The sequence below is a fragment of the Sphingobacterium paucimobilis HER1398 genome, from assembly GCF_000416985.1.
Lineage (GTDB): Bacteria > Bacteroidota > Bacteroidia > Sphingobacteriales > Sphingobacteriaceae > Sphingobacterium > Sphingobacterium paucimobilis.
The window spans coordinates 288,358-519,043 of sequence record NZ_ATDL01000022.1; the positions used below are offsets into that span (position 1 = coordinate 288,358).

Annotated in this window: 207 protein-coding genes, 2 tRNA genes and 1 pseudogene (2 of these 210 running past the window's edge); 72 read left to right on the top strand and 138 right to left on the bottom strand. The window is 40.4% G+C overall.

Features of this window, described 5'->3' with window-relative positions:
• Positions 1–441, bottom strand: partial view of a DUF1572 domain-containing protein gene (locus tag M472_RS42880; RefSeq protein ID WP_031302052.1) — the 5' portion only. It extends 99 nt beyond the left edge of the window; the window shows 441 of its 540 coding nt (coding positions 1–441); it begins with the start codon at positions 439–441; the stop codon falls past the left edge of the window.
• A gap of 217 nt (positions 442–658) precedes the next feature.
• Positions 659–1,246 (bottom strand): phosphatase PAP2 family protein, encoded by a 588-nt coding sequence (locus M472_RS42885; RefSeq protein ID WP_031302053.1) that lies wholly within the window; start codon positions 1,244–1,246, stop codon positions 659–661.
• 229 nt (positions 1,247–1,475) lie between these two features.
• On the opposite strand from M472_RS42885, the gene M472_RS42890 reads away from it, so the two are divergent.
• Positions 1,476–1,880 carry a hypothetical protein gene (locus M472_RS42890; RefSeq protein ID WP_021072141.1) on the top strand — a complete coding sequence of 135 codons (405 nt, stop codon included), beginning with the start codon at positions 1,476–1,478 and terminating at the stop codon, positions 1,878–1,880.
• A 70-nt stretch (positions 1,881–1,950) separates the two neighbouring features.
• On the opposite strand, the gene M472_RS42895 is transcribed toward M472_RS42890, so the two are convergent.
• Positions 1,951–2,220 (bottom strand): hypothetical protein, encoded by a 270-nt coding sequence (locus M472_RS42895; RefSeq protein ID WP_021072142.1) that lies wholly within the window; start codon positions 2,218–2,220, stop codon positions 1,951–1,953.
• A 330-nt stretch (positions 2,221–2,550) separates the two neighbouring features.
• Between M472_RS42895 and M472_RS42900 the strand changes: the two genes are divergently transcribed.
• Positions 2,551–3,057, top strand: coding sequence for a GNAT family N-acetyltransferase (locus tag M472_RS42900; protein ID WP_021072143.1), 507 nt, complete (start codon positions 2,551–2,553; stop codon positions 3,055–3,057).
• A gap of 93 nt (positions 3,058–3,150) precedes the next feature.
• Here M472_RS42900 and M472_RS42905 read toward each other — a convergent pair whose 3' ends face one another.
• The 4 genes from M472_RS42905 to M472_RS42920 all read right to left on the bottom strand — a co-directional run bounded on the left by M472_RS42905 (position 3,151) and on the right by M472_RS42920 (position 5,453).
• Positions 3,151–3,432, bottom strand: coding sequence for a hypothetical protein (locus tag M472_RS42905; RefSeq protein ID WP_021072144.1), 282 nt, complete (start codon positions 3,430–3,432; stop codon positions 3,151–3,153).
• A 228-nt stretch (positions 3,433–3,660) separates the two neighbouring features.
• Entirely contained in the window at positions 3,661–4,725 is a 1,065-nt protein-coding gene (locus M472_RS42910; RefSeq protein ID WP_021072145.1) for a 3-oxoacyl-ACP synthase III family protein, read from the bottom strand.
• Positions 4,726–4,903: 178 nt separating this feature from the next.
• Complete coding sequence (locus M472_RS42915; RefSeq protein ID WP_021072146.1) at positions 4,904–5,095, bottom strand: cold-shock protein; 192 nt, start codon at positions 5,093–5,095, stop codon at positions 4,904–4,906.
• 88 nt (positions 5,096–5,183) lie between these two features.
• Positions 5,184–5,453, bottom strand: a complete 270-nt coding sequence (locus tag M472_RS42920) for a hypothetical protein (protein ID WP_021072147.1) — start codon at positions 5,451–5,453, stop codon at positions 5,184–5,186.
• Between the two features lie 135 nt (positions 5,454–5,588).
• On the opposite strand from M472_RS42920, the gene glsA reads away from it, so the two are divergent.
• Positions 5,589–6,602 (top strand): glutaminase A, encoded by a 1,014-nt coding sequence (gene glsA, locus M472_RS42925; RefSeq protein ID WP_021072148.1) that lies wholly within the window; start codon positions 5,589–5,591, stop codon positions 6,600–6,602.
• A 51-nt stretch (positions 6,603–6,653) separates the two neighbouring features.
• Here the strand turns inward: glsA and M472_RS42930 are convergent, their stop codons facing one another.
• From M472_RS42930 to M472_RS42995, 15 genes are all read right to left on the bottom strand, one after another.
• Positions 6,654–7,043, bottom strand: coding sequence for a hypothetical protein (locus M472_RS42930; RefSeq protein ID WP_021072149.1), 390 nt, complete (start codon positions 7,041–7,043; stop codon positions 6,654–6,656).
• Between the two features lie 192 nt (positions 7,044–7,235).
• Entirely contained in the window at positions 7,236–8,867 is a 1,632-nt protein-coding gene (locus M472_RS44815; protein ID WP_021072150.1) for a helix-turn-helix domain-containing protein, read from the bottom strand.
• Positions 8,868–8,940: 73 nt separating this feature from the next.
• Positions 8,941–9,348: a hypothetical protein gene (locus M472_RS42935; protein ID WP_021072151.1), complete on the bottom strand. Its 408-nt coding sequence runs from the start codon at positions 9,346–9,348 to the stop codon at positions 8,941–8,943.
• A 144-nt stretch (positions 9,349–9,492) separates the two neighbouring features.
• The gene (locus M472_RS42940) at positions 9,493–10,041 is read right to left on the bottom strand and encodes a DUF1573 domain-containing protein (RefSeq protein WP_021072152.1); all 549 of its coding nucleotides are present in this window, start codon (positions 10,039–10,041) and stop codon (positions 9,493–9,495) included.
• Positions 10,022–12,157, bottom strand: a complete 2,136-nt coding sequence (locus M472_RS42945) for a DUF4838 domain-containing protein (RefSeq protein ID WP_021072153.1) — start codon at positions 12,155–12,157, stop codon at positions 10,022–10,024. Before M472_RS42945 ends, M472_RS42940 begins: the two co-directional genes overlap by 20 nt.
• Entirely contained in the window at positions 12,144–14,960 is a 2,817-nt protein-coding gene (locus tag M472_RS42950; protein WP_158499948.1) for a tetratricopeptide repeat protein, read from the bottom strand. The genes M472_RS42945 and M472_RS42950 overlap by 14 nt, the downstream gene beginning before the upstream one ends.
• Positions 14,953–16,314: a glycosyltransferase family 2 protein gene (locus M472_RS42955; protein WP_200859650.1), complete on the bottom strand. Its 1,362-nt coding sequence runs from the start codon at positions 16,312–16,314 to the stop codon at positions 14,953–14,955. Before M472_RS42955 ends, M472_RS42950 begins: the two co-directional genes overlap by 8 nt.
• A gap of 89 nt (positions 16,315–16,403) precedes the next feature.
• Entirely contained in the window at positions 16,404–17,576 is a 1,173-nt protein-coding gene (locus tag M472_RS42960) for a HEAT repeat domain-containing protein (RefSeq protein ID WP_144062801.1), read from the bottom strand.
• Positions 17,577–18,204: 628 nt separating this feature from the next.
• The gene (locus M472_RS42965) at positions 18,205–19,314 is read right to left on the bottom strand and encodes a helix-turn-helix transcriptional regulator (protein WP_021072157.1); all 1,110 of its coding nucleotides are present in this window, start codon (positions 19,312–19,314) and stop codon (positions 18,205–18,207) included.
• Positions 19,315–19,625: 311 nt separating this feature from the next.
• Positions 19,626–20,609 carry a sugar phosphate nucleotidyltransferase gene (locus M472_RS42970; RefSeq protein ID WP_021072158.1) on the bottom strand — a complete coding sequence of 328 codons (984 nt, stop codon included), beginning with the start codon at positions 20,607–20,609 and terminating at the stop codon, positions 19,626–19,628.
• Between the two features lie 390 nt (positions 20,610–20,999).
• Positions 21,000–22,310 carry a mechanosensitive ion channel family protein gene (locus tag M472_RS42975; RefSeq protein WP_021072159.1) on the bottom strand — a complete coding sequence of 437 codons (1,311 nt, stop codon included), beginning with the start codon at positions 22,308–22,310 and terminating at the stop codon, positions 21,000–21,002.
• A gap of 117 nt (positions 22,311–22,427) precedes the next feature.
• Positions 22,428–23,360: an alpha/beta hydrolase gene (locus M472_RS42980; RefSeq protein ID WP_021072160.1), complete on the bottom strand. Its 933-nt coding sequence runs from the start codon at positions 23,358–23,360 to the stop codon at positions 22,428–22,430.
• 488 nt (positions 23,361–23,848) lie between these two features.
• Complete coding sequence (locus tag M472_RS42985) at positions 23,849–24,619, bottom strand: hypothetical protein (RefSeq protein WP_021072161.1); 771 nt, start codon at positions 24,617–24,619, stop codon at positions 23,849–23,851.
• A gap of 109 nt (positions 24,620–24,728) precedes the next feature.
• Complete coding sequence (locus M472_RS42990; RefSeq protein ID WP_021072162.1) at positions 24,729–26,270, bottom strand: SusD/RagB family nutrient-binding outer membrane lipoprotein; 1,542 nt, start codon at positions 26,268–26,270, stop codon at positions 24,729–24,731.
• 6 nt (positions 26,271–26,276) lie between these two features.
• On the bottom strand, positions 26,277–29,462 hold the full coding sequence (locus M472_RS42995) for a SusC/RagA family TonB-linked outer membrane protein (protein ID WP_021072163.1): 3,186 nt from the start codon (positions 29,460–29,462) through the stop codon (positions 26,277–26,279).
• Between the two features lie 359 nt (positions 29,463–29,821).
• On the opposite strand from M472_RS42995, the gene M472_RS43005 reads away from it, so the two are divergent.
• Positions 29,822–30,031, top strand: coding sequence for a hypothetical protein (locus M472_RS43005; protein WP_021072165.1), 210 nt, complete (start codon positions 29,822–29,824; stop codon positions 30,029–30,031).
• An 83-nt stretch (positions 30,032–30,114) separates the two neighbouring features.
• Here the strand turns inward: M472_RS43005 and M472_RS43010 are convergent, their stop codons facing one another.
• The 6 genes from M472_RS43010 to M472_RS43035 all read right to left on the bottom strand — a co-directional run bounded on the left by M472_RS43010 (position 30,115) and on the right by M472_RS43035 (position 38,407).
• Positions 30,115–31,359 (bottom strand): DUF3748 domain-containing protein, encoded by a 1,245-nt coding sequence (locus tag M472_RS43010; RefSeq protein WP_021072166.1) that lies wholly within the window; start codon positions 31,357–31,359, stop codon positions 30,115–30,117.
• A 79-nt stretch (positions 31,360–31,438) separates the two neighbouring features.
• Positions 31,439–32,617 (bottom strand): sialidase family protein, encoded by a 1,179-nt coding sequence (locus M472_RS43015; protein ID WP_200859651.1) that lies wholly within the window; start codon positions 32,615–32,617, stop codon positions 31,439–31,441.
• A 41-nt stretch (positions 32,618–32,658) separates the two neighbouring features.
• Entirely contained in the window at positions 32,659–33,579 is a 921-nt protein-coding gene (locus tag M472_RS43020; RefSeq protein ID WP_031302062.1) for a dihydrodipicolinate synthase family protein, read from the bottom strand.
• A 20-nt stretch (positions 33,580–33,599) separates the two neighbouring features.
• Positions 33,600–35,150, bottom strand: coding sequence for a sodium:solute symporter (locus tag M472_RS43025; protein WP_021072169.1), 1,551 nt, complete (start codon positions 35,148–35,150; stop codon positions 33,600–33,602).
• Positions 35,147–36,784, bottom strand: coding sequence for a ribulokinase (locus M472_RS43030; protein ID WP_021072170.1), 1,638 nt, complete (start codon positions 36,782–36,784; stop codon positions 35,147–35,149). The genes M472_RS43025 and M472_RS43030 overlap by 4 nt, the downstream gene beginning before the upstream one ends.
• A gap of 12 nt (positions 36,785–36,796) precedes the next feature.
• Positions 36,797–38,407, bottom strand: coding sequence for a hypothetical protein (locus M472_RS43035; protein WP_021072171.1), 1,611 nt, complete (start codon positions 38,405–38,407; stop codon positions 36,797–36,799).
• A 154-nt stretch (positions 38,408–38,561) separates the two neighbouring features.
• Between M472_RS43035 and M472_RS43040 the strand changes: the two genes are divergently transcribed.
• Together M472_RS43040 and msrB are read left to right on the top strand one after the other, a co-directional pair.
• The gene (locus M472_RS43040) at positions 38,562–39,434 is read left to right on the top strand and encodes an AraC family transcriptional regulator (RefSeq protein ID WP_021072172.1); all 873 of its coding nucleotides are present in this window, start codon (positions 38,562–38,564) and stop codon (positions 39,432–39,434) included.
• 293 nt (positions 39,435–39,727) lie between these two features.
• Positions 39,728–40,711 (top strand): peptide-methionine (R)-S-oxide reductase MsrB, encoded by a 984-nt coding sequence (msrB, locus tag M472_RS46060; protein ID WP_200859652.1) that lies wholly within the window; start codon positions 39,728–39,730, stop codon positions 40,709–40,711.
• A 41-nt stretch (positions 40,712–40,752) separates the two neighbouring features.
• On the opposite strand, the gene M472_RS43050 is transcribed toward msrB, so the two are convergent.
• From M472_RS43050 to M472_RS43060, 4 genes are all read right to left on the bottom strand, one after another.
• On the bottom strand, positions 40,753–41,196 hold the full coding sequence (locus tag M472_RS43050; RefSeq protein WP_021072174.1) for a hypothetical protein: 444 nt from the start codon (positions 41,194–41,196) through the stop codon (positions 40,753–40,755).
• A 92-nt stretch (positions 41,197–41,288) separates the two neighbouring features.
• Positions 41,289–42,242, bottom strand: a complete 954-nt coding sequence (locus M472_RS45845) for a CHAP domain-containing protein (protein ID WP_235049540.1) — start codon at positions 42,240–42,242, stop codon at positions 41,289–41,291.
• Positions 42,161–42,433, bottom strand: coding sequence for a hypothetical protein (locus tag M472_RS43055; RefSeq protein ID WP_021072176.1), 273 nt, complete (start codon positions 42,431–42,433; stop codon positions 42,161–42,163). The genes M472_RS45845 and M472_RS43055 overlap by 82 nt, the downstream gene beginning before the upstream one ends.
• Before the next feature lie 199 nt (positions 42,434–42,632).
• Positions 42,633–43,391: a hypothetical protein gene (locus M472_RS43060; protein WP_021072177.1), complete on the bottom strand. Its 759-nt coding sequence runs from the start codon at positions 43,389–43,391 to the stop codon at positions 42,633–42,635.
• 651 nt (positions 43,392–44,042) lie between these two features.
• On the opposite strand from M472_RS43060, the gene M472_RS43065 reads away from it, so the two are divergent.
• Positions 44,043–44,243 carry a hypothetical protein gene (locus M472_RS43065; protein WP_144062802.1) on the top strand — a complete coding sequence of 67 codons (201 nt, stop codon included), beginning with the start codon at positions 44,043–44,045 and terminating at the stop codon, positions 44,241–44,243.
• A 42-nt stretch (positions 44,244–44,285) separates the two neighbouring features.
• Here M472_RS43065 and M472_RS43070 read toward each other — a convergent pair whose 3' ends face one another.
• Complete coding sequence (locus tag M472_RS43070; RefSeq protein ID WP_021072179.1) at positions 44,286–45,350, bottom strand: hypothetical protein; 1,065 nt, start codon at positions 45,348–45,350, stop codon at positions 44,286–44,288.
• Positions 45,351–45,700: 350 nt separating this feature from the next.
• Here M472_RS43070 and M472_RS45540 point away from each other — a divergent pair, with 350 nt between their 5' ends.
• The 5 genes from M472_RS45540 (at position 45,701) to M472_RS43090 (ending at position 48,306) form a co-directional block, all read left to right on the top strand.
• Positions 45,701–45,856, top strand: a complete 156-nt coding sequence (locus M472_RS45540; RefSeq protein WP_158499949.1) for a hypothetical protein — start codon at positions 45,701–45,703, stop codon at positions 45,854–45,856.
• An 83-nt stretch (positions 45,857–45,939) separates the two neighbouring features.
• Positions 45,940–46,914, top strand: coding sequence for a helix-turn-helix transcriptional regulator (locus M472_RS43075; protein WP_021072180.1), 975 nt, complete (start codon positions 45,940–45,942; stop codon positions 46,912–46,914).
• 133 nt (positions 46,915–47,047) lie between these two features.
• A complete protein-coding gene (locus tag M472_RS43080; RefSeq protein ID WP_021072181.1) occupies positions 47,048–47,386 on the top strand; it encodes a hypothetical protein in 339 nt (112 codons plus the stop codon).
• A 22-nt stretch (positions 47,387–47,408) separates the two neighbouring features.
• Positions 47,409–47,891 carry a MauE/DoxX family redox-associated membrane protein gene (locus M472_RS43085; RefSeq protein WP_021072182.1) on the top strand — a complete coding sequence of 161 codons (483 nt, stop codon included), beginning with the start codon at positions 47,409–47,411 and terminating at the stop codon, positions 47,889–47,891.
• Between the two features lie 100 nt (positions 47,892–47,991).
• Positions 47,992–48,306, top strand: a complete 315-nt coding sequence (locus tag M472_RS43090; protein ID WP_021072183.1) for a hypothetical protein — start codon at positions 47,992–47,994, stop codon at positions 48,304–48,306.
• Positions 48,307–48,379: 73 nt separating this feature from the next.
• On the opposite strand, the gene M472_RS43095 is transcribed toward M472_RS43090, so the two are convergent.
• The 3 genes from M472_RS43095 to M472_RS43105 are packed head-to-tail and all read right to left on the bottom strand — an operon-like array spanning position 48,380 to position 54,671.
• On the bottom strand, positions 48,380–49,879 hold the full coding sequence (locus M472_RS43095; protein WP_081643238.1) for a TlpA family protein disulfide reductase: 1,500 nt from the start codon (positions 49,877–49,879) through the stop codon (positions 48,380–48,382).
• Positions 49,880–49,889: 10 nt separating this feature from the next.
• Positions 49,890–51,215 (bottom strand): RagB/SusD family nutrient uptake outer membrane protein, encoded by a 1,326-nt coding sequence (locus tag M472_RS43100; RefSeq protein WP_021072185.1) that lies wholly within the window; start codon positions 51,213–51,215, stop codon positions 49,890–49,892.
• A gap of 57 nt (positions 51,216–51,272) precedes the next feature.
• Positions 51,273–54,671: a SusC/RagA family TonB-linked outer membrane protein gene (locus tag M472_RS43105; RefSeq protein WP_021072186.1), complete on the bottom strand. Its 3,399-nt coding sequence runs from the start codon at positions 54,669–54,671 to the stop codon at positions 51,273–51,275.
• 625 nt (positions 54,672–55,296) lie between these two features.
• Here M472_RS43105 and M472_RS43115 point away from each other — a divergent pair.
• Positions 55,297–55,806: a helix-turn-helix transcriptional regulator gene (locus M472_RS43115; RefSeq protein WP_021072188.1), complete on the top strand. Its 510-nt coding sequence runs from the start codon at positions 55,297–55,299 to the stop codon at positions 55,804–55,806.
• Positions 55,807–56,245: 439 nt separating this feature from the next.
• Positions 56,246–56,890, top strand: coding sequence for a porin family protein (locus M472_RS43120; RefSeq protein WP_021072189.1), 645 nt, complete (start codon positions 56,246–56,248; stop codon positions 56,888–56,890).
• Between the two features lie 294 nt (positions 56,891–57,184).
• Here M472_RS43120 and M472_RS43125 read toward each other — a convergent pair whose 3' ends face one another.
• From M472_RS43125 to M472_RS43135, 3 genes are all read right to left on the bottom strand, one after another.
• Positions 57,185–57,664 carry a hypothetical protein gene (locus M472_RS43125; RefSeq protein WP_021072190.1) on the bottom strand — a complete coding sequence of 160 codons (480 nt, stop codon included), beginning with the start codon at positions 57,662–57,664 and terminating at the stop codon, positions 57,185–57,187.
• Positions 57,665–57,899: 235 nt separating this feature from the next.
• Positions 57,900–58,463 (bottom strand): DUF4303 domain-containing protein, encoded by a 564-nt coding sequence (locus M472_RS43130; protein ID WP_031302067.1) that lies wholly within the window; start codon positions 58,461–58,463, stop codon positions 57,900–57,902.
• 10 nt (positions 58,464–58,473) lie between these two features.
• Positions 58,474–58,878, bottom strand: coding sequence for a hypothetical protein (locus M472_RS43135; RefSeq protein WP_021072192.1), 405 nt, complete (start codon positions 58,876–58,878; stop codon positions 58,474–58,476).
• A gap of 235 nt (positions 58,879–59,113) precedes the next feature.
• Here M472_RS43135 and M472_RS44825 point away from each other — a divergent pair, with 235 nt between their 5' ends.
• Entirely contained in the window at positions 59,114–60,016 is a 903-nt protein-coding gene (locus tag M472_RS44825) for a helix-turn-helix domain-containing protein (protein WP_021072193.1), read from the top strand.
• A gap of 150 nt (positions 60,017–60,166) precedes the next feature.
• Positions 60,167–60,811, top strand: coding sequence for a hypothetical protein (locus M472_RS43145; protein ID WP_158499950.1), 645 nt, complete (start codon positions 60,167–60,169; stop codon positions 60,809–60,811).
• A 150-nt stretch (positions 60,812–60,961) separates the two neighbouring features.
• On the opposite strand, the gene M472_RS43150 is transcribed toward M472_RS43145, so the two are convergent.
• The 5 genes from M472_RS43150 to M472_RS43165 are packed head-to-tail and all read right to left on the bottom strand — an operon-like array spanning position 60,962 to position 68,600.
• The gene (locus M472_RS43150) at positions 60,962–62,101 is read right to left on the bottom strand and encodes a cytochrome-c peroxidase (RefSeq protein ID WP_022829452.1); all 1,140 of its coding nucleotides are present in this window, start codon (positions 62,099–62,101) and stop codon (positions 60,962–60,964) included.
• Positions 62,102–62,105: 4 nt separating this feature from the next.
• Entirely contained in the window at positions 62,106–62,780 is a 675-nt protein-coding gene (locus M472_RS44830; RefSeq protein WP_021072196.1) for an FISUMP domain-containing protein, read from the bottom strand.
• Positions 62,777–63,664 carry a hypothetical protein gene (locus M472_RS43155; RefSeq protein ID WP_144062804.1) on the bottom strand — a complete coding sequence of 296 codons (888 nt, stop codon included), beginning with the start codon at positions 63,662–63,664 and terminating at the stop codon, positions 62,777–62,779. Before M472_RS43155 ends, M472_RS44830 begins: the two co-directional genes overlap by 4 nt.
• Positions 63,665–63,678: 14 nt before the next feature.
• Positions 63,679–65,271: a RagB/SusD family nutrient uptake outer membrane protein gene (locus M472_RS43160; protein ID WP_021072198.1), complete on the bottom strand. Its 1,593-nt coding sequence runs from the start codon at positions 65,269–65,271 to the stop codon at positions 63,679–63,681.
• 11 nt (positions 65,272–65,282) lie between these two features.
• On the bottom strand, positions 65,283–68,600 hold the full coding sequence (locus tag M472_RS43165) for a SusC/RagA family TonB-linked outer membrane protein (RefSeq protein ID WP_021072199.1): 3,318 nt from the start codon (positions 68,598–68,600) through the stop codon (positions 65,283–65,285).
• Between the two features lie 653 nt (positions 68,601–69,253).
• Here M472_RS43165 and M472_RS43170 point away from each other — a divergent pair.
• A complete protein-coding gene (locus M472_RS43170) occupies positions 69,254–70,015 on the top strand; it encodes a hypothetical protein (protein ID WP_021072201.1) in 762 nt (253 codons plus the stop codon).
• 13 nt (positions 70,016–70,028) lie between these two features.
• Here the strand turns inward: M472_RS43170 and M472_RS43175 are convergent, their stop codons facing one another.
• Together M472_RS43175 and M472_RS45330 are read right to left on the bottom strand one after the other, a co-directional pair.
• Positions 70,029–70,733 (bottom strand): hypothetical protein, encoded by a 705-nt coding sequence (locus M472_RS43175; protein ID WP_021072202.1) that lies wholly within the window; start codon positions 70,731–70,733, stop codon positions 70,029–70,031.
• A gap of 342 nt (positions 70,734–71,075) precedes the next feature.
• On the bottom strand, positions 71,076–71,369 hold the full coding sequence (locus M472_RS45330) for a hypothetical protein (protein WP_144062805.1): 294 nt from the start codon (positions 71,367–71,369) through the stop codon (positions 71,076–71,078).
• A gap of 511 nt (positions 71,370–71,880) precedes the next feature.
• On the opposite strand from M472_RS45330, the gene M472_RS43185 reads away from it, so the two are divergent.
• A complete protein-coding gene (locus M472_RS43185) occupies positions 71,881–72,447 on the top strand; it encodes a hypothetical protein (protein WP_144062806.1) in 567 nt (188 codons plus the stop codon).
• 95 nt (positions 72,448–72,542) lie between these two features.
• On the opposite strand, the gene M472_RS43190 is transcribed toward M472_RS43185, so the two are convergent.
• The 3 genes from M472_RS43190 to M472_RS43200 all read right to left on the bottom strand — a co-directional run bounded on the left by M472_RS43190 (position 72,543) and on the right by M472_RS43200 (position 75,749).
• Entirely contained in the window at positions 72,543–73,322 is a 780-nt protein-coding gene (locus tag M472_RS43190; RefSeq protein ID WP_021072205.1) for a hypothetical protein, read from the bottom strand.
• 87 nt (positions 73,323–73,409) lie between these two features.
• On the bottom strand, positions 73,410–74,393 hold the full coding sequence (locus M472_RS43195; RefSeq protein ID WP_021072206.1) for a hypothetical protein: 984 nt from the start codon (positions 74,391–74,393) through the stop codon (positions 73,410–73,412).
• Between the two features lie 126 nt (positions 74,394–74,519).
• Positions 74,520–75,749: a BamA/TamA family outer membrane protein gene (locus tag M472_RS43200; RefSeq protein ID WP_031302074.1), complete on the bottom strand. Its 1,230-nt coding sequence runs from the start codon at positions 75,747–75,749 to the stop codon at positions 74,520–74,522.
• A 168-nt stretch (positions 75,750–75,917) separates the two neighbouring features.
• Between M472_RS43200 and M472_RS43205 the strand changes: the two genes are divergently transcribed.
• Entirely contained in the window at positions 75,918–76,652 is a 735-nt protein-coding gene (locus M472_RS43205) for a DUF6882 domain-containing protein (RefSeq protein WP_021072208.1), read from the top strand.
• Between the two features lie 232 nt (positions 76,653–76,884).
• On the opposite strand, the gene pepF is transcribed toward M472_RS43205, so the two are convergent.
• The 3 genes from pepF to M472_RS43220 form a co-directional block, all read right to left on the bottom strand.
• A complete protein-coding gene (gene pepF, locus M472_RS43210; RefSeq protein ID WP_021072210.1) occupies positions 76,885–78,759 on the bottom strand; it encodes an oligoendopeptidase F in 1,875 nt (624 codons plus the stop codon).
• An 88-nt stretch (positions 78,760–78,847) separates the two neighbouring features.
• Complete coding sequence (locus M472_RS43215; protein ID WP_021072211.1) at positions 78,848–79,081, bottom strand: hypothetical protein; 234 nt, start codon at positions 79,079–79,081, stop codon at positions 78,848–78,850.
• A 104-nt stretch (positions 79,082–79,185) separates the two neighbouring features.
• The gene (locus M472_RS43220; RefSeq protein ID WP_021072212.1) at positions 79,186–80,262 is read right to left on the bottom strand and encodes an NAD(P)H-dependent flavin oxidoreductase; all 1,077 of its coding nucleotides are present in this window, start codon (positions 80,260–80,262) and stop codon (positions 79,186–79,188) included.
• A 106-nt stretch (positions 80,263–80,368) separates the two neighbouring features.
• Here M472_RS43220 and M472_RS43225 point away from each other — a divergent pair, with 106 nt between their 5' ends.
• The 5 genes from M472_RS43225 (at position 80,369) to M472_RS43245 (ending at position 84,713) form a co-directional block, all read left to right on the top strand.
• The gene (locus M472_RS43225) at positions 80,369–80,944 is read left to right on the top strand and encodes a Crp/Fnr family transcriptional regulator (protein WP_021072213.1); all 576 of its coding nucleotides are present in this window, start codon (positions 80,369–80,371) and stop codon (positions 80,942–80,944) included.
• Positions 80,945–81,006: 62 nt separating this feature from the next.
• Positions 81,007–81,483: a carboxymuconolactone decarboxylase family protein gene (locus M472_RS43230; protein ID WP_021072214.1), complete on the top strand. Its 477-nt coding sequence runs from the start codon at positions 81,007–81,009 to the stop codon at positions 81,481–81,483.
• A gap of 61 nt (positions 81,484–81,544) precedes the next feature.
• Complete coding sequence (locus M472_RS43235) at positions 81,545–82,792, top strand: putative DNA modification/repair radical SAM protein (RefSeq protein ID WP_021072215.1); 1,248 nt, start codon at positions 81,545–81,547, stop codon at positions 82,790–82,792.
• Position 82,793: 1 nt separating this feature from the next.
• Complete coding sequence (locus tag M472_RS43240; protein ID WP_021072216.1) at positions 82,794–83,564, top strand: TIGR03915 family putative DNA repair protein; 771 nt, start codon at positions 82,794–82,796, stop codon at positions 83,562–83,564.
• A 165-nt stretch (positions 83,565–83,729) separates the two neighbouring features.
• Complete coding sequence (locus M472_RS43245; RefSeq protein WP_021072217.1) at positions 83,730–84,713, top strand: diaminopimelate dehydrogenase; 984 nt, start codon at positions 83,730–83,732, stop codon at positions 84,711–84,713.
• Positions 84,714–84,794: 81 nt separating this feature from the next.
• Here M472_RS43245 and M472_RS43250 read toward each other — a convergent pair whose 3' ends face one another.
• Positions 84,795–85,583: a DUF3575 domain-containing protein gene (locus tag M472_RS43250; protein WP_021072218.1), complete on the bottom strand. Its 789-nt coding sequence runs from the start codon at positions 85,581–85,583 to the stop codon at positions 84,795–84,797.
• 300 nt (positions 85,584–85,883) lie between these two features.
• On the opposite strand from M472_RS43250, the gene M472_RS43255 reads away from it, so the two are divergent.
• Positions 85,884–86,327: a KTSC domain-containing protein gene (locus M472_RS43255; RefSeq protein ID WP_021072219.1), complete on the top strand. Its 444-nt coding sequence runs from the start codon at positions 85,884–85,886 to the stop codon at positions 86,325–86,327.
• An 88-nt stretch (positions 86,328–86,415) separates the two neighbouring features.
• Here the strand turns inward: M472_RS43255 and M472_RS43260 are convergent, their stop codons facing one another.
• Positions 86,416–88,284: an endonuclease MutS2 gene (locus M472_RS43260; RefSeq protein WP_031302076.1), complete on the bottom strand. Its 1,869-nt coding sequence runs from the start codon at positions 88,282–88,284 to the stop codon at positions 86,416–86,418.
• A 481-nt stretch (positions 88,285–88,765) separates the two neighbouring features.
• On the opposite strand from M472_RS43260, the gene M472_RS43265 reads away from it, so the two are divergent.
• Together M472_RS43265 and M472_RS43270 are read left to right on the top strand one after the other, a co-directional pair.
• Complete coding sequence (locus M472_RS43265) at positions 88,766–89,599, top strand: sulfite exporter TauE/SafE family protein (protein WP_021072221.1); 834 nt, start codon at positions 88,766–88,768, stop codon at positions 89,597–89,599.
• An 84-nt stretch (positions 89,600–89,683) separates the two neighbouring features.
• On the top strand, positions 89,684–90,085 hold the full coding sequence (locus M472_RS43270; protein WP_021072222.1) for a DUF1634 domain-containing protein: 402 nt from the start codon (positions 89,684–89,686) through the stop codon (positions 90,083–90,085).
• Positions 90,086–90,295: 210 nt separating this feature from the next.
• On the opposite strand, the gene M472_RS43275 is transcribed toward M472_RS43270, so the two are convergent.
• The 8 genes from M472_RS43275 to M472_RS43310 form a co-directional block, all read right to left on the bottom strand.
• Positions 90,296–90,613, bottom strand: coding sequence for a DMT family transporter (locus tag M472_RS43275; protein ID WP_021072223.1), 318 nt, complete (start codon positions 90,611–90,613; stop codon positions 90,296–90,298).
• Positions 90,614–90,688: 75 nt separating this feature from the next.
• Positions 90,689–91,249 (bottom strand): Crp/Fnr family transcriptional regulator, encoded by a 561-nt coding sequence (locus M472_RS43280; RefSeq protein WP_021072224.1) that lies wholly within the window; start codon positions 91,247–91,249, stop codon positions 90,689–90,691.
• A gap of 108 nt (positions 91,250–91,357) precedes the next feature.
• Positions 91,358–91,822, bottom strand: a complete 465-nt coding sequence (locus tag M472_RS43285; protein WP_021072225.1) for a GNAT family N-acetyltransferase — start codon at positions 91,820–91,822, stop codon at positions 91,358–91,360.
• A gap of 3 nt (positions 91,823–91,825) precedes the next feature.
• Entirely contained in the window at positions 91,826–92,488 is a 663-nt protein-coding gene (locus tag M472_RS45925) for a CatB-related O-acetyltransferase (protein ID WP_031302078.1), read from the bottom strand.
• A gap of 158 nt (positions 92,489–92,646) precedes the next feature.
• Positions 92,647–93,402, bottom strand: a complete 756-nt coding sequence (locus M472_RS43295; protein WP_021072227.1) for a porin family protein — start codon at positions 93,400–93,402, stop codon at positions 92,647–92,649.
• Between the two features lie 13 nt (positions 93,403–93,415).
• A complete protein-coding gene (locus tag M472_RS43300) occupies positions 93,416–94,705 on the bottom strand; it encodes a TolC family protein (protein ID WP_021072228.1) in 1,290 nt (429 codons plus the stop codon).
• Positions 94,706–94,716: 11 nt separating this feature from the next.
• Positions 94,717–97,815: an efflux RND transporter permease subunit gene (locus M472_RS43305; RefSeq protein ID WP_021072229.1), complete on the bottom strand. Its 3,099-nt coding sequence runs from the start codon at positions 97,813–97,815 to the stop codon at positions 94,717–94,719.
• 46 nt (positions 97,816–97,861) lie between these two features.
• The gene (locus M472_RS43310; protein ID WP_021072230.1) at positions 97,862–99,010 is read right to left on the bottom strand and encodes an efflux RND transporter periplasmic adaptor subunit; all 1,149 of its coding nucleotides are present in this window, start codon (positions 99,008–99,010) and stop codon (positions 97,862–97,864) included.
• Positions 99,011–99,549: 539 nt separating this feature from the next.
• Between M472_RS43310 and M472_RS43315 the strand changes: the two genes are divergently transcribed.
• A complete protein-coding gene (locus M472_RS43315) occupies positions 99,550–100,011 on the top strand; it encodes a MaoC family dehydratase (protein WP_021072231.1) in 462 nt (153 codons plus the stop codon).
• A gap of 56 nt (positions 100,012–100,067) precedes the next feature.
• Here the strand turns inward: M472_RS43315 and M472_RS43320 are convergent, their stop codons facing one another.
• The 4 genes from M472_RS43320 to metA all read right to left on the bottom strand — a co-directional run bounded on the left by M472_RS43320 (position 100,068) and on the right by metA (position 103,505).
• Complete coding sequence (locus tag M472_RS43320; protein WP_144062808.1) at positions 100,068–100,328, bottom strand: hypothetical protein; 261 nt, start codon at positions 100,326–100,328, stop codon at positions 100,068–100,070.
• A gap of 123 nt (positions 100,329–100,451) precedes the next feature.
• Positions 100,452–101,234: a LytR/AlgR family response regulator transcription factor gene (locus tag M472_RS43325; protein WP_021072233.1), complete on the bottom strand. Its 783-nt coding sequence runs from the start codon at positions 101,232–101,234 to the stop codon at positions 100,452–100,454.
• Positions 101,234–102,271 carry a sensor histidine kinase gene (locus tag M472_RS43330; protein WP_021072234.1) on the bottom strand — a complete coding sequence of 346 codons (1,038 nt, stop codon included), beginning with the start codon at positions 102,269–102,271 and terminating at the stop codon, positions 101,234–101,236. The genes M472_RS43325 and M472_RS43330 overlap by 1 nt, the downstream gene beginning before the upstream one ends.
• 286 nt (positions 102,272–102,557) lie before the next feature.
• Positions 102,558–103,505, bottom strand: coding sequence for a homoserine O-acetyltransferase MetA (gene metA, locus M472_RS43335; RefSeq protein ID WP_021072235.1), 948 nt, complete (start codon positions 103,503–103,505; stop codon positions 102,558–102,560).
• A 199-nt stretch (positions 103,506–103,704) separates the two neighbouring features.
• Here metA and M472_RS43340 point away from each other — a divergent pair, with 199 nt between their 5' ends.
• Positions 103,705–104,229, top strand: coding sequence for a TlpA family protein disulfide reductase (locus tag M472_RS43340; protein ID WP_021072236.1), 525 nt, complete (start codon positions 103,705–103,707; stop codon positions 104,227–104,229).
• A 45-nt stretch (positions 104,230–104,274) separates the two neighbouring features.
• Here M472_RS43340 and M472_RS43345 read toward each other — a convergent pair whose 3' ends face one another.
• From M472_RS43345 to M472_RS43355, 3 genes are read right to left on the bottom strand one after another with little or no spacing between them, the layout of a single operon-like run.
• Positions 104,275–105,501 (bottom strand): Glu/Leu/Phe/Val dehydrogenase dimerization domain-containing protein, encoded by a 1,227-nt coding sequence (locus tag M472_RS43345; RefSeq protein WP_021072237.1) that lies wholly within the window; start codon positions 105,499–105,501, stop codon positions 104,275–104,277.
• A gap of 33 nt (positions 105,502–105,534) precedes the next feature.
• Positions 105,535–106,662: a 4-hydroxyphenylpyruvate dioxygenase gene (gene hppD, locus M472_RS43350; protein WP_021072238.1), complete on the bottom strand. Its 1,128-nt coding sequence runs from the start codon at positions 106,660–106,662 to the stop codon at positions 105,535–105,537.
• 30 nt (positions 106,663–106,692) lie between these two features.
• Positions 106,693–107,850, bottom strand: coding sequence for a homogentisate 1,2-dioxygenase (locus tag M472_RS43355; protein ID WP_021072239.1), 1,158 nt, complete (start codon positions 107,848–107,850; stop codon positions 106,693–106,695).
• A gap of 312 nt (positions 107,851–108,162) precedes the next feature.
• On the opposite strand from M472_RS43355, the gene M472_RS43360 reads away from it, so the two are divergent.
• Entirely contained in the window at positions 108,163–109,137 is a 975-nt protein-coding gene (locus M472_RS43360; RefSeq protein WP_021072240.1) for a fumarylacetoacetate hydrolase family protein, read from the top strand.
• A gap of 21 nt (positions 109,138–109,158) precedes the next feature.
• On the top strand, positions 109,159–110,016 hold the full coding sequence (locus tag M472_RS43365; protein WP_021072241.1) for a flavin reductase family protein: 858 nt from the start codon (positions 109,159–109,161) through the stop codon (positions 110,014–110,016).
• A gap of 130 nt (positions 110,017–110,146) precedes the next feature.
• Here the strand turns inward: M472_RS43365 and M472_RS43370 are convergent, their stop codons facing one another.
• The 5 genes from M472_RS43370 to M472_RS43390 all read right to left on the bottom strand — a co-directional run bounded on the left by M472_RS43370 (position 110,147) and on the right by M472_RS43390 (position 116,762).
• Entirely contained in the window at positions 110,147–110,710 is a 564-nt protein-coding gene (locus tag M472_RS43370) for a TlpA family protein disulfide reductase (RefSeq protein WP_021072242.1), read from the bottom strand.
• Between the two features lie 21 nt (positions 110,711–110,731).
• A complete protein-coding gene (locus M472_RS43375; protein WP_081643241.1) occupies positions 110,732–111,820 on the bottom strand; it encodes an efflux RND transporter periplasmic adaptor subunit in 1,089 nt (362 codons plus the stop codon).
• A 4-nt stretch (positions 111,821–111,824) separates the two neighbouring features.
• Positions 111,825–114,980: an efflux RND transporter permease subunit gene (locus tag M472_RS43380; RefSeq protein WP_021072244.1), complete on the bottom strand. Its 3,156-nt coding sequence runs from the start codon at positions 114,978–114,980 to the stop codon at positions 111,825–111,827.
• Positions 114,981–114,994: 14 nt separating this feature from the next.
• Positions 114,995–116,350: a TolC family protein gene (locus M472_RS43385; RefSeq protein ID WP_021072245.1), complete on the bottom strand. Its 1,356-nt coding sequence runs from the start codon at positions 116,348–116,350 to the stop codon at positions 114,995–114,997.
• 73 nt (positions 116,351–116,423) lie between these two features.
• A complete protein-coding gene (locus M472_RS43390) occupies positions 116,424–116,762 on the bottom strand; it encodes a hypothetical protein (protein WP_021072246.1) in 339 nt (112 codons plus the stop codon).
• A gap of 296 nt (positions 116,763–117,058) precedes the next feature.
• Between M472_RS43390 and glmS the strand changes: the two genes are divergently transcribed.
• Genes glmS through M472_RS43405 form a run of 3 tightly spaced genes read left to right on the top strand, consistent with a single transcriptional unit; the run spans position 117,059 to position 122,081 of the window.
• Positions 117,059–118,900: a glutamine--fructose-6-phosphate transaminase (isomerizing) gene (gene glmS, locus M472_RS43395; RefSeq protein WP_021072247.1), complete on the top strand. Its 1,842-nt coding sequence runs from the start codon at positions 117,059–117,061 to the stop codon at positions 118,898–118,900.
• A 3-nt stretch (positions 118,901–118,903) separates the two neighbouring features.
• Entirely contained in the window at positions 118,904–121,078 is a 2,175-nt protein-coding gene (locus M472_RS43400; protein ID WP_021072248.1) for a DUF4954 family protein, read from the top strand.
• A gap of 37 nt (positions 121,079–121,115) precedes the next feature.
• Entirely contained in the window at positions 121,116–122,081 is a 966-nt protein-coding gene (locus M472_RS43405) for an alpha/beta fold hydrolase (RefSeq protein WP_021072249.1), read from the top strand.
• On the opposite strand, the gene M472_RS43410 is transcribed toward M472_RS43405, so the two are convergent.
• From M472_RS43410 to M472_RS43430, 5 genes are all read right to left on the bottom strand, one after another.
• On the bottom strand, positions 122,064–122,588 hold the full coding sequence (locus tag M472_RS43410) for a GNAT family N-acetyltransferase (protein WP_021072250.1): 525 nt from the start codon (positions 122,586–122,588) through the stop codon (positions 122,064–122,066). The two genes, M472_RS43405 and M472_RS43410, sit on opposite strands and share 18 nt — an antisense overlap.
• Positions 122,589–122,603: 15 nt before the next feature.
• Positions 122,604–123,767: an ABC transporter permease gene (locus M472_RS43415; RefSeq protein WP_021072251.1), complete on the bottom strand. Its 1,164-nt coding sequence runs from the start codon at positions 123,765–123,767 to the stop codon at positions 122,604–122,606.
• A 2-nt stretch (positions 123,768–123,769) separates the two neighbouring features.
• Positions 123,770–124,738 carry an HlyD family secretion protein gene (locus tag M472_RS43420; RefSeq protein ID WP_021072252.1) on the bottom strand — a complete coding sequence of 323 codons (969 nt, stop codon included), beginning with the start codon at positions 124,736–124,738 and terminating at the stop codon, positions 123,770–123,772.
• Positions 124,739–124,889: 151 nt separating this feature from the next.
• Positions 124,890–126,281 (bottom strand): TolC family protein, encoded by a 1,392-nt coding sequence (locus M472_RS43425; protein ID WP_021072253.1) that lies wholly within the window; start codon positions 126,279–126,281, stop codon positions 124,890–124,892.
• 84 nt (positions 126,282–126,365) lie between these two features.
• Positions 126,366–126,926, bottom strand: a complete 561-nt coding sequence (locus M472_RS43430; RefSeq protein WP_021072254.1) for a Crp/Fnr family transcriptional regulator — start codon at positions 126,924–126,926, stop codon at positions 126,366–126,368.
• Positions 126,927–127,155: 229 nt separating this feature from the next.
• On the opposite strand from M472_RS43430, the gene rpsF reads away from it, so the two are divergent.
• The 8 genes from rpsF to M472_RS45700 all read left to right on the top strand — a co-directional run bounded on the left by rpsF (position 127,156) and on the right by M472_RS45700 (position 131,398).
• On the top strand, positions 127,156–127,524 hold the full coding sequence (gene rpsF / locus M472_RS43435) for a 30S ribosomal protein S6 (protein WP_021072255.1): 369 nt from the start codon (positions 127,156–127,158) through the stop codon (positions 127,522–127,524).
• Positions 127,524–127,787 carry a 30S ribosomal protein S18 gene (rpsR, locus tag M472_RS43440; RefSeq protein ID WP_021072256.1) on the top strand — a complete coding sequence of 88 codons (264 nt, stop codon included), beginning with the start codon at positions 127,524–127,526 and terminating at the stop codon, positions 127,785–127,787. Before rpsF ends, rpsR begins: the two co-directional genes overlap by 1 nt.
• Before the next feature lie 14 nt (positions 127,788–127,801).
• Positions 127,802–128,245, top strand: coding sequence for a 50S ribosomal protein L9 (gene rplI / locus M472_RS43445; protein WP_021072257.1), 444 nt, complete (start codon positions 127,802–127,804; stop codon positions 128,243–128,245).
• A gap of 167 nt (positions 128,246–128,412) precedes the next feature.
• Positions 128,413–128,733, top strand: coding sequence for a hypothetical protein (locus M472_RS43450; RefSeq protein WP_021072258.1), 321 nt, complete (start codon positions 128,413–128,415; stop codon positions 128,731–128,733).
• A gap of 6 nt (positions 128,734–128,739) precedes the next feature.
• Complete coding sequence (locus tag M472_RS43455; protein ID WP_021072259.1) at positions 128,740–129,396, top strand: HAD family hydrolase; 657 nt, start codon at positions 128,740–128,742, stop codon at positions 129,394–129,396.
• Positions 129,397–129,423: 27 nt separating this feature from the next.
• The gene (mqnC, locus tag M472_RS43460) at positions 129,424–130,548 is read left to right on the top strand and encodes a cyclic dehypoxanthinyl futalosine synthase (protein WP_021072260.1); all 1,125 of its coding nucleotides are present in this window, start codon (positions 129,424–129,426) and stop codon (positions 130,546–130,548) included.
• Positions 130,548–131,108 carry an SMC-Scp complex subunit ScpB gene (scpB, locus tag M472_RS43465; protein WP_021072261.1) on the top strand — a complete coding sequence of 187 codons (561 nt, stop codon included), beginning with the start codon at positions 130,548–130,550 and terminating at the stop codon, positions 131,106–131,108. The genes mqnC and scpB overlap by 1 nt, the downstream gene beginning before the upstream one ends.
• A 125-nt stretch (positions 131,109–131,233) precedes the next feature.
• A complete protein-coding gene (locus M472_RS45700; protein ID WP_021072262.1) occupies positions 131,234–131,398 on the top strand; it encodes a hypothetical protein in 165 nt (54 codons plus the stop codon).
• A gap of 59 nt (positions 131,399–131,457) precedes the next feature.
• Here M472_RS45700 and M472_RS43470 read toward each other — a convergent pair whose 3' ends face one another.
• The 6 genes from M472_RS43470 to M472_RS43495 all read right to left on the bottom strand — a co-directional run bounded on the left by M472_RS43470 (position 131,458) and on the right by M472_RS43495 (position 136,379).
• Positions 131,458–131,787: a helix-turn-helix domain-containing protein gene (locus M472_RS43470; protein ID WP_021072263.1), complete on the bottom strand. Its 330-nt coding sequence runs from the start codon at positions 131,785–131,787 to the stop codon at positions 131,458–131,460.
• A 71-nt stretch (positions 131,788–131,858) separates the two neighbouring features.
• Positions 131,859–133,232 carry a Mur ligase family protein gene (locus M472_RS43475; protein WP_021072264.1) on the bottom strand — a complete coding sequence of 458 codons (1,374 nt, stop codon included), beginning with the start codon at positions 133,230–133,232 and terminating at the stop codon, positions 131,859–131,861.
• 2 nt (positions 133,233–133,234) lie between these two features.
• Positions 133,235–134,074, bottom strand: coding sequence for a 50S ribosomal protein L11 methyltransferase (gene prmA, locus M472_RS43480; protein WP_021072265.1), 840 nt, complete (start codon positions 134,072–134,074; stop codon positions 133,235–133,237).
• Between the two features lie 4 nt (positions 134,075–134,078).
• On the bottom strand, positions 134,079–134,843 hold the full coding sequence (tpiA, locus tag M472_RS43485; RefSeq protein WP_021072266.1) for a triose-phosphate isomerase: 765 nt from the start codon (positions 134,841–134,843) through the stop codon (positions 134,079–134,081).
• A gap of 28 nt (positions 134,844–134,871) precedes the next feature.
• On the bottom strand, positions 134,872–136,062 hold the full coding sequence (locus M472_RS43490) for a putative sugar nucleotidyl transferase (RefSeq protein ID WP_021072267.1): 1,191 nt from the start codon (positions 136,060–136,062) through the stop codon (positions 134,872–134,874).
• Positions 136,063–136,130: 68 nt separating this feature from the next.
• Entirely contained in the window at positions 136,131–136,379 is a 249-nt protein-coding gene (locus M472_RS43495) for a type B 50S ribosomal protein L31 (protein WP_021072268.1), read from the bottom strand.
• A gap of 307 nt (positions 136,380–136,686) precedes the next feature.
• Here M472_RS43495 and lysS point away from each other — a divergent pair, with 307 nt between their 5' ends.
• The 3 genes from lysS to M472_RS43510 all read left to right on the top strand — a co-directional run bounded on the left by lysS (position 136,687) and on the right by M472_RS43510 (position 139,900).
• Positions 136,687–138,393 (top strand): lysine--tRNA ligase, encoded by a 1,707-nt coding sequence (gene lysS, locus M472_RS43500; protein WP_021072269.1) that lies wholly within the window; start codon positions 136,687–136,689, stop codon positions 138,391–138,393.
• A gap of 96 nt (positions 138,394–138,489) precedes the next feature.
• On the top strand, positions 138,490–139,065 hold the full coding sequence (locus tag M472_RS43505) for a hypothetical protein (protein WP_144062809.1): 576 nt from the start codon (positions 138,490–138,492) through the stop codon (positions 139,063–139,065).
• Between the two features lie 127 nt (positions 139,066–139,192).
• Positions 139,193–139,900, top strand: a complete 708-nt coding sequence (locus M472_RS43510) for a DUF4397 domain-containing protein (RefSeq protein WP_021072271.1) — start codon at positions 139,193–139,195, stop codon at positions 139,898–139,900.
• A 130-nt stretch (positions 139,901–140,030) separates the two neighbouring features.
• Here M472_RS43510 and M472_RS43515 read toward each other — a convergent pair.
• A tRNA-Arg gene (locus tag M472_RS43515) sits at positions 140,031–140,104 on the bottom strand.
• Positions 140,105–140,253: 149 nt separating this feature from the next.
• On the opposite strand from M472_RS43515, the gene M472_RS43520 reads away from it, so the two are divergent.
• Complete coding sequence (locus M472_RS43520) at positions 140,254–141,075, top strand: alpha/beta fold hydrolase (protein ID WP_021072272.1); 822 nt, start codon at positions 140,254–140,256, stop codon at positions 141,073–141,075.
• A 47-nt stretch (positions 141,076–141,122) separates the two neighbouring features.
• Here M472_RS43520 and M472_RS43525 read toward each other — a convergent pair whose 3' ends face one another.
• From M472_RS43525 to M472_RS43550, 6 genes are read right to left on the bottom strand one after another with little or no spacing between them, the layout of a single operon-like run.
• Positions 141,123–142,367: a sulfate adenylyltransferase subunit 1 gene (locus M472_RS43525; RefSeq protein ID WP_021072273.1), complete on the bottom strand. Its 1,245-nt coding sequence runs from the start codon at positions 142,365–142,367 to the stop codon at positions 141,123–141,125.
• 45 nt (positions 142,368–142,412) lie between these two features.
• Positions 142,413–143,303, bottom strand: coding sequence for a sulfate adenylyltransferase subunit CysD (gene cysD, locus M472_RS43530; RefSeq protein WP_021072274.1), 891 nt, complete (start codon positions 143,301–143,303; stop codon positions 142,413–142,415).
• Between the two features lie 22 nt (positions 143,304–143,325).
• Positions 143,326–144,021: a phosphoadenylyl-sulfate reductase gene (locus M472_RS43535; RefSeq protein ID WP_021072275.1), complete on the bottom strand. Its 696-nt coding sequence runs from the start codon at positions 144,019–144,021 to the stop codon at positions 143,326–143,328.
• Positions 144,018–144,599: a precorrin-2 dehydrogenase/sirohydrochlorin ferrochelatase family protein gene (locus tag M472_RS43540; RefSeq protein ID WP_021072276.1), complete on the bottom strand. Its 582-nt coding sequence runs from the start codon at positions 144,597–144,599 to the stop codon at positions 144,018–144,020. The genes M472_RS43535 and M472_RS43540 overlap by 4 nt, the downstream gene beginning before the upstream one ends.
• The gene (gene cobA, locus M472_RS43545; protein ID WP_021072277.1) at positions 144,599–145,366 is read right to left on the bottom strand and encodes a uroporphyrinogen-III C-methyltransferase; all 768 of its coding nucleotides are present in this window, start codon (positions 145,364–145,366) and stop codon (positions 144,599–144,601) included. The genes M472_RS43540 and cobA overlap by 1 nt, the downstream gene beginning before the upstream one ends.
• 13 nt (positions 145,367–145,379) lie before the next feature.
• Positions 145,380–147,482: a HEPN domain-containing protein gene (locus M472_RS43550; protein ID WP_021072278.1), complete on the bottom strand. Its 2,103-nt coding sequence runs from the start codon at positions 147,480–147,482 to the stop codon at positions 145,380–145,382.
• 168 nt (positions 147,483–147,650) lie between these two features.
• Here M472_RS43550 and M472_RS43555 point away from each other — a divergent pair, with 168 nt between their 5' ends.
• The 4 genes from M472_RS43555 to M472_RS43570 are packed head-to-tail and all read left to right on the top strand — an operon-like array spanning position 147,651 to position 151,173.
• The gene (locus tag M472_RS43555) at positions 147,651–148,625 is read left to right on the top strand and encodes a PstS family phosphate ABC transporter substrate-binding protein (RefSeq protein WP_021072279.1); all 975 of its coding nucleotides are present in this window, start codon (positions 147,651–147,653) and stop codon (positions 148,623–148,625) included.
• Between the two features lie 42 nt (positions 148,626–148,667).
• The gene (gene pstC / locus M472_RS43560; RefSeq protein WP_022829455.1) at positions 148,668–149,555 is read left to right on the top strand and encodes a phosphate ABC transporter permease subunit PstC; all 888 of its coding nucleotides are present in this window, start codon (positions 148,668–148,670) and stop codon (positions 149,553–149,555) included.
• Positions 149,555–150,409, top strand: a complete 855-nt coding sequence (locus M472_RS43565) for a PstA family ABC transporter permease (RefSeq protein WP_021072281.1) — start codon at positions 149,555–149,557, stop codon at positions 150,407–150,409. Before pstC ends, M472_RS43565 begins: the two co-directional genes overlap by 1 nt.
• The gene (locus M472_RS43570; protein ID WP_021072282.1) at positions 150,364–151,173 is read left to right on the top strand and encodes a phosphate ABC transporter ATP-binding protein; all 810 of its coding nucleotides are present in this window, start codon (positions 150,364–150,366) and stop codon (positions 151,171–151,173) included. The genes M472_RS43565 and M472_RS43570 overlap by 46 nt, the downstream gene beginning before the upstream one ends.
• 67 nt (positions 151,174–151,240) lie before the next feature.
• Here M472_RS43570 and pyrF read toward each other — a convergent pair whose 3' ends face one another.
• The 3 genes from pyrF to M472_RS43585 are packed head-to-tail and all read right to left on the bottom strand — an operon-like array spanning position 151,241 to position 153,440.
• Entirely contained in the window at positions 151,241–152,074 is an 834-nt protein-coding gene (pyrF, locus tag M472_RS43575) for an orotidine-5'-phosphate decarboxylase (protein WP_021072283.1), read from the bottom strand.
• A 7-nt stretch (positions 152,075–152,081) separates the two neighbouring features.
• The gene (locus M472_RS43580; RefSeq protein WP_021072284.1) at positions 152,082–152,687 is read right to left on the bottom strand and encodes a TlpA family protein disulfide reductase; all 606 of its coding nucleotides are present in this window, start codon (positions 152,685–152,687) and stop codon (positions 152,082–152,084) included.
• A 9-nt stretch (positions 152,688–152,696) separates the two neighbouring features.
• Positions 152,697–153,440 (bottom strand): RluA family pseudouridine synthase, encoded by a 744-nt coding sequence (locus tag M472_RS43585; RefSeq protein WP_021072285.1) that lies wholly within the window; start codon positions 153,438–153,440, stop codon positions 152,697–152,699.
• 108 nt (positions 153,441–153,548) lie between these two features.
• On the opposite strand from M472_RS43585, the gene panB reads away from it, so the two are divergent.
• The 5 genes from panB to M472_RS43610 all read left to right on the top strand — a co-directional run bounded on the left by panB (position 153,549) and on the right by M472_RS43610 (position 158,293).
• Positions 153,549–154,364, top strand: coding sequence for a 3-methyl-2-oxobutanoate hydroxymethyltransferase (gene panB / locus M472_RS43590; protein WP_031302085.1), 816 nt, complete (start codon positions 153,549–153,551; stop codon positions 154,362–154,364).
• Positions 154,365–154,386: 22 nt separating this feature from the next.
• Entirely contained in the window at positions 154,387–154,986 is a 600-nt protein-coding gene (locus M472_RS43595) for a hypothetical protein (RefSeq protein ID WP_021072287.1), read from the top strand.
• 267 nt (positions 154,987–155,253) lie between these two features.
• Positions 155,254–156,309 carry a L,D-transpeptidase gene (locus M472_RS43600; protein ID WP_021072288.1) on the top strand — a complete coding sequence of 352 codons (1,056 nt, stop codon included), beginning with the start codon at positions 155,254–155,256 and terminating at the stop codon, positions 156,307–156,309.
• A gap of 84 nt (positions 156,310–156,393) precedes the next feature.
• Positions 156,394–157,179, top strand: a complete 786-nt coding sequence (locus M472_RS43605) for a murein L,D-transpeptidase catalytic domain family protein (protein WP_021072289.1) — start codon at positions 156,394–156,396, stop codon at positions 157,177–157,179.
• Positions 157,180–157,237: 58 nt separating this feature from the next.
• The gene (locus M472_RS43610) at positions 157,238–158,293 is read left to right on the top strand and encodes a patatin-like phospholipase family protein (RefSeq protein WP_021072290.1); all 1,056 of its coding nucleotides are present in this window, start codon (positions 157,238–157,240) and stop codon (positions 158,291–158,293) included.
• 4 nt (positions 158,294–158,297) lie between these two features.
• Here the strand turns inward: M472_RS43610 and M472_RS43615 are convergent, their stop codons facing one another.
• From M472_RS43615 to M472_RS43650, 8 genes are all read right to left on the bottom strand, one after another.
• On the bottom strand, positions 158,298–159,128 hold the full coding sequence (locus M472_RS43615) for an amidohydrolase family protein (protein ID WP_021072291.1): 831 nt from the start codon (positions 159,126–159,128) through the stop codon (positions 158,298–158,300).
• Positions 159,129–159,347: 219 nt separating this feature from the next.
• A complete protein-coding gene (locus tag M472_RS43620; RefSeq protein WP_021072292.1) occupies positions 159,348–161,633 on the bottom strand; it encodes a GH92 family glycosyl hydrolase in 2,286 nt (761 codons plus the stop codon).
• 74 nt (positions 161,634–161,707) lie between these two features.
• Entirely contained in the window at positions 161,708–162,679 is a 972-nt protein-coding gene (locus tag M472_RS43625; protein ID WP_021072293.1) for an NAD(P)H-quinone oxidoreductase, read from the bottom strand.
• Positions 162,679–165,336, bottom strand: coding sequence for a TonB-dependent receptor (locus tag M472_RS43630; RefSeq protein ID WP_021072294.1), 2,658 nt, complete (start codon positions 165,334–165,336; stop codon positions 162,679–162,681). Before M472_RS43630 ends, M472_RS43625 begins: the two co-directional genes overlap by 1 nt.
• A 222-nt stretch (positions 165,337–165,558) precedes the next feature.
• The gene (locus M472_RS43635; RefSeq protein WP_021072295.1) at positions 165,559–166,086 is read right to left on the bottom strand and encodes a ferritin; all 528 of its coding nucleotides are present in this window, start codon (positions 166,084–166,086) and stop codon (positions 165,559–165,561) included.
• A gap of 186 nt (positions 166,087–166,272) precedes the next feature.
• Positions 166,273–166,635, bottom strand: coding sequence for a hypothetical protein (locus M472_RS43640; protein ID WP_021072296.1), 363 nt, complete (start codon positions 166,633–166,635; stop codon positions 166,273–166,275).
• Between the two features lie 142 nt (positions 166,636–166,777).
• Positions 166,778–167,122, bottom strand: coding sequence for a ribosome hibernation-promoting factor, HPF/YfiA family (gene hpf / locus M472_RS43645; RefSeq protein WP_021072298.1), 345 nt, complete (start codon positions 167,120–167,122; stop codon positions 166,778–166,780).
• 13 nt (positions 167,123–167,135) lie between these two features.
• Positions 167,136–168,017 (bottom strand): tyrosine-type recombinase/integrase, encoded by an 882-nt coding sequence (locus M472_RS43650; protein ID WP_021072299.1) that lies wholly within the window; start codon positions 168,015–168,017, stop codon positions 167,136–167,138.
• A 186-nt stretch (positions 168,018–168,203) separates the two neighbouring features.
• Between M472_RS43650 and M472_RS43655 the strand changes: the two genes are divergently transcribed.
• The 3 genes and pseudogenes from M472_RS43655 to gloA2 all read left to right on the top strand — a co-directional run.
• Positions 168,204–170,849, top strand: coding sequence for a heavy metal translocating P-type ATPase (locus M472_RS43655; RefSeq protein ID WP_021072300.1), 2,646 nt, complete (start codon positions 168,204–168,206; stop codon positions 170,847–170,849).
• 136 nt (positions 170,850–170,985) lie between these two features.
• Positions 170,986–171,888: a DUF72 domain-containing protein gene (locus M472_RS43660; RefSeq protein ID WP_021072301.1), complete on the top strand. Its 903-nt coding sequence runs from the start codon at positions 170,986–170,988 to the stop codon at positions 171,886–171,888.
• 193 nt (positions 171,889–172,081) lie between these two features.
• Positions 172,082–172,399 (top strand): annotated as a pseudogene (gene gloA2 / locus M472_RS43665) (SMU1112c/YaeR family gloxylase I-like metalloprotein); the annotation flags it as partial.
• Positions 172,400–172,406: 7 nt separating this feature from the next.
• Here the strand turns inward: gloA2 and M472_RS43670 are convergent.
• Positions 172,407–173,585, bottom strand: a complete 1,179-nt coding sequence (locus M472_RS43670; RefSeq protein ID WP_021072303.1) for a class I SAM-dependent methyltransferase — start codon at positions 173,583–173,585, stop codon at positions 172,407–172,409.
• A gap of 167 nt (positions 173,586–173,752) precedes the next feature.
• Here M472_RS43670 and M472_RS43675 point away from each other — a divergent pair, with 167 nt between their 5' ends.
• The gene (locus M472_RS43675) at positions 173,753–174,541 is read left to right on the top strand and encodes a Cof-type HAD-IIB family hydrolase (protein ID WP_021072304.1); all 789 of its coding nucleotides are present in this window, start codon (positions 173,753–173,755) and stop codon (positions 174,539–174,541) included.
• Positions 174,542–174,603: 62 nt separating this feature from the next.
• Here M472_RS43675 and M472_RS43680 read toward each other — a convergent pair whose 3' ends face one another.
• Genes M472_RS43680 through M472_RS43690 form a run of 3 tightly spaced genes read right to left on the bottom strand, consistent with a single transcriptional unit; the run spans position 174,604 to position 178,681 of the window.
• Complete coding sequence (locus tag M472_RS43680) at positions 174,604–175,917, bottom strand: hypothetical protein (RefSeq protein WP_021072305.1); 1,314 nt, start codon at positions 175,915–175,917, stop codon at positions 174,604–174,606.
• A complete protein-coding gene (locus M472_RS43685; protein ID WP_021072306.1) occupies positions 175,917–177,899 on the bottom strand; it encodes a hypothetical protein in 1,983 nt (660 codons plus the stop codon). Before M472_RS43685 ends, M472_RS43680 begins: the two co-directional genes overlap by 1 nt.
• Before the next feature lie 26 nt (positions 177,900–177,925).
• Complete coding sequence (locus tag M472_RS43690) at positions 177,926–178,681, bottom strand: hypothetical protein (RefSeq protein WP_235049541.1); 756 nt, start codon at positions 178,679–178,681, stop codon at positions 177,926–177,928.
• A 182-nt stretch (positions 178,682–178,863) separates the two neighbouring features.
• On the opposite strand from M472_RS43690, the gene M472_RS43695 reads away from it, so the two are divergent.
• From M472_RS43695 to M472_RS43705, 3 genes are read left to right on the top strand one after another with little or no spacing between them, the layout of a single operon-like run.
• Positions 178,864–179,616: a 5'-nucleotidase C-terminal domain-containing protein gene (locus M472_RS43695; protein ID WP_022829458.1), complete on the top strand. Its 753-nt coding sequence runs from the start codon at positions 178,864–178,866 to the stop codon at positions 179,614–179,616.
• Entirely contained in the window at positions 179,591–180,553 is a 963-nt protein-coding gene (locus M472_RS43700) for a bifunctional metallophosphatase/5'-nucleotidase (protein ID WP_021072309.1), read from the top strand. Before M472_RS43695 ends, M472_RS43700 begins: the two co-directional genes overlap by 26 nt.
• Positions 180,554–180,568: 15 nt before the next feature.
• Positions 180,569–181,810, top strand: coding sequence for an MDR family MFS transporter (locus M472_RS43705; protein WP_021072310.1), 1,242 nt, complete (start codon positions 180,569–180,571; stop codon positions 181,808–181,810).
• Here M472_RS43705 and recR read toward each other — a convergent pair.
• Positions 181,764–182,384 carry a recombination mediator RecR gene (gene recR / locus M472_RS43710; RefSeq protein ID WP_021072311.1) on the bottom strand — a complete coding sequence of 207 codons (621 nt, stop codon included), beginning with the start codon at positions 182,382–182,384 and terminating at the stop codon, positions 181,764–181,766. The genes M472_RS43705 and recR overlap by 47 nt on opposite strands.
• Before the next feature lie 123 nt (positions 182,385–182,507).
• Here recR and M472_RS43715 point away from each other — a divergent pair, with 123 nt between their 5' ends.
• Positions 182,508–183,212, top strand: a complete 705-nt coding sequence (locus M472_RS43715; protein ID WP_021072312.1) for an LOG family protein — start codon at positions 182,508–182,510, stop codon at positions 183,210–183,212.
• A gap of 52 nt (positions 183,213–183,264) precedes the next feature.
• On the opposite strand, the gene M472_RS43720 is transcribed toward M472_RS43715, so the two are convergent.
• Together M472_RS43720 and M472_RS43725 are read right to left on the bottom strand one after the other, a co-directional pair.
• Positions 183,265–186,393, bottom strand: coding sequence for a TonB-dependent receptor (locus M472_RS43720; RefSeq protein ID WP_021072313.1), 3,129 nt, complete (start codon positions 186,391–186,393; stop codon positions 183,265–183,267).
• A gap of 396 nt (positions 186,394–186,789) precedes the next feature.
• Positions 186,790–187,437: an MgtC/SapB family protein gene (locus M472_RS43725; protein ID WP_021072314.1), complete on the bottom strand. Its 648-nt coding sequence runs from the start codon at positions 187,435–187,437 to the stop codon at positions 186,790–186,792.
• Positions 187,438–187,597: 160 nt separating this feature from the next.
• Between M472_RS43725 and M472_RS43730 the strand changes: the two genes are divergently transcribed.
• Together M472_RS43730 and M472_RS43735 are read left to right on the top strand one after the other, a co-directional pair.
• Positions 187,598–188,563, top strand: coding sequence for a hypothetical protein (locus tag M472_RS43730; protein WP_021072315.1), 966 nt, complete (start codon positions 187,598–187,600; stop codon positions 188,561–188,563).
• Between the two features lie 119 nt (positions 188,564–188,682).
• A complete protein-coding gene (locus M472_RS43735) occupies positions 188,683–189,357 on the top strand; it encodes a superoxide dismutase (protein ID WP_021072316.1) in 675 nt (224 codons plus the stop codon).
• A gap of 46 nt (positions 189,358–189,403) precedes the next feature.
• Here M472_RS43735 and M472_RS43740 read toward each other — a convergent pair whose 3' ends face one another.
• The 18 genes from M472_RS43740 to fbaA all read right to left on the bottom strand — a co-directional run bounded on the left by M472_RS43740 (position 189,404) and on the right by fbaA (position 211,443).
• Positions 189,404–191,320, bottom strand: coding sequence for an MGH1-like glycoside hydrolase domain-containing protein (locus tag M472_RS43740; RefSeq protein WP_021072317.1), 1,917 nt, complete (start codon positions 191,318–191,320; stop codon positions 189,404–189,406).
• Between the two features lie 10 nt (positions 191,321–191,330).
• Positions 191,331–191,933, bottom strand: coding sequence for a lysine exporter LysO family protein (locus M472_RS43745; RefSeq protein ID WP_021072318.1), 603 nt, complete (start codon positions 191,931–191,933; stop codon positions 191,331–191,333).
• Complete coding sequence (locus M472_RS43750; protein WP_021072319.1) at positions 191,923–192,198, bottom strand: LysO family transporter; 276 nt, start codon at positions 192,196–192,198, stop codon at positions 191,923–191,925. The genes M472_RS43745 and M472_RS43750 overlap by 11 nt, the downstream gene beginning before the upstream one ends.
• A 4-nt stretch (positions 192,199–192,202) precedes the next feature.
• Complete coding sequence (locus tag M472_RS43755; RefSeq protein WP_031302091.1) at positions 192,203–193,720, bottom strand: RagB/SusD family nutrient uptake outer membrane protein; 1,518 nt, start codon at positions 193,718–193,720, stop codon at positions 192,203–192,205.
• A 37-nt stretch (positions 193,721–193,757) separates the two neighbouring features.
• Positions 193,758–197,096, bottom strand: coding sequence for a SusC/RagA family TonB-linked outer membrane protein (locus M472_RS43760; RefSeq protein ID WP_200859653.1), 3,339 nt, complete (start codon positions 197,094–197,096; stop codon positions 193,758–193,760).
• A 69-nt stretch (positions 197,097–197,165) separates the two neighbouring features.
• On the bottom strand, positions 197,166–198,176 hold the full coding sequence (locus M472_RS44835; RefSeq protein WP_021072322.1) for a FecR family protein: 1,011 nt from the start codon (positions 198,174–198,176) through the stop codon (positions 197,166–197,168).
• A 77-nt stretch (positions 198,177–198,253) separates the two neighbouring features.
• Positions 198,254–198,844: a sigma-70 family RNA polymerase sigma factor gene (locus M472_RS43765; protein ID WP_021072323.1), complete on the bottom strand. Its 591-nt coding sequence runs from the start codon at positions 198,842–198,844 to the stop codon at positions 198,254–198,256.
• Positions 198,845–198,907: 63 nt separating this feature from the next.
• The gene (locus tag M472_RS43770; RefSeq protein WP_021072324.1) at positions 198,908–199,264 is read right to left on the bottom strand and encodes a response regulator; all 357 of its coding nucleotides are present in this window, start codon (positions 199,262–199,264) and stop codon (positions 198,908–198,910) included.
• Positions 199,265–199,287: 23 nt separating this feature from the next.
• Positions 199,288–199,857 (bottom strand): chemotaxis protein CheB, encoded by a 570-nt coding sequence (locus M472_RS43775; RefSeq protein WP_021072325.1) that lies wholly within the window; start codon positions 199,855–199,857, stop codon positions 199,288–199,290.
• A 10-nt stretch (positions 199,858–199,867) separates the two neighbouring features.
• Entirely contained in the window at positions 199,868–200,689 is an 822-nt protein-coding gene (locus M472_RS43780) for a CheR family methyltransferase (protein WP_021072326.1), read from the bottom strand.
• Entirely contained in the window at positions 200,689–201,060 is a 372-nt protein-coding gene (locus M472_RS43785) for a response regulator (RefSeq protein WP_021072327.1), read from the bottom strand. The genes M472_RS43780 and M472_RS43785 overlap by 1 nt, the downstream gene beginning before the upstream one ends.
• 10 nt (positions 201,061–201,070) lie before the next feature.
• Positions 201,071–204,667 carry a response regulator gene (locus M472_RS43790; protein ID WP_021072328.1) on the bottom strand — a complete coding sequence of 1,199 codons (3,597 nt, stop codon included), beginning with the start codon at positions 204,665–204,667 and terminating at the stop codon, positions 201,071–201,073.
• Between the two features lie 6 nt (positions 204,668–204,673).
• Positions 204,674–206,143, bottom strand: a complete 1,470-nt coding sequence (locus M472_RS43795) for a hybrid sensor histidine kinase/response regulator (RefSeq protein WP_021072329.1) — start codon at positions 206,141–206,143, stop codon at positions 204,674–204,676.
• 110 nt (positions 206,144–206,253) lie between these two features.
• The gene (locus M472_RS43800; RefSeq protein WP_021072330.1) at positions 206,254–206,700 is read right to left on the bottom strand and encodes a GreA/GreB family elongation factor; all 447 of its coding nucleotides are present in this window, start codon (positions 206,698–206,700) and stop codon (positions 206,254–206,256) included.
• A 73-nt stretch (positions 206,701–206,773) separates the two neighbouring features.
• Entirely contained in the window at positions 206,774–207,292 is a 519-nt protein-coding gene (locus M472_RS44840; protein ID WP_021072331.1) for a hypothetical protein, read from the bottom strand.
• A 138-nt stretch (positions 207,293–207,430) separates the two neighbouring features.
• A complete protein-coding gene (locus M472_RS43810; RefSeq protein WP_021072332.1) occupies positions 207,431–208,318 on the bottom strand; it encodes a bifunctional 5,10-methylenetetrahydrofolate dehydrogenase/5,10-methenyltetrahydrofolate cyclohydrolase in 888 nt (295 codons plus the stop codon).
• A 56-nt stretch (positions 208,319–208,374) separates the two neighbouring features.
• Positions 208,375–210,165: a translation elongation factor 4 gene (gene lepA, locus M472_RS43815; RefSeq protein ID WP_021072333.1), complete on the bottom strand. Its 1,791-nt coding sequence runs from the start codon at positions 210,163–210,165 to the stop codon at positions 208,375–208,377.
• A 198-nt stretch (positions 210,166–210,363) separates the two neighbouring features.
• Positions 210,364–211,443, bottom strand: a complete 1,080-nt coding sequence (fbaA, locus tag M472_RS43820; RefSeq protein WP_021072334.1) for a class II fructose-bisphosphate aldolase — start codon at positions 211,441–211,443, stop codon at positions 210,364–210,366.
• 205 nt (positions 211,444–211,648) lie between these two features.
• On the opposite strand from fbaA, the gene M472_RS43825 reads away from it, so the two are divergent.
• From M472_RS43825 to M472_RS43840, 4 genes are read left to right on the top strand one after another with little or no spacing between them, the layout of a single operon-like run.
• Complete coding sequence (locus M472_RS43825; protein WP_021072335.1) at positions 211,649–212,002, top strand: arsenate reductase; 354 nt, start codon at positions 211,649–211,651, stop codon at positions 212,000–212,002.
• The gene (locus M472_RS43830) at positions 211,999–213,954 is read left to right on the top strand and encodes a M1 family metallopeptidase (protein ID WP_021072336.1); all 1,956 of its coding nucleotides are present in this window, start codon (positions 211,999–212,001) and stop codon (positions 213,952–213,954) included. The genes M472_RS43825 and M472_RS43830 overlap by 4 nt, the downstream gene beginning before the upstream one ends.
• Positions 213,955–213,956: 2 nt before the next feature.
• Complete coding sequence (locus tag M472_RS43835) at positions 213,957–214,643, top strand: hypothetical protein (RefSeq protein WP_144062810.1); 687 nt, start codon at positions 213,957–213,959, stop codon at positions 214,641–214,643.
• Positions 214,644–214,652: 9 nt separating this feature from the next.
• Positions 214,653–215,558, top strand: a complete 906-nt coding sequence (locus M472_RS43840; RefSeq protein ID WP_021072338.1) for a serine hydrolase — start codon at positions 214,653–214,655, stop codon at positions 215,556–215,558.
• Between the two features lie 44 nt (positions 215,559–215,602).
• Here M472_RS43840 and M472_RS43845 read toward each other — a convergent pair whose 3' ends face one another.
• Together M472_RS43845 and M472_RS43850 are read right to left on the bottom strand one after the other, a co-directional pair.
• Entirely contained in the window at positions 215,603–216,229 is a 627-nt protein-coding gene (locus M472_RS43845; protein ID WP_021072339.1) for a carbohydrate-binding family 9-like protein, read from the bottom strand.
• Positions 216,230–216,307: 78 nt separating this feature from the next.
• Complete coding sequence (locus M472_RS43850; RefSeq protein ID WP_021072340.1) at positions 216,308–217,417, bottom strand: phosphotransferase enzyme family protein; 1,110 nt, start codon at positions 217,415–217,417, stop codon at positions 216,308–216,310.
• Between the two features lie 184 nt (positions 217,418–217,601).
• On the opposite strand from M472_RS43850, the gene M472_RS43855 reads away from it, so the two are divergent.
• The gene (locus M472_RS43855; RefSeq protein WP_021072341.1) at positions 217,602–218,927 is read left to right on the top strand and encodes a hemolysin family protein; all 1,326 of its coding nucleotides are present in this window, start codon (positions 217,602–217,604) and stop codon (positions 218,925–218,927) included.
• Here M472_RS43855 and trxA read toward each other — a convergent pair.
• Both trxA and M472_RS43865 read right to left on the bottom strand, forming a co-directional pair.
• Positions 218,924–219,223 carry a thioredoxin gene (gene trxA, locus M472_RS43860; protein ID WP_021072342.1) on the bottom strand — a complete coding sequence of 100 codons (300 nt, stop codon included), beginning with the start codon at positions 219,221–219,223 and terminating at the stop codon, positions 218,924–218,926. The genes M472_RS43855 and trxA overlap by 4 nt on opposite strands.
• A gap of 60 nt (positions 219,224–219,283) precedes the next feature.
• Complete coding sequence (locus tag M472_RS43865) at positions 219,284–220,141, bottom strand: glycoside hydrolase family 25 protein (protein WP_021072343.1); 858 nt, start codon at positions 220,139–220,141, stop codon at positions 219,284–219,286.
• A 207-nt stretch (positions 220,142–220,348) separates the two neighbouring features.
• Here M472_RS43865 and M472_RS43870 point away from each other — a divergent pair.
• Positions 220,349–220,433, top strand: a tRNA-Ser gene (locus tag M472_RS43870).
• 654 nt (positions 220,434–221,087) lie between these two features.
• Positions 221,088–221,960 carry a S1 family peptidase gene (locus M472_RS43875; RefSeq protein ID WP_081643242.1) on the top strand — a complete coding sequence of 291 codons (873 nt, stop codon included), beginning with the start codon at positions 221,088–221,090 and terminating at the stop codon, positions 221,958–221,960.
• A 67-nt stretch (positions 221,961–222,027) separates the two neighbouring features.
• On the opposite strand, the gene M472_RS43880 is transcribed toward M472_RS43875, so the two are convergent.
• From M472_RS43880 to M472_RS43905, 6 genes are all read right to left on the bottom strand, one after another.
• Entirely contained in the window at positions 222,028–223,164 is a 1,137-nt protein-coding gene (locus tag M472_RS43880) for a TlpA disulfide reductase family protein (protein ID WP_081643243.1), read from the bottom strand.
• A gap of 70 nt (positions 223,165–223,234) precedes the next feature.
• A complete protein-coding gene (locus M472_RS43885; protein WP_021072347.1) occupies positions 223,235–224,731 on the bottom strand; it encodes a PKD-like family lipoprotein in 1,497 nt (498 codons plus the stop codon).
• Between the two features lie 11 nt (positions 224,732–224,742).
• On the bottom strand, positions 224,743–225,525 hold the full coding sequence (locus M472_RS43890) for a DUF4843 domain-containing protein (protein WP_021072348.1): 783 nt from the start codon (positions 225,523–225,525) through the stop codon (positions 224,743–224,745).
• Positions 225,526–225,527: 2 nt separating this feature from the next.
• Positions 225,528–226,976: a RagB/SusD family nutrient uptake outer membrane protein gene (locus M472_RS43895; protein WP_021072349.1), complete on the bottom strand. Its 1,449-nt coding sequence runs from the start codon at positions 226,974–226,976 to the stop codon at positions 225,528–225,530.
• A gap of 11 nt (positions 226,977–226,987) precedes the next feature.
• Positions 226,988–230,344 carry a SusC/RagA family TonB-linked outer membrane protein gene (locus M472_RS43900; RefSeq protein WP_021072350.1) on the bottom strand — a complete coding sequence of 1,119 codons (3,357 nt, stop codon included), beginning with the start codon at positions 230,342–230,344 and terminating at the stop codon, positions 226,988–226,990.
• Positions 230,345–230,404: 60 nt separating this feature from the next.
• Positions 230,405–230,686: the 3' end of a FecR family protein gene (locus tag M472_RS43905; RefSeq protein WP_021072351.1), read on the bottom strand. It continues 849 nt past the right edge of the window; only the last 282 of its 1,131 coding nucleotides appear in the window; its start codon lies off the right edge, out of view; it ends in the stop codon at positions 230,405–230,407.

A 230,686-nucleotide genomic window follows, 5' to 3' on the forward strand; every position in this document is an offset into this window, starting at 1 on the left:
CATTTTTCCGATGTATACAATCTGGCCCACGTGATAGGGATAGTGCGCCAATTGTCGATTGATAGCTTCCAGGACGCTGTGTTCTTGATTCCTGATATAAACGGTCTTGGATAAATCATCCGCAGTCAGTGAATGGAGTACCTCAAAAAGACATTGCCACCCTTCATTCCACTTTTCCAACAGCTCTTTCTTCGTCGTAATGGCACTGTCAAATTCGGAGTCTCTGTTTCTCCATTCTTTTTCGCCATCTGATGTTAAAAAATCGGTCCATCTGCTGTTCATATTTCCCGAGAGGTGCTTTACTATGGTTGCAATACTATTGCTCTCCCCATTAGTTTGATAAAACAACTGTTCGTCACTTAATTGGTCAAATGTTTTTTCGGCCAACAGTTTATAATACTCAAACTGTTTAATGGCACTCGAAAGATAGTTCATTTCCATATCCTGGTTACTTGAATTAAAACCGTATAGTGTATTTCGAATATATGTATTTTCGTTAAAAATAACCAGCATTTCTTAGATAGGCTGATCTGTCATGGTGCTTGATTTCAAAAGGTAGTATGGTAGAGCTCCAGGAGAATTCAGGTAATAAAATGTCCCAAAGCCGATCAAGCGGCGGTATCGTTATATACGATTTCTTCTGTTTTAATAGTTGCTTCTATTTACGGATCAAATGGATTCCTGTGGCGAGTCCGCTTCCGAGCAGCGCTCCTGCCGCTATATCGGAAGGATAGTGCACACCGAGGTACATTCTCGAATAGGCTACACTGGAGGACCACACCAGCGAAGGTGCAATAACGTACCACTTGGGATAGGATTGTGAAAGGGAGACTGCCGTAGAAAAAGCAGACGATGTATGGCCTGATGGGAAGGAATATCCGCTAGCTTGGGTCACTGCTACAAAATTGTTATACTTCCGAAAGGGTCGCGCCCGTTTAAAAATTTGCTTGAGTCCATAATTGACCACCGCAGTAATCGCTGTACTGGTGCCTATATATACGGCATTCTGACGCATGGTCTTATCGTCACTGATAGCCCCGGCAGCGAACAGGCCGATGGGAACTCCGATATTTACATAGTTGTTGGCATCGGAAATAGTTCGAAATACCTGGTGCTGTATCTCGGTACGTGTACGAGCAATATGCCTCAAGGTCTTAATATCAAAATTTTCCTGCGGTAAAACCTCCTGCCCAACTGCTTGTGAAAAACAGGACAGTCCACAAAAAAACAGCAAAAAATTCCTCATCCAAAGCATAAGCGACTATATTAGAATTGAAATATAAACATTTATTGGCAAACATACTAAAAAAGGAAATCATCCCCGCGGCAGCGGCCTCACTGTGTCTAGGACTACCGCATGTGGGTTCACCAGCAGACGCAAGCCAACAATAGTGAAATAATGATGGGATATTGATACATTATTTTGCACAAAAGACAATTACTTCCTGTAGCTTTGCAGCTCAAACTTCTTTGCTATGCCCTATCAGAATGTATTTGTTGAATTTTGTGAACAGATAAAGTCAAGTATCGATCAAGGAACTTTTGCCAAATTAACTTTTGCCAAAACAATGGGCGATACGGAGCTTAAAAATATTTATGTGCAACTCCGCCATCTAGAGAATGGTGCTTATGACTTTGCGTTAAACCTGAGGTATAAGACGGAAGAAATTGAACAGTTCTATCCGGCTGAGGAGGTCTTCACGGCCTTAGGTACCTACATAAGAAATCCCTTTACGAGTGTAGTCTTATTTACCACGGAAATGGACCTTACATTCAAAGTGAATAAAAAAGGTGCCGGCAGCCTGATTGAACAGGATCCTACATTTAAACATGCTTCGCCTGCTATGCTGGAAATAGGCAAACGTAATCCAGCACACTGATCTACTAACAAATGCTGTTGTAGCCCCGTACTGTCTTTAGAAGATGCTAAGCCAAGATGAGTAAGATCGCTTACTCGTCTTCTTCCAGGTACACACTGTGAACGACAAATTTGATTTTTTTGTTTGGCAGAAGCATATCATCCACATCTTCGGAATCTATGGGATAAAGGGTGTCATGCCCTCCGCCATCTAAAAGTTCAGAATCGGGTATAAGCTCATAAAAAGTGGTACCATCAATGTTGGACAATTCTTCCACCTTAATATAAGACACATCTTGGCTAGTCCACATAGACAGTATCTCTCTCGTGAATAATTGGTAGGGACTTTCTTTTTCTGACATGGCGCAAGTTACTAAAAAGACAGCTTATTATTTTAAATAGCTCACTTATGAAGTATATTAAATATACATCGGAATGCTAAGGTCATTAAAACTAAAACGAGCAGTGATAAGAGCTAGAGCCAACACTCTTTTTTATTATAGTAATTTTCTTTTGTAAACTTTGATATTGCTAAATTTGCACGAAAATGAACACGTTCCCCGCCATTGTCTTCGTAATGGTCACCAGCATAGAAACACGAACAATGGAAAGGGACAACATAGACTGGAGGAAGTAAGGTGTACGGGAGAATAGATAATCCCAATGACATCGAACAGTTAAAAACAACAAACATGAAAAAAAGTAAGATTGTATATAGTAAATACACATCTTCTGACTTTGGAAGTTTCGAAACCTTGGTCTATAACGACGATGTAATGCGTTATATTTCGGGCAGCGCACTTACGACGCCTCAAGCGAGGGATAAATTTGATTCCATTTTAGCGATTAACGATCAGGAAGAACTTCTTGGCTATTTCAAAGTCTATAACAGCGATAAGGAGTTTTTGGGAGACTGTAAGTTGGAACGCTGTAAGTATGATTCGAGGAAGTTGGAAATTGGCTACATCTTAAAAAAAAGCTATTGGGGTCAGGGTTATGGTACTCAGATCTGTGCGGCGATGCTCGCACTTGCGAAGAAGGTATCACCTGAAAAAGATATCCTAGGAATCATCGATCCTGATAATATAGCATCAAAGAAACTTCTTGAGAAATTCGGTTTTGAAAGTTATTTCATTGGTGTAGAAGATAATCTGCCGACAGAAAAACTTATCCTAAAAGCGCACAGTTCCGATCGTTAAAGTATCCGCAATATCAACGACCTAAGGCACTGTCAATAAAACCCAATCATACATAACGACATGTTTAGATACTACTACGGTTGGGCACATCTGTCAACCTATAACCTCGTCGTGTATAAATACTTCTCCTATCAGCTCCTCATCGGTATTGTTGGCCAAAGCATCATCAATCAATAAAAAGTGCTTGCCAACAAGTGGTCCTGATATTTTAGAGATCTCTTCGCTATCCAATTCAAAAAAACGGGTGACATCAACGTAGTCGGGTATCCAAGTGGGATTGGTATCGGAAAGATAAGACGTAGAACGAAGAATATTATATCCCCTCCCCTTTAAATCTATCAATGTGCTAAAACTTAACTTTACAAATCCTATCATATCCGTTTCTCTTTATATCCTGCGGCAGCCCCAAAAGATTTTTGCTTGCAGCACATACCTTATGGATCGATTACCAATCGTTATTTTTTGTAAGAGAACAACGGAACTGGAAAAATGTTCAATACCAAACTTAGCCAAACCTGTCTATGGTTCAGACCTAAGATCATAAATGACAACGGTCTTCTTAAAAAAGAAGACCGCTGCTATATCTGTACCAATCTGTGGTATTTACCAGCGATAGGTGATCGCATTGATGTTCATCCCCGCTCCCACGGAAGCAAACATAATCAAGTCTCCCTTATTGACTTTAAAATCTCCAATCTCTTTGTTCATCACTTGATGCAAGAGCGTAGGTATAGTCGCAACGGAACTATTCCCCATATGCGAGATATTCATGGGCATTACATTTTCTGGGAGCTCCGCTATATCGTATAGTTCAAAAAATCTTTTGACAATAGCCTCGTCCATTTTGTCATTGGCTTGATGTAAGAATATCATCTTGAGATCATGGATGTCCTCACCACTCCGGTCAAAGCATTCTTTCATCGCCTGCGGTACATACTTAAGGGCATACTCATAGACCTTACGCCCTTTCATCTTTATAAATCGGGGTTCTTCCACTGCCCCACTATTCTCGCCAGCCGAAATGATGTAGTCTAGCTCGATTCCTGTATCCGACCTTACGGCCGTATTGATAATCCCAGAGCTGGAACTGTTGTCAGCCTGTACTATACATGCTCCCGCACCGTCCGAAAATATCATGCTGTCACGATCTGAAGAATCCAATACCCTAGAAAGCGTATCTGTACCGATCACCAAACATGTACGCACATCGCCACAACGTATAGCCATATCGGCTTGAATCAGCCCCTGTACCCATCCTGGACAACCAAAGATGATATCATAGGGGATGCAGGAAGTACTTTGGATCTCCAGTTTATTTTTAATACGTGATGCTACCGAGGGAACCATGTCACGAGGTGCACCTGGATGATCCATTTCTCCATAATTGTGTGCAACAATGATCAAGTCTATGGATTCGCGGTCTATCCCAGACCTCTTAATTGCTTCTTCGGCTGCAAATGCTCCCATATCAGATGCTGAAATCCCTTGACGCGCATAACGCCGCTGTTCGATTCCGGTAATGGCCTTAAACTTGCGTATGATGGTCTCTGTAGATTGTTCTATCTTACTGCCATCATCCGTAAAAAAATCACTATTCAAAAAACAATGATTAGCAATTACCTCTGTCGGAATATAGGCTCCTGTACCTATTATTTTTGATCGAATCATTTCTAATTTCTACAAACATTTCAACTTTTGAAGATAATTCTCCTAAAAGCCCTTAATAATTACAATTTAGCAATAAATAACGATATTTATTTTGAATCAAACAAAACATATAACATATTAAGAAAAGAAAAAGCCGTCCTAACGCGAACGGCTTTAACAATATATGCAAGAATAATCTTTAAATCAATTTTACATTTACTGCATTTGGACCTTTTTTACCTTCTTGGATATCAAAAGATACGTGATCATTCTCGCGTACATTCTGAGTAAGTCCTGTAACGTGTACAAATACCTCGCTACTTCCATCATTCGGAGTAATAAATCCGAAACCTTTGGATTCGTTAAAAAACTTTACAATACCTTCTTTCATAGATAATTTAAAAAAACATAAATAATTAATTCCTTCATAAAGATATGATAATTAATTTAACTCTAAGCAAATTTAACATAAAAAACATTTAAGTAGCGATAAAAATATAGCCTTCCACTTCTTCCTCTTCTTTTACTTTTTCCAATGCCTCTTCTATTCGTAACAAAGTCGGCTGGCTGAGCGGCGGTTCATAGCCGAGATTATTGAGGTATCTCATATATCCTCTGGTACTGTCTATACGCTCCGGAAACCAATAGATTACAGAATCGATCACTTCATTATTAGAGGTCAGAATATTATATCCCTTCTTCTTTAAATACATTAATACCCCTCGGGTCACTTTTTCAAATTTCACCATACACTATTAATACAACACTCCACTCGGAAAAACGTTTCATTTAATCAAAATGTTATGCGAGATGGTATAATTTCGTAATTTTATCCCACATAGAGTAGGGTTTTAAGCGGAATCTTTTATTTATATCAACGACCAATGAACAGAAAGCTCCATATACGTTTTAAATGCATCATCTCGGTTGCTATCCTTTTATTAGCTAACCAATCAGGAAGTTTTGCACAGAAAAATAATAGCGCAGATATCAGCACCTCCACGCTGTCATCCATTCTCGAAAAGAATAAACACTATTATAAGGATGGTGCTGTAGCTGACTATATTCCCGAATTGAGTAAAGTAAATCCCGTATCGGTCGCTTTATCGGTTGTAGACAACAACGGTAAAATTATAAGTGTAGGTGACAGCAATCAAAAATTCACCATGCAGAGTGTGTCCAAAATCATTGCGCTTATGCTAGCTGTAATGGAAAACAGTGAGGAATCGGTTTTTGAAAAAATGGGGTACTATGGAACAGATAGACCTTTTAATCATTTTGCAAATCTGGAAACTACAGGCAAACCCCTCAACCCGATGATGAATGCAGGAGCTATCCTTACGACCAGCTTGATCTCGGGACAAGGTGAAGAAGCCTTTGTGAAGATACTGGAAATGATACGGTATATTACGAACAATCCCTCAATCAATTACAGTCAAGCCGTATACCAATCCGAAAAAGAAACGGGCCACCGTAATCGGGGGATGTTCTATCTGATGAAAAACACAGGAGCTATCACCGGTTCCGAAGAGCAGTTGGATAACTATTTCCGTCAATGTTCGATCGAAATTACCACGGAGGATCTTGCCAAAATAGGCTACTTTTTCGCCAATCAATGTACCCGGTATGATGGAGATCGTCGGTATGAGAATAGCGCATTGGCAAAACTTATTCTATCACAGATGCTGATTGCCGGAATGTATGAATTCAGTGGAGAGTATGCGCGTACTGTAGGATTACCGAGCAAATCTGGAGTCGGGGGCGGTATCGTGGTCAGTGTACCGCATCGTATAGGTATAGGGGTTTTCAGTCCTGCCCTGGACAGTCACGGCAATTCACTAGCTGGGTACCACATGATTTTGGATCTGGCAAAAACATATGAATTGAGCATATTTTAAATACAGAGCCCCCTTACTTCTTTCCCGAGTCCTCTGCATTGATTTTGATTTCTATTTGCCGTGCTCGTAAGGTGTAGAAGCATCCGCCACCTGACTGATCTCCATCTCTAGGACAGAAATTTTTTCTACCAAATATGCTTTTTGTTCTCTAAGCAGGCGATTATCTTCTTCCAGTTCTTGGATCTTTTGGTAGATCGCCGCCACGAGAACAGTTTCGTCCTTGACCTTCCGTTGGTCTAAGAAGTCGCTAGTCATGCGCATTCTGCTCTCTACCTGTGAGCGGTATTCTTTAATCCAGTTGATAATACTGATTTCATTACGAATACCATATTTTACCATAGCCTCTTCCAAAAAGAGTTCTCCGGAGAGGATGGCATGCACTATTTCCAGTTTTACTTCCTTATGTACTCTATTTCGCTTCCCTGTATTGGTCGCCCGCATCTTTTCTTTATTATTGCCAATAATTATAATCTATCATCAAATTAAACAGAAGTATTCCATACTTTATAAACGTAAAAGGTGTCTCATATCCTCGAATACAAAATAACCTGTTCAAAGGCACCAGGAGTCAATTTATAAAACTCTTATTTTCGATAAAAGGGAAATGTTTCTTCCGATAGAAGCGCTGCTTTTTCAGGGTGCTTTCTCATCGCGCTCTTTTTTGATAAAATGTACGTAGGCGGACGGTGGCGTACCCGTCACCAGTTTAAATGCAGTCGAAAATTTACTCAGCGAAGTAAACCCACAGAGATCTGCGAGATAGGACAGTTTAAACCCAAGCAAATCAGGAGATTTATGCAACTGATCGATAATATACTCAATACGCTTGGTCTGTATGTATTCGTAGAAATCCTTTTCTCTATATCTTTGGATCATATAGGTTACATAACGGGGATTGGTTCCCATAATACTGGCTATTTGATTGAGGGTAATGCTTTTTTCCAGATAAAAGTGTTCTTTTTCCAACTTGTCTAATTGCTCGCGCAGTCGCTCCTCTGTGTCCTTGGAGATATTGACCTCTCTGGCCTTGACCGCAAGAATATTCTCTCCTTCATCAGTCCGCTTGTCGCTATTGACAACTGATGAAAATGGAAGTTTGCTCACACTTACTGATGCTGGTTTACTAAGATCCTTATCTTCGCTACCGATATAGGTTACCCCAGGTGTTTTGCAACGTAATTTGTATATATTTTTGCGGCGACAGATATATAATATGGCAAACGTTGTACCTACCAGGACGAAAAGTATACCACCTACAGCATAAATATACTTCACACGATAGGCTTGCTTAGTCGAATGAAGTGAGATAATCATTTCATCCGATAACTGTTTTGCATCCTTATCTCTCTTAGTTTTGATTTCGCCAGCTTTTACTCGATATATAACTGACTTATCCAAATTCCCAACCTTTTCATAGTACTTGGCCCAGGTACGGTAAGTCAGCATTATCAATTCTTCTACGCCTCCGGAAGCGAGATAATGCTCTACCTTTTCCAGGCATTCCTTTGCTTTCGTTGTTTGATTTTCCGCTAGAGCGACCTCCGCTTGCATACGATAGATATATGGCGTTAAATTGGTCTCTACGTTACCCATTTTAGCCAAGGCCTGATCTAGAAAAACACCTGCTTCGCTGAAATTCCCAAGTCGAAATTCACAGACGCCCATCAGCTGGTCATTGGTAGCTTTAACCAAAAGGGCACTTTTATGGTCCTTATCACTGATATTGATGGAAGTCGCTGCTTTTTTAGCACATTCACTGGCCTCTTCAAAGTTGCCCTGTTCTAAATTATGAAAAACCCGTTCGTGCAGAATATTGATTCGGGTCAAATGCTGCATCACCCTGTCTTCCTGGTTTTCATTTGCACGTTCTGCTTTCTCCAGATAACTCATGGACACACCGAGCAGGCCTACCTGTCTAAATGCTGTGGCCAGAAAGCCTGCGGTGTTGCTTTGCCAAGAAAAGTTCATTGTCGCATTGGCAATAGTATCGGCTTTCATTCCTTTATAGATACTAGACTTTATATCGCCTTGATTCTCGAATATCTTAGCTAGTAACATCAACGATTTTATCTTTTGCTCGTCCGTCACGGCTATATTATAGAGGGAATCTGCGGCTCTATGCGCCGCATGTATGTCCGTAGCCACGAGTGACACGATCACCTCGACATACCGCTCATGGAACGAGTCATTGCTAGCAGTTTCCTGCCCATATACAGACGACACCAATACCGTCACTCCTAAAAGGAAATAACAAATCAACTTCATACTTACTTGCTAACGCTTCTTTTCTATCAACTAAACAAAATGAAATAGAATTGATGAAAAGTTCTCTGGTATATCACCAAAAGAATAAAGCGACAGTAACGAGTAATCCAATTATAAATGTGATCAGAAAAGCTACGTTGGTATTCCAACGTTTGTTCGGGACAGAATCTATTCCTACCTGCATTTTATGAGCCTTACTAAAGTCATGACATGCACGAAGGTTATTAGAATCCACGACCACTCCAATGGTTTTTTCTACTTCTCGCTGGAGATGTAACAAAGCTAATTGAGAAGACAAATAAGCGACCTCGTCGCCCGTCTCACTCTTAAGTTCTAAAAACTGCTCTAGCGCCTTGTCCAAATCATCGGAAAGTATTAATCCCCTATCAGGGCAATGCTTATCGATCGAACACTTGAGCCTCCCCTCCAATTCCGTCAGGGTAGACAGTATTTCTTTTGGATTATAAGATACTGAATTCATACGTAGATATTTAGCGCCATTAACTGGATATAATGATGCAAACTGTGCTAAATATCTGCAATTCTATTCATTTAAAAAACTATTTAAACCACTATTATGATTAAAAAATTAATACTCAACACAATAAAATACGTCTAGAAGTGCCTATTTATTGTCATGTATACTTTTACTGAAATCTTCGTCCATGTAATATCCCTTATTGCTTGCATCACCATCGACAAACTCTTTAAAACCTCCCTGGGCCTTGATTTCGTCCGAATAGAGCTCTTCATAGTCCTTGGTATACATGGCATTCGGAACGACATTGATGTCAAAAACAAGCTCCTTGAACGGAACGTCTTCAAAATTTCCATAGAGGGTGATGTAATGTTTGACATAGCCGATATTTTTAGCGCTATTGTAACTAAGGGTCAACAGACGTTCTTTGCCCGGAGGCACGGTAAAGGCTGCCGCTCCTTCATCCACCTTTAGGCATCCACAGGAAGTGATGATATCTGTAATCATCAATGGATTCTTACCGACATTCTTCAATTTGAAAGAAAGGTCTTTTTGCTGCCCCGCCAATATGGGATAATAATGTCGCTCATTGTCTTCGACCTCCATTATGGTCTTACGCTTGGAAAGATCTACACAAGAAGTGAGTATGAAGATCGCTCCGAAAACAAAAAAATAATTAATATAACTGTATTTCATCACACGCTATTACCGAGTTTTTCAACTCTCTATTTTTATAAATCTTTATTTCTAGCTCTTTATATTTCGACAGATCGATATTCTTTTTTAAAGTCGCAGTATCCCCCAGCACTACAAAATCTGCAGCAGCAAATTCGACAAGCTTGGCTCCAGCACTCCATAGCTCTATTCGATCTGGCACAAGCATACGATGCCTGACATTCACCAAAAACCGCATCTCTACATGTGTATCTCCTTGGTCTTTATTTTCTTTCTTTCCCATCACGTTGACATCTTCACCTGCCAAAAACCAACCGATATTGAAGTCAGATACAAACCCCACTTTGTTATCACACAGCAGCTCTGCATCCTCCATAACCTCTGCTGAAGATATTCCAACAGCTTTATTTACTTTAAATGCATTAACTGGCCTAGAAATAGTTCTCAACTGATCCCATTCTTTGAGATAGATCTGCAGGTCTCCCTTTTCTTCTTTATAATTCACTACACCTTCTTTCAAGACTCCACGCAGTCTATCGATGGCTAGGTCTTGTTGAGATGAAAGTTGGACTCTCCCCTCCTTGACTTCTAAAAAGTTATTGGCAACGGTGCCCTTATGATAGGCAAGCTGTAGCTTGGTGTAGCTCAAAGCACCGAGCATCAATCTAATACGACGCTCCTCATCACCTGCTAAGCGGGGTAAGACAGCTTCTAGATTTGAATAAAATGTATTAAATCGATCTATCGCGAAGTAGTCTCTCATCAATTGGCGAAAAGAACTATATAGAGCGATATCCTTGTTTTGATTGTACTGGCTATCCTCTATTTCCAAAAGATAATCGGTCAATAGTCCTGCTGATATCGGATAGAAGCGCTCGTGGTATCGCTTCACCAAATCGGGTACTGACAGTGAGGGATCCAGCATGACAGCACTCAAAACGTAGGTTTTGACATCGTCAAATGGCGAATAATCGTAACCGCTTCCATTGAGGAACATCCCGTTGACTCCCAGCTCTCTAAAGTACGATAACTGTGTCTGAACGCGGCGCAGTGTAGGAAAAGGAGTGATGTAATCGTCAAAATTGGAAATATAGTCCCACAAATAAATATGATTGGTCTGTTCTTTCCAAGAGGTCAACAATGTGCTGAACTCTTGCACTAACGGTGCATCCACTTTGAGCTCAGGTGATTTAGGCAGATCGATGGTACTCACGAGCACCCCTACATGATCGGCCAATCGAATTGTCGGAGCTGTACGTGTCGTCCGATAAGCCGTGGTATAAAAATAGTCCTCTGGAAACTCTGTCGCTAATCTATTCAACAGTAGGACAACAGCCGCTGTGGCACTCTCTGAGGTATTACCTTGTTTCTTACAGGACGCACAGGTACATACCTTATCATTATCATTAGGAGCTATCATAAACCATTTCCCCTCACGGGATCCACTACCGTATTCTTCAAGAATAAAATCTTTGATAGCCTGAAAGGTCTTTTGCGACGAGAAGCAATATTGTTCAACATCTCGTTTTCCATCCACCAGGGCCATGGCATTCGTATCAGTGCCTTTTGTAAATACTTTTCTCAGATTATGTCCCCATAAGCCCCAGTCTCGATCTACATTATGAGTGAGCAGGATACCAGAAATATCCTGATCCATATTCGGCAGTAAATGTGGGTCTCTATATCTGAGTGCAAAATCTGCTTTACCGGTTTTGAATTCTAAGTAACCTGGTGGAACGTCGGCAATGTCCAGCGTATGATACTCTCCCAGTTTATCAATCAACATATATGTCAGCCAACGTAATATAGAGCGATTTTTACCAAAAAGCGATAACCGTCCATATTCATTGACTATTTCATAATCGCTCTGCAGATCTTCTACAACTTCGATATAGATAACCACTCCCTTAAGACTTTCTATAAGGGAATCCGAGCGCTTGACCTGGAAGACTGTTTGTGCGGTGTTCCGTTTCTGTAAATGCTGAAATAGATAATCCGCCGCTTGTACACTCTCTTTGTCTCCATTTGAAAGAACCAATAGCCGCTGTGCTGCGAAATCAAAAGACTCCCCCTTACAACCTGAGGACAGCAATGAGAATAGTCCCCAGAGCCATACTATCCGCTTAAAATGAGACATTGAACTGAAAGTATAGGTTATAAAGGTTTCTATAATTTGCAATATCTACAGGTTTGTCTGTTTGAAAATTATACCATGTCCCCATAACACTAGCCCCTATATTCTTAGTTATAGATCGTCCTATCCCTGCCCCGACCATCGCATTAAATACATTGAAACTATTATAAAACTGGGTATCCAGTAAATCGATATCTGGAGAATTACCGATACTACCTACAGCTAAAAGATAGTTTTTTGGATTATTCATGATGTACTGAGCTTTGCCCCCTAGGCTATAGAGATAGATACTCTGCCCCTCACTATTAAGTAGGAAATTACTCCATTTTGCAGACAGTCTGAAATCTTCGATATCTTTGGTCATTCCAAGATTGAGATTGAGTAGATTCTGTCCGGTAAATAGCCTTCTATACCCGATTCCCCCTTCGGCTTCCCAGGTAGGCTTAAAAGCATAAAGAGCAGCACCATTTACAGCCAGCTTGGCAAAAAACTTATTCGCCAAGGCAAGATCGATTCTTGTAGACAGTTTTTCTGTCCAAGGTGCCGACCATTCGACCTGTCCCTGTAAACCTTTTCCATCCTCTCTACCGGCGTAATTTAACCTTCCAGTATAGACGTTGCCATTGCGTAATAAGCGACTATATTCTACCGATGAGATCGATGTAATAGCGTAATCGTCACCATACCTGGCCCGTACGTGAGAGATACCAACGTTATTCTGATAGGACTTTTGTCCAAGATAATCCAAATGGTTCTTAAAGTCTGTGAACTCCAATAGGGATGGTTCATAAAACTGTTGATACCGATAAGCTGAATCATATAGTTTCAACCCTTCATAGGCCAATCCCTTCATATACTTTAGCGTCTTATTATCGTCTTTATAATACAAGGCCGTATCAATCACTGTCAACGCTTGACTATATTCCTTTTGTTTTAATAACTGACCTGCAAACTCCTCAGTGGTATGACTGAATGTCTTGACCAGAGGCTCGTGGTAGGGATTCAATTGTACCTGCCTATGCAACAATGCCCAGGAATCTGGACGTTTTTCTGGCGTGTGGTTCATTGCTTCAGCGAGCTTGATCTTGAAGGCCATATCATCTCCATAACGATCCTCAGCAATCTGAGCGTAGCGCAGCATCGCATCGTGATCTTTTAACTGATAGCAGATGTTGATCATATAGAGTAGGGCATCTTGATTTCTATCATCAACAGTCAACCACCTGTCGCATAGTTGCCTTGCCTCAGCAAGCTGATAACGCTCTTTTAGATTCTTTGTCCAGGGTTGGATCATATCGCCATACCCCTGTAAGAGCCGATCTCTATCCTGTTGAGAAGCAGCACCCAAAACCTGTTCATATATATTGAGCGCATACTCGTAACGTCCTTCTTTATTATACAGGTCTGACTTTTTAAGTAACAAATCTCTGTCTCCAGGCCTGTCCAACAGCATATCATCCAAGATCATTATCGCTTCGTGATAGCGATTTTCGGTCACATAGGAATTGTATAGACCGCTTTGGGCAATTGCTACAGACTCTTCATCTCCATAGCGAATGATATCCTTCCAGTCATTTATAGCCATTCCTATCTTACCATCTTGCATATTAGATTTGGCCTGTCGAAGTGTCACCGCTACATACGAATCCCTTAACTCAATATCCGCTGGGTACCTGACAAAATACTCTCTGGTCAATGCCGCTACTTTTCCTTCATTGCCCATCCGCTTATACGCCATCAGCTCTTTCATATCCAACTCCTTGCTCATACCGACACTATATCTGTGTCTGTGCAATGCAGCGATCGCTTCTTCATATTGCTCCTTGGCGATCTGGTCGTTAAAAACATAGTCGAATGCTTCTTTGTTGCCTGGAGATCCTTCAAATATTTTGCCGTACAGACTTGCCGGATCATTGTTTTTCGCATTACGCGCAGCCTCCAATAGGAAGTAATTGTATTGTGAACGCAAGTTTCCCCCTCCTCTTTTCATCTGAGACTCCAAGAAGGACAGAAGCTCGGGATAGCGTTGTTGGTGTTCTAGAATTGCAATCTTTTTTTGTACAAACCCTCTGTTGCCCGGAAACTCGTTCAAGGCACGTTCTGTATACACCAATGCATTATTATAATCTCCCGCTTTGATATAATTATCGACCACAGCGAAGTAACTATCCTGTTGGCGCGGATGTTCATCAATTCTCTTCTTGGATACATCGATAGTCTCGTCGATCCGTCCTGCTTTGGCCACGGCGACTGCTCTTTGTTCCTGAGCATACACCTGATCTCCTTTCAACTCGCTGTCTTCGGGATAGATCTGGGAGATGCGCTTCAACAAACGATCCGCCTCTACGTGGTTGCCCATGGTTCTGTAAAGCTCTATTTTCTTACGCCATAGGCCTTTCCAATAAGGGTTTACTTCTAGGAGTTCATTGATATAACAGATTGCACTTGAATAACGCTGTGTTTCAGTTTCTACAGTCACCAACATGTGCTTAGACTCCACATTTGTCGGGGCATATTCGAGTGATTTGACCAATTCATAGCGCGCCTTGTCATACTGCTGCTTGTGTGTATAATACTTACCCACCAGCATTCGCATATCCGAGTCCTTTGGATTCTTCTTGAGATGTACTTCAGCTTTGCTCTTTCCCTCTTCCCATTTCCCCTGTTTATACAAATCGTTGATTTCCTTGGCTTCGTCATTTCGCTCTATAGTAGTACCTGCTCGCTGCGCTTCCACAGGCTGGCAGAATGATAGTGCCCCACAAAAAACAATCAGTATTTTAGCGTATTTAAATTTTTTAAGCATTATTATGTACGGTATTAGCATTTTTCGATGGAGAGAATCCCTGTCTTGTCATCTGTCCCCATTTAAAATTCTTACGTGTTAAGTATTGAACGTAGCCTCTCAACGTGAATATCACGACTAAAGGATGATATAGGATCGCTTCAAACGCTGAGAAAAGCACGAGTTTGAGGTACTCCCAAAAGTTTTTATAGAGCTTGCCTAAAACCAGATCGTAGGACACCGTAATAATCGATACGGACAGTCCGATCAAATAGGCATAAGCGATCATCATCCAGAATGTATCAAAGTTTACCTGATTCGTAAATAAGAGAAACAACAGAAAAAGGAATCCGGTGAACTCGATAATTGGGGCCAGAAACTCGAAGAAAACAATATAGGGCATGACAAGAAAACCTAATCTGCCATAGTCTCTGTTGAGGAAGAACTTTCGGTGATCGATAATAAACTGTAACATGCCTCGCCCCCAACGCGTACGCTGTCTGTTTAGAACTTTTATATTAGGCGGTCCTTCTGTCCAGCAAAGACTATAAGGGCACTGTACTATTCGGTAAGCTTTTTTATTTTCACGCATATAAGCGACCATACGCACCGTCATATCCATATCTTCGGCATGAGAAGCAGAGTCAAATCCCCCTGCAGATATGACTATATTTCGGTCAAATAATCCAAAGCCTCCAGATACGTTGGGAATAGCATTGACCATCGACCAGCCCATCTTTGCAACCAGATAGGAACGCAGATATTCTGTCTCCTGAAAAAGTGGGATCAAGCGATTTGGCGGTTTTACACGCGTGATACGGCCTTTGTCAATTGTACAGCCATTCACCATACGCATCGTAGCTCCTACTGCAATTACATGCTTGTCCGAATCGAGAACGGGAAGAATAATCTTACTCAATGTATCCTCAGCAAGGATGCAATCGACATCTGTATTGATGAAGTAGTCATATTGTGCAACATTAACCCCAGCATTCATAGCATCCGCTTTAGTTCCCCCGTTTTCTTTGTCTACAACTTTCAATTTGCTGTAGGCTGGATTTTTCGAACGAAAGACCCGATTTACAGGCCTACAGTATACCTTATAAGCATAGTAATAAGGCATCTCTTCAAGTTCAAACTCCTCAATCAGGATTTCCAATGTCTTGTCCTTACTCCCATCATTCACAATAATCACCTCAAAAGTGGGGTAATCCAGGTTCAACAAGGAGTTAACGCTATCGTAGATAATCACTTCTTCATTGAATGCAGGAGCAACGATAGATATACCTGGCGCTTCCTCCGGAAAGTCTTTGAGATAGTTTTCCTCTCTTTCGGTATACCTATATTTATAGCGCAGGGTATTATAATAACTCATAATCATTAGCCCTAAATAGAAAAGAGCTAGCGCAGTAGCATAAAAATAAATTAGATATGTAAAAAAATAAATCATCTAAGTGAGATTGGTTAAACGGGTAAGATTGCTGTTTCGGAAAACACCTGATTCAAAAGCGTATTTTCATTTTCATTGGATTGAACATGGGCCTCCTGCTGCAGACGTAACAGTTCACGATTCCCCTGTTCACCGTGACTTTTGATAGCTCTGGCAATCACCAGCTTCGAGTTTATATCTTCTGTACCGCTATAGGTGTCCACAAGAAAACGTAAATTTGTACTGCCATGTAGTCGTCCCATTGTTGTTATGATGGCCTCCCTAACTACATTAGTTTCCAAATGAAACCTTTGAATTAGTCTGGGAGCACATTCGAGATACCCCAGCTCACCCAGGGTCAATATAATCTGTGCTCTAACATCTCTATTCTCCTGTCTATCCAACATCTCCATCAACGTAGGCGCTGCCTCATATTGGTTGAAAAAGCCTACTTCTCGCAAAATGAAAACAATATAATTGGGATTTTTTGAATTATTGATCCATCGCAATAAATTGGGAAGACGCCCTTCCTTGGATCGTTTGATCAGCGTCGAATGTAAACGCAACTTATCCAACTGGGTGAAAGCCTCATCAAAATTCTCTTCCATAAATCGAAATGGATTATAACTATCCTGGCTGGTATGTAGATCCCGAGCAGTCTTTCTCAAGTGCTTGTTCTTGTGGAAAGTAGACTTTGACAGAATACCACTGTTAACGCCATTATCTATAGCGCCCACGACCTGCAATGCTTGTTTGCGTTTATCAGGGCCTGATGTACGGATCCTCTTCTCCCAAAATCCCATTAAACGTAAGGCTTCGATACAATTCTTGTAATTGATTTCGTTCAATTCGCCTTCCTTATACACTGCATTCTTAACAGTCAAGACGACATCTGTCAAAACATCGGACTTCCATCGTTTCGCTTTACTCGTATCGTACTGTAGCAGTTCTTGAATCTCATCGACTTCATAATTTACCTTATTCCGCATGACGAATGTCAACTTCTCCTCGAAGTGCTCCTGCGTGTTTCTTTTTGTTTTGTCTTTCCGGTTAATTTGAAAACCGATATACAACAATCGGAATACACCAAACAAAGTAATCGTCGCAAGCACCATCACCATAACGACGGTGATTCGAATAATCAATGGATATCCATTGTACAATGAACTTAAATAGCTCAAATAATACAGATAGTAGTCGTAATACATAACTCGTTCTTTTACTATTTTTAATACGCTATTTTTTTCGGATTGATGCACTATTGGCACAACGTCTTTGCATTTTCATGCCGGATCAATACAAAAGACATCCCATAAAAAATAATGTTCTACAAAGTTTGCAATTGCCTGAAACAATAGCGTCTCAAAACACTCTTGCTCAAGTGGACATCCTGTACAACTAAGCAAAAACAAAGAAATAAGACAAGAATAAAAACATCTAAAATACAGAAAAAGAGATAATTACATAACGACAAGAAATCTCATAAAAACAACTCTACAAAACACTGTTTTTCGCTAAAAGGAAAACATTTCTTTTACCAACAAAGCGCTTACTCAAACAAAACAAGACAGAAAAAACCAAGAATCAAACCCCTGTAGACAGAATTCTACAAACGCACTTTATTGCAGCACAGACAGGAACGAGCATAGGTTTGTTAGGATCAAAACGGTAAAAACAGCTGTCCCTAGACTACAATATCACCTTACCTATACAGCTTCAATAAGTAAAGTGAGAATATCTAAGAGAAAGTCAGATGGACCGACAGGCCATAGCATAGCGAACGAAAGTAATAATGAGAACGCTGTAACATTGGCGTAAGGAAATTAATAAAGGAGACTAGTCAATTGACACTACGTAGTCCATGCGATACTGATGAGGAGAACAGCCAAACTCTGCCTGAAAATTTCGATAAAATGAGGCTCTGGAACTAAAACCACAAATCATAGACAGGTCTTCTATAGTATATGTCAGATCTTGGCTCTTAAGTTGTCGAATAGCATAGTTCAACCGCAACTGATTAATAAAACCGTTAAATCCTTTACCAAATTCCTGCTTTAAGAAGGGAGCAATATGTTGTAAAGGAATCTCTAATTGACTACTGAATTTATCCTTATTAAGATCACTGTCCAAATAGGCCAATGTCTGTATAAATAGTTCAACTTTATTTCGATAAGAGATTTCCTGTTCCCTTGTCAATGAAATTAGCACATGGGGATTCCTTTTTTTGAGTTTTTGAGGTTTGGATTCTTCTGCTTCTTCTTTAACGATATCTGTTGTGACAGATATCGTTTTGATTCTCTCCTGCATGAAATATACAAATGAAGCACCTAACAAAAACATACCATATAGCAAAAGTGAAAAAACTCTATGGATATGACTATTTCCTACCTCGACGATCATATCCACCAACGACGCCAACAGACAAATGATCAATACGATAAAAGATAAGTACCAAATAGTTTTTTGTTTCTTATTCTTATCAAAACGTCTCCCCACTATGCGGGAGATACTCGGTCTAAGGTAGAGTAAATAGCAACACAAATGTAACAATGTGATAAACTGTAAGCCTAGCGTATAATCTGTACTATAACGATAGTGCCATGCAGAATCTTGAACGATAAGCAAATAAATAACCAATGCCGCAAAGAACGGAACAAAGTGTATCCAAAATGGCTTGGTTCTCGTATGATTTTGGGGCAAACTATGGATCAATAGCAACAGTCCAGGACCATACAATAAGCCTATCGGAAATACCAGAACCAAATGTAGCCAAGGTGATACCAGTATTTGGGATATATATTCCAACATTAGAAAGAAAATACCACCCAAGAGCATCAACAACAGATAACGGTTGAATACCATCTTCTCCTTTCCTATATTTAGGAAAATAAAAGAAGCATTCAGAGTTAGTACCGTAAATGTCAAGACGGTTAGTAAGATATTCATCTCAATATCGTTTTAGATAATTTAACGTTATAGACAACCAGCTTGCCGGCGGAGTGTTTATTTATCTGCCGTTACTATGTCTTCATAAGTTGTGACTCAACATCAAATTTAACTGAAATAATAGCTTTAAAAACCTAAACATGAAGTAGAAATTATATATGTAGCATAAAAACTACATTTATTAAGTATCAATCAATCAATCAATCAATCAATCAATCAATCAATCAATCAATCAATCAATCAATCAATCAATCAATATGTCTATGGGGTTTGTCTGTTACAACGTATAGAAATAAAAACGATACTTATACCTATCCTGAGAAAAGATAACGAGGATATACTCCTGCCTTGACAAGTTCGAGTATCGATTGCTGAACGATTGGCTTATCTTCTCTGTAGGTGACCCCAAACCATTTGGCATTCGTGCCGATTACGGCAAAATCTGTCAGAGAATTGCGTATCATATAGTCCGCCACTGTGGGAATAAAAAACTCAGCTTTAGGATTTTCCAAATTTTGCTCGACAAAAATGGTGAATAAATCCAGCGCAATCTTAAAAATCCTAGGCGTAAATCCCCAAAAATTCATCGATACCGGTATCTCAGGATCCAATACATGTTCCTGCTCATCTTCCTTATAGACGATATTGTTAACACCATCACTGTTGTTATAATATATTTGCATACGTTCGACGATAGCTTCTAGAGTTCCAGCAGTACTTAGTGTGCATACTCCTCGCGATACAGCACCATGGTCAGATAATGTATTGGCCAATCGAAAACCAATCATCCCCATGTGCATATGCGAGATCTCTGTACGAAGAAAATCAGCCATTTTCTGAAAAGCGTCGCGGCCATAAAAATCATCTGCATTGATTACTGCAAATGGCTCATCGATACATTCAAACGCACTCAGTACTGCATGTCCTGTCCCCCAAGGCTTGATCCGTGATACATCATGCTTGATTCCAAATTTTCTTAAATCGAGATCTTGCACAGCATAGCGTATCTCGATCTTATGCGCCAACTTTTCTTCATAAAGGCTGCGTATCGTAGGTAGCGACTCCGCGCGTACTACAAACACAATCTTTCCAAAGCCTGCTGCAATAGCGTCATAAATCGAATAGTCAAGAATAGTCTCTCCTGCCGGCCCAAAATCATCGAACTGTTTGAGGGTACCGTAGCGACTCCCCATTCCTGCAGCCATGATTAATAAAGTCGGTTTACCCATCATATTTGATCTCATATCTAAATTATTGTCCAATCTATATTTTACCAACGAATCTTGCAGCTTCATACAACCGCATGATAACATAAGAAAGAAGTGGTCGATATGACCACTCCCTCATACACGATTTATTAGAAAATTTATAACGGTAATAGGAAATCTCCCATCAAAGTCTAATCCTATAGCCAAATTCTACAAGACATCAATTAACAGGACGAAGATAGTGATGTAACTCAAAATTAGTGGAAGTTTAGCTTGTCTCAAATTGTCTCCATTTGGCTTTATTGCCTCCCAAAAAAGTGAGTTTTGTGATGTATTCTTCAAAATACCAGCTTTACCTACAAACTATACCGAAGAAGGAGCGTGTTAAATTTTCGGGCAACGTTAAAACTTTCTGTCACTAAGAAAAGACTATTACATAGATTTTTTGCTTAGGCTTCAAGAGGAAAGAAGCTATCTCTACAATGGCGACGTTTTTTCAACCATTACACGACGTAAGTCATCAGAAGCAGGCAACTCGAATACTTCGAGATGAAAATACTTAATGGCTGCAAACAGATGATCGAAGAGATCGGACATCGTATCCTCGAAAAAAGCCCACTGGGTGCCTTTTGTAAACATATAGAGTTCCAGTGGAAGCCCGTGCTCGGTAGGGGCCAACTGACGTACCAAAAGCGTCAGCTCTTGATGGATACCTGGATTCTTACGCGCGTAGGCCATTGCATAGGCACGGAACAATCCAATATTGGTCATCCGTCGTCCATTGACCAACACGGTTTCATCGATCCCTTCTTTTTTGTTAAAAGCTGCTATCTCTTCTTCCCTTTTTTCTATATAAGGTTTCAATAGGGCTATTTTCTTTAACTCCTGCACTTCTTCTAAAGTCACATAACGGATAGAAGAAATCTTGATATTAATAGCGCGCTTTATACGCCGACCGCCACTGTCCTGCATACCTCTGTAATTCTTGAATGAATCGCTGAGCAGTGTGTAGGTTGGAATAGTTACAATAGTTTTATCCCAGTTTTGTATACGTACATTATTTAGATTGATCTGCAAGACATCGCCATCAACGCCATATTTGGGCATCTCGATCCAGTCTCCAACGCGTACGGAGTCATTGGCCGACACTTGTATACTTGCTACAAATCCTAGGATCGTATCTTTAAACACCAACATGAGAATGGCAGAGGCAGCACCTAAGGATGCCAGAAACAACCAAGGAGATTTTCCGGTCAGCAACGATACGATCAGCATTCCTACTACAAAAATCAAGAAAATCTGTATAACCTGGAGGTAACTGTCTACCGGTTTGTTGCCGAAAGCTTTGGTGCTCCGGAGAATGTCTCTTACTGTCCGAAGAATACTATTAATCAGGGCATAGATTGCGAAGATCATCAAAATACTGAGAAGGGTACTCAATGTACTGCTGAACACCGGAAACCCAACGAATATAAAAGGGAATACCTGCTGGGCGATAAGAACCAAGAACAAGCGACTCAGATGTACCTGCACTCTATTGTCCAACAAACGGTCATCCCAGTCTGTATTTGTCTTTTTAATAAAACTACTGGCCAGGGTATTGAAGAGATACCGTGTGATATAATAGACAATCGCCAAAAGTATACATGTTGCTAAAAACAGGGTAGCAGAAACCAGCAAATGATTAACATGATCTGCTAACCCAAAGCTCTTAATCCATTCAAATGTTTCCTGGTAAACTGCACTAGTCGATTGTTCACTAAAATTAAGTATCGTTGTTTCTTTCATTTTTATCTTTTTGTAGATCTCTTTTACACCTTACTCTTTCGCCCTAACCTTTCCTCATACCACACCAATGATCTATTTTAAGACAGCCCCTCGCCGATCAAGTAAAAAAGATAACGGCTATTTAATACCGCAATCTTTTAACCATAGCAAGCAATGATCAAACCACTTGTCCTGCGTGGTACGATTATTAAGCCCAAATCCGTGCCCTCCTTCAGGATAGATATGCATCTGCGCTTTTACCTGATGCTGGAGTAAAGCTTGATAGAATGCTATTGTATTCTCCACCTTTACAATCTTATCATTGCCTGCATGCACGAGAAAGGCCGGTGGTGTATCCGTTGTCACGTTTTCTTCGCTAGAAAAAGCAGTAATCATCTCTGCTGGTGGATTTTTTCCGATCAAGTTGTTTCGAGATCCTATATGCCCAATGGAATCCTTAAAAGAAATCACTGGATACATTAAAATCACAAAATCGGGCCTGACATTCGATGTATTCCCCTCCAACACCGGTTTATGAAAACGGGTCGCTAAGCTGGATGCAAGGTGTCCGCCCGCCGAAAAACCAATAACACCTACCTTACCCGGATCGACCTGCCATCTATCTGCATTACTTCGAATCACAGCCATTGCCTGCTGTGCATCCTGTAATGGCCCTTTACTCTTATCGATCATAGTACGCTCACTGGGCATTCTATACTTTAACACGAATGCCGAAATACCATTTTTCTGAAAAGCCAATGCGATATCATGTCCTTCCTTTTCTATTGCTAAGCCCCCGTACCCACCACCTGGACAGATCAAGATAGCAGGAGACGGTTTCTCGCTTCCCTGGACAAGATAAGAAGTCAGTGTAGGCTGGGATACTTTCGTAATCCAAGCTCCTCCAGACTGGCGTGGGTTCTGTGTTTCTATATTCTCTGCCGACAATGCATCGGGAATGGCTCCTTCATATAAATTGATTTCCTCTTGTGAAAAAGACCATTTTCCAAGTAGAACAAAAAACAGGCACAGTAATAATGGTCTGTTCATTAATATCGTAATCTGTTTCATTTTATTAGCTTAATATAAAAATCACCAACTTAAATCTTTTTTATCATAATACATAATGCGTCCAGTCTCTACACCGATCAAAAGTGCTTTTTTACTTTCTCCAATAGCTCCTACCGTCGGGGTAAGTTTAAATATACTTTTACAGACTACTTATTTATGAAATCTTTTTTACGGAAACGGAGAAGCTCTATATCTGATTTCAAATATAGTATAAGCGTATCTATTTCCAAAATAAAGACAATGCGAATTTACAGAGTTCGGAAAGACCTAAAAACACAGAAAACATCCGTATTAAACATCTGATCGACCAAAAAAATAAAATATTTAATCAATGATTATTTCCAAAACCACGGTATGAGAACCGCCTGAAACCTATTTGGACATATGAAATACTCATGTTTAGCGAAGCGCAAACACCCATAAGTATTCCATATGACAGATAAAAAACAGATTATACACATATGAAATGTGGGTCTGTTCAGCGAGCGCTATACTTTTCTTTTATAAATCAAATAGACACCCCTATCTCCTCTTGAGCTTTGTCCATTATTCAAGCTTAATATAACCGCTTGGTTTTTCGCAGATGTGGTAGGTACTTCAAACAATTTTGCTTCTAGCTGATAGCCATAATCGGTATTGCTGGTCTCCGTCTTAAAATCAACATCTCCTTCCTGCATGTTTAGCGTTAGATATGCAATACCGTCCCAATAAGAAATAGGTTGAAAATCAAAATTATCCTTTTCATAGATACGAAGAGGATTTAACACACGCCAATTAAAGTGATTACGTTTAAAATAGGATAGATAAAGCGGACCTTCTCCTTTATCCAACCTAAAGCTTTGGGCAGCCAACTTATCCATAACAAAATATCCTCCTTCTGCAGGCATTTCCTTTTCTCCAAGCACTTGCAATACATTTCCTTCAAAATCAATTTCCGTCCAAAATGACCGATCATAAAAAACATGATCTTCAATGGTTCTCACACTCGCCACTGATAGATACCATATACTCTCTCCTTTGGGATCTAAATATAAAGCATCTTCATCCTTTTTATTTCCCAACGACAGACAGGGCACATAGTCAAGTTCAGTAGCGGATAATCTCTTAATAACATACGGTCCACTTTTTCTTATCTCTGAAAGATAACGATAGCTCTGATAGGATATCTTATTACTACTCTGCGGGAATGCACACCACATCACCAATGATGTCATCACCAGCAGTGACAGCAAGATAACCTGTTTAGGGGTCAGTTTCATATATAGGGTCTTTACATAGCTATACACAGATACATCAAAATGTTACCCTTGTTATAGAAGAAACAGAAACAAAAAAAACCGTATCTTCTTAAGATACGGCTTTTCTACACTATTTATTCCACCATACTTTCGTACTGATGACATCGTCGCCCTGGCGAGCCAGCGCTTCTCTATAGCTGGTCCTATTGGTACTCTGCTCTTTCAATGGATAGATAAACCGATTAGGAATCTCCTCACCTACCTCTGGCAAGAATTGATAAGACACCTGTGCACCTTTCACCTCACCTGTCCACACAACCTCTCCTTTTTTCACCAAAAACAGCGGATAGCCTGTTCTTCGTATTTCCGACCACCCCTCTATTCCCTGATTGAATAAGGCCAGATATTTCTGACTCAACACATTTTCCTTGTTAGCGACAGACAACAGGTTCACATAGTCATCGACTTCATTCTGGCCAATCTGCCACTTCTCTAAAGACGCGCGCACCCCTTTTCTATACGCTTGGTCATCCCACCCCTTTATCTCCGAAATCAAGAATTCCACCTCCGCATACTCCATCAACACTTCTCCGTAGTTGGCCGCATTAATAACGGCTCCTGGAAGCGATATAGAGTCCACAGGGAATAAATCAGCTGCCTCCAAGGGCAGACCGTACGGCTGTCCAAAATATATGCCTTTGCTATTAGGCTTCGCAAATATTGGCAAGCGTGGATCCGCTATTCCAAAAGGCCCTCTATCCCCCTTCAATACATCGACAATAACATGCGATACCGCAAAGTCCTTTCTGTTAGCAGTCACCGTCGCCTGATATAAAGGCGCTTGATTGGGAGAAGAATTTGAATATTTCAATACGGCATTATCAGCATTGGATTCAAAAACACCTTTGGCCAATGCATCGTTGATATGCTCCGTGGCCAAAGTCGGCAGTTTATGCGCGATACGATTCGCCAGGCGCAACCTCAGACTGTTCGCAAACTTAGCCCATTTCAGGTTATTGCCATCATAAATAATATCTGCATTTTTAAAAGTCTGTAATGTCTTGTATTTAAGCAACGTATCTGCTGACTGTTTCAATTCATTCAAGATGTCCGTATATATCTTCTCCTGGGGAGCATACTTCGGAGTAAGATTATCCGGATTCTGCTGTAATGCCTCAAAATCGGGATCTTTACTACTATACGACTGATACGGGATATCCCCAAAAACATCGGTCAGGTTATGAAAGGCATAGGATTTCAATATACGAGCTATAGCTATCTGATTCGCATTTGTACCGACCCCGCCGATAGTCACCCATTCCTTGGTTTGTCCGTCTACATTCAACTTAATAATCTCATTGATATTATTCAATGCCCGATTAATACCTGTCCAAAAATCATCCGAATAGTTGACTGGCATCATATAACGCGATTGATCGGTATAGATATTCTGGCTGAAATATTGCGCATACAATTGTGCGCCACGGAGATTCAAATCAGGATTGCGAACCGTATTTACCAAAAGTCGCTCACTGCTCACCAACAGGCTTGCAGTACTGACCGCAGCAGGTCTGTTGGGATCTGTATTGATTTCTTCAAAAATACGATCAGAACATCCGACAAACACGGAAGTTGTCCACAATAGTCCTATAATATATTTATATACTTTCATCACGTTCTAAAATTTAACATTTACATTAAAACCATAAGTCACTGGTGTAGGAATATTTCCGCCCTCGATCCCCTGCACATTACCACCACTCGATGTAAATTCAGGATCGATATATTTGCTCTTCGTATAGATATTCCACAGATTACGACCGTACAGCGACACCCCAATATCTTTAATGGTATTCGTATTGTTGATTTTGAAATTGTATCCCAGTGTAAGCTCCCGCAATTTGACGAAAGTAGCATCAAAAATGGAGAACGCCGTAGGTCCGTTATATTCGTTTCTAGCCCACTGTTGTGCTGTCACCCGAGTATCGTTTTCCTTCACATTGCTTACCGTATAGGTCCCATCTGCATTAAAATTGACATCAGCTTTTACGCCATCCAATACGACACCCGTTTCGCGGATATTATTAGCCGCTGTCTTGTCCAATATCCCAGCATACATACCTACCTTATACGTTTGGGAGAAGAACCTACCACCGACTCGACCATCAATCAGAAAACCCAGGTTAAAGCGTTTGTAGCGAAATTGATTCTGGAATCCAAATATATACTTAGGCAATACCGAGCCCAGTGGTGTCAATTGAGACGTCTTCATATACAAGCCATCTTTGTCCAACACTTTACGTCCATCATTTGCATACACAAAATCGTATCCCAGGAACTGACCATAAGCTTCCCCTTCCCGTGCGACCAGATTAACCAGGACATCACTTAGCGTCAGGGTATTGACCATCTCATCGATCTCCACGATTTCATTCCGATTTCTAGACCAGTTCAACATGGTATTCCACTCGAAGTCCGTCTGTTTGACCGGAGTACCAGTCAGTGTGATCTCCAGTCCCTTATTGTTGATTTTCCCTGCATTAAGCACTTTTGTTTCGTAACCAAAAGACGAAGAAACCGGAACAGCTAATATCTGATTACGCGAATCATTATTATAATAGGTTACATCCAGCCCCAATCTGTTACGGAACAACTGTACCTGTAACCCTGTCTCCCAGGAGCTTGTCATCTCTGGCTTTAAGAATTCATTATTCAACTTTTGCGACAGGCTGTTAGCTGGTCTGCCATCAAAAGCCTGTTCTACGTCATACGCCTTAGCCAATTGATAAGGCTCTGTAGCGTTACCTACCTGTGCCCATCCCAACCGTATTTTAGCAAAAGAAAGCCATTCCAATTGCTTCAATGCTTCCAACTGGCTCAGGATAACACTACCTGTTACTGAGGGATACAGAAACGAGTTGTTGTCAATTGGTAATGTCGATGACCAATCGTTGCGCAGTGTAGCATCCAAGAACAGATAGTCAGCGTAGCCGACAGACACACTGGCGTATAGAGACGGTGTCCTCGTATGATACCGGAAGTTGTCGACCTTCACGGACGATGCATTTTTTAAATTGTAATAGTTAGGCACTACCAGTCCTCCCTGTGTGATGGCATAATCCACTTTACGCTGCTGATCTCTCAAATTGGCCCCGACATTGGCTACCAAAGACCAATCATTCCATCTCTTATTGGCAGTTGCCAAAAATTCATAATTATACTCGTTCAATGTATTTGCCGCTTCTTCATATTGCGATGTACTTCTGGAATAAACCGCGATCCGGTCTTGCGATCTAAATTGATAAATATCACCATGCGCTTTGGCATTCAGCGTCAACCAATCGCTGACCTCGTACTGCAATCCCACATTACCATAGAACCGATCCCTCTGCTCCTCGAGATAACTCTCATAAGCAGACCAGAATGGATTATCGATAAAACGTGTTGCTTCTGCTGCTGTGGTATTCTGCCAGCCCGTCCTGTTCCAGGCTTTTGGTGTCCCATCAGCGCGTTTATAATCTTCCAATATCTTATAGTCGACTTGTACCGCTCCCCATTGAAAAGCTTCTAACATGATATTTCTGTTGGACGCCCCCGACCATGGTTTACCTACAGAGCCATTCCTTACATAGTTCAGATTAGAGGTAATACGTATCTTTCCCACCTGCGTGCCCCCCGAAAAATTCAACGTATTCCTGTTCAATGTAGCGTTCGGAACCGTACCACGTACATTCTTGTTGGTATACGAAAATCTGTAATTTGTATTATTACTCGTCCCTGCTATCGCAATATTATTGGTATTAGCCAGTCCTGTTCGAAAGAAATAACCTACATCATGTTTGGGATACACCCAGGGCGTAGGTTGTAGATAAGCTGCCTCATCTTCTGGATCCAATGCATACCACTGCAACACCTGCCGCCCATCCAGACGCGGCCCCCAACTTTCGTCCGAAGCATAATCTACAATCTGATAATCCTTTCCTTCGATCGCTTGCGTTTTGAAATCTGTAGAATAGCCCTGTCCATATAGTTTCTGACGTTGAGGCAGACGAACCACATTTTCAAACTCCAGTCCGGTATTTACCGAGATATCTACCCGTTCATGTTTGGCTGCTTTTTTGGTTGTAATCAAGATCACACCATTGGCAGCCCTCGAGCCATACAATGCTGCTGCTGTCGGACCTTTCAACACAGTGACATTCTCGATATCGTCCGGATTAATATCCTGGATCAAATTTCCAACATCTTTTCCGGCACTCCCGTTGATAGTCGATGCCGTATTCAGGTCACTATTATCTATAGGCGTACCATCGATGACGTACAGAGGCTGATTATTACCTGCAATAGAGTTAATACCCCGTAAGAGTACGCGAGAAGAACCGCCCATATTACCTCCCGAAGAAATGACCTGCAGGCCTGCAACCTTACCCGACAGTGCACTGACCGCATTGGTAGGCCTGGTTTGTAATTCTGCCCCTTTTACCTCCTGTACGGCATATCCCAAGGCTTTCTTTTCCCGAGATATCCCCAAGGCTGTAACGACTACCTCACTCAATTGCTCCGATGCAGGATCCAATGTGATCAGTAGATTTTCCGACAGTGAAAAATTACGTAATACCTGCTCCTCGTAGCCGACATAACGCACGCTAATACTCGGTTTGTCTGACTTGATAGACAATGAAAAACGTCCTTCAGCATCGGTCTGCGTCTGTACCAGGGTAGCTAAATCGGTAATGGTAGCGCCCGAGACAGCCTGTCCCTGCTGATTTATGACTCTCCCCGTAAGGGTAGATTGGGCATAGATTTTTCCTGTCCCTAGGGCAATAGCGGCCCACACGAGACTTGTATGTAAAGCTCTGTTCATACTAAAAAAACAATAATTAATGGGTTAAAAATTAATGGTTAATGTCTCTGGGGATAATTCTTTCCTCCTATATTATCCCCTCAACACATTCGTAAAAAAGGTTGTCCTATCATGTTTTGACTATTAGAAATACAAATATACATTAAGTCTACCAAAATAGTAGATATTATTACAAAATATTTTATAACCGGATCATGGACCTGTACAATCCATTCTAATACAACAACAAAAACAAGGCATTTTTGTTTGAGTCCATCCACAACATAAATTCTCCATTTTACGGTTTCCCATATTTTCATGCCGATCATAAACTTATCTTTGCCCATTACGATCTTATATTTAAATCGCAGTTAGAATACATGCAGCTACCTTTTTTTTATACAACAGAGCTCTTATTGATTATGATTGCACTGTTCAGCTTCTTCGTCTATACCGTTTACCATGCGTTAAACAATCCTCGTCTTTACAATACGCAGCGACTTATCTGGGTCTTAATTATTCTTTTAGCTACGCTTTTGGGATGGATTGCCTATTGGAGCTACGGTAAAAACGGTAATATCAAAAAGTGACTATAAACAACGGGCTCCTCAAAAGAGGAGCCCGTTTCGATTCGCATCGTATTATTGCATATAAACAGAGCGACTTGGAGCCGCTAATTTACACGGACAAGCTTGATCTGTATATATTCCGTTCCATGTTGATCGACGAATTGGTTAAAAGCAATTTTATCGTCCTTTCTCGAAAATACCGGTGCCCCCACTACTTTTAGATCCGCAGGCGTATTGGCAGTCAAGCGGTCGAGTCCTTTTGACTCCAAGTCAAACACGTAGACATCATTATTCGCTACAAACGTCGCTCTATCCCCGCTATTACTGATATTTATCGGCGAAGAGACAGAAAAGTCAAAACTCGATATATAATCAAAATCACCAGTAGCTACCTCACATCGAACCAACTGATTACGTCCCTGCTCATCCTTTGCCAAGGCATAGATATAGCGACCATCGGGCGAGCTTCGCAACCAATGTCTCAAATCGGACAGCCCTTTAGATGTACGCGACAGTCGCTGCTGCTGTACGCCGCTCGGCACATGGGGACGCTCCCCCATTCGACCTACCGCTACGGTATCCTTCGTGATCGTTGCGGGATCTATCGCCACGGTATAAATCTCTGTTATGGTCTCGCCCTTATCATTTCGTGTATTTCCTTGAAACGCTATTTTAGAGGAACCATGAACACCGACCCAACATTCATCAAAAGCCTTTGATATTTCGTCCGACCCCGGCTTGGGCTCCCGCACCACATCACTCACTATCGCCGAATACAGCGCTCCATTATTATTCCCCTTGCCCTTAGGCACAGCTACCCCACCGACACTCGGCACCATCACGCCTACCGTCCGCAAATCAGGATCTACAAACTCATCGTTGTACGTAAAACTGATCAGCTTTCCGTCACCGCTCCAGCCATGCGAATGCGTCCCGCCCCGTAAGGCTCCTGCAGTATATGGCGCCATCACATCACGGGCATCCATATGTATCCCCTGCATAGGCTTGTCCGTACGTATGGCCAGGCCAAATCGCCTCGTCATATCATAAGGCTCTGCCTCGTTGGCATCGTACAGACCGTGTATAAACACGACTGTATTTTCCTTCGGACTGAAAGAGGCCGCCCCTACACCCGGACCGTAGATCGTCTGATGATCTGTTTTGTAAAGTATACGCTCTTCTCCCGTATGCACATGGACCATCCCGATGACCGAAGTCTCTCCGATTTTGGTATCGTCATTACGTCCATCAAAAACAATCCATTCATCATCTGGAGAAAAAACACCATTATGGTGTATGGTATGGCCAGCGGCCGATATGGTCAAGGTTGACACCTTAGATTCACTCATGCAACTATTGAAAATAACAGGTAAAAAACAAAAAAACAAACCGCTAAACCGCAAACTCATCCTATCAAGATTAATGAACTTATAACTTTCTAAATTCTTCTATGCGATGAAAAGTCAAAAAATTAGCATCATGGTTATTTTTAGCATCCGTCTTGCCATCGTTAAAAGCTGTTCTGCACAGTACAATGATATCCTTTCCATCGAACAACCAGTCCACATATTGAAATCCATGATTGACCACATCTTCATGTTCCAGAATCACCTTTACATCCTCCCAGTGCTGCAGATCCTTAGACTTGCGCAACATCAGTACATTCCTGTAACTTGCAGGATTTTTCCTTTTGGGATTAGCAAGGCGGTATCGCTCAGGAATAGAATTCGTCAATGTATAATAGTACCCGCTTTCTGTATCCTGCTTAATGACAAATTTTTTACTTCCCCCATCAAACGGAATAAACCCACTGACTGGATCAAAGCTAAGTTTCTTTCCATCTGTAGAGATCTTCACCATTGCTGCTTTTTCGTCAAGGGTGGTTTTATCATCTACGCGCAGTATATTCCACATCTGCTTGTCCGGTCCCACCACAAAATTGCCTTCCAACCAACCCGTAAAATTTCCATTCAGATAGCTTTTGTCAAAAAACAAAGTCGAGCTCGTCTGCCAGGCCTTTGCGCTCAACAGATCAGCATCCACTGTTGCAGACATCACCATCGCACCATAGCGTTCGCCCCACTTCAGCACCGGTCCATGTGCCGTCTCCATGGGACGCCATAGACGTCCATTATATTCCACCACAGGCATTGGAGCACAGTGAAACTCACCAGTCAACAGTACCCCATTTTCTTTGTTCGTAGGTTGGGTCCAAGACTTTCCGCCATCCTGAGATTTACGGATCAGTACCGAACCGTGATGCCGATCTGGCCCCAACAAGTACAAATCACCTTTATGCACAAACAAAGAGCTCCAAAAGGCACCACTGATCTCACTTACTTTTTTCCAGCTGCGTCCCTTGTTTTTAGACCGATAGACCGTCGTTACCGCCTGTTGCCATTCTGAACTTTGAGGGCCAAAAAAATCATGGGAGGCCACATAGTCACCATTAGGCAATACCGCCAAGCTCGGCGAACCGATATACTTCTTGGTACTTGTCGGCTGATAATGTACCACAGTACCCGGCACCTGCGGAAATCGCTGGGCAAAAGCCGCCGTCTGTGAAAATAAAAAGAGCACGTATATAAAAAATAATCTTTGCATCATATCACTTGTTTTATAATCCATTGAACTAAAATACAATTCTCTTAGGCTATTTCAAGATTTTCGTAGTCTACTTTTAGTTTATTCAGTTTAATCTTGGTGTCTTCGTCCAATTCTTCGATATCCGTACGACGACAGACCGTATTTATATCCACCCCTGTCAATTGCAGATAGTACTTTGCCGAGTTGGGATACGCGTAGTGCATCACCCCCATATTATCGGAGAGAAACTGTTGCACCTGATCCACCTTATCCCTTTGCGCAGCATCACTGTAGTTATGACACAGCCATACGATCAGCTCAGGAAAATAATTGCCCTGAATACACGACAGGCCAGCTGATCCTGCTTCCAGGGTAGCTACCGCATGCCCCATGTAGGCATCATACAAACCAAAATCATCAGCACCTGCTGTACCCCCTATTTTGGCACTCACATTATTAATATCCAGAGAGGTATCCTTGTGATAGGTAATACGACCAGTCTTGACGAGCTCTCCTAAAAAATCAGGAGCAATCACCCGCTTATAAGGCACCGGACATTCATAAAAACCCAAAGGCACCCCATCCGTCAGTGCCAGCAAGGCTTTCACATTGGATCTAAAAGTCGCTTCATCATCCTTCTCCTCCGCCATCAGGCTTGTGATCACAATAACAGCATCGATACCCGTTGCATATATTTCTTTTACAAAAGCAGCTTGTTCTTCAACAGTCTCTGAAAAAGTACCCGTCGCTACCACCGGCACCCTTCCGGCGACCTTTTTGACGATAAAGGAGACCGACTCCAGCATTTCCTGCTTCGAGAGCTCAAACATCTCACTCGACAGGCAGTTCGCAAACAGTCCCTCTGCCCCCGCTTTTAAATAGAGTTCTACCAGATTTTCCAAGGCCGCGTAGTCTATACTCTTGTCTTCACAAAAGGGCATAAGCATCACGGGAATAAATTTTTTATTATTCCTATTCATCATTTTCTATATGTTTTATTACGTTATTTGGTTCTTAATTTGCGGCTTATATTACCGACTAAAAAAATGGTTAGTGTACCCACTACTATAATCATATTGGCATGCAAAGGATTTCGCAGATAAGCCATATCTTCCGGAATGAGGTATGAAAAAGTCATCCAGAGAATGACACAGATACCCACGATTGTACCTATAATAGCATCACTGTTAGTCGCCTTTTTACTGATGAGTCCCAGCAGGAAAAGCCCCAACATCCCTCCGGCAAAAATACCCGACAGCGTCCACCATACATCCAACAAGCTCTTTATTCCGATCATGGCGATACCGCAGATCATACCGATCACCCCTACGATAACGGTAGCGATATACAGCACTTTCAAGCTATTCTGATCCGAGGACTCCCTATTGAAATACCTCTTGTAGATATCCTCCGTAAATACAGTCGCAGAAGCATTCATTCCCGAGCTGATCGTACTCATGGCAGCCGACAGTATGGCCGACACAATAAGACCCAGCAATCCCGTTGGAATCATATACACCATAAAATGCGGCATGATCTTGTCCCCATAATCCGAAGGCTTTAAAGTCGCAGCCAGTTCGGCTACCTTCGAATTCTCAACAGCCAGCCCCAATTGTTCCGATGCCGCCTGCAACTTGATTGTATCCAACAAGGCAGGATTTTGGAGATAATAAGTATAAAGGCAAGTTCCAATGACAAAAAACAACAGCGATACCGGCACATAGATCCATACACAGAGCCACACTGATTTATTTGCTTCCTTAGGATTTGATGCCGTGTGATAGCGCTGCACATAGTTTTGGTCCATTCCGAAGTTATTCAGGTTGATAAAGAACCCGTACAGCAGTACAACCCAGAACGATGAGTTGACAAAATCAAAATCCAGTGTCCCCAGACTGAATTTATTCTCTGCCATTCCGACATCGATAATGTCCTTAAAGCCGCCCGGTACCTCTCGCACGACCAGGTAAATGATGATCAGTGCGCCGAGTGTCTTTAATATTCCCTGTACGACCTCCGTCCAGATTACAGCTTCTATCCCCCCCATCACCGTATAGATGACTATACATATCCCAGTCACGACCATGATCATCACCATGCTGTATCCCGTGAGCGCCTGCAGAGTCAGGGATATTCCAAAGAAAATAGAACCGATACGGGCCAACTGTGTCAACAGAAAACAGACGACAGCGTATGTACGGGCCCAGGTACCAAATCTTTTTTCCAGGTTAGTATAAGCAGACACCTCCCCAGTACTCCTATAGAAGGGCACAAAATACTTCGTTGCCAGCCAAGCCGCCAAGGGCATCGACAGACTGAAAGCAAATGCATTCCAATTACCCCCAAAAGCCTTTCCAGGTACGCCCAGAAAAGTATTGGAGCTCAAAAATGTCGCATAGATCGATATACCGATAGCCCAGCCCGGTATCCGTCCCGCAGCCCTTGTAAACTCATCGGCCGACTTATTTCTTCGCGAGAAATAAACGCCTACAAGTACCATCGCTACGAGATAGACCAGGATTATGGCAATATCGAGTATAGGGAGATTCTTCATAATTTAAATTGTGTTAGTTCTTTATAACCTTGATATAATTTTTCATAAACAGCGGCACGTTCCGCATTAAAATGATATGTTTTTGAAACCCTAGCCGCAAGTTTTAATTTTGCCTGATCGATATCCCCGTATATCCCCGAGGCCAGCGCTGCAAAGATGACAGATCCCAGGGCACAGGTCTGATCGCTATCCACCACCTGCACGTCACAGCCAAGCACATCGGCCAATACCTGCACGACATAAGGCGCCTTGTTGGGTATTCCCCCCGTAGCGATTACCGTTTTGATAGGAATATGGTAAGACCTGAACCGATCGATGATCGCCTTGGAGCCAAAGGCTGTCCCCTCGACCAGTGCTTTAAAGATATGTCCGGCCTGCGTAGCCAATGTAAACCCGCTCGCAATGCCCCTCTTGGTAAAGTCTGCATCGGGAGTCCGTCTTCCATTGTGATATTCGGTAAAGAGCATATCTCCTTCCGTCAATGGAACAGCTTCTGCAGCGGCCGTGATATAGTCAAAAAAACCATCTTCTACCGCTAGCCGCTGCTGCTCCGAAAGCCCCAATCCGTCTATGTCCATCACCGGTCTAAGCATCATCTTTTTAAACCAGTTATAGATATCGCCAAATGCAGACTGTCCGGCTTCAAAGCCAATCATCCCCGGATCAATAGAACCCTCGACCTGTCCGCAGATCCCTTCCACCAGAGGCGGATTGTCCTCTTTTGGAACCACCAACATATCGCAGGTCGATGTACCGATCACCTTGATCAAGGTATACGCCTCGCTCCCGGCTCCGACCGCCCCGTGGTGCGCATCGATAGCCCCCACTGTGATCAGGGTATCCTCATCAAAACCAAATCTTGCTACCATCTCCTTGGAGATCTTACCAAATACCTGGTCCGATGTATACGTATCGGTATAAAACCGATTGACCAAATGATAGAAAGAAGAGTCCAGCGAACAGAGAAATTCGGTCGAAGGCAAGCCACCATGTCCCTCATTCCACATCGCCTTGTGCCCTGCTGCACAGCGGTTACGCTTTATCTGCGCAGGCACGGTCGTACCCGAAAGATACGTTGGAATCCAATCCGATTGTTCTACCCAGGTAAAGGCATTATTCTTGACCTCCCCATCTGCACGATTGACATGCAGGATCTTGGACCAAAACCATTCCGAGGAGTATATACCTCCGCTATACCGTGTATAGTCTATAGACCATTTCCTGGCGAGTGCATTTATCTCATCCGCTTCTTTGATAGCCGTATGGTCTTTCCATAGGATAAACATCGCATTCGGATTGTCCTCCATTCCTTCGCATAAGGCCAGCGGTCGACAATTAGCGTCTATCGCTACCGGAGTAGATCCTGTAGTATTCGTGCCTATGGCCTTTATCTGTTTAATGGCCTCCGAAGACAGCCCTTTAAGCAGCTCCGCAAAGACCCGATCGATCGACTCGATATAGTCCAGGGGATGTTGCCTATATTGATCTTTGGCGGAATCACAGTACATGCCTTTTTTCCATCGTTCAAAGTAGGCTACCGAAGTAGCGACCACCTCTCCTGAGACCGCATTGACCAACAGACCCCGCACCGAATCCGTCCCAAAATCCATCCCTATGACCAACTTCTCTTTCATAACAGCGCCTTATTAGCTTATTCCACAAAAATTGACTTTAATACCCAGCTCCTGCATGGTCGCTGCTTTTATCTCTGCGGCACGTCTGACATCAAACTCACCATCCACATAGACAACCTGTATATGATTGGCCTTATGTTTGGCCATCATCTGGTCACGGCTTACCCCATCCAACACGCCATGCATGATAGGCCACTGCTTATCGGTCAGGTTCCACCGACGTTCCGTTTCTTCAGCCGGCAGCTCCATCACTTTACCAGTACCGATATCGCAGAACAGTTCATTATTGTCGATATAAATACGGCTCCATACGATCTTGCCCGGGCGACTTATCCCCCGCAATGTACCTCCGCCCTTTTTAAAGAACATCGCAGGTTGTCTTAGACTGTCTGCACCTTGATAACCATTGATAAAATGAGATGCAGGTGCCGCTCCAGATATCAAGAATACCCATACAAATTCATCCACACCATTCACCTTATAATCCTCGCCATAGCGCAGGTCGTGCAAGGTATTATCACCATCCAAGCCCAACTTGTTCCACAAATGGTACGTTACATAACCGTCTATTCCTGCACATTCGTCTACTTCATTGAAATGAGGCAGCGCTTTGCCCGCATAGAGCTCACTTCCCTTGTCATTATATACAGGAGGTCTCTCGGTATTATTCAACAAGCCCTCTACCAGATCGCTGGCGGCTACCAGATCCTTCAATCCCTGTTGATATTGAATCCCGATCGTATCACAGCCAAATTCATCTGCCAATCGTAGCGCTGCAATATACATCTTGCACTGCTCGATAGTCTGTTCGCGGGTCAGTTCGGTAACCGGGTCTTGTCCCCAGTCAAACTTCATTCCCTTGTCCAGCATCCATGTAAGCACGCTTTCCGCATCACTATCCGACACCGTCAACATCTTCGCATATAATGTAGACTGACTCAGACGCTCCTTAAAGATTCCCAATTTATGGATCAGAGCATCCGGAACGATCGCGTTGAACATTCCCATACAGCCCTCATCGAATACCCCCATCACGATGCGATCCTCAAGAATACGCTGAGCCAAATCTTTTGCTATATGACGATCTGCATCCGCTAGATTATCGGCTTTAAAAGGATGTACATGCGAATAATCATGTGTTATTGTTCCCTTTTCCGTCCACTCTTCAAGTTTCTCCATAAAGAAACTGTCCGTAAAATCCTTGCTCCATAAAAAACTGTACGCTACCTCTGCCTTCGTCAGGGATCCCGTCAGATTCATCGCTCCCACCAGTCCCGGATAGGTACCATCCCAATTGGCCACTACCAATATCGGTCCACGGTGTGCGATCAGACCCGCCAATACATGGTGACTGTACTGCCACACACTCTCTGCTACGATCAGTGGTGCATCTTTGTCTATATTCCGGAATACTTTTATCCCTTCGTGTTGATAATCGATAAATCCATGTCCCTTTTCGGCATTATAATCATGGGCACGCGTGATACTCCATCCCAATTTATCAAAAGCAGTCTGGAGCATTTCTTCCATTTTCTGCTGCATCGGCCAGCAGTTCAGATTTGCTGATGGCCTCAGATCTCCACTACATACAAGTATTGCCTGTTTATTATTTTTTGCTGTCATAGTAAACTTTTTTTTATAACCGGTATTACAAATATCTGTGAAGATCAGGGGGAAATAGTTTAATAATTTAGCCACTTATTCCCACATCTTATCATAAAGTTGATTATATCAGTTCCTTTTCTCAACTTTAGTAAGAATATAACACACACTGATTATGAAAGCGAAATTTCATCAAGTTCCCAAGACCAGCGACCATACCTTCAAGATCCGCCATGACGTGTTGCCTCATTTTGGCACGATATGGCACTATCATCCAGAGATCGAGCTGCACTATCTGATCAAAGGAGAAGGCATTCGCTTTATTGGAGAGAACATCGCTAACTTTGAAAAGGACGAACTCATCCTCCTGGGAAGCAATATCCCCCACACCTGGAAATGCAAACCAAAATCAGATGGCGAGTACTATGTTGAAGCGCTCGTACTTCACTTTCACCCGGAGTCGCTAGGCCACAACTTTCTTAACCTCCCTGAAACTTTAAAAGTCCAGAAACTGTTGGCGCTGGCCCGGCAGGGCATGATCGTACAGGGGGATTCCAAAAAGAAGGTCATCAAGCTTATGGAAAAAATGAAAGAATCACAGGGCATCAACAAGATTGTCTATTTATTAAAGATCTTCGACCTGCTGAGCAACAATACCGATTATGAAATTATCTCTCCAAACTATGCTGCCGAATCGTCGGATAGCTTTGATTCGGATCGGGTCAACAAGATCTTCAACTACACTTTCAACAATTTTGAAAAAAACATCAGCCTGGAAACAATGGCCGAGCTGAGCAACCTGAGCGTAACTTCCTTCTGTCGTTTTTTCAAAAACCTGACCCAGAAGTCATATTATGATTTTCTGACCGAAATCCGGATCAATCACGCCTGCCGGTTGCTTATCAATAGTCCGATGAAAATCGGTGCTATCGCCGAAGAGAGCGGTTTCGAAAATACCTCCAACTTCTACAGACACTTCAGACGCTTCAAGAATACTACACCGAGCACCTTTAAAAAAGACTATCTAAGTGATTTTGCCAATCGTTGATCACAGAATCCGTCTCCTTGTACTACCTGTGACAGGCTATCGCTTTTAAGTCTTCCTATTGTAAAAAGAGTGTGCCACGACCAGCAATAAACCTTTTTCAGCGAAAAACATAGTACAAGGCATTATCTTTGTATAACATACTCCATAAGGTCAATTATGCTCTTATGACAATGGGATAGACAATGAAACAGCTACTGGCACTAATTTCCCTTGCGATCGGCATTTTTTTGCTTGGTAAGATTGGCTTTTCGCAGAAGACATCGGATTTGAAATCGTCAAAACAACAACATACTATGGACAATACAAACGCACACAATCAGGTTATATATTTTGCAGGCGGATGCTTTTGGGGCACCGAGCACTTCTTCAAGCAAGTACGCGGCGTGACGGCGACAGAGGTAGGCTATGCCAACGGAGATACGGAAAATCCTTCTTACAAGGAGGTATGCACCGGCCACACGGGATTTGCCGAAGCGGTCAAGGTGATCTATGATCCGGCGGTCATCGACCTTAAATTATTAATAGACCTCTTCTTTAAGACTATCGATCCTACCACCCTCAACAGACAGGGCAATGACATCGGTACCCAATACCGCACCGGCATCTATTATACCAATGCGGCAGATATACCTGTCATCGAGGAGCGCCTGACAGACCTTAAGAAACAGTACAATGCTGATATCGTTGTCGAGCTGGAGCCCTTGAAAAACTACTATGATGCGGAGACCTACCATCAGAAGTACCTGGACAAAAATCCAGGCGGATACTGCCATATCGGTCCAGACCTATTTGAAATAGCAAGACAGGCCAATCCAGCACCAGCTACATTGACCTATCAGAAAGCGGACAAAGAGACGTTGAAAAAGACCCTCACTCCGCTTCAGTATGAGGTGACACAGAATAATGCCACCGAGCGTCCTTTCCAAAATGAATACGACAGCGAATTCAGAGAGGGTATCTATGTCGATATCACGACAGGAGAACCGCTCTTTATCTCTACCGACAAGTTTGATGCCGGTTGTGGATGGCCAGCATTCTCCAAGCCGATCAACAACAGCCTGATCGAAGAGGTATCCGATAATTCGCACGGCATGAGACGTGTAGAGGTACGCAGCAAAACCGGAGATGCACATCTTGGCCATGTATTCAATGATGGTCCAGCCGACAAGGGCGGACTGCGTTACTGCATCAACAGCGCCTCGCTCAAGTTTGTTCCCAAAGAAGAAATGAAAGCAGCTGGTTATGAAAAGTACATTCAGCTACTAGATAAAAAATAAGCAAAAGGAAGCCCGACAACAGCTATGTCGGGCTTTCTTTTTCATCTCTTCCGATACACCCATCCTACAATCGCCAGGGGAATCAACAATAACCACAACCACCTTCGGATCGGGGGCCTTGTTTCTGTATGAACGGAGTCGCTCTGCAACCTGCTGTCTATGGTACCCAAGCTGTCGTAAACCATATCCAACCTACCCGCGCTCCTTTCACCTCCTTTTCGCTCGATATAAGCGACTTTTCCGGATCGACCCCACAATCCCTCATCGGGATGGAAATAAAAGCTAGAATCGCTTAAAAACATCCAATAACGAGAAGCGCTGTCTCGACCAGCGTACTGCGCCCAGGTCATACTCGCGGCGACCTGCCTTTCGATCTGCTGGTCATGCGCTATGTTTTGACGGGATTCCTTGCTTGTTCTGCAGGAAGCAAAGCAGCCTATAAGGCACAAAACACATATCAATATTTTATTTATATAAACAATCATATCATTCTGATAATAAAAGAAATTAACACTATAAAAAACCAAACACAAAATTTAATTTGGGCATACAGAACCCCAACTTTTTGACATAGAGGCTACTGCTTTCCTACCCAGTCTGCATACCTGTAGACCGTACGCACATGCCGCCGCCTGGATTCTACCCGGTCGTTGCTATTGCCCTCTATGGTCAGGATGTACTGTCCCTGCCTCTGCTTGATCAGCCCCACGTGATGGATGCGCTTCAGCTTGGCACTGTAGATAGCGAACAGGTCTGCAGGCTGTACCCTATCCATCTGCACATAGCTTCTGGCTTGGGGGAATAACGCCGGGCTCCACGGATTGCGCGGAGCCTCCAGCCCCGCCTGCCCATAGCACCAGCTCACAAAGGCAGCACACCATTCATGGCCAGAGCCCAGATCGGTGTATCGAAGGTATTGTTCGATGCGTGGGCCGTCATTATTGCCAGTGGCTTCTTTTACGCCCAGTTCTGCAGAAGCTATAGTTATTATTAAGTTTCTTTTGTCTTCAATGGCAGAATGCTTACCTATTATGCCACTCAAGCCGTGGCGGGGCTCGTACTTTTTTCCGCAAAAAGTACGCAAAAACTCGTCGCTGGATATTTTTAAAACAATGGATTGTGCCTCCTCCTTCAAATTTTTAAAAATATCGAAGGCGACATTTTTCGATATTGTACAGATAGAGCGAATAGCACTAACTGAATAAAACGGCCTAGGGCTATATAGCGTCAAGAATACTTTTTGCTGATCGTTAAAAACAGATCGATGGAGTGTAGCGAAGCGTAACGGCTCCGAGATGTTTAGAGCTGTCAAAAAGTATTCAGCGTCATATCGCCCAAGCCTTGATTTTTTTTGCTTCGTTTTTTTCATCAAGGAAAAAAATGAAGTCCTCGTCATGGAAAATGACGGATGGGTATTGGAAGGGACAAAAACATCTTGAAAAAAAGGTCTTAAAAAACTCCCCCCATCACCAGGATCACTGCAAACAGCAGCAAGAAGAAAACCGAGAAGTATAGAATACATTGTTGCCATGATGTCAATTGATTAAAATGTAAAAGAAAGTCCTTGCGGAATGCTTTAAAAGGTTGCCATAGGAGCTCCTGCAACCATAGGCTGCATAGGATCGCGGCGAGCCCTATCAAGAAGCCCAACAGGCCTACCGTGAGGATACCGAGATCGAGCACCGCAGCTGTAGGATCTATAAGAGGCAGCACTTTTATCATTAAAGTAAAAGTTAATATGAAAACTAACAAAATATTAAATATCAAAAACTTAATATTCAAAGTATAGATTTTCTGTACGTTATAAAAACGTGATTTTACGGCTGTTATCGTTGTCATGTTATATAGTAATTAGTTGTTAGCATTCAGACATTAGACAAGTGACGCGCAAACCTTGTTACGCGTCACGCTGTCACTTGACCTATGGAATATCCACATCCACGATACTCATCGTGTTATACGGATTATCCATCAAAGGGTAATACACACCATTGACGAATTGATACATATCAATACCAATCATCATATAGATTACCTTAGTCGAATCCACGGGTACATGAACCGTGAGGAGCTCTTCCAGGTGTGTACCGATCAACGGAATATAGTCCGTCTCCGCCACATCAGGCCGAGGGATGACCAGCGGATCCAGCGTCTGTTCGACGGCAGCCAATGTAAAGCGTACATGCGTAGCTCCAGGTAACAAAGTGACCGTAGACCGAGGATCAAACTCTGGAATAACAAGCTCTACCTCGCCTGTAGTCCGCTCATACGCGACAGGCAGATTTAAACCAAACATAAAGGTCAGACTACTGTTGACATTAAATTCCAAGCCTTTAAGAAGAAGCGAGTTTTCTGGTTTGAATACACGCTCTCCACGCGCACTGACCGTATCTGCTTTTTGGATACGATGCACGACCGATGTCAGCCTGTTGCGCAGCGTCTTCTCTCCAAAGCGCATCATCAGGTTGTTGAGCTGTATACGGATCAGCTTGGCGACCGATGCCGCCGAGCCAAACTCCGCCATATTCTCTCTCGTCCGTTGGAAATTCGGATCGGTCATGATCCGCTGCTTGTCCGCCCCACCAGGTGTACGCACCTCGTAGCCACGCGTCCTGCTCTTGCTGAAAGAAAGGTCTCCCACCTTCCCTTGCATTTTGATAAAACTCTTTTGTTTTGCCATGATATTTAATTTTTGTTGACAATCCAAAGGTGCAACACTCCATATGGGGGGCTGTCCAAAATGGCAGGATGTGACAGAAAGAAGCAGGAAGCGACAAGAAAATAGTTATCAGGTTAACAAGATCACAGACGTAGGGAGACGAAATCCTAATATCATCGGAAATAACTCAACAACTAGATGATAACGGTAAATAATTAATGGATAACGAATTACCCTTGATAACTGGATAACTTCATAACTGGATAACTTCATAACTTCATAACTTCATAACTTCATAACCTGACAACTCGGTAACAAAGCACTATAAAAGTACTTTAGAAGTACGGGAAAGGTACTAAAAAGGTACCCTAAAGGTACTGAAGAGGTACTAAGGAGGTACTAAAAAGCTACTATGCGCCGTAGCTCTGGCGGCTGTCTTCTGTGGAAAATGAGACCAATCGCTGTGTCTTGTACTCCGATTGCGAAAACAATAACTAAAGAATTACGTTACATCAATATTATTAACATTCTCCAATACAGAGCCATTGTGCAAATCATTTGATGGTAAACAATTGGGAGGTATCTTGCTGACAGGAGGATCATGGTCTCACCATGGGCAGCCCCAGCCAGGCCTACTATTGCCTAGCCCCTGCCCTCCCAATCCATGCTATCATGTCCAAAAAACCAAGATTATGTATATACCCCAAGGATGTAGAAATCATACTAGACCTCAGCCCACGGCAGGCCTTCAGACGCTATCAGACCGTCAAGGATGCTTACGGAAAGCTCAAACATCAGGAGCTTACTTTCCGCGAATTTGCCGACTACTACGGCCTGCCGCTGGACGATGTTTATGACAAACTGCAGCCTTAGTCACGGCAATACATCCCGCATGGAGCTGTTATTTTTTACCTGCTATTCCTCTTCACCCTGCACATCCCAATTCCTTTTCAACAGCTCCTTTGCCTTGTCCATCGCACGCTCCAATTCATCCAGATAAATACGCAGGCGCTCCCAATATACCTTACCGACTTCCACTATTTCGCCACCAAAAAGATCAAGATATGCCCTGTCCTCTTTGATCTCCACCGTGCGTATCGACAATATATTGATCAATTCGTCCGTCTTATTTTTCACCAGTATAGAAGGACATAAAGCCTCCAGACCAGACAACGAATTAATATTTAACAGCACCTCCCTTTCATTGAGCAGCTTCGCATAGAAAAGCTTAACACCATCCTTCTTTTGAATATACACCTTCGATAAAAAACGTACAGGTATATGGACAAAAGCTGTTTCGTCGAAGCTCACTTCTATCTCCTTATACATATCCGACAGTATGCTCCAGGCATATATCAAATACATGGCACAATCTCCACAGCCTGCCCGCTGTGCCTCCAGCTCGCCCCGTATCGCCGCTCCCTCTTCTATCAGTCTCTGTTCTTTCTCCTCATACATCAACACACTTTTATGGAGATCTTCGATTTCTCGCCACATACCATACACCAGATAATACACCTGCTGCAACAGGATACACATCATCACGAGCACAAAGTCTCGCTCGATATACCCGATCTCAAACAGGTCTTCATCAAACAGCCCCAGATAGACCCAACGCACGGTGCGCAATATGACTGCCCCTAGGACCGGGCACAACATCAAGAGCTGAAATATCCATCTACCCGTTTTGTACCTGCTCCAGTACGCACTCTTGTCCAAGCTGTACACGGTCATACCGACAACCAGTACAACCGGCACCATCAGTACAATATTGAACAGGAAAGTCATGGTATGCTGCTTGATCAAGAGCGATTCCAATACCGGAAAAGATTTCGTAAAACATGTCACCAGAAAAGCTGAAGACACCAACATTATACCCAAAGCAACTGGACGCCCATACCAAGAACTAAAAAAGGAAACGACAAACTGGCCAACAGAGCTAAAACCGTCTTTGACAGACTTAAAAAGAGATTGCCTCATAATATTATTTGTATTTAGGTCAAACACAAGTTTATACAAATAACTTAGCACAAAAAATGAGCAGCATCACTCTTTTCTATGATATATAACACCCAAACTCACTCTCACTGAGGACTTTTTACTATTACAAACGAGCTATTGTGCTTTTCGGCAGAATTTTTATTTTACCCTCGAAAAAATAAAAACAGCGATTGGGACGCGTATGCATCGATTTTCTAGTCTCGAGAATTTCTCCGACCAGCCTCAGGAATTCTCCACCACATTTCCTCTTTTTCATTTGCATTCTACCCTACTTTCATACTGGAGACATCAGAACCATGTCCAATGTAAGTACAATTAAACCTTTAAAAATGAAAACTTACCCTTTTACACAACCAACGGCTTACGAGTCCTGTCCGAACAGACAGGCTTATACTCCGGAAAAACCATCCGACAGCCACCCCAAGAGAACCGTATTGCCCCAAAAAGGCCTATTGACCATGCGTACACGTTATAGATCGCCTTAAATATCACAGCAATACCGCATACCGCCATGCGCTATACCTCCGTGTGGCGGTCAATGAACAACTAAATAACATAAACAGTCACCATGATACGAAGCCTTTTGATACAGCCTCAGCGCTACTATCCCCATGCCCGCGAGAGCCGGCAACTACCACCAGGCAGCAGCTACCGTATGGCCTATGGCGAGAGCAAGAGCTGGCATATCGGCGACAGCTGGTGCAGTATACAATGGTACAAGAGCAAGTACATCCTGCCCTATTGTATCGAGATCGAAGCCAAGGCGCCTTTATATCTACCTGTATCGATCAGGCATCCCGATATACACTGGCAGTATATGCTACAGGGCGGCTACGGCATCAGCGAGATCGTGGATCAGGGGCTCCTTCTGACCGAAGGCTATCAGCATCAGATCTATGCCGCTTGTGGTGATTTCTTGAGCTATGTACCTATCGGGCGCCATCTGATCGTAGGCTACACTATCGTGACCGACTGGCTGGCCAAACACAGGGAGCCAGCAGCTGCCGAGCTGGAGCACCTCCATCATATCTTACTGCCAGACCAGCTCTATCGCAGCGAGCCAGCGCTTATCACCGCCGATATGCGCACCGAGCTCTACTACATACTGGAGCATCCCCAAATAACCGGCATCCAGCAGGATACCAACATCTATGCGGCTGTGGGACGCTTGCAGAGCGCTCACGATCGGCAAAATGCTGCTGCTAGCCCATCTCCATGCAGTATAGAAGAAGTAATAAAAGCAGTACGTCAGTATATCGAGGATTTATTGGACAATGAGAAGGAAATCCCTACGATAGCTCAAATCGCCGATCTATACCATATCGACAAAGACCATCTGAGCAAAATGCATAAAAAGTTCTATCAGCAGCAAAGCCTACAAGAATATATTAGCGAGAAAAGGCTGGAACGTGCCGCCCTACTCCTTAAAAATGGTATAGGCATCGTTGCAGTGTCTTACCGACTACACTATCACGACATCTCCGCCTTTAGCAATGCCTTTAAGAACAAGTACGGCGTACGTCCGAGTGAGTTCCCTTTATGAGCCCGTACCCCTCCTGCACACGGATTTTTACAAGCAATTTCACGGATACTTACAACAATCAGCCAGCATATCGTCCCTACCTTTGATTTATCAATACAGCGAAGGTCGTTGTACGGAATTGAACAAAAGGGTTATGATCATTAAACAAGACATAAAGATAAGGATACTACTGACTGTGCTATCTGTAGCTATGCTGGCCATGATCCTGTTATTTGGTTATTTCAACCGCAATAAATCCTATGGCTGTACCATCCAAATTGTAGACGCCGATAATGGTACAGTACTTATGCGCTTCGAGGCAACCTGCAAAGATGGTGGTCAAGAAACAGATCGAGACCCTTATTATACGAATCGTGTTTACAGCGTTGAGGCCTATAGCGTCGAAGATGAAAAACAGCGAAACGATAACATCCATGAAAACAACTTTTGGAACGCCGAGCGGGATGCCTGGCACCAAGCAGACATAAAATAACGCTTATAAAACGATTAGAAGCATGAACAAATTAAAACGCATCATCATCCAAGCACCGCGCTATATAATAGCTTTCTTGCTGTTCTATACGGCCGCCAAGAAATTCGTGAACTATGACGCCCATCTGGCGCATATCAGAGATGTCGGGATTGTACCCGCAGGCATAGCCGATAGCGCAGCAATAGCCAGTATAGCTGTAGAAGCAGGGGTAGCCTTGCTGCTGGTACTCAACTACAGAAAGGCGCAGGTACTGGGATGCTGTATTTTGATCCTGCTCATGCTGGCCTACAGCCGCTACGTGTATTTTATCCAGAATAAGGCACTATTTGTCCCTTGTTCTTGCGAGGGTATACACGGAAAACTAAGCTGGACAATGCACTACTGGATCAACGGCAGCATTGCTGTCTTAGCTCTAGCGATGCTGTACATGCTGTATCGTATGCATAAGCAAAAAAATGATGAAGCCCTAGGAAAAGGCTCCATCAAAACAGTACAAACAATTTAAATAATTGCGTATGAAATATCCATGTAGCAATAACTACTCAAACAACACTAAAAATACATTGGATATTCCATATGCCCATTTAAAAGCAAATCATTAACATATGAACACGCTAAAATCAATTTTATTAGGAACATTCATCGCTGTTGGCGGCATAGCGCTAGCGATGAATGCGAAAACACAAGAGTCGATATGTTCAGAGGTTGGACATAATGGTTATAGTTATCCTCAGGGACAAACCCCTCCAGCAACATCCAATCCGAGCAATTTGCCTGCAGGAATGGCATATGCTGGAAAATATGAAGTACCGGGTGGTTTTTCTTGTACAACAAACGACGAAAGAACCTGTCACTGGGCATATAACACGGCTACTTCCTCATGGGTCCCTTGTGACGGTGACTACGTTGATTTACCCTAGACTGGATAAAATAGTAGTAATAACAAAGTATTAACCAATCCTCTAGCGAAGCTACCCCCGTTAGAGGATTTTATTATTTTAATGCGCGCTCTATTGCTTCTTTAAGCCCTTCCCTAGTCCGGATATTAAAATCACCATTTACTAATCTGTAATCTTTGCCGTACAGCAAAGGATAAGGGTATGCCGTTATTTGATAATATTCTATCATAGGATGTTTATAGCCTTTATTTTCTGTAAACAAATGTACACCGCTCTTCGGAAGAAAGTCTTGCTTGTTCAACATTCTTTTAAAAGTTTCGTAATTATCTGTTGATATCGTAATAAAGACAACATTGGGATTATCCTTATATAACTCTTTTATTGGCCCAACGACATCCCTCATATAATGGTGACAAGCTAAGCAGGAGGCAAACCAAAAGTCTATAAAAACTATTTTTCCCCTATACTCTTCGGCTTTATGGTATCTTCCATTAACATCGGGTAAAGAAAAGGAGTAACCTATCTCTCCCTCTAATAGCCCCTTTAATATAGACACTTTTTCTAGACTATAGGGCTCCTTAATCAAACTCAGTGCATCACTCAAGACCTCCTCATTGGGACTAAACTGAAACCAATTTAACAAAAAAGAAGCTATGACTCGATCTCTAACTTTTAAGGGCTTAATAAAATTCTTAATATAATAGTAGCATTTTTCCACATCCATTTTGCCATTATTTAGACTTCTAAATGATGCCATCGAATACTTCAACAAATAATCCATATACTTAGGGGAAAGGATATCCTTATCGCGTGTATGTCCAAGGTCATATCCTCCCTGATCAAGGTACCGTTGCAACTCTATTCGTAAAGCAGAATCCACAGCTCCACTGTTTTCTCTGTAAAAATGCAAGTGATGCATCTGCCTTCCAATAAAGTCACCATAGTAGCCCTTTACCTGTCTTTCTAGCAAACTATAAATCTCACTACTCCAAGTATGTTTGTAATTAAGCAGCAGAGACAAAGCCCTATCCTGAAGTTTATAAAGCAGGTCAAATTGGTTAGTTGGGTAGACTGAACTTAAGGAGTCCATCGCTTTCATTCTATAATCTTCTTCACCTAATAGTTTTACTTGCCATAATGCGTCATATTTAGATGCCCCCCTCCCAGTAAACATGCCTTCCCAGTTATCATTTATTATCGGAACATTACCGTCGTACCCAACTTCTGATGGTTTAAAGCTACCTTTCTTAGGTTTTAAAAAAACATGTACACTATCACCTTGCTGAAGTAAAAACTCGCGTAAAATCGTAAAGAAAGGAGTTTGACCTCTTTTTTGAAAACTTAGTCCCATGCTTATCCAAGTATGCTCATCTAAATCATCAATATTAAAACTATACACGCCGTCCTTATTATCAGCGGCAAGCATCTGAATAGGATTTCTAAACGGCTCTGTAATACGGTCTTTTTGCATATATAAAATCAAAGTGTCGTCAGGTGCCAATACTGGAGCATGGACAAATAATTGAGCATCCCCTTGAGCTAACAGAGCCACCATGCTCCATTGAAAGAGTATATAAATAATTATCTTTTTCATAAGAATTTCTTTATTTCCTCAAGTTCTGAGGAATTCCAGAGGACTTAATTTCATTAACTGGTATAGGAAAGAGCCATTTCGGACTGTTAGGTGACAACGTATAAGTCTTTTCACCTAAGGTTCTAGTTAAGGTAATATTAGCCCCATCTCTGTTATAACGCTTTAAATCCGACCAACGGAGTCCACGAAAAATCAATTGCTTTCTTCGCTCTTGCAGTATGATACTTAAAGCTTCCTCTTTTGTGCCAGCTACTTTATCTACGTAAGAACTATGAACATGCTTTAATAAATGATTCAACGTAGCTATTGCCTGATCCTTATCTCCTAATCGAACCTCACACTCCGCTTTTATTAAATATTGCTCATCGCTATCTAAACCCCTAAAAAAATAATTACCTAATTTATAGGGTGATATATAATACGTGTTTCCATTTGTATTAAGCTTAAAAAAACTTTGTCTAAGATCGCTAAGCTCAAATGTTATGACAAGGTCGCTTTTGATTTGAATATTTTGGTTGTTTGAGTGAATAAAAGGTCCGTTACCATCTAAACCCATGTATAATGTCTTCTTATAATCAAGGGAACCCGTATTCAGATCTACTAAGCCATCATGCGCATTTATAGAACTTGTAGACTTGATTAAAGCCTCCTCATAATTCCCCATAGCAAGAAGCACTCTTGCCCACAAGGCATAAACAGCTGCTTGTGATGGTCGTCCAAAATCCACTTCCGATTGCACCAAAGGTGCTGCATCTTTCAGATCGTTTAAGAGACGGGCATAAACCTCTTCAACGGAGTTGCGCTGGACTTTTTCGTTCACATCGGACAGCAAAGGGATAGGAACTCCAGGATCTTTATTTGCTGTAGGTTTATTATAAGCAGGTGCATATAGCTGAGCTAGGTTGTATAGCGCCCAAGCACGCAGGAACAAAGCCGTTCCATGTACCTGATTGTGTTGCTTTTTATTTCCATCAGTAACTGTTATCTTCTCTAAACCCTCCAGGACCACATTCGAATAAAATATCTGCGAGTAGCTTCGCTCCCAGTTAGCCAAGTCGCTTTCTATGGTTTCATAAATATCATTCGCCCATATGTAGGAGTTTTTTATCAATGTAGGTCGAGACAACCAATATGTCTCTTCCAGATAATAGTCATCTGCTAACACATCCAGCATATCCGGATAGGCGTAAACCAGATTTCCATAGTTCATCAATTGTTCAAAATCATCTAGAGTCGTCGGCACGACCGTACTAGAACTTGGCTTGATATCCAAGAATCCATCGCCACAGGACATCAACCCCATGACGATAAAAAATATAATTAGCTTTTTCATCATTTTCTTTTTTTATTAAACATTAGCTAGTTGCCATTAGCTATAAGCCATAAGCTGTTCCTAAAAATTAGCATTCACACCCAAGGAATAAGTTCGCACAGCTGGATAAACCATCGTATTCCCATAAACGGCATCAGGATCAAATCCCAACCTGTTGGCAGCCCATAGTAGCCCAAGGTTATTGGCATAGCCATAAACCTGTAAGGAAGAAAATCCCATTTTAGGTAGCTTGACGGTATATCCCAATCGGATATCACGCAAACGAATATGATCTCCCCGGTCGACAAGATGTTCTGTCATATTATAGAATGTCTCCCGATTAGCGACGACTGGATAGATAGCTGCTGGCACATGTGTATTTAACTCATCCCCTGCCTTCTGCCAACGGTTCATATAATCGTATTGAAATGGCATATTCATATAAGATGAAACGTCATAAAGTAATCCATAACTCAGTCCTTTACGACGGACATAATATCCAAACTGGGCAGAGATATTAAAAGAAAGATCAAATGCCTTATACTGAAAAGTATTACGAATGGAACCAAACAGATTCGGCGTAGCACGACCCCGGTATACATAATCATCCAATCTTGTGTTATTATAGATATTCGTATAATCCTGTGATAGCTGTCCATGGAGATATCCTTGCGGTTGTCCGTGTGCATCCAAACCTGCAGAAGCAAAGGAATACATCCCATATAATGGCTTACCTTCAATAGGATACTCTCCTAGATTACTCGTAAGGTACATGCGATCTGAACTTGGCTTTCTTTTATAATCCGTCACCTTTTCATTCGTATAGGATAAGATCAAATCGGACTGCCAGAGGAAATCCTGTGTTTGGATGTTTTTTCCAGTCAAATTCAAATCCCAACCCGATCCCTTTAGCGAAGACCAATTACCATATAGCGTCGTTACTCCAGACGAAGGGTTGATCGGAGAAGAACTCAATAAGTCAGTAGCTTTCTTGCGGTAGTACTCCAAAGATCCCGATAGCCTACTATTAAAAGCAGAGAAATCGGCAGCTAAATTACTCATCCTTACATTCTCCCAACTCAGCTGAGGATTTGGAGGGTTAGTTATTGTTTGATATATTTTGTTGGTATAGTAAAATGGACTGGATGAGATAGCAGAAGTAATATAAGCCGATCTTCCACTCACATTTCCCGTGTAGCCATGTGTGGCTCGTATCACGAGTTTTGATAGCCAATCCACTTTGTAAAAATCTTCTTCATGCAATTGCCAACGGGCTCCTGCCGACCAAAATGGACGTCCACGCTGATTGATATCCACACCAAATATGTTTGCCTCGTCCTTACGTGCGGAGAATGTCACGGTATAGCGCTTATCGTAGGTATAGGAAGCATTTCCGAAATACAATCTGTTTCTATTTAAAGTCGTAAGACGAGACAGATTTATTGGGATCACATTATTAGCCACCCCTAAATTACCGGTCAGGTATTGTCCATATCGCTCGGTAGCATCAAACGGAACATAAGTCTCCGTCTCCTCTTGATACCCCATCATGACAGGCATAATGCGCTCTAAAGTATTTCTGCTGTTAACCTCTATCCCACCGACTAAATGAAAATCATGAATGTCCTTCCATTTTTTATCGACATTAAAACTACCACGAAAATAATGTGCGCTCTGACCGAAGTTTGTCTGATTGAGACGGGCACCATCGGGTATAGCCGAGGTTGCAATCCCAGTGGTATAATCAATCTGTGTGAACCGATTGTACAGATCACGCATTTCAAAATAGTTCGCCTCTTGCAATGTATTGTTCTCGCTATAGCTCCGTCTATATTGATAATTTGCAGAAAACCCTAACCAGTCCAACGGTTTATAACTGATACTGGGCCTAAGCTGATAGCTGACCTGATCGATAACTCGTTTGAATTGTCCTGGATTTTCTAAAGGATAAAAGCCCCAGTCTTTCAGTAGTCCCATCCCAACGGTATCTATATAACTTTGCCGAAGCCCTTGTGCATTAAATCCTCCTCCAATTGATAGCGGATTACCATTTTCATCTGCTATCTTATCATAAAGCACCTGAAACATAGGATTTGCGCCTATATTTTGTTTATCTGACGAAAACTGCAAGTCTGTATCAAATACCAATTTGTTATTCAACATTTTATAGCTATTACGTGCCTGTAGGGTAACTCGCTGCGTATTTTGACCGGAGATATTACCCAGATTCTTGTCATATCCGGCCGAGAAGTAATAATTATGCTGCTTGGCTCCCCCGCTGAAATTGACAGCTCCTTTGTACAGCTGTACCGAACGGTATACATATCTATTCAAATCACGACGTACATCCTGCGTCTTGAGTTGTGCGATACGTCTTTCCATCTCGGCCTTATCGATATGTCCATTCCTTTCAGCTAGCAAAGCTTCAATGGTTGGGGTGATATATGGATAGATTTGATTGATGGTTCCATCCCAAGCTCCCTCTCCGTATAAAAAGCGTTCGATATCGATCACCTCGTTCATAGGTATTGTAGGGTTGTAATAGAGATTGGGCTTTTCGCTGATCGACATATCGGTTCGTACCGACACCTTAAGGGGCTGTTCAAAGCGCCCCTTTTTAGATGTCAGTACAATCACACCGTTACCAGCTCGTGCTCCCCAAATAGACGAAGCTGCGGCATCTTGCAATACCGTAACGGACTCAATATCCTCCGGATTGATGGTATTAATATCCCCTTCAAATGGAAAGTTGTCCAGAATGATTAGCGGCTCGGCATTCGCAAATAAAGTACTGATACCACGAATGGACATCGAAGGCCTGTTAGAAGCAAATGTCGTTGCCCCTACCTGATTATTATTAAAAATCAATCCCCGAGTCACGCCATTTAACCGATCCAAGATATTGGAACCGACGGTACGACTTAACAACTTATTATCGATATGAACGAACGAACCTGTAGCTCTTTCTTCAGGAACTCGGAAATAACCCGTTTCTGCTACGATAGCAACAGTATCAATTTGCTTCGTATCTCTTTCTAAGACTTCCAGTAGATTGATTATAAAAGGTCCGCGATTAATAGTATCAAATGGAACATATATTGGTTTAGTAAGCTTATTATGTCCAATGCGCAATACGCCAGATTCAAGGTATACACCCCGAAAAGAAAAGGTTCCATCATTTTGTGAGTAAACATAGATATCTGTTCCTTCTATACTGATATGACTTCTTAGGCTAAGCGTACTATCTGAAGATACCACCTTACCTTTTAAATACGGTCTATACACTTGACTGATCTCAGGAGCCTTTACGGCAGTCCCGAGTTTACCTCGGGGCTGCGCAAAGACTTTACTAAACAACACACAGAAAATCATAGGTAGCATGTATATGATCAGCGAAACACGCTTCTTTTTTTGTTTTATAGATTGGACATAACGTTGTCGATAGGGCAATTCACTTCCACCCCTAAAAAAATCTTTCATTTTTAAGTTCATTAGGTGTGACCTAATGAAGGCGGGTCAGAGCGTTACTTCTATCAATAACCAACCGTACCTAATCCTCGATCAGGTCACACGGTTTAAATAAAATCTATTAATTGATTTGTCTAGCGCTTTTTTTTTGATGTATAATTTGGTTTAATCGGCTATAATATACGCGTAGATCTTGAAATTGTACGAATCAGTTGCGAACCTATTCAGGTCCTTTGATGATGTTTTTTTGTAGTTGCTTATTAGTTCTTATCATAACTCACTTTTATTAGGGTATCAAAGCGAGTCTCCTTGAGAAAAACAGGGACAGTCCTGTGTTCCATGGCCGATTCCAGAAAATTTTGAGCCCAGAGCAGCACATGAAACAGCAAGACCCGTCCCTGAAAATGTAAAAATATACATTTTTTTAAAAAGTTCTGGGTTTACCTTGCCGCCTTCATCCCTGGGCTCAATCATGGAATCTGAAGACTCTTATATATATAATTTGGACTACACTGTCCTACCTTCCTGTTTTACATGTTATTAAATAATTAATTTCCTTCACAAATATAATAAAACAATTTCAAAATGAATAATATTTTATACAAAATGTCACTATTTAAATCTTTCCATTTGTATAATGGAGTTAACAATAGAAGTTTTGCAACCCAATATCATAGAAATCCGAGATGCAACAGGATTAAGTCAAGAGAATTTTGCTCTACTTTGCGAGTTTTCAAGGGCTACTTTAACCAATATCGAAAATGGTAAATCTCTTCCTTCAACTACTACATTAAATAAAATATCAAGTTTCACTAATATTGGTATAGAAAAAATAACGAAGAGAGACTTTATCCCACCTATTAACTTACGAGAGAAACTACAAAAGAAATACTCTAACGACCCAACAAAATCGGTACTCTTGGAACAAGTACCATCTGTTCCCTATATAATTAAATATAGATTACTTAAAACTACTTTTCTAGATTCGTTTCGGGAGAGGTTAGAAATATTAACATATATTAAAAACAAGTATGGATGGGAAATCAATCCTAATACATTAACTACTAACTTAAAACGGTTAAATAACAAATTGATAATAGAACCAAACCCTAAGCATAATAAAGGGTATGTATATAAAAAGTTATAGGTTCCCTAAAGTCCTAGATATAACACCAAAAGTCTATAACGACATCTAAGCAAATATTGCCGATGTTACCATTACTCGTCTGTTCGAATTGGTCCATATTTTTGGATGCACTGCTGAGTATATTTTAGGGTATCATCAAAAGCCGTCCGGTATTACTAACAACTTCAACAACTACGAGGGTAATGCAGGCGTGACCATTATGTATCAAAAACGGTAAGCCTTCATACTCCCGAACATAATAAATTTAATAGTGCTTTTCAAAAACTATAAAGATTAACTTTCGAACTTTAAACCTGAATCTGATCAATCTGACTTATTCGGCAACTTCTAATAAAGCCAATATCTACTTCGAAAGCAGGACTAAAAACTGATATACATAATTTTTAGTGAAAAATATAAAAAACAATTAAAATAACTTATTTTCGTTAAAAAAAAAGAAATGAAAAAAGAAATAACCACATTCCTAGTATTATGTTCCCTAAGCACAGCTGCTATAGCTCAGATAAATTATGGTGTTAAAGGAGGAGTAAATCTGGGTAAATCTAGTTATTCTGAAGCTAATTTTAAAGACTATCAGACAAATAACGTATCTTTTTACATTACAGGATATAGCGAGTTTAGTATAGCAAAAAATACAGCTATGCAACCTGGGATATCCTTGCAAGGTAAAGGTGATAAATACAAGTTTGATAAAAATAATTTGGATGGCAGTGTCACTTGGAGCACTATGTCCATAGAAATCCCTGTCAATGCAGTTTATTATATTCCTACTGGTGCATCAGGATCTTTTTTTCTGGGAGCAGGTCCTTATATTGGCTTTAATATCAGTGGAAAACAAAAAGCTACAGGTAATATTGACAATTGGGTGAGCAATGGTAGTAAAAACCTAAAATTCACTGGTAGTGAAAAGGATATGAACCTTATAGATGCAGGTTTGAATTTTATGGGCGGCTATAAGTTGAACAATGGATTATTAGTCAATGTAGGTTATGGTTTAGGTTTAAGTAATCTATCACCGAGTAATGACTCCGAAAGAAAATTATCAAATAGAACATTTTCGTTCGGGATCGGGTATCAACTTTAAGGATACCCGATATAGGTCTGGGGCTTGGCATTTATCAAGGATGAGGGCCTAGTCTACCAAACTAAACGGCCTTATATCTTGTATGAACAATAACATTTTATGGATTACCGATCCACTAGACACTTGACCTCATTACCGTATGCATCTAATGTGGTCCTAGGTAATCTTGACAAATAAAACCACTTTACGAACGTACCTGTAAAGACAATGGCCATTAATGACATAGCAATGGCAGCTATTTTGATCCTTCCTGCTAATAATTAAGAAAACAGTAATAAAGTTTTACAATTTTCCTTAATATTGAAATTGTAGATTTACAACTTCACCAACAACAACAGCCTGTTGTTTAATGTCCTTTACAACATCTCCGTTGATCTCTGCCTTATAACTGTAAACAATAGGCGAACTCAAACTTCCTCCATCCGCAGAATTATTATTAACAATGCTTAAACCAGCCGTTATGGTTACGACAGGGTTTAAGAGCTCAACAACACAAACAGCTCCAGACTTTAACACGTCTTCAGTTACATGTATCAGATTTTGATTAGATTTAGTTTCACCATTCACTTTCCATATTGTCGTATTTCCCTCTGCGTTGGCTGAAGAAAAACCAAAATGACCAATATCATCTTTCTCTAGTCCTTCTATTGAAAAGGTAAACTTTGCTGTCTTCACTTTGTTCGAATGTATATCTTGTTGCTCATTCTTACTACAACTTGCCAAAGAAAAACACAACAATGTTGCCATTATAAAAAGCAATTTAAAGTTTTTCATAAATCATATATTTATTATTGCATTGACAAAACTAATTTTTTAATCACTTTTCGACAATACCTATAAGTAGGAGTTTTAAACCTACTATTTATAGGTAGTTCGTGAAGTTTGATACTGATCCTAGTGACTTCGGAGCGGCTTTATACATCTTATGGGGTCAAAGCTCTTGGAGCTATGCTCTTAGCTACTCCCCAATCACTCATAGGCTTTGGGAGACCTAGCCTGCAAGTAAGAGCTATCTTCGCCATGTCTTCATCCAATCCAAATACTGTTGTCTGTAGGGGTTGTCGTTCAGTAAGGTAATCATATCCTTCAGCTTCTCCCGATCGTATTCATAATCTGTTACCGAAAACATTAGGAAAATATCCCTACCGGCCAGTTTTCTAAAAAAATCCTCCTGTTTTAGCTTTAACAATACATCATGGCAGGTTTGATACAAGGTCTGCTGGAATTCCACGAATTCTTCGTCATCTTCATCATCCTCGTCATCGTCGTCACTATCTTCGTCGTCATCCTCTGGAAAGTCGGCTTCAATGGCATCGTACAGTTCATTGCAGATTTTGTTGAACTCCTTGTCTGCCCCATCGGCTTCGTAACGCCATTCGGCAGGCTCAAAGGTGTAATATACCAGGTCTCTCTGGGGGGCAGTTGCCAGAAACTCTTTCGTGTTGGTCGATGGGCAAACGGTCATAGCTCCCTCGTCGCTGTATAAAGCAAAAGCATATATTCCCTCATCGGCATGATCGGCCACTATCTCCTGAAAGGCTTTCCGAGTGGCGACTTCTATCTTTATCGCCAGATTGTCAAAATCAAAGTTCTTTTTTTAAGTCATTATTATCGGTTACAATGTCATCCGTTCCAAAATCATTTTCGATCCAGCCGTGGAATCCCATACACATGCCGTCCCCATGAAGAGTATCCAACTCTTCCACGACCTTATCTTCCTTATAAAGCACGATATTCGTTTGTAGAGCTAATCGATAGCTTTCATTTTCTAAATCACCGAAGACCCCGTCCATCTGCATCATCATACCATATAGGGTGTTGTCAATCGCTGCCAGCTGGGCCGCACGTAGAGCGTCATCTGTATCGGGAGGAATTTTACCAATAGCGTATTTTCGAATATTCTCAAAAATAATATAACCTGCTCCATGTTGAAGCCAAAGCTCGCGGTCTCGCTCGCCAGATGGTGGTTGGGCTAATTCTTTATTCATTAGCCCAAGGTATTAAATATTATTGTTATCATACTTTAAAATTCCGTTTCATGCTGACAGGCAATATTACAACCTAATACTGAAAATGACAATCCCTATTGTCAGCTATATTTTGCTGTTATTGGCAATTAGTTAGACAAGGATCTCTTGGAGTTATAGATAGACATTTTATTGAAATTAATTGGTTCAAGGTTTATTTCTTTTTGTATTTTAGTCATAGTTAACCAATTAACGCATGCAAGTAAAATTTTACGAAACCGATCCATTACTAAAAGATCATATACTCATGTTTGCTTTTGCCGAGCTATCGGCCGAAGAACTGTCTATGACCAAGTTTCTTCCAGATAATGCGACTTCACTAACTTTGTTTTTGAATACTGATCCTTTTGTAAGAGACCATTTTACAGGAGATATCGTTAATTACAGAATTGCTTTTGCGGGACAGTATTCAAAATCGGTACTATATACACCTAAGGAAGATATTCGTATCATCAATGTAGACTTTCTTCCATGGGGAGCTTATTCTATTTTTGGAATCGAACAATCGCAATTGCATAATGTCACTTCTGATGCTACAGAACTATTTCCCGAGCTTAAAAAACTCTTGCCTGATTTGGAAAATCACTTACACGATGATGCATATTGCGTGCGTATTTTAGAGTCTTTTTTAATTGACGAACTGCGAAAAAGAACACAAACAACCGATGAAAGGATTATTAAATCCTGTCAACAGATTACAGAGAACCTTGGTCGAGTCCGGATAAAAGATCTTTGCAAAAATGTAGGTATGTCACATTCGGGATTTACTAATTATTTTACAGCAATGATAGGTGTTAACCCCAAATTATTTGGACGTGTCGCCCGGTTTACAGCCGTTCAGAACTTTCTGGGAGAGAATCCAAATGCGGGTTGGAGTGATATTGTCTATCAATTCGACTACTTCGATCAAAACCATTTCATCCGAGAGTTTAAAAAATTTACTGGAGCAGTTCCCAAAGACAGAAGACAATGGGAAGCCTTGTTTGATCCGCTCAAGAGAGCCATAGAAGAGGGCTTGACCGTAGATAATGAGCAGATGAAAAAATATCGGGATGCTTCACTATATCAGATTTTGCACTACATGGATGAGGACGTCTAATGATACCGTTGGAGAACGCCTCAAGAAATATTTATAGCATAAAGTCAATTTTACGATTTTATGCTATTTTTTTTTCGTCTCTTTTTTTTGCTTTGCTTATTGTTTTATGAACTTAAAAACATCACCCTAATTATAAAAAAAGAAAAAGATATGAAAACAATGACTAAAATAGCTTTCGCGATGCTAGCGATGATGCTCACCTTTACTTCTTGTGATCCTGAAGACGGTATTGATGGAATTGATGGTATCGACGGGATTGATGGAAAAAATGGAGAACAAGGTATTCCAGGGCAAAACGGGAATGCCAACGTGAATGTTGATGTTTTTGAGCTAAAGAGTACCGATTGGCAATGGAATTCATTTTATGGATTTTCAACATCGCCTTCATCATTCACCGAATATTATACTAGATTTTATGACAGGAACATCCCCTCTTTGACGGAAGATTTTATCACAAAGGAAGGTATTGTGCTGGTATATATGCAGAACTCCCCCCTATCAAGTCCTCTGTCTTATACACCGTTACCTTTTGTAATACTTAATGCTGATCAAGAGTATGAATATCATTATAGATATGAAATAAGGAAAGGCAAGCTGCGGTTCCATTTTTTCCTCAGTGCTCTACGCAATAACGCTGTACTACCCCAACTGAGTACTTATAACATGCCTACAGCTAAATTCAAAGTTGTTGTCTTAACAGGTACGATGAAGACGGATTTGACTGCTGCTAAAATAGATATCAATAATCTAGAAGCTGTCCATAAATTTTTAAAGAGTGCTGATAAAAATAAATAATGAAAGACGCTGTTTTAAGGAGAAATGAATACTCTTAGGCTGATATTTAATCTATGCTGCTTAGATAATAATCATAAACTTCCCTGCTGAAAACAGGGAAGTTTATGATTTACAGAAGCTACTTTCAGCGACTTCTCAAGAAAAATTTCGCTAATCCAACTCTGGCAGAGAGGGACGTTTTACACTCATCGGAACAGAAGAAATAGCCTCAAGAAAACGAACAATAGCATTTCGTTCCTCTATCGTAAGATTTAGTGGCTTTAGTAATGGATCTTGTTTGGGAAATAAAGGAGATTCTTCCTGCCCTTTTCGCGGTCTTGGCTGAGGCATTCCTGCGTTATACATATTGACCACCAAAAACAAATCCTGAAATGAACCATCGTGAAACCATGGACCAGTTCTAGCAGCATTGCGCAGCGAAGGGGTTCTGAATTTACCTACATCTTCTGGGTTGCCAGTGACATCATAGCGACCTAAATCTTGCTTCTCAGTACCGAAGCGAGAAAACCCTAAATTATGATAGCTAAAATCTGTAAAAAATGGTCCATTATGACAATTTATGCACCTTGCCTTGGTGCGAAAAAGGTGTAAACCATATACTTGCTCATCGGAGAGCGCTCGATATCTACCATCTAAAAAATTATCAAACCGGGTACGATGTGAGGCTAAGCTTTTGATATAACTACTCAGCGCTATACCCAAACTTTCTTCGTCTAGGGTTTTCTTAGCAAAAGCACGATGTATAAAAGGAGTATAACCGGATACGGCATTAATATGCTCCAAAGCGACCTCTATGGGGGTATTCATTTCTAACGGATCGACCAATGGCTGTAAAGCTCCCTTTCCAGAATTCTCGACCCGCCCCAACCAGAATAACTCTTGCTGAATCCATACATTCTGCAAAGACATAGTGTTCCTTTTACCAACGCGGTGATTGTGTCCTATGGCTATCTGACGCCCATCGGTCCAACTAAGATCTGGGGCGTGGCAGGAAGAACAGGATATTTGCTTTGTTGCACTCAGACGAGGTTCAAAAAACAGCATCTTGCCCAATAATTGTCGCGCCCGCTCTACCGAGTCCAAAGTAGACAATGCAGGCGGGGATACCAAAGTACCAAGTTCGACCCAATGAACTCCGCTATCTACAAATGGGGCAGGCCACAATCGGCTGTCTTGTTCATATGACTTCCTGAGCAAAGCAAGATCAGGAGTTTCCTCTTTCTTGTTAAAGGCAACTATGATGACGACGCCCAATAACAAAAACAATAAAACGACAAACCTTCTTTTCAACCTATTAATCTCCTGCTTTTATATCTCTAACTAAACGAAGGCTCAGAAATTTAGTACTGATAATACTTTCCCGTAGCACATTAGGCGAATATAAGGAAATCTGACGGATCATATAGTTATCAAAATCGTTAAATTTAAGCTTATCCCGTGTAGCACTCCAGTAAAAGCCATAGATGTCTTTAAACGCATAATCTGCAGAACGAGTACCTCTCATCCCTCCGAGATCCAGGTGGAAAGAGGACTTCTTGTCCCGTAATAATGTCCCCACTCCTGCTCCTCGCCAACCCGTCTGGTCAATTTCTTCTTCAGACACCCCTATATTACGTTCTAGACGTTGCCAGTCTTCATCTGTAGGAATTCTCCATCCACCCTCTTTAGGTACGGCTGCAATTGCGGATTCCATGTTGTACAGCCTACCGTGAGTCTTTACGAAGTCTTCGACTTCTGACGCCGTAAGCGTACTACTCTCTATGTAATGTAAAGCTCCTGCAGAAGCGTATCTAAAATTCTCGGTCATCCATTCTAGCTCACCTACCCGCACCCAGCCATAGGTATTTCCATCGCGTTCGTCTACAAACTGTCCTTGATCGACAACAGGTACTTCAGGTACTAATGTTTCTTTTTTACTGCAACTCATCATTACGATTGCAGTCCATATGATAAATAGATAGTTTCTCATTTTTCAACTTTCCAATTAAATCCCATTTCCTTAATAACCTTACCGATTTCCTCTAACTTTTTAAGGACTAACGGGTAATCCTTATATTTAGCCCGCCATTTGTCTTCACTACTGCCCATATACGCATTGATATAATCAGTTCTATCGGTAGCAAAAAGAGGAAATTTATTTCCCGCACGTGTGTAACTCAGAAAGCCATTCGTCCATAAAAAAGCGTCATTAATAGTTGTAGCGGTAATAGCTTGCCCATAGTTCTGCTTCGATACATTCTGAAACTCCTCGAAATACGAAACATCTGCAATAGGTAGCTTATACGTTAGATAAGCTGTGACAAATGAATATACTTCTTTACGTACCTGAGTTTCATTGGCAGTAGACAAAAGGGACTCCGAAATATTCCATACGCTAGCGCCACGGAAATGTAGTGAACTGTATTTTTTATTGTCCGTTAAATAACGTTTTTGGGTACTGTTATAAGCATAGCCGGCTATTTTATCAACGATCAGTAACGACTTTGAAAACTCCTTTGGATCCGAAACCAAAGGAACCATAAAGCGGTCCAAATAATCCATCAACTGCATCTTGTGCGCATCGTCACGCAATAGATCGTACCGATAAACGGTAGTTGCGGGAGGTTGCCCATAGACTTCGTAATTCGGTATGAAAACACGCCAACCATCTTGTTTCTCCACTGTATCGGTAAATAAAAGATAGGTATCGAATCTTTCGTTGATTTCACTGATACGCGATTTTACAACGGGAGATTCTCCTACCCCATGCAAGCTTGGATCATGCTCACCGGTCGGACGTATGGCGGATTCTTTTTTACAGGATCCAAAGATCAAAATGATGCCTGTAAAAAGTACAAATACTATATTTTTCATCTTCTGTTTCATTATTAATAGGTGATGATTTCTTTTGGATCATTCTCACCACGGTGGTTATTGATAATACCTGGTTCCTTTTGTACCACGGAAGCTGGTATAGGGAGTGTGTATCGAACTGGCTCCAGCGATAGCTCATAAACATACTTCATAGCAGGTGTCCATAATTGTAAAACTCCCGTCGGAGCTCCATTCAATTGAAAGGTTGTAAAAGTCTGACGGAGTATTTTGCTATATGCAAATGAAGACCGAACCATATATCTTCGCAGGTCGAACCAACGGTGTCCCTCGAAGCAGAACTCTCTTCTGCGCTCATTGATGATGAACAAAGACAGATCTGCATCGGACAAGGTATTCAAATCTAAAACACTCCGATAACGGGTCTGTAGAAATGTATTTAACACACTTTTAGCCTCGACGATCTGCCCGTTCATAAATAATGCTTCAGCAGCATTAAGGTAGGCTTCTGATACGCGAAGATTAAAAACATCAGAAACATCACCACGTGTCAAGCTCCTATTAAACTTATTAAGTGCCATATATTTACCGGTTATCGTTTCGGTCAGATTACGTTCCTGGAAAATCTTTTCTTCAAAAAACATTCCTTTCCGAAGATCCTGATCACTAAATAAATCCAGCAACTCTGGGGCGATCACAAGCCCCTTGCCTCCTTCTGATAGATGTGTGTAGGAGCTTACTCCGCCCATACTAAAAATAATCTCTGGTGAGGTAGCCTGTAAATAACCAGCTGTTCCCTGATGAAACGTACGCAAATCCAACAAATGATTGGAACTCTGGCCGGATATGACTTTCTGGGCATATACAGCAGACTGCTGATAGGACTGCTGATACAAGAACACCCTACTTTTGAGGAGATAGACAGCTGTCAGACTAGCACGATATTTAGAGTTTTTGTCTGGTACACGCTTAAAAATATCTTCTGCTTGATCCAAGTCCGAAAGAATACGTGCATAGACATCCTCCAGATTGTCTCTTGTAAATCTAACATCCTCGACTTGACTACTCGTTTTCAGAGGAACAGCATCTGTCTGACTAGCCTGACCTGTCTGATAAGGTTGAGCATATAGGTTGGCTAACATAAAGTAAGAAGAAGCGCGGACGAAATAGGACTCTGCCCGTATACGTTCATACTGTGCGATAGGTCCAGTCTCTTTCAATGTTTCGACCTGATCTAGAATAGAATTTGCAACTGCAATATGTCTGTAAAGATTAAGCCAGGAATCAGAATCGTCTGTTATTTTAGTGCCGGCATGATTGGCTCCAAGATTTTGTTGCCAGGTGTAGAAGCCAAAAATATCATCTCGGATATCAGGACTATTCAGGGAAGGATTCTTATAATCCCTGCTCACCTCACGAGTTTCGTCGGAGATAAAATGAATAAACGGATAGTAATAATTTGCATTTTTATAAGTGGTACTTTTGGAAAACACCTTAAAGTACCCATCTCCTAATAAAAGTTTATCCAGATCATCTAGATTAACAGGATAGGAAAGGTTGAATGATTTTTCTTCAATAAACTTTTTACATGATACCAGACTACTCAAAGGAATCAGGAGCAGTAAAAAGTATCGCAATATCTTATTCATAATATCGTTATTTAGAAACTAAAACGTAATTGTAAACTATAAACAGGTCTTTCAGATAAATTGATATCTGTAAATCCACCTTGATTAGGGGTCTGCCCTTTTAGTTCCTTTGCGGAGAAGGTATGTAGATTACCCGTATAGGCTGTCACGCTTGCGTTGGAAAAACCTAATCGCTTCATATATACCGGAGGTATCTGATAGGTAAGACTTACATTGGCGATACTGAGATAATTGGCAGACACAACCCGGATATCCGAATAATTGTACATATCCCATGCAGAATTTGCAATTCGGACCATTTTACTACTGATCAATGTAGAATAATGTAAGTTATAATCTCTGGCAACAAAAGAAGTAGGATCACTGATTATGGCTGGTACATTTGTCCAGGCTTCGTCAACAGGTTGTTGCCAGCGATCAGCAAAAATACGATTGATATTCATTTCAGGATTGAAAGATTGATCCGGTTCATAGACGCGGAACAGACGGGTTTTAGCTCCCAATCCAAAAATGGCATTGAACCGTAATGAAAAGGCTTTGTAACGGAATGTATTATTAATATTTCCAGATATATTAGGCATTCTCGAGCCTGAAGGGGTCAGAATAGTGGTAAATACATCATAGGCAGATTTTCCATACAGGTCTTCCTGACGCTCTTTGTAGTCGTCAAAAATAGGTCCTCCATCCTTAGGACTCAAGCCCAAAAACTTGTAGGAGAAAAATGTACCTACTGGATGCCCTTCTACTAATGCTTGACCATTCAAATAATTGCTATAAGTGACATTCAGATCATCCCGATCTTTGGGCAATGTATTCAAACGATTAGAATTCATCGAATAGGACGTAGACACATCCCAGCTAAAGTCTTGTTTACGTATAGGGCGAACTGAAACACTAACATTAAATCCTTTATTTACAATATCGCCAGAATTGATCACGTATGACCGGATTCCATTGACTAAACTGATGTCTTTATTCAGAAACGCATCTTCGGTATGTTTATAATAATATTCAGCATTTACAGAAACCCGATTATCAAACATCGCGAAAAACAGTCCTAAATTAGTGGTCGTTGTCTTTTCCCAATCTAAATTAGGGTTTGGAAAAGCATCAACAGTTGCAGTATACTCTTTATAATATGGATCATAAGGGCTGTTCTGAATAACCATTCTTGGCGATTGTTTAGGCAGCATATTGCCTTGATACCCATATGAAGTCCGTAAAGACAGACTATTCAGGAATGGTAGCCTAGTCGCTGGTATTGATTCATCAATGTTCCACACTCCAGATACCGACCAGATAGGAAGACGCTTGCGGTTACTGATGTCACCAAAGCGGTTACTTGCCTCCACACGCATATTGGAATTGACTGTAAAAAATCGATCATAACTATAAGAAAGCGTAGCATAACTCGCCAAGCGATTGAAATGATCGCGCTCGAGCTGTGGCTGAGCTGCTTTTGAAATCAGCCATTCGGCATATTTGGTATAATTAGTCAGGTTTTCGGGTGCGATGAAAAACTCGCCGTACTCATCCGTATATCCACGATGGAGTGTAGAGCCGCCATCTGCTCGCTTGGCCTGTACTTCAAAACCGGCATTTGCCTCAATTCCATGCTGCTTGCTCGCTCCAAAATTTTTGCGATAAGCGGCCTGCAATCGACCTACATAATTGTCCTGACTATTAGATTTGGTAGCGCGCTCTCCTCCAAAAGGCAATAATGTCCTGGCCACATCGTAACTTTCGCGAAAATTGCTACCTCTTAATTGCGCTGCATACAACGTATTTTCCTTGTGAATGGTTTCTGAATCATAAGCAGAACGGGTATACGATAGGTTAGCAGAAAGAGAAAAGGCATCTGTAAATCGATATTGAAGACGGCTACCAAAAATCAAACCCATCGTATTCTGACTGAATAAATTATTCTCTAATTCGTTTTGGACATTGAACAGATAACTTCCTCGGTTGTAATAGAATAAAGATGCATCATCCTGATATAATGGAATAGCCCGACTAGTCTGATAGGCATAGGTAATCGGAGAGATATCAGAAGCGCTATAATGACGTTTACCACTATTTGCATTCAGATTCAAAGCAATGTCAAATTTCTTAGACAATTGCGAACGTACCGATATATTAGAAGTTATGCGGTTGTTCTTACTGGTTTTCAATACATCGAGTTCCCTATCCCAGCCCAAGGAGGCATAGTAGGAAGTTCGGTCTTTGGATCCTCCCAAGGATAGATTATGTTGTTGGGAAAGCGCATCTGTTGTTAGCTCTTTAAACCAATCTGTATTACGTGTTTCTAGGGCAGTGGTAGCCGCCAAAAACTCTTTCTCGGTAATAGATTTGTCCATCCATTTTAACAGTAGACTTTCATAGCCTAAATTTTGTCGGTTGAATGCGTCTCCATAATCAAAGACATATCCTGACTCGGCCATTTCCCTAGAAAAGCGAACACGCTCAGCAGAATTCATGACATCAATATTCCGATCTGTATAACGGGGCCTCCGCTTAAAATTAAGCCCTATATTATAGGAAACTGTCGGTTTATCGTAACCACTACCTGATTTGGTAGTCACCACAATAACTCCATTGGCAGCCCGTGGGCCATAAAGCGCGGTAGAAGCGGCGTCCTTGAGGACATCGATTCGTTCGATGTCAAAAGGATTGATACCTGCAATAGAATTGCCCATTCGATTAATAAAATCTGGATCATTCAGCTGATCTGCATTAATGGGAATGGCTTCTTCTAATAAGACACCATCTACGACCCAGACGGGTTCCCTGACGCCCAAAATTGTAGAAGTACCCCGGATACGGATAGAAGGTGTCACACCGATCTCTCCTGAGGGGTTATAAGCCACCATGTCTGGAATCTGACCAATCAATGCTTGATCAATGGAAGTCATACCCGGGAATAGAATATCTTCGGCGCGGACACTATGCGCTGAGCCAGTCCATTTTTTGCGATCTATAGTCTGATAACCGGTGATGACTACTTCTTCTAGCGACTGCTGATCAGGTACCATTCGGTACCGATTGATACTATCTGTAGTAGCTGTAACGTTTAATGAGGTATAGCCTAGAAAATTTATATGCAAGCTATTGCGCCTTTCATTTACCGTTATACTAAAATACCCTTTGCCATTCGTCGAGGCTCCAATACGTTCGTCGGCTGCTAAGCGAACGTGCACACCTTCAAGAGGAACTCCTGTTTTTTGATCATAAACGTATCCTTCTAATACGTTATTGCCTTTTTTCACTTGTGAAAAACTCAGCATTGGAATCATGATCAGAACAAAACTCACCCTTATAAAAGAAATCATTACTACAATTGTTTTTAATTAATCTAAATAAAGTGCAAAGATAAACCTTCAACTTAATAATCCAAACAAAAAATATTCTATTTAGAATAGGTTTCTTAAGGCAGTAAATCGGAAAAACACCCCTCTCGGTTGAATATAACTCCTCTTCAAGAAATATTGATTAACGACAAATTAATATATAACCAAAGGTCTCATCTAAGAAATGATTACTAGAGATCGGTGTATAACCATGTTTCCCTTCGAGGAAGATCTTCAAGCAAAGGACTATAAAGGTGTTTTGTAATGTTGAAAGTATATAGTAGGCAAATGTCCTTAAAGGATAAACAAAAAAAATACAAACAACTAAAAAACAATACTTTATATAAAGAAAATACTTATCTTCATCTATTGATAAATACACATTCCTCTCTATCGAACTTATTTGCTATTAACGGCATTATTGTAAAATAGAGGTGAATGAAGTGATATACTTGCCGTAAAAGGACGAAATAACCAAACACAATTATAAACGAATTAGTTATGAATTTACTATTTGTTAAGTACCGAAGACAATCTCTTGTAGGAAATCCACCCTTCATTTTCTATACGACCAACAGCAACAGTCTAATAAAGAAGCGGATTCTAACCCTGCATTACACCTCCATGATACAGCTATGAAGAGAAGAGATTCGGAAACAAAGCATGAATATGCAGATGCATATTTTAAAGAAAATAAGATATATGATCTACAAGGTTTGTTAAGAGAAAATGAGACTTATACCTGTGGAGTAGAAAGCTATGTATACCCAATGGGGCATAGTTTTGACCCGACTATTCTTAACTATGAGGAAGAGTCTGCCAGATATAGATTCTGTCTTTACTTAAATATCCCGTATTATATTATAGCAATCGAACAGGGATCCGAAGTATTTGAGATTTATCTCATCTCAGAAAACGATAATACGATTTGTTGTAACCTGAACGAAACTCTTAACAAGTCTGCATTCGTATGCTGGTGGAAGCAACATCAATCTTTTACGCAAAAAAAAGAGATGACAGAGGCAGCCCCCAGAATCGAAGGTAGTATTATTGATAATATACTGTTTGCAAACAATCTTGCATGGGGTGTTAATATCGATGGGTTTACATTGGATACCAACGGAAAGCCTTTGGCAATTTTTGAAAAGAGAATTACAAACAAATCTCAGGTAGAGCAGTACGATCCGAGAAAATATTTCTTTGGTACAAACAAGAAGTCCGGAGACTTTCCATCATGGAACATTCTGAAAACTCTGGCAGACCACTTAGAAATTACACTCTATCTTTTAACATTCGAACGAAGCAATAGAAAAATCATGGGCAAGACACAGATCAAAGAGGTACATCCATCAAATGGGCTAACCTATACCTCTCCTATCAAGTTTATTATACCCTAGCAAAAATTAAACATCAAACGCTTGTCCATTGTATAGCCATAGCTTTTGCCATGCCTTCAAATGTCTTGCTACGCAGTGTTCTTCTTTCAGCCGCCGATTTGGCTTTTGTCAATGCATCAGAATACCATTTGGGCAGACTCTTACCACTACTGAGAACTAATCTATCTCCTTTTCCGACAACATCAGTAGGTTTCAATAAAGGTAGATTTTTGAGCCATAAACAGGTAGCTTTGGAAGCCTCATCACCAAACATCCAAGGGTGCACCGTTTGATCTGGTTTTCTATAACGTGTACTAATGATACCAACAGGATTTTCGACGGCAATTTTTTCTATTGGAGCCTCCAATAAGCGAATAAAAAATGCAACAGCGTCTTCTCTGTCCTGTGCTCTGTTTGGAAACCTGGGGTGTGGTCTCCTCAAAGAGAAAGGCATATCCCAATCCTCAGGATGGTAATACCATCTTGCACCGCTGACGGCAAGGAAGGTGCATGGTGGATGTGCAATCATCATTTCCCAACCGCCATCAAGATTAACCTTATCCCCCGACTGGGTAACTCCTCCTTCTTCTTCTATAACTTTAAAAACATCATAATTAAAATGCCATTCTGGATGTCCTCCGCTGCAGGGCAATAAATCACAACTGTAAGCATTATGCCCCAAAAGTCGCAACTCCTTAGTAATGGCTTGACTCTCTTCGCATGCTACTAAAACATTCATTCTTTTGATCTTAAATAATTATAAATTTCGACAGTTATTTTTTCAATCATCAGAGTAATTAGGCTTTACAAAACCGTCTGTTTCCTGATTACCCAAACATACCAAAGCTTTAAAGCACCCACTTAACTATTATACATAGCATTCAGCTTATAGACCATCAAATCGTTTGGCACTAACGGATAAAAGTATGGAATTGTTAAAAGAATATCAACTATATTCGTCTATTCTAAAATACACGCTTCAAGTTACCGACATCCAAAATAACAGTATCCTGAATTATAGCTGGGTAGAGACTAAAATACTTATTATAAACGTTCAGTTATTGCTAAGGATAAAAAGGTCTTATCCGTAGAGGCTGGAAAAACCATCCTTTTCTACCTGTTGATTATTTACCTTCGTAGACAACAAATTGTGCCTCTTCAATAACCGTATAGTGGGAGACTCAAATCTCCAATTCATCGGCTTGTCTAGAAAGTAGTGTTTATCGCCATTGACCATCTTGATCTCAACAAGATACAGATAGTATTTATCCAATGCGTTGACAAGTCTGACACTCGCTATCTGATCGATCTGATCTGATTGATATATTACATCATCGATCCGGAGATGTTCATCCTCCAATATTACTCTACACAAATGAATATTCTTTTTTAATCGGAAGTATTCAGAGATACATAAATAAGATACAAATACCGCACAGGTGAGAAGAACGCAGAGCAACAACACTGGATCTCTTTCATTTGTCATAAAATATATGACCGAGACAGGTACAGCCACCCACAATACAATCGGGCCAAGTCTAGAACAAGAAAAAGCTAAATAAGTCGGGCTCAAGAATTTTCTATTCATCGAAATCACCTAAAATGGTCTCCGATGACAAAACTACAAATTTCAACAGCTATCTGCCATAAACTTATTAGAAAGTTTAGTCACTTCAGTATCGAATACACTTCTGTCCATTCTATGCTGCATTGTTTAGAATTCAAGAGAAAAGCTTTTAACCTCTTACCGAGTTTATTACTGAATAACAATAAAAAAGATACTATACGTATTAGGTTAGAAACATAAATATTACAATATTAGGAAATACTTATTTCCATAGAAATTGGTTAACTTGTGAATATTGATTCTGCTAAATCTTATACGTATGACAAAACTCTTTTATACGCTATTAATGATCTGTAGTATACCTACATTTGGTCAATCCCTGAAAATCACCCCTAATGGGTTTGTAGATCTGCACGACAGTTCCAAGAAATATGTCATCCTGGATTTTCCAAGTATTTCAAAAGAAGAGCTTTTCAAGGAAACCATCAAATACATCAATGCAAATTATGATCGTCCAGAAGAGATTACGAATCTATTGCCTGAAGAGCAGATTGTAATAACCTATTTTGATCTGATTAAAGTCAATGCCGGTTTTTTAGGAGGTGGTAGCATCGATTTACAATACTATTACAAGTACGACATACAATTCAAGGATGGCAAAATTCGCTTCGAACCAAAATTTGATTATCTGAAGTATTGGAGATCAGAAACGATTATCAGTTTGATTGGTGACAAACCTTTCGCAAACGGAGCTACGGGATTATTTAATCGTAAAGGCAAGGCTACCAATGATAAAATGATTCAGGCTGTCGAAGACAAAACAAATGAATTTATACGATCACTGAAGGAAAAGATAAACTCACTAAATGATCGTAATTGGTCGTAATCTAAAAAAATCAATACATAAAAAGCTTTTACCAAGATATCTTAGGTCTATACCCCCTAATGGAAAAGGTGTAAACACTTGCTCTAAAACTGAGTCTATTTTCTCTTCAGTTCTTTCATCGACTCAAAACCTGTTGGATACAACAGTCTATCTTCCTTAATACGTATATCGTAAGCACTACCGATATCCGCTGGCAACATACGGAGACCTATGTTCCTATTAAAACTATAAATGTTTTTAACTTTAAGAGCGTCGTAACTATTATTGTAATGCCAGCTTCCTAACTCCCAAGTGCCAATTTCTTCGTTCATAAAAAAATAGCTATCACGTTCATTGGAATGCTGAGCATGGTATATCTTCGCATCATCCAGTCGAATTGTAGTCGTCCCTTTGGAGAAGTTAGAAGAAACCATGTACTCTCCAATGTATTGCTTTTCTTCGGAGCGAAGTGTTCGGACAATGCCTGTCAGTAGTTCGAAATTGTCTTCTAAAAATAAATCATTGGTGACACTAATAACAGATTCTTCACTGTCCAAAGAATCTATCAATGCAAATAACGCCATAAGGTTTACTCTGTTTTGCTGTATAAGCACAGTGTCCCTAATACCTTTCACCATATGGGAAAAATAAATGTATTGATGTGCTCTAAGCTTATCTTCTTTAAATTCTATTCCATAAGAATTAAGAATTCTCGCACCTTCTTTATTACTCCTTTCAATTTGCACGGACTGCTCGGGACTAAAAGACTCGTCATCAAACCGATAATACAATGTCTTGATAACAGTCTTACATATTGCTTTTCCAAAAAAATTGACACCTTGCCCGTGAACGGTATGTAAGAACAAAACAACAAAAACAGTAAGTATATATTTCATATATAATTATTCGTAGATTTAAATGTTTTCTTGATAGAACTTATGAATGCTTCGCATTTATTTCATGACCGCCAGTTGGCGGATCTATTAATTGCTCTCTACCACTCGAGCTGGTGGACCTTCCCTAACATCGTCATGATAAATAGCGCTATAGAGGTTAAATACATGGTCTCCCCCATAGTAGGTCAAGTCATAGTTCCGCGAAAAAACAAACTGAAAATAAGCAGGTGTATCCTTGATTTTCTCCAACTGCTCTAATGAGTAATACTGGGGGGCCAAAGGTATTTCTTCATACAAAGGTTTTCCATTCACATAACGTTCTATTTTTTCTTTCTCTGCCTCACAGGTAAATCCAATGCTGGTGTAGCCATAGCTATATGTCCCACCGATAGTTTGTGTCTTTTTGTTCTTTCCAACATAGCTTACTTTAAAACGGACATCATCTATAAAATCAATCTTATAGGGTTGCTCTTCTTGCGTTAAGACTAATTTTACTTTTTCTTGAGAAGAATAGGAAGTCGCTTCATCGAAGCTGACTTTGACATACCAAGAAGTGTTGTGTAGTGGATAAACACCATTCATAGGAAATGTAAAATCTTCTGTCGAAAAATTAAACCTCGCATCCTTAGGATACTTTAATACAAATTGCACAGGGTGTAATAACACATTACGAATCAAAGTGTCCTCACCGATAATAAATGCATTGCTCACTTTTCCAAATATACCTTGATAGCAATCTGGAGTTATCTGCTTGAGATAGGATGACTCCTCCTGCAGACGTTTTCGCACTTGATTCAGGTTACTAGTACTAAAGTAGCATACAGCTATTTCGTTTATTCCCTCGATCTGCTTAACAGAAAGCTCAATGCGCTCCTGTGTCTGGGGGTTAATGTGCAATGTATCATTCACATAATCAAATCCTTTTCTAGAAAGATACCAACTATTTAGCCTAACAACCTGACCCGCTTCTGCTCCCTCATCAGTAAACAATTCCTTAAAATGTATAGGATAAAATTCCTGCGCCTGTGGCACACCAACAAAGCTGCAGGCGAGCACCAAAAATAGGCTCATGATAAAACGTCTAATCATGCTTCAAAATTAACGATTGTAGCTAAGAAAATAAGATACCTTTACAATTCGCTATATGTCTTTTACGATGTGATTTAAGCCATAATATCTCCGCTACATCATAAAGAATTAGAACACCTCTCCCAACCCTAAGCTCAAACCTCGATATCCCTTACTAAAACCATAATCAATGGCAATATTAGTACCTGAAGCCTTATTAAACTTTATTCGCGCCCCCGCCCCTGTAGCGAGGTTCCAGTTACCAAACAACGTGGATTTAGGGCCACTTACAGTAGTCGCATTCGCAAAAACAACAAATCCTAACAGTCCATTTGTCGTGATATCCCGTCTATATTCTCCCTCTAGATAGTAAAGAGATTTCCCTCTATATCTGCTTAAAGGGAGTCCTCGGCCAGAACTGTTATAGGGGTCCCAGCTCAAATTTGGTAAATCGAGGTAGGGAGTCTTAGAATTGAACACAGTCCAGAAGAAATTGCGGAAGGCCAACATATTCTGTTTATTGAAATCATCGGTTAGCCTATAATATTTCCGAACTTCCATATAGAGTGAACTCCAATTGTCAGAACTCCCCATAAAAGTCGGGTTGATACGAAATTGGAGATTAGCATAATTACCATCCAGTGTGTTAATGGAATTAGAACGGGTATCAAAAATCAAATTCAAGCTAAGTCCGGAGGAAACACTAGACCCAGCTTCAGAAGTCCCCCAAGAATAACCTGTAAAATCGGCCAGCGATTGGTCACTCTTGCTCCGGATATTTACACGGTAGTCCAAATCATACCCCATCCCCATGAAGAAGCCTCCACGGATACGCTTCAATATATGTTGATAGAACCGTACATAGGTATAATCCAGATTGATATTCTCATCAGAGCCATGTTCTGTGCCTAGCCCCCAGGTCTCGTGCGGGTACTTAAGCCATCTAATATCGCCATCGATTACCCATTTATTCTCTTTAAGCCACACATAAGAGCGAATAGGAAAACCAAAACGCTTACCAAAATTAGTATAGGGGGTAAATGTCACTTGAGACAAATAAGTATCGCTCCTATCTCCAAGATAGAAGCCTGCTGTAGTCGAGGTTATTAAAGCAGTACCACCACCAGGCACACTTGTAGAAAAAGGCAAAAAGGAAAAATACATTTTCTTTCCGGTGCTCTTTTGGCCTTCGGGGGGTCTGATATCAAGAATCTCTCTACCTATATCGATCAAATCCCGCTGTCGGCTAGTATCAGACTCGAAGGAGGTTTTCTCAATTTCATTGACAAGACTCTGCGCCGAACAGACTGTCGAAAACAAAAAAGTGAATGGCAAAAACAAAAACAGGCACTTATTCATGTAATAACGATATAGCAACACTACACTAAGATACACTAACCATACCAAAGACAATCCAAAAATCATACAGTTTTTAAAAGGACCATAAATATGAACGGCTTCACATCTTCTTTGACCTATTCCGAATTATTGTATTTTTCTTAATTTAGTTCTTATAAAAAATATATTATGGGATTTTTAGATAAACTGTTTGGAAAAAACAACACCAAAAATGCAGAGGCGTCAACTACAACAAAAGAAGTACCAACCCCTATTTTGACAGAAGAAGGACTACTAGAACAGTATGGTGGAATTGCGCTCGAAAAACAGCTTGATTTTGGAGAACTAATCGGTGATAATAATTGGAATGTAGATATGACCGCTGGGACTATAAGTTTTGGTGATAGCCTGAGTTTCCCACTACAGGTACTGGGTACATTCTCCCATTCTTCGGAAACATGGCTCTGGGCTTGGGCAAATCAACAGTCTGACCTGCCCGATTCCATCCAACAGAACGCCCTACAGCTAAAAAAATATGGAGATGACAATGACTTTGGACTTCTCAGAAATCCAAGATTTGATTTTTCAACAAACGAACTGCACATTTTAGGCATAATAGCGACTGGTCTTTGTCATGCTGATGCTTATTACATAGCAGACTACGGACAGGGGGCTATGCTATTGACCATAACAGATTCCCGTATTAAACAAGTACGCCATGACATACACGATAGGGTACGTGTTGTGTTTCCACAGTTAATCAGTCAATTTGAAATTGACCACCAAAATGCGTTGAGGTCCTACCTCCGTACAAAAGGATATACTATTGAGGAAACTAAAACAACTTTGACAGCAACGAAAGACAGTGATATCATTCGGGCAGAGTTTGATGACCTTTCCAGATTAACCAATCTCCAAGGATAAGCGAATCTCTAGAATTAACATTTATGAAGTTTGAGATTCAAGATATCGATAGTGGACAAGCAACAACAGATGCTGTAATCACCAACTTCAAAAATACGCTAAAGAAAATACATCCTGATCTAGAACAGAACTATCCCTAGCTGATCAGCTCAAGCATATAAGAAAAAAACGTATAGAACACAAAAGCCGTATTTATTTAATACGGCTTTTGTTATATAGAGGAGAATATCCCTTATTTCTCCAACCTAGTCAAAATCGCTTCCATCTCAGCCATTACCTTATTGATTTTGGCAATAGTTAGATCAAACGGTTCAGAGGTATTCATATCTACTCCAGCGTCTACCAAAAGGTCTACAGGATATTTGGTACTACCCGATGAAAGAAAGTTAAGGTACTTTTTACGATCCTCATCTGTACCACGTAGTACTTTTTCTGAAAGTGCCGTTGATGCCGTGAAAGAGGTTGCGTACTGATATACGTAGAAGTTATAGTAAAAATGTGGAATATAAGACCATTCTGATTTTACATTATCATCCACGATACAAACATTCTTATCATGGCCATAATAACGGCGCGTTAGTTCCAAATACATCTTATCAAAGTCTTCACCTGTTAAAGCTTCCCCTTTTGCAACGCGATCATGAATCATAGATTCAAACTCTGCAAATTGGGTCTGACGGAATAAAGTTCCTTTAGCTCCTTCAAGGTAATTACCTAAAATGGCTAACCTTACTTTGTCGTCTTTGATCTGCTTCAACATATAATCATTCAACAGTTCTTCATTCAATGTAGAAGCCACTTCAGCAACGAAAATAGAATAATCAGCGTTAGCAAAATGTTGCTTTTTATTGGTCAGATAACTATGCATAGTATGCCCCAATTCGTGGGTCAATGTCGACATATCATTATACTTTCCATTATAGTTCATCAGGATATAAGGATGCACATCATAGGCCGACCCATTGGAATATGCTCCAGAACGCTTACCTTCATTAGGATACATATCAATCCAACGCTCGTTGAATGCCTTATTCGAAACATCGACATAATCTTTACCCAAAGGTTTCAGGGATTTTAAAATATTACCCACTGCCTCGTCTACCGTATAAGCCAAATCTACCTGCTCCACTAACGGTGCATATAGGTCATAGTAGTGCAGTGTATCAATCCCCATCATACGCTTACGAAGATTAAGGTAACGGTGAAAGGTATTCAGGTTTCCATTCACATTCTTCACGAGATTATGATAAACCGCGGTCGGAATATTACCATCATCTAAGGCACGCTCCAAAGTACTGTTATAGTTTCGTGCTTTGGTAGCAAACAGCCCTGCATTAATATTACCGTATAGCTGTGCCCCGAAAGTACGTTGAAACTCGTTCAATTTATTGAAATACGCATCAAATACTTTGCTACGCACGGCTCTATCCTCGCTGGCTCTATACAATGCGAAATTAGCGGAATTAAGCGTTATCGATTTTCCATTCAGCTCAATTTCTGGATATGGAAATTCCGCATTAGAAAATGTGCTGAAAATATTGGCTGCATTGCCTGACATCAATGACGAGTAAGCCATTATCTTTTCAACTTCTTCGGAACCACGATGCGCGCGCTTACGCAGTAGATCCATAAGATAAAACTTGTACGTTGCCAATCCTTTCTCTGCTGCGAAAAAAGTATTTAATTTGCTCTCTTCTAAAGTCAACAACTCCGGTTCCATATAGGATACCAAAGCGCCATACTCCGCAAAAAGTTGCTGCAGTTCTTGCTTCATACCTGCATATTTAGTCACTCGAGTATCCTGATCAGATTTCATCGATGCATATGAGGACAGTCGGACCATTTCCTTGGCCAATCCGCTGTTCAACTCTAAAGCTTCCAAAAGCGTAGCAGCAGACTGTGTAAGTTTGCCCTTATACGAGGCAACTTGTTTCATTTGCTGTTGTACACGCTCTTTCTCGACTTTCCAACTTTCATCTGTGGAATATAAATCGGTCAGATTCCATTTATATTTCGCAGGGACTTCGTCACGAACTTTCATTTGGCTGACGGCTATGGAAGTTGAAAATAACATCACAGCGGTCATTAATTGTGTTTTTTTACGCATAATTTATGATTATATAAAATGCTCCTAATTTACGAAAAATCTATTTGACATTATTAAATCAGATGAGTGAGAAAGTACTGATGACTTTTTACAGGTTTCTATCTTCACCTGCTAACGAAAACTTTATCGCCTTTTGCGGATACTCTTCAATACTCTTGCCACTAGTATTGCTTACTATTTTTTTGATACTCACTTTATCTCCCAACTTAAAGTTCGCTTCAGTGAGCTTGTAATCTAATAAGTAAGGACCACAATAATAGTTTCCCTTTTCATCCTGTTCAACTATTCCTTGGTATAGCCCTCTCTTTGTTTCTCTAGCCATATTCTGTTTTTGTTAGATTACAAAGATAGGGAGATTAAAAACATTTTCTTGCTATTATAACATGTACTTGATACGTATATGATTTTAAATTGCCTAAAAAATACTTAGATCTTGTATCCCCTATAGCGTTCTACGTCGGCCAACAACTCTTTCAGGATATCTGCTGTCGATCGCTCACTAAACCGAGGCAATGATTGTCCCATCCATAGATTCAAGAAATCTACTTTTTCATTACGTTTTGCTACAGCACGAAGCACTCCCGTAATTTTATTTTGATAGGGATAGGGAAGAATGTAACCACTATCGTCTATCGCGTCTGTAAACGTATTCTTTATTCCCCGTGCATATCTACCAGAGAAACTCTTTGTAAGAATAACATCACCTTCCTTAGCACTAATCAATCGTTGTTTTTCAAAATATTTCAGGGAGCTTTCAGCAGAAGCACATAATAAACTTCCGATCTGAAATCCTTTTGCACCCAAAACCTGAGCAGCTAATATTGTTCTTCCGTTGGATAGACCTCCTGCATAGATTAAAGGTACATCTACCGTATCATACAGCTGCGATAATAGCGAAAATCCTCCAATCTGTGGAATCTCCTCATCAACAAAGCTACCTCTATGGCCTCCGGCTTCGATCCCCTGCACACAAATAAGGTCGATACCGGATTTTTCTAAAATCTTAGCCTCCCGCACACTGGTACATGTACCAATCAATATACACCCCACAGCTTTGAGACGTGCAATACTGGTTTCATCTAAGTTTCCAAAAGTGAAACTGACAATCTTGCACTTCTCTTCAATAGCAACGTCCACTAGGCTATGATATTCATTGATCTTGAATGCGGATAGTTCAGGAATAACAACTTCAATGCTATGCTGAGCTGCAAAAGTCTCTAAAAATGCTTTGACCTCTCCATATTTCCTTACTAATTCGGGGGTAACTTCTGGTATGCGATGCACAAATAAATCAACCGCAAAAGGCTTGTCGGTAAGTTTCCTGGTCGCTCGAATCACCTGTACCGCTGCATCCGCATCGATATCAGCCAACGCTAATGAACCCAAACAACCAGCTTGTGTTGCTGCCACTGCCATATCTACGGTAGAAACCCCAAACATCGGTGCTTGTATCAATGGATATTGTATTCCTAATAATTGTATAAATTCCTTATCCCAATGCATATGTAAAAGATTACTTATCGCCTAATAAAGGTGTTCCTACAAAAATAGTACTATTTCGCTCAAGCTTCATTCCTTCCAAACAAACATTTTTAACGTATCTTGCATCATGACAAAAGATTTATTCCAACATATCAATCAATTTGTAAAAGTCGAAGAAGAGGAATTTATAGAGATGATTTCCTATTTTGAACACGAAGTCTTTCGTAAAAAAGACCTTGTGATGCAGCTAGGTGAACACCATCCCAAAGAATATTTTGTCGTAGCAGGTTGTCTTCATATGTACTTTATAGATCCACAGGGAATAGAACATACGGTTCAATTTGGTTTGCCAAAGTGGTGGATAGCAGACTACCTCGCCCTTCAAAGGAAACAACCTGCCGAATTTTATATACAAGCCGTAGAAAACACCCAATTATACAGCATTACCGCAACAAAAAGAGAAAAATTACTAGCCGCTTTCCCAAAGATGGAGTCTTACTTTCGAACAGTATATCAGATTGCTTACGGTGCCTTTCAAACTCGCATGAAATACATCTTGAGCTACAGTAAGGAAGATATATATCTTCAGTTCAAAGATGCTTTTCCTGACTTCGTAAACAGTGTTCCACAATACCTCATCGCGAGTTACCTCGGACTTTCGGCCGAGTATGTCAGTAAACTAAGGCGTAAAATCACTTCTTGAACCTGTTCAAGTTTTTAAACATGTCATAACTGTACCTTTGATATATCAAAAAATAATAGATCATGGCACAACGATTAAACTACAGTTCATTCATTCCTGCGACCTATGGCAAACTCATAGAACTAGATACCCTAGCAGGCAATTCATCATTAGACAATCTTCTTATACATTTGGTACGTTTGCGGGCATCCCAAATAAATGGGTGCTTATTCTGTGTCGATATCCATGCTAAACAAGCTGTCCGTGATGGTGAAAACCGTCTTCGTTTATTACATCTCACAGGCTGGCAAGAGTCCGACCTATTTTCAGAAAAAGAGAGAGCTGCCCTGTTATGGACAGAAGCTTTGACACGCCTTAGCCCAGAAAGCACGAACGACAACCTATATCAATCGGTAAAAGCACATTTCTCTGATGCAGAGATTGCTCAATTGACGATGATTATTACTCTTATCAATGCGTTGAATCGCTTTGGTGTGGGATTCCGTGCACAACCTGGCACGTTGGATAAAATATTGGGATTGGATGGCGTAACGCTATAAAAGAGAATTAAAGATAAAATAATACACCAAAAATACTAATAATATTAGTATTTTTGGTGTTATGGAAAGACTCGAAGAAAAACTAAAAATTCTTGCTGATGCCGCAAAATATGATGTGAGTTGCAGTTCATCGGGATCCAAAAGGAAAAATACAGGAGGTATAGGTGATGCCTCCTATTCAGGGATTTGTCACACCTATACAGAAGACGGACGATGTGTATCCCTTCTAAAGATACTTTTGACCAATCATTGTATCTATGACTGCGCTTTCTGTGTCAGTAGACGTTCAAACGATATTCAACGGGCAGCTTTTACTGTCGAAGAAGTTGTACAACTAACAATGAACTTCTATCGGCGCAATTACATCGAAGGACTATTCCTGAGTTCCGGTATATTCAAAAATGCAGACTACACTATGGAGCGGCTACTCCGTATTGCCAAAAAGCTTCGCACCGAAGAGCGCTATAATGGATATATACATCTCAAGACTATCCCTGGAGCAAGCGAAGAACTCATACAGCAAGCCGGGCTATATGTAGACAGGATGAGTATCAATCTGGAGCTTCCTACAGATGCTGGATTAAAACTAGTAGCTCCAGAAAAGGACCACGATTCAGTTAGAAAACCGTTGGCTTTTGTGAACGACAAATTAAAACAATATAAAAACGAAAAAAAGAGCCTCAAACATATCCCTTCTTTTGTTCCGGCAGGACAAAGTACACAAATGGTAATTGGTGCAACTCCCGAGAACGACTATGAGATTATGCAGGTGGCTGACGATTTTTACACCAACTATAACTTAAAAAGAGTCTACTACTCCGGATATATTCCGATTGCAAATACAGATAGTCTACTCCCGCAAATAGGAACGAAACCTCCCCTTGTTCGAGAAAACAGATTGTACCAGACCGATTGGTTAATGCGTTTCTACGGATTTAAGATTCACGAGATTTTAAATCCTGAATTCCAGAATCTAGATCTAGAGATAGATCCTAAATTAAGCTGGGCATTACGTCACCCCCATCTGTTCCCAATCGATATAAACACAGCAGACTATTGGACTATTATACGCATCCCAGGTGTAGGAAGACAATCAGCAATGAAAATAATCCAAGCACGAAAATTTGGAAAACTCCGCGAGTACCAGTTAAAAAAAATGGGCATAGCCTACAATCGCGCCCGGCACTTTATGATATGTGCAGACTCCCTGATCACTTTGGGCGATATAAAAATGGAGAATGTGCGCAGGCATATTCTACAGGGCACACTTCATAACCAGTCTTCAGCAACACAACTATCTTTATTTTAGTATGATCTATAGTTACGACGGCAGTTATCAAGGACTTCTTACAGCTGTATTCACCGCTTTTGAATACAAAGAGTATAATGTAAAACTAGCGCTAGATTCTGAGCTACAAGGAGCCTTGTTTGATCAAATCAAACACATCAGCTCCGACGCTACCAAATCAAACCGTGTATATCAAGGATTATATAAAATACTTCCCCCAAACAAAGCTATGGACTTTTGGAGGGCTTTTCTTTCCGAAGACCCCGAAATACGGCAGACCATCTTCGAATTGATAATAAAAAGTTTTAAAAACGACATTACCATCCTTCAAAATTATGGTGACGAAAGGGTATTAAGATTCCACCAGGCACTACGAAAAGTCAATCGAGAACGCCATCGCATGAAAGCTTTTGTCAGATTCCAAAAAGATGCCACTGGGATGTACGTCTCCATCGTAGAACCGGACTTTAATGTCTTACCTTTAATCATTTCCTTTTTCAAAAACCGATATGCCGATCAACCGTGGTTAATATATGACAACAAACGCCAATACGGTATACTTTATGACCTGTACACAGTAACCGAAGTGACCATAACCAAAGAACAGTCAAAGGCATTACAACATCCCGCACAGCATATAGAAGTAGATGCGACGGATAGCCTATACACAAAATTATGGCAAAGCTATTTCAAAAGCACAAACATCGAAGCTCGAAAAAATCTAAAACTACACCTACAGCATGTACCCAAAAGGTATTGGAAATATCTGCCCGAAAAATTAAATAAAGATTAAAGCAACTGAAATCTGCATTCCCCCTTCTTTTTCCGAATGTATCCGTATGCTTCATATCCCAGAACTGCCTCATTCGATTCATGTCTCTAGGTGATTCAAAGGGATCATAAAAGTTTTTTTGTAAATTCGCTCCTTCAAACTTAAACACTAATTTTTAATCTCAACATGAACAATAAAGATATTTTGAAGATAGGTATCGTGGGATACGGCAACCTTGGAAGAGGCGTAGAAAAAGCAATCAAGCAGAATCCAGATATGGAACTCATTGCGATATTTACAAGACGACCTCCGGAGACACTGGATTGCGAAGGCCCTGCTATCGCGATGGACTACATAACAGACTATCAGGACAAAATAGATGTAATGATACTCTGTGGCGGTTCGTCTACGGACCTCCCTGAACAAGTATTGGAAGTTTCTAAGTTATTTAATACCGTTGACAGTTTTGATACACACGCCAAGATACCCGAATACTTCGACAAAGTAAACGATTGTACCAAAGCATCTAATACGTTAAGTCTTATTTCTACGGGATGGGATCCGGGCTTATTTTCCTTAGCAAGATTGATTGGACAGAGCGTACTTCCCGAAGGTGAAGATTACACCTTTTGGGGCAAAGGATTGAGCCAAGGACACTCTGATGCAGTGAGAAGAGTAACTGGTGTAAAAAATGGCGTACAGTACACCATACCTATCGAGAATGCTTTAGAACGGGTCCGCTCAGGTGAAAACCCAATCCTATCGACAGCCGAAAAACACAAACGTGTATGCTATCTTGTAGCAGAAGAAGGAGCAAATCAAGAGGAAATTGAAAAAACAATAAAAACAATGCCTAATTACTTTGCTGACTATGACACAACAGTCCATTTTATCAGTGAAGAAGAGTTGACAAAAAACCACAATACAATGCCGCATGGAGGAATCGTATTCCGTTCTGGCGTGTCTGGCAGTGGAGCCAAGCAACGTATTGAATTTAGTCTGACATTGGAAAGCAATCCTGAGTTTACAGCCAGTGTATTGGTAGCATGTGCTCGCGCAGTAGGCAAAATGGCTAAACAAGGACAGACGGGTGCCCGCACCGTATTGGATATCCCCCTCTCCTATCTATCTCCCAAATCAGAAGAGGAATTACGTCGCACATTGCTATAGAACGTAGCAACATGTGATAACATCATAAAAAATCGAGCTCTACTATTTCTAGTAAAGCTCGATTCCCTAGCTTATTCACGACTAAAACCGATAGCCGATAGATAATCCTGAACGAATACCAGCCCATGGACTGTTCGAAACTTTCACATCCACACCTTCTCCGTGTACTTCATAGTTCATCTTAACAGACACTGGCAGATCGGATAAAGCATCTTTGATATCATCTAATTCTTGTCGAACTTGCTGTTGTTCATCAGCACTCAGTTTCTTCTGTCCACTCAAAGTACCTTTTGCAAATCCATAGCCAGGTCCTATCAATCGCCAATCCAAATGCAAATTATCCATCAATCGGAAATTGAAACCTATCGAAAATCCGGCCGTATAAGCATTCAGATTTCCTTTAACAGGTATAGAACCGCTTTCTTTCAACGTTTGTCCTCCTGCTGACAACTCAAGATCATAATTTAGAGGTGCCTTCAAGGAATAATTTGCATACTTAAGGTATGGAGCGACGTAAAACCCACGAAACGGACCGCGTTTAGACGTATAAAATCTCGCCTCAGGGGTAATGGAAAAATTACCACTTTTAAAACCATCCAAAAATTCGTTTAAATCATCATTATCAACTACATCCCGAATCGTAGATAAAAAAGGCAACCCCTTACTTGGTCTAAAGCTCACGGTCCCACCTACAGTAATCCGTTCCTTAATCATACGCTCGTACTCGAATGCAAACTTCCCACTGATTAAAGGAAGTACATTCAGTTTAACCATGTTTTTCGGTTCATTATCACTTTGCTGAGCAAACACTCCCGTTTTTGCAGACAGCACAAAGATACTGGAAATAACCAGTAGAGATTTTAATTTCATATAATTGATATTTGGTTGGGCCAAATATAAGTAATACAAAATAATCTAGCCATACCCACAACTGGGTATTTACATATTGACATCACTAAACAGATTCGCAAGCAATATCATTAAAGAAACAGGACAAAATAATGCGATTTCAACGGCAAATCACCAAGTTTTCATATGTACCCCTCTTAAAAGTAACCTTTCAAAAGTAAGATTTATTTCCTTTCGAAAGCACATCCTGAACGCCCTGATTTCGTATATTTTTTATGAAACCATACATTATAGTACAAGAGATTAACTACCTTTGCCCCCATGAAAAAAATAGCGGATTACAGAAGACTATTGGACGTGGATAGCAAAGTTGACCTTACCACATTGAAGGCACGCTACCGACAAATTATGAAGGAATGTCATCCGGATCGATTTGCCAATGATCAGGAAGGCCTAGCAGCGGCAGAAGAAAAAAGTAAAGAAATGATAGAAGCCTACCATTTTTTGGTAAGTATATGTCCAGAAACATTGAGTAATCAGCTACCTATATATCAAGATACCATAACGAACTCAGCAATAGTAGACTTTGAATGGGAAAGTCAGATATTGACGATCACATTTTTAAACGGCAGCAAGTACGAATATTTCAGTGTACCGAAAAACGAGTATATCAAATTTGTCAATGCAGATTCGCCGGCTCGTTTTGCGAAACGTCACATATACCCCAAATACACCTACAGAAATATACTAAAGACCACTGCTTAATACCATAAACCCCATTATTTCAACTTCTACGGACTGAAATAATGGGGTTAATATAAATGGTCTAAAAGTCGTCTAACACTCTTTATCCCTAGTCAGAGGCTAGTTCAAGACGAATCATCTTGATATTGCTCTGAAGCTCACCAAAAGCAACTTTTCCTAAGCTACCCTGTATTTCCATTAAGATACCCACGATCTGTTGTCCTTTTACACGCACCTTATCTCCCTTCTTTAACGACCGTATCGTATTATTTTTCAAAGCATTATCTACAATTATAATATCAGTGAAAATTTCTTCGGCAATCTGCACTCCAACTGTCTCCACAGTATCCTGAACCACCTCAGTAACCACGCCTTCCAGTGGATCCGTCAATACGAGATCTACATCAACCACCTTATGCGAAGCTTCTAATAATACATCCTCGGGTAGACCTATACGTCGTGCTACTTCAAAAGCGAAAGCACTTCCAGCAGTACCGATAGCCAGCTTATAAAGAGGACGCATACCGACAAGGTCATACAGCATCGCTGCATTTCTGACGCCTTCTGTTTGATAGGCATAGCGTTTCAAATTCTGAAAGTGCGTGGTAATCAATCCAAAACTTCTTTTCGAGTTAAATCGTTCCAATAAGGTCTCAGCTATAGCACCACCAACCTGTGGTTCGGTTCCACCGCCAAACTCATCGATAAGAATAAGGCTTCGATCATCATGATACGATAAGATGTTACGCATATGCGTGAGATGAGAAGTATAAGTACTCAAACTACTTTCCAGACTTTGACCATCCCCAATATCCAAAAATAGGCGTTCGAAGATACCTCCTTCAGCATTCTTACCAACAGGGACTAAAATCCCACATTGAAGCATGTACTGTAATAAAGCCGTAGTTTTTAGACAAAGCGATTTACCTCCAGCATTAACACCCGAAATAATCAAAATACGGTGTTCTTCCGTAAGATAAATCCCCAAAGGCTCAGCTCTCTTATTTTCTTGCCGCAACATCATATCCAGTAAAGGATGTATGGCCTGGTGCCAATAAATGTGTGGTCGATTTTTCATCGATGGCATTACGCCGTTGATACGTATAGCAAAAAGCGCTTTGGCTCGAATAAAGTCAATCGCTCCCATAAAACCGTAGGCATGCATTAATGCCATCAGTTCTCCTCGTACCAAATTGGTAAAAACCGTTAATAGACGAGCGATCTCCCGTCTTTCGTCGTTTTCCAATTCGTGTAGCCTGCGACTAGCTTCTACGACAGTTTCGGGCTCTATAAAAAAAGTCTTACCACTGCCGGAACTATCCCGTACCACCCCTTTAATCTTACGTTTATTAGATGCATTGACTGGGATCAAGAAGTGCCCACCTCGCATATCAATAGGCACATCTTTAGCCACAAGCCCCTGACTCTGTGCACTTCGAAGTGCTGTCTGTATACTTCTGACAACATCTTTCTCCGCTTCTATTTTACGCTTGCGGATGGTAGCAAGGTCACGGGAGGCATTGTCCCTAATCTGTCCAGTTTTATCAAGAAGCTTCCCGCCCTCCTCAAGGATGGTAGGAAAAACAGCAACTTTATCTGCTAGTTTCTTAAGCTCAGGATAAACAGCCTCTGTTGTCGATAAAACAAAGAAGTCGACAATCGATGTTATTGTTTCCAAAGAATTTACTAAATCTCCTACCTCTTCCGCCGATAGCCAGACAGACAAGTCTCTTTCTACGCCAATCAGTATATGGCGCATATCCAAAAAGTAAGCTGTAGGAAAATCCATCTTGGATTGAATGATTTGCACAAATTCATGGGTTTGTGCAAGATATGTTGTGACTGTTTCGTAATCCGACGAAAAAGACATAGCAAAAACTAATTCCTCCCCCAAGGGGCTCAGACATTTCGCAACTATATGTTCACGGATTGCATTAAAATTCAGCTTCTCTTCAAAGTTTTCCGGATAAATATTCATCTCAAATTCTAGTATAAATAGTCTACTCCACAACATAAACGTTGTAGATGGACAGTAAAAAAAATATATTATAAAAAATTGAGTGGGTCCATATCGAATCGGAGATCCTATACCTTATTGCTCGACAAAAGATAACAGTATGGTCTCGACACCCCTAGGCGTGGCGTGTAAAATTGCGATATGGTAATTATACGGAAAGAAACGACATGACAGACATTACTTAAAAATCAACGGCAAAGATAGCCTATTTTAGGAAACTCTCAAAGTAGTAAAATCGAATCGCACAAGCTTACTTCTTCCCGTTCTAAAAAATCAAGAAAATCAAACATCTTATCGGATTCTTATACACTAGGCATGTAACAATTGTATTTATTCTACTGCCTTTGTTTTAAAAACAATAAAAACCCACTAAGTTTACCTCGACTTTAGGGCCACTTAGTTTTATAGCACATAAGCTATCGAATCCCATAAAACGATAAATATGACAATACTTACTTTTACACTGATTTTATTCCTCGGAACCTTCATTGCTGGATTACTTGGCTCGCTCACGGGACTGGGGGGAGGTGTCGTCGTTATTCCACTCCTTACCCTACTGTTTCATGTTGACATACGTTATGCCATAGGCGCGGCCTTACTAGCTTCCATTGCTACATCCTCAGGTGCGGCCACAGCTTATGTAAAAGAGGGAATTACCAACATAAGATTGGGAATGTTTTTAGAAATAGCGACTACCATAGGAGCCGTCGTAGGCGCACTGATTGCCATATACATGCCGACCAATACCATTGCTATAATTTTTGGGGTAGTACTTATTTTCTCTGCAATCATGACATTGCGTAAGAAAAACGAACACGCTTTAGCGGGAGGCTCTCCCCTAGCCGAAAAACTAAAACTCAATAGCACCTATCCTGTAGATGGTCAAAAAGTACCTTACAAACTTACAAACATAGTCGGAGGGTTCTCTCTGATGGGTGTAGCTGGAGTACTATCCGGACTACTCGGTATAGGGTCAGGATCCCTAAAGGTATTGGCAATGGACGGACTAATGAAAATCCCCTTTAAAGTAAGTACAACGACAAGTAACTTTATGATTGGTGTGACCGCAGCAGCATCGGCAGTCGTATACCTACAGAGAGGTTATATGGACCCAGGAATTGCTTTCCCTGTCATACTAGGCGTACTCTGCGGAGCTATAACAGGTTCAAAACTTCTAAAAAAGATGAATCCAAAAACATTACGTTTGATATTTGCCGTAGCCATCACCCTAGTTGCATTACAGATGATCTATAATGGTGTCCAAAACAAGTTTTAAATCCACCGAACTGTAAGCTCATCAAATAAACAGACAGATTCATCCATGCTATAAACAAATAGTATTCGAATAACTAAAACATATATGAAACAAGTATTCTCAAAACATTATTGGAATGATAAAGATATATCGCTCTTAGTAGGACAGATTCTCCGTATTGGAGTTTTATTGGCATCCGTTACCCTAATAATAGGCGGTGTACTTTATTTAACAGTACATGGAAAAGATCCTATACCCGACTATACCAAATTTATAGCAGAAACAAATGCTAACACCACCTTATCAGGGATAATAGCGGGTGTCATGCAGATCAATGTACCACAGATTATACAACTAGGCGTTTTACTTCTTATCTGTACCCCCATTGTTCGCGTGATCGGATCATTAGTTGGATTTATTATCGAAAAAGATACGATGTATATTATCATTACGCTTATTGTTCTAAGCGTAATAGCAGGAAGTATAATCAGTGGTTTAAAAGGTTAAAAACACAGGGAAACATAAATATAATTTCAACACATCCTCTTATATCCAAATTAAATACTATGTAACAACAATGAAACAAAACAAATATTAACAAAGCCTTAACACTTCAAATCAGATTTCTGGCTTATATTTGTGTATTCATAATTTAGGTTAATAATTGGTTAGTTAAGAACGCCTGTAGCTCCCCGCTATAGGCGTTTTTTATGATTATTAAAAGACTTTCAAGCCAACGATTCCCACAACAATCAACACCGCAGAAAGCAGTCGAAAAACACTGGCAGAATCTCCAAAAAATGTGATTCCAACCAATAATGTCCCTACGGCCCCTAATCCTGTCCATACCGCATAAGCAGTACCTATTGGAATAGCTTTTTGAGCATAGAACAATAAACTTCCACTAATCGCCATAGACACTATAGCCAACAGTATCCATCCGACCTTATTACCTTCTCCACTTTGAGCCATTTTTAACCCCAAAGGCCAACCAATCTCAAAAATACCCGCAGCAACCAATGCAATCCAATTCATTTTCAAATAGTTAAATTATACACCACAAAAATAGAGTCCAAAAAGGCAACATTTTTTGATGTATATCAAAATCAACTAATATCTTCGGATTCGGCTCAATGTCTCCTGAGTAATGCCTAGATAAGACGCAATATGTCCGAGGTTGATACGAGTTAGCAGTCTAGGTTGCAAGCGGATCAATGACTGGTATCGTTCGGAAGCAGATTCGATATGGAGCGAAATACTACGTTCTTCTAAAATCACGCAAACCTCTTCAGCTATCTTACGCCCGATGAGGTTTAATTCGGGATACATCCGATACAATTCATTTAGATCCTCTACAGAAATAGCATATACCTCAGAATCCTCTAAAAACTGTATATTCTCAAAAGAAGGCCGATTCGTATACACAGGGAGTATAGAACCGAAAATCTGATTCTCTTCACCAAACCAAGTATTCACCTCCTTGCCATCACGATAAAAGTAAGCCCGGATCAAGCCCTTTTCCAAAACAAAATAACTTGACAATACCTGTCCTGATTTCAGAAAATGATCATGCTTCTTCTTAAAAAAGTGCTTGGTTCTCTCCTCAATAGCTGTTTCCGCCTCTGAACTGAGAAAACCATATCTTTTAAACTGCTGAATAATGGGATTCATCCAAAATAGTTAAACATTCCACGAAGCCTAAAAGTAATCATAGATCAGGAAATAAAAAAACTACGTTTGTCTAAACGTAGTTTTTTTAGGTGGATAGTCAACAGTATACTACAGCATCATACGCATAGACATACTGAACGGAATAAGGCCCTCTCGTTGATAAAGAGCTATTGCTGCAATATTGCCTGTCAAAACAGTAAGTTCGAAATAATCCACCTGATTAGATTTCCCCCAATCTTTGACCTGTTCAAGAAGCAACTTCCCAATTCCCTTACCTTGCATCTCTTCCGCTACAATAATATCCATAAGATACACAGATCTCAGAGGCTTCAAACAATTATAAGGATCAGTGGATTGTATCTGAGCGACAGCCAAGCCACACACAATCCCTTCCTTTTCATACACAAAGCCAATAAAATTGTCTTCACCTGCAATGATTTTCTTTATAAAAGTTTCATCCTGTCTAGCAGCATTCATATAGTTCGGTTCATAAACCGCCATCTGCTTGAACAACGAAAGGTAAAGCGCATCGAGTGCAAAAAGATCAGTCAATTCTGCTTTTCTGATATTCATATATTAGTCTTTAGAAAGTACACCATTAGCCTCATAAGCCTGAACCTGTCTACGTAGTTCTGATATATCTGCCGAGGTCAGATAAGGGCGAAGTGCGCCAAACTTAGCACTAGACCATTCATACATACGAAGAGCCAGCAGTTCCTCAACGACATCCTTCTCAAAACGATACCCAATAACCTTCGCCGGATTTCCACCTACTATCGCATACGGAGGCACATCTTTGGTTACTACAGCAGCTGCGGCAACTACAGCTCCTTCACCGATATGAACACCAGGCATAATAATGGAACGAATACCAAGCCAGGTTCCGTCATCAATACGGGTATCTCCTTTCTGCTTATAAGATTCCAAAATCGATTCCGCAAAAGGATACAAACTGAACCAATCTGTACGATGGGTATTATTCCCTCCCATTAAGATAAGCACCTCGGCACCTATGCATACATAATTGCCAATATACAATTGATCAATATCCCAGATAGGTTCCCAGTTGGCGACACTGTACTGGTCACCATATAAATAACGTACCACACTTTCTTCAAACGAACCTGTCCAGGCGTTACTATAGTAACTTTTTGTCCCTCTAACATGGATATTACAATTTGTAACCACCTCATGTAGATATTCTACCTTTGACCAATGTTTCTCTGCTTTATCTTTCATATTGTTATTCATTGCACTGTATCCCTTTTCAAATCATCATCAATCACAACTTTCAAAAATACATCATTTCCAAAACAACATGATAGGCATTCTGTAGGATAAAGTATTCCTTTTTAAATATTTTCAGAGACCTATCCTACCGCAGTTGATTCCATTTTCTAAAGTGTATAAGCCAAGGAAAAAGAAAAGCCCCGATTATATATCCGTATACGATCTTTAGAATCACCAACATCGTAACTACTAGCATATTGGAACATACTCGATAATCCCTGCATATAATTAAGTCCCAACAAAAAACGACGATTCAGTTGCCAAGCTATCCCACCGTTAAACCCCATTTCCATCTTCTGCAAATACTTATTCTCCGATTCATCATCTCCAGCACTTCCATAAATCTGCTTATCCTTAAACCAAGTACCATCTTCTTCTTTACGTTGGATATCCGCATGCAACAAAGTACTGACATAAGGTCCTGCATAGACACGTACCGGACCGACCGCATAATTCAAATTAATAGGCGTAAGGACAATAGACTGCATAGCAATTCTTGAACTATAGTCTCCTCCATCATCAGCAAGAGATACCCCGAATTTCCGCTGGCTAAACATAAGCTCATGCCCCAATGCAAACCGCTTATTCAATGTTGTCCGAACAAATACTCCGGCCTGAAAACCTACTTTATAAGCAGACTCATCATTGGAAAATAAATAACCTATATCCTTACCATGTAGATTAGTATAATTTACGCCAGCTTTCAAGCCCCACGACACCCTGCCTACGGTCAACAAATCATCTGCAAAAACTGCAATAGAATCGACATCCTCATATCTTGTTGCAACCTGTGCAACCACCACCTTCTGGCCCAATAACAAACTAACTAGCCCAAGGAAAAGTATATTTCTTGTCACGTTCATAACCAATAATCTTTTAAAAATTAATATCCCAAATTCCCACTGCACGCTCCAATTCAACCAATGCAGCTGCGCAATTATACCGCGTTACATAATAGTTCTGCTGTACTTCAATATAGGTCCGCTGTGCATCTAGCAATTCCAACAAAGAACTCTCGCCACGTTGATAACTGTAGATTTTACCATCCAAAATAGCTTGTGCATCTGTTAACAGACCGGTTTCAAATTGTGCGACCTGCTTTTGAGCGGCCCGATAACCGTGGTAAGCTTGTGTCACTTCGCTTTGGATAACCAAAGTAGTTTGTTTATGTTCTTTCTCTGCCTGCAAAATTCCCCATTGAGCAGACCGGACCTCTGCGGGATGCTTATTGGAAAATTTGAGAGGTACACTGACACCGACCTTTACAGTAGTCATTGAAGGAGTAGGCGCTATAACATTATTCACATACGAGGCATAATCCATACCTAAGGAAAGTCCCAGATCTATTGCCCTATTTGCTTTAGCCAGTTTTAATAAACTTGAAGAAAGGTTCTTCTGCTGTAGCGCAGCCTGTAAATCTGCTCTATTCACCTTTGCGTCGCCGATTAGTTCACTTAATACAAAATCACGCCCCAGGCCCTTCAGATCACCGGTAGGATTCCAAAGAAAATCAATTTGGTCATCACCAAGAAGTGTCGACAAATCAGCTAGAGAGCTTTTCCATTCCGCTTCTGCAGCAAATACCTCATTCAACATTGTAGAGGCTTCCAGTTTGGACTGCCGTGCATCTACCTGTGAAATACTCCCCAGCCCATAGCGGATGCTATCCGCCTCGGATAGTTTCTTCATCTGTTCGTAGGAAGTTTGCTGTACGTCCAATAGCATCTTATTTTGCAGGGCTGTTAAATAAGCCAATGTGGCGTCAGCCCGTAAATTCCTAAAATAATCTTCCAACAGCAATTGCGTGAGCTGTACCTGTCCTTTGGCGACATCCATTCGAGCATGGCGTTTACCGCCAAGCTCAACAGTCCAAGATAACTCAGAAGCAAAACCATATCCCATCTTCATCCGTCGTTGCCCATTATCAGAAGCTTCAAACGACAATTCAGGATCTGGAAAAACCCGGGCCTGTAGAATTTCAGCCTCTGCAATATCGACATTAAACTTCTCTGCCGAATAAGCTAGGTTATTCTTTCCGACCAAACTTACAAACGTAGCATAATCGATATTTTTATAAGCAAAGGAAGGATCCAAGACCTGAGCCGACAGCTGCGTGCCGACAGATAGAAAAGCCAGGGCAAGTATGATATTTATATATTTATTCATCTCCGTATAATTTAATCCTGTTTAGAAGCCGTATAGTTTTTTCCCCATTTACGTTCCACCAAATAATACAATGCGGGCAAAGCAAATAAAGTAATAATCGTAGAAAACAATAAGCCATATACAATCACAGTAGCCAATGGACGCTGTACATCAGAACCAATCCCAGTAGCTAACGATGCAGGAAACAATCCGAGAACAGCTACCGTTGCCGTCATGAGGACAGGTCTAAAACGATGCGCCGCTCCCTCAATAACTGAGCGGGAAAGATCACATCCCTTTCGTCTCAGTTCATTAATATGTGATATCATAATCACCCCATTCTGAATCGCCACTCCAAACAAAGCAATGAAACCAACAGCCGACGAAACATTCAAAGACATGCCACGGACATTCAGGGCCAGCATACCTCCAAACAAAGCCAGGGGAACAATACTCATCAAAAGGCCTGCCTGACGGAACGAACCGAAGGCGCTGTATAGCAAAATAAACATGATAGCCAATGCCAGCGGCACTATAACAGCCAGACGTTCATAAGCCCGGTTCTGGTTCTCAAACTGTCCACCCCAGCTGATATGATATTTATCATGATCATACGTAACATTCTTATCAATTGCTTGCTGTGCTTCCGCTAATAAGGAATTCAGATCTCGGTTACGCACATTCAACTTCACGGTAAGGTGTCGTTTATTCATTTCACGGGTAATTGTACTTTCACCTGTACTTAAACGTACATCAGCAATCTGGGATAATGGAATCTTAGCGCCAGTTTGAGAAGTCAACATCAGGTTCGATATTTTTTCTGGTGTATTACGACTTGCTTCGCTATACCGACATATAATATCATAGACCTTATGTCCAATAAATAACTGGGATACAGCTTTACCACCAATGGCAACCTCAATCAATTCAGCGACATCAGATACATTAAGCCCATACTGTGCTATTTTATCGCGATCTGCATGAATCTGCAACTGAGGTAAAGGAGGCTCTTGATCAATATCCAAATCTACAGCACCGGGAATAGTAGCCAATGTCCCCAACACCTCCTCTGCAATACGTCGTGTTTCTTTAAAATCATCACCATAGACTTTGACTACTAACTCACTGTGCGCACCGGATATCTTATCCATCACCCCATCGATCATAGGCTGGGAGAACCCAACTGTAAATCCAGGCATACTATCATATACAGCAGCCAACTCGTCGATCAGGTCATATTTTGTCTTTCCCTTAGGCCATTCTTTATACGGCTTTATACCTATAGAAACCTCGAAATGAGAAGCTGTCCATGGATCTGTACCATCATCATTACGTCCTGCCTGCACCATAATATAAGTCACCTCATCAAATTCCATCGTTCTAGCACGAAGACTATCACTCATCTCGCTCGCCTTCTGTACAGAGATACCAGGAGGCAACTGTACCTGTAACCATATCGATCCTTCATCAAGAGGTGGCAGAAAATCTTTGCCCACCCGTACAGCCAAAAAGGAAGTGGCCGCTAGAATCAAAACTAAAGGAATAAAAACCTGCTTTGGTTTCTGCATGATACGATTTATACCTTTTGAGTAGGAGTCCGAAATCTTTTCAAGCCACTTATTATGATAGATTTTTTGTGGTTTTTTATAGATAACATAAGCAATACCAGGAATGACCAATAAGGCAACTGCCAGAGCCCCCAACAAAGCATATCCCACAGTGAATGCCATAGGCGTAAAAAGCTTCTTCTCTACACGCTCAAAAGCAAATAATGGCAAGTAAGCTGTGATAATAATAATCGTCGAGAAGAATACCGGCTTAGCTACCTCTGCTGCGCGCTGCGCTATGCTTTTTTCTTCCAATTCAAGATCTGGATTATCCTCACGCTTCTTGAGAATGGTCTCTAACATGACAATCGCACCATCCACAATAATACCGAAGTCGATAGCCCCTAGCGATAGTAGATTGGCAGGGATATCCGTAAAGTGCATCAGAATAAAGGCAGTCAACAGCGAAAGTGGAATCGTTACAGCCACCAAAAGAGCTCCTCTCCAGCTGCCTAAGAATACGATCAAAACCACAATAACCAACGCCATCCCTTCCAATAGAGTATGCGAAACGGTATTCAGCGTTGTATTAACCAGATCCGTACGATCCATAAACGTATGGATATGCACTCCTTCCGGCAATCCGCCATTATTCAATTCCTCTACAGCCTCATGTATGCCTTCCAATACAGAAGAAGGGTTCTGTCCTTTGAGCAATAGTACAATCCCCTCCAGACTATCCGAATAATCCCGCTCTCGGTCTGTATAGCCCAGTACTCCTTTCCGTTCCAACATGCCGTACTTAAGTTCTCCGATATCCTGTAAAAAGATAGGCACTCCCTTTTCAGATTTTACCACGATCTTTCCCAGATCTTCTAAATCCCGTACTAATCCGATACCACGCACGACATACCCCAACTCACCACGAGGAAGCACACTCCCTCCAGCATTAATATTGTTATTTTCGATAGTTTCAATGACCTCCGTCAGCGTTAGAGAATACTGCTCTAATTTTCGCGGATCCACCTCGACCTGAAATTGCGTCGTAATCCCGCCGAAATTAGTCACATCGGCCACACCTGACACCTGTTTGATACGAGGCATAATGGTAAAATTCTGTAAATCTGTAAGGGCTCTTAAATCGTGACCTCCTTTACTCTCTACAATATACCGATACACCTCACCTGTCGGCGAAGTAAGCGGGTCTAACCCAGGAACCGCATCATAAGGCAACTCGACCTCATTCAATCGTTCCTCAATTCGTAATCTAGCCCAATAATCATCAACACCATCCTGAAAAACAATAGTAATAATAGATAGACCGAACGTACTTTTACTACGCATAACATGCATTCCTGGAAGACCATTCAATGCACGCTCAACAGGAATAGTAATCTGTTGTTCAATCTCTTCTGCCGCCAGTCCTGGCACCTGAGTTACCACTTGAGACGTCACATCCGCAATATCCGGATAGGCCTCAACAGCAAGTTGCTTCCACGAATAATATCCAAAAAAAGCAATAAGTGTAAACAAAGCCACCATCACCCAGCGCTTAGCTACACCATTATGTATTAATTTATTCATCGCTTAATCCTTAATCTATAAACTGTTCACTATGTACACTTCAAGCCTAATAGCTTCTCAACATCAACGATCCACCACTCGTCACTATAGTCTCTCCAGCGTCAAGGCCAAACACGACTACAACACGTTCGTTAGAAGTTCCCGAAATATTCACTTCTCTTTTCACAAACTTGTTATCTCCCTCTTTTACAAAAACAAACTGCCTGTCATTAGCCTGGAATACAGCACTACTAGGTATAAGAATAGATTTCTGTGGTGTATCTCTAAAAAGTACCGTTACATACATACCCGGTTTAAGCTCATGATTGATATTATCACACTCTATCAATACCTCAACACTCCGTGTTTCTTCATCGACAATTTCATTAACGTGGTATACTTTTCCTTTTATCAACCGATCTGGATAGGCCGCAACTTTCACTTCCACCTCATCCAACTCGTGTATAAAACGAATATCCTTTTCCTTCACCTGCCCCACAATCCATACCTTAGAAAGTTCGGCGACCACCGCAATAGGTTCGGCATCCTCCTTCAAATATTGTCCGATTACAATATTATTATCGACAATCTCTCCTTTGATAGGAGATCTTACAATCATCGGCTTCCCAAGAGACATCTTCTCTGGGTTGACATTAAATATTTTTAAAGCAGATAAAGAGTTTGATAATGCAGATTTTTTAATTTCATAATCGGTTTCGGCATCCTCCAACTCCCGTTGTATCCCTACACCATTTTTTAAAAGATCTTGCTGCCGTTTCAAATTCAATTCTGCTTGACGAAATTCCTGACGGGCGTCAGTATATTCTTTCTCCGCATTAAAATAGTCTGGAGAACTCAATTCAAAAATCGGCGAACCAGGTTGTACCTTCTGTCCTAAACGAACAAATGACCGTAATATCCGACCTGCAAATGGAGAAGCAATCTCAGCATAGGCATTGGGGATCGTCCGAACCGTACCTGCGCTAGTCATTTCCAAAATAAAGTCTTCCTCTGCGACCGTCTCAAATCCCAACTTAGCGTAAATCGGAGATTCTGCGTTCAATAAGACCGCATCACCTTCAATACGGTAAGCCGCAGTCTCCCCCTGTTCTTCATTCTTTGTACTACTGCAAGAAAAAAGAACAAATAGATTGATTATGACCAATAATACCAGTTTTCCCTTTTTAAGACTGACGTCCCTAGTTGTAACTTTCATTGTTTTGCCTTTAATTGATTTTATATTCAAATTAGAATCTAATGCAAAAGTGATACTCTTGGTCTAGTTGTAAGGTTAGAGGAACAATAGAAAAATATTAGAAATTCATTAGATTCTTCCTGACACCATATAATATTTAGTTGCTTTGGACGTTATATAGATAATAAAAGCACGTGAAGATTGTTATTACAATATAACAGCACACAGATAAACGCTTTTTTGTAGGATCTGCAAAGTACGGACAAACGGTCCATACGAAAAAAGAAACGACGAAACAGAAAAAAAAGACATCTACAAAAAAGCTAGAAAGGGTTTAGATACATCTAAACCCTTTCGCTTTTTCTAAAATAAAAAATGTAATGTCAGCTCTTTTTTACCTTAGTAGGAATGTCTTTAACAAAATATCAAATACGTCCTAGAACCGAACCAGCGAGGGAAATGATTAAATTAGAAAAGAAATAACTTAGGCTAAGGAAAGTTTTGCTAACTTACACCAGAAATATTTACAACTATAAATATTAAAATACAACTTTCTTAAAATGGTAGTAATAAACAATTACGAGGAGTACAAATCGTTTGAAGGAAAACAGTTAGGCTCTTCCAATTGGCACAAAATCGATCAAGAGCAAATCAATAGATTTGCAGACGCCACGCTAGATCACCAATGGATACATATTGATCAGGAAAAAGCAAAAACAGACAGTCCCTTCAAAAGCACAATTGCACACGGTTACCTGACCCTTTCCTTGATTCCTTACCTCTGGAAACAAATCGCTGATGTAAGAAATCTAAAAATGGAAATCAACTATGGGATTGAGAATCTAAAGTTCGGACAGGCAGTATTGGTAGACAGCGAGGTACAGCTACAGGCTAAAGTAAAATCAATACTCAACCTTAGAGGAACTGTCAAAGCATCCATAGAAGCTACTTTAATCATCAAAGACAATCCAAAGCCAGCTTATGTAGGTGATGTCGTATTTTTATACCATTTCCAAGACTAAAAAGTACACTTGCAAAAGTAGGACAATCTCCTACTTTTGCTAAAGAATAATACCACTTACGATAAAGACATGCTCCGTAACGGAATTCCCATCAAGAAACTATCCAGTTCCTCACATTTAAAATTGTACTCATCCACCTTTCCAACAATCAAAGGTACTATATGCTCATTCGCCTCCACACGTAACACTCGATCTTCATCTTCTAGATCCAAGCTCACAATAAGAGGAGATTTCAGCGACTTTAATCCTTCCAATATGAGGATTTTATCGGTCAAAGTTTGGATATTTGTTTTGAAAACACTTACAAATTTATACATAGTCGTAATCGTTGTCATCGTTATACTTGAATAACTCACAACCCAAACATCCATAAAATAAACGAAATAAAAGATACGTTTCGGCGTCAAACGGACAAAATCAGGGGCGAGCCGTTCCGCTTATTAGGAGGACAGTTCTTTAGCTTCCAGCCAACGCAAGAATGTAGAAGCTTTCTCCCTGCTGACATATACACGAGAGTTATGTGCTACAACAAAGTCCAGAGACAGCTTTCTCGACAAGGTATAACTGGCATGAAGCAATGCCGTTCTATTCACCAAATGTTGCCGATTTGCTCGAAAAAAAAGCCCTCCCAATATCTTTTCAAGATCATCTAAACTTTTATTGACAGCATATTCTTTACCGTCAAAAGTCTTAACAAATACATTCTCATATTCGATATAACAGAGTGCCACATCTTCCGCAACCAAGGGAATAATCCGCCCATGATGGTGAACAACAAGAGAGTTTTGCTTCGATTGAGTCTGCGTCATCAGATCTTTATAGAGATCATTATGAATAGTATGGTCTATCGGACTGGGAGCGAGCTGCCGTTGCAAACTAAAATATTTTTTCATCGTAGATTCAACAGCCCCGTTCGAGATCGGCTTCAAGATATAATCAATACCATTTGTCTTAAAAGCTTCTAACAAATAATCGTCATAAGCAGTACAAAAAACAATAGGCGCAGCAACGGGTACTTCCTTAAAAATTTCAAAACTCAAACCATCTCCCAATTGGATATCCGAAAAAATAAGGTCTATTTTAGGAGCATCACAAAAAAAAGAAATTCCCTCCTGCACAGACTGCACGCACTTTATAATTTCGACCTGTGGTAATACCATTTGCAACGTCTGTGACAGATCGTCGGCGGCTAACTGTTCGTCTTCTACTAAAACAACTCTCATTACACAATCTTAATCCGTACTTCAAAAAACGCATCCGACTCCTCGATTTCTACCCCCTGCACAAACAGATATTTATAGCGTTCAATCAAGTTACGCAATCCGCTGCCGTTTGAATCCTCCTTTTGATATTTTATATTTTTATTATTACGAACCGATATCCATCCGTCACGCTCCTCCACATCAATCCGAACCGGATCCGCCACTGTAAAAGCGTTATGCTTCAAAACATTATCAACCAGTGGTTGGATAGAGAAAATAGGAAGCTGTTTCATTCGTATATCTGCCGAAATATTTACCTGATAATGCAAAGCCTCACCAAAACGGATCTTCTGCATGGTAAGATAGTCCTCACAAAGTTTAATTTCCTGATCTATACTAGCCAACTCACCGTTCTTCACAGAAGCAATAGTAATGCGTAAAAAATCAGAAAGTTGAACCAAATAACTCTGAGCCATATCGGGATCCTTGCGTATCAATGTCTTTAAAGTAGCTAAGGCATTAAACAAAAAATGAGGTTGAATCTGTTGACGCATCATCAAATTAATAGCCTCCTCACGAGCACGTTCCAACCGAGAGCGTTCCAATTTATGATGTACCTTAGCATGTTCTGACATCAGAAAGTAAAGCCATAGCAGTACAACGACATTTAGTAAACTCCCCTGAACACTGATAAATGTAAAATTACGTACAGGATTCTGAATCAAAAAACTATGTAACCGATAGTCCAGAACTCCAAAAAAACGCTCGATATAATGAAAACCCCAAACGATTAAAATAGTACTCACAAAACTAACAATCTTGACGTACAACGGAGATTTGACAGGGTCCTCCACCCGAAAATAAACGTGAATACAGATATTATTGAAGGCGACAATCAGGATAACCACAAACGTAATACAAATCTGTACAACGCTGCGCGTACTCATAAACCCTCCTGTGAAAGAAGCCAATGCAATAAGTAATGTTGCTGTAAGCGCAAAGACAAAACTTTGTTTAATCCATAGTCCAAAAGGATAATCTATATGGCTACATCTCATTGTCAGTGTATTAAACTACTCATAATTTTCCTCTATGTTAAAATCGAAAACGACCAAAGTGTGGTAAAATTGTAAAAAAAAACATTATTGCAATAAAAAATTGTCTTTTAACACAATAAAACCAATCGATTAGCGTTTTACTTGTAATTCATAATTTAGGTTAAAAATGGTTAGTTAGAAACGCCTGTTGCTCCCAGCTTCCGGCGTTTTTTATACCATTCCTTTACCTACAATCACTCAGGAAAACCATCACAATAGCAATTGCTATGATTTAATTGGATAACAATTAAGAATTTTGATCCCTAAGACTTCCCAGATTCGGAACATTTTTTAAATCAAAAGGAGTTTCCTGATATACAAAATAATTGAGCCAATTATTAAATAACAAATTCGCATGACTAACCCACCTAACCTTCGGAGGTAAAGCAGGATTATCATCTGTATAATAATTACATGGCACATCGATCTCTAAGCCTTTCTCTACATCCCGTACATATTCCTGATGTAGTGTATAAGGCGCATACTCTGAATGTCCCGTCAGGTAGAATTCACGCCCTCCTCTCGAACTCGCTATCGCAATCCCCGCTCCTTCCGACTCCGAAAGAATATCTACTTCTCCACTCTTTAACAAATCCTCTTTTGAAACGGTAGTATGCCTGCTATGAGGGATAAAGAATTCATCATCAAACCCTCTAAAAAGAGGATTTGTCTTATCTAAAGCAGTATGTTGAAAAACACCAAAAAGCTTCTTATCCAAAGGTTGCTTTTCTACATCATAAAAATGATACAATGCAGCTTGAGAGGCCCAACAGATATATAACGTAGAGGTTACATGCGTACGCGCCCAATCGAAAATCCGAGTTACTTCTTCCCAATAAGTTACCTCCTCAAAAGGGAGCATCTCTACAGGGGCTCCAGTAATGATCATCCCGTCATAAAAATCATCGGCAATATCAGAAAATCCTTTGTAAAACATTTCCAAATGCTCTGCAGGAGTATTCTTAGATGTATGCGATTCCAGGTTTAAGAATTCCACCTCAATCTGTAAAGGATTATTAGACAATAAGCGGACGAAATCTGTCTCTGCAGAAATCTTCAACGGCATAAGATTCAGAATAACAAGTCGCAGGGGACGAATATCCTGTTCACTGGCACGCAGATCACTCATTACAAATATACTTTCGTTTTTTAACAGCTCTATCGCTGGTAAACTGTCTGGTATCTTAACTGGCATACGATATACACTTATTTCACCTTATAATAAACCGTAAAAGTACCAAAAATAAGCAGGAATAAAAAAATGGGAACCAGCTTTCTACAACAAAGAGTCTCCGTAAGGCACAAATGTAAAGACCTCGTTATCTTCTTGTGAAAAGGTTAAAACTGTTGTAAATTGCATCCTATAACCTATTATATAAATAAAGCAACAAAACATGTATAAAAAAACAATCACCAAGACATTAGCCATCTTATCACTATGCTTGGCTTTTACCATCAGCCAGGCACAAGAAAGCAATAATGGCAAAAAATTGTGGGCAAAATCTATCTTAAATGAGAAGGCACCTGAACTACAGGTCGAACAATGGCTTTCCGATGCTCCAAACACCAAAGGAAAATTTGTGCTTGTTGACTTTTGGGCAACCTGGTGTGGTCCATGCCGAAGAGTGATTCCAGAACTAAACGAATGGCAGGAAAAATATAAAGATCAATTGGTAATTGTAGGAATATCCGACGAGACTGCAGACAAAGTGCAAAATGCCAAAGACATTAAAATTGACTATTACAATGCGATAGATACGCAGGCAAGACTAAAAAAAGAGCTTGAAGTAAAAGGAATACCACACTGTATACTGTTGGACCCTCAGGGAATCGTGCGCTGGGAAGGATTCCCAACACTCGCTGATCACGAACTTACAGCTGATGTTCTTGAAACAATCATTAAAAAATATAGCAAATAAATAATAAAAAAGGGACTTTAATATTAAAGTCCCTTTTCTTTTTGACTAAATCAATTGCCGTAAAGCAATCTCATAAGCCTTCGAAGATAGCTGTCTGCGCTCTTTCGAAACATCGTAAATCGCTTTCAATGCTTGTTGTATCACTTTTGAAACATCAGAAAACAAAGCGTCGTCACTGATTTCAATATTTGGCTGCATCAAATAAGCAAATACACGAGCCATACCGCAATTAGCCACAAAATCCGGAATAACAGACACCTGTTGATCGGCATACTCCATCACAGGACCATAGAAGATTTCTTTATCCGCAAAAGGCACATTTGCGCCACTAGCGATTAGCTCTAAGCCGTTATCCACCAATTGCTGAACATGAGATTTAGACACTAGACGAGATGCCGCAGCAGGGATAAAGATTTCCGCTCCGATCCCCCAAACTTCTTCCTGCAATTTATCCGATGGAATCATATCGGGAGATACCAGCTCATTGCCATTACGATTAAGGAACAAATCTGTTATCGCCTTTTCATCAAATCCGTCCGTATTAATCAGGCCGCCCATGCGATCTATAATACCGACGACACGAACCCCCATCTTAGATAGATAAAACGCGGCTGCCGCAGCAACATTCCCCCAGCCCTGGATAATAGCTCTCTTTCCTTGGCATCCTGATTCATAGAGATCATAAAAATGACGAACAGATTCCGCTACACCAAAACCCGTAATCATATCTGCAACTTTATACTTGCGCTTTAGATCTGGCGTATAAAAAGCATCCTCCAACACTTTAGAGACACCATACCGCAACTGTCCGATCTGACGGATACGTTCACTCTCACGGACATTAAAATGTCCATTCAACACCCCCTCTTGAGGATGCCAGAGACCATACTCCTCCGTCATCGGGATTACATCGTGGATTTCATCAATATTGAGGTCTCCACCTGTTCCGTAATAGTTTTTCAACAAAGGCGTCACCGCTTTAAACCAACGAGCCAAAACGTCCTTTTTCCGAGGATCTTTTGGATCAAAATTAATCCCGGATTTGGCACCCCCTATTGCTGGTCCAGATACCGTAAATTTCACCTCCATTGTTTTGGCAAGCGACTCTACTTCATTCCTATCCAACCCCGCACGCATCCGCGTACCACCACCAGCTGCTCCTCCACGTAAAGAATTAATAACAACCCATCCTTCAGCCTCCGTCTCACTATCCTTCCATTCAAATACAATCTCCGGTCTTTTGTGTTCAAAATCCCTAAGTAATTCCTTCATATTATTTTAAAATCCTAAAATAGACACCTTATCTTATAAATTACCTCTTCTCTCCTGTTCGCGTTCTATAGCCTCAAACAACGCTTTAAAGTTTCCTGCACCAAAACTCTGCGCACCTTTTCGTTGGATGATTTCAAAAAATAAGGTAGGACGATCCTGAACCGGTTTTGTAAAAATCTGAAGAAGATACCCTTCCTCATCCCGATCTACCAAAATCCCCAAATCTTGGATGATTTTAATTTCTTCGTCAATTACCCCCACACGGTCCGGCAACATATCGTAATAAGCCTCAGGAGGAGCACCTAAAAACTCAACACCACGAGCCTTTAAAGCTTTGACCGTAGAAACAATGTCATTAGTAGCTAAGGCAGCATGTTGTACGCCCTCGCCTTCGTAAAACTCCAGATATTCTTCAATTTGAGACTTTTTCTTTCCTTCTGCAGGTTCATTGATCGGAAATTTCACATAACCATTACCATTACTCATCACCTTACTCATCAAAGCCGAGTACTCCGTGTTGATCTGTTTGTCATCAAACGAAAGGATATTTACAAATCCCATCACATTTTGATACCACTCAACAGTCTCATTCATTTTATTCCAATCGACGTTGCCCACACAGTGGTCTACATACAAAAGACCAGTCTCTTCAGGATTATAGTCGCTAACCCAAGCCTCGTATCCAGGTAAAAATGCACCTTTATAGTTTTTACGTTCTACAAACATATGCACTGTCTCTCCATAGGTATAGATACCTGCTGTCCAGACTTCACCATGCTCATCCTGTGTACATAATGGTTCCTGGTATACGCGAGCTCCACGCTTAGTGGTTTCTTCAAAAGATTTTCGTGCATCATCAACCCATAAAGCCAATATCTTGACCCCGTCACCATGTTTTTTGACATGCTCCGAAATAGAATGATCCGAGCGCAGAGCAGATGTCAATACCAACCTGATTTTATTCTGCTTCAATACATAAGATGCACGATCCCGCACTCCAGTCTCTGGACCAGCGTAAGCTTCCGACTGAAAACCAAAAGCGGTCTTGTAATAATGCGCAGCTTGTTTCGCATTCCCCACATAAAACTCAATGTAATCCGTACCATTAATAGGAAGAAAATCTTGTGCTGTTGCAATTTTCTCCGCAAAAGTTTGTGCCATGATAATATATTATTGTTTATTAATTAGTTACTAATTCATCCATGATTTGTAATAATCAGGGTCTTCCAGTGCTAACGCATCCTCTGTCAACATCAACGGCCTAAAAGGATCAATCATTACTGCCAATTCATCTGTCCGCGTTTGTCCGATACTTTTTTCAACAGTACCTGGATGCGGTCCATGTGGTATCCCTCCGGGATGCAACGTAATCTGCCCTTTCTCCACCGATTTACGGCTCATAAAATCACCATCCACGTAGTACAAAAGTTCATCCGAATCGACATTACTATGGTTGTAAGGAGCTGGAACTGCTAATGGGTGATAATCATATAAGCGAGGGCAAAAACTACACAATACAAAAGCATCGGTTTCGAAAGTCTGATGCACTGGAGGAGGTTGGTGCAACATACCTGTAATAGGCATAAAGTCATGAATAGAAAATGCCCAAGGATAGTGATAGCCATCCCATCCAACAAAATCAAATGGATGACTGCCATACACATACGGATAGATCAATCCCTCTTTTTTGATCTTGACCTCAAAATCACCTACTTCATCAAAAGTCTCCAGGTTTTCAGGAATGCGGATATCACGTTCATAAAATGGAGCGTGCTCCATCAATTGTCCAAATTCATTGCGGTAACGCTTTGGCGTGCGGACTGGAGAAAAAGACTCTACGATCAACAAACGATTTGCCGTATCCTCAAAGTGCAACTGGTAAATTGTACCCCTCGGGATCACCAGATAGTCCCCGTAAGAAAATGTGATCTGTCCATATCCGGTTTTTAAAACACCTCGTCCCTCATGGATAAAGATGATTTCATCCGCCTGACTATTCTTATAAAAATAGTCTGTCATCGAATGTCGGGGAGCAGCTAAGGAGATGTGAAGATCCTGATTCACCAATACGGGCTTACGACTTTCCAAATAATCATCGGCAGGGGCCAATGAAAATCCTTTCAGACTGGTATGCTTCAGATGCTTCTCTCGTGCAATTTTTGGAGAAACATCATAAGGTTCTCTTATTTGTCGCACCAAAGTTGGCGGATGACAGTGATATACAAGAGAGTAAACACTAGAAAAACCATGTGTTGAAACCAATTCTTCGGCGTATAAATCGCCATTTTCTTTTTTAAATACGGTATGTCGCTTGTTGGGGACCTTCCCAAGCTTATGATAAAATGCCATAATCCTCTGGTTTAAAACAGTTAAAAAACAAAAAATGAAATACTCGATAAGCCTAGTTACGAGTTAAGTGAAATAAGGGGCTTAATACTGTGCAAACACAATCTCTGCTAGCATCGCTTTAATAAAAGCAATCAATCCTAAGGATAACTTTGGGGTATATACACAAAGATTGTACATAGCAGGGTTTATAATATGGTATAAAGATAAAAATATTTTCCAATATAATCCGACGAAAAAATTTTAATATTTATAATCATATGTATATTTGCACCGTAAATCTATAATTGAACCCTTTTTAATGCCGCTCTTTTTATGAGAATTGTAACCTGTCTTCATGACAACGCCGAACATCTCGCTATTTTAATAGATACAACAGTTTACCGTTGCGCTGAAATCAGCGATCAACTTCCCACCTCTATGCAGGAATTCTTAAATGGAGGCCATCCAAACATACTTACCTTGCAGCAGGCAGAAAAGAAAATTAAAAATGGCTCCATCAATATAAAAGGGACAAACATAACAGAAGCTCAATTAATCGCACCTGTACCCCACCCGACTTCCTGTAGAGATGCCTATGCTTTTAGACAGCATGTAGCCACCTCAAGACGTAATCGGGGCTTAGACATGATTCCGGAGTTCGATCAATTTCCCGTATTCTATTTCACAAACCATAACGCTATTTATGGCCCTGGAGATATCCCCTGTATGCCTCTCCATATGCAACAATTGGACTTCGAATTGGAAGTAGCAATAGTCATTAATAAAAGAGGAAAAAATATTAAAGCAGCGGAGGCTGACGACTATATAGCAGGCTATATGATCATGAACGACATCAGTGCCCGTAAGCTACAGATGGAAGAAATGAAACTAAATTTAGGTCCAGCAAAAGGGAAAGACTTCGCGACCGTAATAGGTCCTTATTTGGTCACAAAAGACGAATTATTACCCTATAAAACACCTCACTACAAAGGTCATACGGGTGACTCTTACAATCTAGAAATGACATGTAAAGTAAACGGAAAGCAGTTTTCTCTAGGCAATTTTGCAGATATGGACTGGACCTTTGCAGAAATCATAGAGCGTGCATCCTATGGTGTAGAACTTTTTCCAGGCGATGTAATAGGATCCGGAACCGTAGGAACTGGTTGCTTTCTCGAGCTCAATGGCACCGCACGCCTAGAAAACCCAAACCATACAGACCAATGGCTACAGAATGGCGATACGGTTACGCTTGAAGTAACAGGGCTTGGCCTATTGGAAAACAAAATAGTATTAACAAACGAATAACGACCCTTATAAGTAGCGAAAATGAGTAATATAATAAGCTTCGACCCGAAAAAAGATCAGGCAATATTCGACAATCTGATCAAATATGCAATTGCACCTAGGCCTATATGTTTCGCCAGTACCATATCAAAAAATGGACAGGTCAACCTTAGCCCCTTCAGCTATTTCAATCTCATGTCGCACCAACCTCCCGTATGCGTATTCTCTCCATTGAGGCGTATGCGAGATGGCTCCACCAAACACACGCTCGAGAATATCTTGGAAGTAGACGAAGTCGTCATCAACATCGTAAACTATGATCTAGTACAACAACAATCTTTAGCAAGTACCGAATATGCCGAAGGAGTCGACGAGTTCAAAAAAGCAGGCCTCACTCCACTCCCTTCCAGTTATATAAAACCACCTCGCGTAGCCGAGTCCCCAATTCAACTCGAATGCAAGGTGCAACGCGTCATACCGCTGAGTGATCTTCCTGGCGCTGGAAATCTTGTCATTGCTGAAGTATTGGCCATGCATGTGCAGGCTCATCTGTTGGACGACAAAAATAATGTCAAACAACATGAACTGGACCTAGTAGCTAGACTTGGAGGCGATTGGTACTGTCGGGTGACACAGGACAACCTATTTATCGTCCCCAAACCACTTCGTAATTTAGGTATTGGGGTAGACAACCTACCCGAAGCCATCCGTCTATCTAAAGTACTGACCGGAAATCATCTAGGCTTACTGGCCAATGTAGAAATCATCCCGTCCCTAGACAATACAGTAGACGTAAATATCGATTACAGTGATTCAACGCACATACATAGCTTTGCCGCGCAATTGCTAGATCAAGGAAAATTACAAGAAGCCTGGCAAGTGCTATTACGAAGTATATAGGGATGTTTAAAAAGTTAGCCTGTTGACTTTCTAAAAACGAGCGCTCAATTCAACAAGAATGAGCGCTCGTGTTATGTAAATGGAGCGCTCATTTTTTAAAAAAGGAGCGACCGCCAATGTGCACCTTTAGTTACTCTGCAATCAGCTTCAACAATCCATCCTTAATATTAGGGTTACCAAAATCCACCATCCCCGTATGCTGTACAGCGACCTCGCCACGCTTGTCCAAAATCACAGTCATCGGAATGGAGCTCGTCTCCAATTCAGAAGGTAATGGGCCGTGCAAGGTATATAACGGGAGATCAAATTTATTCTTCGCCATAAACTTAGAAGCCCCCTTAATATCCTCATCCACATCGATAGCCATGAATACGATATCCTTATTTGACTTCAAATCCAAAAATAACGTATTCAATGAAGGCATTTCCCGGATACAGGGAGGACACCAAGTCGCCCAAAAATTCATAACCACCACCTTCCCGCGAAGGGAGTCCAAGGTCGTAACCCGATTATTGATATCTACAAAACTTGCACTCACGCCAACTGTAACCTCTTTCACATCCGTTCCTACTTTTTCCATAGCGATCGAATCTGCTAGAATAGTATTTTCTTTATCACCTGTCTCTTTAGTGTTGTTGGCACAACCAACAACCAGTAGTGCCCCGGCAATCATCATCAACAATTTTCTTTCCATATCTGTATAATATTAATAGTGTTACTTCATTAAAGCCTTGACAACCTTTCCATCCGTAAGCTCTTCAGACGCGCGGTTTACAACCCGATCTTCTGTCGTTATAGGCCCAAATACCTCAACCAGGTTTTCGTGCGAGATACCCAAGCGTACCGGAACTCGTTCTGTCTTCCCATCTTCTCCTACCCGTATTACAAACACGCCAGACTGTGCATTGACCACAGCTTCTTTAGGTACAAACATAGTCTTCTGTGCCCGCTTCAAGGAAAGCTGTACATCAGCAAAATCTCCACCAATCAGGCTTTTATCTCCATTAGGCACTTCAAATTCCAAACTCAATGAGCGCGTTGTAGGGTCTATAAATTTAGCATTTCTCTTCAATTTGGTTGTAAACGTTCGATTAGGAATACTCAACACCTGAAATTCAGCAACAGTACTATCTGACACTGCCTGTCCATGCACCTCAGGTACGACAACTTTCAACTTCAGTTTATCATTGGCTACCAAATTGAACATAGGTATACCACTGTCACCCAGCAACGCTCCCGTAGAAAAATTACGTTGCGTAATAACACCGGAAAAAGGTGCACGGATCAATAAATAATCCTCCATATACTTCGATTTTTGATAAGCACCTCCTGCCTCTACAACCGCGGCACTATCCCGTAGCATATCACCATAGGCACGTTCCAGTTCCAGCGCCGATATCGCCCCTTTTTTGCGCCCATCGACATCATGCAAACGCTTATAACGTAATTTACTAACCTCATAATTCGCTACTAACTGATGTTGCTTTGCACGATCGGATGTACTCTGTACATCCATTTCCGGAGCCTCCATTCGAGCGAGGAGTTGCCCTTTTTGCACATAATCGCCTACATCGACATGAATCTGCCGAACGAACCCCTTGACCTTTGAAAATAACGCCACCGACTCCTGTGGCTGTAGTTCCCCCGTCAACTTAATACGATACTGCGGTTGTAACGATTGAGGATGAGAGACTGCTAGCTCCAGCGTCTCCCCTTTCTTGTCTGTCTGCTCCTGTTTATCACTACCTTGTTGCTTACACCCAAGGAATACCATGAAAACTAACAAAAAACTATATCTTATCATCTTTTTAATTATTATAAAACTTACTATTTACATCATCGGGATCTAGAGAAGGTTCCAAATACGTAGCCTTCTTCATCATCAGTGAGAAAATAAGAGGAATCATCAATAAAATCACTAACGTAGAGCTAATCAAACCTCCAATTACTGCTTGACCAAGAGGTGCAATCTGCTCGCCTCCGTCGCCCATACCCAATGCCATCGGGATCATCCCCGCTACCATAGCTGCAGCTGTCATCAGAATAGGACGCAGACGGGATTTTGCGGCGATTATCGCCGCAAAACGGGCTGAAATAAAATATTTCTTACGATTCTGCTCTGCTTGATTCACCAAAAGAACCGCATTCGAAACCGACACCCCGATAGACATGATAATCCCCATATAAGACTGCAAGTTCAACGTACTTCCAAATATCCAAATGAAAAAAGAACTACCTGCAATCACAGCCGGGACAACGGATAGAATAACAAGACTGACACGTACCGATTGGTAGTAAGCACTCATCATAAAGAAAATAACTACAATCGCGATCGAAAGCCCTACCAAAAGCCCGGACAATGTTTCTTCTAATAACGTCAACGTTCCTTCCTTCCAAACCCGCATCCCCTTCGGAACCTCACCTATTTCGCTTAGCGCCTGATCAACGGCTTTATTCGCAGTACCTAAATCCGTCTGGTGAAGGTCTGCCAAAATCGTAACATAACGATTCGGTCCTCTACGATTTACCTGTCCCGCTACAGTGCTATGGGTAATAGTAGCCACGTCCTCCAATATCGGATAACTCTTTCCTTTTTGTAATGGCATCGCACGCAGATCTTCAACAGCTTGTATTAGATTTTCAGGAACCTGTACCTGAACCTGAAACACCAGCCCCGATTTGGGATCTACCCAAAGGTTCTTGTCTGTAAATCGAGTCGAAGACGTCGTTGCAGAGATGTTACGTGACACCTCTTGAACGGTCAAACCATATTGTGCAAGACGCGTACGGTCCAGCTTGATATCAATAATGGGATAATGCAAAGGTTCTGCAATCTGTACATCCCTCAAAAAGTCATAATCTGACAGTTTAGACACCAACTTTTTAGCATAAGATTCGGCAGCCATCAGCTGTGGTGCACTCACCTTCACTTCAACTGGTGTCATCGAACCTTGGCCTATGATTTTATCCATCAGCTCCATCGGTTCGAAGTTGATGGTTACCGTAGGAAAATCTTTATCAATCCGTTCGCGGATCTGTTCTTTTAATACATCATTCTTTAGACCGATTTTCTTTTTATCCAAAGACAATTGTAAAACGCCCTCGCCAGTCGTACTGTTAAAAAGAAAAATAGGGTTAATAGGATTTGCAGAAGGGTGCATACCGACAAAAGCTGAACTTATCTTCACACTATTTTCAGGTAGCATTGCTGTAATAGATTCTCCAATTTTACGAACGGTCTCTTCTGTATGTTCGAGACGTGTACCTTCCGGAAGCCGTATACGCAACTGAAAGTCACCACCTTCAGAACGTGGCAAAATATCCGTCCCCAAAAGTGAAAACATCAAAAAGATAGCTCCAAAACTCAGGATCAAATAACCTATTGTAGGCACTATCGAACGACGCACCAGGCGACGTACCAAAAAGGCATACTTCACATTCACACGCTCCATAAATGACCTCTTCCGACGAACGAACTGCCCGTGTACCTTAGACTTCATAATCCAATTGGCCATAATAGGCACAAAAGTCTGCGAAGCAATAAAAGAAGCGATCATCGCGAATGCAACAGCAAGCGACAGGGGCATAAACATATCCCGAGGTATACCACTCATCATAAATGCAGGAGTAAGCACGGCTAGGATACTTAATAAAATCAACAACTTGGGTGCTGAAATCTCTAACAATGCATCCAGGATAGCTCGGGCTTTAGACTTACCCAATTCCATATGTTGGTGAATATTCTCAATGGTAACTGTAGCTTCATCCACCAGAATACCAATCGAAAGAGCCAAACCGCTTAAGGTCATAATATTGACACTCTGCCCAAAGAAATAGAGTGTGATCACAGCTGTAATAATAGCGATGGGAATGGTCAAAACCACAATTAACGCCCCTCGGACATCTCCTAGGAAAAGAAAAACCATCAGGCCTGTCAGCAACGCACCCAAAGCTCCCTCAAAAATCAGATTAGATAACGAACGGGAGATATACACCGACTGGTCAAAAGCATAACTGATTTTAACCCCTTCAGGCAATAGATTCTCCAGCATGGGCAACGATTTCTTAAGATTGTCTACTGCTGTTAGTGTCGATGCATCAGGCTTCTTAATAATAGGAAGATAAACAGATCGCTTACCATTGATTAAGGCATAACCTACCGTTTGATCCGCCGCATCCATCACCGTAGCGACATCTCCAACCAACAATGTCCGATCAGCAATTGTCTTTATGGGTGTCTGGAGGAACTCCTCTACACCATCTGCAATAGAATTGACTGGTGCCATAAGATTTTTGTCTCCCAATCGCACATTACCTGCCGGCGAGGGAACCGAGTTTTTAGTAATCGCCAATGTAACCTCTTCTGGACTCAAGCCTGCAGCCTTCATCTTTTGAGGATCAATATTCACCACCAAACTACGCATATTACCCCCAAATGGAGCTGGAGCTGTAATACCAGGTATATTGACAAACATAGGCCTTACTTTAGTAATCGCCATGGTCTGAAGTTCCGTCACAGAGTGTTTTTCACTATCAAAAACCAATTGTCCTACGGGAAGAGAGCTCCCGTCAAAACGCACCACCATAGGTGGCACGGCACCTGGTGGCAAAAAACCCATGGCACGCGATACCTGCATACTCAGCTCGGCCGAAGCCTGGGACATATCCGTACCCGGATAAAAAGTCAATTTCATTAGCGAAAGACCTTGGATGCTTTTAAAATCCAATTCCTTAACACCGTTGACAAAAAGTAAAACCTTCTGAAACTCATTCGCCATAAAACCGTCCATATAGGCAGGCGAAAGCCCCCCATAGGGCATCGCTATATACATAGCAGGCGACTCAATCTCAGGAAAGATATCCACCTTAATCTTTTGAATAACCGGCCACGAAAAATAAGCAATCGCTATGATAACCATAATAAATGCAATAGGCTTCCGAAGCGCTGTTCTAATAATATTCATATGTGTAACACGATTTAAAAATGTTGGATAACGGGGTTAATATTCGCCTCCAGAAAAGCACGCTTTAAGACAATATTCCAATAGTTATAATACTGCAATAGATTTTGCTTCTCATTCTGAAGTAAGATAGCTTGAACCTGTAAAAGTTCGGCCAAATTAATAAGACCACCTTCATAGCGTACCTTATACATCTCATAAGCCTCAGAAGCCTGTTGCTTACTACGATCCGACTCCACCAGACCGGCAGCAGTCTGCCGCTCCTGAGTCGACAGATCCAGCAAACGCTGCTCCAATTCATTATCTAACAATCGGTATTCGTCCTCGACTTTGCTCCGCTTGGCTTCGAAAATCTTACGATTAGACTTAGCCGTAAATAGCTGTTGTAAATTCCAGTTCACCCCTACGCCAACAAAATAATTATGGGCATAGTTCTGAAACATATCTCCATAACTATTGGAGGCCACACCTGATGACGAGACTCCCGAACTCCGGCTAGAAAGAGCTCCTATCCCTATAATTTGAGGCAATACTTGTTTGCTGGATTTCTTGACCAATTGGTCTAATTTTTCCGCTTCAGTCTTCTTGATCTCTAACAGGGGCTGGAGCACATCTCCCTCTGTTTCCGCTTTCAACAAAACAAAAAAACGAGCTGCAGACTGAGCTGCTGGATTGACCGCCCCTCCCACAAATTCCGAAAGCGCATACACGCCACCTTTCAACTGTCCAGAAACATGAGATAGCTCAGACTGCACATTATTTAATGAAGAAGATACAAGCAGCGTATCCGCACTTGGAACAATACCACTGGTCGCCAGATCCCGAGTGAGTTCCAAAATATCCTGATACCTCTTCAGGTGCTCATGATACCAATCCGAAAGAATCTGGTAATACAGGTAATTTATATAGCGTTGAGAAAGTTCATTCTGTACCAATAGCGTATATTGATTTGCTTCCCAGGTAGACTGCTTTATTGCTGTAGATCCCAGAGCTTTGTCTAAATTTTTCCGTCCAAAATTGACCAAATCCCAATTTAGACTACTTGTAGCATATTGATTAAACGTATTAGAAGAGCCACCCGAGGTATTTGAGCCACTGATATTAAAAATACCCGGCATGGGATAAAAGGCCCCCGAAACATTATTCAACGAGCTTAATCCCTGTTGGTACTGGAGCCATACCTGTGGTTTATAACGCTCCAATGAAGACGCACTATCCAATCGGGAAATACCGATTTCTTGGTCTTTTATAGAAAATCCTTTATAATTTGCTTTTGTCTGCTGCCAATAGTCCTCGAGTACTTGACCATGCACATTATTAGTGATAAGTCCTGTCCCAATGACGAGCAAACAAGCACATAACTTGTTGATCATCGATTAAAATTTATAGTAAAAAACACAATTAGAATAAAGAGCCCGTCGGCTTAACTTTAACAGTGTTTAAATCCTATAAATTGAACCGTTTTATAAAAAGGAATAGATTATTGGAGCCATAATAATAGGCCCGTGGTGGGTAAACTCTAGAACTTTTTTGGGGAACACCTAAAAATAGAACAAAAAAGAAAGCCAATAACAATACCGAAGGAGAAAAATCGATATCAGAATGACCTACCTTCACTAAATTTTCTTTAATCTCCAATACACAAGGTGCTTCTAAAGGCGTAATCAATTTAGAATGCTTGATGGTCAATCCCGAAGAAGGTTGTGATGTAGAGCTAAGCTTAATAGATGCCTTAATAGGACAAGAGGTCAGAATAAACACCATAAAAATGCCTATGATTCGCATTATACATGCAAATGAGCTACTTTTTATAGTATATAAATTATTCATCAGTACAAATATAGACTATTCCTCCTCAGAATAAAATAGATGTAACGCCTATTTTACCTTTTCAAGACATCATTTGACACGCTAGAGGTATCCCTCCCAATAAGATATTGACAGAATTAACTTTCAAAACTTTCCATTTTGCCATCTATACGACTTAAAAAATATCTTTTTGAAAAAACAGACAACGCAATCGATTGTTTAGAAGGAATTATTTATTTTTGTAGTCCTATTAACAGATTAAACTTGATACTATGTGTGGAATTGTCGGCTATGTAGGCCATCGACAAGCATACCCCTATTTAATAGAGGGATTGCGTAAACTAGAATACCGCGGATACGATAGCGCAGGAATCGCGCTCCATTCTCAACAACAATTACTAATATCCAAAACAGCTGGTAAGGTGGCTGCATTAGAAGAGTTGACGAAAACAATAGACCTTTCGGCCAAAACAGGAATAGGACATACCAGATGGGCTACCCATGGGGTACCATCCGATCACAATGCCCATCCGCATCGTTCGCAGAATGGAAAACTGGCATTGGTACACAATGGTATTATTGAGAATTACGCAACAATAAAAGAAGAGCTACTCAAAAAAGGCTATACCTTCAAAAGTGATACAGACTCTGAAGTACTGCTCAATTTCATTGAAGACATCAAAACAAATAATGCCTGTACGCTCGAAGAAGCAATACGTATCGCCTTAAAACGTATTACAGGAGCTTATGTCATCCTCGTACTGGACGAAGACAGCCCAAACACGATTATAGCTGCAAGAAAAGGTAGCCCACTGGTCATCGGAATTGGCAATGGTGAACATTTCTTAGGCTCTGATGCATCCCCTATGTTGGGACATACCAAAGAAGTCGTTTATATCAATGACTATGAGCTGGCAATTATAAAACCTGATGAGCTGATCCTAAAAAACCTAGGTAACGATATCGTAACGCCATTCGTACAAAAATTGGATATGGAATTGGCCAGCATAGAAAAAGCAGGCTACCCGCACTTCATGTTGAAAGAGATATTTGAGCAACCTAAAGCAATTCAGGATTGTCTAAGAGGAAGATTAGATAGCACCACGCACCAGATTACCCTAAGCGGGTTAGAAAAAGTAAAAGACAAACTTCTAGCTGCACATCGCATCATTATCGTCGCCTGTGGAACCAGCTGGCATGCTGCACTCCTAGCAGAATATTGGATTGAAGAGCTCTGTCGTATTCCTGTTGAAGTAGAATACGCCTCTGAATTCAGATACAGAAATCCAATCGTGGGACCAGATGATCTGATCATAGCCATATCCCAAAGTGGAGAAACCGCGGATACACTCGTCGCACTTGAAAACGCAAAACAACATGGTGCTACTATATTCGGGGTCGTCAATGTTGTCGGATCCTCCATTGCCAGACTATCTGATTCGGGCATCTACACACACGCCGGACCAGAAATAGGAGTAGCCAGTACAAAAGCATTTACAACTCAGCTTGCAGCTCTTTTATTATTCGCAATCAAGCTCGCGCAATACAAACAAAAAATAGATACCGCTACCAGCGACACGCTTATCAACGAACTACAGGCTGTACCCGATAAGGTACAGGAGATCTTAAATTCACAACTCGAAAAGATAAAGAGTATAGCCCATAAATATGTGGACGCAAAAGATTTTCTATACCTAGGTCGTGGATATAACTTTCCGATAGCATTAGAAGGCGCTCTAAAACTCAAAGAAATCTCTTACATCCATGCAGAAGGCTATCCAGCAGCTGAAATGAAACATGGACCGATTGCATTGGTAGACGAAAATCTACCGGTATTGTTCATTGCTACAAAAGATAAAATACAGGAAAAGATAATCAGCAATATGCAAGAGATAAAAGCCCGTTCGGGACAGCTCATTGCACTGGTATCAACCGATGACACTTTCGTATCTTCCATGGCCGACGACAGTATCGAAATACCTGAAGCACACGAAATCATAGCGCCTATACTATCCACTATTCCTCTACAGCTATTGGCTTACTATATCGGTATTGCCAGAGGCTGTGACGTGGACAAACCTAGAAATTTAGCTAAATCAGTAACGGTAGAATAGACGATGACATTCATTTCAAAAGAGCCGCTACACGCATTGGGATATGGCTTTATAACTGAAAAAGAGGTATCTGGACTAACAAACGAGTACGATATGCGTAATCAACAGTTGGGAACAGATAAGGAATTCAGACAGCTCACAGCCCAAGAGATTCAACAGCTAACCAACCAGCTCAATTACAGTTCGGACTGGTCGAAGGTATGGGTTAGCGAACCCTTTTTCCCGGAACAGATCCAGCATTCCAAATTTTATGGATTGGTAAGGATAGGTGCTATGGAACAGACTTACCTTTCTTATAGGGACCTACGCCTTCCTACAGGAATATACAATTCGACCATAGTAAGCTCCGATATCGGAGCATGTTCTGCTATACATCATGTACGTTATATGGCACATTTCATCATTGGAGAACAGGTTCTGCTCTCCAATATCAATGAAATGGAAACCAGCAATAACGCCAAATTTGGAAACGGTATACTCAAAGAAGGAGAATCTCCAGACAAAAGGATCTGGATGGAATTATGTAATGAAAATGGAGGGCGATCCGTCGTTCCCTTCGATGGCATGCAAGCGGCAGATGTCTACCTATGGTCACGCCATCGAGAAGATTCCATATTCCAAAACCGCCTATTAGAAATAACGGATAGGCATTTCTCCACACAACGGGGATACTATAGCACCCTAGCCGACAATGTGGTATTGAAGAACTCAAATACGATCAAGGATGTTAAAATAGGTCCTTATGCATACATAAAAGGAGTAAATAAGCTGAAAAACGTAACGGTAAACTCCAGTAAAGAAGCATTCACACAAATCGGAGAAGGATGTGAAATTGTAAATGGAATAATTGGTTACGGTTGCCGCGTTTTCTATGGTGTCAAAGCCGTTAGGTTTATATTATCTTCACATTCACAGCTGAAATATGGAGCCAGACTGATCAACTCTTTTTTAGGCGACAACTCCACTATATCCTGTTGCGAAGTACTCAACTCGTTACTGTTCCCTTCTCACGAGCAACATCACAATAACTCCTTCCTATGCGCAGCATTGATAAAAGGACAAAGCAATATGGCTGCTGGAGCCACAATAGGTTCCAATCATAATTCAAGAGCTGCAGATGGTGAGATAATAGCAGGAAGAGGGTTTTGGCCTGGTCTATGTGTCAGTATCAAACATAATTCAAAATTTGCCTCTTATACCCTACTTGTAAAAGGCGACTTTCTACATGAGCTTGATATCAGAATACCATTCTCTCTCGTCAGCAATGAAGCCGACAAAAACCGATTATTGATAGTTCCTGGATATTGGTTTCTCTACAATATGTATGCGCTGATGCGTAATACAACCAAATTCAACGATCGCGACAAACGAACACTAAAAAATCAATACCTCGAATATGATGTTTTAGCACCAGATACCGTTAATGAAATGTTTGATGCCCTACACGAGATAGAAATGGCGGTAGGCCAGGCCTGGCCGGAGATAGAACCCGAAGCCACAGCTCAAATCCGTGGACGTCGACTCTTAATGGACCCAAATTTTGATTTAAACCAACGTGAGGTATATCTCACGAATACAGAATTCTCAAATCGCAAAGTTGTAGTAGTGAAAGCGAGAGCATGTTATCATACTTTCAAGCGTATGATTCATTATTATGGGGCAGTACACCTTGCTGATTGTCTTGAGAAGGACACATGTGGAACATCCGCTCCAAGTGCTATTCCGGAACAAAGAGAGCAATTTGAAAATGTGGGAGGCCAATTGATTCCACAAAAACATATAAAGACACTGATAGAGGATATCAAAACGCAAAAAATTGATTCCTGGACTGAGGTGCACGAACGTTATCATACCTGGAGTAAATTATACCCAAAAAGTAAAATCGATCACGCTTTAGCTTCCCTAGCACAGATTACAGAGACCTCACCGGCAGACTGGGATACCGATTTTATCAACCACACATTAGCGCAGAGCCTTGATACTAAAAAGTGGATTTACAGCGAAATCAAAAAATCAAGAGGAAAAGATTATGAAAACCCATTCCGGATGTTAACCTATAACTCCAAAGAAGAAATGGAAAAAGTAGTCGGAAAATTAGAAGAAAATAGTTTCTTGATCAAGCAACAAGCGGAGTTCACTTGCTACGAAGAAAAAATCGCTAAAATAACAACAAAATAAATATTGTATCTTAGTTGTATCATAAATTAAGCTTACCATGTCAAACACAAGTACAGGCCATATAAAAGTTAAAAGCATCCAAGACACTGCAGCACCATATGGCTTGTACACGACATACATAACCCAGAGTGACAAAGAACTGAAAGGATCTGTCTTAGTTCTTCACGGCATGCAAGAACATAGTGGAAGGTATATACAATTTGCAGAATACCTCGCCTCTGTTGGATTCGCCGTCTTGCTTTATGACCATATAGGTCATGGCAATACCGCTACCGATGATACCGCACAGGGTTACTTCCAACAAGAAAGACCGCAGGAGAGATTAATTAATGATGCTATAGCGCTACATCACTATTTAAAGGACAAACACCCCGATCATCCGCATTTTATCATCGGACACTCCATGGGCTCCTTTATTACCCGATGTGTATTACAACGAATAGGAAACGAATTTGATGGAAGTATATGGATCGGTACCGGAGCCAAAACACCAGGAGCCGAAGCTTTTAGGGCGCTCCTAGCTTTACTCCAGAAAATAAGTCCTAGAAAACGGAGCAAACTGATCAATGGTATCTTCAGCAAAATGAACAATACAAAATTTCGGCATGAACCCGACTTTGATGATACCAGTTGGCTGAGTCTAAGTAAAACAAATAGGAAGCGTTTCCAAGAAGATCCACTTTGTGGCATCCCTTTTACCAACAACGCCTTCTATACCCTCCTGACCATACTGTTGACAGCAACAAAAAAAGGATGGCAGCATTCCATCCCAAAAAGTCTTCCGATTCTCTTAGTCAGCGGGCAAGATGACCCAATTGGTGGCTTTTCCAAGGGAATAGAAAAAACAGAAAAACAACTTAAAGAAAGCGGCTTCCAAGAGGTAGATATCATTACTTATCCAAAGAAAAGACATGAAATCCTGCAGGAAGAAAACAGCATAGAGGTTTTTGAAGCTATCGCACAATGGTTATTGTCCCATGCCAAATTACACCTGATCCAATAACTTTTCAAAAGCTTTACGTTGCGCCCCGCCCCGAAAGTACACCTCACCACAATATACATACCCCAATTTATCAAACACCCGTAACATGCCTGCGTTATCGTAATTTGTGTCTACTTTAATACTTAATCGATCCTGGGATAAACTAACTTTTTCAGCCTCCAGCATCATCCAGGTTCCCAGTCCCTTTATTACATCACGCTGCGAAACAGCTAGCCGGTGTATCACGGTATATGGACGCTCTGTAAGCCACTTACCAGTCAGCGCCTCGTAGGCAGGCTCGACAGCACCGATTACTGCGATATAAGCCACTATGGGCCCTTCTATGCGCTCAGCTACAAATCCATACCCCTTTTCAACATCTTCCATTATGACTTCCCGATTGGGATAACCATCCTGCCATTGATCCGACCCATCGTTACGGCGCTTCGCTATCGCCTCCTCTAGTACTGCCCAGACAGCATCCACATCCGAAATGGTAGCCTTACGAAAAATAATACCTGAGAACATATCTTTATATCTATGCTAGGCTTTTTCAGCCTTTTTAACCTTATTAATTTTAAATTGTAAAAGTACGATGGAGGCGACTAAAGAAACACCACCGATCCACACCAATCCCCATACAGGCCCTTTTATAAGATCTGCTGTTCCCTGCTCTATAATCATCGTTCTAAAGATCTGAAGGTAATGGGTAAGCGGAATCAATTTAGACAACCAGACAATCCAATCCGGCATCTGGCTCAATGGCCAGGTAAAACCACTTAATATAAACGAGGGAGTAGCAATAACCATCAATATCTCCGTAGCCTTCAACTGGCTTGGAATAGCAATACTGACCAATATCCCCAAGAAAGCAACAGCAAGCAAAAACAGAAAAGAAGCCCCAAAAAACGCAAATCCTTCAACATGTAAAGGCATCCTATAAAAAACAGAATAACCGTAGTACAAACCATAAATTAAAAAGGACATCAGCACATAGGGAGTAATCTTAACCAGAATCAGCACAAAGACGTTGGAAGTCTTCCCCACAAGCTCACGGAAAGTATTGTTTTCGAATTCAGACGCAAAGCTCAAGGCCAGTCCCAACATCATCACCTGCTGCAGAACAGTCAGCAAAACACCCGGCAGCATAAAGTACAAGTAATTACCACTCCGTATATTCTGTTTCACAATAGTCGTCTTAAAAGGCTCATACTGTTGTTCGGCGACGTAAGCAGGAACACCTTTCTTCTCCTGAGATTTGATTTGTATACCCGCTTTCATGGTCCCTGCACACACATTGACCGCCATCATAGCATAATTTGATGTCAACGTATTAGAAGCATTGACAAATAACGTCAACTCTGTACTGCGGTTATAATTAACATCTGATGAAAAATTCTTCGGAATATGAACAACCACAGTAGCCTCTTTCTCCAATGCAGCCTCTTTGGCGCCAAAAGGATCAGCCATCAGTTCGGCAACATAGATCACCTCATTCTCATTGAACATATCAATAAGTTGCCTAGACAAAGGACTACGATCCTCGTCCACCACTATAATCGGCAGATGCGTCACCTTACCTTTCTTATACACCCCTCCTACAAGAACACCATACATAACAGGGGCTCCTAAAAAAAGAATGAGTAAAACCTTATTCTGATAGAATAAAGCGAACTCTCTCTTAATCAAACTCCAAAAGTTACCCATAATTACTTCTCGTCTTTAACGATAAATGTCGCTTTAGTTAACAATTCTTTATCATCCGTAGCACTTGTAGGACGCAAACGCACTTCAAATAAAGTCTCCTGTTGTTCAAAGTCAGGATATGCTGTACTAATACTCGCATAATTACTCAATGATTTGATAGTCTCTACCCGTGCACTCAATGTTTTATTTTCTAAGTAAGGAATAGCCAATGTCTTTACAGCTCCCTTCTGAAAATCCTTAATACGGCTTTCTGGGATTGTAACCCTAAAGTAAGCGCCATCCGATACATAGCCAGAAGCTAAGCTATATCCTGCCAAAGCCAGCTCTCCAACCTTGAGGTTGATCGTTTCGATAGACATATCTTGAGGAGCAATCACATAACGCTCCTTTGCTGCGACATTGACCTCCGAAACTGCTCCTATCGCGCGCTCCTTCTGTCCTAATGCCATTTTCTGCTGCTCAATACGAGCACCATTCTTAACATCAGCCAACTCGGCCTGAGCGGCCAAATATTGATTTTTGGCACCTTGGTATTTAGCGTATATCTCGTCATATTTTTGCTGTGCAACCAAAGAATCACGAAGTAGATTTTTCATCCGGTCAAGAGACTTCTGTGCAAAATCATATTGCTCTTTCAGTCCCGCTACCTTAGCATTTAGCTGTGTCAACTGTCCGTCCGTTGCCCCCTTTACCGCCATTTCATACTGCGCTTGAGCTGCCTCGAGAGCACCCTGCGCCTGTACGGATTTTGCATCGACCTCAGGCAGCTCCAAAACAATCAGAGTATCACCTTTATGCACCAATTGCCCCTCTTCGACTAGAATCCGATGGATTTTACCGGGTATCTTTGTGGTTACCGAAATCTGATCCCGCTCGATTTTTCCTTCTAGAGCCTTCTGCTGCTTCGCATCTTTGTTTGAACACCCCTGGACCAATAATGCGACAAAAGCTATATAAAATGTGTTTTTCATTATTATTAATTATTTATAACGATGCTGACTATCGTATTAACAGGTTGCTCTTCTTTTTTCTAAACCGTAATAAGACTGTATCATCTCTTTTTGTTTATTCTATCTATATATTCTTAAAGCCGATCCTAACGGACAGACACGAAATCCGTACCTATCTTGTAATCGTATCGTAAAGGTTTCCATTAGCCTTCAACAACTCCGTTACCGCATTACGCTGATTCAGAATCTGACTATAATAACCCAAGGATTGTTTATAAAACTCATTCTCTGCCTCCAAGCGCTCAGTCACATCACTCAACCCCTCCTCAAACTGACGCGAAGCCAAATGCAGGTTATTCTTAGCGATTGCTACCTGTTGCTGATTCACACCAATTTTCTTAAGTCCCAGCTCATAGTCAGCACGTGTCTTACGTTGCAATAGGCTTAGCTTTTCCTTTGTATCTTCCAATTTATTCTCATTGATCTGAATGTCCAGCTTAGCACGTTCGATAGCACTCTTATGCGTCTTACCTTCGAAAACATTCCACTTCATACCAATCCCTACAGCGTAATTTGGAGCCAACTGCAAATGGTTCGTCTTCATTTTTACATCGCCTACCTGCCCAATATCCTTCAATGTAAAATGAGAATCAAAAGCATTCAGATAAGAAACACTACCAAAAGCAAAGACTAGTGGTAACTTTCCACCTTTTTCTTTCTTCAATGCAAAGTCATAAGCTTTTTGTGAAGCCTCAAGAGCCTGCAACTCTTTACGGTTCATTACCGTAGCTTCATCCAAGGCGAGCACAATCTCGGATAATGGGTATACAACAGTCTCCAATTCAGCTTTATCCAGTCCAGTCAGTTCTTGCAATTTATAATACAACAACTCGCGGTTACTTTCGACTTCCGCTTTTTTATTTTCCAATTCCAGCATCGCTAACTTCAGCTTATCCCGATCATAAGGAATAGCTAATCCATTATCAATGGCCTTGACAACCTTCTGATGCTCTTTATTCAATCGCTTTTCAGAATCCGCAATAAGCACATCTACCTCACGCAATAGCATCAATTGATCGAAAGAGAACAACACCTCTTGTGCAATTTGATCACGTCCTGCCTCTTGCATCAGCGACTGGGCGATAAATTTCTGTTCTAATGCCTTTTGCCCGTTCGTAATCTGCAAACCGCTAAAAATAACCTGCTTAGCAGTCACACCTGCCAGTGCTACCTGTGTAGACAGGTTCGATCTTTGCGATCCCTCAAACAGATTAAAACCAGTAATAGGAAGATGATGTGTTGGCAAATCTAGATCAACACTGCTGTTAAGATAACCATATCCACCATGCAGGGATACTGTTGGAAGAAACTTACCTTTTACTTCCTCCCGCTCCAAAGCTACTTTTTGGTTTTCCAGATAAGCATTTTGCATCCCCTTATTATGCCTTACAGCCTGTTCAACAGGTGCCTTAAAACTGGTCAACTGCTCCTGTGCCAGCAAACTCCCGGAGATACTGCTTCCTAAAGAAAAGAAGAAAAAAAGACAACAATACCTATATTTCATACTAATTTAATTTCATACTATTTTTATAAACAAGACAAAACTACGTCTAAATTGTTATTAAAAATTTAAGATATCTTAAAAAAATCACTTCAAACCACGTATAACCGAAAGAGTCTGCTGCGAAACGCCTAAAAAAGAAGCAATATGTCCCAATGTAGCCTTCTGAAAAAGAGCCGGATTCTCGGCGATTAGCGACTGATAACGTTCGCTAGCGGTTTCAAACTGCATATTATAAAAACGTTTCGAAAAATTGATTAAAGAATCCAACAGAATCCGTTGTATAATACGGTTCATCGTAATGTCCGTTGCTGCTAGATCTTGTATCGCGGAAAATGGAACCCGAGTAATACAGGTCTCGCTAAGCGCTTGAAACCCGAAAACCGAAGGCTTATCATAATAAAGGCTCTCTATACCGGTACCAAAAGTATCAGGACCGAAAAAATAATGTGTTATATCTTTCTTCCCCTTATTATAGTAAATCCGTGTAAAACCACTCTCTACAAAATAAACATGCTTTAAATAACTTCCTGGAGAAAAAATAACCGCTCCTTTATCATATTTTTTCGTCTCTGACATCGCCGTAAATACAAATTCAATTTCATCATTTATAGGGTATAGACTTTTTAAATAGTCAATAATTCTCATAGTTTATCTTTAAACATAGCCATCGGCCAATCCAATTTGAATATATCTATTTTAACACGAAATACACAAGTCTTACGCAAAAGAAATTTAAAAGTATAAAATCAGAGAGTATATTAACAACATGAAAAAACATTTTTTTATACCCATATAATAATAGAAAGAAAAATATTTCTATCTTTGCACTTCCGTAAGTACGGAAAGTTTAAATTAACATAATTATTTAAAAAAAATGCAACAGTACGAATCTGTAATCATTCTTACCCCGTTGCTTTCAGAAGATGCTGCGAAAGAAACAATCGCAAAATTCAAAAGCATTCTTACAGAAGGCGGAGCCGAAATTATCGCTGAAGATAATTGGGGTTTGAAAAAATTAGCGTATCCAATCCAGAAAAAAACAACTGGATTCTATCACTTAACTGAATTCAAGGCTCCAGGTGAATTAATTAAAAAATTAGAGCTTGAATACAAGCGCGATGAGCGTGTGATGCGCTTTTTAACTATCGCTTTAGATAAGCACGCTGTTGCTTATAGCGAGAAAAAACGCAGCGGTGCATTCAACAAGAAAGCTGAAACTAAAACTGAGGAGGTAGCAAACTAATGTCAAAAGAGAACATTCAATACGTGACAGCTCCTAAAGTAGAGGACAACCGTAAAAAATACTGTCGTTTCAAGAAAAACGGTATTAAGTACATCGACTACAAAGACGCAAACTTCTTAATGAAATTTGTTAACGATCAAGGTAAAATCTTACCTCGTCGTCTTACTGGTACATCATTGAAATTCCAACGTAAAGTAGCGCAAGCGGTGAAACGTGCACGTATCATCGGACTTATGCCTTACGTAGCTGATTCATTAAAATAAGGAGGATACGATAAATGGAAATTATATTAAAACAAGATGTTAAACACCTTGGTGAAAAAGACGATATCGTAGTAGTAAAACCTGGCTTCGGACGTAACTACTTAATCCCTCAAGGCTTCGCTATTTTAGCGACATCATCAGCAAAAAAAGTATTGGCTGAGAATATCAAACAAGCTCAGTTCAAGCAAGATAAAATCAAGAAAGACGCTACAGAGTTAGCAACTAAATTAGAAAACGTTAAGCTTTCTATTGGTGCTAAAGCTGGTGAAACAGGAAAAATCTTTGGTAAAGTAAACAGCATTCAAATTGCAGATGCATTGAAAGCACAAGGTTACGAAGTAGATCGTCGCCGTATTACTTTCGAAGTAGAACCTAAAACACTTGGTGAATACGTAGCTAACTTAAACTTACACAAAGAAGTTAAAGTACAAGTTCCTTTCGAAGTAGTAGCTGAATAAGCAATACATTGATTAAAAATATAGAGGAGATAATTTTCATTATCTCCTCTTTTTTTATATCAGATCACCGCTAATCGCTCTTGGCAAAAATACAACCACGGCTCCAAGACTAGCAGATAAAGAAAGTTTTCATTATTTTTGGCCAGAACACAAAACACATATCTAATATGAGACCAAAAACAATCATTATTGCAATCCTATTAGCAATTGTTGCCCTTATCTTATTTAATAATAAAGAAGAAAGCACCTTTTGGTTTTTTGGAGAAATTAGAACTTCCAAACTGATCATACTCGCAACATTTTATATACTGGGAATCATTACAGGTGGTATCCTATTTAGACGTCGTAAAAAACATCCAAAAGAATATGCCGTGACAAACCCTAATCCGCCCATAACAGAAACCATAGAATCAAATAACTCTATATCTTCACCATATGCACCTAATGCCCTAAGTGACGAAGATCGTGAGTTTATTAGAAGAGACTAAAAAAACATGCAGGAACTTGCTTTATTATTCGATATGGATGGTGTAATAGCACATACCAACCCCTATCATTCAAAAGCCTTTGAGGCTTTCTTTGACAAATACAAAATACCCTACAGCCTTGCAGAGTTTGAAGAACATATGTATGGAAAACATAATTCATACATCATGTCTCATTTTTTCAAGAGACCTATTGCTGGAGATGAGTTGCTACAGCTAGAGCAAGAAAAAGAAGAAATGTTTAGACAGGTATATGCACAACATGTCGAGGGAATCCCTGGATACGTAAATTTTCTAAAAAAAATAAAGCAAGCAGGGATTAAGACAGGAGTAGCCACTTCGGCACCCCGTGCCAATATGGACCTTATTATCGATGGTTTAGAAATACGGAACATGCTGGACTCCTTTATGTCCAGCGAGAATGTTAGCCAACATAAACCAAACCCAGAGGTCTACATAAAATCAGCGGTAAACCTCCAAATACCTTACCATAGGTGTATCGTATTCGAAGACTCTTTCTCCGGAATCACAGCTGCAATCAATGCCAATATGAAAGTTGTAGGCGTATTGAGTTCTCACACTAAAAGTGAACTTCCTCCCTGTGATTTGTACATCGAAGATTATACGGAAATAGAACTCAACAGCCTCTTTAATCTTATAGATTAACTAAAAAACTACTTATCTTTGTCTGTGATGAATGTTCAAAATATACTAGAGCGTGCGCTCCAATTTGACTTCCTTTCCAAGGAAGAAGGCATCTTTCTATATCAGAATGCTGCGACCGCCCAACTCGCACATGTGGCCAACATCTTGAGAAAAAAACAAGTTCCACATGGCAAAGTAACATGGCAAATTGACAGAAATGTAAATACAACAAATGTCTGTATAGCAAACTGTAAATTTTGTAATTTCTTCAGAAGGCCGGGACACGAAGACAGTTATATCACAGACATTGAAACGTATAAAACAAAAATAGAGGAAACCTTCAAATATGGCGGGGATCAGCTCCTTTTACAAGGCGGTCACCACCCAGATTTAGGAATCGAGTTTTATCGAGACCTATTTCAAAAACTAAAAGAACTATATCCTACACTAAAGCTACACTCTTTAGGCCCTCCCGAAATAGCGCATATCTCAAAACTAGAGGGTATGTCTCATATTGATGTCCTTACCATACTAAAAGAAGCAGGTTTAGACTCACTACCCGGTGCCGGTGCAGAAATACTCAACGACCGCGTGAGGAGATTGATCTCTAAGGGAAAATGCGGAGGACAGGAATGGCTCGATGTAATGCGTGCAGCCCATAAGATCAACCTACCAACATCAGCTACAATGATGTTTGGCCATATCGAGACGATCGAAGAACGCTTTGAACACCTCGTATGGATCCGAGAAGTACAGAGTGAAAAGCCAAAAGATAGCCACGGTTTTATAGCCTTCATCCCTTGGCCTTTTCAAGATGATGGTACACTGTTAAAAAGATTAAGAGGAATTGCCAATAATGTGACATCAGATGAGTATATCAGAATGATTGCATTGAGTAGAATAATGCTTCCAAACATAAAAAATATACAAGCCTCTTGGCTTACTGTCGGCAAACCAACAGCACAAGTATGTTTGCACAGCGGTGCCAACGACTTTGGCTCTATCATGATCGAAGAAAATGTGGTCTCTGCAGCAGGAGCCCCTCACCGCTTCACATCTAAATCAATTCAAGATGCGATTAAAGAAGCTGGATTTGAACCACAATTACGTACACAGACATACCAGTTTAGAGAGATTCCAGAATCTATGGTCGAACAAGTAATCAATTATTGATGAAAGATATTATGCTCAACATTGAAGCATTAATTTTTGCTTCAGAAGAAGGTATTTCAGCAATTGAAATCAAGAATGTACTCCACGAAGCGCTATTGATAGAGATTAATAAAGATGAAGTGCTGACTTTCCTGGATAAAATAAAGGTGAAATATGAAAACGAAGACTCCATATTCTCCTTATCCCCGATAAACAATAAATACCAATTTCTGACGAAGGTAATATATCACGATGCGATTAATCAACTGCAAGCACACAGGGACCGTAAAAAACTAAGTCAAGCAGGACTGGAAACCTTGTCTATCATCGCCTACAGACAACCTATTACCAAGCTCGAAGTGGAACAGATTCGAGGGGTAAACTGTGATTATTCAATACAACGTCTATTAGAAAAAGACCTGATAAAAATTGTTGGAAAGGCAGAAACAATAGGCAAGCCCCTATTGTATGCAACGAGTGATCAGTTCATGAATCACTTTGGCATCAATTCTGTGAAAGACCTTCCTCAACTTAAGGATATTATCAACGAAGAAAATAGCATCGGCGAGATTATAGAATAAGGCAAAACCAAAACAACAAAACAAAACACTGATAATCAGCCGCATATTTTTAAAAAAAAGTTTTAAGTTTTGATTTTCTTATCTAATTTTACGCTAGAATTAATAACAGAAAGAATTAGCTTACTATGATGAACGAGAGTGTCGAAAAGTTTGAAATTGAAGAGGAATTAATCAATTTTAATGGTCCAGAGGACGATTCTGATGACTTTGATGATGATGATTTCGGATTAGAAATTGACTCTATAGGTGGGTTTGACGATTTTGATGATGAGGATGAAGATGATTTCTAAATCTCCGTTATAAAGATAGTCCACCTATACAGAAAAAGCGATTTTAAAAATCGCCTTTTCTATTTTTGGTGTAGTTGCTCGTACAGATCTATAACTTTCTTTTGCAAATCTATAACTTCAATTTCTCGAAGTTGCAACTTCCTTCCCAACTCATTCATTTCATCTATCCGATCCTTATCATCATCTGTATCAGAGGTAGACAATAGCTGAACTAACGACAGTCCAAATAATTTAGAAATCTGATTCAAACGTGATAAATTCACATCTGTGATACCAGTTTCAATTTTCGAAAAAGCAGGAATAGATATATCTAACCGCTTTGCAACATCTTCTTGGCTCCAGCCTTTCTGATGTCTTAATAATCTAATTTTCTTTCCTAAAGCATTCATTTGGTAAATGTTAATGTTTTACCTCAAAAGTAAAAATAAATTGTTAAAATAAAAAGAAAATCAAAAACAGTTTAGTCTATTTTCGTTAAAAATTTATCCGCAAACTTGAGCATATTAATACCACTGTAATTACTTGAACTCATAAACAACATATTATACCCTTGACTATCAAACACTTCCAAAAAACCATACAAATCAACAGTGTCAGTTATCACCAGTAAATTTGGATGGTTAAACACCTTTACAATTTTATCAACAATATTATCTAAAACTACATTTTTTTCTTTTATACTGCTTTTATTGATGAAAACAACCGAAGTATCCGACTCCATCATACTTCTATCATACTGTTCCATTTTATCCCCTTCTATTACATCATAGGGATTTAACTCAATAATAGTCAATAATTTAAAAGAAGAAAACTGTTCTTTAATAGCGTGTATACTGGATTTCAACTTAGTAGGCGTATGGGCAAAGTCTTGATAGACCACACTCCCATCGGCACTGGCTACAAATTCCAGATAACGAATGGAACTCTTAAAATCTCTTATCGCCCGATAAAAATCATCTCGCTTTATACCCAACCATTCACACACGGTATATGCACCAGCAATATTCGATAGATTTTGTTTACCTATGATTTGCAAAGGAATCTCCTCTTCTCCAACCTGTAGGTAAGTCACCCCTTTATTAATCGTATAATTGGGCAATCGATACCCATGTCGATTGATCTTACAATCCTTGGTCTCTCCTACGATTTTCACCACATTATTATCTTCCTTATTATAGATCAATGTCCCTTTGGGAACAATCGTATCGATAAAAGTTTCAAATTGATGCAGATACTCTTCCTCCGTCATTAACATCTTAAAATTATCCCATTGAATATTACTGATCAAAGCAATATTGGGATGATAATAATGAAACTTCGAATGGGAATCGATAGAAGAAGCATAGAATTCGTCTCCCTCAATAAGCATTATTGGCGCACTTGAGGTCAGCTTAATTAAAGAGTCAAAGCCCTCCAATTTCGCTCCCACAAGATAGTCAAAATCTCGACCTAAATACTTTAACACATGCATGACCATACTCGTAATAGTAGTCTTGCCGTACGTACCGGCAATAACTACCCGAGTCTTATCAATACTGTGCTCATACACAAACTCCGGAAATGAATAAATCTTAACACCTAACTCTTGTGCCTTTGCCAATTCAACATTATCTGCTGAAGCATGTTTACCCAAAATCACGGCATCAATATCAGAGGTAATCCGGTCTCCATCCCAACCAATTTTTGCAGGCAATAAACCAGCCTCTTGAAGTCGAGATTTGGAAGGTTCCACAATCTGATCATCAGAACCAGTCACCTGATGTCCTAACTTAGCTAAACTAATAGCCAAATTATGCATCACACTACCTCCAATAGCTATAAAATGTATCCGCATGATTATCCTTTAACAAACTTGGCCGCGCACCAACTATCCATTAATTTCATCTCTTGAAAAGAAAAGCCGATAGTATCACATTTATCCCTTAAGATGTTGAGGTCGTCTCCCTCATAAAAACCACTTAGGTACAACTGCCCCCCCATTTCCAAAACACTCGCATAAGTATCCAATTGGTCTAACAAAATATTCCTATTAATGTTTGCCAATATCACATCGTACTTTTCACCTACAATAACATCCTTAGAACCTAAGCGACTTTCTAAATTTGTGATGTTGTTGAGTTGCTTATTCTCTTCTACACTGTCTACACAAATAGGATCATAGTCGACCGCTACCAAAGAAGCAGCGCCACGCTTGGCAGCCAGAATAGCCAAAATACCAGTACCACAGCCCATGTCCAATACTCGCTTGCCTTCAAAATCATTGGCCAAAACAAAAGAAAGCATCATCGAAGTAGTTTGATGATGCCCTGTACCAAAAGACATCTTAGGATCAATGACAATCTCGTAATCGTAAGCAGGCTTAGCCTCATGAAAAGTAGCCCGAACATAACAAGCATCATCAACCAAAATTGGATTGAAATTACTTTCCCAAAGGGTATTCCAATTCTGTTCTTCGATGTCGTTTACCGTGTAATCCAGCTGATAATCCGATACCTGTACCAACAGCAAAGTCTCTAGCGCTTGGATATCCAAATTCGAACTCGGAATATAGCCTACAAAACCATCTTCGTTATCCTCAAAGGTATCAAAACCAATATCTCCAAGCTCTGCAATAAGCAAATCTTTCTGCCACTCCTCAATGTCGGCACTTACAAAATTAACAGCTGTATATTTCATTATTTTAGTTAAATACTTTCACAATTTCCAAGAAATCTCTCGACTTCAAAGAAGCACCTCCAATCAACCCTCCATCAATATCCTTTTGAGCAAATAAAGTAGATGCATTAGAAGGATTTGCACTCCCCCCGTAAAGAATAGTAGTCGCATCCGCAACCTCGGCACCATACTGTTGTGCAATAGTCTCACGAATAAAAGCATGCACCTCCTGCGCCTCTTCTGGCGAAGCAGTCAACCCTGTTCCAATAGCCCAAACGGGTTCATAAGCAAGAACAACAGATGCAAAGTCGTCTTGACCTAAATGGAAAACGCCAGCTTCCAATTGCGTTTTTATAACATCAAAGAAACGACCAGATTCACGCTCCTCTTTTGTCTCTCCAATACAAAAAATAGGCTTCAAGCCATGTTTCAATGCAGCATTTAACTTCTCGGCAAGAAGAGCATCTGTCTCCCCAAAATAAGCTCTACGCTCCGAATGTCCTAAGATAACATATTGAGCACCTACGGATTTAACCTGAGAAGCTGAAACTTCGCCCGTATAAGCACCTGACTCCGCTTGGTGAATATTCTGAGCACCAATATGCACATTAGGGACTGAAGCACTTAATTTAGCAATAGAAGAAAGATGGATAAATGGACTGCAAACCACAACCTCTTGATTACCGATTACCTCATCCTTAACCATATTCACAATCTCCGAAAAAAGGCTAACCCCTTCTTCGTAACCAAGATTCATTTTCCAATTTCCTGCTACAATGTTTTTACGCATGATAATATATGTTTAGTGTTGATTAATTTTAGTTATATCTTGTACCCTTCTGGTATAGAAAGGAAAAAACAGCTTCATCCTCCTCTGTAAATAATTCTTGCTTCAAAACTGATTTACGCTGCATCATAGCGAGAAAACGATCTAAAATATACCTCTCCTCCCCGTTATCTGTCAACCAGCTAAAATCTCGTACAAATTTCGGAATAAAATTCGACATTGCAATCTGACAACCTACCCCAATTACCGTTCCCGTATTAATTTTTGAGTTAATCCCCAACATCACCTGATCTCCCATAATCAATCCACACTTTTGCATTCTCGTATCCCGCATTTTCTTCGTAGAATAGTCATAAAGATATACACTCTTCCAATCATTCCGTAGATTAGAATTACTACTGCCAGCACCAATATTGCATCCTTCTCCCAGCACAGCACATCCAAGATACCCCAAATGCCCCTTAGCCGAATTACCCCAGATTACCGTATTATTAATCTCGCCACATACGGTACTATACGGCCCAATACTAACGTTTGGGTAAAGTACCGTTCCGCTCTTTATCCGACACCCTGAACCAATAGAAACTGGGCCATACACGACCACACCGGCTTCCAACACGGCATCTGGTCCAATATAAATAGGTCCTTTACTGGAGTCCAGCATACATTGGCCCAACACGGCCGATTCGGCAATATAAAAAGCAGATCCAACAAACGAATGATTAATATAATCCGATGCAGCAGAAACATGACTGTCGATATAAGCTAAATCAAAAACAATCTGGTCAGCATTGTATAGGTAAATATCTTCTGGATATATTAGTCGCTGGTTTTCCTGAACAGAAGTAACCGCTAGCGCACGTGCTAAACATCCGTCATCAAAATCATCTACGCTAGACAGACGAATCGCAATCCATTCTCCTGTAGCAGAAACCAGTTTCTGCCCGACCTCAAGTTTACCTAGTTCACCAATTAATCCTGCATTCGGCAAAATCGAACCATCAATAACCAGCACATCTCCTTCACTACGAACTGCTAACGGAAACTTCTCCTGCAGATAATCCTTCGTAACATAACCAACATCAACGCCAAAGATAGCCTGCCATTTCTGGTCAATAGTAAATATGCCAACGCGCAGATTGCCCGTAGGACGGGTCGCAGTCAAAGGCATCAATTGCTCACGAAAGGAATAATCGTCAAATAATAGGACAGAAAAAGACATAACTCTAAAATACAAAAAATCCCGATAATACACTTATCGGGATTCTTTACCATGATATAATACGGTAATTATTTCTTGTTGTAACGAGTACGGAACTTATCGATACGTCCTGCTGTATCAACCAATTTCATCTTACCTGTATAGAAAGGGTGTGAAGTATGAGAAATCTCTAATTTCACCAATGGATACTCATTTCCATCTTCCCAAGTGATTGTTTCTTTTGTATCTACACATGATTTAGTTATAAAAGAATATTCATTGGACATGTCTTTAAAAACAACTAATCTGTAGTTTGATGGATGCAAATCTTTTTTCATTTTATCTTATGATTACTACTATATATTCAACAATTGAGGTGCAAAGATAATCTATTTAACAATTATTTGCAAAATAATATTTATCCACATGCTGTTAGTTTTCAACTATACAGACACAGGATTCTTTGACGACAGGCAAAAATAGCAATATTTTAAAATATAACGACATTATTCAAGCTTTTTTATCCATGTTTTTGCTATTTTTGCTGATTATTTGAAACGACCTTCATAGTCAGCTTATTAATAGCACTGCCAAAGGGTCTTTTCTACCCAGATAAGGAAACATACATTTTCAAAAAAACAACAAATGAGTATTGCATTATCCGAACAGGAACTACAACGTAGGCAAAACCTACAGAGCATCATCGACCTAGGCATCAACCCCTTCCCTGCCGATGAATTCAAGGTGAATGTCACTGCTGCAGATATATTAGAGAACTACGAACGGGATAAGATTAACTATAAGCATATTTTAATCGCCGGCCGTATCATGAGTCGTCGCATCATGGGTAATGCATCTTTTATTGAAATTCAGGACGCAACCGATCGGATCCAAGTCTACATAAAAAGAGACGACCTATGTCCCGATGAAGATAAAACATTCTACAACACCGTATTCAAAAAACTATTGGATATAGGTGACATCATCGGGATAGAAGGATTTGTATTTACCACACAAAGTGGTGAAATATCAGTCCATGCTGAAAAACTGACCATACTAACCAAGTCTCTTCGGCCACTACCGGTTGTGAAAGAAGCAGACGGCAAAACATTCGATGCTTTTACAGATCCTGAGCAACGCTACAGAATGCGCTATGTGGACCTCATCGTCAACGCTCAGAACAAAGAGATATTTGTAAAGCGCACGAAACTTTTCAGTGCTATGCGCAACTTTTTCAACGATGCAGGTTATATGGAAGTAGAAACACCGGTTCTACAAGCAATTCCGGGAGGTGCAGCAGCAAGACCCTTCATCACGCACCACAATGCTTTAGATATCCCATTGTACTTACGTATAGCCAATGAATTATATCTAAAGCGTCTAATTGTTGGTGGATTTGATGGGGTATATGAGTTTTCCAAAAACTTCAGAAACGAAGGAATGGACCGCACACACAATCCGGAATTCACTGCAATGGAAATATATGTAGCCTACAAAGACTACAATTGGATGATGGATTTTACGGAAAGACTTCTTGAGCACTGCGCTCAACAGGTCAACGGTAACACGAAAACCGTATTTGGTGAACACCAGATTGACTTCAAAGCTCCATACCCACGTGTCACCATGACTGATGCCATCAAACAGTTTACTGGTTTTGACATCACCGGAAAAACCGAAGATGAAATCCGTTTAGCTGCAAAAGGAATGGGAATCGATGTAAACGATACTATGGGCAAAGGCAAATTGATCGATGAAATCTTTGGCGAAAAATGTGAAGGCAATTTCATACAACCGACGTTTATCACAGACTACCCTGTCGAAATGTCTCCGCTTACGAAAAAACACCGCAATAACCCAGAACTTACGGAACGCTTTGAACTCATGATCTGTGGAAAAGAAGTCGCAAATGCTTACTCGGAGCTTAACGACCCTATTGATCAACGCGAACGCTTTGAAGAACAACTCCGTCTTTCAGAAAACGGGGATGACGAAGCAATGTTTATCGACCAGGATTTCTTGAGAGCATTAGAGTACGGAATGCCACCAACTTCAGGGCTCGGTATCGGAATGGATAGACTCATCATGTTCTTAACGAACAATGCATCTATACAAGAGGTTCTCTTCTTCCCGCAGATGCGTCCAGAGAAGAAAGAAACAACAGTAGAGTTAAACGCTGATGAAAAAACAGTATTAAACCTACTTTGCGAAGAGCGCAAATCTCTGACGGATATCAAAGAACAGTCAGGTTTAAGCGGCAAAAAGTGGGATAATGCGACCAAGAACTTGCGCCAAAAAGACCTGATAGACATTATCGTCGAAGGCGACAATAAATATATCACAACGAAATAAATCTTAATAAAGTCGTGCTTTTTAGAAAAGAGCACGACTTTTCTTTTACCTCCAGTTTCCCCATCTTAAAACGAAACCTTGAATAACTTGAATAATATGTCAAAGACACTTCTGTATAGCTTATTCACATTTGTCCTTCTTTTTCTTTCCAATTGCAGCCACTCTTTGGACAAAGGACAGATACTACCTTTTTCGGATGCATCAGCAGTATGGGAAAACCTTCAGCAAAAAAACGAGCTCCACGAAAAACGTATTGCACTAAAAGGATTCATCAGCCTTGACCAACTTCGGATACGAGGCAATGCGTTTCATTGCCAACTGGTAGACCACGAAGGCCACCACCTCTTGCACCTCATCTTAGAAAAAGGAAGGAAGAACTCATTAAAGCTAGATATAAAAAATACAGAAAAAGCAAATAACCTTCACTACATCGATATAGATATGCAAAACAGCTATATACTGGACAATGAAGGAAACAATATCCCACTACAACAAAACATTCTACTTTCCTTTAATATACGATACAGTAAAAACGCAGAAACCAAAAAATTTGTACAGCTACAAGTAACTGAAGACGGAAAACATGCCTTCTTCGAGGAATATGCAAAAAAAGGACAGCAATATTATCTCTTTACAGCAGACAGCCCACGTATCGATTCTCTACACCCCTAGAGACAACAAAAAAACACTCACTAACAACAACTTAAGCACCTGACTTCATATTTATTTTCATTTTTTTCACATACGTCTGTAGCTTTTAACAAAAAGGCAGCGTTATATCAAAAAAGCATAGAAAAAGATGAAAACACAAACTATTAAATTATTCTTCATTGCGCTTCTAAGTGTATCAGTCTTAAGTGGATGTCTTAAAGATAATGACAATATCAACGACCTTCCAAGAGCTTTCCTTTTGATGGTCAATGCGTATACCCCAAGCCCTTCTGTTATCCATGTAGTAGACAACAATAACCTACAATCTTGGCACGACCCGTTAAAATACAGCACATACAGACCAGCACCCGGGTACCTATATGTAGGAAATCGTAAGATTAAAACTATATCTCCAGAGAACAAAGTTCTAATCGATACCGTCTATACCTTCAAAGACAAGTCAACTTACACTTCTTTTGTATTTGGAACAGCAGAGCAACCAAAACAAATCATAACAGATGACAAGGCCATCGAAAACCTAGGTGACAAAGCAGCTTTACGCTTCTTCCATTTAGCAAATAACACACCCAAAGTCAACGTCTACTTGGACAGCAAAGAAACTCCCATCTATAGCAATAGGGAAATTGAAAGCGAATTGACCGGAGAAAATGCTAAACACGCTAATTTTACGGCACAAAAAAGCGGAAAAATCAATATTATCATCACAGATGAAAACAATAATACACTGATAGAGAAATCTAAAGACCTAGTCGCCGGACGGTATTACAGCATCATATTGACAGGCGATAAAAATTCAACAGAAAAACCGTTATACATAGGTCTTATAGAACAATAGAAAAATTCCATTTTAGTTAACACGGAGGGTATGTTCATCTGAACATACCTTCTTTTGTTTACGTTCATACCGAAGATCACCCAATAGCACGAACAAAAAAAAGGATCCTCATTGAGAATCCTTTTTTTTGTGCGCTCCAAGGGAGTCGAACCCCTAACCTTCTGATCCGTAGTCAGATGCTCTATCCAATTAAGCTAGGAGCGCGTCGACCAAAACATCAGGCTTCTTCCGTTTTGGTGATGCAAATATCAACACTTTTTTCAATATTTCAAATATTTTTATACCTTTTTTATAGACAAGACTCACTATTTTTTATATATTGCTGATAGCAATAGAATTACATTTTCATTTTTATGGCACAACGCATTATACGCACCAACAAAATAAGAATAGAAGACGTCAGCCTATCTTATTACATCAAAAAGGCAACCGAAAAAGAAAGACATACTATCATCTTTCTACACGGATTTCCATTCAGTAAAAACTCATGGCGCCCGCAACTTGAGGCATTGGAAGACGATATCACAGGTATCGCCATAGACGTTCGGGGACATGGATTATCCACCAGCGGACATGGCTTTTTTAGCATTGATGTATTTGCGAAGGACATTATCGCCTTTATCAATAAACTCGACATTGAAAAAGTAACACTATGTGGAGTATCCATGGGTGGCTACATCGCTTTACGGATATACCAACTGATCCCCGATCGCATAGAGGGCCTTATCCTCTCTGACACACACTCCAGAGCAGACGACAACACAGCTAAACAAAAGCGATTCGACAGCATCCAGGCAATTCTAAGACACGGCAGGAGACCCTTTGCGCTCGGGTTTATCGACAGCCTGTTTGCTCCAAAAACAATCCTTGAAAATCCAGAAGCAGTAGAATTGATAAAAAGTAGTATAAGACGCAACCCTATACGAACCATATGCGCCACAATGCTCGCACTCGCCTCTCGAACGGATACATCAGATTCCCTAGCAAACATAAAAGTCCCAACATTGCTGATCCGAGGCACAGAGGACAAAATAACGGCAAAACTCCTGATGGAAGAGATGCATCAATGTATTCCAGAAGCAAGGTACATCGAAATTGAAGAAGCTGGGCATCTTCCAAACCTGGAACAGCCTTTAGCCTTCAACAAAGAAATAAATGCTTTTTTATTGACGTAGATTAGGATAAATAACATCCTACTACGTCAATAAATCTTTAAGGACAGCTAACCAATGCCCTCTATAGTCAGCGCACCCACCGTAAGGTTATTCCTGGGATCAATCAATATCGCTCGCGCATTAGCAGCTAGCTCATTGTTCAGATCAAACACAACCTCATCGGCAGCTTTTACCAAAATCCGTCCAATATCATTTAGACCTATACCACCGTCATACACCTTATCCTGACTATGAACATCATACCGATATAGAACCTCCAACACCTTAACCTTTGTCACCTGTGTCTGATTTTGCAAAATATACACCTGATTGGTATCCAATGGTCGATTTTCAAACCAACTCACATTTGCTTCAAAACTTCGTTCTGAACGGGACACCTTGGTTGCGCTACTAACAAAGTCTCCTCTTGAGACATCGACATCATCCGTCAGATGCAAAACAACGGATTGTCCATCCACGGCATACAATAGGTCCTTCTGATCAAACTCAATAGCTTGCACCCGACTGCGAACGCCGCTCGGCAGCACCACAACTTCTTCTCCGACCGTCAATCCGTCTCCAATCACACGCCCGGCATATCCCCGATAATCAGGCAAATCTGCACTCTGCGGACGAATCACCCATTGAACAGGAAGACGCCAGGCATTGCTCACCTCCTCTTCCCAGGTTACTGTTTCCAGATACGTTAAAAGCGTAGGCCCCGTATACCACCCCATTCGATCAGAACTGTACACAATATTATCTCCTTTCAATGCAGATACAGGAACAAAATCAACATCTTTAATACCGAGCCTATCTGCCAGTAGCTGATAGTCCGATTTAATGGTTTCAAAAACAGACGCACTATAATCCACCATATCCATCTTATTGACACAAACAAGAACTTTTCGTAACGATAACAACTTCGCAATAAACGAATGTCGTTTAGTCTGCTCTATCACCCCTTTTCGCGCATCAATAAGAACAATGATTAAATCAGAATTCGAAGCTCCTGTCACCATATTACGCGTATACTGTATATGCCCAGGAGCATCGGCAATAATAAACTTACGTGCTTCCGTCTGAAAATACTTATAGGCCACATCAATGGTAATTCCCTGCTCACGCTCCGCCTTTAGACCATCCGTTAATATCGCCAGATCAACCGTACCATCATCATTTTTACGATTAGCCTTTTGAATCGCCTCAAGCTGATCATCCAGTATAGAATTCGTATCATATAGCAACCGGCCTATCAAGGTACTTTTACCATCGTCAACAGAACCTGCTGTAATAAATTTTAATATATTCATTTCTGATTGTCTAACATCTAAATACTATATACCCAATACCATACGCTAAAAATACCCCTGTTTCTTACGTTCCTCCATAGCTGCCTCCGATACCTTATCATCCATCCGAGCCCCCCGTTCACTGACTGTCGACGCTTTTATCTCAGCAATGATATCATCCAACTCCACCGCGTGCGAATCCACAGCCGCCGTACAGGTCATATCACCTACCGTCCGGAAGCGCACAGCCCGACGCTCAACTCGATCATCTGCATCCACCTGTAAACAGTCCGCACTCGCCATCCATTGCCCATTACGCCATACCACATCCCGACTATGGCTAAAGTAAATAGAAGGCAAAGCGATCCCTTCCCGCTTGATATAGTTCCAAACATCAAGCTCCGTCCAATTCGAAATCGGAAATACACGGACGTTCTCTCCTTTATTTATCTTCCCATTAAAAATATTCCACAACTCCGGACGCTGCCGTTTGGGATCCCATTGCCCGAACTCATCACGCACAGAAAAAACACGCTCTTTGGCACGAGCCTTCTCTTCATCCCTACGCGCCCCCCCGATACAAGCATCGAAACCGTATGCAGCTATCGTATCCAACAATGTCACCGTCTGTAAAGCATTGCGGCTGGCATTCTTCCCTGTAGACTCCAGCACCCGCCCCTGATCGATACTTTCCTGTACTGACCCTACAATCAACCGCTCACCAACCTGCTCCACCAACCAGTCGCGGAATACAATCGTCTCTGGGAAATTATGCCCTGTATCAATATGAACAAGCGGAAACGGAAATTTACCTGGCTTAAATGCCTTCTTCGCCAGATGCACCAACGTAATACTGTCTTTACCTCCCGAAAACAACAAAGCTGGATTTTCAAATTGCCCAGCTACCTCCCGAAGAATATAAATAGCCTCTGCTTCTAAATGATCTAAATAATCCATTTATAAATATTTTTATTTTCTTTTATCTTTCACCATGTAAACCACACTCTTTTTTACTCTTGTCTTCCCACCACCATCTGCCTGCACGAAAGTCCTCGCCAGCACCTACAGACCGCGTACAAGGCTGACACCCGATACTTAAAAACCCTTTATCATGAAGCGGATTATAAGGCACATTAAATGCCTTCAAGAATCCCTCTACCTCTGTCAGAGTCCAGTGAAACAAAGGGTGAACCTTAATAATAGCATTACCTTCATCCCACTCCACAATCCCCATATCTTCTCTATTCGAAGATTGCTCTGCCCGAATTCCTGTAATCCAAACATCAAACCCCTTAATAGCACGCCGCAAAGGCTCTATCTTACGGATAAAACAACATTCCTTACGATTTTCTACGCTCTCATAAAAACTTGTTGGCCCCTTATCACTCACCATAACTTCCAAAGTATCGGTCTGAGGGTAGAAAGCCCTAATAGGCATATTGTAGCGCTCTAATGTCCTATTCCAAACGTAATAAGTCTCCGGAAACAAACGACCGGTCTCTAAGGTAAACACCGAAGTATCCCGAGCTTTCGCGGCAAGCATATGGGTCAAAACCTGATCCTCTACCCCGAATGAAGTAGAGAAAACAACTCGATTTCCATACTGCGCCGCCACATACGCAATAATTTCCTCCGCCTGCAAACCATTCAACACACGTTTCAGTTCATCAATCATTTTTGACTCCTTTCCAATAACTCTCGTGTATGGGCATTTAATAACCGTACCTTCTCTCCAAAATCGCCCCGAAGCTGCTCACGCATCTCATACATCAATCCCAAGGTCTCATCAATCTCCTCCGGTAACAATCCTTGTAAAAACTCCTTCAACCGCTTTGCAATAGTCGGCGACTTTCCGTTGGTAGAGATACCAATCTTTAAATCCCCCTTCATCACGACAGATCCCAAATAAAAATCACATAAATCCGGTTTATCGGCCACATTGAGTAATACATTACGCTTCCTTGCCAACCCCTGTATATGTTGATTCAATAGCGTGTTATTACTCGCGACCACAACCAGATCCACCCCATCCAAATCCACATCTTCAAAACTACGTTCGTACAGATCAACATGCTCTTGCCCTTTCACAAATGCTCTAAAATCCCCAGAAACATCCTTAGCAACGACCCGAACCTTCGCTTTGGGACTCTGCTGCAATAACGCGCTTATCTTTTCCAACCCCACCGGGCCAGCTCCAATCAACAGAACCTGTAACTGCTCAAGCTTAAGAAATATAGGAAACAACCTGTTCATCACACCTGTAAATAATGAATCTCGTTCCGTATCCTACTGAACGCTGCATGCTTGCTGACCACCTCTCCAATCACAATAATAGCGGGCACACCAACACCACTGCATTCCACAGCTTCAACAATAGAGCTTATCGTCCCCAACACAACACGTTCAGTAGCCAAAGAGCCATTCTGAATAACAGCAATCGGCAAAGTAGACTTTCCACTGGCCTCATACAAGGAAACAATCTCCCGCAATTTACCATACCCCATCAATACCACTATCGTAGCATCTGTCCCTACTGCCAACTGAAGATCGGAGGACAGGCTTCCGTCAGACTTAGACCCCGTAATTACCCAAAAGCTCTCACTGACGCCTCTATAAGTTAAAGGAATCTTTTGAATCCCTGTCAATCCAATCGCTGAAGATATCCCCGGAATGACTGCAGTAGGAATACCAAAACCATGTACATAGTCCAACTCTTCACCACCACGACCAAATACAAAAGAATCTCCTCCCTTCAACCGAACCACATGCCCATGCGTCAACGCATAATCCACCATCAGTCTATTGATGTAATCCTGTGAAGTGGACAGCCGCTCTGCCCGTTTCCCCACATACACTTTTGTACAGTTAGGTCTAGCATAAGACAATAAAGCATCATTCACCAAAGCATCATAAAGAATAACATCAGCACATGCGATAGCTTTCACTCCTTTCAATGTAATCAAGTCAGGATCGCCCGGACCGGCTCCTACCAATGTTACAAATGGTTGTATTTTATTCATTTTCAAATATCCTTTAAGAATTAACCCTTAGCGCCGACCTACGTTCGGCGGCGTCATAGTAAAAAGCAGTAGCCTGTATCAAATAAGCCTCCGCAAATTCCTTAGAAGGCTCGTATTTATTAATCTGGAGTACGCGTTCCGAAAAAGAAGTCAGAAAACGAAATTCCCCACTCGCGACATACACGTCATCAAACCCATTAATAACTGCAATCTGTGTACTCGCATTGACACCACGATCAAGCAACAAAGCCTTGGCCCCCCAAACAAAGGCACTATAGCTGTGATAAATAGCATCAGCATACTGACCGAGTTCCAAAGCCTGTTTTGCCCAATCAATCTTTTCCTCAGCTTCAAAAAGTAAAGTAGCCACCAGATCAATCACCACCCCAGCACATTCCCCAACACCGATTGCCGTAGCAAAAGTATCCTGATGCCCCCAATCAATAAACTCATCTGCAGTCAATGTCGTCAGATCAGACAACGGCTTCAACAACCGATAGAAATAATCCTTTCCAACACGATCATAATACCCATGAAAATTCTCTTCGACCGATTTATGGATCTTATAATCGGAAAGAACAAGATCAACAACCTGAAGAACACGTTTCGTAGGCACCTTGATGACACGTTCGGCAACGCGTCCTTTACCATCACCAACAGTACCTCCTCCCAACATCACCTGCGCAGCAGGAACCACCTTACCCTCTGCTTTAACTGAGCTTCCATGAAAACCTATATGCGCCAAACCGTGCTGACCACAAGAATTCATACAGCCCGAAATCTTAATCTTCAATCCCTGCTCAAAAACAAAATCTGTATAAAATTCATGAACATACCCCTCCAATACACGGGCCATCTCCGTAGAATTAGATATCCCTAGATTACAAGTATCGGTCCCCGGACAAGTCGTAATATCAGCCGTACTATCAAAACCCGGTTTCGACAAACCTAATTCAACCAATAAATTGAATAAATGCGGAAGAGAAGCCTCACGGACAAACTTAAAAAGCAAATTCTGCCCTTGAGTAATACGGATATCATCTGCCACATGCCCCTGTATACCCGATACCAATCGCCTAGCCTTATCAGTAGATAAATCTCCTGTCTGCACATTTACATACACCCCGTAATAACCTGACTGCTTTTGAGCGAATACATTTGTTTTTTGCCATACCTGAAAAGCTCTTTCGTCGACTACAGGTACCGCATCGATTGCCGTTTCAGGCAGAACAGGCGCTTCCACCAGTCTACGATCGACCACAAAAACAGTATTCCTGTTTGCTATTCGCTCCTCCTCAATAAGACGCAACACCTCCGAAAGTCCAACCTTCTGGACCAAATATTTAAAACGAGCCTTATTCCGATTATTACGCTCCCCATAACGATCGAAAACACGCAACGTAGCCTCTATATATGGAATAACCTGATCCTCTGGAAGAAAATCATAAACTTCCTCCGCAAGAACAGGCTGAGCCCCCAGACCACCTCCCATCAACACCTTGAAACCACGCTCCTCTACCCCATCACTCCATCTTACTTTAGGAATAAAACCAAAGTCATGAATATAAGAAAATGCGGTATCCTTGTCCGAAGACGAAAAGGAGATCTTGAATTTCCGTCCCATTTCAGCGCAGACTGGATTACGAAGAAAATAAGCAAATGTCTGCTGCGCATAAGGAGATACATCAAATGGCTCATCCGGATCTACCCCTGCTGTAGCAGATGCAGTCACATTACGGACCGTATTCCCACAGGCCTCTCTCAAAGTAATATCATCAGCTGCCAATTTAGCCCAGAGCTCAGGAGTCTTTGCCAAACTCACATAGTGAATCTGTATATCCTGACGTGTTGTAAGGTGAAGATTACGACTCGCATATTCATCAGAGATAGCAGCAATCTTCAGCAACTGTCTAAAGGTTACCTTTCCAAAAGGCAATTTAATACGAACCATCTGCACTCCAGGCTGACGCTGACCATACACCCCCCGAGCCAAACGAAGCGACCTAAACTTCTCTTCTGGCAAAGAACCTTCCTGATAAGCCCTAATCTTTTTATCTAGCTCAATAATCTCCTGTGCAACCACAGGATTCTCTAATTCAGTACGAAAACTATGCATATTTTTTACCTAAAAATGTGTCAATCCAAGCTTTATAATTACGGTTCACAAAACAAGAACGCAACAAATGTATAAAACAAAATCAACAATAACTACATAATCTACCAAATTAGTATATATTTGTAAAAAAATATATTTACAACTCTTTTCGATAACGCAAACAAAAGGATGAAACAACTACGTATTAGCATATTAGCATCCATAATAATATCAAGCTGTGCACCAAAAGCACAAAACAGCTATGACCCAAAGACAGGATATTCAGGCAACATATCCCTATCTGGTGCATTCGCGCTATACCCCATTGTGGTTTTATGGAGTGAGGATTTTAAAAAAACACACCCCAATGTCCGTTTCAATATTTCGGCAGGAGGAGCAGGTAAAGGAATAACAGATGTTCTCACAGATATGATGGATATCGGCCTTGTATCCCGAGATTTTCATGAGCAAGAATTAAAAAAAGGAGCATTCCCTATTTTTGTTGCAAAAGACGCTGTGCTAGGAACATTTAATACCAACCACTCCAATGCCACACTCCTAAAAAAGAGGGGACTTACGCAACAGGAACTCGAAGGAATCTTTGTCACACAATCCTATCAGAAATGGAGCGATATTGACCCTAGGTTTACAACCGCTCCCATAATCACCTATGTCCGTTCAGATGCGGCAGGTGCGGCAGAGACATGGGCCAAATACCTAGGCCAAAATCAAGAAGACTTAAAAGGTATTGGTATATATGGTGACCCAGGCTTGGCGCAAGCCATCAAGGAAGAGCCAAATAGTATCGGTTTTAACAACATCAACTATGTCTATGATCTAAACCTAAAAAAAACTGCAGCGCACATAAGTGTCATACCAATCGATAAAAACAAGAATGGAAAAATTGACACAGCGGAAGACTTCTACAACAATCTAGATCAATTGACCGAAGCAGTAGCATCAGGAAAGTACCCTTCCCCTCCCTCCAGGCCCTTGGCATTTGTAGTAAAAAAAGGAAACACTAACGCATTGATACGAGAGTTTATACACTTCGTCCTAAAAAAAGAACAACAAGAGCACCTATTGAGCAACGGATATATTCCACTTACAGACGACCAACTTAAAGTCGAAAGAGAGAAAATAAACACTATTCCTAGCAACTAAAAAGCCGAGCCTCGCTCCGTAAAAAACAAACACATTAAGCAAATGAGACTACGCATTCTAAAAGACCTATGGATACGCCACACATTTCGAATCCTACTCCTCTTGACGCTGTCCATGGTAGTTTTCATAGGCATTGGACTGTTTATTAAATCACTGCCCTTATTAAAAGACCAGAACCTATTCACCATCCTAAGTGGAAGCACCTGGTCTCCACTGAAAGGACAGTTTGGTTTTCTACCCTTTATCACTGGCACAGTATCGGTTACATTGATAGCCCTGGTTATCGCAGCCCCACTATGTCTCCTATCTTCGATTTACCTGGTTGAATATGCATCCGCTCTCTTAAAAAAAACAGTACTCCCTTTAATAAATGTACTGGCAGCTATCCCCCCCGTACTGTATGGCGTGTGGGGAATTCTATTTGTCGTACCCTTGATATCAAACTATATAGGGTCTATTTTTGGGAGCACGAACGCGGGGTACTCTATTCTCTCCGGTGGAATAGTACTCGCTGTTATGATATTTCCGATTATGATCAGCATCATAGTAGAAGTACTACAGACTATACCTCCGGATCTAAAAGCAGCATCACTATCACTCGGCGCTACACGATGGGAAACCATACAAAAAGTCATTTTAAAAAAAGCTCGTCCTGGAATAATCGCTGCTATAGTACTGGCAACATCACGTGCTTTTGGAGAAACAATAGCAGTACTCATGGTCTGCGGCAACATACCCCAAATCCCAAAGTCTCTATTCGATGCCGGATATCCTATCCCCGCACTCATAGCCAACAACTTTGGAGAGATGATGTCCATACCACATTATGATGCCGCATTAATGTTCGCGGCCCTACTATTGCTGACGATCATCTTTCTATTCAATCTTATTTCGCGACTAATACTAAATAAACTGGAGGAAAAAGCATAATGTCAACCATTAAATCAAGACTGCGACGGGAAAAAATCGCAAAAATATTAATGCAACTCGCGGGTATAGGAATTACAGGTTCCCTTTTTCTAATTATAGGGATTATCCTTTTCAAAGGGCTCCCCTACCTCACTTGGGACATGATCAGCCAGACACCTCAAGGCGGTTTCTATATTGGTAAAGAAGGAGGGATACTCAATGCAATTTTGGGTTCCTTTTATCTAGCGGGCCTATCTACAATACTAGCTTGCTTAATAGGGTTACCTATCGCCATCTACCTCAATGCCTACGTCGATCAGACCTCTACCCTGGCCCGGGTATCAAAACTCTTGTTTGATATACTATTTGGCATACCATCAATTGTATATGGAGCCATTGCCTTCAGTATGATGATTACATTAGGAATTCGTGCTTCCCTATTGGGGGGTGTCATTACGATCACACTCCTCACCATCCCTATAGTGGTACGTACGCTGGATGAACTTTTAAAAACCATTCCTTTAGACCTCAAAAACACCGCTACCTCATTGGGGGCTACACGATGGCAGACCGCCCAGATACTATTGAAGTATATCAAACCAGGTCTATTCACAGCCCTTCTACTCGCCTTTGGAAGAGCAATCGGAGATGTAGCAGGGGTATTGCTAACTACAGGGTTCAGCGATAATCTTCCCTTATATCTCGACGAACCAGCAGCAACATTGCCACTAGCCATTTTTTTTCAGCTTAGCAGCCCGATCCCCGAAGTACAGGGAAGAGCTTATGCCTCCGCGCTTATATTAACATTTATCATTCTAATCATTGTCATATGCACACATATACTAGCCTCGCGACAAAAGAAACACAGACTGTAACGCAGATGCAACTGCCACACATACAAATCAAGGATCTGAATGTACACATCGAAGGGAAACACATTCTTAAAAACATAAATTTAGCAATCCCCAATAACTCGATCACATCTATTATAGGACCGTCAGGTTGTGGAAAAACAACATTACTGAAAACACTGAATAGATTGATGGATGACAGCAAAAACGTAAAAATAAATGGCTCCGTACTGGTTAATGGGGAAGACATTTACGCTAAAGACGCCGAAGTCACACACATCAGAAAAAAAATGGGGCTACTCTCCCAACGCCCCTTCCCATTACCTATGTCTATTTTTGAAAATATCACCTATGGACCACGCATACATGGTCAACGGGACAAAACAGTCTTAAAAGAAATTGTAGAAACCCAATTAAAAAACGTGGGACTGTGGGAGGAGGTGAAAGACAGACTCCACCATTCTGCGACGACATTGTCTATAGGGCAGCAGCAACGTCTTTGTCTAGCCCGCGGCCTAGCTGTGCAGCCTGAGATTATACTTGGTGACGAAAGTACGTCGGCCTTGGATCCTATATCTACACAGACTATCGAAAATCTATTGATAGACCTGAAAAGCGAATACACCATCGTATTAGTAACTCATATACTTCGTCAGGCACGAAGAGTCTCTGACTACATCATCTTTGTATACAATGGCGAAATAATAGAGTTTGGAAAAACAGAAGACATTCTCCTGAACCCTCAAAATGAGATCACCAAACAGTATGTCAAGGGATTTATAAGCTAAAAAGGAGCGACCTAGACAGGTCGCTCCTTTTATATATCTTAGCTCTTAAGATAGCAACAGTAATCAATTAAATGACTCCAGCCTTGATAAGCTCCAATTCCATTTCTTTCTGTAACTTTTGTGCCTCTTCTCTAGCCCGCTCCGCAAAGTCCTTACCACTCGAAGCATAGATAATACCGCGGGTACTATTCACCAACAAACCACAATCCTTATTCATCCCATACTGACATACATCCTGAAGCGATCCTCCCTGAGCTCCCACTCCGGGAACAAGTAAAAAATGATCTGGCGCATGCTCACGAATCTTCAAAAAAGCTTCCCCACGCGTAGCTCCCACCACATACATCAGATTCTCTACAGTACCCCAAGTATTGACTTTATCGATTACCTCTTCAAACAACTGCTTACCATCTGTATTGGAAAAATTCTGGAAATCCTTGCTTCCGGAATTGGAAGTCAGCGCAAGCACTATCGCCCATTTCCCTTCAAAATCTAAAAACGGCGTCACAGAATCCTTACCCATATAAGGTGCTATAGTAATCGAATCGAATCCCATCCCCGACACAGCCTCGTCAAAAAAAGCCTGCGCATACATATTAGATGTATTACCGATATCTCCACGTTTGGCATCTGCTATACTAAAACAGCTCTTGGGAATTGCTTGCCATGTTTTTTGCAACGAATGCCAGCCACGAACACCATAACTTTCATAAAACGCAATATTAGGCTTATACGCAACACAGAGATCTTCAGTAGCTTCTATGATAGCTTTATTAAAAGCAAAAATAGGATCCTCTTCATCAAGAAGATGAGCCGGTATCTTAGTAATGTCCGTATCTAAACCAACACAAAGAAAAGATTGCTTCTCTTTAATCTGTTCTATTAACTCCTGTCTATTCATTTAACTTTTATTGATCAATAAGATTCTGCACGAATGCTTCAACCTCTTTAGTCGAGTAATCATACATACCTTCTTCTTTTGCAGCAATCTTCCCATTCTTATCCAATATCACAGTAGTAGGAATGGCTCCTCCCAACCAATTGGAAGGAATTTCACCATTAGGATATACGATAGGTAGTTTCAATTTTTGGTCTGTTAAAAACTTCTCCGTCCCTTCTACATCTCCTTCAATCTCCACAATCAAAAACTCGATGTTATCGTTAGCCTTAAATTTATCATACAATTTCTGGATTGACGGCATTTCTGCTCGACAAGGTGGGCACCATGTCGCCCAAAAATTGATAAACAGCACCTTACCTTTGAGCTGTTCCGTATCATAGACAATATTATCTGCACTAGAGAATGATGCTTTGTCACCGATGAAATCGGGAGCACTCTCCTTATCACCGGCCTGAGCCTCAACAGGCTTTTCCAATTTTGGCTTAAAAAAGCCGATTTTCATCAGCTGCTGCTGTATAAAAATTCGACTCGGTGACCATAGGACCAAGCCCATCAGCACCACGAAAACAATCCAACTGACAATATTTTTAATTTTCTTCTTTTCTGCCATCATTTCCAGAAATTAGGTGTCAAATTTTTCCAATTGCTTAAGTAAAGTAGCAAAATCCTTCGGATACTCCGCATCAAAAGCATAACTCTTTCCATCAATAGTAAAGGCTACACTTTTTGAATGAAGTGCAAAACGCTTCATTATTGGCAATTCCTCCTCATCTTTGGACATCGTAAAACCACGCCTTTTTATCTGCGATAGAAAAACAGGCTTACCCCGATACATCGAATCCCCTACGATAGCAGCATGTTGTGTTGCCAAATGTATACGGATCTGGTGCATCCGCCCTGTAATAGGCCGACATTCCACAAGTGTAAAATGTTTAAAATAACGTATACTGTTAAAAATCGTTTCTGCCTGCTTACCATTTGCCCGATCAATACTCACATTCTTATTTCCCTGGTTCAAGATAGGCAAATCAACGGTAAGGTTATCAAAAGTATGGGTTCCCTGTATAATAGCATGATACACTTTATTCACCCTTCTCTTTTCAAACTCAATAGAAACCAAACGATAAGTCTCTGGATTCTTTGCTATAAGAAGCACTCCAGAAGTATCCTTGTCCAATCGGTGACAAATCTGCGCATCACCATAATAACGTTTTGCTAAACGAAGGATGTTAACTTCTCCCCCCTCACGCTCATCTAAAGAAGCAATAAAAGGGGGTTTATTGATAACAATAAGATTATCATCTTCGTAAATGATAAGATCGTTGAATTTCGGAAATTTAAATAAACGGTTGTCGTTTTGAATCATAGTGCAAAAATATAAAAACTAGGCGACTATTTAGCAACATAAGGTTTTTACATTAATATGCAGACAGCACCTTTATTATTTATAATTTTGCAACAAAACAATTATATCATGTCCGTAAATAAAATCATTAAGCGCGTCACTACTTCTAGCATCAAGGAAATGAAACTTCGTGGCGAAAAAATAAGTATGCTGACTGGCTATGACTATACTATGGCGAGAGCTTTAGATGAATCAGGAGTAGACGTTATTCTAGTAGGCGACTCTGCAGCAAATGTGTTTGCCGGGTACGAAACCACTCTCCCAATTACGCTCGACAATATGATCTATCATACATCAGCGGTAGCTAGAGGATGCCAACGCGCACTCGTTTTAGCTGATCTTCCCTTTGGTGAGTATCAGGGATCGACTGACAAAGCATACGAAGCTGCAGTAAGAATGATGAAAGAATCAGGAGCACATGCACTTAAACTAGAAGGTGGTGAAGAAATAATTGATAACATCAAAAAAATAATAAACGCTGGTATCCCCGTATGTGGTCACCTCGGACTAACACCACAGTCCATCAATAAATTTGGAACATTTGGTGTCCGTGCAAAAGACGAGGCTGAAGCAGAAAAACTAAAAACCGATGCACTCGCTCTACAGGAAGCAGGCTGTTTTGCTATCGTACTAGAGAAAATACCAGCGCAACTGGCAGAAGAGGTTTCAAAATCCTTACACATCCCTACAATAGGTATCGGGGCCGGCAATGGTTGTGATGGACAAGTTTTGGTTGTTAATGATATGCTCGGAATGACCAAAGATTTTAAACCTAAATTTTTACGTCAATACCTCAACCTCTATCAAGAGATTACCAATGCAGCAGCACAATATGTAGCTGATGTCAAGGCGTTAGATTATCCAAATGAGAATGAACAGTATTAACCCATTATATTAAGACCATACTTTGGGAAAAATAATCATCATAGGTATTTTGCTGGCGGTGTTGATATACTTCACACTCCGCCGGCTTAATTTTTTCAACTTCAATAAACCATCGCAGCGAATAAACTCTTCCCGAATTATTGAAGTCACAGCTCCAACACAGCTCCTAAAAAGAGGGTTAAAACGCACCTTATATACGGTAGGTTCTGGATTAGTACTATTGATTCTCATAGTAGCCCTAGCTGCAAAATTCAAGATTGCATTAATTATGCTACCTATAAGCATATACCTAATCGCTCAGTTCTTTGTACTCAATAATCACGTCAAAACAATACGGGACCAACAGATACATTATGACTCAGAAACCCAAGATGTACATATAGAATGGATTAATGGCAAATCTCTCGAATTCAACTTACTAAAAGATGTAACAGAACTAAAAGAAGTTCGTGCCGTACAAAAAAACAATGGTCTACATATGGGTTATTACCAACTTTCAACAAACACCAAGGTAATCTACCTACCATACCTTTTACAGGAAAACCCGGTCAATAAACCGTTTTTCGACAAGTTACAGCTGTTCAATAGGTCAATCGAGACCAAACTATTCCCTATTATCTAGGATCGTCCAATATCCAATCAAAAACACGTCATTGCTGCCGAAAATCCTCTAGAAATCTCTTTGCTACACACCAGCTAAACACTACCTATAACGGATTTGAGCGGACTTTAACGGACTTATGGGGACTTGAGCGGACTTATCATGCCACAATCTTTTAACTAGCTGAAACCAGCGATTTTTCAAACGAAAACCCTAATAAAAAGACGTTCAATCATTTTTGGTACAAACGTTGCTATACTTTTTCTGATTATTAAGTTTAACCCTTATATGAAATACTTACGTAGCATAAGCCGCGCTAACAGTTTTATGGTCTTTACCATTGCGCTTACATTATTTTATTCCTGTGACCGCAAGGCATCACCTCAAACTGTAGATAAGGAAAAATTAAAAATAGATAGTATTGCCCAAGCAAAAAAAGAAGAAGAGGAAAAAGAGAAAATGCGTCCACGGACAGCGGCAGACATCACGCTCACCAAAGAGCTTATATATGACAAATACACACTAGAAGACAAGTACAAATACAAAGATACATTCCGCGTATTCCAGTGGGATAAAATCAAAGAGAAATTGGCCTACATCGAAAACTTCCAACGCGAGCATAACAATTATGCTTTAGTCGCAAACTACAAACATAAAAATGGAGAAGCTCCAACAGTAGCAAATTTCAAGCGAAATGCCTATAAAAGGGTGTCGGACACACTCGGAACGGAACGCTATCAGTCTGCCCCTCTTTATAAAATCGGTGAGACCAAAGTACCAACGATATACGGTCGGGATGGTTCACTGGTCAAATTGCTATCAAGCGACACCTTAAATATGGTTCGTATTAAAGGTCTTACGAACATCGAAGGCGAATGGGATATCCCAAAACGCTATATAAAAGCCATAGGGGACACCGCTTCCTTCAAACATATTGTTGTCGTAGACGTGACCAATCAAAATATATGTGCCTTGGAACATAAAAATGACAGCTGGATCATACGAAGTATGAATCCCTCCACGACAGGCAAACACAATCCGCCCTATGGTATGGAAACACCCGTGGGCATTTATCTACTACAAGAACAAAAACCAAAAATGTTCTATTATGCAGACGGAACGACCAATATAGCAGGCTATGCCCCATGGGCAAGTCGGTTTACCAACGGAGCATATATACATGGTGTCCCCACAAATGACCCCAAAGCGAAGATCATCGAGTACAGCTGGACATTAGGCACAACCCCTCGTTCACATATGTGTGTAAGAAATGCATCATCCCATGCGAAGTTCGTTTATGACTGGATAAAGCCGTTTTCGTCGCTTGTAATTGTCATAGATTAATCCTATCGAAAAGAATTAACATTTCTTAACATTTTTATAACACATTGGTAACGACCTTTGTATGCGGAAGGAAAATGTGTGTATATGAAAAAAACAATAGCTATTATAGGATTGACATCACTGGCGGGCTTTTATGCCATATTCAGCAAACCTAATCAACTTAAACCTCAAACTATCCCTACAGCGCAACATGTAGATTCACTCAAAGAAGATGAAAGTGAGTCTTCCATTGTAAAACTCTACAAGGAAATAGCCTTAGAAGGAAAACTTAAGTTTGAAGCATTCGAAATGGCCATGAAAGGTTATCAAAACATGTCCTTTAAAAATAAGGACATAATCACCGTAATCGACTTTTCGCTACCCTCTACGGAAAAACGTATGGCCGTAATTGATTTAAAAAACAAAAAAATGCTCTTTCATACCATTGTATCTCACGGAAGAAACAGTGGAGAAAAGTATGCCACATCTTTTTCTAACAGTCATGGTTCCCACCAGAGTTCGCTCGGATTTTACAAAACCTCGAATACCTATCAAGGAGGAAACGGATACTCTTTAGTGCTTGACGGACTGGAAAAAGGAATTAATGACCAGGCCAAGCCTAGAGCGGTAGTGGTACACGGAGCTGATTACTGCAGCCAGTCAATAATCAATTCTACAGGCAGACTGGGACGCAGTTATGGATGCCCAGCTCTACCAAGGGATTTAGCCAAGCCGATCATAAATACGATTAAAGACGGGACAATGCTTTTTATTTATGCAGAAAATAAGACTTATTTAGCGCAATCAAAAGTATTAAAAGCAAAACCAACGACGTTAATCGCACAAAAAGACATCGCAGAAATACAAGCAGGTCAAGGGGTGATGAATTAGCCCCTCCTTGCTTTTCCATAACTAATTCGCTATTTTTAGCTTCAAGCAACAAGAAGAAATGAAGCGAATACTTTCCATTGATGGCGGCGGAATACGGGGAATAATCCCCGGTATGCTGATAGTCGCCCTTGAAGACAGACTAAAAGAAATCAGTGGAAATCCCCAAACCCATATTTCCGAATACTTCGACTTTTTCTCAGGGACCAGTACCGGTGGCATATTAACATCAATTCTGCTATTTCCCTCCGAACAAGATCCCTCTAAACCAAAATACTCTGCGAGAGAAGCTTTAGATATCTACCTCGAACACGGAGAAAGTATATTTTCAGCCAGCAAGTGGAGAAAATTCTTAAGCAAATTTGGCTTAGTCAGTGAAATATATAACGAAGAGGTTATCGAAAAAATACTCGCTGATTATTTTGGAGACACCAAACTGAGTGAGCTCATCAAACCCTGTATCATAACAGCATACAATATTGAGCTTCGCAAAAACCACCTTTTCAGACAACAAAAAGCCATAAGTCACGGTGACTCAAGAGACTTTTACCTGCGAGACGTATGTAGGGCCACCTCCGCTGCACCAACTTTTTTTTCAGTAGCTGAGATATTCTCCCTCGCCAATACGCGCTATGTACTCGTCGATGGCGGACTATTCGCGCACAACCCGGCGATATCTGCCCTTATTGAAGTATTAAAAAACTTTAACACTTTCAGCATAAATGACATACACATTCTTTCACTAGGCACAGGAATCACAAAAAACGCCTACAATTACGAAGATTTTAAGAAAAAATGGGCCATCTCTATTGGCCCCGCTTTAGTGGATATCATGACTTCGAGCTCCTCAGAGAGTAATGATTATTTTATTAAACAACTATTTCGCTCTGTAAACCATGCAGGCAATTACATCCGCATAGAACCAAGCAACCTGTCCTCTATTGATCCTGGAATGGATGCCGCCAGTAAATCAAACATTCAAAAGATAGTAGCCCTGTCCGATAAATTGATCAGTGAAAACGAATTGGTCATCGACAAACTCGCGCATGAGCTCATACATGACAGAAAAGAAGTGGAACGGAGAAAAAAATCTGTTTGGAACTTCTTATATAAATAGAAAGTTACGTTATCCCATAAAACCGTACAGCATTTCGCCCCCAAAAATCAGCCTGCTCGACTTCGCCAAACCCTTCCACACATCTTTCTGCAATCGAAAGTACCTCTTCATATGTAGCCGCCACTAAACTTTTCGGCCAATCTGACCCAAAACAAACGCGATGCTTTCCAAAACAAGATATAACATGTTTTACATAAGGCACACAATCATTAAAGGTCCAATTCTCCCCATCAACCTGAGTAACAAGTCCTGAAATTTTACAGTATACATTGGGGAATACAGATAGGCTCTCTATAAAAGATGCCCATGCATCAAAATCTCCAGCCTCAATAGCTGGTTTAGCCATATGGTCCAACATAAATGCCTGGTCGGGGTTACTGGCCACACATTGTAATGTACTGGTGTAATGTCGTGGATGTATTAACAGATCGTAGGTATAATGATGTTGTGTAAGCGCCCTAATTCCTCGCTGAATAGAATCCTGCATCAAAAAATCAACATCCATCTCTGCTTCCACATTATGCTGAAAACCTTTCACAACGGGAACTCCGGAAAACTTCAAAAGCTGCTCCTCTATATCTTCTGCCCCTAGATCGATCCACCCGATAACGGCTTTGACCATCTTATAAGCATCTGCCAACTCGATCAGAAAATCGGTCTCTCTTAGAGACTGATGAGCTTGTACTAAAACTGCTCCATCTAAACGATGATCTTTAAGCGTCTTCGAAATGTCGTTGGGCAGAAAATTACGCTGGATTACCTTCATTTCTTCTGTAATCCAAGTATCCGTCAACGGATCAAACAACCAAAAATATTGGTGGGCATCTATACGCATATCCTATTCTTTGATAATACTCTTTTCTAATGTACGGCTGTAATTAGCCCGAGACAACCCACTGCCTCTGATCGCCTAAAAAAGCTTTATCTAGATTAGCTCTAACCTCTCTTGGGGCAAACTAACTATTAAAAGCTTTCCTTCTACAGGTATTCCGTCGATGCATCTAATTTAACAATTTATTATCGTTTTTAGATGGTATCATCCCTTCTACCGTTTCTATTTACTAAGGGAAAACGGCAAATCTTCTGGATCGATTCCCCTACCCTTATTAGGCACTGCATCCATTAAAAAATTAATGCGCCCTCCTTTTGTTATTTCGCCATGAATAAGATAGTTTTTGCTATAGCTTTTATCATTAACGCGCATAGACTTTATATACCTATTCTTGTCACTGTTATTTTCCGCAGTAATGATTAATTTCTTTCCTTTGTCAAAATGTAAGGTGACTTTATCAAATAAAGGTGTTCCTATGATATATTCATCAGTAGATGGAGTCACGGGGTAAAACCCTAAAGCCGAGAATACATACCAAGCTGATGTCTGTCCATTATCTTCATCACCACAATAACCATCAGGATTAGGAGTATACATTCGATTCATAGTCTCTCTGACCCAATACTGCGCTTTCCAAGGAGCTCCTATATAATTGTATACATAAGGCATATGCTGTATAGGTTGATTACCATGTGCATATTGTCCCATATTTGCAATTTGCATCTCCCTTATCTCATGAATAGGGAAACCATAATAAGAATCATCAAAAACAGGCGGCAAAGTAAAAACAGAATCCAGTTTAGCTTCCAACGCTTTATGCCCGCCCGACAACTGTGCTAATCCTTCAAAGTCCTGAAATACAGACCAACTGTAATGCCAACTATTGCCCTCGGTAAATGCATCGCCCCATTTGAAAGGATTGAAAGGATGTTGAAAATGGCCGTCTTCATTCTTTCCACGCATCAGTCCCGATTCGGGGTCAAAAAGATGCTTGTAATTGAAAGAACGCTGCTTATAAAAATCAATCTCTTCCTTTGTCTTATTCAGTGATTTTGCCAATTGATAAATCGAAAAATCATCATAAGCATACTCTAGGCTCCGCGCTACATTTTCATGTATTTTCACATCATAAGGTACATAGCCCAATGTATTGTAATAAGGAGCACCAGCACGACCTACAGCAGTAAGCGGTCCCTCGTGCATCGATCCTTTTTTTACAGCTTCGAACAACACATCTATATCTTTAGAGCGCACGCCCTTTATCCAAGCATCAGCCACCACAGACGCTGAATTGTTGCCGACCATAATATCTCTATAACCTGGACTGGCCCATTCAGGCAACCATCCCCCCTCACGATAGGCATTGGCAAGCCCCTCCTGCATCTTCAGACTCATTTCGGGGTACATCAAGTTCAGAAAAGGAAATAAAGCTCTAAACGTGTCCCAAAAACCTGTATCTGTAAACAAGTACCCTGGTAGAACCTCACCATTATAAGGAGAATAATGCATCACTTTGCCTGCTGCATCATACTCATAAAACATACGTGGAAAAAGCAGAGAGCGGTATAAGCAAGAATAAAAAGTTCGTATCTGATCTACAGTTCCCCCTTCTATCTCTAATTTCCCTAATTCTTTATTCCAGACAGTAGCTCCTTTTTCTACCGCTTGATCAAAACTGAGTCCATCCAGTTCTTTGAGGTTCAAGCGCGCCTGATCATGTGAAATAAAAGAAGAAGCGATCTTAACTAAAACCGGGTCCTTTCTATCAGCAGTACGCACACCTACTATAGCCCCCACATGTTCCGCTTTAACTTTAAACCGTCCATTTTGTAAAATAGAATCAGCAAACGTGGATATAGCAGAGAAAGGGCGATCGAATTCCAAGACAAAGTAATTTTTAAAATTATCAGGGACACCGCCACTATTTTTTGTAGAGTATCCAACGATTTTTCTTTCATCAGGGATGACCTCTACAAAAGAACCTTTGTCAAAAGCATCGATAAGTATAAAAGCAGAGTCAGTCTTTGGAAAAGTAAATCGGAAATAAGCAGCACGGGCTGTCGGCGTGACCTCTACTTGTGTATCATAATCGGCTAAATACACAGAATAATAATGAGGCTTTGCAATTTCCGCCTTATGTGAAAAATAACTTGCTCTTTCACTTTCATCAAAAGTAGGCTTCCCTACCATAGCCATGACACTGAATTGTCCGTAATCGTTCATCCATGGAGAGGGTTGATGCGTCTGCTTAAATCCTCTGATTTTTTCAGCCGTATAGGTATACATCCACCCATCGCCCATCTTTCCAGTCTGCGGACTCCAAAAATTCATTCCCCAAGGCATAGCAATTGCAGGGTAGGTATTTCCACTGGAAAGAAAATAAGTAGATTGTGTACCTACTAACGTACTTACATATTCAAGAGGCGCTTCGGTCTTACTAATTTTTTGGCCAAAACTATAGGGGGCAAACAAGGAAAAAAACACCAATAATACTAAATTCAGTTTCATGCTGGTTATATTTTGAAAACATAAATATCCAAAAATATTCCGACAAAGCAAACTGCTAAATTATTTTAGCAGCATCAAAAACCTAAAATAATTTTTCCTTGGAAAAAACGACTCTCCATAAGCGCATGGGCAGCGGATGCGTCTTTGTAAGAAAAAACTTCCGCTATTGGAGTTTTGTACGCTCCTTTATCTACAAGAGGCATGACCTGTCTGCGTATTGCATCGGCCAGACTCCTCTTAAACTCTATGGATCGACTACGCAATGTACTTCCTGTAAGATGAACACGCTTTTGCATCATTTTAATCAGGTTAAGTTCGACTTTAGCCCCTTGCATCGCATTGATAACGACAAGTCGTCCCTCCTCAGACAAGATATTGATATTCTTCTCAAAGTAAGAACCTCCGATACTGTCCAAAATGACATCCATACCGACTCCGCTCCACACCTCTTCGAAATCAGACTCTTTATAATTGACGATAGCTGAAGCCCCCAACTCCTGGACGAAAGATATTTTATCAGATGAACCAACCGTCGTAAACACCTCTGCTCCGAAAAGATGGGCTAATTGAATGGCTGCACTTCCAATCCCACCAGCACCTCCATGAACCAAAAAGCGCTCCCCTTTGACCAATTCCCCTCTTTCAAAAACATTGTGCCATACCGTAAATATAGTTTCTGGCATACCCGCGGCTTCCACAAAGGGCAAATGATCGGGGATAACGATACAAAGCATAGCGTCAACTGCCACATATTGTGCATATCCTCCACCTGCCAGCAATGCCATCACTCGATCGCCTACTTTAACCCCACGAGCAGCTTTCCCCACACCAACAACTACTCCCGCTACCTCAAGGCCAGAAATATCTGCAACAACACCCGCTGGTGCAGGATAATTACCCTTACGTTGAAAGATGTCTGGTCTATTCACTCCAGCAGCACTCACTTCTATCAAGACTTCATTATCGCCTACCTCAGGAATCTCCCGTTCCTCTACTTGCAACACTTCGGGGCCACCGAATTCAGTTATAACAACGGCATACATCATTATTTTTTAGGAAATTTTTGTAAACGAACATTTAGAGAGAGCATAAAGTACCGTCCCAATCTGCTGTTTTTAGCTTCATAGACATCATTTCCTATATATTCAGAAACAATCCCCATGGTCTTATTTTGATCAAATAAATCATAGCCTTGAAGCCTTAACAAAGCAGATTTATTACGAAAGAAAGTCAACTCCACAAAACCATTCATTATCGTTTGGTTTTTATTCATAAAGTCATTGGTATAACCATTATTATAACGTTGGGACATTTCTAAGCCCAGCGACAGATTATCATTTAGATAGCCCCTGGCTCCCAATCCCCAAAACATAGTCTCTACATTAATATTCGTTCTAAAAGGAATATCGTACCTTGTATTATTCCACATATAGTTGGCATTAAAAACAGATTCAACATAGTCGCTCCACAAGTACTTCAACTGAACTGATTGATTGAAAATCAGCTGCTTCGTTGTACGTTTCTTTTCATCAATAAAAGATAGGTTATTAAAATAGTCGCTATTCCCTGTAAGGTCTAATTGAAAATCATCATTGATAAACGGGGTATTAAACATATAATACCATCGACAATCATAGTATCCTGTTGTATTCCTAAAAGTAGTCTCCTGAATAGTCGAGTTAATGTTCGAACGCTTATCACTGACAATTTTATTGAGTATAAAATTATAGGCAAAATTAGTCTCAAAATACTGCATACTAGAGGAAAAACTCTTTCTCAACGTAGTTGCAATCCGATGGGCTGATTCTGCTTTCAATTCAGGATTTCCGATAATAATGTTTCTAGAATTTGTATTATCGACCACAGGGACTATCTGGTTAAAAGAGGGCTGATTATTTTTCCCCTTATAATCCAGCTGCCAGTCCATTTCTTTAGAAAAACGATAAATAATTTTTGCAGTCGGCATCAAGTTAATATTATCGTACTTATATGTCATCGTATCGTTAGTCAATTTTCCTTCCATGTACAGCGGCTGCACGGCAAATCCAACAATCATTCTAAATCTCTTATTGGGCTCATACTGATACGTTACTCCTGTCTTATTGTTTTTAAAGAAGTAATCATAATCAACGGTCAGCGAATCAATATACCTGGGCATCATCGAGACAGACCTATCCTCAACTAGCCTTACAGCTTCTATTCGTGTTACATCAAACTCATAACTAAACTCGAACAAACTATGGTCTAAAAAAGGTTCCACGTAGGATACCGATGCTTTTGTGGAATTCGTATAATTGTTCTGTTTGATAAACTGATTTTGAAGGAATCCCTCAGCAGGATCTCGAGTCGCCTCATCATACTCCTCAAACACACTCTCCCGCTTCTCTACATTATTAGAATTCAAAACGACATGCCCCACTAATTTACGTCCTTTTTTTTCGAATGATCTAGAATAGGTCGCTTCAAAATCTCCATTTGGGCTAAGCTGATTAGACTCATCCTCATACCGTCCAAGATTCTCTGTACTTGCATTGGTGAGTCGAGTCCTTTTGACATTCGTTCCACGGAGTTTATTAAAAGTCAGATTACCATCAATCTTCAATAAATCTGAATTATCAAATTTTGTATCAAAACCAAGTTTTAACTTATGATTTTGATCAATATTATTGATTTTATAAGACTCTTCTCGTTCGATTTTGTTACCGATATAAGTCGATGTCAACTTCGATATACCTTCCGTTTCGTTATTCTGTCGCACAAAACTGTAACTCGCATTGAAACTGGTATTATTGCCCCATCGATCCGAGAAATTAATTCCTGCAGAACTAACCTCGTTCAATCCGTCAATAGGATCTGCATAGTCCCCAATATCCATAGAACTGCGGTTACGATTACCTCCTTCTGGACTACCAAAACTAAAAAGATTCGTATTCGTATTATTAAACGAACCTAAAACAGACACCTCCCTACCATCGTCAAACTTATTAGCACCAAAACTCCCCAGATAACGAGAGTTCGTACCGCCTCCACCCGTTACTTGTCCAAAGTATATCTTTTTATGATCTTCCTTTAAGGAGATGTTAAGAATTTTCTCTGCATCACCTTTTTTAACACCTGTTTCCTCCTCTTTATCTCCATAAAAATCAATCGCTTGAACATTTTTTATAAAATCTACAGGTAGGTTACGGGTTGCAGTCAATAAGTCCCCCCCAAAAAACACCTTGTTATCCACCTTTACCTTCTTGATTGGTTGTCCATTGAAAGTGACAGAACCGTCCCTTGCCACCTGGAAACCAGGGAGACTTTTTAAAGCATCTTCCAACAATGAATTTTTTCGAAACTCAAAAGCATTGAAATTAAATTGCACAGTATCCCCATTTACAACAACGGGTATAACCTTTAAAATATTGACATCGGCTATTTCGACAGCAAAAGGCTCCAAACAAAGAGTCGGAGCTTCCACCTTCCCCTCGGTACCATCGATAAAAAAAGATCTAGTCTCACTTTTATATCCCAACATGGAATAACTAAGCAGAACGTTTTTCCCGCTAAAATTCGAAAACGTAAAATAACCTAAGAAATCCGTCATTTGATTCAAGGTGTCCGATTCAGTTGCCAACCGAATACTTGCAGACTTAAGAGGATTACCGGCCGTATCCAATACACGCCCATATACACTTTGCTGTGCAAAAGCAGTATTCACGAGCACTTGGCAAGCAAATACAATAAAAACAACTGCTATTTTACACCACGAGAATTTCACGAATCGGCTTGCAAAATCTAATTAGTTCAATATACTAAAATATTGCTATCCAAAAAAAAGATAGAAAAGTTTATACTATAAAACGATAAATCTTGATTTATCGTATACACAAAAGGCTATCGGTATACCGATAGCCTTTTATATTTTTTATGAATGTAAAAACTATTCTCCGTCGTAAGCTACCTTAACAAGGTGCTTATCAATTTCCCAACGGCCAGTCCCTTCTTCGCCGATAACATCGAACAACTCAAGAATACGTCTAGCTACATACTCCTCTTCTACTTGCTCTGCTAAGAACCATTGTAAGAAATTGAAAGTAACATAATCTTTCGCTTTCATACATTTGTCAGCCATATTATTGAACTGTTCTGTAACAAACATTTCCTGCTCTAGCGTTTGCTCAAAAACACCACGGAATGATTCAAAATCAACAGGGATATTCGTAATCTCAGGAGAGATAGCTCTGCCGCCACGATCATTGATGTAGTTAAAAAGCTTCAGCATATGCTCACGCTCCTCATCCGATTGCTTTGCAAAGAACTTCGATGAATTGTCTAAGCCTTGGTCATCACACCAAGCCGACATAGCTAGGTATAATGCGGATGAATGAGCTTCGATTTTTACTTGCGCGTTTAATATATTTTCTATCTCTTCGGCTAGCGATGATTTTAATTTTAATAAATCTTTCATATCGTTATTTTTTATTTTTTACACTTTATTTAAACATAACAAATGACATAAATCCTTTGTTTGTTATTACAAAGATAAAGGCTAAGCAAGCGATATCGATAAAAAATATGCAATACAAATTCAGTCTAAATTACAACCTAAAAAAGCTAAGTTGTTTAGACTCAATATGATTTAAAATAATTACACTTAGATTGCTAATACAGCGTCGCGTCGTAAGATAGAGCGAATCTGACCATTTAATTCAAGCATGAACTTCGCACCGGCCAATAAATCTCGCAAGTTAAGCACATCTTCTACGGAGAGTAGAAAACAGCGTTCCGTACGAAATGGCATAATCAATTCAAAGTCAAAAGAACGGGAGGAGTTATTCAGCATAGCTTCGATATCAATCTGATCAACACTTCGCTTGAATACAAAAAAATCACTGACCTTAAACGCCGTAGTGTTACCTTGAAACTCTAACCAATAACAGTTTTTTCGACTGCACTGGTAAACCGCCCCCTGTGAGGTTGCAAACACCTCTTCTACACTCGCTAATGGACAAATCATTTCTTACTACCTTATTTTGTTTAGACCGCTATTTTTAAATGATGAGCAAATATAAACTTAATCAAGAATTAATCCAAATAAAACCAGTAAAGAAAAAAAGCGGCTTATTAACAAGCCGCTTTTGCCTAGGAAAATATCCGATTTAGAATTCCTCTTCCTCCGTGGAAATTATCTCTTTGTGATTACTAGCGTTGGTTCTAGTTTTTGTCTTATGCTTGTTGATCTGCCGTCTCAAAGACTCTACAGCGATATCCGTTGCCTCTTCAAAACTTTTCGCCTGTGCTTTGGCAAAAAGCTGGCTGCCTGGAATATTAAACTTCAACTCTACCACTTTATTCTCTTCGTCATCCACATTCTCCAGACGAAGATAACATACGCCTTCAATGATATTGTCCAAATACTGTTCTAATTTGCTCGTTTTTCTCTTGATAAAATCTACCAATTTTTGATCTGCGTCGAATTTGATTGATTGCACAGTAATGTTCATTTTTCCTCCTTTTTTAAGCCTTTGGATGTGCTTGTTTGTAAATTGATTTTAACCGTTCAGCTGAATTATGCGTATAAACCTGAGTCGCCGCCAATCCAGCATGACCTAGTAATTCTTTGATTGCATTGAGGTCAGCACCGTTGTCCAATAAAGAGGTAGCAAAACTATGTCTTAAGACATGTGGACTTCTTTTTTGCTGAGAAGTGATCATACTCAAGTATTTTTTTACCACCCTATAAATTAACAAGCGATACGCCCTCTTTCCTTCTTTAGTAACGACTAAATATTCGGAAATGTTTTCTAAATTCTGAATTTTCTTTTTCTCTAAATACTTTTTTAGTTCTTCGATTAAGGTTAAATGTAAAGGAACAAATCGTTCCTTATTCCTTTTTCCTAATATAAGGATTTTTTTATTGTAAAAGTCAATATCACTCTCTTTTATTTCTAAAAGTTCTGCAAGCCGAATACCCGTCCCAAAAAGTAATTCCATGATGACAAAGTCACGCAACGATTCGAAATCATCAGCGACAGCATCCATATGATCCAATAGTTGGTTCATTTTATCCTTGTCTACAACTACAGGCAATTTCTTTGGTGTCTTCAATGCTTGGACCAAACGAACAGGATTTTTCTCCACCAATTGCTCCCGCTGCAAAAACTTATAATAAGAACGCAAGGTAGAAATAGCTCGATTCACAGAGCTTGCTTCTTTACCCTTCTCCCGCAACAGAGAAAAATAATACCGCATCAGCTTATGATCGACTTCCTCAAAGGGAACATTTTCAGCTTCCAAAAAGTCTAAAAAACCTTTAACCTCCATTTCATACGCTTTTATAGTATGTGGCGAATAACGTTTCTCAAACGTCAAAAAACTAATAAACCGATCTTTAAACATAGTATCCTACTGTCCCTCTCCTATCAAACTTAAGTAAAATGATTTAGATTCGCCAACATACAATCCGAAAAAAACAAATCGCAGGAAATCTATATCATTTCTTAAAAATTATATAACATCCTGCCCAACATTAACCCGAAATTAGTGTTATCATTATTATAACAGTATTATACACCATGATCTATTATGCATAAACACACCTATTATATCAGTGGTATGACCTGCGATGGTTGTCGTACACAAATAGAAAACAAGCTCCAGGAAATACCTGGCATAAATGCTCGTATCTCATTAGAAGAAGGAAAAGCAGAAATAGAAAGCGAAGGCCACTTGGACCTTGCCAAACTTCAAGACAAAATCAACGAAATAGGCAATAGCTATCAAATCCACGAGCACGCACATAATCACCCTCAGAATCCTCCAAAACAAGTTAATGATTCGCCAAGTGGACAATACATCTGTCCAATGTTTTGTGAGGGACATGACAAAATATATACCGAAAAAGGCCGCTGTCCTGTATGTAACATGTTCTTACAACCAATAGAACAGGTCCACCAAACGCATGTACCTCAACAGTACGCCAAATCACCAGAAAGTGACAATTCTAATGTGGGAAAATATTACTGTCCTATGCATTGTGAAGGCGACAAAGTATATGATAATGCTGGCACATGCCCAATATGCGGTATGAATCTCGAAAAAATCCCTGAGACAAACCTGAAAATCATATTCAGCTGCCCGATGCATCCGGAAATCCAACAGGATACACCGGGTGCCTGCCCTATCTGTGGTATGGACCTCGTCCCTAACCAACAAACAGAAACTGAAGATGACGCCTATCAAGAATGGAAAAAGAAGCTGATAATCAGCGTCATCTTTACCTTACCCGTTTTCATCCTCTCTATGGGCGATATGCTCCCAGGAAAACCAATAAGCCAACTGATTCCGCCCCATATCAACGGCTGGGTACAATTCATTCTTACCTTGCCAGTTATCTTTTATACCGGCTGGACTTTCTTTCAACGAGGCTGGACTTCCTTTAAAACGTGGAATCTCAATATGTTCAGTTTGATTGCATTGGGAACTGGAGCGGCCTTTATTTTCAGTATAGTCGCTCTACTTTTTCCACAGGTTCTTCCTTCAGAGATGCGCGAACATAATGCTCATCCACACCTTTACTTTGAATCCGTTGTCGTCATCATCACCCTAGTGATACTCGGACAACTCATGGAGGCAAAAGCTCATTCCAAAACCAACTCAGCCATCAAGGCGCTCATAAAACTCACACCAGCCGAGGCTATATGGGTACAGGAAGGAAACGAAAAACGCATCGCAGTAGCGGATATAAAAAAGGGGTATATACTACGCGTACGCCCTGGTGACAAAGTTCCTATCGATGGTATTATCACGGAAGGCAGCTCATCTGTAGACGAGTCAATGATCACAGGAGAATCTCTACCTATAGAAAAAAACAAAGGAGATAACGTAATTGGTGGAACCATCAATGGCAATCAAAGCTTCGTCATGCAGGCTACCCATATCGGATCGGAAACCTTACTCTCACAGATCATACAGCTGGTCAATGACGCCAGTAGAAGCCAGGCTCCCATTCAAAAGCTTACAGACCGAATATCGCGAATATTTGTCCCTATTGTCATATTGATAGCCATAGTAACCTTTGCAATATGGTTAATGAGCGGATCAGAAGACAGGTTGGCATACGCTATTACCAATGCCCTGGCTATTTTAATTGTAGCATGTCCATGTGCACTGGGACTAGCCACTCCGATGTCTGTGATGGTAAGTATAGGTAAAGGTGCAAAAAACGGAATTCTGGTAAAAAAAGCTGAAGCACTCGAACAACTTCACAAAATAGACTATCTTATCCTCGATAAGACCGGTACCATCACAGAGGGCAAGCCTGAAGTAACTATGTATGAGGGGTCAGAAAATATCATTGATGACGATATACTCCAGATAGCTGCTTCAATCAACAGCCACAGTTCCCATCCGCTAGCTGAAGCCATGGTCAATAAAGCGGAAGAAAAATCCATTTCCCTCTCAACGATTGAGGATTTCCTAAATATCACTGGAAAGGGAGTTTCTGCCCGCATAGGAGATCGACATGCGTACCTGGGGAATGAAGCCTTACTTCATGACAACGAGGCGAGCATTCCAACTTCCATAAAAGATAAAGTAGCTCAATTGCAAGCCAACGGATCTAGTGTATCCTATCTCGCTATAGACCAAAAATATGCTGGTTTCATAGCAGTGAAAGACAAGATAAAATCCAATGCTAAAGAAATCATATCCCATGTACAAAATCTAGGTATCCAGGTATTGATGCTCACAGGTGACAATGAACTTACAGCACATTCCGTGGCTAAGGAAACAGGTATAAACGAGTTTAAAGCCAAACTGCTTCCCCATGACAAATTAAATGAAATCAACAAACTGCAACAGCAAGGAAAGGTTGTAGCAATGACAGGCGATGGGATTAATGATGCTCCAGCTCTGACCCAAGCTGATGTAGGTATTGCCATGGGATCAGGCACTGATGTTGCCATACAAAGCTCAGATATCACTCTCTTAAAAGGAGAACTGACAGGTGTTTCCAAAGCGATAGACCTAAGCCGTATGATGATGCGCAACATCAAAGAGAATCTACTCTTTGCTTTTTTATATAATGTAATCGGAATACCGATAGCAGCAGGGCTATTGTTCCCAGCATTTGGTATACTCATGTCTCCAATGATCGCAGCTGCAGCCATGAGCTTAAGTTCCGTATCAGTTATATTGAATTCATTACGTCTCAATCTAAAAAAACTATAGCAAAACAATTATTCACCCCATATCGTTAACATCAGTTAAATCTATCAACGTAAAGTTATCAAACGAGTATTCCAAGCACTTATTGGAATACTCCAAGAAAACTGCCTATTTTTACGGCAAATTAGATTACTTATATATGAAATTCGGACAGGTAGCAGATCCTTCAGTTATTGACTTCACAATACCACCAACGCCGCAGGAATCTTTGATTTTATTACAACAAAACAGACAGCATACTCCCATGGAAGTATATGTAGGCTGTGCCAAATGGAATAAAAATGATTTAAAGGGCTTTTATCCCCGTGGCACAAAGGATGAATTAGCCTATTATTCTACCCAATTCAATGCTATTGAATTGAATGCTACATTCTACAACTCGCCTTCCAAAGCACAAGTTGAAACCTGGAAGAATAAAACTCCTGAAGGATTCAAATTTTTCCCTAAGATTCCTCAATCCATCAGTCATTTTGGAAGATTGTTGAATTCAGACGAAAAGGTCAATACTTTTGTAGATTCAACTGTACTATTCGAAGAAAAGTTAGGTATGGCATTTCTCCAATTGATAGATAATTTTAAGCCTAAAGATTTTGACCGTCTAGAATCTTTTTTAAAAAACTTTCCAAAAGGATATCCATTAGCCGTAGAGGTACGGAATGAGGAATGGTTCTCTCCATCCGTAGCCGAACGTTTCTATGCATTATTAAAAGAAACAAACAAGACCAACGTCCTCGTCGATACCGCTGGGAGACGCGACATGATGCACATGCGCCTCACCACACCGACCGCTTTTGTTCGCTATGTAGGCGCCAACCATCCTTCTGACTATACCCGATTAGACGAATGGATAGAAACCATTGTAGAATGGAAAGAAGCAGGCTTGCAACAACTTTACTTTTTCATACATCAGAACATAGAAGTAGAATCTCCCTTATTAGCAGCACATTTTATAGAAAAGCTAAATAAAACTATCGGCACCGACTTGAATATTCCGAAGAAACCCGTGGATGCTAAAAGCAATTCAACGCCTACACTATTCTAATATAAAGTTAATGACCATCAAGAAACAAACCTATCCGCCAGTTGGCGGATCATGAAATAAATGCGAAGCATTCATAAGTCCCATCAAGAAAACATTCAAATGCACGAATAATTATATACATATGAAAATAAAAGGCATTCATCATATCGCTATTATCGCCAGTGATTATGCTCGGTCTTAGGATTTCTACACACAAATATTGGGGTTGGAAATCCTTAGCGAAGTATATCGAGAAGACCGCTGTTCCTTCAAGTTGGACCTCGCTATTGACAACAATTATGTCATTGAGCTTTTTACCTTTCCTTCTCATGTGCCACGTCCATCCTATCCTGAAGCACTAGGATTACGTCATCTCGCTTTCGCTGTAGACCATATTGACAAATGGGTGCTCCGATTACAACAGCAGAATATCGCTGTCGAACCTATACGTATAGATGAATACACGGGAAAGAAATTCACTTTTTTAAATGATCCTGACGGATTGCCATTAGAACTTTACCAACAGCTATAGCACAAAACTAAAGGCCACAAATTTTCTCCAAATAGTGTACGTCTATTCCAAAATAGGCCTTCGTTGCATGGAGTTTGTTTAGAACTTCCTGTTGCTTCTGAGAAGTTGTTGCTCTCTTCTCTGCAATAATCATTACATTTTTAGGGGTATGTGCATCGGAGATAAATTGCATCACCTTCGTCTGATAACCATAATATTCAAGGATTAATGCTCGAATACTATCCGTCAGCATCTCAGCATGCCTTTCCAGAAAAATGCCGTGTCTAATCATAAAATCAAGTTCATTCTTTTTCCTTACCCGTTCTAATTCCCGACGTACCTGCTTATGACAACAAGGAGCAACGACAATAAGTTTAGCATGATGTTGGATACCTTTAAATATCGCATCATCTGTCGCCGTATCGCAAGCATGCAACGCGATCAGAATATCAAGCTCCTCTTTAGAACTATAAGCATCTATTGTTCCCTGTGAAAAATGCAGGCCGTCAAAACCAGCGTCTCCAGCGATACCATTACAAAGCTCTACCAAATCTTCTCTATATTCGATCCCCTCAACAACACTTTTCTTATTTAACTGGTTATTAAGATAATCATACAAAGCAAAAGTAAGATAGCCCTTCCCCGCCCCCATATCTACGACCTTAAGCAAATGATCTGCACTCAACCCTGCTAAAGACGAACTCAAAAGCTCAATATAATGGTTAATCTGACGCCATTTATCCTGAGCTGCCTTATAGACTTCCCCTCTTTCATCTGTCAGACGCAATGCCTGAAGATAGGATTTCTTGGTATCACCTATTTTACGTTGTTTTTGCACATCATGACTTAAATCGGATGGTTTCTTAGCCGTTGGCTTTTCACTTCGTTCTGACCAGACTCCTTTCTTATTTTGTTGACATACAATATTAGCTTCTTCAGCAAACAAGGTAACTATCTTAAATTGTCCTGCTGCTAAATAATCTTTTATAGTCTCTACACCATCCTTTATCGCATAGTTTTTAGTGATATCTCTTGTTTGGTATCGAAAGGTAAATGACAGATTGATCTCACGTTTTATAGAAGCTAACTTCACATGAATCTGTTTCAGTCCTTTTTCAGAACCTTGGTAATTCCCTAATGACAGTTTTATAAAATTTCCCTGTTCTATATGCTGATTTAGCTTTTCAAAAAAAGAAGACAATACCATACCTCAAATAATGATTTTAGGCTACAAAGATACAAAATCCATTATTGCTCATCCTATTTTTATAGGATATACTAATCACCGACATCCTGTTTTTCATACAAATTTAACAGTGGAAATTCGTCATTGCCGAGCATTTTCTTTAAGTTTGAGATAGACACAGATTTACTATGCACAACCCAGAAATTGAAGCCGTATTCTTTGATATAGACGGTACCTTACTAAGTTTCAAAACCCACGAAGTATCCCCATCCACAGAAGAAGCACTTGCACAATTACAAGATAAAGGAATTAAGATCATACTTTCTACAGGACGTTCCATCAATAGCATTGACCATGTAAGATATTTAGGTTTCGACGGATATATCACTTTCAATGGAGGCTATTGTGTCTCTCAGGAAGGACATGTTCTCTTTAAAAAAGCTATTGATTCGAAAGATATCAAAAGCCTTCTCCAATATGCGACCGAACAACCGTTAAGTTTTTCGTTTATGTCCGAAAAAGAAGTGACCATACATGACGTCACACCCGAGATCGCAGGAATGTATGCTCATCTCAACCTACCTGTCCCACCGTTAGTTGACATGAACAATGTAGAACATGATTCCATTCTTCAGACCAATATCTTTTTAGGTCCAGAGCAAGAAGAACAGTTTATGCGCGAAGTAATGCCAAATTCATTAGCCTCTCGGTGGACCCCCTTATTTGCGGATGTCAACCCCAAGGGGCAAAGCAAGAAAGTAGGTATAGATATCTTCTGCGAACACTTTGGAATTGATATCAAAAAGACAATGGCTTTTGGTGATGGCGGAAATGACATTACAATGCTCCAACATGTAGCATTGGGAGTGGCTATGGGCAATGCAAACCCCGAAGTGAAAACCATAGCTGACTATATCACGGACGATGTTGATAGCGACGGTATCTGGAATGCCTTAAAGCATTTCAAAGTATTGTAGACCAAATTAAGAAAGGGTAAAGTTATAGACTTTACCCTTTCTTAATTTATGCGCTATTTTGATTAGTTAAAAAACTGATAAAGCGCATGTATGCTCTTCTCGTTGAGCTCGACCTCCATATCAAACCTATTGCTACTCCCCGTTCCTCTTCCACTGATTTCCATTTTTTCAATTTTATCTAACTGAGGAATCCATCCCAAGTATCGCTTAGCATCGTCATGACGTACATAAGAAAAAAGAAAAGCTCGGTCACTAGAGAGGTAGGCATATTCATTTTTGACATTCGACGCTGTACTTAAGCTAATCTGATTACCTTGAATCACTTTATTAAACTTATAGAACATTTTTTCCGGTAAATACCCAGCCAAATGTGGCGATGCTATACAAGTAAATACGATATTGGGCACCTGCTCTTCCCTTAACTCCGCTTTCTCAATCGGATTGAAATTTTCGTCATAGTCATAAGCAATAATACTATCTGTTTGAAGTACTTCGCCAGTCCGCCATTGCAAATCTAAATACCCACCATAGTAGTTATTTAACGTATCTACTGGCACATTATAACGCAGGAGGCTCGCTCTATACTTCTCCAAAAGAGGTCTGATATCTGCTTGACAGTAAATATTCAACACATTAGAAGCGGGTAGTTCACGCACCTTTGCCTCTTTCGGCAAACGAAGAAGACTATTGGATACGGATAAATCACCGCTTATCATTCCTTTCGCAAAAGACAAACTCCCAACAACTTTCTTACCTCTTTGCATCCATTGAACATCACCCGAACTTTCAAACTTGAAGTCTGTCAATGTTTTAATCGCTGTCATCGATGTGGCTTGTTGTTTCCAGATGCCCAACATTCGTTCTTTTTTATCTGTCTTGTCCGTACTTAAGGCGACCAATACATTTTTGGAATCTCCCAGCATTACAACCTTGTCATCATTCCCACGAATCCACCACAGTTCATTTTCTTCTTCGATATCAGCACTTTCTTTACCCAACAGATCGCTTGCAAAAAGATGCAACTTGCTCTGATCTTCCACAGTCAGCCAAGCATACCATACATTCGTATCATTTTTCAATGAAAACAAATACACACTTGAAGGTATGGATACACCCCAGTCCGTTCGTTTTCCTAAACCATCCTTAACTCTCTGAGTACTATCTGTACCGCTATAATATCCAGGATTCAAAATAGCATTCCAGGCGATATCCGTCAGTATATTATCGACGGCTATCTTCATCACGTATTCACTTTCCCGATGCACCAAGCTATTCTTTGAACGCGACTCGCGTACCTTCAAGAATAAATAAAGGCCTATCGCTATCAAAGCGATAAGCCCTATTACTATAAATACTATTTTTTTCAACAGCTTCATTATTCTTTGATTTTCAAAGACCAACGGTCGATGACGTCAAACAAAAATGCGAGTGCATTTCCTTTTTTATTTGGAAACTCTACAGCGATTTCACCTGTCACACGATTCCCTTTCACGCCAGTAGAAGTCATCGAAAAATCACCATATTGCTGTAGATCTGCGACAGTCTCTTCAATAGAACGTTCGACAGGAATATCCAATTCATCCAACAATACTGGGATACGTTTTGTGTTAAACAATAAACTTAGGTTATTCTTCTTCGCAAGAGCCACATACGGTGCATGTCCTTTACCAGAATACTGGTTTGACTGGATTGATTCCATTTTTTCAAAATCATTCCCTATAAAAACCATTCCTTGCTTAATCAAAAGATAAACTGTTATACCCGAATTACCATTTTCCTTAACCTGGTAGATACCGTCATGATCAATCAACTCATTTTCCTGTACACCAATCTGGATTATCTTTTCAAAAATACGGGTATCATCTGATGAGAACATCCATAAAAACTGAGGTATAGTTTCTGTCTTTGTCTTCTCGACTTCCTTATAGTCATAATTGTCATCATATTCGTAGTCCGTATAGGTGACATCCACTTTGGTAACACCATTTAGAACAAATAGATTATCTCCTTTAATAACTTTCGCAATAGCTTTTTGATCTAATGCAACATCAAACAACAAAGCTCCCAAGCTCACAAAATTTGAATATCTCGGCATAAACGATCCGTAGTAACTTTCCATAATCTTTGGAAGATTCTTCAGATATGCTTCTGTATTTACATTGAAAGAAAAGAAACCCAATATATCCTTGTCTAAAAATGGATAGAATTTAGGGTTTAATTTTTTATTGTAGATCTCCTTATAATAAGAAGCCATCGTCTTATCAAGCGTAGCGGAACCAACCAACTTCAGTTTGTTACCTTGTACTACGACACTCGCATCGATACCGTCTATACCATAGTTAAACTTAGGCTTAACACCAAACAGATCCGTCATTATTTCCTCTGGATAAAGATATTTATAGTACGAAAAAACATCTTTAGCGTGGATATGAGCTATTGTATTTGCATCTAACTTAGGCAGCCTTTTGGGATCGAAAGATTTATAACTGTCGGTCAGCATAAGCGCCATTTCCGCATTCACCCATTGTTTTACCAATTCATTCTTAATAGAGTCATTATGTCTAGTAATGCTATCATAACGGGTATAATAATCATCAGCATATTCGTCCTGATTCAGAATAGAATCAACGACACCATATTCATCATATCCAACAGTGTCAACCCCTGCCAGAGTTGGCGGACCTACTATATGATAGTCGAGTTCCTCTTCCTCAGCACTTGCTGCTGCGGCCGCAGCAGCAGCGTCAGCCACAGAATCGAAGTCATAGGCTTCCCATTCGGTTGCAGCAGAATCAACCAATGCTTCTTCCGCATACTCCGCTTCATAAGCATCATAAGCATTAGCAATCAGCCCATATCTATTGATTACTTCTTCTTTTCTAAAATAATAATCCATCGCTAGACCGCCCAATACATACACCGTATGATCATCCCAACTCAACCTCATTGTCCGATCTGCTGAATAGATAGTCGGAAGTGAATTGACCAGCTCTACCTTTTTATGTTTGGGAATGATAGACTCAAACTGACTTCTATTGGAAAGTGGAATTAAAGCGCCGATATACTGCACACTGTCTGTACCACGTACATAAGCATATGCTTTAGCCTTAAGGTCGATTCCAAGCTCTTCTATTTTGGAAGTTTGCAATCCATTATCACCATTTATTTTTTGAAAAAGTCCTAACCGTGTTAAGGTAAGATTCAGATCAGCTATATTCAAATGATCAAATACCGCCTTATTATTGAAAGAAACAACCACAGTAGCATCATGCGGTACTTTACGAATTAAATCCTGCGCATTTGATGCGAACGCCACCAATACGCCAAAGATCAGTGCAACAAATTTGTGTAGATACATATATAAATTATAAAATTTTTAAACCTTTATTTTAATGATATTTGATTAGACAAGCTGACTTTTCCATTAACCAGATCCAATACACCTACGCGCATCATCACAGCCTTCTTGTTATCCGACACTTTTCCCATCTTATTATCTTGCTTGAGGACATTGTCTTCAAATCTATAGATACTCGTAAAAAAAGCGTCCGAAAAGGACTTTTGATTTTCAGGCTTGAGCTTAGCCAGTCCTTTCTTGGCTTCATCGCTATAGGCCGAAGTCCTTGCGAAAATCTTGGTCTTAGCATCGTATGAATAACTTGAATAGCTGGATACTTTAGCCTTAAAATGCGTAGACAATGTCTTTGTAAATGTATTCAATGCTGTCACATTGGTAAAATCACAAGATAGGGTACCGATGAAATTGTTGAAATCTAAACTATGCTGCACATTCGAGATACCAGGAGTCTGTCTTAAAAGCTTTACTACATCATTCACCTCATTCTGTATCTCCCCTTTAGAAGGCACCTTCATACCATCAACCTTATCAAGTTTCATCAAAGAGGCGACCTTTACCTTGCTCTTGCTCAGGTTGACCGTTGCCTTTATGCTTCCCGAACCGTTTGACTTCAGACTGACATCCTCCACCACATCAAAGCAGCTTGTCAAACTGAAAGCAAAAACAAACATAGACAGATATACAAAAAAAACAGACCTCTTTCTTATTGGGTGAACCATATACGTATCAAATTTCATAATGTTGCAAAGGTAATAAGCACCTTCAAAAAATAATGAATGCATAAGTACAAAAGCTATTCCAAACCCTGCCATTAAGTTAAAAAAATACAATATTCACGGTTTTCAGGGATAATGGTTCAGAAAAAATGACAGGTAAAAAGAATCATGTACAAATAAAATATTACAAAAACTTAATTTGTTCCTAACCGCATTCTTCTTAGCTTCGCATATTATATTTTAATGCTATGCGCACTTTCAAGACACTATCATTAGTATTAGTAATTGCATGTACATTAGTCGGTTGTAGAACTTCCTACCTCCCCAAGATCAGCAAACCGACTACATATGCCATCAACTCATCCCTATCGGAAGACAGTACTATTATTAAATACTATACTCCCTTTAAAATACAAATGGAGAAGGAAATGAATAGAACAATTGGCTATTCAACATATTCCTTAAATAAAAGTAGAGTCGATGCCGAAAGCCTTGCAGGCAATTTTTTTGCAGAAGCACTGCTGACTATGGGAAAAAAAATAGATCCCGATGTACAGATGGCCATTGCTACCAAAGGAGGAATACGCTCTGAGGTACAACAAGGCCCCATTACTGTAGGTTCCATGTTTGAGCTCATGCCTTTTGAAAACACGGTCACCGTACTCGAATTATCTGCTCAGGATATCACTGTCCTTGCTGATTTTATAGCCAAAACTGGGGGACAACCGATAGCAGGCTTTACCTTAAAGATTAAAGACAACAAAGCCATCGATTTGCGTATAGGCAATAAGGAAATCAATCCCAACCAGTCGTACAAACTGGTAACTTATGATTATCTAGCAAATGGAGGCGATTACATCGAAGGCATCACTACACCTTTAAAGCGAAAAGACAGCAGCATACGCGTTAGAGAAGGGTTAATAGACTACGTACAGGGATTAACAAAAGAAGGTAAAAATATAGAGACTAAGCTAGATGGAAGAATTACAATCATTAAATAGAAGATTATTTCTTAAAAAAGCTACGGCTTTAGGTGTTGTTGCTTCACTAGCCTCATTAGATAGCTTTGCTGAAACAAAAGCATCCAAAGATGTAAAATTGACCATACTCCATAGCAATGATGTACATAGCCGTATAGAACCATTTCCTATGGACGGCTCAAGAATGCAGGGCCTAGGCGGGGTCGCGCGCCGTAGTACTTTGATTCAAAAAATAAGAGCTGAAGAGAAGAATGTACTGTTGTTTGATGCAGGTGACATGTTTCAGGGCACCCCCTATTTCAATTTATTTGATGGGCAGGTGGAACTGGAGTTAATGTCAAAACTAAAGTACGATGCAGGTACATTTGGCAATCATGAATTTGATAACGGCCTTCAAGGTATATTAAAACACTTTGACAAAGCTAATTTTCCTTTTATCACTTCCAATTACGATTTTTCGGAGACCGTCCTCGCAGGTAAAACGAAAGAATATCTTGTATTTGAAAGAGATGGGGTAAAAATCGGCGTATTTGCACTTGGAGTAGATGTAGAAGGCTTAGTAGACCCTAATGGCTACAAAGGAATGAAATACCTAGATCCTTTAGAAGTCACCAACCGTCTTGTTCCTAAATTAAAAAAAGACTTGAAATGCGATCTCGTGATTTGCCTTTCTCATATGGGGTATTCTTACAAAGACGACACGATATCTGATTTAAAACTTGCTGCCAACAGTAGAGACATTGATTTAATCATCGGCGGGCATACCCATACTTTTTTAGAGAAACCCACAGAAGTCAAAAATCTAGATGGCAAAATCACCTTAGTAAATCAAGTTGGATTTGGAGGAGCAAGTTTTGGAAGGATCGATTTCATTCTCAATCCCCGGACAAAGCGTAAGCAGGTATTACTAAGTAGTAATTATACCATTGACAAGAAACTAGAACAATCACTCGCTTAGAATTTTATCTTCCTATTGAAAGCACTTGTACGGCTCTACATAAACTCTTATAAAGGACTATCTCCTGCTGCTTGGCTGTTGGCATTGGTCATGCTTATCAATCGTACAGGATCTATGGTCATTCCTTTTCTGGGTATATATATGTCTTCAGAACTTGGTTTTTCCAAAACACAGATCGGCCTGGTACTGGGTTGTTTTGGCTTAGGCTCAGTAGCTGGTTCCTGGCTTGGCGGCTGGCTCACCGATCGATTCGGCAACTTCAAAGTACAGAGTTGGAGTCTGGTTCTAGTCATCCCCCTGTTTTTAATACTTCCTTTATTTCGTTCGTTTGAGGGGCTAGCGGGTATGATCTTTATATTGACACTCGTAGCGGATACATTTAGACCTGCCAACTCGGTGTCTGTTGCCCGATATGCAAAACCAGAGAATATCACTAGAGCATATTCCTTAAACCGTATGGCTGTCAACTTGGGGTTTTCGATAGGTCCTGCCCTTGGTGGGTTCTTGGCTACTTTTTCCTACAACTGGATATTCTATGGAAATGCGATTGCTGCGAGTATAGCTGTCGTTGTCTTTATTTACTTTTTTAGAAATAAGAAAGGAAATAGTCAATATACTCATCAAGAAACCAAAAAATCTTCGGAACAGCAGACTATCCCTGAAAGGAATGCATACCGAGATGGATTGTTTATCGGATTCAACTTCTTCTGTTTCTTATTTTCCATGGCATTCTTTCAATTGATAACGACTTTACCTTTATTTTACAGAGATGTCCATCAACTAGATTCTAGTCAAATTGGATTACTACTAGGCTTCAGTGGCTTCGTCATTGTACTATTTGAGATGGTTTTGATACATTTGATCGAAAATCGAATGACAGTGAGACAGATCATGCTTATGGGGACAGCTATTGCAGCTGCATCTTATTACATGCTCAATTTTGATTTTGGAATGATCTGGCTGTTCTTAGCAATGCTTGTACTTTCCACAGGGGAGATGCTGACGCTACCTTTCACTGCTACGATATCGATACAGCGGGCAGGAAAGAATAATCAGGGTGCGTACATGGGTTTTAATTCATTGGCATTTGCCGCTGCCAATATCTTCTCGCCCTACCTAGGCACCTACATTGCGGAACACTTTGGCTACAACGTACTATGGACAACTACCGGAACGGTCTTGTTAGTTGTAAGCATAGCATTCTATTGGATTATTTCCAAGATGAATTTCGTTCATAAGGCACACGAGTTAGGATAGAACGCCCCAATGTTATCTCATCCACATATTCCAATTCTCCACCAAAGGCAATACCACGAGCAATTGTACTTACCTCTACATCAAACTCACGAAGCTTACGATACAGATAGAATATAGTCGTATCACCTTCCATAGTTGCACTGAGAGCCAATATAACTTCTTTCACCTCTCCTTTACGCAAGCGCTCCAAAAGACCTTCTATTTTTAAATCAGAAGGTCCTATACCATCCATTGGCGATATCAATCCTCCTAGAACATGGTACACCCCTTGGTATTGATTTGTATTTTCAATAGCCATTACATCCCGAGTATCTTCGACCACACATATCGTAGACTTGTCCCGCTTTATCGACCGACAGATTTCACAGATAGGCTCATCAGAAATATTATAACATTCCTGACAATATTGAATTTTTTCCTTCAACTGGTCAATAGCTTGGGTAAAGCGGCTTACCTCTTGATCCGACTGTTTCAATAGGTGCAATACCAAACGTAATGCTGTCTTGTTGCCGATTCCAGGCAGGCGACCAAACTCTTCGACTGCATGCTGCAATAATTTGGAGGAGAAATTCATTACACAAAAGTAAAAAGTAATTTCCTATTTTCAGCATTGACGAACTCTTTTCAATACTGGTATTGCATACTCTTTCCTGTTTCGCTATATTGTGGCATATTGTTCACGATATCATAAGTATATATGACAGGAGAGACTAGAATCAGAAATTCATTTGCCAATAAGACATGGCAAGAAATAAAAGTGAAAGACTCATGGCAGATTTTCAAAATTATGTCTGAGTTTGTAGATGGTTTTGAAAAACTGGCCAAGATAGGTCCTTGTGTATCTATATTTGGTTCAGCACGCACACCCGAAACACACCATTACTATGAGATGGCTGTAGAAATAGCAAAACTTCTCGCTGAAAAAGGCTACGGTGTAATCTCAGGTGGAGGCCCTGGCATCATGGAAGCTGCTAATAAAGGTGCTTATCTAGCTGGTGGTAAATCAGTAGGTTTGAACATTGAGCTCCCCTTCGAGCAATTTCATAACAAATACATCGACAGGGACAAGATCATGGAGTTCAACTACTTCTTCGTCCGTAAAGTAATGTTTATGAAATACTCGCAAGGATATATTGTTATGCCTGGAGGGTTCGGTACCATGGACGAGTTGTTTGAAGCGATAACGCTAATTCAGACTGGAAAAATTGCTCGATTCCCTATTATTTTAGTAGGATCAGACTATTGGGGAGGATTAATAGAATGGGTAGAAAAAACAATGCTCTCCAACGCTTATATCGCCTCAGAAGATCTAAAATTATTCCGCTTGGTAGATACTGCAGAAGAAGCTGTGGAACATATCTTCCGCTTCTATGACAAATACCTGTTGAAACCGAATTTTTAGAAACTAAAAAAGCCACCAATACGGTGGCTTTTCCATTATATCAAGTGAATGACTAATTAAAGATATATCTAATACCAAATTGTCCTTGCCATCTAGATGCTATTGATGACACTGAATATGGCTGATTATCTTTTGGAGCTGCAAAATTGAATCCTTTTTCATTACTGTTGTAAGAAACTAGTTGATAAGCTCCATTACTTACAGAATAACTACGTCCCCAATCTTTATTCAAAAGGTTTCCTACATTAAAAATGTCAAATGTCAGCTGCAATCTGTTTTTCGAACCATTAAAGACGCCACCGATATCTTGTGCGATACGCAAATCAAACTGATGTTCCCACGGCATGAAAGCACCATTACGCTCAGCATACTGTCCTCTTCTTGTTTTCAAATATTCATCTCCCTCGATGAAAGCATTATAAGCTTCCCATTGTTGTTGAGGTGTAGCAATGACCTTTTTATCCTTGTCTTTTAAATCAACAAATTTGATTTCGTTGGCATTATTGGGCACATACAATAAATCGTTACCATTTGCTCCATCCCCATTGAGATCTCCATTGTAAAGATAGGTGAACGCTCCTCCTGATCTACCCGCATAAAACAAGTTGATTGATGTGCCAAACATTTTATCTTTACCATAACTGATACTATATCCTAAGTTACCAACAATACGGTGCCTTAAATCAAAATTAGAATTAGATAATGATGGATTATTGGGATCGTCAACAATCTGCACAAACTGCCAGTTCGAACGGGCTGTACTACTAGAACCGTCGTTAACAGCTTTTGAATGTCCATATGTATAAGCAACCATAGCATTAAAACCACTATTAAAGCTTTTCTGCAACTGACCTGTCAGACTATACGTATATCCCTTATTCGTGTTATCTATTAAAATAACGTTAGTAAAATCCTTGCTATTAACACGCTTACCTCCATAATTAGGTCTTAAGTCAACTCCTCCTGACAGATCTTTGTCAATTGTTCCATTGGCACCAGCGATATTAATATCAGAGTATACAATATTATTAATTGTCTTTGAATAAATTCCTTCAACTGTTGCCAAAATACCATAAGGAAGCTTGAAATCACCAGCAAGATTAAAACGTCCGACCTGAGGTATTTTAAAATCTTCACTAACTAAGTTAACCTCAGCTCGCGTAGACCCCGCCCCCATATTTTTTTGGTTTTCTATACTAGGATCAAAACCATTCCCTCCATTGATGTCATTCCCTCTAGCAAACACTGTCCCAAAATCAACACCGTTGTTGCTAAACTGATTCGACAACCACACAAATGGTACTCGTCCTGTAAATATACCCGCGCCACCTCGGATTACAATCGAGCGATCTCCCTGTACATCATAATTAAAACCAATACGAGGAGAGAACAACAGTTTACCACTTGGAGTACGGTCGGTACGATAGCCAGGGAAAGACTCCTCAATTTTTTCGTTACGCAACGGCTTATCATTGAATACTGGAACATCTACACGTAAACCGTAAGTAAGCTTTAAATTAGAATTCAATAATGATTCCCCTTGAGCATAAAACCCTAATTGGGCAGCATTAAATTTTGCTTCGGGTTGAACACCGTCGTCATTTAATGCATAAGTTACTTCAACCTGATTTGGCTTATTATTTATATAATCTTGCACCGAGTTGAATTGCCAATATCCATTCGCGTTATTAATAAACAAATTCCTGAATTTGAAAAACTCATTATGCGTACCAAAAGTAAAAGTATGATTTCCAACATTCCATTTAAAATTATTGGTAAATTCAAACACATTTTGGTCTAAACTATTAGCCGTTGAACTCCTTTGTGAGCCAAAATCGACAGAGTTACCAGAAATATTATCTATGTTTCGGATAGTGATCTGAGGAAACAAACTTCCTGAAATATCACGACTATCTTTTACAGAGGTATAACCCACAATTAGATTATTAGAAAACCTACTATTAAAATTACTTCTTAACTCTGCAACAAAACCATGTTGTTTGTTAGAGAACTTATACGCATTATTACCAAAACGTAAATAAGAAGAGCCTCGTCCTATATTATCGTCAAAAGCATCAATGAAATTATATCGCGCCGAAAGCTGATGTTTATCTGAAATATTATAATCAATTTTGGCAAAAATCTTATTATTCTCTGTTCGCGCGTCCATAGGCCCATAAGAACCTACGTCATATCCGTATTTATCTAACGTATGTTTCGCTATAAGCTCAGCTGTTTCTACAGAAATAGCAGCGCCTGGTTCCCCCGCCGCATAAGACAATGGAGCGGTACGTCGTCCCATCTCTCCATTTAGGAAGAAAAACAATTTATCTTTTATAATTGGTCCCCCAACACGAAAACCAAACTGATTGTCTGTAAATTTATCAGACTTCTGTCTAGTTAACACGTCCTTACCTATAGTGTTTTGATTTCTCCCGAAAAAATATACCGATCCTTCTACCGTATTCGTTCCTGATCGTGTAACAGCATTGACACCACCACCAGTGAAGTTACCAAATGTCACATCATAAGGCGCCAATACAACCTGAATCTCCTGTATTGCATCAAGTGATATAGGTTGTGTACTAGCTTGTCCACCAGGTGTACCAGAGCCTGCTAATCCAAATACATCATTATTAACGGCCCCATCAATGGTAATGTTATTATAACGATTATTTGCTCCACCAAAAGAGTTACCATTAGCTTGAGGTGTTAACCTGGTAAAATCCTGAAGACTACGACTAAGAGTAGGCATACTTTCCAACTGACGTTTAGACACTGTGGTGGATGCTCCTGTTTTCGTTCCTCTCGTCACAGTAGCATTAACCATAACCTCTTCTAAGGCAGTTGATGAAGCGCCAAATATAGGATTCAACACAAAAGGCTGCCCCAATTGAAGATATACATCTTCATAAACTATCGGACTTTGTCCAACATAAGTGATCTCTACACGGTAGGGGCCACCAACCCGCATATTAGCAAGATTAAAGCGTCCTGCTGAGTTAGCAGAGCCAGAATAAGCTGTTCCCGAGGGCACGTGGACAGCTTTAATAGTTGCACCAACAGTCACCTGTCCTGAGGACTCCGTTACGACCCCATTCATGCTACTTGTTGTTACCTGGGCTTGGATAGTACCATAGCTGGCCAAAACCAAAGCGAAAAAAAGTAAAGATTTTTTCATATTAATTTTTAGATAGTTATATCGGCAGCAAAATTAATAAGAGTATTATCAAAACAATACGGTTAACATAAATTTAATACACAGAACATCAGCACATAACAACACTCCAATGACAACTTATGCAACAAAAAATCCATTTATTTCAAAATACAATCCCAACAAACATCTTTTTTTGAAAACTCATTCAAAAACTAAAGAATAAATTATAATTTTAACAATAATTAACACTTGAATAATTTCTAAAATAAGTTATGCACATATAGTCATTCGTAACAAACCTTGGTTACAAAAACAACTAAACAAAAAGAAAACAAGATATTTAAATAAAAAAAAGACTGATTTAAATAACTTCAATATCCTATGGTATCGAAAAAAATTATTAGAAAGAGATGAAGTCTATGATATATTACTGAAGGAATCCACATACTCCAAAGAGATGATCTTTTCATTCATCATACGAACGCGCTGTCGACGGCTGGAAATATCATATACAACCGTCAATTTTTCTCCATTCTTTTCAATTCCCTTACGTATCGCATCGACTCCTTGATCTATCAAAAATGTCTCGAATTCGTACAGACGCCCTACCCTATTATCAATAAAAGTCACATAAATCGTCCTAGAAAAGTACACATTGGACAAGAAAGTTTCCATCTTCTGGAATAACGAAAGGACGACCACCATCAGCACAGCTAGTGAAATACCCAGTATAAACTGGCCAAATCCCACCAACATTCCTACCGCAGCCACAGTCCATATCACTGCTGCGGTAGTCAATCCCTGAACGGAAAATTTACCTCTAAAAATAACGCCTGCTCCCAAGAATCCAATTCCTGTAACGATATTCGCAGCAATCCGATCATCTGAAAGATTTCCTAAACGAGACGCCATAGTAAATATTGTGGCACCTAGACAAATCAAGATCACCGTTCGGAATCCAGCAGACTTATTTCTATACTCCCGCTCCATCCCCACAATAGAACCACATAGAAGAGACACCAGAACCGTTTGTAAATTCTCATTGGAGAAAAAAACTTCTAACATAACGCTCGAAAAATAAAATTCACTACTATTTATATAGGTCCTATTCAAGCACCGCTACACGTGTCTGGAAAGTTATCCATAAACAGATAAAAAAACAAGAAGATTATTGTGCCTTATTAAACTAAAGTTTACATTTATAACAACTTTAATATCGAACCTTATGATCTTACAAGGACGTCTACCCAAAATGACAGGAATTGTGCTTACCCTCTTGTTATTAAATTCTTGCGCATCCTATAATTATTCTTCTTTTTCGTCCCAATTGAGACACAGTAACTGTAACCAACAAAATGTATACAATTATCACGCAAGCGATCTTCCAATCCCACTGCATCAGTTGAAAATAGACACGATATTAAGTTCTAAGATATCAAAGAAAAGTCTGAACATAGCGAATGCAATAGGCATCTTAGATCAACTGACTCAATACACGCACGCTAAAAACAGCGTAAAAACCGCATCCGTCGAACACAAATTAGACATGATGAGTTTGAGGCTTGATATCTTTCAGAAAATAAACAACGCATCCCTTATCGTATCTGCAGTTTCTTCAGAACTAGACTGCGAAGAAGAACGAACCAGTCAAATCGCAAATTTTTTGGAAGGCAAACAAAGTGATCTAGAGTCTAAACTTACCATTAGCGCCATCGTTATAGGGGCTAGTGGAGCCATTGCTACGGGAGGAACTATCAGTAATGAACGTGTGAGCAATACGATTGGCATCGGGACAGGTATTGCCGAGGCTTCTATTGGTCTATTTATGCTGTTCAATAAGCGTAAAATAGAGTTCTATCACGAGAGAAATGCGTTAAGAGATATATGGTTCGGAAGCGAGACATCCGCCAACTTCCCTCCTTTTATCTGGTACTATCTAAACTATGCTGACCCCAACGAAGCGGATACCAAATCAGTCAGAAAACAGATTATCGAAAAGTGGAAAAATTTCGGACAAATAGACGAAGAAGATGAAGAGCTGGTACTAGATAAACTCTATTTTGGTAAAGGTGGCAGATACAAAGCTGAAGAACTTAATAACCGTGCAGATATGTATGACCAAGTCGAATCACACATCAACTTACTCAAACAAGAGCTTATGGCCCTATCGCTAGAGATCGAAAAAATTTAATAGGATTAACGGATCCACCTAATGTAATAATTCTGTCGAAAAAGATCAGAAATATTAAATCTTAATCGCTATTTAACATGGATATTGTTAATATTGGGTATAATTAAAACTAAAAACTCATGAAACTAGTTAAAACAGCATTATTTGCAGCGGCATTATTTTCCGCACAGTTTACATTCGCACAATTTAAGCAGACCCCTTTACCATATGGATACAATGCATTCGAAAATGCGATTGATGCCAAGACTATGGAGATACATTATTCTAAACATGCCGCTGCCTATACAGCCAATTTAAACAAAGCAATTGCAGGAACTGCTGCTGAAAAAGGAAGTATTGAGCAACTGTTATCAAAAATATCAGGTCAAAGTGCAGCAGTCAGAAATAATGGCGGTGGCCACTACAACCATGAGCTTTTTTGGACGATCTTGACTCCAGAGAAAAACACAAAACCTTCAGATAAATTAGCAAAAGCCATCAACGAAACTTTCGGTTCTGTAGATGCTATGAAAGAAAAAGTAAATGCTGCCGGAGTTTCTCGTTTCGGTTCAGGTTGGGCTTGGCTTTCTGTTGACAAAAACGGTAAATTGTTCGTTAGTTCGACACCTAACCAAGACAACCCACTAATGGATGTGGTTGAAGAAAAAGGAACACCTATTTTAGGTCTTGACGTTTGGGAACATGCCTATTACCTAAAATATCAAAACAAACGTCCTGATTATTTAGCAGCTATCTGGAGCATTATAAACTGGAAAGAAGTAAGCAACAGATACGAACAAGCATTAAAGAAATAACAACTCAATAAAATAAATAAGCATCCCTAGGGATGCTTATTTATTTTTACAGTGTTTTAAATTCCTTATATAGCAAGAAGAGGTGTGCCGCCGACCAGCTGAAATGTGGAGCTTTCAAGCGCTTACCTGTACGAGCTTCATAGTTTTCGTGGATTGCACCTTCATCTTTCAATCCATCGAGTCGATCAAATACCTGTTCTGTATAAGCGTCTGCAAGCGATGTATAACCATAACGTCTCAATCCCGATACAGCAAAATAAACCTGATCTAACCATATCGGTCCCCTCCAATATCCCCTATCCATAAATTTTTCTTCTGAAATAGCGGCTGTAGGAAAAGGTATAAATGTAGAGAACCTTGTTGTATCCCTCATCACCTTTACCACAGCATCGGCCTGCTTTTGTGTTGCTAAACCAGTCCACAGTGGTGCCCATCCCTCTGGGCCAAAGTGTTCAATCCAATTTCCTCCCAGCCTACGATCAAAAAAATAACCTCTATTCTCATCAAAGAAAGGAGCTACGACATCCTCATTACTATCTTCAAACGATCGCCCCAGAATAGCGGCAAACTTTTTCAGATATCCCTTTTCCAGTTTTAAGTATGCATTCAGTTCAACCGATTCCTGATCCATACTCCATGCCCCCGGACTATTCTGAAGCATTTTTGCATCGTCAAAACGGATCGCATTATCCATACCACTTTCCCATTTTGCCGCCTCCAATGTTCCATCGGTTGCACCATACTCACAAATACCGTTATGGTCATGATCCCTATTAGCATACCACCAGTTATGGTAGCGCAACAACTTATCATACATCTCCGCAACAAATTCCTTATCCTGATTGACTTCATAGATCTCATTTACAGCCCAAGCTGCCAATGGTGGCTTAGAGTCTCTATAATTATTTTCCTTACTGTCTGGATAAATACAATCCACCACCATTCCAGCACTATCCTGAAAATCAAACATGGCACGTACCTGATTTTTCGCCAGATTAATATCTACATGAGCTACGGCTACAGCATGCTTCCAAGAGTCCCAAGCCCATAAACCAACAAAATAATCAGCAACATGAGAAGGTACAATACCATCATGCTTTATATCTCCCCTTGCTGAACGCCAATTGCTCATCAATGTAGCCACACTCTTGATCATTACTCGATGAGTTTCAAAAGATAGTTCCGCTCTAAAATTTGGTTTCAAATAATTCTCCCACCTTATACGCTGTGCTTCGACTAGCCTCTGCTCCTCGCGAATAATCCTAGCTCCGTCTTTTATAGCATCCTCTCTATGGAAACCGTTACGGAAATGCGTAATCGCAACGACATGATGCTTTCCCATCAGACAGCCTACATATCTTCCTGACTTAGTGTTTAGCGTCCCCCCTTCCGGAAATGACAACATAATAACCTCCCCCTTCTCATTCTCCGTCCAGATATGATTTCCGTCCTGCTCCCATCCCCCTTTCAAAAGTGCCCCAGAAACCCAAACAGGATCAGCTGAACTATTCGCTATCACCAACAAAGACGTTGAATCCGACAACAATCGAAGCGTCTGTTCAACCTTCCCTCCTTTATAATTAGACCGCATCCACAAACGGTCCACATAAGAGACGATACTATCCCGTCCCAACCGCTCGAGTTCTCCCTCTACGATCGGCTCCGCACCCAACACTTCCACAATTGCAGAACTCCACCAATTCCGTGAAGCTAAATCATAAGGGCCGCAGAAAGCCGCGATATTCGTATCCAAAGGAATACCATATCCCAACCATGCCCCTCCATCCGTATATAGGGGATTGGTAAGACGTTTTCCCGCTAGAGGATCCTGACTTATATCAAATAGATTATTATAGTCGTCCATATTAAAAGCAGTCTTATTCCCCATAGTCTCTGAATCAGAACAAGCCATACTGAAGACTGATAAAACGAACATTCCTATCCAAGAAAAATATCTCAACATATTAAATTATTTAAAAAGAACAAAAGAAAGTAACCAAAAAAGGCACCGTGAGATCCACGATGATACCGTGCGAAATAGCTATCACCACATACGCTCTTCCACTATATTGTGTGATAATAGGCAAACTCGTATCCATACTGGTCGCGCCTGCGGCTGATATAGGTGCTAACCGACCAAACCAACGCACCAATAGCGGAGTAGCCAAAAGGGCAAATATCTCCCGCATGATGTTAGACATCAATGCAATCGTCCCTAGAGCTGCACCTTTATACTTTGTAATAAAAATGCTTGATAAGGAGTAATAACCAAATCCAGATCCCACAGCCATACTTTCCGTTATTGACCACTGAGGTATAAATACTCCTATCACAGCTGTTCCAAGCAAAGTCCCTATTATAGTACCTATAGGGACCAACAAAATCTTCCAGTTGGTCTGCCGCAAAGAATGAATCAACTCTTTATCGTAGCCTATGCTCAGGCCTACCAAAAACATGAGCACATACAGCACATATTGGCTAGCATGTATAGAAAAAAAGTCTGGAGGAAATATATCGCCTATTCCCGAAAGAACCCCGAGAACAAAAAAACCGACAATAATCAGGCTACCTTTCATCGTTTTGAAAAAGAAACTTATAAATCCCCCATGCGAAAAATACACTTCCGACCAACGCACCAGAGGTAATCAACAAAGCTTGTATTCCTAACGTACTCAGGCTGGACAACAGTTGGTCATTCGTCCCAACTTCCCTTCCCAATAAAAAGAGTAAAAAGTAAATAGCTCCCGAAATCCATTTTCCAACATGTCGGAAATGAGGGATTGACCTGACGCCAATCCCTACACCTACTCCGACCACCATGATAAAGAATACAACCAACATATTTTTAGTTCACCTTATCGTTAGACTTAATTTCCAACAAAGGTATTGGATAAAAATTATGTTTATTCGGATCAAAGTTCGTTCTTCCTATCGCGTGCAATGCTTCTTTCGTTTTGCCCCATCTTCTCAAATCGTAAAAACGCGTATTTTCCAATGCAAATTCAAGAATACGTTCATGTTCGATTTGCTTTCTTACCTGTTCCTTATCCAGTCCTGAAGACAGTGCTGGCATATCCGCACGTTCCCGTACCTCATTCATAAGAGGAATAGCATCGCTAGGCTTACCTTGTTCATTTAGCGTTTCCGCCAATAGCAAGAGTACATCTGCATAGCGCATTAGAGGTAAGTTGACTGCGGTTCTAGATTTATTCAGGTCATCAAATGTTGCTGGAAGATATTTCCTGAAGCACATACGACCAGACCCCTGCTCAAACTTTTCATTGTACGTCTTTCCATAGACCCTTGGTGTGTTGACATCATTAAAATAAGGGTCCTCGCAGAATAAGGTTTGATAGAGGCGCGAATCATAATTTCCAGTAGTAGCCACCCTTCCCTCTTTTTTGAACTCGGCCAGCAACATATCACTTGGCGTGATCTCGTCCCAGCCTTCGAGTTCGCCTGTAGCAATCCACTTGTGTATAGCTGTGCGATAACTTGCTCCATTGGCCGTATTATCTGTAAACTGAAGTTCGAAGATAGATTCTTTACTATTCTTATTGGTACCATCAAACATAGACAGAAAGTTCTTCTCCAGACTATAACCAGTTACATTTCTAAACGCTTTTTCTGCCTTTTCCAACATTTCGTCCCGTCTCGCAACCTCTTCATAGGCACGGGTGAGGTAACAATATCCCAAGTAAGCATAGCCAGCACCTTTCGTTGCTCGACCTACATTAGCTTCCGTATGCTTTGGTGCCATGCCAACTATTGCTTCCTCGTAATCCTTTATAATAAAATCCCATACTTCTGTACGCGATGATAGTTCTTTATTAATCTGACTTTCATTCGTTATATATACATCCCGCAAAACTATTTTTTCCCAGTTGAGTAACAACTTCATGTGGTAGTAAGCCCGTAAGAACTTTGCCTCCGCAATGATCTGATCGCGATACGTTACATCCATATCGATCGTTGCCACTTTCTCGATGACTTGATTTGTAAAAGCTATTCCCGTGTAGTTGATATCCCAATACCTCGAAAATTGGCTATTTCCATTGGTATAGGTAAAGTTGTAGAGCTCCACCCAAGTCTGATAATTCATCGCATCACTCCCTATAACACAGATATCCTCCCTATAGGCTTCAACAGGAAACTTAATTTCAGAAAACTCCCATACATCCGTAGAGGATTCCAATTGGGAATAGGCAGATGCTAATCCAGCCTCCGCATCAGATGCATTACGCCAGAAATTAGCTGATGTCAATTGATCTGGTGCAGATAACTCCAATCTATCACTGCAGGACATGGTCGCTGATGACAAAATCAAGCAGAGAACTATATATTTAAGTGTTGTTCTTTTCATCTTTATTATTTTTAGTTAGCTATACTCATCTATTATCTTAGAATAGAAACTGTACGCCCAAAGTATAAGATTTAGTAAATGGAAATATATAACGGTCTACACCTGTACTTAATACGCTTGAGCCATCAACTGTTGGACTCCCAAACTCAGGGTCAACACCATTATACTTGGTCCATGTAAATAGATTCTGTCCACTGATATAGAATCTTAGATTTTCTGATTTGATTGCCCCAAGAACATGCTTCGGCAATGTATATCCCAGCTGTACCTGACGTAGACGGATAAAATCACCTGCTTCCAGAAAACGGGTAGATTCCCTGCTATTGCCATTAGGATCACCTAATACAGCTCTAGGCACACTCGTATTTCTATTGCTTTCAGTCCACGCATCAAGCGTCGAACTCAGAAAATTAGAACCTGAACTCATCGCCTCAAAGAAGTAACGGTTACCGTTATATAGCTTGTGGCCCCATCCACTTCCCAACAATGCAGACATATCGAAGCCTTTATAAGATGCGCCCAATGTAATACCGACTTCCACCTTAGGCAGACCAGTACCGCTGTATTGCTTATCATCATCATTTATGGTACCATTGCCGTCGCTATCGACAAAACGAATATCCCCAGGTTTGGCATTAGGCTGTAATAATTCTCCTTCAGAATTGACATAATCGTTCACCTCATCCATATTTTGGAAAATGCCATCGGTCTGATACAAGAAGAATCCGCCTATAGGAGATCCGATACGGGTCTGGTTGGGAAAGTGCTCGGCCCCAAATTTAAGCCCTACTCCATATAGCGTTTGATCCTCTCCACCTAGGGAGATTACTTTATTCTTCAAGGTCGCGAGATTAACACCTACATTATAGGCAAAAGGATTATTTTGATTAGTATACTTCAATTCCAACTCAAATCCACTATTCCGAATTTTACCCACATTCAATACGGGGTCTACCAAACCAGACGAAGGCGCTATCTTTTTCGTAATCAATAGATCTTCAGTGGTATTGGAATAATAGTTTATTGCCCCCTTTAAAGCGTTATTAAACAAACCAAAATCTGCACCTATGTTTTGAGATACAGTAGTCTCCCAACCAATCTCTCTATTCTCCAGATTAGTAGCGATACTTCCTGGCCAAGGGTTTCCTCCTCCACGTACATAACCTCTTATCAAACTATTATCGGAGTAGATTAAAGCCTGATGGTCATAATATCTCAAAGCGGCTTCATTCCCCAGTTTACCCCAGCTACCGCGCAGTTTCAGTTGATTCACCAATCCCCCTTTAGGAAAAAATTCCTCTTCATCAATCTTCCATCCCAATGCTAAAGAAGGAAAATTACCATATCTATTATCTGGTCCAAATTTAGAAGAGCCGTCTCTTCGCAAAGTAAATTGAAGTAAATAACGATTAGCATAGGTATAATTAACACGACCAAACACAGAAAAACGATTGTATTGGTACTTCGATCCTGTACCGCTGTATGTTCCCCCTTGTCCGGCATCGATTGTCATAAAATAAGGATCCAAAAACCCTTCTGCAGCCTCCCTCGTAACTAATCCACCATTCTCAACCGAGTATACGATATTCTTTCCTTCTACACCGATCGCATTCCAATTGGACTCCTGCAGTGTTAATGATGTACCCAGCAAAGCGTTAATGCTATGCTTACCAAAATCGGCTTGATAATTCAAGAGGTTGTCCACAACCTGCTCCTGCCAGTAACTTCTTTCCTCGCTGTAATAGGGATATTCGTAAGGGTTCTTTTCATCCGAGGTAAATGCTGGAGTATGATAATAGTTCTGGCTATTTATTCCATTAAACGCATAACTCGTCTTAAAAGTAAGACCTTTCCAGATATCTACATTTACGAATGCATTCCCTGCAAACTCCTGATTCTTGGTCCAGCTCGTTTTGAAATGCTCATCGGCCACAACATTTACATTATTCGGTATACCACCCCAGTTAGTTAAGCCGAAACCTCCAGCCTGTTTATCGTCATAAATAGGTACCAAAGGTGATATCATATAAGCTTCCTTTAAAGAAAAATTAGGCCCCTGATATTTGGAATTAGTATAAGCCATATTTCCTTCTATCGTAAATATATTCTTACGTGTATTGAGCTTCATCCGAACATTTTCCTTTTTAAAATTATTCGCTATGACCACACCTTTATCGTTTCCAAGATTAGCGGATAAGGAATATCGAGTGTCTTCAAATCCGCCACGCACCGCCACGCTATGCGCTGTACTTACTCCCTTCCGAAAGACCGCATCCTGCCAATCGGTATTGGCAGTTCCTGGATTATTAATGTAATTAGGTAATGCTACAGGAGTAGAAGAGTATTTATTATTCTCCTCGTACATTTGGCGATGCAACTTGACATAACCACTGGCATCCAATACTTCTAGACGATTGGCTGTAGAAGTGATATTGGCAAAACTATTGATATCCACCAATACCTTCCCAGACTTCCCCGCTTTCGTTGTTACAATCACAACTCCATTGGCGGCGACTGAACCATATATCGCCGCGGCTGCTCCATCCTTAAGGATTTCCATACTCTCGATATCGTTAGGATTCACATTACTGATAGACCCCGGGAATCCATCAATAATATATAGTGGATTATTGCTACCGAAGGTATTAACCCCTCTAATCTTCACCTGTATTCCTGCACCTGCAATACCACTATTTTTCTGCACATTGACTCCAGCCGCCATTCCCTGTAGCGCTTCAACTGGATTCGATGTTGCACGTTTTGCTAAATCTTTTGCATCAATAGTTGTAATGGCCCCTGTTACATCAGATTTTTTGAGCGTACCATAACCGATTACTACGACTTCTTCCAGCTCCTCATTCCCCGGAAGCAAGGTTATGTTTAGGTATTTTCCTGCTGAAGCTGCTACTTCTTGGTCCAAGTACCCCACATAACTGATTTTTAAACGTTCATTACCATCCACTTCTATAGTAAAAGCCCCATTTCGATCCGTAACGGTATTCTTACCACTTTTCAGCGTAGATATACTTACTCCTGCCAACGCGTTTCCCTGCTCGTCACGGATTAGCCCTTTTACTTCATTTTCTTGTGTTCCCTTTCTAGCCTTCTTTAATAGAACGCGTTTGCCCGATATTTCATAGGACACCCCACTATTTCCTAAAGCATTCTTTAATAACGCCTCCAGATTACTGGCATGTTCGTCATAAGCGACCAGGGTATTGACATCGATATCAGAGTTACTAAACATGAAGGAGTACCCATATTTCTTTTCAACCACTTCAATCAGTGATTTTAGGTTTACCGACTTTTTGTCTTTACCACTCACCTCCTGAGCATTAAGGCCAAAAAGTGTCTGGCTGAGGAACAAAAAGCTCATCAGAATTGGTTTTTTCAGCATAATTTGTTTATTTAAGTGATTACATAATTTGTGTTTTTCAGTCTTATTTTAACGCTGCCTAACGGTTACCTGCTTCCCTTCGATTCTATAATCGAGTGGAGTTATAACATTGATTAACTGTAACATTTCACGTAGACTTTCGGTCTTCACCTTGAAAGTATACCTCTTAGCAGATTTAGCATGCTCCCAATCCATTTCTACACCATACCACCTCTCAAGCTTTTTAACGACGACATCCAACGATTCATTCTCAAAAATCAGCTCTTCATTCTTCCAGGCACTATACTGTATGGCATTATTATCCTGACGGAAAGCATATACATTTTTCTCTTTATCATATCGAATCAAATCATTCGGTAATAATTTCCGAACCAATTCGCCTTTCTTATTTTGTATATCTACCTTTCCACGAACAAGCGAAACCTCCGTATGCCTATCCTCTGGGTAGGCCGAGACATCAAATGCTGTCCCCTTAACCACTACATCCAAACTAGCAGTCTCTACTACAAAAAGCAGATCTTCGTTTTCTTTGACATCAAAAAAAGCTTCTCCTTCCAAGATGACCTTACGGTCATTTTGATTAAAAGTATTATGATACGAAATCTTCGATCCTGCATTCAACCACACAACAGACCCATCAGGCAACAGGACTTCTGATTTTTGGCCTGTGTTCGTTTTTATAGTGGTGAGCTGATGCTGCAGTTGCTCTTGTATTGCATTCTTTTGGATAAAGAAAACAGTCCCTCCTCCTAGGAAAAATAAAATCATGGCCACTGCGGCAGCGCCATACCAAAATCGCTTTGGATTAAAAACAACAACTCTCGGTCTAGGACGCAGTTTTCCATAAACATGATCCCATATTTTATTTTTTGATTTGGTATCTAATTGAATAGGTTCTTCATCGATATATCGCCATTCTGTTCTAAGCTGATCCATATAAACACCATTTTTGGGATCTATAGACAACCACGCATTGATCTTATCCTTATCTTCCTGATTACATCGATTGGAAAGGTACGCAGCCAACAGCTCTAAAGAAGGTTTATAATTACTATTCATCGTACTTGGTTTACTATCTAATAGACACAGACGATAAGAGAAACCCCTAAAAGAATTTTATTTTTTTTAAAATAAAATTACACAGCCCATATGGCGCCCTGCATTGTCAACAACAATAACAACGATCCAGGGTCGGAGATTTGATACTTATAGATAATATGGGATTTGATTTTTCGGTAGGCAATAGACATCTGGCCTTCAATGGTCTTTACCGAGAGTTGAAGTTCTTCGGCCACCTGTTTATAAGATTTATGGGCATCTTTACAGTATTGATAGATCATTTTACACTTTTCAGGAAGAGCTTCAACAGCTTCATTATAGAATAGAGCAAACTCCTCCATATTAACACATTCCTGTGCATAGGTTCTGCTCATTTCCTCTGTTGCCCAGATTTCTTCCCGTAACAGCCTGCTATTTTGCGCCCTCAAGACATTCAGCATTCTATTTCGTGAAGATTTATAAAGATAGGTCTTAATATGAAATATACTCAGTGTAGCTCGATCTTCCCACAGTTTTACAAATATATCTTGAAGACAATCTTCGATTAACTCCCTATCTCGAGTATAGTATCCTAAAAAACGACACAAGTCATCGAAGTAAAGGTTAAATACCTCTTCTACCAATTCTTCATTAAGAAAAAATTCTTTCAGAATGGACTGCTTGTTCATAATTCGGCTTTAAACGAAGCTAAAGAAAAATTATGAAATAACAAATTTTTGGTTTTATTGCTATTATACCAAGGCTGCTATTGTCTTTTCCAGATCCTCGAGATCAAAAGGTTTCGGCAAATAAGCCTCTGCACCAGCCTGAGCAGCAAGTGAAGCAATATCACTATTCGCAGAGCAATAGACTACAGGAATATGATTAAACTTAGGGTTACCTTTAAGCAGCTTCGTCGCCTCAATCCCCCCTATCTCAGGAATCCAGTTGTCCATAATAATCACATCCGGCATCACTTCTTCCAACCGCTCGAGTATATCGTGCGATGTCTCCGAACTCTCGACATGGTACCCAGACGCTTCCAATACGATAGAAAATATACTGAGGATTGTCTTGTCATCATCAAAAATCATTACCTTCTTTCCCATACTATAAAGATTTAAATAAGAACTTACAATTTACTGTTTAACGCGTTGATATAATCTGCAATATCGGATGGAGACAACACCATGTCAACATCCAACTGCTTCAAAGCTTGCTTTGGCATAAAATCGACCTCAGCGGTATTCGGATCCTGTACACATATACTACCACCATATTGTGTAATATAGGAAAGTCCTTCGACGCCATCACTATTAGCGCCCGACAATAAAACACCTATTGCATTTTCTCCGAACACCTGAGCCGCAGAATAAAAGGCCACGTCAATAGACGGTCTCGAAAAATTAACCTTCTCTGATACATCTAATGACATATAGGAATCAGGTTCAAAAAGAAGATGATAGTCTGCTGGTGCGAGATATATTTTACCACTTTCCAATAGCATCTTATCAGTTACCTCAATTACGGGCAATTCGCTATAAGCATTTAACAGCATACTTAGCGTACTTTCCGGATGTGCCTTACGATGTAGTATGATGACGATGCTCAACATGAGATCGACCTTCAAAAGGGGTAAAATCTCAATCAGCGCATGTATGCTGCCCGCCGATCCTCCAATCAATACGACCTTCTTTCCCATGGTTATTTTCTTAGTGCTTACGCCATATTTTTTCGTCCTTCAACTGTCTATACCGGTTTTCAAGAGGAGAAAAACGCAGCGTTTCCTTTGTCCCCAAAGCCAGATATCCCAAATTTTGCAGACTCTCATCAAAAACTCGAAACACCCTATCTTGCAGCTCTTTATCAAAGTATATAAGGACGTTGCGACACAATATCAGTTGAAATTCATTAAAAGAAGTATCGGACACTAGATTATGTGTCGAAAAAATCATACGTTCTTTTAAACAGGCATCAAACTTTACATTATCATATCCGGCGACATAATAAGTCGAAAAGTCACTCTTTCCTCCAGATAGAATATAATTTTCAGAATACAACCTCATCTGACTTAAAGGAAAAATCCCCCTAGCAGCCTTTTCCAGTACGCTGGGATTTATATCTGTAGCATACATCAACGACTTGTGATAAAGATTAGCTTCTTTAAGCAAGATTGCAACTGAATATGCCTCTTCACCTGTAGAGCAACCTGCTATCCAGATCCGAATGAGTGGGTATGTTCCTAATCTAGGAATAACTTCATTACGAAGCGTTTTATAAAAACCAGGATCCCGAAACATCTCTGTCACATTGACCGTGATCTCTTCTACAAAACGTTGTAAATAAGACGCATCGTTGACTACCCGATAGCGGAGTTCAGCAAAACTGGAAAACCGATCTACAAGACAGATTCTATTTAACCTACGCTTTAGCGATGCTCTGCTGTACTGACTAAAGTCATAGCCATACAAGGTTGCTACATCGTTAAGCAGCAATGTAATCTCTCCATCTTTTAATATATCCGGTTCTAGCATTATATCCACTCTCTTACAACATCCATAAGGATATCTACTTGAATAGGCTTCGAAATATAATCATTAGCGCCTGCCTCTATACATTTTTCTCGGTCTCCAGCCATTGCCTGAGCCGTGACCGCTATTATGGGGATATCTGCTCTTCCCTCGACTTTCCTCATCATACCAATGGCTTCATACCCGTCCATTTCAGGCATCATCATATCCAACAGTACCAGCCCAATCTGATCTTCAGCCAAAAGCAGCTCCAATGCTTCCTTTGCACTTTGGGAGGTGATCACCTTATAACCTTTTGCTTGTAGCGTTAGCTTTAGGGCAAAAATATTACGCGCATCATCATCCACTATTAATATCATTTTCTTGATTCCCATCTTCTATAAATCATACTTTAGACTCATACAACCATACACGTAGCAATGACAGCAGTTGATCCTTATCCACAGGTTTTGAAATATAGTCAGATGCTCCTGCCTGTATACATTTCTCCCGATCTCCGATCATCGCTTTTGCCGTAACCGCAATTATCGGCAAACGGGAGAATTTCGGTATGCTCCTGATTTCTCTCGTAGTCTCATACCCATCCATTTCTGGCATCATCATATCCATCAGCACTACTGATATCTTTGGGTTTTCTTTTACAATTTCAAGCGCTTCCCTACCATTGGTAGCAGACAATACCTCCATCTGATAAGGTTCTAATGTCTTAGTCAGCGAAAATATATTACGTACATCGTCATCGGCAACCAAAACAGTCTTGCCTATTAGCACCTCGCTAAGCGATCCCAACTTATTCACTTTCTTTTTGTCAACATGTCCATTATTCTCTTCGACAAGATGCAAGAATAGTCCCACCTCATCTAAAATACGTTGAAAAGAATGTGCTGTTTTTACGACAATGGAATCGGCAAACTGTTTGATTTTCAACTCTTCAATCTGTGACAACTGTTTTCCAGTAAATACAATAATAGGAAGATTTTCCAGCCCTTTATTCGATTTTATCGCCTCCAGTGTTTGATAACCAACCTTGTCCGGCACACCCATATCTAAGATTACACAATTTACATTTTCAGACATTAGAGCATCTACCGTTTCGGACACGTTTTCTTTTATCTCCGACTGTATATTGAAGTTGCTCAAAAAATAGGACAGTGCAGTGGCATGCTTGGCATTCTCCTCTACAATTAGTACTTTCTTCGGATTACGCGTGAGCGCATCTTCGATACGTTCAAAAATACGCCCCATTTCCTCGATAGCTATCGGCTTATTGATAAAGTCTATAGCTCCCTTCATCAAACTTTCCCGTTTCATTTTTAGCGAAGACATCATATGCACCGGAATATGTCTTGTCTTGGGATTGTTCTTCAAGTCATCCATCACTTGCCAACCATCTTTTACGGGCAATTGTATATCCAACAACACGGCCAAAGGCTGGTATCTCTCTGCAAATTCCAATACCAAGTCACCGCGAACCAATACAATTCCCTTATAGTTCTGTTGCCGTGTATACTTTAAAAGTGCTTTTGCAAAATTCGTATCATCCTCCACGATCAAGATCAGCTTATCCCCCTGTTGGATATTATTCCTATCATCAGGCACATCCTCCGGTATTTCGATGGTCTGATAAGAAAGCGCTGTCTCCCCATCTGTTAGCACACTTACGGTAGATTGTTCTTTTATTACTGTAGGTAAGGATGGTATCATTTCCCCCTTATTCGCTCGGGCCAGCGGTATGGCAATAGTAAATGTACTACCTTCATTAAGCTGACTTTGGAGATCAATATGTCCACCAAGCAGGCGCATGATCTCCCTACTTATCGAGAGTCCCAATCCAGTACCTCCAAATTTTCTTCTTGTTGAACCATCTGCCTGTTGAAAGGCTTCAAAAATCAATTTTTGATTTTCCTCACTGATACCTATTCCCGAGTCCTTCACCGCAAACCGTACAAAGTTCGGATTCTTCGTACACATGCTGATATGTAGACTAACCTCTCCTTCCATCGTAAACTTGATTGCATTAGACAAAAGATTGCGAAGGACCTGCTCCAAGCGCAACTTGTCGGTATCCATAAAATCAGGAACAGATTCGTCAATTTCCACCTTAAACGCAATACCTTTTTCTTTAACGATAGGTACGAATAAGCCCTCCAGCTCCCTACACAGTGCGGCTAGGTTGACTTCTTCATACTCCAATTTCATCTTACCAGCCTCAATCTTAGAGAGGTCTAAGATTTCATCAATCAAGGTCAGCAGCCCCGTACCAGAGCTCTGGATCACATTAGCCGATTCTATCTGCTCATCCGTTAAGTTCCGTTCCACGTTTTCAGACAACAAACGTGAAAGCAATAAAATGGAATTTAGAGGCGTGCGCAGCTCATGGGACATATTGGCCAAGAACTCTGATTTATATTTGGTAGTCAAGGCTAACTCTTCCGCCTTTTTTTGAATCTCCAGGTTTCGACTTGCTATCAGGTCATTCGTTTCTTCCAACAGCTTCGATCGTTCCTCAAGTTCCTGGTTACTCTGCAGCAACTCTTCTTGTTGTACGCGCAGTTCCTCTTCAGAAGCCTGTAGTTTTTGAGCCTGAGCCTCCAGTTCTGTATTCAGATTTTCCAGCTCACTATGTTGCGTCTGTAACTCTTCCGACTGCGCCTGTGTTTCTTCCAACAAACTCTGTATATAGCTACGTCCTCTTGCCGCCAAAAGCTCTAAGGCCACAATCCTTCCTGCTTCTTCTAAGAAAGAAATTTCTAAGGCTTCAAATTTATCCAACGCTCCCAGCTCCACGACACCGTAACATTGTCCCTCCAGCACCAGTGGCAGCCATAGAACATGCTTTAATTTCAATTGCCCGTTGGTAAAACTAACCACAAAGCTATTATCATCAATATCTTCCAACAACTTGACACGTTTATCCACGAACACCTGCCCTACCATTCCTTCTCCCGGAGCATACGAATTGCGCATTTGACCTTCTAATCCATAGTGACTACGTAAGACCAATTTTTCCTTGTCCAATAGATACAGGGCACCATTCATACATTCTCCGTAATTGATGAGGTGAGCCAACACATCTTCAGCAATCAGTTTATCATTCTTATTGCCTCCCAACACTTCGTTCAATAAAGCCAACCCAGTTTGCTTCCATTCATTATTATGAATTTCATCAAATGATTTTTCCAACGAGGCAGTCATTCGATTCAATGAATTAGCCAGATTGCCAAGATCATCCTCGCCGGTATCGGTAACACGCACCGAATAATCTCCCGCAGACACTTGCTTAGCGACACGTTCAATCATGCGGACACGAGCACGCATATCACTTTCCTTCTTCGCAAGGATATCTTGCAGCTTTTCTCTTTTTCTAAATTCCCTACGAATCTGCAAATAGAAGAAAACAGTTACCCCTAGAGACAGTATTGCTGCAATCACAATAAAAATAGAAGTAACTTGAGATGATTCGTCTAGGTCTGCGTTCTGTGCATTCAATACCGCGGTCTCTTTATCTAGAAAACGGTTGATCAAATTGCGGCAACTATCCATATACACTTTACCTTCCACCAGCTGCTCCGAACTTATTACTTTACCTTCCTTTTTTTCCCTTTCCCACTTCTCCAAAATTCCCATCCTAGCCTCTACCAATAAGGATAAGCTATCCACCACATTCTTCTGTTCCACGTTTTCCTTTACCAAATCTCGGGTTTCTCGAAAAGATTCTGGCAAAGACACCTGGCTTTTAAAAAAAGGCTCTAAAAAAGCATCATTATTGGTGAGATAAAATCCTCGTTGTCCTGTTTCCGCATTTTGTAGATCAATAAGAATATGATTTACTGCTTGTATCAACTCTTGTGTGTGTACAACTTGCTTTCGATTGTCGATCTGCTTCTTTATACTCACGTAAGATGCGATCGAACTTGCAAGAAGTATAAGTAGTGATATTCCAAAACCAAACTGCAGTTTTCTAATGACTTGCTTAGGCATCCTTATTTAATTTAATGGTATACTAAAATAAAACGTTGTTCCTTCCCCCTCTTCACTTTCCACTCCATAAGTACCGTTATGCTGCCGTACTATTTCGGCACATATATATAGACCTATGCCTAATCCCTGAAATTTCACCGAAGATTCCTCCACTCTATAAAATTTGGAAAATACATGCTCTTGCTTCTCTTTCGGTATTCCTATTCCAAAATCCCGCACTTTTACATAAGCTTGTCCATTCTTGATTTCCGTCCGAACAATGACTTTTTCCGTACCTGGTGAATACTTGATGGCATTCGTCAAAAAATTGATCAAGACCTGTTCAATACGAATAACATCCGCACAAACATCTACATTCAGAGGTTCGCCCTCTCTTTCGATTCGAATATCCAAATGCTCATGGGTATGCAAAATGGTATCGATTGCATTCTCAACCAGGCTTTCCAAATCAAATGGAGCAAAGTTTACTTTTAGCTTTCCATTTTCTATTTTTGAAATATCCAACAGATCTGCGATAAGACTCTCCAGTTTTATCACCTGATCCTGAGCTCGATGAATATAAGTCGAGACATTTTCATTCCCCTCCTGCCTGACTAATCTCTCCAATAGCTGTATATACGCCTTAATACTTGTCAATGGAGTTTTAAGTTCATGGCTTGCTATACTTAGAAACTCGTCTTTTTTACTCTCTACCTGCTTCTGGTCTTCAATGTCGGTAAAGGTCCCCACCCAACTACTGACTCTCCCTCCTTCTTTTATCGGAATAATTCGCAACAAATGAAAACGATATACGTTACTAATCACACTTTTTATTCGAATCTCGGCTTCAAACGGTTCTCCTGATTCGATATGTTTCTCAAAAAAAGTATGGATAAGGGTGTCTTCCGGATGGAATTCAGGAAGGTCAACTGTGGATCTGGAATACTTGAACCAATTTTCATTCACAAATGTGATATGTCCGTTAGAATCTGCAGTGAATGCTATTTGGGGTATCGTTTCTAACACGGTATGCAAAAAATCAACCTTGATTTTGAGTTCCTCCTGTGCTTGCTTTCTACTTTCCACTTCCTGTTGTAGCTTCCGTTTTACTTCATTGAGTGCCAATGTCTGTTCGTACAAACGATAAAAAGTCTTTACCTTCAGCATCAAGATATCAGGATCTACAGGCTTGGTAATATAATCTATGCCCCCTGAAGCATACCCTTTGGTTATAAATTTTTTATCTGTATTAACTGCAGATAGAAATATAATTGGAATCTCTTTGGTTTTACTATAGCCAGCTAAGGTTTCTGCAACCTCAAAACCGTCCATCCCCGGCATTTGTACATCTAATATTATAAGCGCATAATCCTTCTTCAAAACATTTTTCAGTGCTTCCTCTCCAGACAATGCTGTATCTACCTGAAAACCTTTGGTCTCCAACAAACTCCGCAGTGAAAAAATATTCTCAGGTTTATCATCTACAATCAAAATCATCAATCAACAATTAGTTAGACGGTTTAAATTCAACAACGATAACACCTATCCTTCTAGGCGTCACTACCAAAATAAATAAAAAAAATAGAAAAGAGGATATTCCTAACCCTTTATGAAATCTTTTCGAGTATAAAAGACTGTTTATTAAACTCGACATTTTCCCCTAATTGCTTACCCAACAGTAGCTGCCCAATCGGCGATCGGGGCGATATGACATATACATTCGGATAAGCAGAGAGCTTTCCAATACTGACTGCGACAAAGTATACGTTATCCTTATTCGTTTCAATCAAACTGCCCAACGACACCGTGGTCGTCGGTTTGGCCTGTCTGATCCATTCCAAAGTTTTCAAATCTTCTTCTGCCAAAGCCAACTGCTGTTGAAATCGGTTTAGATCCTGTTGAATCATTTCTCTTCCCGTCTCATACTTATCTCCAGCACTGCTCTTAGTATCTTCTTTCAGCGAGTTGTCTGCTGACTCTATCGCCAATGTTATCTCTTTGATTCGATTATTTACAAATTCGAAACAAGCGTCCAATATATTTTCTTTGTTCATCCGTATCAGCGTGCATATAAATAGTAAACGCCCGTTTATACCGGGCGTTTACAAAAGTATTAATCCTTAAAATTTAGTTTTTCAAAGATTCTTTTAAGTTTTTAGCTTTTTTATCAGCTTCATTAGCTACGTCTTTTATAGCTCCTTCTGCCTTATCTCCAGCATCCTTCAATTTTTCTCCGGCTTTATCTGCTGTATTTTCTATAGCATCGCCTGTTTTCTTAGCAGCCTCTTTCGTAGCATCTACCGCATCGTTAACACCAGACTCTACTTTGTCACCTGCTTCCTTTACAGCTTCTTTGGTTTTGTTCCAAGCAGCCTCTGCATCAGCCAACGCTTTACGTGCAGTTTCTTCAGCTTGTTTATCTCCTTTCGCTACCGCAGCATCCAAATCAGCCTTAGCTTTATTGTAATCAGCTTCTGTCTGTGCTACCGCATCTTTAGATATTTGATCCATCTTATCTAAAGAGTGATCTAATTGTTCACCTGCCGTAACCTCACCGTCCGCATTTTTGTCCTTCGAAGGAGAATTGTTGCACGATGCAAATGTGATTGCTGCCGCGACTACCGCTAATAATGCAATTTTTTTCATTGGAATATATTTTTTAAAATGGCGATGAATCGACCACAGGCATAACCTCAATTTTGCTGGTAATATACCTATGATGGTTCATACAAATGAATTTAGTTAACCTCAGATAACAATCAATTTGTATGCCAAAACAAAAAATTAACCTTTAGCGTAAATCGTACCCTTTGCGGCCTCCAATGTATTCTTCAGGAGTCCAACAATGGTCATCAGACCTACGCCCCCCGGTACCGGAGTGATCCATGATGCTTTTGGTGCGACATTATCAAAATCCACATCACCGTACAACTTAAATCCCGATTTAGTTTCGGTAGAGTTTTCTCTATTAATACCCACATCTATGACAATCGCTCCTTCTTTCACCATATCCGCTGTCACAAAATTCTTCTTACCAATAGCAGCGACAACGATGTCTCCACGCAACACTTCTGTTTTGAGATCTTTCGTTCTACTATGTGTCAATGTCACGGTACAATTTCCAGGGTTACTGTTTCTCGCCAATAAAATACTCATGGGAGAGCCGACAATATTACTGCGTCCTACGACTACAGCATGTTTTCCAGCAGTATCAATACCATAATGTGCCAGCATCAACATAATACCATATGGTGTCGCCGGAATGAAACAAGGCAGATTGCGCTGCATACGGCCCAAGTTTATTGGGTGAAAACCATCTACATCTTTTCTGTGATCGATAGCTTCTGTCACTTTATCCGGATCAATATGAGCTGGCAACGGCAATTGCACGATCAATCCATCGATATTAGGGTCTTTGTTTATTTCTTGAATCTTAGCAATCAGTTCTGCTTCAGAAACCTCTACATCGTACCGTATATTAGTAGACTCAAACCCCACCAACTCACAGTTTCTCATCTTGCTCGCCACGTAAGTTTCACTACCTCCATCATTTCCTACCAAAATAGCAACAAGGTGAGGTTTTCTTCCTGCAGCAGCAGTAAAAGCTGCAGCTTCGACTTTTATATCTTCTTTAATCTTTGCAGATACTTCTTTACCGTCTAGTATATTCATAGTTTTTAGTATTCACTAGTTAGCAGTTAGCCACTTTCTTAACTTTATAACTCTTTTTAGTCTAATTTTAACACCGCCATAAACGCCGATTGAGGAATTTCAACATTTCCTACCTGACGCATACGCTTTTTACCTTTTTTCTGTTTTTCCAATAATTTACGCTTACGGGAGATATCACCTCCGTAACACTTCGCTGTCACATCTTTACGCAAAGCGGAGATTGTTTCACGCGCAATGATCTTAGCGCCTATAGAAGCCTGGATACGAATTTCGAATTGCTGTCTAGGCAACAGTTCCTTCAACTTCTCACATATTTTCTTTCCGAAGTCGTAAGCATTGCTTCGGTGAATAAGCGATGACAGCGCATCTACCGGTTCATCATTCAGACGTATATCCAATTTGACCAAGTCGGATTGGCGATATCCGATCTGATGGTAATCAAAGGAAGCATATCCCTTCGAAATTGTCTTCAGCTTATCATAAAAGTCAAATACAATCTCACCCATCGGCATCTCAAACACCAACTCTACACGATCCGACGTGAGGTAAGACTGATTGATGATCGTTCCTCTTTTCTGAATACAAAGAGACATCACAGGGCCTACAAATTCAGCTTTGGTAATAATATTAGCTTTGATATAAGGTTCTTCAATAAAGTCCAATTTACTTGGATCAGGCAAATCAGATGGGTTGTGAACCACAATTTCCTCTTTATCCTTACTTAAGAAAGCACGGTACGACACGTTGGGCACGGTAGTAATTACCGTCATATCAAATTCCCGTTCGAGACGTTCTTGGATGATTTCCATGTGGAGCATTCCCAAGAATCCACAACGGAATCCAAATCCTAAAGCTGCAGAAGATTCTGGTTCGAATACTAAGGAAGCATCATTCAACTGCAGACGGTGCATAGACTCACGCAACTCTTCATAATCCTCCGTATCGACTGGATATATACCTGCGAAGACCATCGGCTTCACCTCTTCAAATCCTTTGATCGCTTCAGCACAAGGGCGCTCTTTATGCGTAATCGTATCCCCCACTTTCACCTCACGGGCTTCTTTAATCCCCGATATGATATAGCCTACATCTCCGGTCTTGATCACGTTTTTAGCAACCTGATTCAGCTTCAACGTACCAATTTCATCGGCATAATACTCTTTACCTGTTGCGACGAACTTAACCTTATCTCCCTTCTTTATCTCTCCATTTTCAACTTTAAAGTACGCCATAATCCCCCTAAAGGAGTTAAATACCGAGTCAAAAATCAATGCCTGTAGCGGTGCATCTGGATCACCTACCGGTGCCGGCACACGTTCTACGATCGCGCGTAAGATATCAGGTATTCCCAGTCCGGTTTTTCCGGATGCAGGAATAATTTCTTCACGTTTACCACCGATCAGATCTATGATCTGGTCTTTCACCTCTTCAGGCATAGCGCCCGGAAGATCCATTTTATTTAGTATAGGTATGATTTCCAGATCGTGCTCCATGGCTAGATACAGATTTGAAATCGTCTGTGCCTGTATCCCTTGTGACGCATCCACAATCAACAAAGCTCCTTCACAAGCGGCAATAGATCTGGATACTTCATAAGAAAAATCCACGTGTCCTGGAGTATCGATGAGGTTCAATATATATTGTTGTCCATCCTGGGTATATTCCATCTGAATGGCGTGACTCTTAATCGTGATACCTCTTTCTCGTTCCAAGTCCATACTGTCCAACAGTTGAGCCTGTGCCTCACGCTGTGAGATGGTATTCGTGTATTCCAATAATCTATCTGCCAAGGTACTTTTGCCATGGTCGATATGTGCTATTATACAAAAATTACGTATATGCTTCATATAGGGGTTATGCCTTCTTTTATAAACGGCAAATATACTGTATTTAAGTGAAGTTTTTTTTCGAAAACACTTGTTTTTTTAACGATTCTTTTTTAATTGCGCGCCCACAACAAATCCGCTCTGCAAAGCCGTAAAGAAAAACAAAGAGGCTATCCCTTATAAGGGATAGCCTCTTTAAAACCTATTATCCAGCTGGAGTTATAGTTTACTGTTCACGTCTACGGCATTCAATTCTTCAAAAGCCTGTTTCAAACGAGTAACAAATGCTTCTTCTCCTTTACGCAACCATACACGTGGGTCATAGTACTTCTTATTTGGAGAATCTGCACCTTCTGGGTTACCAATCTGTCCTTGTAGATAGTCGTGGTTTTTCGCTTCATAACCGCGTACACCATCCCAGAATGCCCACTGCATATCAGTATCAATATTCATCTTGATAGCACCGTATGAGATCGCCTCTTCGATTTCCTCTGGAGATGATCCCGAGCCACCATGGAACACAAAGTTCACCGGTTTTTCGGCAGTTAACTTATATTTTTCACGGATATGCTCTTGCGAATTATGAAGAATAACCGGCTGTAACTTCACATTACCTGGTTTATAAACTCCATGCACATTACCAAAAGCAGCTGCTACCGTGAATTTATCGGAAACTTTGGACAGCTCTTCATAAGCATAAGCCACTTCTTCCGGCTGCGTATATAACTTAGAACTATCAACATCCGTATTATCTACTCCATCTTCTTCTCCACCAGTGACACCCAATTCGATCTCTACGGTCATACCCAGAGGTTTCATACGCTCCAAGTAACGTTTAGATATTTCTATATTTTCTTCAATAGGCTCTTCTGAAAGATCCAGCATGTGCGAAGAGAATAAAGGTTTACCATTTGCTGCGAAAAATTTCTCTCCTGCATCCAAAAGACCATCAATCCAAGGCAATAATTTCTTTGCAGCATGATCCGTATGCAAAATAACAGCTACGCCATAGTGCTCTGCCAACAAATGCACGTGCTGTGCTGCAGAAACAGCGCCCAACACACAGGCCTTAAGCCCATCATTATTCAATGTCTTGCCCGCATAAAATTGAGCGCCCCCATTAGACAACTGAATAATTACAGGAGAGTTTACCGCCTTTGCCGTTTCCATTACTGCATTGATAGAATTGGTACCTATCACATTTACAGCAGGAAGCGCAAACTTGTGCGTTTTAGCAATCTCAAACAATTCTTGAACTTGATCACCGGTCAGTACACCTTTATAATCTTTTAGGGTCATGTTTTTTCTAATTTTAGTTTTACTTCTTTGATTCGATAAAGTTAAGTGTTTTAAATGACAATGAAAACATTAGTGTAAAAAATACACTAAGACAACTGACAAAACGATCTACAGCTGGTACAACACGATTCTGTTACATAGATTCTTATTGCATATAAGGTCAAAATTGGCTAAGTTTAACAAAATAAAACAATCAAAATATAGTATGCTTGACATATACGGAATCAAAAACTGCAACACAGTAAAAAAAGCACTGGATTGGCTGGACACGAACAACATAGCCTATACTTTTCATGATTACAAAAAAGAACCTGCTACACGCGAGAAACTTGAAAAATGGGAAAAAAGTGTGAGCTGGGAGTCTTTGGTCAACAAAAAGGGCACTACTTGGAAAAAACTCTCTACAGAAGAACAAGCACAAGTAATCGATGCTTCATCGGCCAACACCGTACTTCTTGCCAACAACTCTATGATCAAAAGACCAGTGATTGAACTGAAGGATGACATTATCCTTGGTTTTGACGAAGCTATTTACCAAGAAAAACTACTGAAGAAATGATATACAAACCATTCAGATACCTGCTCTATCTAGGTCTGGCTGCTACACCTCTGTTGTCCCAAGCCCAGCAAAAGAGCCAATACAATTACTCCGAAGCTTTCGGTCCTAATTTCTACACTGAAAATGGCACAACTTATCGGTCTGCCAGTGGCAAGCCCGGCCCTGCTTATTGGCAGAATTCGGCCAGCTATTCCATCAAAGCAAAGCTCAACGACCAGCAAGATCAAATCAAGGGCTCCGTTCAGATTACCTATACCAACAATAGTCCCGAAGACCTGGACTTCATCTGGTTTCAATTGGACCAGAACCTGTTCAACAATGATTCCAGAGGACAGGCGACCATTCCGCTATCCGACAGCCGCTATGGCAGTTCAAGCAACAGCTTTGAAGGAGGCTACCAATTGAACAACCTCGCCATAGATGGAAAGTCCCTGGCAACGGCATATACTATCACCGACACCAGAATGCGAGTGGATCTTCCCAACCCCCTAAAAGCTAAAGGAGGGAAAACCACGATCAGCATGGATTTTCAATTTTCCATTCCCGAATATGGCGCCGATCGTACAGGTATTCTGAATACGTCAAACGGCAAAATATATGCTATTGCGCAATGGTATCCTCGCGTTTGTGTATTTGATGATATCCTGGGATGGAATACCCATCCTTATACCGGACCAGGTGAATTCTATCTTGAATTTGGTGATTATAACATCGAAATCACGGCACCTGCCAATCATATTGTCGTATCAGGCGGCGAACTCTTAAATCCCGATGAAGTATGGACTCCAGAACAGCTAAAACGCTATAACGCCGCAAAGAGCTCTGACGAAACGCTCCTGATACGCAGCGCAGCAGAGGTCGCCAACAAATCCTCTCGTCCAGACAAGAAAGAGCTTACCTGGAAATACAGGCTAGATAATGCGCATGATGTCGCATGGGCCTCATCTCCTGCTTTCATCATCGATGCGGCGAAGATAAACCTGCCTTCTGGCAAAACATCTCTTGCAATGTCTGCCTATCCCAAGGAAAGCAACGGGGGAAATGCCTGGGAGCGTTCGACAGAATACACAAAAGCTGCTATAGAGCATTATTCAAAAAAATGGTTTGAGTACCCCTATCCTATTGCGGTAAATGTCGCATCCAACGTAGGTGGCATGGAGTACCCTGCACTTTCGTTTTGTGGCCACAAAGCCAAAGCGGCCAACCTATGGGGAGTCACAGACCATGAATTTGGGCACAACTGGTTTCCTATGATTGTAGGAAGCAACGAAAGGTTACATGGATGGATGGATGAAGGGTTCAACACCTTTATCAACGATATTTCTACTGAGGCCTTTAACAAGGGAGAATACGCCATGAAGTATGGCAAGAAAAATGCATTAGCATTGACCTTATTCAACCCGACATTAGAACCCGTGGTAAACAGTCCGCAAACCATGAAAGAGCGTAACATCGGCTACTTGGTATATTACAAACCTGCCTATGCACTACATCTTCTACGCGACGAGATTATCGGACGGGACCGATTCGACAAAGCTTTCCGCAAGTATATCGAACACTGGGCTTACAAGCACCCTGCACCCAATGATTTCTTCCGCACGATAGAAAACGAAACTGGTGAAAACCTAAACTGGTTTTGGAGAGGTCTTTTCCAGAACAACTGGCAGATGGATCAAGCGATCACTGAGGTACGCTATATCGAACTAAATCCTGAAAAAGGAGCAATTGTGACCGTTGAAAATCTAGATAAACTCCCCATGCCTGTAGAGATAGAAGCGACTACAGTAAGTGGCAAAAAAATCACCGTCAAACTTCCTGTTGAAATATGGGAGCGCAACAACAAGTGGACATTTAAACTACCTTCTACAGAACAACTAACCGAAGTCAGGTTAGACCCCCGCAGCGTCTTTCCTGATATCAATCCAGACAATAACATATGGCGATCCAAATAACAATGAAATCAATACGATTAATAATAACGACCTGTCTATTGATCGGACTACAGCAGTCCTTTGCACAGGCACAAGAGATCAAGGGCTATGTCTATGAATTGGTAAGCAGCACACCATTGTGGAACACCAGCATTAAGAATATCAGAACACAGGAAGTGGTACAGTCCGATCGTGATGGCAGTTTCAAAATCGCAGGCCGACTCAACGACTACCTCGTCTTTACCAACCCCGGTTACAAACAAGACACGATATTCTATTACGAAGACAATATCCGTCGGGTATACATGACGCGGGACGAGAGTTTGATCTCTATCGATGAGGTCATCGTTAGCCGCATGACAGACAGCAGGTTGGCTGCAGAGATTGCAAAAGCTCAAAATCAAGGGAAAGCGGTAGATGTGGGACAAGATCGTGGCGGATTACGCGTATCGCCGTCACGATTGTTTGGCAAGAAGGCAAAGGAGGCACGAAAAAATCTTAGCCTGCTGGTCGCCGAGCAAGAAAAAAGAGAGGTTGACCGCCGATTTACCACACAACTGATTGCAGCGACTGTGCCGCTCAACCCGGATGAAACAGCTCTGTTCAGAGAACGTTTCAGACCTAGCGCAGAATTCATGAAGAAAGCTTCCAACGAAGATTTAAAAGTATACATACTTGACTCTTATAAAAAATTCAAATCCAACAAATAGCACAGTACTATGAATTTACGCTTTAAAAGCATACTCACGCTCTTATTATTAACGGTTGCAGCAGCACATGCTCAGAAGGTGGATATTAAGCTCGAACAAAAATTAAAGCAAGAAATAACTCATTTCCAAGGAGACATTGGCATATATGTGCATCAACTGAAGAGCAACAAGATCGTAGCGATCAATGCCGATACGATCTTCCCTACGGCCAGTATTGTAAAGGTTCCTATTCTAGCTGGAGTTTTTCAAAAGATCGCACAGGGTGAGCTCAAATTAGAACAGCCTTTTCAATATTCAGACAAAAGAGCGTATGGAGGATCAGGTCTTATGCAGTTTTACAAAGACAGTGCACAGACCGATTTATCCACCATGATTTCGCTCATGCTGACCTATAGTGATAATGTAACTTCTATCTGGTTACAAGAACTGGCAGGCGGTGGAGCTCAGATCAACCCTCTTATGGACCAACTGGGGCTGACGCATACGAAAGTAAACTCCAAAACCAAGGGGCGTGAAAAGATATGGGAGGAATATGGCTGGGGACAAACCACCCCCCGCGAGATGGCCAAACTGTTTACATTGATCCGCAATGGAGCAGTTATTGATCCACGCCATTCCGATAAGATGTACCGCTATCTTAAAAATCAATTTTACAACGAACGATCCTTGTCCCAAATTCCGGCCTGGGTCAGCACGATTGCCAAAACAGGATCTGTAGACCGTGCCCGAGGCGAGGTGGTATTGGTCAATGCACCTGGTGGTGATTATGTGTTCTGTATATTGACGAAAAACAATCAGGATGCAAGTTGGACAGACAAAAATGAAGCAGAAGAATTAACAAGGAGACTATCCAGTATTATCTGGAATCACTTTGAACCGAAACATCCGTTTCAAAGCTTTGCGCCGATAAAATAAGAGAAGGCATCCTTTATCGGATGCCTTCTCTTATTTTATGTCTCTTATGCAAATGTAATCTCACCAAAAAACTCCGGCAGATGGAAATTAGGTTTATCATGATGGATGGTATTCCATGAGATAAAATGAGGCTTTGGCAATCCATCGCCACACTTATAAAAGTTGGCATGAAAGGTTTTTCCTGTATAGGAAATATTGCCAAACAGCTGTTTCGGAATCTGCAAGAATATCTCCCATACCTTCACCCCGTTTCTTTTCACCACTTTCGTACACGCATCGACACTTTCTACAGCTTCTTTGCTCAAGCGATTACGAAGAGATTTATCCGCCGGTCCATATCCTATCAATCCTGTAGCCAACACGTTGAACTCAAAATTATAATAGGTCTGCTTTTGATCAAAGGAAACGAAGAACTCCACACAACTATCCTCCCACACATTTTCATTCGGACGAATATATTGCCCTTTTACAAACTCCTCATTCACCTTGTAATGCAAATAAATAAATTGCTCAGAGTGGGCTATTTGAAAACGGGCCTCTGGATGATATGGATACATACCCTGCCATGGACACTGGTCTATACTATTCCACGACAATCTCTCAAAGGCCTCTTCCAGCGCTTCAAAATCATTATTTAAATCAGCAATCTTTTCTACAAAGAGTCTATTCATACAGGTACGATTTGTTTTTATGTCTATAACAGTTGTTGCAGAGCCAAACTTAATTAAAATGTACCGTATTCACCAATATTATTGATTAACCAAGCTTTGATGGAGTATATCGATCAACTGTTCTTCGTGTGCTTCCAGTTCCTTAACCAATTTCAACTGCGTATTCGTTCTCACCAAGTTATGGTCGGCGTAGTGTACTTTATAATAGCGGTCTCCCTCAATGTAATCCGTCAAAAAACGCACCGCCTGCATATAAGGCAATAATAAAACACCATACCACAGCGATTCAATTTCCTTCTCAGTCAGAAAGTCTTTGGCTTCACTAAAGTAGCCTTCAGTATACGCCTGAAACAGAGGAACATTCAAAACGACATTATTTACGTCTTTTTCATCTTCCGCTGCCGCGTTAATAATGGTACGTATGGCATCTCCAAAATCATAGGCAATGTATCCTGGCATCACTGTATCGAGATCGATCACACATCGCACATTATCATCTTGATCCAACAGCACATTATTAAACTTCGTATCATTGTGTGTAATGCGCAGTGGCAAATCTCCATTTTTTGCCATCACAATAATGCGGCGCATACGCTCCTCCCGTTCGAAGATATAGCTCAAAAGATCCACTACTTCACTTAGTCTTCCCACCTTATCATCTGCCATCGCCTTTCTTAGGTTAGATAGGCGAAAATCAATATTATGAAAATTAGGAAGTATCTCGATCAATTGTGTGGCATCCAGGGTTGACAATTGCTTCTGAAATCTTCCAAATGCCGTACCTCCGGAGAAAGCCTGCTTGGGTGTCTCCACGATATCATAGCTTTTCGTTCCATCCAACAGGATAAAAACACGCCAATAATCGCCACTGGCCGCCTTAAGGTATTTAGCACCTTCATTCGTAGGAATAATTGTCAGCGTATACCTGTCTACATCCTCCACTTCATTTTTCAATACCGACTTCAGGTGTGTCGTTACCAGATCAATATTATTCATCAATCCATCGACATCTGGAAATATATGATGGTTGATTCTTTGCAACAGATAAGATACGCCTCCATCTTCCATACGGAGCCTAAAAGTATCATTTATATGTCCCGAGCCAAAACGTTCTATACCAACAACCTTACTATTAAGTTTAAAATTACTTGCTACTCGCTCCACTTCCTCGGAATCGTACACTGACATAGATAAGATTTATAATTATTTTATTCAAAAACCGTTTAATTATTGCAATATCTATAATTCGAAACATTAAATAAAGTTTTTTTTTCAATCAAACGATTGCACTATTTAAACAATAATAAACGAAAATATTCTACGTTTTACTTTTGCGATTTGTTATATTCGTAAATACACCTCGTATATTCATATGATAACTGAAATAGTCATAATATTTGTGCTCATTTTATTAAATGGCATTCTTTCCGCTTCCGAAATCGCAATTGTATCTGCCCGAAAAGCCCGCTTACAGGCTTCAGCGGCCAATAATCTGGGAGCAAAGCGCGCGCTAAAACTCAAACAACAACCAAATCAGTTTCTTTCTACCGTACAGATCGGTATTACTTTGATAGGTATCCTGACTGGTTTTTTCTCTGGGGGTTCTATATCGACCTACCTTGCCGAAGTATTGAATAATGTACCTGCTCTGGCACCCTACAGCCAGTCCCTTTCGGTGCTGATAGTCGTTATTATCATAACCTACCTATCTTTGGTTATTGGAGAATTGGTTCCAAAACGTATAGGAATGGCAATTCCGGAAAAATATGCTTCCTTGATAGCCATACCGATGGATACGCTCAGTAAAATAGTAAAACCATTTGTGTGGGCACTGTCTGTATCGACCGACTTTATTGTCAAACTCCTTAACATCAAAGTCTCCAACAATAGCGTTACAGAAGAAGAGATCAAAGCCCTCGTCGACGAAGGTGTCGACAGTGGTATTATCGAAGACTTTGAGCACGATATGGTGGACCGACTGCTTAATATCGGTGACAAAAGAGCGATCAATATGATGGTACACCGTAGTGACATAGCCTACCTAGACCTTGAAGACTCGATGGAGGATATCAAAGCATACATTATCAAAAACGAACATACAGAGTATCCTGTCTGCGATGGCAACTTTGACCAGATAAAGGGTATCATACATACCAAGAGTCTTCTCAAAGCTGTTTTAATTAATGACAAAATAGACCTCGAAAAGCTGATACAACCGATCCCCTTCGTCAACGAAAACAGCAGTATCTATTCTGTTCTTGACGTATTAAAATCAGGCAAGGTGTTACAAGCCGTCGTCATCGACGAATACGGAAGCCCACAAGGCATCATTACGGTAAAAGATATCATGGCAGGTCTAGTGGGAGGATTTGACGACAATTCGTCGAGCAGCCGATCCAAACTGTTCAGGCAGCGTGAAGATGGTACATTTGTACTTGAGGGACGCTACCAACTCGATGACTTTTTTGAGAAATTCAAGATCATCCTCACTGAAGAAGACGAAGATGAACTGGGCAATATCACGACCTTAGCAGGCTTGGTGTTCTTACTGCTCGATCATATGCCGACCGAAGGAGAAACTGTATTCTACAAAGGATACCGTCTAGAAGTGCTGGATATGGACGGCAACCGTATAGATAAAATAGCGCTCTCCCTCTTAGAGGACCACAGCGCCACCGAAATATCCAATATCGATTAATTCAGATGCTGACCAATAATTGTCAGCATTTGAGATTTCGTCAGCAGGCCGCTTTGTCTCCATACCTGCGCTCCATCGCGGTATAGAATCATCGTCGGCACCCCTTGGACTGCAAAGTTTTTTGCCAATGCCTGATTTCGATCGACATCAACTTTCAAAATCGACAATTGATCACCAAAATGGTCTTTGACCTCCTTTAAGATAGGAGCCAATGTTTGACAAGGCCCACACCATTCTGCAGAAAAGTCAACAAGAACCAACTTGCTTTTATTTATTAATTCATTAAAATTTGCCATAATTATTACAACAACGAATAAAATTGCCTTTTGTTTTTCTCCCTTTAGGACAGCATACCGCTACCGTTCAAAAGGAATACATAATTTCTCCAATTCTTCTATGTCCCCTTGAAACATATTCAAGTCGACATAGCCTTTGATTCCCGAAACAGCTCCGCGTTCGGAGAACTGCCAAAAGTTCCAATGCCCCTTAGGCTTTTCGACCCAAAAGTTATAATTGGCGATCCACAGCGTATAGTCACGAAACTCCTTTTCCAAGAAATCAGAGAAATAGCTGTCGCCCGAATATACAATAGGCTTCACTTTATAGTGATCCTCCACTCTGTCCAACCAACGCTTCAGACCGACCTTCAGACTATCCATAGATTGACTTTTTGGGCGTTCTTCAATATCCAATACCGGAGGCAGATCTCCTGATGACAGCTTCACCGTACGGATAAAATTCTCTGCCTGCTTTACCGAGTTTTCATTAGGTCTGAAATAGTGATAAGCGCCACGCAACTTATTCCGCCCCTGTGCCCCTTTCCAATTCGTCTGGAACTTTTTATCTTTATTTTTCTGCCCCATTGTAGCACGTACAAAGACAAAATCTACTGGAAACTCCTGATTGATAAGTTCTACTTCGTCCCAATTGATTTTCCCTTGGTATTCACTGATATCGATTCCAAAAACCTTATCCCGATGTTCAGACATCAAAAAGATATTACGCGCATCATGCTTATTCTTATCTGAGTCCGTAAAACGAGCCTCCTTACCGACCAAAGCTTTAACGTAATAGAATATACCTGCACGATAATGCCAAACAGCAAATAAAAAAATCAGACCAATAGGAATAAGAATACTCCACATCAAATAAGGTTTTCTATCACTCGCCGTTGAGACCAACTTCTCCTTACTCCTTTTCTGATACTTTGCCATAGTGCACCGAAAATACTGTATTTATTAGATTCAAGCAAGATTTTTAACATGACAAAAGGTAAAGAATACCGTGCTTTCTTAGTTTTTTTGCCTTCCCAAAGACCTGAAAACAGACAAGAACAAAATAATTCATCTCATTTTCAATGGTTAATATAATATAAGCGCTTTTAGTTTTGCAGAATTAGTTAGTTTTTCTACTTTTGTGGCGGAGAGCTGGCAGAGTGGTCGAATGCGGCGGTCTTGAAAACCGTTAACTGTAACAGGTTCGGGGGTTCGAATCCCTCGCTCTCCGCAGAGAAACCTTCATCGAAAGATGGAGGTTTTTTGCGTTTAAGAGGGATGAGAACCAGAAGGGATGGACTGGGTTCGATTCTTGAAGGTTCAGGATAGAGTCTGGGGATGGAGGGACTGAACCAATCCCTCGCTCTCCGCCAAAGAAACACAAAGCCCGACGTTAGTCGGGTTTTGTCGTTTTATAGCTTTTTGACAAACGCAGTTTGATAAAAAAGATGAAAACGACGAAAGAAATGAGCAAAGCGAAGGCTTTGGGTTTATTTGAAGCCACCCCCCAATGGGGATGACCGCAGGTAATCCCTCGCTCTCCGCCAAAGAAACCTTCATCGAAAGATGGAGGTTTTTTGCGTTTAAGAGGGATGAGAACCAGAAGGGATGGACTGGGTTCGATTCTTGAAGGTTCAGGATAGAGTCTGGGGATGGAGGGGCTGAACCAATCCCTCGCTCTCCGCAGAGAAACCTTCATCGAAAGATGGAGTTTTTTTGCATTTAAGAGGGATGAGAACCAGAACCTACAACATCCTAAAAGGTTTTGAAATTAATAATGGTTCAAACCCGATCTATTCAAGTCGTAAACGTTAAGAGCCACTATTAAGGGACAATAACCTCCCCAAACCGTCTCTAACATTGATTCACATTAATAACATAACATATGCGATTACACTTTAACTTCTTATTATTGGGGCTATTTGCTAGCGTGATGATAAGTACTGCCCAAGAGACCATTGATGAAAATGACCTCTTTATGAACCTAGTCAGGCAAGTTCGAGCCCCAAGCTTCAACATCAAGACACTCGATAAAGTCTACCAGACGGCCTATATCGATAAAACCAATCTAAAAATCAGTATAAATACGATTTCTCCATCCAAAAAAGCATTAACAAGACCTGAATTATATAAAAGCAAGGCGCCACAGGTTTATCGTTTTGTAAAAGTTTTTCGAGACGATTCAGGTCAATTGATCATCGAGAATATAGCTACAGCATTTCCCATTTCCGAAGACGGTTACTTCTGCATGAACTACCATATGGCAGAGCTATTCGGTGTTGGCTCAGGAATACCCGCCTCCTTAGATTCTGTAGAACACTATTTTCTAGCAGACTATGCCGGCAATATAGTCACTATTGATTCAATTTGTAGCTACAATCAACAGGCCGATGTAGCGATTGTGAAAGCGGATACAAAAGGTCAAAAAATAACTGCTTTTGCTCTTGGAGATGATCTTCAAACCGGAGACGATGTCTTTATTATTGCTCATCCCAAAGCTTATCTTTACTATTTCAGCACAGGTATGATCAACCGCTTTACCCAACAGGGTAATAATATCTATTCACGTAAAATGGAAATTGCTGCTGATTATGCCGGTGGCTCTAGTGGGGGACCTATTTTCGATAGTAAAGGCAATATCGCGGGGATGGTATCGCTGACACAATCTTTTTACTATCATCAAAAAGAGCAGCGCAGCCTACAAATGGTAGTAAAACAAGCTGTCCCGGTATCCGTTATCAAAGCTCTCATCAAATAATGCAAAAAAGATGGGCCTATCCAGTGGGGAACTTTCAAGGCCCTTCATCTACCAAAATGAATTTTTTCTATTTTAACACCTCTGCCAATTTCTCCTCCAGCTCATTGCCTCTTAAATTCTGTGCAATGATTTTTCCTTGCGGATCGATGAGATAATTTGCTGGAATCCCCCTTATGGCATACAGTGTAGATGCTGCATTTTGCCAACCTTTTAGATCAGAGACATGGTACCAAGGTAATTTATCCTCCTCAATTGCTTTCAGCCAGTTCTCTTTTTCATTGTCCAATGATACAGCTAGAATCTCGAAGTTTTTATCGTGAAATCGATCGTAGGCTTTAAGCACATTAGGGTTTTCATTTCGGCATGGTACGCACCAAGAAGCCCAAAAATCCAACAGTACATATTTACCCCTAAAATCAGACAATTTAATCAACTTTCCGTTAGCGTCAGGTTGTGCAAAATCAAATGCATTTTCCCCAGGTACCAATATCTCTGCCTGAAAACGCAGTCCTAGCTTTTGACCACGCACAGATTTCTTCAACTCATCGCTAAGTCCGGCGTACAACGCCTTGATATCAACTTCGTTATTATCTTGCCCAGCTACATATTCCAAATAGAGTAAACTCAATGGATTATCCGGATATTGCTTAATAAAGCTGATCTTATTGTTAAAAAAGAGATCTTCTCTAACACCATATATCTGCTTAAGATTTGTTTCAGCTTTAAGTAGTTCCAATCTTAATGTCTCCATTTTTTGTAACTCTTTCTGATAGGTAGACGATTCAAAGACATTTTTGTCCCGTTCTAATTTCTCTTCATAAGCCAAATATTGCTGAGTTAAGATATCACCACCTACAATCTTGCCTCTTTCGACTCCACCACTTGCATCCACTATGGTCTTCCCAGCATTCAGGTAAAACCAAAACTCAGGACAAGCGTTTCTATTGTGTTGCTCAGAAGTCTCCTTAAAATATAAACCTGCATAGGCTGCTCCTTCTAGACTGCCTTTAAATACGAATTTACCATCCTCTACTATCGTAGAGTCCAAATGTGTATCATCTGTATTGTAATCGTAATAGAGTAATATTATTTCTTTAAACTCCCTAGGCACAGTACCTTCTAGCTGAAAAAACTTTGCGGTTTGGGCACTGCCCATGAGAGGTAAGGCAAACAAACCTAAACACAGTATTTTTATTTTATTCATCGTGATTATTTATCATACATTTACTAGAAGCCAAAACCTTAATCTGATTACTCTACATATATCAAAAAGCTTATTGCACTCCCAATTCCAAATCTACCGCCTTATCAATCTGATATAGATCTTTAGAAATTAAAGTCAAAGGTTTATCCTCCTCATCTTTTTTAATTTCATAATAATACACGGATCCTTTTTTCCCATTATTTGAATTAGGATTATAAGTAGCCACACCGAAATAGAGAATCCCATCATGGTAAGACCTGTCAAAGTTAAAAGCAACAATATCACCAGAACCATCATCCGGAAGCTTATAATACTCTTGTACAACAAGGTTGCTGGAATGAAAACGATAAATCGTACGATCTACTGCGTAATAATAATAATTAGAACTTATATGATGTTTAAACCCTACAGCCCTATCTATATTAGGTACAACATCCCCTTCTTTTGTACTAATGGAGTCTATTCTTAATGGAGCTATATAGCCAGTAATTCCAATGTGCCTAAATAGCTTATTTCCCTTCCTTGTGATCACGCTATATGTTCGTGTATAATCTTCACCAGATCCTAAAAACTCATGCCCAGAAAGTTTCTCAGAATAAATGGCACTGTAGTTATCATAATTAAATGCATTATATGTTGCGTTAAAAACAGTAACTTTTTCTGTCGCTTTATCAAAACCAAAAATAAACCCACCTGCCCAATCTCTAACCAAAGTCATGAAAGAAAATCCACCTTTTCCAAAATCATACGAATTATTCGTGCCCGTATACGTATCTGGTGTCAAAAAGCCATTTAAAACACGGCGGACTTTACCTTTTTCCAACACATAGCCTGCACCAAACTCAACACCAGTGCTATCGTTACCATAAAAATCAGGATGAAAGTCTCCTCCATCCAAGCCATTTCCCTTTGCTGCATACAGTCGGGTCGGCAATAAGGAGGCCTTATCTACAATCATTATTGGATAATCTCCATTCCGAGTTGCGATACTAAACTCTCTGTACAATCCTTCTCTAGGATTAATTTGAATTGCCAATGGATTTTTCCCTATCTTGTATTCTTCTGAGCCAAAATAATCGTACCTAAGGTATTGAGGCTTTTTACTAACAGTTGATTTTAAGTAGACGACCCCATTCTGTTCTTCATCTTCAGCCAGAATAAAAAGTCCTTTGGTAATTGACTGCGAAACATTAATAAAAAAATAGCGAATGTACTCCATTCCACTACCTGAATCTAAAGCTTTTAAATACATCGTATTTCTCCCCCCTTTAAACTGCTTAGGTAATAAGCTTACCTTTGGTCCTATTCCGACAATTTCCTCATCAAGTACCCACTTGAAATCTATCGTACTGGGATCAAACCCTTTAAGAGTACCCTGCGTCATTACTTCAATTGATAGGGTGTCACCAAAAGTAAGGTCAAAAGAACTACCTTCTAGAGCCGTACCATCCAAAAGACTTATTGTCAACTCATTAACCTCCGAATAAGTATAATTCCCAGAATCTTTAGAACAAGCTCCTAGCAGCATCAAAAGGATAGAAAAATAGAAAATAACATAATATTTCATTTCAAATGGTATTAAGGTAATTTAATAGGATTTCTAGAAGAATCTCCATCTGGATAGACTGAGTTTTCTTCAAAATACTCCTTTAACTTCTGAATAAACACATAAGTTATAGGGCTATTCTGGGCTAAATATTCAACCTGATAAGTAGGCATATTATCCCAATACAAATAAGGTTCTCTTGTATCGACGTCTGGGGTTGGATCCGCCCCTAGATAATACATTTCAATCCACTTTTGATACACTTCTGGGTAGAATGTCCCCATGTATCTAGTATACAAAGACCACCAGTCAGGCTCAACAAGCATATTGGATAATTTGATTCCCAACGAGATGTTTTCTTTATCGCCCAATTTGAAGTTATTGTTTTCAACCATCCTAAGACCAATTCTTAACTCTCTCTCGCGCAATAGGTCAATTTTATCCACCGTAAGAAAAAGAGTATCAACAAAGATCCCCTTTCTGAATACTGTTTTATCCAACTCAAAATTGGTTATAGGAAAATCTGTCTTCTCTTTATCCACTTGAACAACATACTCCCGGTCTTGTTCAAGCAATGAACCTGTCAAAATTATAGGTATTGCCAATCTTTTCTTTACAAGATTTACATCTTCACTTAAAAAAGAAAAACTTGTTTCAGCTAAATAAATGGGTTCTCCCCATCTCCTGTTTTCATTTTTCACACCAAAAGACAGAAAATGTTCATTTTGGTCAAATATTGTAATATCAGCATTCTCCTTACACGAAAAAAGAAGTGTATTGAGAAATAACACCAGTATAAAGGCTTTATTCTTCATAATTACTTATTGTATATATTCTCATCCAAAGGGATCGGAAATTTAAAAATTGCTAAACTAGGTTGGATATCCGCACCATTCTTAGGGCTTTGGTGTATTGTATTAAAAGTTCGTTTATAAAAGCTATATAGATATCCTTCGCCAATGTATTCTCTACGCACCTCTTCGATGAGCATTTTTTTTAATTCAGCAGGAGAGTTTGCTTCCAGCTCGGAATAAATATCTCTAGATTCTCTAAATTCATTCAACAAAGTCAATGCCCCTTTAAGGTTCGACTCCATTTGAGATTCAATAGCTATAAAATACATTTCTGGTAAACCGATCATTTGCAGCTCGTATAGATCGAACTTTTTGTCATCAACGTCCTTTTGATCCAAAGTCAGTTTTATAAACTTTGTACCAACTGAATTATTTTTATCTATAGAAAACCATTTATTGTAGCGCGTGTCAAAATTCCCATTTACTCTATCTTCATAAAATATTTTTTCCAGAAAACCTCCAAAATCAAAAGGAATATTATTGGAAACAAAATCTCGATCGATAGCTGGCTTAGGGTTTCTAGGGACTAGACCAAAAATATTTTCAATTGTGAACCGTTTCACATCGTCTTCCCATGTTTTCAAATGGATAGCCTCCGTTTCTTTCAGTTCCTCGATAACTACATTTGCTCTTTCGTAAGCCTTAGGAAGATCTCCTTCCCATTGAGACTTTCGGGCCAGCGTAGCTTTGGCAGCGTAATAGTTGAATCGAGCCCCCCTTCTGTCCAGCAACCCAGTGTACTCTGCTATTAGACTATTATTTGCATTCTCTTTTCTGCCTATAGTCTTAATTGGATCTTCTTCTAAAAACTTTATTGATCGTTGCAGATCCTCCTCTAAAAGTTTCAGAACTTCTTTGGCTGGCAAAAATTTAGCAGGAGAACGGTCGGCAGTCAGATAATAAGGTATAGCCTGAGCATCTAGCCCTTCTTCCTTGATAACTGGACCAAACAACTTCAGTATTTCTAAATGTAGGTAAGCACGTAAACCATATACCTCTCCAGCAATTAGATTATACCTGGCATCGTCTTCGATATTAGAAAGATTCCTAATAATTAGATTGGTTTGATGTATAGCTTTATATAGTTCGTTCCAAAACATATCAATTCGTTTCTCCACCTGTTGGTCTTTAAAGTTAAACTTCTGCAATTGAGAGTATAAAGACATTTCATTAACAGTTGGCATCCAATATCCTCCTAGCACATCCAAACTCCCATATTTCAACTCCCGACCGTATAAATCGCCATGCCCCAACTGGACATAAATCCCATTCAGGGCTTTTGTAAATCCTCGTTCATTTTTAAATAGTTCTTTCTCATATACTGTATCATCCGGAAGAACATCTAGAAACTTCTTACAGCTGCTAATCATAAATGCTGTAAGCATAATTACATATGTTAAAATTCTTTTCATCTTATATTAGATTAATATTGTATAGACAGACCAAAATTAAACGTACGGGCAAAAGGATAGCCAGTACCCCGTTCCATTTTGACTGTACTAAGTTTAAACAAATCATTTGTGGAAAAATTCAGCTGCAAGCGTTGTATTTTATACCGATCTATCCACTTTCCTGTTACATCATAATTTACATTTATGGACGATAAATGAAAATAGCTTTCCTTCTGAACAAACCTACTAGACAATTTGGTGGTCTCTGTATTTCTGATGTCTTTGAACATCACCCTGTCTCCTGGATTTTTCCAACGATCAGACCATACTCGGGTATCAACATTATCGTGAGGGTCTGCATTCTCTACTTTTCCGACCAGTGTTGAATTATAAGTATCCGCTCCAATAGAATAATTGAAAAATGCCGAGACCGAAAGTCTATAGTAATTAAAACTAGCGCCAAAGCCTCCAAAGAGCTTTGGATCGGTGACACCAATAATCTGAATATCATCAGCGTTATAGATAAAGGTCTTGTTGCCGTCTAAATCCACAAACAACTCTCTTCCTGAGGCAGGATCGATTCCTAAAGATCTAACACCACGCAAAGTACTCAAAGACTCCCCTTCTTGATAGTAAGGCTTTTGTGAGATAGGTCGTGAACTTCCTGATTCCTTTTCTTGATCAGTTAGCTCGTTTAGTTGCTTCAATTCCTCGGAAATCTTACTCAATCGATTGACATTGTACGCTGCCGATCCGTTCAAATACAAGGACATACCATGTTCGGGTAGATTAAGAACTTTAATATTAGCATACCCTTCAAATCCCTTATTAACAACCTCCCCTAAGTTTTCATAATAATTCTGTCCATTAAGACCGATCGACGGAGCTACTTTAATTGTAGAAACCATATTGGTAGTTTTTTTGCTATAAGCATTAAAACGAAGGTTTAATACATTATTCCATAATCCCACTTCAATACCTCCACTCAATGAGTATATCTTTGGCCATCTAAGATCTGGATTCCCTTCAGATTCATATCTTAAACTACCTTGATTTACATAAGTACCATCCGAAGGTATTGTGTAGGCAGTTGCTGTCATATTTTTAGAAAAGGACTCAGATCCAGATATACCGTAGTTTCCAAAGACACGGAACAAATCAACTATCTTAGTCTGCTCTATAAACTTCTCGCGATGCAAGTTATAGGCCACCCCTGTGCTCCAATAACCAGTAAACCTTTTATTCTCTCCAAACTTCGAAGACCCATCTCTTCTTAACGTTCCTTCTAAAACAAGACGCCCATCATAAGTATAATTCAAATTCAACAAGGACCCAACAAGTCTATCATTACTATTCACATAGATAGGCAGATTATCAGAATACTTTGTAGCCATCCTAGGTGAGATAAAGTCATCGTCCGTATAACCAGTAACTGCAAAATTCACCGAACTAAATGTTCTTCCTGAAATTTCTCCCAGAATCATAGCATTAAGAACATTCTTTCCAAATGTTTGTGCATAATTGATTCGCATATTACCTGAATAACCAAAGCCATCTGAGTTGTCTTGCGTATAAGCTCCTTTAATAGTTGGATCTGTTTCTCCATAATACTGTGAATGATTAGGAGAAGTGAAAGATTCATATTTACTAATCGACTTGTTCACATTGGCATTAGCTGTAATCTGTAATGACTGTATTGGATACCATTCCAATGATAGATTGTTTAAAATATTGATATCTTTTCTCTCGTTAAGATAAGGCAATTGCGCATCATATAGTGGATTATACTCCATTACAGCCAAACTTGGACCGTCTGATCCCCCCACAAGCTGGGCCAATTCGAGATTATATACTTTAATCAGATTTCCACTTCCATCATGTATTCGATAATAGGGATTCATTTGAGCATAGGTAGAGAAGTCTCCATAAGGGCTTTCATAGGCTTTAGAAGATTGAAAAGAAGCATGGTTACGGAAAGTAAATTTCTGAGGAACACGGTACATTAGATTAAATCCAGCTCCCGATCTTTGTCTTCCCGATTCTTTAATTACTCCCTTAGTATCACCATAACTACCATCGATACTATAGCGTACGCGATCATTCCCTCCTTCAACACGAACAGAATGATCAAAAGAAGTTTTACTCTGTACAGGTTGAAACAACCAATCCGTATTTACGCCAGACGCAGCGTCCAAGTATTTGGATTCATAAATAGCTATCAACTTACTCTGCATCGGTAAATTAGCATTATCGTAAACACCTACTAACTTTTCATATTCAAGTTTTTGAAAAGAATTCATCAGAGAATAATCGGAAAGATCTACAAACGAACTTGAAGAACGAATATCATATCCTACCGTAAACTTACCATCTTTCGGCAGCCGAGTTTCAATAACCAAAACACCATTCCCACCTCTTGATCCATATAACGCAGTAGCGCTGGCATCCTTTAACAAAGTAATGGACTCTATCCGATTTACATCTAGATCATAAACCCGTTGCATACTGCTTTCAAAGCCATCCATAATAACCAGAGGTGCGTTGACAGCATACTCACCAACCATATTGGTACCACGAATGGTAATTTCTGGCAAAGCATTTGGGTTAGAGCCCTGTTCATTATTTATCGCAATTTTAAAAGCCGGATCTAAACTTTGAATAATCGAAAAAATATTACGGTTATTAAACTTTTCCAAATCTTGCCTTGTAACAGTCGTCGTTGCTCCGGTAAACGATTCTCTTTTTCTAGTGCCGTACCCGGTCACTACAGCCTCATCCATTACATTATCAGCACGTTTCAATCGGACATTGATATGATTTCGACCGGCTACTTTAATAATCTGTGATTCGTAGCCAACCATAGAAAACTGCACCTCACCATCCTCTACGACCTGTACAGAATAACTACCGTCATCGGAGGTCACACTTGCCCAATTTGTCGAATTCAACAATTTGACCGTCACCCCTGCAAGCACGTTACCTCCTTCATCAGTTACCGTCCCGACCAAATTATAATACCGCTGTTGCATATCGGAGCTCTCGATGGATCTTTTGGTCTTTTGTGAGATTATTCCATTTTCAGGTTTCACCAAAATAGTCTTTTGATCAAGCTCCAACTCAAAAGACTGTCCCGCTGCAAGCTTTTTTAACACCTGCTCAATAGGTTTATCCACCATATTGATACTGACCTTTTTGGCGTTGCGTACCAAAGTTATATCCCCAAGGATATCTAACCCATACTGTTTACGCAGACTGTTCAAGACCTGTTGAATAGGCACATTATTTTCACGAACCGTCACTGTCTGGGCTTCGATTCGTCCAAAGCTTTGGATCGAGAGCAGGGCAGCAAGAAGAGTTCGAGACGTAAATTTTCCAAATGGCAAGCCCATACACCTCTTTTTTTTAAGAGTGGATTTATAATTCGTTATTTTCATAAAATTTAAGTAATACTAATTATCTCTAGCTTTTATATTTAGTTTATTCTCTTTTAACTGGTAGTCTATAGGGATTACTTTTCCTATAAGCGCCATGACCTGACCTAGGCTTTTGTCCCGGCTGACCTGACCATACAGCATTTTATTTTTCATTTCTCCAGAGACCTCTATTTCGATACCATACCACTGCGAAAGCTTCTGTGCCACCTTTTCCATACTGAGGTCAGTCATCTCAAAGTACCCTGATTTCCAATCTACAAATCGATTGATATCAGTAGCTTCTATTACCCTATGGCC

Coding starts and splice junctions, on each gene's coding strand:
- M472_RS43730 (WP_021072315.1), top strand. CDS start 187,598: ATGATCTTACAAGGACGTCTACCCAAAATGACAGGAATTGTGCTTACC.
- M472_RS43490 (WP_021072267.1), bottom strand. CDS start 136,062: ATGTCTTTTTCTGTCCTATTATTTGACGATTATTCCTTTCGTGAGCAA.
- M472_RS43640 (WP_021072296.1), bottom strand. CDS start 166,635: ATGATTTGTCCATTAGCGAGTGTAGAAGAGGTGTTTGCAACCTCACAG.
- M472_RS43855 (WP_021072341.1), top strand. CDS start 217,602: ATGATAACTGAAATAGTCATAATATTTGTGCTCATTTTATTAAATGGC.
- M472_RS43850 (WP_021072340.1), bottom strand. CDS start 217,417: ATGTCAGTGTACGATTCCGAGGAAGTGGAGCGAGTAGCAAGTAATTTT.
- M472_RS42985 (WP_021072161.1), bottom strand. CDS start 24,619: ATGAAACTGACCCCTAAACAGGTTATCTTGCTGTCACTGCTGGTGATG.
- M472_RS45925 (WP_031302078.1), bottom strand. CDS start 92,488: ATGAAAGATAAAGCAGAGAAACATTGGTCAAAGGTAGAATATCTACAT.
- M472_RS43120 (WP_021072189.1), top strand. CDS start 56,246: ATGAAAAAAGAAATAACCACATTCCTAGTATTATGTTCCCTAAGCACA.
- M472_RS43585 (WP_021072285.1), bottom strand. CDS start 153,440: ATGATTCAAAACGACAACCGTTTATTTAAATTTCCGAAATTCAACGAT.
- M472_RS42930 (WP_021072149.1), bottom strand. CDS start 7,043: ATGCGGGCGACCAATACAGGGAAGCGAAATAGAGTACATAAGGAAGTA.
- M472_RS43550 (WP_021072278.1), bottom strand. CDS start 147,482: ATGCATAGTTTTCGTACTGAATTAGAGAATCCTGTGGTTGCACAGGAG.
- M472_RS43510 (WP_021072271.1), top strand. CDS start 139,193: ATGAAAACACAAACTATTAAATTATTCTTCATTGCGCTTCTAAGTGTA.
- M472_RS43090 (WP_021072183.1), top strand. CDS start 47,992: ATGAACACGCTAAAATCAATTTTATTAGGAACATTCATCGCTGTTGGC.
- M472_RS43170 (WP_021072201.1), top strand. CDS start 69,254: ATGAAGAGAAGAGATTCGGAAACAAAGCATGAATATGCAGATGCATAT.
- metA (WP_021072235.1), bottom strand. CDS start 103,505: ATGCCAGTTAAGATACCAGACAGTTTACCAGCGATAGAGCTGTTAAAA.
- M472_RS43780 (WP_021072326.1), bottom strand. CDS start 200,689: ATGCTAGAACCGGATATATTAAAAGATGGAGAGATTACATTGCTGCTT.
- M472_RS43655 (WP_021072300.1), top strand. CDS start 168,204: ATGCATAAACACACCTATTATATCAGTGGTATGACCTGCGATGGTTGT.
- M472_RS43060 (WP_021072177.1), bottom strand. CDS start 43,391: ATGGCAAAACAAAAGAGTTTTATCAAAATGCAAGGGAAGGTGGGAGAC.
- M472_RS44835 (WP_021072322.1), bottom strand. CDS start 198,176: ATGAATAGTAATTATAAACCTTCTTTAGAGCTGTTGGCTGCGTACCTT.
- M472_RS44830 (WP_021072196.1), bottom strand. CDS start 62,780: ATGAGAAACTATCTATTTATCATATGGACTGCAATCGTAATGATGAGT.
- M472_RS43195 (WP_021072206.1), bottom strand. CDS start 74,393: ATGAGCCTATTTTTGGTGCTCGCCTGCAGCTTTGTTGGTGTGCCACAG.
- M472_RS43005 (WP_021072165.1), top strand. CDS start 29,822: ATGCAGCTACCTTTTTTTTATACAACAGAGCTCTTATTGATTATGATT.
- M472_RS43215 (WP_021072211.1), bottom strand. CDS start 79,081: ATGGCTAGAGAAACAAAGAGAGGGCTATACCAAGGAATAGTTGAACAG.
- M472_RS43010 (WP_021072166.1), bottom strand. CDS start 31,359: ATGAGTGAATCTAAGGTGTCAACCTTGACCATATCGGCCGCTGGCCAT.
- scpB (WP_021072261.1), top strand. CDS start 130,548: ATGAAAGATATTATGCTCAACATTGAAGCATTAATTTTTGCTTCAGAA.
- M472_RS43625 (WP_021072293.1), bottom strand. CDS start 162,679: ATGATGTATGCCGTTGTTATAACTGAATTCGGTGGCCCCGAAGTGTTG.
- M472_RS43405 (WP_021072249.1), top strand. CDS start 121,116: ATGTCAAACACAAGTACAGGCCATATAAAAGTTAAAAGCATCCAAGAC.
- M472_RS43340 (WP_021072236.1), top strand. CDS start 103,705: ATGTATAAAAAAACAATCACCAAGACATTAGCCATCTTATCACTATGC.
- M472_RS43080 (WP_021072181.1), top strand. CDS start 47,048: ATGATCATTAAACAAGACATAAAGATAAGGATACTACTGACTGTGCTA.
- M472_RS43175 (WP_021072202.1), bottom strand. CDS start 70,733: ATGAATGTTTTAGTAGCATGCGAAGAGAGTCAAGCCATTACTAAGGAG.
- hppD (WP_021072238.1), bottom strand. CDS start 106,662: ATGGCACAAACTTTTGCGGAGAAAATTGCAACAGCACAAGATTTTCTT.
- msrB (WP_200859652.1), top strand. CDS start 39,728: ATGGACAATACAAACGCACACAATCAGGTTATATATTTTGCAGGCGGA.
- recR (WP_021072311.1), bottom strand. CDS start 182,384: ATGAATTTCTCCTCCAAATTATTGCAGCATGCAGTCGAAGAGTTTGGT.
- M472_RS43400 (WP_021072248.1), top strand. CDS start 118,904: ATGACATTCATTTCAAAAGAGCCGCTACACGCATTGGGATATGGCTTT.
- M472_RS43030 (WP_021072170.1), bottom strand. CDS start 36,784: ATGAAAGAGAAGTTGGTCATAGGGATGGATTTTGGGACGGATTCGGTG.
- M472_RS43035 (WP_021072171.1), bottom strand. CDS start 38,407: ATGACAGCAAAAAATAATAAACAGGCAATACTTGTATGTAGTGGAGAT.
- M472_RS43295 (WP_021072227.1), bottom strand. CDS start 93,402: ATGAACGTGACAAGAAATATACTTTTCCTTGGGCTAGTTAGTTTGTTA.
- pyrF (WP_021072283.1), bottom strand. CDS start 152,074: ATGAATAGACAGGAGTTAATAGAACAGATTAAAGAGAAGCAATCTTTT.
- M472_RS43320 (WP_144062808.1), bottom strand. CDS start 100,328: ATGTATAAATTTGTAAGTGTTTTCAAAACAAATATCCAAACTTTGACC.
- M472_RS43410 (WP_021072250.1), bottom strand. CDS start 122,588: ATGTTCTCAGGTATTATTTTTCGTAAGGCTACCATTTCGGATGTGGAT.
- M472_RS43270 (WP_021072222.1), top strand. CDS start 89,684: ATGAAACAAGTATTCTCAAAACATTATTGGAATGATAAAGATATATCG.
- M472_RS43615 (WP_021072291.1), bottom strand. CDS start 159,128: ATGCGTATAGATGCCCACCAATATTTTTGGTTGTTTGATCCGTTGACG.
- M472_RS43885 (WP_021072347.1), bottom strand. CDS start 224,731: ATGAAATATTATGTTATTTTCTATTTTTCTATCCTTTTGATGCTGCTA.
- M472_RS43025 (WP_021072169.1), bottom strand. CDS start 35,150: ATGAAGAATCTCCCTATACTCGATATTGCCATAATCCTGGTCTATCTC.
- M472_RS42955 (WP_200859650.1), bottom strand. CDS start 16,314: ATGAGTTATTATAATACCCTGCGCTATAAATATAGGTATACCGAAAGA.
- M472_RS43880 (WP_081643243.1), bottom strand. CDS start 223,164: ATGAATAAAATAAAAATACTGTGTTTAGGTTTGTTTGCCTTACCTCTC.
- M472_RS42990 (WP_021072162.1), bottom strand. CDS start 26,270: ATGAAAGTATATAAATATATTATAGGACTATTGTGGACAACTTCCGTG.
- M472_RS43200 (WP_031302074.1), bottom strand. CDS start 75,749: ATGAATAAGTGCCTGTTTTTGTTTTTGCCATTCACTTTTTTGTTTTCG.
- M472_RS43245 (WP_021072217.1), top strand. CDS start 83,730: ATGAACAATAAAGATATTTTGAAGATAGGTATCGTGGGATACGGCAAC.
- M472_RS43305 (WP_021072229.1), bottom strand. CDS start 97,815: ATGAATAAATTAATACATAATGGTGTAGCTAAGCGCTGGGTGATGGTG.
- M472_RS43760 (WP_200859653.1), bottom strand. CDS start 197,096: ATGAGCTTTTTGTTCCTCAGCCAGACACTTTTTGGCCTTAATGCTCAG.
- M472_RS43265 (WP_021072221.1), top strand. CDS start 88,766: ATGACAATACTTACTTTTACACTGATTTTATTCCTCGGAACCTTCATT.
- M472_RS43890 (WP_021072348.1), bottom strand. CDS start 225,525: ATGAAGAATAAAGCCTTTATACTGGTGTTATTTCTCAATACACTTCTT.
- M472_RS43555 (WP_021072279.1), top strand. CDS start 147,651: ATGAAACAACTACGTATTAGCATATTAGCATCCATAATAATATCAAGC.
- M472_RS43015 (WP_200859651.1), bottom strand. CDS start 32,617: ATGATGCAAAGATTATTTTTTATATACGTGCTCTTTTTATTTTCACAG.
- M472_RS43700 (WP_021072309.1), top strand. CDS start 179,591: ATGGAAGAATTACAATCATTAAATAGAAGATTATTTCTTAAAAAAGCT.
- M472_RS43040 (WP_021072172.1), top strand. CDS start 38,562: ATGAAAGCGAAATTTCATCAAGTTCCCAAGACCAGCGACCATACCTTC.
- M472_RS43020 (WP_031302062.1), bottom strand. CDS start 33,579: ATGATGAATAGGAATAATAAAAAATTTATTCCCGTGATGCTTATGCCC.
- M472_RS43845 (WP_021072339.1), bottom strand. CDS start 216,229: ATGAATAGACTCTTTGTAGAAAAGATTGCTGATTTAAATAATGATTTT.
- M472_RS43695 (WP_022829458.1), top strand. CDS start 178,864: ATGCGCACTTTCAAGACACTATCATTAGTATTAGTAATTGCATGTACA.
- M472_RS43605 (WP_021072289.1), top strand. CDS start 156,394: ATGAAAAAAACAATAGCTATTATAGGATTGACATCACTGGCGGGCTTT.
- M472_RS43785 (WP_021072327.1), bottom strand. CDS start 201,060: ATGGGAATCAAGAAAATGATATTAATAGTGGATGATGATGCGCGTAAT.
- mqnC (WP_021072260.1), top strand. CDS start 129,424: ATGAATGTTCAAAATATACTAGAGCGTGCGCTCCAATTTGACTTCCTT.
- M472_RS45540 (WP_158499949.1), top strand. CDS start 45,701: ATGAAAACTTACCCTTTTACACAACCAACGGCTTACGAGTCCTGTCCG.
- M472_RS43450 (WP_021072258.1), top strand. CDS start 128,413: ATGAGACCAAAAACAATCATTATTGCAATCCTATTAGCAATTGTTGCC.
- M472_RS43185 (WP_144062806.1), top strand. CDS start 71,881: ATGACAAAACTCTTTTATACGCTATTAATGATCTGTAGTATACCTACA.
- M472_RS43370 (WP_021072242.1), bottom strand. CDS start 110,710: ATGGAAAGAAAATTGTTGATGATGATTGCCGGGGCACTACTGGTTGTT.
- M472_RS43520 (WP_021072272.1), top strand. CDS start 140,254: ATGGCACAACGCATTATACGCACCAACAAAATAAGAATAGAAGACGTC.
- pstC (WP_022829455.1), top strand. CDS start 148,668: ATGAGACTACGCATTCTAAAAGACCTATGGATACGCCACACATTTCGA.
- M472_RS43660 (WP_021072301.1), top strand. CDS start 170,986: ATGAAATTCGGACAGGTAGCAGATCCTTCAGTTATTGACTTCACAATA.
- M472_RS43775 (WP_021072325.1), bottom strand. CDS start 199,857: ATGGGAAAGAAGGTCGTATTGATTGGAGGATCGGCGGGCAGCATACAT.
- M472_RS43720 (WP_021072313.1), bottom strand. CDS start 186,393: ATGAAAAAATCTTTACTTTTTTTCGCTTTGGTTTTGGCCAGCTATGGT.
- M472_RS44825 (WP_021072193.1), top strand. CDS start 59,114: ATGCAAGTAAAATTTTACGAAACCGATCCATTACTAAAAGATCATATA.
- M472_RS43050 (WP_021072174.1), bottom strand. CDS start 41,196: ATGATTGTTTATATAAATAAAATATTGATATGTGTTTTGTGCCTTATA.
- M472_RS42890 (WP_021072141.1), top strand. CDS start 1,476: ATGCCCTATCAGAATGTATTTGTTGAATTTTGTGAACAGATAAAGTCA.
- M472_RS43155 (WP_144062804.1), bottom strand. CDS start 63,664: ATGAAAAATATAGTATTTGTACTTTTTACAGGCATCATTTTGATCTTT.
- M472_RS43065 (WP_144062802.1), top strand. CDS start 44,043: ATGTCCAAAAAACCAAGATTATGTATATACCCCAAGGATGTAGAAATC.
- M472_RS43540 (WP_021072276.1), bottom strand. CDS start 144,599: ATGAACAGGTTGTTTCCTATATTTCTTAAGCTTGAGCAGTTACAGGTT.
- M472_RS45700 (WP_021072262.1), top strand. CDS start 131,234: ATGATGAACGAGAGTGTCGAAAAGTTTGAAATTGAAGAGGAATTAATC.
- M472_RS43470 (WP_021072263.1), bottom strand. CDS start 131,787: ATGAATGCTTTAGGAAAGAAAATTAGATTATTAAGACATCAGAAAGGC.
- trxA (WP_021072342.1), bottom strand. CDS start 219,223: ATGGCAAATTTTAATGAATTAATAAATAAAAGCAAGTTGGTTCTTGTT.
- M472_RS42970 (WP_021072158.1), bottom strand. CDS start 20,609: ATGAAGCTGCAAGATTCGTTGGTAAAATATAGATTGGACAATAATTTA.
- M472_RS43680 (WP_021072305.1), bottom strand. CDS start 175,917: ATGAAGCTGTTGAAAAAAATAGTATTTATAGTAATAGGGCTTATCGCT.
- M472_RS42900 (WP_021072143.1), top strand. CDS start 2,551: ATGAAAAAAAGTAAGATTGTATATAGTAAATACACATCTTCTGACTTT.
- M472_RS42910 (WP_021072145.1), bottom strand. CDS start 4,725: ATGATTCGATCAAAAATAATAGGTACAGGAGCCTATATTCCGACAGAG.
- M472_RS43740 (WP_021072317.1), bottom strand. CDS start 191,320: ATGTTGAGATATTTTTCTTGGATAGGAATGTTCGTTTTATCAGTCTTC.
- M472_RS45845 (WP_235049540.1), bottom strand. CDS start 42,242: ATGGCAACAATGTATTCTATACTTCTCGGTTTTCTTCTTGCTGCTGTT.
- M472_RS43380 (WP_021072244.1), bottom strand. CDS start 114,980: ATGAATATTATTAGAACAGCGCTTCGGAAGCCTATTGCATTTATTATG.
- M472_RS43565 (WP_021072281.1), top strand. CDS start 149,555: ATGTCAACCATTAAATCAAGACTGCGACGGGAAAAAATCGCAAAAATA.
- M472_RS43900 (WP_021072350.1), bottom strand. CDS start 230,344: ATGGGCTTGCCATTTGGAAAATTTACGTCTCGAACTCTTCTTGCTGCC.
- M472_RS43790 (WP_021072328.1), bottom strand. CDS start 204,667: ATGCCTAAGCAAGTCATTAGAAAACTGCAGTTTGGTTTTGGAATATCA.
- M472_RS43075 (WP_021072180.1), top strand. CDS start 45,940: ATGATACGAAGCCTTTTGATACAGCCTCAGCGCTACTATCCCCATGCC.
- M472_RS43190 (WP_021072205.1), bottom strand. CDS start 73,322: ATGAAATATATACTTACTGTTTTTGTTGTTTTGTTCTTACATACCGTT.
- M472_RS43835 (WP_144062810.1), top strand. CDS start 213,957: ATGAAATCAATACGATTAATAATAACGACCTGTCTATTGATCGGACTA.
- M472_RS42920 (WP_021072147.1), bottom strand. CDS start 5,453: ATGGTGAAATTTGAAAAAGTGACCCGAGGGGTATTAATGTATTTAAAG.
- panB (WP_031302085.1), top strand. CDS start 153,549: ATGTCCGTAAATAAAATCATTAAGCGCGTCACTACTTCTAGCATCAAG.
- M472_RS43355 (WP_021072239.1), bottom strand. CDS start 107,850: ATGGCATTTTATCATAAGCTTGGGAAGGTCCCCAACAAGCGACATACC.
- M472_RS42950 (WP_158499948.1), bottom strand. CDS start 14,960: ATGCTTAAAAAATTTAAATACGCTAAAATACTGATTGTTTTTTGTGGG.
- cobA (WP_021072277.1), bottom strand. CDS start 145,366: ATGAATAAAATACAACCATTTGTAACATTGGTAGGAGCCGGTCCGGGC.
- M472_RS43425 (WP_021072253.1), bottom strand. CDS start 126,281: ATGAAATATAGGTATTGTTGTCTTTTTTTCTTCTTTTCTTTAGGAAGC.
- M472_RS42965 (WP_021072157.1), bottom strand. CDS start 19,314: ATGAATATCTTACTAACCGTCTTGACATTTACGGTACTAACTCTGAAT.
- M472_RS43875 (WP_081643242.1), top strand. CDS start 221,088: ATGCGATTACACTTTAACTTCTTATTATTGGGGCTATTTGCTAGCGTG.
- M472_RS43650 (WP_021072299.1), bottom strand. CDS start 168,017: ATGTTTAAAGATCGGTTTATTAGTTTTTTGACGTTTGAGAAACGTTAT.
- rpsF (WP_021072255.1), top strand. CDS start 127,156: ATGCAACAGTACGAATCTGTAATCATTCTTACCCCGTTGCTTTCAGAA.
- M472_RS43570 (WP_021072282.1), top strand. CDS start 150,364: ATGCACACATATACTAGCCTCGCGACAAAAGAAACACAGACTGTAACG.
- M472_RS43300 (WP_021072228.1), bottom strand. CDS start 94,705: ATGAATAAATATATAAATATCATACTTGCCCTGGCTTTTCTATCTGTC.
- M472_RS43255 (WP_021072219.1), top strand. CDS start 85,884: ATGAAAAAAATAGCGGATTACAGAAGACTATTGGACGTGGATAGCAAA.
- M472_RS42895 (WP_021072142.1), bottom strand. CDS start 2,220: ATGTCAGAAAAAGAAAGTCCCTACCAATTATTCACGAGAGAGATACTG.
- M472_RS43260 (WP_031302076.1), bottom strand. CDS start 88,284: ATGAATATTTATCCGGAAAACTTTGAAGAGAAGCTGAATTTTAATGCA.
- M472_RS43100 (WP_021072185.1), bottom strand. CDS start 51,215: ATGATGAAAAAGCTAATTATATTTTTTATCGTCATGGGGTTGATGTCC.
- M472_RS43220 (WP_021072212.1), bottom strand. CDS start 80,262: ATGCATTGGGATAAGGAATTTATACAATTATTAGGAATACAATATCCA.
- M472_RS43715 (WP_021072312.1), top strand. CDS start 182,508: ATGACAGGAGAGACTAGAATCAGAAATTCATTTGCCAATAAGACATGG.
- M472_RS43390 (WP_021072246.1), bottom strand. CDS start 116,762: ATGCGAATCATAGGCATTTTTATGGTGTTTATTCTGACCTCTTGTCCT.
- M472_RS43070 (WP_021072179.1), bottom strand. CDS start 45,350: ATGAGGCAATCTCTTTTTAAGTCTGTCAAAGACGGTTTTAGCTCTGTT.
- M472_RS43670 (WP_021072303.1), bottom strand. CDS start 173,585: ATGGTATTGTCTTCTTTTTTTGAAAAGCTAAATCAGCATATAGAACAG.
- M472_RS42885 (WP_031302053.1), bottom strand. CDS start 1,246: ATGAGGAATTTTTTGCTGTTTTTTTGTGGACTGTCCTGTTTTTCACAA.
- M472_RS43235 (WP_021072215.1), top strand. CDS start 81,545: ATGGAAAGACTCGAAGAAAAACTAAAAATTCTTGCTGATGCCGCAAAA.
- M472_RS43310 (WP_021072230.1), bottom strand. CDS start 99,010: ATGAAAGTTACAACTAGGGACGTCAGTCTTAAAAAGGGAAAACTGGTA.
- M472_RS43230 (WP_021072214.1), top strand. CDS start 81,007: ATGGCACAACGATTAAACTACAGTTCATTCATTCCTGCGACCTATGGC.
- M472_RS43225 (WP_021072213.1), top strand. CDS start 80,369: ATGACAAAAGATTTATTCCAACATATCAATCAATTTGTAAAAGTCGAA.
- M472_RS42980 (WP_021072160.1), bottom strand. CDS start 23,360: ATGAAACAGATTACGATATTAATGAACAGACCATTATTACTGTGCCTG.
- M472_RS43840 (WP_021072338.1), top strand. CDS start 214,653: ATGAATTTACGCTTTAAAAGCATACTCACGCTCTTATTATTAACGGTT.
- M472_RS43495 (WP_021072268.1), bottom strand. CDS start 136,379: ATGAAAAAAGATTTGCATCCATCAAACTACAGATTAGTTGTTTTTAAA.
- M472_RS43690 (WP_235049541.1), bottom strand. CDS start 178,681: ATGCATTCATTATTTTTTGAAGGTGCTTATTACCTTTGCAACATTATG.
- M472_RS43865 (WP_021072343.1), bottom strand. CDS start 220,141: ATGGCAAAGTATCAGAAAAGGAGTAAGGAGAAGTTGGTCTCAACGGCG.
- M472_RS43145 (WP_158499950.1), top strand. CDS start 60,167: ATGAAAACAATGACTAAAATAGCTTTCGCGATGCTAGCGATGATGCTC.
- M472_RS43800 (WP_021072330.1), bottom strand. CDS start 206,700: ATGAACAAAGAAAATATATTGGACGCTTGTTTCGAATTTGTAAATAAT.
- M472_RS42975 (WP_021072159.1), bottom strand. CDS start 22,310: ATGAAAGAAACAACGATACTTAATTTTAGTGAACAATCGACTAGTGCA.
- M472_RS43685 (WP_021072306.1), bottom strand. CDS start 177,899: ATGTATCTACACAAATTTGTTGCACTGATCTTTGGCGTATTGGTGGCG.
- M472_RS43770 (WP_021072324.1), bottom strand. CDS start 199,264: ATGGGAAAGAAGGTAATGATTTTTGATGATGACAAGACAATCCTCAGT.
- M472_RS43635 (WP_021072295.1), bottom strand. CDS start 166,086: ATGAAAGATTTATTAAAATTAAAATCATCGCTAGCCGAAGAGATAGAA.
- M472_RS43115 (WP_021072188.1), top strand. CDS start 55,297: ATGGAGTTAACAATAGAAGTTTTGCAACCCAATATCATAGAAATCCGA.
- M472_RS43205 (WP_021072208.1), top strand. CDS start 75,918: ATGGGATTTTTAGATAAACTGTTTGGAAAAAACAACACCAAAAATGCA.
- M472_RS43505 (WP_144062809.1), top strand. CDS start 138,490: ATGTCAAAGACACTTCTGTATAGCTTATTCACATTTGTCCTTCTTTTT.
- M472_RS42940 (WP_021072152.1), bottom strand. CDS start 10,041: ATGAAATACAGTTATATTAATTATTTTTTTGTTTTCGGAGCGATCTTC.
- M472_RS43745 (WP_021072318.1), bottom strand. CDS start 191,933: ATGAAAGGTAGCCTGATTATTGTCGGTTTTTTTGTTCTCGGGGTTCTT.
- M472_RS43280 (WP_021072224.1), bottom strand. CDS start 91,249: ATGAATCCCATTATTCAGCAGTTTAAAAGATATGGTTTTCTCAGTTCA.
- M472_RS43825 (WP_021072335.1), top strand. CDS start 211,649: ATGCTTGACATATACGGAATCAAAAACTGCAACACAGTAAAAAAAGCA.
- M472_RS44815 (WP_021072150.1), bottom strand. CDS start 8,867: ATGAAGTTGATTTGTTATTTCCTTTTAGGAGTGACGGTATTGGTGTCG.
- M472_RS43580 (WP_021072284.1), bottom strand. CDS start 152,687: ATGATGGCAGAAAAGAAGAAAATTAAAAATATTGTCAGTTGGATTGTT.
- prmA (WP_021072265.1), bottom strand. CDS start 134,074: ATGAAATATACAGCTGTTAATTTTGTAAGTGCCGACATTGAGGAGTGG.
- rpsR (WP_021072256.1), top strand. CDS start 127,524: ATGTCAAAAGAGAACATTCAATACGTGACAGCTCCTAAAGTAGAGGAC.
- M472_RS42935 (WP_021072151.1), bottom strand. CDS start 9,348: ATGAATTCAGTATCTTATAATCCAAAAGAAATACTGTCTACCCTGACG.
- M472_RS42915 (WP_021072146.1), bottom strand. CDS start 5,095: ATGAAAGAAGGTATTGTAAAGTTTTTTAACGAATCCAAAGGTTTCGGA.
- M472_RS43725 (WP_021072314.1), bottom strand. CDS start 187,437: ATGTTAGAAGTTTTTTTCTCCAATGAGAATTTACAAACGGTTCTGGTG.
- M472_RS43285 (WP_021072225.1), bottom strand. CDS start 91,822: ATGAATATCAGAAAAGCAGAATTGACTGATCTTTTTGCACTCGATGCG.
- M472_RS43620 (WP_021072292.1), bottom strand. CDS start 161,633: ATGAAACTGAATTTAGTATTATTGGTGTTTTTTTCCTTGTTTGCCCCC.
- M472_RS43105 (WP_021072186.1), bottom strand. CDS start 54,671: ATGAAAGATTTTTTTAGGGGTGGAAGTGAATTGCCCTATCGACAACGT.
- M472_RS43415 (WP_021072251.1), bottom strand. CDS start 123,767: ATGGGTAACTTTTGGAGTTTGATTAAGAGAGAGTTCGCTTTATTCTAT.
- M472_RS43375 (WP_081643241.1), bottom strand. CDS start 111,820: ATGATAAGATATAGTTTTTTGTTAGTTTTCATGGTATTCCTTGGGTGT.
- M472_RS43250 (WP_021072218.1), bottom strand. CDS start 85,583: ATGAAATTAAAATCTCTACTGGTTATTTCCAGTATCTTTGTGCTGTCT.
- M472_RS43810 (WP_021072332.1), bottom strand. CDS start 208,318: ATGAATATACTAGACGGTAAAGAAGTATCTGCAAAGATTAAAGAAGAT.
- M472_RS42960 (WP_144062801.1), bottom strand. CDS start 17,576: ATGTATTACGACTACTATCTGTATTATTTGAGCTATTTAAGTTCATTG.
- M472_RS43600 (WP_021072288.1), top strand. CDS start 155,254: ATGAAATACTTACGTAGCATAAGCCGCGCTAACAGTTTTATGGTCTTT.
- M472_RS43385 (WP_021072245.1), bottom strand. CDS start 116,350: ATGATCAACAAGTTATGTGCTTGTTTGCTCGTCATTGGGACAGGACTT.
- M472_RS43765 (WP_021072323.1), bottom strand. CDS start 198,844: ATGAACAAGCAGTCCATTCTGAAAGAATTTTTTCTTAATGAAGAATTG.
- lysS (WP_021072269.1), top strand. CDS start 136,687: ATGAGTATTGCATTATCCGAACAGGAACTACAACGTAGGCAAAACCTA.
- rplI (WP_021072257.1), top strand. CDS start 127,802: ATGGAAATTATATTAAAACAAGATGTTAAACACCTTGGTGAAAAAGAC.
- M472_RS43750 (WP_021072319.1), bottom strand. CDS start 192,198: ATGTTGGTTGTATTCTTTATCATGGTGGTCGGAGTAGGTGTAGGGATT.
- M472_RS43085 (WP_021072182.1), top strand. CDS start 47,409: ATGAACAAATTAAAACGCATCATCATCCAAGCACCGCGCTATATAATA.
- M472_RS43735 (WP_021072316.1), top strand. CDS start 188,683: ATGAAACTAGTTAAAACAGCATTATTTGCAGCGGCATTATTTTCCGCA.
- M472_RS43055 (WP_021072176.1), bottom strand. CDS start 42,433: ATGATAAAAGTGCTGCCTCTTATAGATCCTACAGCTGCGGTGCTCGAT.
- M472_RS43315 (WP_021072231.1), top strand. CDS start 99,550: ATGGTAGTAATAAACAATTACGAGGAGTACAAATCGTTTGAAGGAAAA.
- M472_RS43160 (WP_021072198.1), bottom strand. CDS start 65,271: ATGAATAAGATATTGCGATACTTTTTACTGCTCCTGATTCCTTTGAGT.
- M472_RS43610 (WP_021072290.1), top strand. CDS start 157,238: ATGAAGCGAATACTTTCCATTGATGGCGGCGGAATACGGGGAATAATC.
- glsA (WP_021072148.1), top strand. CDS start 5,589: ATGAACAGAAAGCTCCATATACGTTTTAAATGCATCATCTCGGTTGCT.
- tpiA (WP_021072266.1), bottom strand. CDS start 134,843: ATGCGTAAAAACATTGTAGCAGGAAATTGGAAAATGAATCTTGGTTAC.
- fbaA (WP_021072334.1), bottom strand. CDS start 211,443: ATGACCCTAAAAGATTATAAAGGTGTACTGACCGGTGATCAAGTTCAA.
- M472_RS43365 (WP_021072241.1), top strand. CDS start 109,159: ATGAGTAATATAATAAGCTTCGACCCGAAAAAAGATCAGGCAATATTC.
- M472_RS43755 (WP_031302091.1), bottom strand. CDS start 193,720: ATGAAAAGAACAACACTTAAATATATAGTTCTCTGCTTGATTTTGTCA.
- cysD (WP_021072274.1), bottom strand. CDS start 143,303: ATGGATTATTTAGATCATTTAGAAGCAGAGGCTATTTATATTCTTCGG.
- M472_RS43455 (WP_021072259.1), top strand. CDS start 128,740: ATGCAGGAACTTGCTTTATTATTCGATATGGATGGTGTAATAGCACAT.
- M472_RS43095 (WP_081643238.1), bottom strand. CDS start 49,879: ATGAAAAAGATAATTATTTATATACTCTTTCAATGGAGCATGGTGGCT.
- M472_RS43275 (WP_021072223.1), bottom strand. CDS start 90,613: ATGAATTGGATTGCATTGGTTGCTGCGGGTATTTTTGAGATTGGTTGG.
- M472_RS43135 (WP_021072192.1), bottom strand. CDS start 58,878: ATGAATAAAGAATTAGCCCAACCACCATCTGGCGAGCGAGACCGCGAG.
- M472_RS43165 (WP_021072199.1), bottom strand. CDS start 68,600: ATGATTTCTTTTATAAGGGTGAGTTTTGTTCTGATCATGATTCCAATG.
- M472_RS44840 (WP_021072331.1), bottom strand. CDS start 207,292: ATGAAAAAAATTGCATTATTAGCGGTAGTCGCGGCAGCAATCACATTT.
- M472_RS42905 (WP_021072144.1), bottom strand. CDS start 3,432: ATGATAGGATTTGTAAAGTTAAGTTTTAGCACATTGATAGATTTAAAG.
- hpf (WP_021072298.1), bottom strand. CDS start 167,122: ATGAACATTACTGTGCAATCAATCAAATTCGACGCAGATCAAAAATTG.
- M472_RS43325 (WP_021072233.1), bottom strand. CDS start 101,234: ATGAGAGTTGTTTTAGTAGAAGACGAACAGTTAGCCGCCGACGATCTG.
- M472_RS43125 (WP_021072190.1), bottom strand. CDS start 57,664: ATGAAAAACTTTAAATTGCTTTTTATAATGGCAACATTGTTGTGTTTT.
- M472_RS42995 (WP_021072163.1), bottom strand. CDS start 29,462: ATGAACAGAGCTTTACATACAAGTCTCGTGTGGGCCGCTATTGCCCTA.
- M472_RS43895 (WP_021072349.1), bottom strand. CDS start 226,976: ATGAAAAGAATTTTAACATATGTAATTATGCTTACAGCATTTATGATT.
- M472_RS43240 (WP_021072216.1), top strand. CDS start 82,794: ATGATCTATAGTTACGACGGCAGTTATCAAGGACTTCTTACAGCTGTA.
- M472_RS43345 (WP_021072237.1), bottom strand. CDS start 105,501: ATGAAGGAATTACTTAGGGATTTTGAACACAAAAGACCGGAGATTGTA.
- M472_RS43795 (WP_021072329.1), bottom strand. CDS start 206,143: ATGATTTTGATTGTAGATGATAAACCTGAGAATATTTTTTCACTGCGG.
- M472_RS43525 (WP_021072273.1), bottom strand. CDS start 142,367: ATGAATATATTAAAATTTATTACAGCAGGTTCTGTTGACGATGGTAAA.
- M472_RS43535 (WP_021072275.1), bottom strand. CDS start 144,021: ATGATTGATGAACTGAAACGTGTGTTGAATGGTTTGCAGGCGGAGGAA.
- M472_RS43360 (WP_021072240.1), top strand. CDS start 108,163: ATGAGAATTGTAACCTGTCTTCATGACAACGCCGAACATCTCGCTATT.
- M472_RS43675 (WP_021072304.1), top strand. CDS start 173,753: ATGCACAACCCAGAAATTGAAGCCGTATTCTTTGATATAGACGGTACC.
- lepA (WP_021072333.1), bottom strand. CDS start 210,165: ATGAAGCATATACGTAATTTTTGTATAATAGCACATATCGACCATGGC.
- M472_RS43475 (WP_021072264.1), bottom strand. CDS start 133,232: ATGCGGATACATTTTATAGCTATTGGAGGTAGTGTGATGCATAATTTG.
- pepF (WP_021072210.1), bottom strand. CDS start 78,759: ATGCGTAAAAAAACACAATTAATGACCGCTGTGATGTTATTTTCAACT.
- M472_RS42945 (WP_021072153.1), bottom strand. CDS start 12,157: ATGTCTCATTTTAAGCGGATAGTATGGCTCTGGGGACTATTCTCATTG.
- M472_RS43420 (WP_021072252.1), bottom strand. CDS start 124,738: ATGAAAAACACATTTTATATAGCTTTTGTCGCATTATTGGTCCAGGGG.
- M472_RS43430 (WP_021072254.1), bottom strand. CDS start 126,926: ATGAGAATTATTGACTATTTAAAAAGTCTATACCCTATAAATGATGAA.
- M472_RS43330 (WP_021072234.1), bottom strand. CDS start 102,271: ATGAGATGTAGCCATATAGATTATCCTTTTGGACTATGGATTAAACAA.
- M472_RS43830 (WP_021072336.1), top strand. CDS start 211,999: ATGATATACAAACCATTCAGATACCTGCTCTATCTAGGTCTGGCTGCT.
- glmS (WP_021072247.1), top strand. CDS start 117,059: ATGTGTGGAATTGTCGGCTATGTAGGCCATCGACAAGCATACCCCTAT.